Source organism: Halobellus rarus (assembly GCF_024494595.1).
Classification (GTDB): domain Archaea; phylum Halobacteriota; class Halobacteria; order Halobacteriales; family Haloferacaceae; genus Haloquadratum; species Haloquadratum rarum.
The window spans coordinates 57,672-226,699 of record NZ_JANHDI010000009.1; the positions used below are offsets into that span (position 1 = coordinate 57,672).

A 169,028-nucleotide genomic window follows, 5' to 3' on the forward strand; every position below is an offset into this window, starting at 1 on the left:
GGTATACGCACTTGACGCCGAGACGGGCACGGAGGACTGGAACTACACGATGGCCGGAGACGTGGACGCCGGACAGGTCTACGCGAACGGCGTCGTCTACGCTGGGAGTCGCGGCGGCGATCTCGCAGCGCTCGACGCCGCTGACGGCAGCGAGATCTGGACGCAATCAGGGACCGGTTTCCGAGGCGCACCCGTCGTCGCCAACGGCGTCCTCTACATTACAGACTTTGGTAACCAGAGCGTTCACGCGTTCGACACCGACACTGGCGACCCACGCTGGGCGTACGAATCACCGACGAGCAGTCTCTACAGTACGCCACTGGTGTGGGACAACTATCTCTATTACGGATCGGGCAGTGCCTTCTACGCGCTCACGTCACCTGCCCCCACGATCTCGGATGTCAATGCCACCAATCCTTCGGGACAGGAGCTCTCGATTTCGTTCAATTCATCCGAACAACTAGCGGCCATCTCGGTCTCCGTGGACGGGCCATCCGCAACGACACTCACCGAGAGTGACTTCACTGAATCCGGAAGTGGGCCCTACACTTACACGCTTTCGTCGGCGTACGAGACCGGTGCAGACGGTATGTACACGATCGCAGTTGATACGGCTGCGAACGCGGAGGACAAAGACGGTGCGTCTGGGGAATCCGACAGTGTAACCATCGACGCGACGGCACCGACCGCTGCTGCTGGAGATGATCAGACTGTCGATGAAGACACAGCGACCTCTTTCGACGGTAGTGACTCCGCAGACAATCTTGGTATCGCCAGCTACGCGTGGGACTTTGACGATGGAACCACTGCAACTGGTGAGGGACCCACCCACACCTACGTTGATCCCGGAACCTACACTGTTACGCTCACCGTCACCGACGAGAGCGGGAACACAGACACTGATACCCTGGCAGTCGCGGTTAATGACACGACCGGTCCGACTGCCGATGCCGGACCGGATCAGACCGTCGACGAAGACGCCTCGGTCTCGTTCGACGCGAGCAGTTCGTCCGATAACAGTGTGCTCACAAGTTACGCGTGGGACTTCGGCGATGGGACTACGGCAACCGGCGAAACACCCAGCCATACCTACGCCGACTCTGGCACCTACACTGTTGCGCTCACCGTGACCGATGATGGTGGCAACACCGACACTGACAGCCTCACAGTCACGGTCGAGGACGTGACTGCACCGACGGCCGACGCTGGAAACGACCAGACTGTCGGCGAGGATACGGCGGTTAGCTTCGACGCGAGCGGATCGAGCGACAACGGCGGGATCGATACCTATGAGTGGGATTTTGATGACGGAACCATCGCGACGGGTGCGACGGCCAGCCATACCTATGCGGGCCCTGGAACCTACATCGCCACACTGACTGTCACCGACGAGAGCGGGAACACCGCCACCGATACGCGCACTGTCACGGTCGAAGACACCACTCACCCAACGATCGTCACGGGGGCCGACAAAACCGTCGACGAGGATACGTCCGTGAGTTTCGATGCGAGTGGCTCAAGCGATAACGTCGGTATCGACAGCTACGAGTGGGACTTCGATGACGGTGGGGCTGCGAGTGGTGCAACGCCCTCGTATACCTACACCGACCCAGGGACCTACAATGCGACTGTCACGGTCAGTGACGCTGCCAGTAATGAGAACGCCTCGACCGTGATGGTGACGGTCAACGATACTACCCCGCCGACTGCTGCGGCCGGGCCAAATCAGACGGTAGATGTGGGTGCGACTGTTTCCTTCGATGGCACGGCCTCCTCGGATAACGACGGCATCACAACGTACGAATGGGAGTTCGGTGATAGCACCAATACGACTGGCGCGACCCCAACCCACACGTACGCCGACGCGGGCAGCTACACTGTGAACCTCACTGTGGCGGACCCGACGGGCAACAATTCGACTGACTCGTTGACTGTAGATGTGATCGAACCTGACGGCTCCAACAATGGAGGGTCCTCATCCTCGTCCTCGTCCGGGTCAAGTTCTCGGTCTGTGGATGCTGGCGACGATGAACCGAGCGTTGCCGTGACGGTGGCAAAGACATCCACCAGGAACGGTGCTGGGAGCGAGACTACCTCGGGGGTATCGACCAATGCGACGGTCGAGAACGCCCAGGCCGATTCGACGGTCGATCTTGACTTCACTGGTGCGACGAACGAATCTGAGGAAGCCGGCCCTGATGAGGGAGAGAGTGGTGAGACGAACACCTCGACGCCGACAGACGACCTTGAGAACGTTTCCGTGACGGGGATGGCGATGAACGTCACTCGGTCGGGAGACTTCACGCTGAAGGTCACCACCCGAAGTCGGAGCCTAGCGGGGAGTCCGACCGGACCCAGTCAGTCGGATCAGTCCTCGGGCCAGCAGCCCGATCGGCAATCCGTCGAGAGTCTCTCGGACCTTGACCGTGAGTTCGCCGGCGAAACGGGTGCACGCCCGGCGGGACAGGTCATTGTGGATCACTCTATTAGTGATCGGGACATCGATGCTGTGACTTTCACGTTCGAGGTGCGGAAATCTTACCTGAACGCACTGGACGCGGCTCCTGATTCGGTGGCACTGTACCGAAACGAGCAGGTGCGCTGGCGGACGCTTTCGACTGAGCACATCGGTGAGACCGACACGCACTACGTCTTCGAGGCCGTCTCGCCTGGTCTCTCGGAGTTCAACATCGGGATTGCGTCGCCACTCTTCGAGGTGCGTGAAGCGAGTCTTGATGCAGCCAGTGTCTCGATGGGTGAGCCGGTCGTGGTGTCCACGGTCATCGAGAACGTCGGGTCCGAGGATGGCACCTACGAGCTCACGATTCAGGCTGACGGTGGGTCCGTGGTGACGAAGCCCGTCTTGATCGCGGCGCAGAGTACCGAGACCGTCACGCTTGCGTTGTCATTGGTGGAGGCCGGGACCTACGATGTGACGATTGGCGAACGGTCAGTTGGGGCAGTGGAGATCGAGTCACGCGAATCGAGGACTGACGTTGCGACGGGCACGCCAGACGATAGTGAAGGAGCAGGAGCTGGCTGGCTCTGGGTCTTCGGTGGGGTTGCTGTTGTTGGGGTTGGCCTGCTGCTCTATCGTCAACAGCAGAAAGAGCGCGACGACTGAGGAAGAGTCTTGGTTTGATGGCGGGCGCCTGGAGAGGCAATGATCACACCGGGACGGAAACCATAGTCCTAGCAGACATCGTTCGACAAGCCCTCGATCTCGACTCGGAAACGCTCGATGCGGAAGTACAGTTGGATATCGAAGAAGCACTCTGATTACGGTGGCTGGGCGGGGAAGTTGGGTGCCTGACTGTCGATTAGACTTCTAGAACGGGCGTCCGATCGAGGGCTGTCCGTTCATCCAGGGCAGAGCGTCGAGTGCGTCATTGTTGATGACGACAGGACCTCGCGAGATCGTGTGCGGTTGGGACACGAAAAGATCGAGTTGTATGATTCGGACGACTACGAAACGCAACTTGGTCGGGCCACCGAGAGTGTGCTTTCGCCGCTTGGGTGGGACCGCAAGCGGATTCGTCTGGCGCTCAGTGATGTTCCGGCGACCGAGCTCACTGCGTTTACGTCGGAATCGGCGGGAAATCGGACTTGATGAGTTGTGGTTCCGGCGTGTTATCAGTCGGGCGTGCAGAGTGGTGAGCAGGCTGTAGGTGCCAAAATCGGCTATTCAACGTCGAACCACTCGTCACTATCTTCTTATGACTGGTATGTCTGTCTCGTATTCGTGCCTATCCGCCGAACAAAGACTGTCGATGCACTCTACGCGGACGTCAAGGACTATGATCTCGTTGTCACTCCTGACGCCCCGTTTGCGAGCGCCATCAATCGACGTCTCGATCGCCCCCACTTCGGAACGTTTGCCACCACACCCCGTCGGCTTGCAGCCGGCCGCCGCGAACAGGCAGAGGACCGCGTCGCCTTTCTGGAACTCGTCAAGCAGACCGACCACGACTGGAACGCTATCGCGTACGCCATCGGGAACGTCCTCCAATGCTGGGAACACCAGGGCCGGCTCGATGCCATTCTCGACTACGACGCTTACGTCGACGAGACGACGCGCGATGTCGTCGAGCAGACGCGGACCCTTCGGACGACCTCGAAACAGCTTACCGAGTACACGATCGACGACACCCAATCGGTGGCCGTCATCGGCTACGACCAGCTGACCAACTTAGAGCGCAGTATCCTCCCGGAAGCGTTCGATCGTATCGAGCTGTTTACCGACGATGCGTTCGACTATCCGGCGTTTCACGTCTTCGAGTCCGCGACCGATATCGTCACTGCGCTTTTAGATACGATTTCCGCTGATACCGCCGAACACGTCGCAGTTGTCCTCGACAGTGGAAGCCAGTATTCCTCGCTGGTCGAATCTGCGCTCGAAGCCGCTGAGATCCCATTTTACGGTGGTCCAGAGTTCATCGACGACCCCCACCACAGAGCGTTCGTACGTCTGCTCCGGCTCGGATTCCGGGGTACTGAGACGACCGTAGCCGACGCTACTCCGGTATTGACTCAGATGGGTATCGATATCCCGATCGACGACCAACACAAACGGTTGGATGCGGTCACCATCCCCGAGATCGAGTGGGTGCAGGAGCTCTGGCAGACGATCGAGACACGGACGTTTGCGGACGTGCTCGATGCGTACACTGACCACACCGGTGTCGAACTGACGCGCTTCGAGGAGGAATTGCGAACGCTCGGTCTCGCTGACGAACCAATCACCGAGGCAGGTGTCGACCGACTTGCGTACTATCTGCAGACCTACGAGGTACCGATCGATCGGGACAACGGGGGTGTACTGTTGGCCGACGCGAAATCCTCCGCATATGTGGACCGCCCCGTGGTCTTCCATCTCGGGATGGGACAAGGCTGGACGCATTCGGCGCCACAGCGACCGTGGGTCGATACCGACACACAGTTCGAACGCTACATCGGGAGCTTCCAGCGCTTGCTTCAGAGTGGCGACCAGCAGTACTATCTCGTCCAAGACACGGCTGGTGGGGAGCCGATCACGCCCTGTCTGTACTTCGGCGAACTCCTCGAGGCCGACTTCGAGCGGTTCAGCGATCTCGATGCCGTCGAACATCGACGACGACCGCGCTCGAACGACGGCGGCTTCGATCGTCACTCGTTGGACGTCGCCCCCGAGACGGTCGCGACGATCAGCCAGTCCAGCCTCAACAGCTACGTCAACAGCCCGCGCGACTACCTCTTCGGGCAACTCCTTGAGACGCCCGACCAGGAACGGTTCGTCGAAGGCAACCTCTTCCACGACTTCGCCGAGTTTTACGTGAATCATCCCGACGTCATCGCCGCCGCTGACCTCGACGCTCTCGTGGACGCGATGCTCACCGAGGCTGACCCCTTCGGGTCGCAGGCGGACGAGCCGCTTCGGCGGCGGAAGTACCGCATCGGGATCGAGATGCTAATGGAGTACTTAGACGACAACGGGCCCGACTCAGAGGGGTTCCTCACAGCTACCTCCGGGTGGGGTGAGAATTTCTTCGCGACGTATTTCGATGAGCCGGTCGACTCGCCGGTCACCGAGCGCTGGTTCGAAGACCTCTCGCTGGGCGTGAAAGGGAAGATCGATCTGGTGCAAGCGCCGGATCACCTGCTCGATTACAAAAGCGGACACAAAAAGCGCGCCACCCAGGTCGTAAAGCGGGCGGCAACAGATCCCCCAGCCGACACGCCGAACTTTCAGGCGGCGCTGTACTTGACCTACTACCGGACGGTCCACCCGGACGAGGAGCTGGAATTCACCTTCTTCCACTTCCTCGATCCGATGGACGATGTGATCGCCGGGGACGCAGATCTAGATGGTTCGCTCACGACCGTCTCATACTATCCGTTCACGTTCGACGAGTACGTCGGTTCTCGGGACGCCTACGAGACGCTCTTGGACGGGTATACTGACTGTCGGGAGACCTTCGACGACCTCGGCTATCAGGCCTACAGCGAGAGTATGGCGCAACTGACGGTCCCCGACACGACCGACCGGGACGAGCTCCGAGCCTCCGAGTTCGCTGCGGAGTTCACTGCGGCTGTCGAGGCTCGAACGTCCGATGGAATCGATGCCGAGAAGGGGACTGATCAGGCAATCCGAAAACTCAACGGCGTGCGGCGGCGAGCGTTCTTCCGCGAGGATCTGGATGCCTTCGAGGCGTTCGTCGACGAGCGCCTCGCGGAACTCAACGATCGGCGGGCGGGCGAGGAACGCTTCCCGGTTGCGGGGCTGGCCGGCGAGCCGAATTACAGACGGATCGACCACCGCGACCTCCTCCTGGAGGGTGAGCACGATGTGTGAGTCATCGTCGGGGCCGACACCGAACGAGCGCCAACAGGAGCTCATCGAGAGCACCGAAGGACTGTACCTCGTTGATGCCGGCCCTGGAACCGGGAAGACGTTCGCGATTACACGCCGCTACGGGACGATCGTCGAACAGCCCGCTGTCGAACCCGAAGACATCCTGCTGGCGACCTTTACGCGGGGGGCTGCCACCGAGATGAAAGAGCGAATCGTCGATCAGAGCACGTACGCACTCAGCGATCTGGTCGACGCCCCGATTCAGACGTTCCATTCGTACTGTCACGATCTGCTGAACGAACACGGCTATGCGGCCCCCACCCATCTCGGCCTCGACGAACGGATCACTGGTTCGACACAGATCATCGATGACGAGTTGATCGAAGCCGAGCGGTTCCGCGAGTTCCTCAGCGGATTTCGGGATGAGCATCCGGAATACACCGACTTGTATCGGGTGCTCTCGGAGCCTGGCGAACTGCTCGATGTGATCACCGAACTCGCCTCCAAGGGCATCTTCCCCACAGCTGAGGGGTGGTATCGAGATGGTGAATCCCATCTCGATGGCGACCTCGAGGCGTTCACAGCGCAGTTCGACGCGGTGAATCAGCCACGCAACGATGGTCGAAAGCAATCGGAGTTACGCGAGGCGCTGAGTGGCTTCGGGCGAACCAAGACCTACCATCCGGAAGCGCCGTCGAAGTCGGAGCTGCGCGGCGGGCGTGGCACGAAACAACTCGATTCGGCGGTGGCACGGACCGTCTTCGAAGAAGACCGCACCGGCCTCAAAGCGTTCGTCCACGACGTCTACGTCGAGTATCTCCAGTTCGCGTTGCGGCGCAACTATCTCACCTTCAGCTTCCTCCAGTTGTTTGCGTTCGTGCTGCTCTGTGAGGACCAGCGCGTCCGCCAAGCAGCACAGTTCGAGTACGTGATGGTCGATGAGTTCCAGGACACCAGCGAAATCCAGTTCAAACTCGCGCTGCTGGTCTGTGGGACGAACAATGTCTGTGCTGTCGGCGATTGGAAACAGAGCATCTACAGCTTCCAGTACGCGGACGTCCGGAACATCCTCAACTTCGAGGATCGGCTGGACCAGTTTGCTGCCGATCTCAACAAGGATACCGAGCGGGTGGCGTTCGACACCGACGAGCTGACCCGAATCGAACTGGAGGAAAACTACCGATCGACGGAATCAATCATCGAGCTCTCCGAGCAGACGCTCACGACGCCCGCCACGAGCGGTGAGGACGTCTCGACGACACTGGATGACGTCGTCGAACTCTCCGCGAACGCCGCCTTCGATAATACGGTCCTCGAGGGCATCCAACACGAAGACGAACACGAGGCAGTCCTCACGAAGATCCAGGCGATCGTCGGCAACGACGAGTACGCTGTCGAGGGAGAGGACGGCACGCCACGCCCACCCGAGTGTCAGGATATCGCGGTGTTCACGCGGACGCGGGACTACGGACGGGAACTCCTCGATGTCGCTGCCGAGTACGACTTCCCGATGGCCTACGATGGCGGGATCGAACTCTTCCGGACCGACCCGGCGAAGCTGTTGTTGGCGTGGCTCCGGATCCTCGAGTCGGATGCCGACCGCGGCTGGGTCGTCGTCCTCGAAGAGATCGGGTACACCTTCGACGAGATCGAGCATCTGTTAGAGACGGAATCGTATCCGCCAGCGCCAGTCGCGTTCCGTGACGACCTACGGGAGCTAGCGTCCGTGGGGGCGGTCACGCGGCGGGTGCTCGACCGCTACGGATACACAGGTGACACGGGGGATGTGCTCCTCCATACGATCCAGTCGGTGTACGATTCGACCACCGTCACCCGCGGCGAGTTGATCCAGTTCATCGAACGCGGCATCGAGACCGGAGCCACGGTCGATATCAGCGCTAATGCTGGTGCGAATGCAGTGACTGTCCAGACGATCCACGCCGCGAAGGGCCTAGAGTACCCGATCGTCATCCTGGCGAATATGAACGATGGGCGCTTCCCGCCGCGATCGCGTGGATCGAGCATCATTCAGTACCAGGATCCGGTCGGGCTCCGACAGCGGAAGTGCTATTCGGAGGCAGGTGCCTACCCCCACGTCTACGATAACTGGCGCCACGACGTCATCCGCCGGTGTCTGCCGCGTGGGTACGATGAAGAACGCCGGTTGCTCTACGTCGCCGTCACCCGGGCCGAGCAACACGTCGTCTTCGCGGCTGGCGACGAGCCCAATACGTTCCTCGAGGAACTCCCGGTCGATGTCGAAACGCTCGATGTAACGGTAGAACCACTCGATCGGACGACATCGACAGCCGCAGAACTCCCCTTTGCGATCACGACTCCGGAGGGGCCGATCGGCCACACGCCGCATTCGCTGATGGACGAGACCGTCTTCGAGGAGACGGATGAACGATCCGAAGCAAGTGCGGAAGTTGACTCGGAGACCCGCGGGCTCGACTTTGGCTCGCAGGTCCACGAGTTCGCCGAGGCCTATGCGCTTGGTGATGAGGTGACGCCATCCAATCCCCACGAGCAGCGGATTGTGGAATTCCTTGAGGGGCTCTCGGGTGAGTTGTACGTTGAAGAGCCAGTGACACTCCCGATCGACGTCGATGGCCACCGCGTTACCATTTCGGGGATCGTCGACTTGGTGCAGGTGACAGCCGAGCACGTGGCGATCGTCGACTACAAGACGGATCGGACGCGGCACGCCCAGCCGGAGTACCGCAAGCAGCTCAGCGTGTACTATCACGTCCTCGAGGAGTGGTTCCCCGAGAAGGACGTCACGGCGAGTCTGTTCTATACGAGTGATGGGTCCCTGGAGCGGATTGAGCCACTCACGATCGTGGAGCTAGGGGAACTCGTTCGGAATCGGTGATTGGACAGCCTCATCTGGGTTCGACAAACCTCGTATACCAGTCGGCTGTGGGGGCGGGTCTGTCTTATCGCCTCTAAGAAAGGCTAACCTCGGTATCGGAGAAACCGCGCACCTCCGCTATGACGCGATCGACCGTCGCTTTGTCGCAGATGGGTCCAGTGGGGCCCCCAAGATGGCGCGATAGCATCCGCGGAGACCCACGAAGGACGGAGGGCGTTTACTGGCCGATCTGACGGCTCCGTCCGATGACGGCGGCGATCAGGAGCATCACTGCGGCGGCGGCAACCCCCAGCGGTGTCCCGCGCGCGATCGTCTCTGGGTGTGCGCCCACGAAGTCGAGCGTGTACACGGCATTCATCGGACCGAGGTACCACAGCGTGAGAAAGACCACCTCGAACGCTCGCGGCGTGCCGAGCCAGATGCCGCTGGCGAGTCCCAGCGCCGGAACGAACAGCGCACCGACGAGGACTGCACCAAGGGCTGCGAGCGCACCTGACGTAGCGAGCGTCACGAGGACTCCCCCAGCGGCTACGATGGCCACGGCGACGCCACCGAGGTAGACGGCGGCGAGTTGCCCGTGCGGGTGTGGCGCGGTGAAGACGAGCTCGGCGGTTCGATAGCGCTGTTCGCGGACGCCGAGTTCCGACCAGACAGGCAACCCGAGGAGCCACGCGCCCGGCAGGACCAGACCGCGGGCGGCGTCAATTGGTGCGAGCAACCCTCCGACGACACAACTCCCAACTGCGAGGTACCACCACCAGCGTCGACCGCGCAGGGCCAGTCGGAGCTCGGCGGTCAGAACGCGGAGGTTCGGAACGCCGCTCGAAGCCGGAGTGACTGACGTCAAATCCACGTCGGACGGCGGTGTCGTGTAACGGTGGCCCGCTTCGGTAGCATCGCTCGCCGAGGCAGCGTCGTCTTGTGAACTGTCATCGTCGGTAAGTACCCCCGCCAAGCGGTCGGTCAGACCGGGAGACGGCTCGAAACGGTCGAACGCGACGATGGCAACAGCGAGCGTGAGACCGGCTGCCGCGAGCGTCGGCGCACGGCTGAGTAGCTCTGTCAGCCCCCAATCGACGCCCTGCCAGACGAACGTTGTCACACTGCCGGGATCGTCGGTGAACGCGAACGAGCGGCTCTCGAAGGCCGTGGGATCGGCACTTGCGGCCCGGACCATACTGTTCCGGATGACGGCCAGTCCTGTTGGCCCGTAGGTGAGGCTCGTGGCCAGCGATGCGGCAGTGAAAAGCGCGATCGCCCCGAAGAAATAGCAGACCGACCCCAGCGTCCCCCTGAGCGGGCGGACTGTCTCGGCGAGTACTGCAGCGGCGGCGACAAGCGCCATCGCTGGCAGCGTCAGGAAGACGAACGGGGAGGCGAGCGCCCAGAGATCGAACGTCCCAGTGCCGTGAAGCGCGTAGCCGCCCACCGTCGCCAGCACAAGAAGGGCAGTCACGAGCGACAGTAGCGCGATATAGCCCAGCCATCGACCGACGAGGTACGTGGCGTCACGCACGGGTGACGTGGCGACGAGTTCACCGACCCTCGTTTCGCGATCCCGGGTCACCGCGCCCCGAACCAACGCGAAGCCGAACACGAACAGGAGGAATGTCCCCATCGTCGCGACCATCCCACCGAACCACGCCGCATTCCGGATACCGGTGTACTCTCCGGCGACGACGAGGTGGGTTGTCTCGGAGGTGAGCGTCTGAGCGACCCACGCGATGAGCAGCGGGACGACGAGGTACCTCGGCGAACGGAGGCGCTGACGCAGGTCCGCGAGTGCAACGTGAACGGCCGCGCGGACGGCGCTCACGGTGCACCACCGGACTCCGACGCGTTTGCTTCCCCGAGCAGATCGAGATATGCCTCTTCGAGCGTCGGCGTCACGGATACGGCACCTTCGGGAGGATCTGTGGCCACGATCCGAGCGTGGATGCCGTCGCTCCGCCGCGTCGTCGTACTGATGTGATACTCGGCCTTGAGTGACTGTAGATCGTCGCGCGGGACGACGACCTCCCAGACGCGGTTGGCGACGTCCTCGAGCAAGCGTTCCGGCGTCGTATGGGAACGCAGGCGTCCGTCTGCGAGGATGGCCACGCCGCTGGCCGTCGCTTCCACATCGGAGACGATATGCGTCGAGAGGATGACGATGCGGTCCTCGCCGAGCGACGAGAGCACGTTCCTGAAGCGGACCCGTTCGGCGGGATCGAGGCCGACAGTTGGCTCGTCTACGACGAGCAGGTCCGGATCCGTCAAGAGCGCTTGGGCGATGCCGACGCGCTGACGCATCCCGCCGGAGAAGCCGTCGAGCCGACGGTCGCGCGCATCCTGAAGGTTCGTGAGCTCGAGTAGATCGTCGATCCGCTCGCTGGCGTGCGCTCGGTCAAGACCGCGGATGGCCGCGAGATAGGAGAGAAATTCCGCTGCAGTGAGATCCGGATAGATGCCGAAGTCCTGCGGGAGGTAGCCGATTCGTTCCCGGACCGCATTCGGGGATGCGACGACGTCCGTGCCGTCGAACGTGAGCGTCCCCTCGGTTGGTTCAAGGTACGTCGTGATGACGCGCATCAGCGTGGACTTCCCGGCACCGTTCGGTCCGAGCAGGCCAAGAACGCCTGTGCCGAGTTCCAGCGACACGTCGCGGACGCCCCAGACGTCGCCGTACTGCTTGCCGACGCCGTCGAGACGGAGTCGTGGGCCATCCTCGTCGTGTGCCGCTGGTGATTCTTCAGTGGTGACTGTTGCGGCGGGGGATTCAGGGGGGACCATCGTTCCGAACCTCTGGCTCCCATCTATTATATGTTGCTAAATTGACTTTAAAAGGGTCGTGGCGGATCTCGTGTTGGACAACAGAGGGGTGGGGCCGACGCCATCACGCTTCCAGTGAGTCTGCATATTGGTAGTTGAGCGAGCCTACGATCGGGCGGAGGTATCGACTCTTGCCATTTCAGTCGTCGGATGGGGGTATATCCGCCGCTTGTAGCTTGACAGCGGAGATTAGATTGGAACTTGTCAAATACAACACTACGATCGTGAATCCCACCATCGTTGTGTACTCGATGATCCCCACCACGAAGTGCAGTTCAGAGGGTGGGTTGACCGTGAACAACAACGGCGATTGATTCATCGTTGCGTGGAACAGAGCGACCAGCCATAGATTGTTCGTCAGTACATAAATAAGTCCGAAAGCAAGACCTGAAATCACCAGTACAGACAGTCGGGCAGCCAACGCTGGGCCAACGCCGTGACCGGACATCAGGAACCAACGCGGGAGGTGGAACAGTGCGAACAGGACAGCCGCGGTACCGGTTCCAGTTGCGACTGCACGCCAACCCGTTCCACCAGATTCCGTGATGAGTTTCGACTGGAGATAGCCACGAAATACGAATTCTTCAGGGAGGGCTGTGAACAGCAGAGAGCTCCCGAATGCCGCGAAATAAAGGACAGGATGTGCGACGACCTTTGAGGATGCAGTCGCAAATCCCGGGATACTTCCCAGAGCAAGGACGTATGTGGTAAGATTATACAGAAGCCAGAACGCTCCTACAGCTCCCAGGACCAAGAATAGTGATTGGGAAGACGACAGAATCGAACGTGGAGACACTCCTTCAAATCGATACGCTCCAACCCCGATTCCAACAAGCAAGATACCCCAAGCCATCCCCAGAAGCGGTGGGGGCGACCCTCTGCCAGAGATGAGTGCCAGTCCAGACAGGAGAGCGATTATGACAAAATATGCTGTGACGGGGACCAATAACCCTCGCTTGAACGCGGGAGGGGCTATCTCAGGACGAGCCATCGTTTGGCATTCCAAAGACTTGTTTAAATATTTTCTATATCTTAATTAGTGTGGACTATTTGACTTGAGCTAAGCAATTCGCAGATGCTCTACTCTCGCTTATAACGCGACCTGGACGAGTGAAAGTCCCAGGAGAGGGATGTGGAACGAGGCATGCGCCACCATCGCCGTTTCGAGGCTTCGCTGCCAGTACAGCCAGCCGAACAGGATGCCAGCAATTGCGTTCAAGAGGACCGTCCGGGCGATTAGTGCGGGAGTGAGACCAACCGACTGTGCGAGCGCTGGGAGGTGCCCTACGCCGAACAGCACGGCCGAGACCACGATTGCGGTCCACATAACGCCCGGTCCGGGGCCGTCTGCCTGACGGCCGGTGATGTACCAGCCAACGAATGCAAGCACGGACATGAGCCCGAACCGGAGCATGAGCTCCTCGGTGATTCCCCCATAGAGGAATCGGACCGGAGCATACGCGAGAACGGTCGCTACGGTTGGTCTGGTCGCTCCGATTACGGATTGGGGCAAATCCTGAGCTACGAACGGCATCATCACGGCGTCAAGAATGACGATGAGGGCCCCTCCGAGAATGCCGCTTCCGACGGCCAGTCCGACCTCCTCACGGAGGCGTTCCCAGATTCCCTTGCCGGCCCCCATCCGGTCGATGAGATACGACCGCAATCCCACCCGCGGTGCTGCGTACGCACCGAGCAGACACGCGACGCCTAGAAGCAACAAGGGATTAATACCCGACAGAATGGCGAGGAGCGGAAGCGACAGCCCGACCGGGACGGCAGTCGGTGGCGTAGTAACGTAGATGTAGCCGACAAGAGCAACGATTCCGGGAACGCCAGCCAGTAGGGTCACGCCGAACCGCTTTCCGAAGGAGACGCCGTACGTTGTGGGCGGCATGGAGACGCTGACTCTCGGTGCCGATAAAACAGTTGTGTCACCGTCGGCGACAGACGCTCAGTATGCATACGTATGGTTTTGCTGCAGACCACACTCCTGACCGAAATTCACACACATCTGCCGTTTGAACCCTGTAACGATACGTGAAAGCGACCGCGGATGACGACCCCCGAAAGCTCTCTCCAGTTGAGAGTTTCAACAAGGCCAGTTAGCTCAGATCGGCCCGGCGGAACCTGAGATAGCCAACGAGTAGCGGGACCACAGTCCAGGCGAATAGGATACCCAGGAACACCGCTGGATCGAGGTAGCCGGGTGCTTGACCACCAATTCTCGCTTCCACGGCCGTTCCACCACCGAGTAACAGTTGCTGGACGAGTGCGTTGTACGCCCCGGTTGGGCTGAGTCCCTGTAAGAGCAGGAACCACGCGGGCACGACTCCACCTGGCATCTCGCCGGTGACAAGCAAGTGAACGGCATTGGGAGCCAGATCCCAGAGGAGTGTCAGCCCGAGGTACGCAGTGATCGCTAGGGTCATCGCCCGGGCTCGCGTCGCCGTGACGGCCGAAATCCCGATGGCGATGCCGACAAACGAAACGCCGAGAAGGACAGTCAAGACCGTCGTTCCGATGAAGGCACCCATCGGTAATCCGCCGTAGAGAACCGCAGTAACCACGCCTGAGACCACAAAACCCAGTGCGAGACCGATAGCGACCACACCGCTCCGGCCGAGAAACTTCCCAAGTAGCACTTCGCCCCGCGACGGCGGGAGTCCAAGTATCACTTTCAAACTCCCCGATTCACGTTCGCCGGCGATCGCGAGATAGGCGGCGATCAGCGCCATAATCGGAACGAGGAGTCCCGCGAACTGCGATGCACCGCCGATGGCCATCTCGGCACCACCTTCAACATCCGGGATGAGGAGTGAGATACCCGCTGACAGCGACGTCATCACAGCGATGATTACGACGATGCCCCAGATCATACGCGACCGGAGGGCGTCGGCGAATTCCTTACGAGCGATCGTCAGCCAGATCGTGGCAAGCGTCATCGCTCCACCTCTGAAGCATCCACCTTCGGGGGTACATCGCCTGTGTAGGCGCTGAACAGATCTTCCAACGACGACTCCTCGATCGTCACGTCGAGAATTGCAGCGCCATCATCGCGTATGCGGTCGATCACGTCGACTTTCGCTGTGGCCTCATCGACGCTTACACGAATCGTTCGGCCATCGACTGCGACGTCGGAGACACCGGCTAACTCCCCGAGGGTCAGCGAGTCTGGGATGGCATCGACTGAGAGCGTTACCGTCGATCCCGTTCCGAGTGTGTCGCGAAGCCCGTCGATCGAATCGATGGCGACGAGTCGTCCACGGTTGAGTATCGCGACCCGGTCACAGACAGCTTCGACCTGACTGAGAATATGGCTAGAGAAGAAGACGGTCTTCCCCCGGTCAGCGTGGTTTCGAGCAATCTCACGGACGAGGCGAACGCCGTTGGGATCGAGCCCCGAGGACGGCTCGTCGAGAATCAGCAGTTCGGGATCGCCGACGAGGGCAATCGCGAGGGCCAATCGCTGCATCATCCCTTTCGAATAGCCACCGACGACTCGGTCGGCAGCTGCAGCATCGAGGCCGACTCGATCAAGGAGGTCGTCGACAGTGTCGTCGGATTGCTTCAACGCGATTGCGTACTCCAGGTGTTTACGACCGGTGAGGCGGTCGTAGAGTCCGTATCCATCCGGAAGAATGCCGACTCGCTCGTGGATTTCTCGCGTCTCAGTCTGCGCGTCGTATCCGAGAACCGTTGCGCTTCCTGCCGACGGGCGGACGTAGTCCATAATCACATCGATCGTCGTCGATTTGCCGGCGCCATTCGGTCCGAGAAAGCCGAATATCTCGCCTTCGTAGACTGTTAGATCGAGGTCATCAACAGCGAGGACGTCTTTTCCGTAGCGTTTCGTCAATCCGATCGTCTCGATAGCGATCGCGCCGTCATCAACTGGTTTTCTCGAATCAGATAAAACACGAGAATGTGTTTCCATACTATCAGTACGTGCACATCAGTCAAAGTCACATGGTATGACAAGATTCCTGACAACTAATTTATGGGTGGAGCATCACCGGTAGTTTATGACCTCTATTAGCGAGTCGGAGACATCGCCACCTCTGTCATCCCGTCATCGGGTTACTATCGCGCTCCTCTGGACGGGGGTCGCGCTCGCTGCACTGGTGGGTACTCCGCTGATACTGCAGACGACGACGCCGATATTCCAAATGTTCTGGTTGGTTGTTCCATCAATCAGCCTCATCCGACATCGTGACACCGCCCGGGTTGGATTCCGAACTCCCGATCGTGGGCAAGGACTTCAAGCAGTAGTTGTTACAGGTGTCGCGTCTGCGATTCTGCTCATCCTCGTTGAACCGTGGAGCGGTGTCTATGACCGCTTGCTTGTACTCGCATTCGAAGGTCCGGATCCCACGTTCGCGTGGTTAGTTCGGATTAATGGTCTGGGTGAATGGGTGGGTCTATCTTTATAATCCGGAGGAGCGTCGCGGTATCGCCCTGTCGAGCGTACTCGCGGCCGGCGTCACCGAGTTCCCAGAGGTCGTTGGCTTGGCGGAGGAATCCGACCTGCTGGAGGTAGTTGACGCGCCGCATAATCGAATCGCGGCTGGAGACGTTCGTGAACGCGCCGCGGTGCCAGCCGACGAGTTCGTCCGTCGTCGGCTGGTGTGCCTCAACGAATTCGAGAATTGCATCGAGCGTTTCGACGTAGCGCGTCCCGCCGCCGAACATCGGGACGATACTGCGGAGACGATCCGTAGGCATACGAGGGCCTGACAGCGGGGCTGTATGATTCTTTCTCTGAGACAGAGCGCGCTGATAACAGATCAAGCCAGCAACCATCATTTCGGTCACGGACTGGAGATTGTAGCGTAACCACCATCTGCCACCACAGAAATAATATTGAGAACGCACGAATCCTCAAAATGAATGGTGGATTACCATTTCCACGACATAGTACAAAACTCGAGAGAGCTCAAAACGTTCGATGACGGTGTGCTCGTTGGCCGAGGCTGGCGCGCTATGTGTACAACCTGTTCGACGGTCCACAAGACAGATGACTCGGAGTTCGACGTGCCGATAACGACATTCGACAATGGAGAAAAGCACATTCCGATTGACAAGGAGGTCTTTCGATTCGTCGCAGAGATGCGTGCGTGGAATTGCTGCCACGAGGGAATGGAGCCGTACGATGGGTTCCCAGAGGCTCCAGATACCCCATACGGAATCGAATTGGGATAGTGCGAAAGAGCGAGCCCAGGAGTTAGCCACGAAGACCGACGAACTGATCGGTGAGATCGTCTACGAGCTGTACGGGTTGACCGACGAGGATCACGATACCATTCGTCTTTAGCTAAGACTGGAAGTGACTTCGGGAGGGCATTCATCTCGTCGAATTACAGGGTAAACCTGTAACTCTCCGAGGATTTCAACAGAGCCGATGAAATAGAAATAAGCAGATTGGTCGGATAAGAGAGTATCAGACGAACAATACAGGGAATTCACGTATCACTCAGTACAAAACGCGTATCTCCCACGGCGTACCATCCTTTACAGTCGAAATCATCAAAAACATACAATTTACTAAGTAATACCTATCTTGAGCATTTCAGTTGTTTTTAGATTTCATCGATCTCGAAATACAGTGGTAACACCGAAAAGATATCTGATAGGCGATTCTTAATAACGATAACACCGGTTCCGCTTTGATGTTGGACACGCTTTCGGCAATGCGCCGTCGGTATCGGCCGATGGTCGAAGGGTTCAGCATCTCGTTCGTGTCGTAGCAGAACACCGGACGGTTCGTCTTCCGACAGATCTCTGCTGCCTGCTTCGGATCACTTTCGATAAAAAGATCTGCATCGGTCGACTTGTACACATCCGCTTTGTACTGCCCGTAATTACTCTGTTTTCGACGAGTTTCCATATCTGGTACGTCCATCATCACGAGCGAGTCGTACTTGATCCCGTGATCGGCTAACCATTTCTCGGTCTCGGGGCGGTACTTCTCCAGTCTCGACGTAACGAGGCACCCGATACGTTTCTTCGGGACGATATTTGGTTCGACGGTCGTTAGAAACTCGCGGTAGTTGGGTCCGTCGTCGTTTTCTTTGGGCGTCGGATCACGACAAAGGACCCCGTCGATGTCCACACAGGAGTTGGATAGTTTCGGGTGGTGGAAGACATTCCACTCGAATACGCGTGGTAAGGGAACGACCTCACACCAGTGGTCGACGTACTGGTGCCCACGGGGAGAGATGTACACTGCAGCGAACGTGATATCGAACGGGAAATCGTGCTTTGCGAGCTGATCGCGAGTTTTCGTCATCTCGCTGCCCATTAATACGGAATCGTCAATGACGAGAACGGAGTCTATCTCGTCGAAAGCATAATCGCGTTCGATTCGAGATCCGGTGTCGAAAATTCGTCCGTCACACAGGCCGTCGATATCGGTTATTGGCGTATCGAGATGGAGAGACAGAAGACTCGCGGCTAAGAGGCCGCTTCTCGGGATTCCGGCGATCAGATCGATATTCTCTGGGAAACGCTTTGCGAAATTATGGATGTCCGCATTCAGATCCGCAACGGTCCTGTAATTCATTGGAACCATACACACAGGAATTAGTGGTTGTAATGGTCTGGCTATAGAGGTATAGACTATGATTTATTGAAACCCCGCCGGGTCCGTTCGGTCTCGCTGTGCTCGACCTCACTCCCCCGATGTTGTCCCGTTCATTTCATCGCCGCCGCGTAGCGCCGGCTTTCAGCGGGACCTCCGGTCTCGTTCGACTCCCAGGGCTTCCGGTCGGTACACTGTGTTTATATCTTCCGGGGCTCACTCCGTTATCAGTGTAGGCCAGTCTCGAAACCTTGAGGCTCGGAGGGCGACAGCGATGAGAAGACACGCGAAGGCAGCGAGGGTGGTACGCCCCGGTTTGGATTGAGCGTTGCCCTGAATCGGATGCCACTAATCCGACCGATCATCCCCTGAGTCCGTCTCTGATCATCCGAAGGTTGTGTCCGATGCCCCAGCCGAACTGTCGTTCAAGTAGGTATGCGACGACGAAATACAGTAGCGCGCCGGTGGGGACGAGTACGACGAGTTCGACGAGCGGCGAGACCTGGGTGATAGAGGTCGCATACCGTAGCGATGCGAACATCACAGTGGCGGCGACAAACGGGTAGACATATTCGGCGTAAAGCTTCATCGACCGGCCGTTCACCATCTGTGCGGCCAGATAAACTTCGAGTGGCAACATCGGAATCATGTATACGGCGACGACGACCAGAGCGGTCCCTTCGATGCCCCACCTGGCGGTCGCGGGCCAAATCAGGAGTGCGATGCAGACCACGCGCAGGACCCCGAGCTTCGCGATGTAGTCGGGGCGTCCGAGTGCCTTCCAGACCTCACCGAAGTTCCGCGTGAGCGCGTGCATCAGCCCGTATATCGCGAGGATCTGCATCGTCAGAATCATCGGCTCCCACTCCTCGCCCAGGACAACTGGGACGAAACTCGGCGCGACCAGGGCGATACCGAACGCGAGCGGGAATGCGACGAACGCGGTCAGCCGGGTGGTCTGGATGAGCGCCTCCCGCAACTGGTCGAGATCGTCCTGTAACTTCGAGTATGCGGGAAAGGTGATTTTTGAGATGATTCCTGAAAACTCCGTGGCAGGAGTATCGGCCATCCGATAGGCGTACTGGTAGAACCCGAGCGCGGTCGCCGAGAGGAACCACCCGACGAACGCGTCGTCACCCTCGCTGTAGACGAATCCCACGATGGATGCGCCGGTGATCCACTTCCCATAGTCAATGAGCTTCCGTGCGGCGTCGATCTCGAACTCGGGCCAGGGGCGGTAGTCGTGGAGCACGTACGAGAGGGCGAACTTGACGAACGACCGACTCAGGGAGGCGAACACGAGCGCCCAGACAGTGGGCGAGTACAGCGCGTATCCGACGCCGACGACGAACTGCACCAGCGAGGCACTGCTCTTCCAGATGAAGTTCTTGTGAAAGGCGAGGTCTTTCTTGAAGTACACCACCCCGGGGTTCCGCAACCCGATCAAGAGCGGGCTGAGGCCCAGTGCCTGGATCAGGACCGTCGCCCTTGGCTCACTGAACAGGTCTGCGATGAACGGGGCGGCGACGTACAGCACGGCGAAGATGAGAAATCCGCGCCCGGCCTCCAAGCACCACGTCGTGTTGAGGTACTTGTCGACGTTTTCCTCCACGTCCTGAATGAGCGCGGCGTTGATCCCGATGTCGGTGAAACGCCGGGTCGCGGAGACAGTCAGGAGCGCGATGCCGATCAGTCCAAAGTCCCGGGGTGAGAGCAGCCGTGCGAGGATGATTAGCATCAGGATCTGGGAGAATCGAACAGCGATCGTCGTCATCGATACCCAGATCCCGCTCTGCATCGTCCGCTGAGTGATTGATCCGGACGGAACGAGGCGTTTCAGGAGTTCGCGTAATCGATCCCTCATTACAGTCTGACTCGTCTGTTATCGGTCGGCGAAATGCCTCTCTCTCCAACACCCATTACTCCGCACAGCGACGGAAACGAGTATTGTAATTCCCCGCGTAACGCCTGAGCACGGATCGGCGCCGCCGCTCGACTCCGTTATTTCAAAGTGACAGTAAGCGATCCTCTTCAGACGGCGTTCAGGGGAGGTCAAACCATTTTAGCTGTAGGAATCGCTCAGTACAGGGGATTCACGTATCGATTCACTCACGGAATTACTCACCAACTGTCAAGAATACCGTGCGAGATACAGGCATAGATTCAGCACTGGTGAGAGTTCAAGCCGTGTGATCTCTCTCCACTGACCTGGGAGAGTCAACTATTGATGAGAGTACCCCGTCGAAAGAGGATAACAAACCCAGCCAGTGCGACCAGGCCTATAACGACCCCGACAAGCCCCTCTCCGTTAACAACAAAAATTTGCCCCGCTACCAATCCCTCGATGTTTGCGTATATATCTCCGAGGATCCACGGGTTGAGGATGTTCCAGATCAAGTGCAAAATCATCACTGGAAACACACTTCCATCTGTGAGATAATATGCATACGAGAACGGAAATGAAATGGTGAATACGGCAACGGCCTGTACCGCGGTAATCAGGAGTGGGTTTTCGACGCCTATCGCTACCCCCGCCCTGTAGAGGAACGCTGAGTGGAATAAGGCCCAAACGAGACCGACAGCGGCTGTCGCCCTGACTCGATCCCACCGAGCGGTGAGTTCCGGAAGCAAATACCCGCGCCACCCGAATTCTTCACCATACATCCGAATCATCGCCATCAGTAAAAACAGAAGCAACAAGACGATCCCTCCTTGTCGAAGCGCGAGTACGATGATATTTTCCGGGCCGGCTTGATACGTCCCAAGACCAGTTGTAAGCGCGAGCAGTGCCGTAATCCCGATAAATCCGATCGGATAGGCCACGGCAAAGAGGAGTGAGCGACTCGTCGACCCTCGGAGTGAGGAACTGATCGTTCGCAGCACGGAGTGGCCCTGAACCCGACGGATAACAAGTGCAACACTGGCTGGAGTAAGCATCAACAAGAGGGTCGTGTACTCCGGAACCGTATCGGTGATTGTCACGAACGAAATCGCCCAGCTCAGGATCAACGTCCCGGCGACGAACGCCCCAAGTGCGACCGGTGGATCCAGGGTGGTCGAGGATTGTGGCTCGACGGTGGTCATACGTATTATATCACCCACACGAAGCAAAAATCTATCACTCGGATTGATCGTCCACTCGGCGTCTCAACCGAAGCTCAGGGCGTGCCACTCCCCCCACGAGGCCGGTCGTATCGTATCGCCACCCCGCGTACCCGACAATCATCACAATACCGACCACCCCGGCTGCGATCCCCAAGAGTCCAGCTTCAGGGCCGAACGCACCGCCTGTTACTACGTCGGGACCGGTCTCTGTGATTTCGATGAGGGTTACTCCGAAATCGAACCCACTGACACCGAATCCGTAGATAGTCCCCTGAAAGAAATTCCACGTGATATGCAACCCGATTGGGATTGCCAGTTCGTCAGTTAGGAGGTATCCGGCAGCTAGAAGGACTCCAGCAACCCCAATTCCGAGAATACTGAACGCCGATGCGTTCGGATTCGCCGCGTGTATCAAGCCGAAAAGCGACGAGGAGACGGCGACAGCAATCCCTACGGCGAGTCGTTCAGAAGCGTATCCTGTGAGTCCTTCTGCAATGTTCGTCAACAGATAGCCACGTAGCACAAGTTCCTCGCTCACTCCGGAGACGAGCCAAAACACGAGCATAACCATCATTCCCCCAGCAAACCCAACACCCAGTCCCTCAACAACAAACGTCCCCTCGATACGGATCCACCCCATCACGAGTGTGACGACAAATACGCCACTCATAAGTGCCGCACCAAGTATCGAGCCGAAGACGAGATCAACCCACCAATCGCGGTTGATGCCGAGACCCAAATCGGCAAGAACACGTCTATCGATATGGTATCCAGCCAATAGAACGACTGGAATAGGGGTCATTTGCCCGACAATAATCACCGCGAACAGAACTATTGGAATTTGCGTCAGTTGCATAAGGAAGGTTAGTGCGATATTGACGAGAACGACAGTGAACACAAGCAACACGATCGCTAAGAGGATCCGAACGAGTGCCCGGGGTCGGCAGTCAGTCTGGTTCCAAAGAACACTCTTTACTCTTTCGAGAATCGGCTTAGTTGACATAAGGATCGATTGAATCCACTCCGAAAAAAAGCCACGCCAATGGTTCAGAACAGTTTTCAAGGCTCGACACCCGACCGATAACACGAAAGACGATAGTAGTCAGTGTCTATGCACTCGGAGTACTACTGATCAGCCTGTTTCTGCGTGAATTATACTGGAATGGCCCACAAGATAGCACATCACCATTACGAGGCACAGCAACACGGCTTCTCTGGCGGACAGTGACCGGAACTGTGTCGGTCGGACTCAGACTGTGGCTTCGGCAAACTGATCTCTGATACACCCATCACGAAGGATACCGTACTGAGCAGTTCGATGCCGGCGTTCTGAGCGGTATGCGCTTTGTATCTCGAACAGTCCTCAGAACATCTCGGGGAGCTAGCAGAAATCTCAGTAGTCAACAAGCACACGCGTTCTAACGGTTGGTTCTCCGGTAAACCCGTGAAAATAACACGGTGTGAGGAGTAGAAACCCGACTTATAGAACATAGGATAGGGTCTAAATATCTCTCGTAGTCTCTCCGTCGTTCTGCTTTATCCGCCGCTGATCCCTTGTCGTAGTGCTTGTCCAACACCCGACCACTCATATTCGCCCGGTCACCGGTCACATCTTAGGTTGACCGGCATTTCGAGCAGCAGTCACGTATCCTCGTCGAAGCGCGTGGGGGGACACTGAAGCCGGACACCCGTAGGCGGTGTTCCAACCAGTGTGCTCGCACGTCTCGGGATGCTTTTCGACCGGACAAGTGCCTTGTAGAAGCACGGTTTTACGTCTGTACCTCCCCGCCAAATGGCGGCAGTCTGTGTAGCTGTCCCGCAGATGTATTTATAAAGAGGCACTCCTTAGTGTATGATACCGAAGCGAAATGGTCGTGTTTAGTTACGGATGAAGAGTGAGGCGGAATGATTTCTTGGTGCTCTATGCCAGAAATCGCCCGCCCCAGCGGATGTACGGACTGGATTGATTCGGATTTTGTGGAGCGACAGCGGACACCCGAGCGTGCGATGAAGCTCGGTATTCAACTGCAGTTAGCGGGACTGTCGCTGTCGAATACCGTCTCTATTCTCGAAGAGGTGGGTGTCGAGCGATCGCATAAAGCAATCCACGATTGGGTACAAAAGGCCGATCTACAGCCCACAGATGGGCGAAGCCCGAATCACGTTGCGCTCGACGAGACTGTGATTTGAATTAATGACGAGCAATTCTGGCTGTACGCTGCGGCTGATCCCGATACGAATGACCGACTGCATCTACGGCTCTTTTCAACGACGACGACCGCATTAACCGAGATTTTCCTGCGTGAACTTCGTCAGAAATACGATGTCGAATCTGCCGTGTTTCTGGTCGATGGCGCTCAACACCTCCAAACTGCGCTGGCCAGATCCGGGCTCCGTTTTCAAACTGAACGGACTGGAAATCGGAACGCCATCGAACGGATTTTCCGCGAGTTCAAGCGCCGAACTTCCTCGTTCTCAAACTGCTTCAGTCACGTTGAGCCACAAACCGCCGAAAATTGGCTCCAAGCATTTGCTGCCTGGCTCAATGCTCCAAACTAAACACGACCCAAAGAGAAGGGCGAACGCTGTTGTCCACCCGGATACTGGGGCAACGAAGAGGGCGGTCGGACACTCCGCACGTTCATCCGAAACGACCAGTACACGCTGGAGATGGGCGACCGCTCACGCCTCGAAATCCCGGTTGGGAAAGAACTCAAAGAGAAGTACGACCGCGGCTTCGTCAGTTGCGAAGCGGTGCAAGAGGGCCCGAATTTCATCACTGTACTCAAACGTGTACCCGTCCGTCATATAGAAAACGACCACCGTTCGGATCGCTGTTCGTTTGTTCCCGTCGACGAATGGATGCTCCGCAACAAGCAGTCACCTCAAGACGAAATATAGTCGATCAACCGGCTGGCCACGTCGTCAGTTCGTTCGTCGACGAGAGAGGTCAGGTAGTGCTCGACATCGGCAGCACTGTTGAGGGTCACGAGCGACCACGGAAGCACGTGACTTCGCTCACCAAGTGGGTCGCCCTCGTAGTCGTCGTCTCGGAGTGGGAGTGCCTCCTCGTGGTAGGTCTTCGTGGAGAGTAGAACAGTAATGAGTTGGGTACCGTGGTTCGGGAGTTGAGGCGCTCCCAGAATGAGCATCGGGCGACCTTTCTTCGAGAGCGGGTCACTCGCCCAGACGATGTCGCCACGTTCCAACTCCTCGAACGCAGTCACTGTACTTCTTCCATCTCGTCGGTTTGGAGGTCCTCGAGACGCTCCTCACCGTATTGTTCGTCTGCAGTCTCGTAGTGTCGGTGGAGTCGGTAGGCCGACTGGAGCCGTTCCTTGTTGTCCGTGATCGCCCAGTACGGGCGCTTGTGCCGTACGAGCCCGCGTTCCTTCAATCGCGAGAGAATCGCACTGACGGCGTCTGTATCCAGCCCGAGTTGCTCGGCGATCGTTGCCGCCTTCCACGCCCTGTCGTTATTCTTGTCGAGAAACAGCACGATCCGCTCGGTATCATTCCGTTCCTCGAATTCGTCGGCGTCAGCGTTCTCGAACTCGTCGATATCGATGGTGCCGCTCGACATAGACTAGTGTTGGGACTGTTGGAAAATAGTTGTTTGGTATGTTTGTTACCGTGGACGGGTGTTTCCGTGCCCAGAAATGCGGGAGGGGGTCACTCCGCTGGCGTTGCGACGAGATGTTCCTCGAGGTCACGCGTCCAGTGCGTGGCGGGCCTACCGGAGCTACAGCGGTCGCACAGTTGTAACGGCCCGTCGAGATGCTCACGCGAGGAGTCACGATCGTATTCCTCGGCTTGATTCACATATCGGAGCGGGTGTTCGTCGTCCAGTTCCTGTGCGTTGTATGTGATGTGGAGTTTGGGGATGTAGGATTTGAGGGTGTCTTTCGCTTGGTACGTCAAGTTGTACGGCGTCACCACGTTATTCGTGGCGCTCATCGTCGTACAGTTCTGCTCGAATACGCTCAGTTGTGATCGGAAGCTGGATGAAATACAGGGTCACAGCCAAAAAATTGTGTTCTGATGGAGCAGATACTTCAAGACGGTCCGTTGGCCTCACGAGCGGCCAACGCGACTCTGCGGCCGGTCGCTCACACCGTCTCTTCACGCTGAATGAAGAGTACGCTAGCTACGACGAGCGTGCCGCCGACGACCGTGACGACTGAAACGGGCTCTCCCAACACTAATGCCCCCAAGCCGACGGTCACGCCCGGCTCGGCGGTGCTGATGACGCTCGCTCGACTCGCACCGATCTTAGCGATGCCAGCGAAGAACGTGAGTACAGGGACTACTGTCGCCAGAATCGCGATCCCGAGGACCGCCCCCCACGCTGTTGGGGTATTCGGTATTGTCAACGACCCCGTTCCGGCACCGAACACGAGGAAGCTGAGGGCGGCCGACGGCAACACGAAGGCAGTCAGCGTCTCTGCGGGAACCGTCGTGAGCGCGCGCTGGCTGACGAGGATGTAAAACGAATACGCACACGCCGCTCCGAGGACGACGACGACGCCGCGCGGGTCCACACCGGCCGGATCGACGCCGGTGATGAGTGCGACGCCGCCGATCGAGAGCACTAATGCGGCGACCAGCGGCGGCGTCACGCGATCGGGATGGACGACCGCGGTGAGGACGACGACGAACGCCGGATACGTGTAGAGGACGATCGCGACCATCCCGGCGGTCATAAACTCGAGGCCGAAGAAATACAGCGCGCTTTGGGTCGCGTACCCGCCTGCACCGAGCGCGAAGGCGATCGCGATGATCCGTCTGCTCGGAATTTGCAGTCGTCCGCGCGACCAAAGAATAGGCCAAATGATCACCGAAGCGAGTGCGAACCGGAGCGCGAGCACCGTGGGTATCGATAGCTCCTCCTCGGCGGCAATGACGCCGAAAATCCCCAGCGTCCCGAACCCGACCGCGGAGATGACTACAAGTGCGATTCCGACCGTCTCATCGTCCATACACCAACGCTGTGACCGGGTTTCAAAACGCTACTGATCTAGAAGCTCGTTCTTCCAGTTCTGGTATCAATCGAGTAGGCCAGCGGTCGGGCATTCGGCACCGGAGCGCGGTCTCGTCGTCTAATTCTCACCGGTCTCGGGCGAGGAATAATATCTATGCTAGCATACCCCCCTCAAGGTTTGGCAACGGGCACAGAGGCTCCGAGTTCGGACGTAGACTCACCTGTAGAACTACGCCATCGCTAATGTGACTTGCCTTCTCAGTGCGAGGCGTTGCTCCGCAGAAGGCACAGCCGGCAAGCGTCTATTTCATTATCGTCCTCTCGCGTTGGTGTCGCGAGCGGCGGTCCAACCTCGATGGAAGACCGCGAGTTGGAGAATTGAGTCGAATGCTTCGTCGCTTGGCTCGTGGACGAGGACCCGTTCGTCGGGAATTGGAGTGACGACATCGTCGTCTACCAGGACATTGACGAGAGTATGGGCCCGCCCGTCGTCAATATCTGCTACTGCGACGCGGGCGGCATCTTGATCCTGTGCGACGAGTTCCGCTTCAAACCGTTCGTGGTCGGCTGATGCATCGTCAAGTGCGTCTGTACCAGGCATGGGAATCACGTTGGCGCGTATTGACGCGCCTCGCCCTCCCGGGCGCGTACAAACTCCTCGCTGCTCCGGTTTAACCAACGATGCGGAGGACTACGGTTCTGTGTTGGTTAATTTGTGGTGGGTTCAGAACTGATGAACGGGCTTCACTCGGAACGTATCTGGGTCACCGTTCGGCATCTCGTTGGTTCGATCCGAGGACGACTGCGAGAGTCGGTTGACCAGTTCGTCGCGAACCGCTTCACGGCTGACTGTTGTTTCGCGCCAGCCGAGACGTTTGTCGAAATACCGCTTCTGGAACCGCTGGCCGACGTCGTCGACGGCGATGAATTGTGTCCGCTTCACTCCCGCAACGCTCATCGAGACGAACTCGGCCCCGACGTGTTCGTGGGTGAGCTCGACGAGTGCGCACTCGACAAAAGAGACGATGCCAGTCGGACTTCTGTTGTGCGGGAGCGTCAGTTCGAGATCTGCCCACGGTTCTTCGCTCGGTTGTTTAGTGTACTCGCCATTGAGTCGTGATCGCTGTTGCTCGTGTTCGGAAGACATGGTTGTTGAGTGGGTGCTACGACGGCTCCCTCGCCCCTCCCGGGGGGCGACAAACTCCACCGCGGATCGCATCATTACTCAGTAAGTGAATTCTGATATATCGGCTAGAGACGCTCGTCGTTTGATGGCCCCTCGGCCGGAGAGAGCCAGCGGCGTTTGCACCGGTGTACCCTAGCCTTCCTTTGGATGATTTTGGGGGTGCAGAGAGTGTCGAAACAGGCGTAGGTTGGACAAGAGGGCCGTCGGGCAGTTTTCAGGCGGTGATGATGACTTCGACGAACTACAAAATCCGGTTGTTGGTGAGAATTGTGCTTGACGAGGTGGTGATACCCTTGAATTCGAAAGATAGAGGGTCACATAGAGATCGGACTTGGGAAATATCGAACCAAATAATCAATGGCTCGTTTGGTGTTTCTGCCGATTATTTTTCCGAAAATGCCGAAGTAACGCGATACAAGCCCTGAAAAGTGCGTGACGGGATTTTAGATGCGTCGTGTACCCCTCTTTCAGAGAAGTATCTGCTATCTGACAATTTCTTTTCTAAGGTCGATATCTGGAGAGGGTCTGGTTTTATCAAAACTCTCAAAATCGGACGATAATACTCGTGGCTATCGACGTGAGATCTTATATTGACCGCGGGAGACTCCTTCGGGAATCTGCGTACATCTGAACCGAAGTATATGATATCAACGAGGATGTGCTACTCCCACCCTTGATGTGGCTACCGGACGAACTCGGTATTATCTACTGATGTTCAATACCATCCTCGTCCCGACCGATGGAAGTGACTGTGCGCAGGCAGCCGTCGGGTACGCCGCAGACCTGGCGAGACGCTATGACGCGAGAGTACACGCGCTCTGTGTGGTCGATTCCAGAACGCTCGAAAATGCCCCCCAGTACGACCAAATCAAGAAAGAACGTGAGGAGGTTGCTGAAAGGACCTGCAATGATATCTCTGTGAGTGGCGTCCCAGTTGAACAAGCCGTCCGTACTGACGTCCCCCACAAGGCGATTCTTCGATATACAACTGAACAGGACATCGACCTCGTCGTCATGGGGACCCACGGCCGAACCGGCGTCGAACGGTATCTGCTCGGGAGTGTCACCGAGAAGGTCGTCCGACTCTCTGATGTGCCAGTGTTGACGGTCAAGGCGGAAGACGACGGCGAGGTCACGTACCCCTACACCGACATCTTGGTGCCGACCGATGGGAGTGAAGGGGCTGGGGCCGCTATTGGCTCCGCTGTCGATGTCGCCAGCACCTACGGTGCTCGCCTCCATGCCCTCTCGGTCATCGATACGATGGCGATGGGCGTTGATGTCCGTTCAGGTGCAATCCTCGAATCACTCGAAGAGTCGGCCCAATCCGCGGTAGAAACCATCGAGGAGCAAGCTACCGAAGCATCCGTGTCTGCGGTCGAAACTGCGATAGAACACGGGAATCCCTACCGAGGGATTCGGTCCTACGTTGAGGAGCACGATATTGATCTCGTCGTGATGGGCACCCACGGACGCAGTGGCATCGAGCGATACCTCCTGGGAAGCGTCGCCGAAAAGACTGTGCGCACGTCACCAGTTCCCGTAATGACTGTTCGTCAGCCAGAGTGAACCAGCGGTCAGGAATAGCTCTTGGTCTGTCTCACAGCGTAGAATCTGCCGTTCTCAACACTGACTCCGTTCTGAACCGCCCCTCTGGTCGAAGGACACGCTACTTCTGTACTCGACACTGACCACTAAGTCGTCCCCCGGCGTACTTCCAGTAACAAATGGCTGTCTCCGCTTCGACGGACACCGAATCCTGGTATTCGCGGAGGCTAAGCCAGATTTACGACACTCTCGACGCCGACTCAGATGGTCTCTCGACCGAGGAAGCTGAAAACCGACGCTCCGAACACGGCCCAAATCGCCTGCCGAAAGCGAAGGCAGTCACCGTGTGGCAGATCTTCCTCCGTCAGTTCAAGAACCCGCTCATCTACATTCTCGCCATCGCGGCAATCGTCTCGTTCGCCATCGGCGAGGAGACTGACGCCGGGTTCATCGCTGCGGTGCTGTTGGTCAATGCGCTGGTCGGCGGTATCCAGGAATGGCGTGCGGAACGCAGCAGCCAGGCACTCCAACAACTCATCCGCACCCGCGCGACGGTCATCCGCGATGGGGAGACACGCGACATCGATGGAGAAGATGTGGTCCCGGGCGACGTCGTCCTCCTCGAATCGGGCTATCGCGTTCCTGCAGACATTCGTTTGGTCTCCACGCATAGTCTGGAGATCGACGAGTCGGCACTCACCGGTGAATCAGCACCCGTCCTGAAAAACGAAGAGTGGACAGGCGACGACCGGGCTCCATTAGGAGACCGGCGTAACATGGCCTACGCTGGCACTGTGGTCAATCGGGGCCGAGGCCGCGGCGTGGTCGTCGAAACCGGTACCGACACGGTCGTCGGCCGACTGGCAGAGGACGTCACGGCCGTCGAGGGCGGGCAGCCACCTCTCGTGATGCGCATGGAACGGTTCACCCGCATCGTCGGCGTCGTCGTCCTCGTCGCCGCAGCGATCACCGCGCTTCTCGGGATTTTCGTCCAGCAGTACGACGCTGTCGAGATGTTCCTGTTCGCCGTGGCACTCGCCGTTTCGGCGATTCCTGAAGGGCTTCCTGTCGGGATCACCGTCGCCCTGGGCGTCGCTAGCCGGCGAATGGCGAAAGTCGGCGTTATCGTCCGACGCTTGGTAGCTGTCGAGGGGCTCGGCAGCTGTACGATGATCGCGTCGGACAAGACGGGGACGCTGACGGCTAACGAACTGACCGTCAAACAGGTGCAACTCCCCGAGGGAAGCACGTTTGAGGTGACTGGCGAAGGGTACGCTCCGGAGGGGAACGTTCTCCAAGACGGGCATCCTCCGAAGCCAGACCTCGCGGACGAGTTGTCCCGTCTCGCTCGCGCATCTGTGCTCTGCAACGAGGGCCGCCTGTCTCGGCGGAACGACGAGTGGACGTGGCGCGGTGACCCGACCGACATTGCACTCCTCGCACTCGGTCGCAAGCTCGGGTGGTCCCGCCAGTCTGCACTCGATGCGCATCCACAAACCGACGAGATCCCCTTCGAACCCGAACAGCGTTATGCAGCGACGTTCCACCGGAAAAATGACGAGACGCGGGTATTCGTCAAGGGCGCGCCCGAGCGCGTTCTGGAAATGTGTACGGATGCAAGCGAGGGCGAATTTTCACGGCCAGCCCTCCAGCAGCAGGCAAACGAGATGGCCCACAACGGGTACCGCGTGCTCGCTGTTGCGGAAGGAACAGTGGAGACCGACGGAGGGATGGAACAGCCGCCTTCCGAACCAACTGAGCTGACGTTTCTGGGCTTTCTCGGATTGATCGATCCGCTTCGGTCCGGTGCTGCGGAGGCGATTGCGGCAGCGCAGCAGGCTGGTATCACAGTCACGATGATCACCGGAGATCATCCGGAGACGGCACTCGCTATCGCCCGGAATCTCGGGCTTGCCGAGTCGGCGGACGAGGTTACCACTGGGGCCGAACTCATGGATGCCTCCCAAGAGAAACTCGAAGAAATCCTCGAAAAGACCCTGGTGTTCGCACGCGTCTCGCCAGATCAGAAACTCAAGATCGTCGAAGCTGCCCGAGGGATGGGACACTACGTAGCCGTCACGGGTGACGGGGTCAACGACGCACCGGCGCTTCGACAGGCGAACATCGGCATCGCTATGGGGAAGATGGGAACCGACGTGGCCCGTGACGCGGCCGAACTCGTCATCAGCGACGACAACTTTGCGACGATAGTCGCCGGTATCGAACAGGGCCGTATCGCGTTCGACAACATCCGGAAGGTCATTTTCCTGCTCATCTCCACCGGCGCTGGCGAAGTCGCCCTCGTCCTGTTGAGCCTGGCGGCCGGACTGCCACTCCCGCTGGTGCCCGTCCAAATCCTCTGGCTGAACCTCGTCACGAACGGTATTCAGGACGTCGCCCTCGCCTTCGAACCAAAGGAGGGAGACGTATTGAATCGTCCGCCGCGCTCACCGGACGAGCGAATCTTCAATCGAATAATGATCGAACGGACGCTCGTCGCCGCGCTGGTGATCGGCGTAATCGGGTTCGGGACGTTCGTCTGGTTGCTGGACCAAGGGCTCTCAGAGGCTGCCGTCCGCAACCACCTGCTCCTCCTGATAGTCCTGTTCCAGATGATTAATATTGGCAATGCCCGATCCGAGACGACGTCGCTGTTCAAGCTCTCGCCGTTTCGGAGCCCGATACTGCTCACCGGGACGATTACAGCGTTCTTGGTCCACCTCGGGGCGATGTACTTCCCGCCCGCTCAGGCGGTCCTCGGAACGGCACCTGTCGGGCTGGAACAGTGGCTCATTCTCGGTGGGATTGCCCTGACCATCGCAATCGCTATCGAACTCCACAAACTGAGCTGGAAAGCGCGGTACCCCCCACGCTCCGGGACAGAGGAACAGGCCCCATCGAACACTCACGAGGAGGAGGCATAGAGGTCGAAGTCTGATGGAAACTCAGTTCTGCTCCTCGCCCCGAACGGTTAGTACGGGAACAGGCGACTGCCGAACCACTCGTTCTGCGACGCTACCTATGACGACTCTGTCGAGACCTGTCCGGCCGTGAGTTCCCATAATGACCATGTCGATGCCATACTCGGAGACGTAGTCCAGAATCTCTTCGTGCGGGTTCCCGTCGACGATTTCGGTCACGACGGTCAGGCCGGCTTGGGTTCCAGTCACCTCGACATCTCGTACTGCCCCGCATCCTTCGTCCCAAAGCGTTTCGAGCAACGGACCGGAGCGCGCCAGGCGAGTGCCGACGACGTATAGGGATCCAAGGTCGCGTCCCATTTCGATGCGCTCTCTATGCCGTGTTCGAGAGCGGCTTCCGCTCCCTGACTCCCGTCTGTCGGAACCAGAATTTGGTCGTACATAATGACGTAATCCGGGGAGTGGAGGGACGTTACCCCCTATGGTGCTGATGTCCAGCAACGCAATCCCCCCGTTGACGATTGCCTTGGGTTGGCCTGCAACCACTCCGTATACAACGATACCAGCCAACACAAGCTGCATCCCCCGTGTCAGGCGAATCTGATTCAGGGTCGAGGGGCGCGGCAGGAGACTCATCATCGCAGCACCCGCTGAATCGCCCGCCAAAGCTGGCGATCTCGACGGCTAAAGTACACGTCGAACAGAACACCGGCCGTCAGCCCAGCAAGTGTCACCCAGAGAAATTAGATCGTCAGTGCTTCGTTCGTAGAGAGGTAGGTCGTCCCGAGCAGTCGGTCGAGGTGCCACCGGAGAATCACCCAGGTTGCGGCCCACGCCAGCGTGGTCAACACGACGAAGGTGACGGCGAACCAGTGGATGAGCTTGAGCGTGGTGAACATATGCAGTTCGACCGTGACGAGCAACGCCAGTGCTGCCAGTGCGAGATACGAGGCGAAAATGCCGACGGTCCCGCCGAATAATCCGCGAACGAGAATCGGTAACAATGCAAGTGGCAGTAGTTCCCAGGGGAGCATTACACGCCAGTCTTGGTGGACGCCCGGTGGCAGGAGAACGATGACGCCTGCTGCCGCGACGAACACTATTCACTGGAGGTCAAAATCAAGGAGACTTTCGACGAAAACCACCAGGAGAACGCTAATTAACAACCACGCGACGATAGCGTTCGTCCGACCACTTCGGAACAACCGCTCAAGGACATCTTGAACGCTACCGTCGAAAATCGGTTCCTGGTCCCGATCACTCATCACTCGTTCCGACAACTTGGACGGGTACGCAATAAATCACTCCGCTCTGGAGAACGATAGCAGTCGTGTGATCAATCGAGAATCTCGCTTCACGAGCTGGGGGTCCCAAACCGCCGTCGGAATTCGCGCTCTAGCTGTCCGATCACGAGAGGGAGCAGACTCATCCCGAACACGAGTAGCCACCCCTCAACTCCGATAGGGACAGTACTCAGCGCCAAGGAGATGCCGGGCAAGTAGACTGCGCCGACGAGGATCACCGACGACAGGCCCAGTGCACCCCAAACGTACAGATTTTCCGTAACTTCATTTCTGACGAGACCGGACGTTATATCCCGGACGTTAAACACGTGCCAGAGCTGGGCGAAGGCCAGTGTGAGGAACGAAATCGTGACGGCCTCATCGGTGTCCATACCGCCGGCGTACATCCCACCGCCGATCACGAATGCACCGATGACCGCGGCTGAAATCAGTATCCCAAACAGCCCCAGTTCGGTCCAGTTGGTTCGGGTCATAATCGACTCCTCGGGATCTCTCGGTGGGCGATCCATAATATCGCTACTACCGCCACAGGCACCGAGCGCGAACGCCGGGAAGATATCGGTCACGACGTTGAGGAAGAGAATCTGCAGGGGGAGCAAGGGCAGTGGGAAGCCCAGTAGCGCAGCAATCAGGATGACGAGCAGTTCGCTGACGTTGCACGACATGAGATACAGGACGAACTTTCGGATGTTACTGAAGATGATCCGCCCCTCTCTGACGGCGTGATAGATGCTCTCGAAGTTGTCGTCCTGCAGAATCATATCCGACGCCTCCTGAGCGACTTGTGTCCCTCGCTGACCCATCGCAACGCCGATGTCGGCTCTCTTGAGTGCCGGCGCGTCGTTGACCCCGTCACCAGTCATTGCGACGATAGAACCGGCTGCCTGGTGAACGTCGATCAAATCGAGTTTGTTCGCGGGATTCACTCGCGCGAAGACGGACGCGTTCACGAACCGATCCCGCTCCGTCTGGGTGAGGTTTTCGACGTCATCGAGTTCACGACCCTCGATGACCTCGGTGTGATCCGGATCTACCAGTCCGACGCTCCGGGCGATGTTTCTGGCCGTTCCCGCGTGATCGCCGGTCACCATAACAACTCGCATCCCCGCATCCTGACACCGTTGGATAGTCGATCTGACTTCTTCCCGCGGTGGATCGATCAGTCCAACGAGCCCGATCAGCGACAAATCCTCGTACGGTGAGACCTCTTCACGATCTACCTCTTTCCGAGCGAGCGCAAGAACACGCAACCCGTCCTCGGCCATTCGCTCGCTCTTCTCGATCCACTCGTCTTTCTCGGTCGCCGATAACTCTCGGGAATCCTCACCCGTCATCACCCGAGAAGACGAGTCGATGACCGCCTCCGGAGCCCCCTTTACGGCTACCGTGTACCGTCCGTCGAAGTCGTGGTAGGTCGCCATCATCTTGACGGCCGGGTCGAACGACACCTCCCGGGCTTCCGGCAGCGATTCGAGGAGGTCGTCCCGGTCGAGTCCTCCCTTCACCCCGGCGATCAGGAGGGCGACTTCCATCGGGTCGCCCGTCACGTTCACCTCGCCGTCTTCCTCGGTCACGGAGGCGTTGTTACAGAGCACACCTACTTTGAGCGCCTCCTGCATAGCAGGATCCTGTGGCTCGTCCAACTCCTGACTGCCGTGCTGAAACGTCCCGTCGGTGTCGAGGCCAGTCCCCGTGACTTCCACCGAGCCATTCGCCAGCTCGTAGGCGGCCACAGTCATCTTGTTCTCCGTCAACGTGCCTGTCTTATCAGTGCAAATGATGGTCGTAGAGCCGAGCGTCTCGACTGAGGCGAGGTTGCTGATGAGCGCGTTGCGGTCGGCCATCCGCCACATCCCCCTCGCTAACACGAGCGTGGCGACGATGGGGAGCCCTTCCGGCACGGTCGCAACCGCCAGCGCGATGGCCGTTTCGACCATCAAGAGGAGGTCCTGCCCCCTGAGCCAGCCGGACACGAGGACGATAGCTGCCACCACGAGAAGTAATGGAACGAGCTTCTGTCCCAGCTCGTCGAGCTTCTCCTGGAGTGGCGTCTTCTTCTCACCTGTCTCTTGGAGCGATGCTGATATCTGGCCCAGTTCCGTGCCCGGTCCCGTGGCGACAACGACTGCTTCTGCGGTCCCGCGGGTCAGGTACGTCCCCTTGTAGAGCATGTTCTCCCGCTCGGCAAGGGGCACGTCTTCATCGAGGGGGTCGCTCGTCTTGCCGACGGGGACCGATTCGCCAGTGAGAGCCGACTCATCAACTTGGAGTTTGGACGGATCTATTACCCGCAGGTCGGCCGGGACGATATCACCAGCGTCAAGAATGACGATATCCCCCGGAACCAAGTCTTCCGCCGGAATTTCCTGATCGTCGCCGGCTCGGCGGACCCTGGTTTCGACCTCCGTCATCTCCTGTAGACTCTCCATCGAGCGGATGGCTCGCATCTCGGTGACGAAGCCGATAGCACCGTTAATGACGAGAACGGCCAAGACAGCGGTTCCCTCGATGATATCCCCCAGCACGAAGGCCGCCACGGCCGCGACTGCGAGCAGGAGGACGATGACACTCGTAAACTGGCTCACCAGTACCTCCAGCCATCGTCGCTGTTCGGCCTCCTGTAACTCGTTGGGACCGAATTGCTCTCGGCGGCGCAGGACTTCGTCTTCCGTCAATCCCTCGTCTTTTGAGACGTTGGATTGTTCTAGAACGTCGCTCACAGACCGCGACCACGGTGACTGTCTATCGTCCCTGTTTCGTGCCATCACTTAGGAAAGGCTCCGCATTTCTCTCACAGAACAGATTGTACGCGGGCCTTGTGTAGTTTTGGTACGGACTGATACGACCACTGAGTTCCTCCCCCGCCTCAATTGGGCAGATAATCTCTGCGTGATAGGCCGCCTTCGGGCCATCCTCTCTCTATTTCACTGATGCACGAGGCGAATTTCTGCCAGTCGAACCGGCCAGGTGCTCTCGAACTGCGCCAGTCAGATACCACTCTGATCCCATCAGAAGCGAGGCAGCGAGATCCTCAGAAGTCCTCCCCAAGAGACCCTAACAGAGTGTCAACGGCGTCGCCTGAGTTGTACTGTCTCGCCGATGGCTTGGAAGATTGAGTCAGCCCAATATCTCTACCCGTGAACCCGTCAAAATTCCGCTCCTTGGGAGCATAATGCCTCATCTGGTTACGACTTGTCTGCTTGAATGCGTCCCGGCAAACGGTGATGAGTGTCTAGCATAAAACACCAGTCTAGAACAATGTATGACTGAGTCGTGATTGCTGTGGATGAAAGTGACGAGGCCAAGTGTGCAGCAAGACGTGGTTTCGAATTCATCCAAATTTTCGATGCTACGGTTGATGTTGTACACGTCGTCGAACAGAAAGCACTCCGACTCACACGGACGAATAACGAGGAGACTCAGTTACGAGAACGCGGAGCAACTATCTTCACAGAGATGGGGAACTTGCGTCAGAGTTTGGCCGCCCTGTTACCACGAAACTGCTGGAAGGCAAACCCACGATCCGGATCAGCGAATACACAGACGAGCAGGACGCAGACTTGATCGCCTCGTCGGCCGACAGGATTTGACTGGGCTCAGTCGGCGTCTCTTGGGCGGTGTTACCGAACGGGTCCTTTATCGAAGTGACGTCCCCGTGCTCGTCACCTCCGGCGAGGACAACGGAAATGGGACGAACGTATATACAGTCACACAGCGCGGTCAGCGTGAAATAGAGGTACGACGTGAATGGGAAAACCAGTATCTGGAGAGCAAAGAATCGGTGCCTGCGTAGCACCCACCGGTCTGTCGGAAGCGACAGTCACCTCAGCGGAATCCCTCTTGTAGTAGCCAGAAAGGACCTCAGTCAGCGGGCTGTGCCTCCGTAGCTGGTGTCCCACTTGGAGGCCCAGGGATGGACAGATCCACGCGGCGGAGGAGCTGTGCGTTGATCGCGACGATTACTGTACTCAACGACATCAAGAGTGCACCCACAGCGGGGGACAGCAGAATCCCGATCGGTGCCAACACCCCTGCTGCAAGCGGAATCGCGAAGACGTTGTAGCCGGCCGCCCAGACGATGTTCTCCTGCATCTTTCGGTAGCTTGCCTTGCTGAGCTTTACGAGTCGCACCACGTCCATCGGGTTGTTCTGGACGAGGATGACGTCGGCCGACTGGACCGCAACGTCGGTGCCGCTCCCGATCGCGATGCCGACGTCGGCCCGCGTCAGCGCCGGCGCATCGTTCACACCGTCGCCGACCATCCCCACGAGCTTCCCCTGATCTTGGAGTTCCTGGACTTTCTCGTCCTTGTCTTCGGGGAGGACCTCCGCGAACACCGTGTCGATGCCCAGTTCGTCGGCGACAGCGTCGGCGACATCCTGGGAGTCACCAGTCAACATCGCGACCTCGATGCCCAGATCGTGGAGGGCGTCGACGACGCGGAAACTCTCCTCGCGGATCACGTCGGCCATCGCGAAGGCGGCGATCAGCTCTCCGTCACGAACAAGGTACACCACCGTCTGAGCGTTCTGTCCCGCCTCGTCAGCGAAGCGCTGGAGATGGTCGGGTATTTCGCTATCGAGTTGGGTCAACAGGTTCGGCCCGCCGACGTACACCTCATTTCCACCGTCGGACTCGTCCGACGAGCCTCCGGCGAAGCCGGAGACGTCGACGTTCGCGCGAACCCCTCGCCCTTTGATCGCCTCGAAATCGGTCGCCTCAGGAGCGGATAGATCACGCTCGTCGGCGGCCTCACGGATCGCTCGGGCGATCATATGTTCGGAGTCGCTCTCGACGGCCGCCGCCAGCCCGAGCGCGTCGTCCTCCTCGACGCCGTCGACGGTCGCTATGTCCACGACGCCGTGCTCGCCTTCGGTGAGCGTCCCCGTCTTGTCGAAGATGATCGCGTCCAGATTCCGCGCATCCTCCATCGCGATGCGGTCGCGAACAAGCATTCCGTTCCGAGCGGCGAGCGACGTATTGATCGCGACCACGAGTGGGATGGCGAGTCCGAGTGCGTGTGGGCAGGCGATGACGAGCACCGTCACGACGCGCTCGATGACAGTCACGTCGAACGAGACTGCGACCGTCCACGCGATTGCGGTCACGACTGCCGCCCCGAGCGCGACGTAGAACAGCCAGCCGGCTGCGCGGTCGGCCAGCACCTGCGTCTTGGACTTGCTCTGCTGGGCTTCCTCGACGAGCCGCATAATGCCCGCGAGTGTTGTCTCCTCGCCCGTCGCACCGACGCGGACACGGAGGCTGCCGTCGCCGTTGATCGTGCCGCCGATGACCTCGTCGCCGGGGTCCTTTGAGACAGGTTTCGACTCGCCGGTGATCATCGACTCGTTGACGTCCGAATCACCCTCCTCAACGATGCCATCAGCAGGGACACTCGCGCCCGGCCGGACGAGCACGAGGTCGCCCTCGGAAAGTTCACTGACAGGGACTTCTTCGGTCTCCCCCTCGTTGGTGATCCGCTCGGCGGTATCGGGCATCAGCTTCGCCAGCTCGTCGACGGCGCTCGAGGCCCGTCGTACGGATCGCATCTCGATCCAGTGGCCCAGGAGCATGATATCGATCAGCGTGACGAGCTCCCAGAAAAACGCCGACTGTGTGGGGAAGACCACGCTCGCGAGACTGTAGACGAACGCGACGGTGATCGCCATCGAGATCAGCGTCATCATCCCCGGCGAACGGTCTTTCAGCTCCGGCACCGCCATCTGGAGGAACGGCACTCCACCATACGCGAACACGATCACCGCGAAGACGGGATTTATCCACTCGCTGCCAGGGAATACTGGGACGGAGAACCCGAGCCACTCCTGCAGCATGTCGCTGTACAGGAGGACAGGGATCGACAGGAGTGTCGAGACAAAGAAGCGCCGGCGGAACATCTGCTCGTGGCCTTCGTGCATCCCGTTATGCCCCTCGCTGTGTCCCTCGTGGGGACCGTGTTCGTGCCCTTCGCCCTCGTGTCCGGCGTGCTGCTCGTGGGGCGTCGTCTCACTCGCCGCAGCAGGGTGAGCCTCGTCCTCCAGTAGCTCCTGTTCTACCCGTTGCTCGTCAGACTCGTCGACCCCTGCATCGTGGTTTCTATGTCTGTGTTGGTGGTGACTGTCGGTGTGCTGCTGGTCTTCCCCTCCCGTGGGGGTCTCATTTGTATCTTCGTGGTCGTCCATGTATCATTCTCTCTGTAGAAATGGATCCGCCTGCTTCCTCAATGTTCGGCCCCTAAAACCATACGTCAGGGTCAGTGTAAGGAAACTCCGAAGAGAACAGTAGGCCGTTCGCCTAGGATTTTCTGTGCTATCCTCAGGCGTGAGCGGTGTACCCGGCCTCTTCGACGGCTTCTACGAGGGCCGTGGCGTCCGCGTTCCCATCGACGCTCGCCCGTTCTGCTTCTCGGTCGACTCCGTTAATCAACTCACCCAGAATCACCATGTCTACCGCATCCCGCCGAATGGTTCGAACGTCTCTCGTCGAGCCAGTCGGTGTCGAACTCACGTCTCTTCGAGCTAGTGAATTCACAGCCCGGACTAGAACGTGGTTTAGACAGTTTCGAGAGATTATCCTAAAGGCAGCTGTCCGGAACTTCGAACGGGCGGTGAGCCTCTGAATCATACAATCTCGCGCGTCTAAACAAGGTCCTTGACCTGTATTTAACGAATTGAGAGAACGGGAACGAGTGTGTGAATCGTTGTATGACACCCTCGAACGTCACCAATCTCGTACTGTTTCACCAGCAGCATTCTTTGTTGTGTCCGGAAAAGACGACTCTCTGGAGAGAGACGGCTACTCCTGAGTGAGTAATCGACGGAGCACCAGATGAAGAATTCCGCCATTTTCGACGTATCGAACGGCTGCAGGTGTCCCCACCTGAGCCGTGACCGGGAATTCGACAGTCGAGCCATCGGCACGTTCTGCGACGACGGTGAGTTCATCGTTCACGTCTAGGCCGTCGTCGAGTCCGTGAATCGCGACCCGTTCCGAGCCATCGAGGCCGAGCGACTCCCACGAGTCATCGTGGACAAACTGGAGCGGCAAGACACCCATCCCGACGAGGTTGTCACGGAAGATGCGCTCGTAGCTCTCGGCGATCGTCGCACGGACACCCAGCAGATCCGTTCCCTTTGCCGCCCAGTCCCGGCTCGACCCCGTTCCAAGTTCCTCGCCGGCGAACACGACGAGGGGCGTATCGTCCTCGCGATAGCGGCGGCTGGCTTCGAAGACCGTCGTCTGGTCGCCGGTCGGGTGATGGATCGTGTAGCCGCCCTCCACATCGTCGAGCATCTGGTTCTCGATGCGGACGTTCGCGAAGGTGCCGCGCATCATCACCTCGTGGTTCCCGCGCCGGGCACCGTAGGTGTTGAACTCGTGGGGTTCGACACCCTGTTCAACAAGCCACTCTCCGGCCGGTTGCTGGCGGCTGAACCGCCCGGCGGGACTGATGTGATCGGTCGTGACCGTATCACCGAGCAGCATCAGCGTGCGGGCGTCTTCGACGTTTGCGACGCCGGGCTTCTCCAGCGGGAAATTCCTGAAGAACGGCGGTTCGCGGATGTATGTCGAGGAGTCGTCCCACTCGTAGACGTCACCGGTCGGTGCGTCGAGCGCCTCCCAGCGCTCGTCACCTTCGAACACTTCGGCGTACTTCTCTTCGAACATCGAGGAATCGACACTGTCGTGGACCGCCGCGTGGATCTCGTCGGCGCCGGGCCAGATGTCAGAGAGATAGACCGGATTGCCGTCGTCGTCGGTGCCGAGCGGATCGTGTTCGAGATCGATATCCATACGCCCGGCGAGTCCGTAGGCGACCACGAGCGGCGGACTGGCGAGGTAGTTCGCCCGGATCTTCGGGTGGATGCGTGCCTCGAAGTTCCGGTTGCCGGAGAGGACGCTCGTCGTCCAGAGGTCCTCGGCGTCGATCGCGCGTTCGATCGGCTCGGGAAGCGGCCCAGCGTTTCCGATACAGGTCGTACACCCGTAGCCGACGACGTTGTAGCCGAGGTCTTCCAGATAGGGAAGTAGCCCCGAGGCTTCGAGGTATTCGGTGACGACCCGACTGCCCGGTGCAAGACTCGTTTTGACGTACGTCGGAACGTCGAGCCCACGTTCGACGGCATTGCGGGCGAGCAGCCCCGCCGCGAGCATCACGGACGGGTTCGACGTGTTCGTACAACTGGTTATGGCGCTGACGACGACACTGCCGTGCCCGATCTCGGTCGACTCGCCATTCACGTCGACTTCGACTCGGTCGGTGAGATCGCCGACGTCCGGTTCCGGAAGATCGGGGTCAGGTCGGTCGTCGTCGGAACCGCTGCTCTCGCCGATCCATCGTGTGATCGCATCTTCGTCGATATCGTCGAGTTCGTCCTCGAATTCGCCGTGGACCAGTCCCCGGAAGTGCGTCTTCATATTTCCCATCGGGACGCGATCCTGGGGGCGTTTCGGCCCGGCGAGGCTGGGAGTGATCGTCGAGAGATCGAGTTCGACCGTCTCGGTGTACTCGGGATTCTGTTCGCCGAACAGCCCCTGTGCGTCGAGATATTCGCGAACGAGTTCGATGTGCTGCTCGTCGCGGCCCGTGAGCTCTAGGTACTCGAGCGTTGCTTCGTCGACGGGGAACATACTGATGGTCGAGCCCTGTTCGGGCGCCATATTCGCGATGGTCGCCCTGTCTGGAACGGTGAGATTCGATACACCGGGGCCGAAGAATTCGACGAATCGATCGACGACTCCGACCTCCCGAAGCTGCTCAGTGACGTGAAGGACGAGGTCTGTTGCGGTCGCCCCTTCGGGAAGTTCGCCGGTGAGCCGGACCCCGACCACCTCGGGGAGCTTCATCGTGATGGGCTGGCCGAGCATCGCGGCTTCGGCTTCGATGCCGCCGACACCCCAGCCGACGACGCCGATGCCGCCGATCATCGGCGTGTGGCTGTCCGTCCCCACGAGCGTGTCCGGCAGGAGCCACTCTTCCCCATTCTGCTCGCGGGCGTGGACGACCTGTCCGAGGTATTCGAGATTTACCTGGTGGACGATGCCCGTTCCCGGCGGCACGACGCGGAAGTCGTCGAACGCCTGTTGGGCCCACTTGAGGGAACGGTACCGCTCGCCGTTGCGCTCGTACTCCAATTCGACGTTCTTCTCGTAGGCATCCTCGGAGCCAAAGTAGTCGACCTGCACGCTGTGGTCGATCACGAGGTCGCACGGGACGTCCGGCTCGACGACAGTTGGATCCTTGCCCTTGCGATCGACCGCTGAGCGGAGTGCTGCGAGGTCGACCACGGCAGGGACGCCTGTGAGGTCCTGCAGGACGACTCGGGAGGGCGTGAACGGGAGTTCGACGTCTGGGACGTCGGGTTCCCACGAGGCGGCATTCCGAATATCCTCGTCAGTTATCGTCTCCCCATCGGCGTTGCGGAGAACGGATTCGAGGAGAACGCGGATACTGACGGGGAGCTGGTCGAGTTCACAGAGCCCCTCGTCTTCGAGGACTGTGAGGTCGGCCATCTTGTAGGAGGTGCCGTTGAACTCGAATTCGCGAATTGCGTCGAATGGAGACGGTTCATTCATACCTTGTCCTACGGTGACGTGGCTCTTGAATCGTCTCCCCCATAGACGGAGTGACGATGAGGACGGTCATTTCTATCGGTTAGAATGAGAATGTCGGTGTACCTGATTCGGTTGACAACTGATTCTGTTACGAACTCGTCCCCGGCGGCTTCGGTTTCTCAGGTGCCGTCGATTCGATGCGGCCCTTGAAGAAGACGAGTTCCTTGTTCGTGTGGTCGTGGTCCTGTCCCGTGAGAAGGGTCGAGTGCTAATCCAGCGAATTCGAGCCGGATGAACGATCCTATTCCTGAAAAACGTTTAGATCGCATTATAAACGTTCTCGAACGTTCTCCTGTGTGAATCCACACCCACGTGGATAACTCCCGAGCAGTCCTACGAGTAACCGAGGAGAAAGACGATGACCAACTTCACACTCGGCCGCTGGCTGCTCGTGGCCCTCGCGATTGTCGGACTCGCGTTCGCCGCCCCCGTGGTCAGCGCACACGGCGACGAAACGGCCGCTGACGACGCGCCCACGGACAATGCCACCGCCGCAGATGAATGGGCCACCTGGATGGAGGCACAGATGACCGAACACATGGGCCCCGGTAGCGTCGAGTGGATGGAGTCGCATACGGGCGTGACCGTCGACGAGATGGCTCGGGATATGGCTGACGAGGAATATCACGACGGGGCTGACGACAGGTACCACGGCGGGATGTACGGGCAGGGCCACTGCTGACGGCCCTGACCGTTTCGATCGCTTCGACAGAACACCGCGGTTCACCAACGCAAGACAATGACGCAACTCACCACGCACATCGGACGCACGGCTCGTCGACTCGCGATTCTCGCCGTCCCGCTGCTGGTCGCGGCGGCTGGAACGGCTGCTGCCCACGGTAGTGGGAGCTACGGCGGCGGCGGTATGATGGGCGGGAGCGGCTGGGGCCTCTTCGGCGGAGCGATGGGGCTCTGGGGACTCCTCTGGATGGGGCTCCTCATCGCCGTCCCGCTCTACCTCGTCTATGCGCTCTTCGACCAAGGATCCGGCGGGAACGGTGAACAGTCGCTGACGGTTCTCCGTGAGCGCTACGCCCGCGGTGAGCTCTCGGACGACGAATTCGATCGACGGCGAAAACAGCTGGAACGTACCGGATGACCGGGTTCGGTGTTGTTCCAGCCGATACATCACATTCCCAACGCCCGCCGTTGCGGCACCCAACCGTTAACCCCGTTGACGGGGTATGTAATTCATGAACTATACAATACAAACAGCAGTAACCGGCGAATTCGACGACGTTGTCGACACGACGATCGCAGCGCTCGAAGACGAAGGGTTCGGCGTCCTCTGTGACATCGACATCCAGGCGACGCTCAAGGAGAAACTCGGCGAAGAATTCCGCCAGTATCGCATTCTCGGTGCCTGCAATCCCCCGCTGGCATACGAGGGACTGACCGAAGAAATCGAACTCGGCGCACTCCTCCCGTGTAACGTCATCGTCTACGAAACCGATGACGGCGATATCGTTGTGAGTGCTGTCGATCCGAAGCAACTGGTCGGCATCGCGGACAACGATGCGCTCGACTCGATCGCGACCGAGGTCAATGAGCGTTTCGAGCGTGTTCTCTCGGCCGTTACCGACGAACTAGGATCCACGTCGGAGGCCTGATCTCGATGTCTTCATCGAACCAGCTCGACACTACGACCATCATCCTCCTCATCCTCGGGGCAATCATTGTCTTGCCCTTGCTCACGATGGGGATGGGCTTCGGCGGGATGATGGGCTACGGTGGAATGATGGGCGGATACGGGACGACCAGCGGCTGGTGGCCACTCGTCGGGATGCTCGTCCAGTTGGTCTTCCTCCTCCTCCTGCTCGGTGGAGGATATCTCGTCTTCCGTCGCGTGACCGAATCGCAGTCGTCGCGGAATCCTGCAATGGAGGAACTCCGTGTAGCGTACGCTCGCGGTGATCTCACGGATGAGGAATACGAACAACGGAAAGACGCCCTCGAACGCGAGACCTGAACCAGACCCCTCAACGATAGAAACCACTGGAAAAACGACACCACCTTCGTTGCTTCTTGTGGTCAGAGAAGTACACGAAAGCTGGGCTCTTCGGGCTTCTACTTGGGACAGCCTTCTGTCTCGTCGCCCTCTTCACCAATCCCGTCCCGGGCCCATCGTTCCCCTGGGCTACACTTCCTCCATCGCTGAGACTCCCGCTTCAGCAGCCGAGAATCGAACACTGGCCAGTCACCGACGCGATCGGCATCTGGCTGTGGGTTTTCTGCTTTCCCGCACTCTTCCTCGCTGGATACCGGCGATACGGCGATATGGAACGTGGGGCAGCGGTGTGGCTCATTGGGTTGCCGACCGTCGCGATGCTGGGCAGGACCACGTACTGCCGGTTCTTCTGGCCGAAGCTCCATCCACCGACCTGGAACGCCCCGGCCTACACGTTCGGTTGCTGGCTGTACTGTTCGACCTACGACGTGCTCTGGAGCAACGCAGCGTTCCTGATTGCGCTTCTCGGCGCCGTCGCCACGACTCTGATACTGCAGCGAAGACGCGGAACCAAGTATGCACTCATCGGGTTCGGCATACTGGCCATCCCCCTCGGTCTCCCAGCCCTCTACGAGGGAATCCGACAAGCAAGGACTGAGGGCTGACTTCGGTCGTTCAGCCCTGGGGCCGTGGTTCGATTTCGTCGAGTGCTTCTGTCGCCACGTCTCCCAGTTCACCGGCCTCAATATGCGAATACCGCTCACGGACCATCTCCTCCGAATTGTCGAGATACCGGGCCGCCACCGTGTACCCGAACGCGCGGACAAGTACCTCACCCATCCCACGTCGACCACCGTGGGGGGCCAGATAGTCGTGTTTCGGATGGTCGATGTCGATCTCGGCAGTCTCTGAGAGTCGCTGGAGAATCGACCGTGCGCCGTCCGTCGTGATCGACGGCGGCCGAATGTCCTCATCGAGCGCCAGCAGGAGGTCGCGAGCGAATTCTTCACGGCGCTCAGCAATTACTTCCGGACGTTCCCCTCGGTCGGCGAGCTCTTCCTGGACGAACCCTGCGAGCGTCCGTTGATCGAACGTCGGAAACACCGGCCACCGGTCCGTCGGCGGGTCCATCAATTTACGATAGCTCCGCAGCGGCGAGATCACCGGGTCGGGAAGACTCGCGGCGTCCCACTGCTGTTTCTTCCGGTAGACGTCCATACTCCCGTCGTCGAGCGAGAGGTCCTCCCAGCGGACGCCGCGCCGGCGCGGATCGTTCGGATCACGGAGGAGTTCCCCGACGCGGACGGCGGTGTACGCGAGAACGAACACCAGAGCCCGGTCACGAGCCGCCTTCAGCGCCGCGTAGCGCGCGCGCTGCTCGTCGAGGGGATCAGTATCCTCTGGGGGTGTCGTGTACGCCTCGACGGCGTCGCGGGCCCGTTCGTCGACGTGGCGGGTGAGGGCGTGGCGCTGTTCGGACGTCCAGGCCTGCTGGTCGCCTGGCTTACGGCCGTCGTCCTCCGGCAGCGGTGCCATCGCACTCGCTCGCTGCGCGTAATGCGCTTCGAGATATCCCTCGTTGACGCACCAGCCACACCATGCAGAGATATAGCGATAATAGGTTTGGACGGTGTTCTGTTTGAGTCCCCGGTCGCCAGCGAGGTGACGGGCGTACTCCCGGAACACGCGTTCGTCGAGATCGTCGAAGGTCGGCTCGCGGTCGACGTCTTCGGGGACGATCCCGGTCCAGTCGTCGGCACCGCGGTCGCCGGCGGCCCACTCGGCGAATCGCTCGAGCTCACGCGCAGCGTTTCGTCGATAGTTCCCGCCGTCGCCACCGCGGCCTTTCCCCTTGTCTTGGAGGTAGCGCTCGAAGGAACTCGCGAGTGACTGATTAGTGCGTTCTCGAGGTGTCATCGTTCCTCGTTCGCGTACTGGTAAGTCGGACGGACGTCCTCGAAGAGCGTTTCGACGATTTCCCAGAGGATCAGGGAAGGAGTCTCGTATTCAAATGTGATCCCCCAGCGGTCCTCCGTATTGGCGGCAGAGTACTGGAAATGCGCCCGTCCGAGATCGGGATGGTCCTCGTCCTGGTGCCAGCCGGCGTGAAAGCCCGTGTTCGGATCGGTGTAGTTGATACGGAACCAATCGTGTGGGTCCTGTCGATACCACTTGACGGTCAGTTCCGGCGAATCAGGGCCCGTTGGGGGATTAAGGCGGGCTGGATCAAAAACCGCCCGCAGCTGCTTGGCCTCGATATCATCAGGAACGTACTCGACGGCCGTGATCTGGGGGACACGGTCGAGGACGTCCCGCTTCAATTGGGCGTAGAGGTTCGCGTTCGGGTCACCACCTGGATGCGGGACCGACATCCGTTAGCTGCTGGCCTCGGCAGGCTCTGTCGTCGGAGCGAGGAAGTCCCACTCGCGGATGGCGAAGCCAACGATCTGGATACGCCGTTGAAGGTGCTCCCACTCGCGGGCGATTTCACGGCGCCGTTCTTCCTCGTCACCGTCAAGGGACTCGTCAGCGAGCGTTCCGCGAAGCTGGTTCGGTGACTCGGCGCCGAATTCGTCCTCCCAGTCGCGGATCTGGGTCTTAATATCCGCGAGCCGGTCCGTAAGCTCCTCGACAGTGTGTCCGCTGTCTCGAAGACGCATCGCCTCCTGCATCGCTTGGCGGCGATAATCAGGGTAATACGTCGTGTGAGTACCGCTTTCGTCACGGTGGAGGATGCCGTCGTCGACGAGTCGCTCGAGGACGCGCTTAGTTGGTTCGTGTGACCAGCCCGCTTCGGAGGCGATCCAGTTGGCCGTCTGTGGCTCCGACAGCTGCCGAGCAACCATCCGCACTCGGTCTTCACCCGTGGTCTGGCGTTCCATCAGGCCCTCGGAGTTCGATTCATTTTCGGTCATACACCATCGTTCGGGCTTTGTCTTAATATAGGTTGAGGTCATTAGTCCTATATCGAATCAACTTCTTCGCCATCGCCCTGATCTCAGCTGAGGGTAGCCAGAGCAACCTCGGAGCCCGGTCTTGGCGGCTCTACCCCGGGGGAAGCGCCGTCGTGAGGTGGTTGCAGCATTCGTGCTTCACCGACGGCGGCAGGGTACTTCAAAGTGGTCGTGATTATTCGTGTAATCACGTCCAGGCTCTTATTCACCCGAAATGCCGCATTCCGGCAGTAGAAGTGCTAGTAGCCGAGAAATCCGATTTATAAATTATATATTGCTATACCAAAACTGAGCCATGGAAGTTCAGATTGTCGGAAGATGGATTTTGACAAATCATAGTCTGAATGATGTATATCACAGATGTACGGATTCTGACTGGCTAATCACGCCAGTAGCGAGTCTACATTCCGAGAAAAGCTAAGAAAGTAAGGGTGTTTCTCCACACAATCGCACGAACAGAACGCTTCCAAACTGCTTCTAAGCAACTGAAAAATTCAATCACTAGTTAGTTAGGTTTGACTCTGTTGAAGTCCTATTCTCAGATATAATTCGACTGAACACCCGGTCGATGAGTACACCTATTGAGCGACTGTTTCACCCTAAATCAGATGAGAAGAACCGTCTCGATCTGGTGAGTCGCTTCGGTCAGTACAGGGAACGTATTTACTATTGAAGTCAGTAATTGAAGTATGAACGAGGTCCGCGGTTTCGACTTGGAGAATCCGTGGGTATTCGTCTTCACGAACGTTGTTGTCTGGGTAGTAGTCGTTAGTACCATCCAAACGGTTCTCTTCGACGGTGAGTTGACTGGTGCAGTCATCGAGGGAACTGCAGGCGGTTTCGTTTGTGGAATTACGCTGCTCTATCTCAGGAGGAACGACTGGTTCTGACACATTCAGCCAATATAGCGGAGCTACGTATCGTTCTGTAAATAGGTATATACGTGACGAGTCTATCGGAATATGTGAGATGGTTGCCCTCCTTCAAATAGTCGTCAACGGAGGTAGCTTCTTAGTTACTCTCCTCTCATTCTGGGTATATTTCGACGGAGTGGAGAAGCTATCCAGCCTCGAATCGAATCTATGGGCTGTCTCAGTTCTTATCCTTGGTATCTCTGGCATCGTCATCGGTTCTTTGGAAATAGTTGTCCTCGGCGTCTTCGTAGCTCTCCTCTACGTATTTCGGACTCGGATAGTTTGACTTTGTAGAGAACCTACGGATTTTCCGGTTCGCATACAGGGACTCACGGCTTATGCGGCTGTGAAATCGTAAAATAAACACCGTATCAAGAGTTCGATGACACTCTAGAATCAGTCTATTAGGTCATCGGAGGTGCTGTTGATGTACTCTACTGAATTACTGTTACTGTCGAACGGGATATGGGTTTCCCTGTCTCGGATTCCGGTTTCGCAGGTAGAACACACCGACAATTACCGCACCTATGATGGGTGGAATAAACATACCGATAAAGAACCCGACAGCCCACATATCGGCAGTCTCAATACTTCGTTTTCGACCATCAAGATATATCCATCCAGCACCAAGGAGGCCGAGAAAAACTGCTAACATTCCTGATATTTCGATACTAATCATATGCTATTGTCCGTTAGTCCGTCATATATCCCTTGGGGTAAAGTGAGTCGAGTCCCTCGAACAGCAGCCCAGTCGAACCGATTCTTTCTGACGTGCTTACTTCCGATACTAGTTAGTCGAGGGTATCATAGACCTCCCACACCAACCAGAAATCACTCAGTTCAGGGTAGTAGTCTATCGGCGCTTCAGTAGCACAGAACTGAGCATAAGCGCCGAAAAGACGATTGCGAAGCCCATCACTCCGACTCCGAAAACGTAGTACGGGTTCGTGAAATTGGGACTGTTGAGGAACAGAAAGAGGCTAAAACTCGAACCCATCAAGACAATCATCGCAGACTCAATACTCGGATTATACCAGTCTTCAAGCGAATCCCGAACAGTCCCATACATATCAGAACAATAACTTCTATACCGTATAGCGTTTGCGGTCAGTAAAAATCCGATAAGTTCGCAGACTCGTTCTCTCGGCTGATTCGCCGTTACTGAAGTGAAATCAAAGCTTAGGAATCGCTCAGTACAGAGAACTCACGTCTCAATCAAAACTGTGTCTGAGATGGGTACTAGAACTCTTTGTCTTTACCTCGTTCTTATTGTCGAGTGGATGAAATTAGTGAGTGATGGCTGTCACACTCAAACAGAGAAAACTCCTGGGCAGCGTTTTACTCGTTGTCGGATTCAGTATCGCCCTCGCGCAACTGATCACCTTCCCTGGGATGCTATTCGGTGGCTGTACTGATGTCGGTGTTCCAGAGGGACAGGGGCAGGGAGTCAGCATTATCGGTGTGCAGGATTCAAATCTACTGTATACTCCCGATGGAGTGAACGAATGTAGTATCCCGCTTCCCGCAGTCCTCATTCCATATGGACTCATCGCTGTCGGGGGTGGATTGATTCTGTCCACGAAGTATTAGTCCCATCTATCCCCGCACAACGGTACTGGATTCGAGCAACCTTAGCCTAATCAATACGCACGTGAAGTGTGTGGTCGATTCAGCCATTCTTGGCTGGAATCATCAGTCCTGAATTGGTCAGTATAGGAAGTGTAGTTACCGAGCAGTACAGGAAGTATAGCCCGGATGTGGGCCACGGTTTCGATGGTAGTGTTTAGTTTGGAGCATTGAGCCAGGCAGCAAATGCTTGGAGCCAATTTTCGGCGGTTTGTGACTCAACGTGACTGAAGCAGTTTGAGAACGAGGAAGTTCTGCGTTTGAACTCGCGGAAAATACGCTCGATGGCGTTCCGATTTCCATTTCGTTCTGTTTGAAATCGGAGTCCAGCTCTGGCCAGCGCAGTTTGGAAGTGTTGAGCGCCATTGACCAGAAATACGGCAGATTCGACATCGTGTTTCTGACGAAGTTCTCGCAGAAAGATCTCGGTTAATGCGGTCGTTGTCGTCGAAAATAATCGGAGGTGTAGCAAATTGTTTGTGTCGGGATCGGCCGCGGCGTACAGCCAGAATTGCTGATCGTTGATTCGAATCATAGTTTCGTCTACGGCAACGTGATTCGGGCTTTGACCCTCTGCAGGCTGTAAATCGGCCTTTTGCACCCAATCGTGGATTGCTTTACGAGATCGCTCGACACCCAACTCTTCGAGAACAGAGACGGTATTCGACAGCGACAACCCTGCTAACTGCAGTTGAATACCAAGCTTCATCGCACGCTCGGGTGTCCGCTGTCGTTCCACAAAATCCAAATCAATCCAGTCTGTATATCCGCTGAGGCGGTTGATTTTTGGCATAGACCACCACAAAATCACGCCGCCTCACTCTTCATCCGTAACTAAACACGACCGCCCAGCTCTGGCACGTGTTCAATATGCGAGAGCTCACGTCGGGCATCGTGCGCAACGAGGTCACCGAGAACGCGTACGTCTGGGGTGCCCTCGGCCTGTCCGCTCTGCTGGTGATTGGCACCGTCTACCTGCCGGGGGTTTCGCTGGCACTGAGCACTGCCCTCCTCGGTCTCGAAAGCTGGCTCGTCGTGCTCGGAATGAGCCTGCTTCCACTCGGCGCCGGCCAGGTTGTCCTGGAATTTCGCCGCCGGTTCGGGACTCCGAAGCCGGGGACACGACTCGAAGATTTGTTGTTCGATTGATAACGACCGGTTGGTCAGCCGATATCGCTCTCGTCAAGCTGGGACCAATTATCCAAGCCGACGCGGAGAGCGGCTTTGAGTGCGCCGAGGATGACGGGGCCGAAGAACAGTCCCATAATCCCGAACGCGTACGCCCCGCCAAGGATACCGAGGAGGATGACGGCAGGATTGAGCTTTGCGTACCTGTCGACGGCGAATGGACGGAGATAGTCGTCGGTGAGCCCAACCACGATGACGCTGTAGACGAATAATCCGGCGGCGAGTAGCGGTTCGTCCGTGAGATACAGGTAGACCACCGCCCCACCCCAGACGGGGATCGCACCGACGAGCGGGACCATCGCGAGAACGATCATAACAGCCGTCCAGAACAACGCATTGGGAACGCCAGTAACGACAAGCCCGACTCCGGCGACGACCCCCTGGACGATGGCAACAAAGACGTGTCCGAAGAGAACGCCCCACATCACGTCGTTAATCTCGGTGTAGAGATCGCGCTGACTGTCCATTGGGAGGGGGACCGTTCGGTGGAGCCAGTTGACCAGCTCATTACCGTCTTTGAGAAGGTAGTAGACGAGAAAGAGTGCCAACGCGATCCCGATGAGGTGGAAGGTGATCGTACCGAACGCTTGGGTCGACCGTTCGAATACGATCGTCCCGATTTCCCGCCCTGAGCTGACGAATTCGCCTGCGATATCGACCTCTCGCCCGGTGAGTTCCTCAATCCGGGATTCGATCACCTCGATCTGCACTGAGTCAGTGTCGAAGTCCTGGAGGATCCGGTCGGCACTATCCACAACGGTCGCGAGAACGACTACGAACGGTGCAACGAATCCGGCAACCGCCAGGATCACGAGCGAGAGTGCGGCTACCATCGGCGATACGTACGCTTCGAGGCGGATCTGCAGTGGATAGAGCACGTAGGTGAGGAGGACGGCACCGAGGACGTACTGGAGAAACGGCTGGATCAGCATAGTCGATAGCACAAGGAGGGTGACGATGAGGGCGAGGACAAACCCCTTGCTGAGGTTCACAACTTCGAATTTGTCGAGCAAAGGCAAAAAGATTCGATATTATCACAGATTTAAATCACTTTTGCTGCTAGTGACTGTCAGGATCAATCGGACTCGAATCGAAGCCAGTCGGCCACAGCCCCACTTATCCGTCTGTGTGTCCAACGAGATACCGTATGCCCGAAGAAGTCCTCTTTCAGTCAGAGGGATCCCAAAGTCGATCGGAGATCGCGTCGTATCTTCGTCGAGTCGCAGACAAACTCGATGCCGGTGACGATATCACCCTGACCGCTGGCGAGCAGTCAGTGACAATGACTCCTCCTGCCCAACCGACGTTCGAGGTGAAAGCCGAGCGCGAGGGACCGACCGATAGTCCTGGTGAGCTGAGTATCGAGTTCGAGATCGAGTGGGCTGAAGATGGAGACGTCGGAAACGGTGAAAGCGGTGGTGGGTTGGAAATCGAGTGAAGGCGGTTCTCTGTGGCGAATCGGTATTTTTGCGGAGATTACCGGCGAGAGTAGAGATCTCCTAGCTTGTATGGATTATTGTTCTGTCTCCGATTGCAAGACAACATCCGCGCTTGGCGGCATTTCTGTCTGACCCAACTGCCAGAGAGGTCCCGAATGAGTCTCCAAGTCGGATTCAACAACCACAAGAGACGAAGCACCCGTTCACGACTCGATCTCTCTGATAATTTCGTCGGCTTGCTCACGAGCTTTTTGCTCACCCACGTTCTTCTGGATCAACACCGACTGGACTACCCAATCATCGGGGGCATCCCGCTTCCCCATCCGAACCTCGCTTCCCTTCGAGACGGAATCAGAGACACGGTCCGCCCAGTCTGGCGTCCGAATTTGATCGAACTGGTCAGGGTCCCGATACCGAACGTGGATGTACTCGTCCTCTGTTGTAATCGACTTGACCTCTGGAATCCGGGGCATCGTTGTCGATACGATGAGGAAATGCAAAAAATCAACAGGTCGGTTCGTTCGATACTGATGGTTTATACGAAGTACTCGCCCACCAGCCAGATCGAGCTATCGTTAGGGCTCGTCCTCGGGGCATTGTTCAGATTAGCTGATTGAAGCAGACGGCGAATGCTTGGAGCCACGTTTCCGCTGTGTTCGGACTAGCGTGGCAGCTGCGTTGGGCGTACTTGCGACGTTTGCGTTGCTGGGCGAGACAACGGCGTGTGTCGGCCACGAGGCACTGTCAGACATCACCATTTTCGAGGGGGGTGCCTCCGACCTCTAGGAGCGAACGTAGTGAGCGAGTAGGCCCGAGAGGAACCCGACACTACATAACGCAACCTCCTAGACTACGACCAACCGACTCACAGATATTTAAGAACAGTCGTCTCTACACCTGAAATACGGAGGTCCGACGTACCGCACCCGTCAAACTCGTCGTCCCCGACGAGCGCCGCAACGACCGCCACGAATCCGCCCGCCAGTTCCTCGGTCTGCGACGGTGAAGAGGGGTTCTGACCTGTTTTAGGATTTGGCGAAATTTTTCATCGTTCGTCTCAGACCGCGACGAAACCAGCAGTTAGCTGGACGCCCGAAAGGTCCGTATGGTGTCTCTGTCACCGCGGACTGTATCAACTTCGACGAGACCCAGGGAGGTGAAGATGCGGCTCCAGTCTCGGTAGTATAGAGGGGTGTCGTTGTCGACATAGTTCACGTCGGCGCCGGACGGCGATGACTCGTAGATTGGCCCCTCAATCTCCGCCGTGACGAGGATAGTGTCGGTGATTCGAGCCACCTCCTCGAAGACCCACTCGACATCGGGATGCAGGTGCTGTAGCGTTTCGACTGTGTAGACCGCGTCGAACTGTCCGTCGTCGAAGTCCGTGATGATGTCCTCGATTGGACTGCAGTGAAATGTCCCGTTTGTGGCGACTAGAGGATAGTGCTCCCTCATCACGTCGAATGCCTCGGCGTTGACGTCGACACCCGAGAGGTTCTCAAAACCGCAGTCGGCGAGATGTGCGAGGTGGCGCCCCGAACCACATCCGAGTTCGAGGACAGCCGCGTCACGGTGGAGGTACTCACTGAGGATATCACGAATCAACGTACTTGTCTCATCCGGACCGTAATATGCGTAGTAGGCCGGCGAGTATTCACCCGCGCGGTTCGTCCACGTGTCTCGGACGGTATCAGGGTCCACGTGTATTGACTCCGGTGGATCCATAAAACGTCGTTGGACAGCATCTGAGACACTCAGCGAGATGGAGGACGTTGGCGGCGGGGATCTAACTGAAGGACCCGAGATCGATTTCGATACCGAACAGGCTCCCGTGGGACCCTGCGCGACGAACGTCGTCTGTGCCTAATACAGGTACAGCAATTCCGAGCGCCGGTCACGCGCCGAGGCAAGATCGGGCGCTGAGACACCGCCAGGCGAGTCATCGGTCGTGTTTTTTGCTCCCGCTGAGAGGGATTCCTCGAGAGCTCTCACAGTCGGGTGCTCTCCGTAGATCAACAACAGCTAACGAGCGATGTGTCGATCGACGATATTCCAGTCGACATCGCGAACACGCCATCGGGCGACGTCGATCCCACCGACGTTCCCGACGCAATCGAGTCGGTCACCCGAGGGCGTGCCGGCGAGCAGCCGCCGATGAATCCGCTGGTCGTTCTCAAAGCGGCCCGCTGGTGGTATCTAGGAGAATTGAATTCGATTGGGAATTTTGTCCCCTACGACTCCGACGTGTCTCAGCGATCTCACCCTTCGATGTTCACTTCGATAGAGGTGTGTATTTTCTGCCGTATCATTGGAGAATCATTAAGAACACATCGATAAAGGTGTGTATCGTCGGAGCAGCAGACTAAACACTTCGATAGAGGTGTGCAATCAGTATACTCCCGCAGATCATCTTCGACAACAAATTGCGCGTGTAATCACTACATTAAAATCAGAACTAGAGAGATGTGGATTCTGTGCTTTCAGCTATTATAGCGTCTATGTCGACGGAATACACTTCGATAGAGGTGTGTGGAGTTGGCTGGCCTGAAACCATCGCCTCAATCACAGTTCAGGAAGAAGACAGCCCCTATCGGAGTGTATGTGGATTTCTCCCGAATACACATCGATAGAGGGGGGCGGGGACAGCAAGTCCACCACCAAAGAACGCGAATCTGATCAGGTTTCGTTTCGAACCTGTGTTCTTACAACCGACGTGACTTCGTCGTCGGAGACCATCTTGAGACGAGAATCTTCACGCAGCGTGTCCAAAATAGTGTCCGGGCGTTCCCCGAACTGGAACTCGAGAAACATTCCCGAGCTTGGCCCGTGGCTCCGACGCTCGAAATCGACCAACGAGTACGTTGTCAGTTCCTTCATCTTGTTTACGTACGACTCCTGTTGGTACTGATCTGCATCGATCGAGTCGGTCAGATACTGATACACCCGATACCCGGTCGTGCTCCGAGCGGTGCTGTCTTTCGTTTCGGCAGCAACAGCCGCTGTCGCGTACAAACAGAGTTTCTTCTGTGTGCTAATACCACGGACAACTTCGAGGACCCGGTTCTTTTCGACTTTATCTTGCGCTTGCCGGACGTGTTCTTCGCGAACACTGTCGTCACCCTCCCGCTCGGCGAGTTCACCGGCGACACGCATCAAGTCGATGGCTTTCCGGGCGTCACCGTGTGTTTGTGCGGCGAACGCTGCTGCCAGCGGAATAACGTCATCCTCGACGACACCGTCGTGGAAAGCGTCCTGGCGACGGCGGAGGATCGCCTGAAGTTGGTTCGCATCGTAGTCGTCGAAATGGACGTCTTCAGGCGTGAACGAGCTTAACGCGCGACTGCCGACAGACTCCATCATTTTGGTATCGTTCGAGATCGCGACCACAGAGAGATACGCGGTGAGGTCGTCGGCGGCACCGGCTCGCGACAGCTGATAAAGCAACCGGGAGAACGCTGGTTCCTGTTTGTCCCGGCGACCAACGAGCATATCCAGTTCGTCGAGGACGAACACCACGGAATCGAAGTTCTCGTTGACGATGCGGTAGAGTTCGTCCCATTTCTCTTTCGTCGCCACACCGTGTTTCGGAACTTCGACGTCGACGCCCGCTTCGCTTGCGGCTTGCTGTGCGAGCTCGTAGACCGCGACACCGAGCGTGTCGAGATCCTGGCAGTTGACTTCGATCGTGCCGAACTGAATGTCCCGTGAGTCACAGATTCGACTGATGTTTTTGCAGACGGCTTTCGTGATGAGGGATTTTCCCGTCCCGGAGGGACCGTACAGGAACAGGTTCGGTGGTCGGTTGTCACCGAGTGCGACTCGAAGCATCTTCGTGACTTCCTGCAGTTGTTCGTCGCGACCGACGATCCGATCCTCTGCAACGATGTAGTTTGGATCGAGGAGTGACCGATCACGGATGAGGCCATCCTGCTCGTCGAACTCGAGGAGCATCTCCTCGATGGATTGTGACTGCCTCGGTTGGTCAGTATCGGCGGGTCGACTAGATGACGATTGGACCGTCGATTGCGAGGACGAATCCGTGTCGGCGGAATCGGATGCGAGATCCGCGTGCGTCGTGGTCTCATCCTCCGATGGTTCCGATCCTGTCTTGGAGCCATCAGAATCGTGAGTCCTCATAGTGACGACCATACAACCGGGGGACAAAAGTGTTCTCCCACCCCTATCGAAGTGTATTTTGTTGATACAGGTGATCAAGTCGTGTTTTTCAGCAGTAGCTGGTGGTATTGGAACCGGTCTTCTGAGACGGACAACGAAGTGTTCCCACCGAGAGGGTGCAGCAAGAGACACACCCCTCTATCGATGTGTTCGGAGGAAACATACGGGGGGTTACTCTCCGAATGTACCGGACACTTAATCGAGGCGAGATACACGTATCTTTGCCGATAACACGATGATCGAGAGTATACGTGGTTCCGTCCGGTCTATAGTTCGATTTGAGATTTTCTTTCGTTCTCTTCTTCTCTTATCTTTCTACATACGAACACACACACACACCTCTATCGATGTGTTCGATGTGTTCATTCGGTCCCGATTTTTCCTCAACAGCGAGGCGATACTCGTCTGATCGTAATTGACCCTCTCACACTGAAATCACGTCTCATACGGATCTCCTCGAATCTCTACTGTTCTCCTCCCGTTTCAGTCCACTTTGCTCATTTTTTTCGCGGTGTCTTCGTTTATTCTGAACACATCGATAGAGGGGTGTCTGTACCTTCAAGATACCCGACGCCCCCTTGTACTCGAGACACTTCGTGATCAAAGGGGTTTGACTAACCGTCGCTGAACACATCGATAGAGGTGTGTCTCTCTATCCTACTGGAGACCACTGTCTCTCGATTTCGATGGTCCTATCTCTCCTTTAACCAACAACCTCTCCTCATTCACCCCTACGTTGGTTAACCGATCTCACGACCGTTGATATTGTAATTTCCTCCCCGTTAGTGTATTCTGCCAACTCCGTCTCCAGGTACAGATGATGTTCGGGTAGAACCTCGCGAAGTCGAGTTCGTGGACGTTCTCGTGGAGGCCGACCTCGGGTGCGAAGATGAAGCCGCCGCGGTCGGCGTCGTGGAGCCTCCCCATCGGCTTGAAGGACTCGTGGCGCTAGGAGTTCCACGGGACGAGGACGCCGCGGTCGTGGGCCTCACACATATGGTCTGGTCGGTGGCGTTCAAGCGGCGGTATCGAAACAATAGCGTCGGTATGCCTCGTTGGGGCAGGTCGAACAGCAATAGAGCAACTGAGTCGAGACCGTTAGTTCACCGATTTCGATAGCTCGGCCCCTGTTTTGAACTTCACCTCACTCGACGCACTTGGCCCGTTCACCAAGTGAAGTATCGGTGCGTCTAACGGACAGTGCGTCACCATTAATTCACCGCCATCAGCACCAGTCTCTCCGCAAGACCCAGAGTTTTCTTTCGAGTAATTATTGCTTCCCCAACAGTACACTTCCCCACCCCCATCTTCCGAAAGCGTACCGGTCTTAACCAGCGCACTGACTGTCCCTGATTCTATCTGTGCCCCTCGAAGAGCTCGCTCACTCAGCCCTGCACGCGCCACCACGTCACGGAAGCCATCACCATCAGCGTCAGCAGAGAAATCGAAGCAGCACTCGATACCCACTACTTGCGCCGACCCCTCCATCGTCAGCACCGTCGCCGAACGGGAGTACAACGCCGCATCGTTGATAAGCCACCCCCCAGAGTAGACGAGCTGCTCGTCACTCAGTCCGCGACCCACATACATGAGTGCCGGGACCGGCTGTGGACAGCCCGGAGGCTGAACCATCACCTGCGCGACTGTCAGGTTGAGCAACCGACCCTGATGAGTCATCGTCAGAGGTGGGCCATCCGCTCGCTGCCCCCACGCATCCAACCCCTCGGGCTCGAACGGCTCTCCCTCTGCCGGACACACCAACACAGGTGCGCCACGCTCAGTAGACGGCGGGGTGTTCACCACAGTCACGCGACCGTCAGAACCACGCTCGGCCACGAGCCCACCACCCGTCGCAACAGGCTCTGAAACGTCGGCGACGAAGTGAGGTGAAGTCCCACACACAGCTCCCGGGAGCTGAGTGTCATCGGCGTCATCACAGTCTCCTGAATTATCGGACGCCACCTTCGAACGACCCCACGAATACACGTTTCCATCTCCCGCCTGACCGGCCAGATATGCGAACAGACGCTCTGGTGTCACCGCCTCACGGATACTCCCGTTTCCACCTGGGATCTCCGCATCCGGCAAGCACACGGAGAACCGCTCCGCAATAACGGGATTCTGTTCAAGGTACCTGAAGAGTTCCGCCTGTTCTGCCGCACTGAACAACCCCGACGGGTCGAACGAAGCTGAAGGAAGGAGATAGTCCCCCACGAGAAGGTCATCGTCGTCTCCGCTAGTCATTCCAAACGCTTCCCACTCGCCATTTTTGATGTGGTCGCTGGCCCGCTGCACATCGGCCTCTCGATGGCCGACGTTCTCAAGTGCCGCGACACAGGAGTCGTCGGAACACCGCTCCAGCACTGCTCGCATCTCGGCCAGTACCGCCATCATATCACCTACCGCAGCAGTAATCTCTTTCTCGGTCTCTGGATTCGGCCCTGTCCGTGCACTCCGCTTCGAAATGGCCGTGGCCGCCGTTTTCGTCGCTTCCTGAAGCTGAGAGTCGAGCCGTGAAACGACTCGGAACGTCTCGTCGCCTTCATCGATATCGCCGTTGATGATATCACCGGGTCGCGCGATGCTCCGATTGCTTCGGGAAACGTTGTAGTCTTCACCGCGTACGTCGTCACCGACGCCGTCGGCATCCGCATCTGTATCGCCGTCAGAAGCCCGGATTGATGACCGATTGCTCCGAGTGTTGTTGTAGTTCGCGGCGAGAAGGGCGACTGAGGTCACCCATCCCTCTAGCTCCACTCGCTCGGCCAGCGTCGGAGTCAGCCGAGCCACGTGCGGGCTCTCAGGAGCCAACTCAAGTGAGACCTTACCTGCGCCGCTACCCGGTCGTCTACTAACGCCCGCGAACACTGCTGCCGGAGACGCCCCTGTGTTCGTCACTGACGACGCAACCCGATTCAGACAGCCAGCGAGTGACCCAACCGCAACGAGCCCGCTCGCTGCGAGCAGTGACCGACGGCTGACGGTCGCATATGGCACCGTATCTCCGTGACTGTTACGTCTCTCTGAACACATAATCAGATAGTAGAGGCTACACGTTATGATAAGCTTTCTTATATTTGTGACTCGTTAACAGGTAAAATGGAGGCCGACTCGCGTCCTGCATTCAGCAGGTCCGTGGAATAGAGGCGATATCTGATAAGATTTACAGTGGTATATGGCAGCTCTTATCGACCGGCTGTTTCAGGCAAGAATATATCCGAAGAATAGGATATCAATAGAGCCGAATTGGGGCAATACATTTACTCAATAGCTGTTAATAGACTAGTGGAGGGTATTTGCCACACGGACTCTCCTATTCCCTATGAATAGCGACTCCGACACGCTTGGCGTCTGCCCCGACTGTGGGAATTCGATCTCCCATAGTTGGAAACTTATCGAGTACCAAGATGAATCTGGTACGACTAGATGCTTTGCTGAGTGTACCTCGTGTGAGAAAGTCGTCAAACCCGAGTAGTCTATCTCAGCGACCGGAGTATGTTCGCGCCGACGGCAATCAGGGGGACGCTAACGTTCCGCCCGAACAGCTACAGGAATTCCCGCGTGATACTCCCCGCGTACCCCGTGGCTGCGCCCGGATCCCCGTCGCCTAACAGTCCCTGGGGAAGGCAGAGGTAGCTGGGGACCCACGCCGCCGTAAACACGCTCGCGACGACGACCCACAGAGAGACAAACCGAACGAACACGTCGTCGTGGTTGATGTACCGCCCAATCCGCTTCGACACCCGTCTGATCGGCCCGGCCGCGTTCGACGCTACCATAGGGACAGTCGTCGTGGGCTGCTGACAAATACATCATCGACTCGGACGGGAAACGCTAAGCGACGCCCTCGATGGGGTAGTAGTTCAGGGGGCGTTGGCGCCCGCGTGCAAGAGTATCGCCGGCAGGACGCTTCCGTTGACTCGGTTGGTGACCCACGTCAATAGAATCGGGAGTCCGACGAGCTGGAGCAGGTAGAGACCGAGTAAGAGCGTGTACTGGATGGTCCCCGAAATACTAGCGGAAGGTGCTACCCAGCCCAGACGCCGCCGCCGAGGAACCCTGCCGTGAGCGGACTGTAGTTTTCTGGAGTGCCGGCAGGAGGTACCCGCGCCAGCCGGATTCTTCGAGCCCGCCGCCGATCAGGACGACGAACCCGATAGTGACTCCATCGCTCTCGTATTCGGTTGACCGGTTTCCACAACGAAGGTCCGTCTTAGAATATCGACGCAACCGCAAAACAGCCCTCCAACCAGTGATGTAGAGTTAGTTATTTGACAGGGTAGTATGTTCTCCGTATGTATGTCAGAGCCAACAGAGTCAGTAAGGAAGCGGGTACTCGGATTTTTCGTGTTGACGTTTGCCGTTTCGTGGACTCTGTGGGGTCTGGGCGCTATCCTCGGAACAGACTCGGGGACGTGGCCGATGCTCAGTACCCTTGCTGGGTTCGGACCACTTGCTGTCGGTGGTGCGTTGAGTTGGCGCGATGGAAATGTTCGTTCCTGGGCTCGACAGGCGCTCCGGTGGCGGACCGAGATTCAGTGGTGGGCCGTTGCACTGTTTGTTGCCCCTGTGCTGTCTCTCATCGGTTACGGTAGCTATCTGGCAGTGACAGAGACCTCGTTCGGACTGACTGATGACCCGATCGTTATCCTCTATCTTATGCTCTTCTTCTACATTCTGTTGCTTCGTGGCGGGTTCGGTGAAGAGATGGGCTGGCGAGGCTACGCGCTGCCGCTACTACTGAAGCAGTATAATACGACGATCGCTGCTCTCCTGATCGGCGTCGGGTGGGCAGCCTGGCATTTACCACTCTTTTTCATCCAAGGAACGCGCCAGAGTGGGTCATTCACTCTCTATCTCGTCGGTGTCGTCGGTCTCTCTATCATCCTCGCCTGGCTCTATACGCGATCCCGAGGGAGTGTCTTACTGACGACTGTCTTCCATGCTCAATGGAACGTCTTTGATAGTGGTGCTCTCTTCGCTACTAGTGGTGAAGCCCCTCTCGTTGCCCCCGGTGCATCGGCCCTCGTCATCTGGCTATTTGCTGGAATATTGATCGTTGCAGACAGTGAAACGATGCGCTCAGAACATCCCGGTCTCAATCCGTTCGCCGAGACCGCAACCGACGAGTAGTGGTATGTTATGCCATCGATAGATGCCACCATACTGTGCGATTTGTGACTTTGCGGGAGGGAAGTTGAGAGTTGGCGTTAGGATCAGGACAGAAGCCGCAGCCACAGGCGACGCGTCGTAGTTCCGCCGTCTCACAATACCTCACGTAGCCGTCCTTGCGCTACATCAAGAGCGGCATCATTCTTGTCTCCTTGAATCTGGAAACTCCACTCGGTAGAACAGATCTGCCCCACCTCCAGTTCTAAACGAACTGTGATCGTCCCGGATCGCAGAAAACTCCGGTGTCACCTGCGTTCTCCACCGACCGCATATGTATTGTTGAATCGCGGAGTGGAATCTGATGGCAGAGATGGCACGGCTTTGACTCCGTCTTATCTCCATTGTCCCAGTCTTCGACTGGGTATGAAGCTACAATCTCCGTCTTCGCCTCGAAGGTAGCCGAGAACCCTGCCGAAACACGAGAAACGAGTATGATGAACTAAATGGACGAAACGAACGAAACGAAAGTGATGAACTAAATGAACTAAATGAACGAAACGAAAGTGATGAACGCATCGCTATGGAACGAACTGGTCGAGATTGGAGTTATATTCGTTTATCGAAACGATCGAAACGAACGTAATGAATGAAGTGACTGAAACGAGCGTGTTTGTTTCAACGAGTAGAACGAACAATTGGTTTTAACATTGTGGTACTCCTCCGACTGAGTGAAAACACTCTCACTGAACGCACCGAACTAAACGGATAAAACGAACGTAACGAACACAACTAAAGAAACGAAAGATATGACCGACACCAACACCGCACGAATCACCGTAGCGAATCAGAAGGGTGGCGCGGGGAAGACGACCGACGTCATTCACACAGGCGGGGCACTTGCCGCCCGGGGCTACGACGTCCTCCTTGTCGACATCGACTATCACGGGGGGCTCACCTGCTCGCTCGGTTACAACGATCTGTACTACGACACCGACCGCACAACGCTGTTCGACGTGCTCGATTTCGATCAGATGGAGTCGGTGAACGACATTATCGTCGAGCACCAAGAGTTCGACATTCTTCCCGCGAGCGAAAAGCTCGCGAACAACAAGAACATCCAGACGCTCCTTGAAGCACCAAAGAGCAGAGAGCGACTGAGGATGACTCTCGACGAACTCGATAGGGACTACGACTACATCATCGTCGACACGCCGCCCTCCCTGAACGTCCTCACCGATAACGCCCTCGTCGCGACCGGCAACGTCGTCATTCCCGTCATCCCCGAGAAACTCAACGCCAACAGCCTCCAGATTTTCGCAAAGCAGCTGAGCTCCCTCGAACTGGCGTACGGTGACATCAACCGGCTCGCAATTGTCTGCAACCGTGTCGAGCAGAACAGCGAGCACCGAAACACCATCGAGGAAATCAAATCGGCGTACTCGCTCCCTGTCTTCGAGATCCCGAAGCGGACCGATCTCTCCCAGTCGATCGGCGAAGGCGTGTCCGTCTTCGGCTTCGGCAAGGAGAACAAGCGCGTCGAGGATGCACGCGAACTGTTCAACGAGATCGCCGACCTGTTCGACGAGACGTTTGAGAAGACCGCGCCTGAGGAGGTGAAAGTATGACCGACGGTTGGGGGGATGCCTCCGGTATCGAGGGCAACTACGAAGAAGAAGGCGATGAGGTCGATTCCAGCGAAACGAGTGAGGTGAACGAACCAGTGGACACCAGTTCATCGACCGAAACGCCCGAACCGAATCCAACGAGTGGAACGAACGAAACGAACAAAACGAAGACGAATATCAAAGACGAGTGGAACGGGCGGACGATCTACATCCCGGACGACATCCTCGGCGAGATGGAGGACATCTACCTCGAGTCCCAGCTGAAGCTCCGAAAGGCGGGCCAGGACGAGTTTAAGAAGAATCGTCACTTCTACCCACTACTTGTCCAGTTCGGTGTTGAGGCGCTGTCTGAGGCGGATGCTGAGGAAATCCAGGCTCGGCTTTCGGAATTCGGTGACGAGTAGGGCGGTGAGCGCCGAAATTACAGTGGTAGCGAGGCGAAAGCCCACCCCTTCACAGAAGTTGAGACCGACGCCCTCTCTGCATAGGTGACAGAGCTTGTCTGAGCACTCACACTGATTCTCGCTATTCGGCTATCTCGAATTCAAACCGTGCTCCACCATCTGTTCCGTCGGTCACAGACATCTCCCAGCCGTGGGCTTCCACGATTCGTTTTACGATGGTCAGCCCGAAACCAGTACCACCACGCGCTGACGAATGCCCCGGTTCGAACACTTCTTCACGCTTGTCCGCTGGAATTCCTGGCCCGTCGTCTTCGACGTAGATTCCTTGTTCACCGTGACGTCCGACACGGACGGTCACGTCAGAACCACCGTGTTCAACAGCGTTCCGGAACAGGTTCTCGAAAACGTGCCGTAACCGGTCGGGGTCGCCTTGGACGGTCATCTCGTCGATGATTTCGATGGTCGCGTCGTCCGTGTCCACTGTCGCCCAGCACTTTCCGACGAGGTCAGTCAAACTGATCGACTCTGTTTCGCTTATCGTGTCGCCCTGGCGAGCAAGCGTCAACGTGTCCGCGACGATCGCTTCCATCCGGTCGAGCGCTTGAAGAAGTGGATCGAGGTGCTCACTTTCCGCTTGTTCGGCAAGGAGCGTCGCACGACCCTGTGCGACGTTGAGCGGGTTGCGCAAGTCGTGCGAAATAACACTCGCGAACTCGTCGAGGCGCTCGTTCTGCCGGCGCAATTGTCGCTCCCGTTCGACACGCTCGGTCACGTTCCGAGTGACCCCAACGAGGCGAGCTATCTCATCATCAGTGACTACCGGCGCAATCTTCGTTTGCCAGAAGCGTGCCCCCTCGTTGACCCGTAGTTCCTCCATATACGAGAGTGGCTTACCAGCGTTGACACAGCGGTGGTAGTTTGCTTCGAGCGCTGCCCCCTGTTCGTCGCCAAATACGTCTCGCGGCGTCCGTCCCTGTACTTCTTCGGTCGTAATTCCGGTCTGTCGCTCGTAAGAGGGACTGAGTCGTTTAAATTCGAATCTGACATCGTCATCAACCCCTTCGACATCGATAAGAAAGATAGCGTCCTCCACGTTGTTCAAAAGGGCTTCGTACTCTTCGGCGAGTTCGCGAGCTTCGACCTCGTACTTTTTTCGCGCGGTGATATCTCGACTACTGAGGAGAATCCCATCGATGATATCGTCGTCAAGCCGATTTCTCATAGTGGCCTCGATCCAGCACCACGACCCGTCAGCGTGCCGGAATCGGACTTCGACAGTCTCGGGTTCGGAAGGGTTCGATAGAACGGTCTCCACCGCCTTGGCATTTCGCTCCCGATCGTCGGGATGGACGAATTCGTATCCCGCCTGGCCAATCAACTCGTCAGGGTCGTAGCCGAGAACCCGTGTGACAGCCGGACTGACGTAGGTTATCGTCCCGTCAGTATCGACGACTGTTGCGAGATCATTCACCTCCTCAACGAGCGTCCGATACCAGTCAGTCTCATTTTTATTGTGCTCTTCGGGAGTCGCACTCTCTTCCATCGGCCCTAATATGAACAGTGCATACAAAAAGGCTTCAAGCTCCGATAGAGGGTCTCGAATCAACCCAAACGGGGGCAGTTCAGCGTCTGGTAGTGGTCTCGACTGGTACGGTTGCGAAGTAAACAACAGCCATTGTGACCCCTATCATCGTTGCGTGGACAAGCGTTATCTCTCGCAGAAACCACTCACTGTGAACACCGATAGGAAAATCGCCAAGCCAATTGTGATGGCCTATTCCAATCGCGAGAGGTCCTCAACCCACGCCTCCGGACGATGGTACAATTCCAACACCATCGCTCGCCTCTTGAACAGCGGGTTGGATAAATCATACTCCGATACGCGCATAGTACCTAACGGCTGTTCAATTGTTCAATTGTTCTATTGAAAGCGTACCGGTGAGACAGAGGTTGGGAAGGGAGAGTGCATAAGTGGCTTCTTAGATCAGTTTTTTCTTCGATAATTCAACGGTGATCTCAGGTAAGAGCGAGTCCCAACCCTCGTTTTGTTCCGTTGTGTATTTGAGTATTGGTGGCTCGAATCTACCTCGGACGTACATAGTTTCTGTTTGAATTATGTCGCTGCCGTGAACGTCGTACGTTTCTTCGACCGTCTCACCAGCACCGAGCGTTCGCACGAGCGGTGTTGACTCGACTCCGTAACTCTGTCTCGACTCAGCATCAACATACCGGCTCCCTTCGTATCGGTCCGTCCAGAGAATGATCCCTGGTCCGGCGTCTTGCATATCAGGCGACGGGACGAGTTCCAAGAGACCAAACGGCCAAATCCCCGTATTCCGGATCTCGATTGGAGTCTCCTGTTTGTTCGTAACGGTGAACGCTAGTTGTGCCGGATGTTCGATAACGGCATTCGGCTCGACGACCTCCACCGAGATGCCGAGTGGCGTGGTTGTCTCTGTTTGCACGTCCGTAATAGTGTACTCTGTAGCGCCGAGACATCCCGTGAGGCTAACCATCGACGCACTGGTAACGCCGAGGAGTGTTCGTCGCTTCATTGTGTGGTCTCCGGGGAGGATTCGTCAGTCAGTACTGGCCCGTCCGTCACCGAGACAAAGATTTCTTCAACTGTAGCGTCGGATCCGACGTTTGTTTCAGCACGCAAGGAATCGATTGTCCCTTCGGCCACGAGGCGCCCCTCGTGAAGGATCCCAATTCGATCACAGACAAACTCGACCTGCCCGAGCACGTGACTAGAAAAAAAGACAGCAGCACCGCGGTCGTTCTCCTCGTGAACGATTTCTCGAACAGTGCGAACGCCGTGCGGGTCAAGCCCAGTGAACGGTTCGTCCAACACGAGCAAGTCAGGGCCACCAACGAGAGCCATCGCAAGTGCCAGTCGTTGCTCCATCCCTTGCGAGAACGTCCCGACTGACTGCCCGTCAACATCGTCCAGTCCAACCCGGTCTAACAGACTCGCTGGAGAGTTATTGACTCGTTTCGTATCAATGACCAATTCAAGATGTTGACGGGCAGTGAGCGCATCATAGAGCCTGTACCGGTCTGGGAGAATACCTACGCGGGAATGAACGTCGACGACATCGCGTTGCGGGTCCTGAGCGAGGACGCTAATCGAACCTGTCGTCGGACGAATATAGTCCATCAGCATCCCGATCGTCGTTGATTTGCCGGCACCATTCGGTCCGAGGAATCCGAATATTTCATCGCTTGCAACGGTCAGTGTGAGCTCGTCGACGGCTGTCGTTGATCCATACCGCTTCGTCAGTCCCTCGGTCAGAATCGCGGGGTCACTCACACGGCATCCCCCCGAGAGAAGTAATACCGAGCGAATCCCAATGGGACGGCCGCCCACACGAGCATAATGAGTAGCCCGACTGCCTCGTGGAGATACAGCGGTGCTGTGCCGGGTGCGAACGTCGCTTCGACGACGTACGCGTTCGTCTGTGTCTGCGGCTCCAGTTTCGTGAGGACGTGACTGTATGTGTTGGCGGAGTTCCCGACACCGAGCAGCCAGTTTGAGACGACCCGATACGCGCCGTCAGGAGACAAGCGAAGTAGCAAGAACAGCGGACCGGACGCTGGGGGCTCGTACGGATTGACGGGCGTGCCAGTCACCTGCGTGAAAATCGCCGTGCTGATCCGCGTCCAGAACAACACTAGTGGAAGGAATACCACGCCGAATACAGTCCCGGCAGCTGTGACTGTCCGCTTAGCGACAGCAGAGACTGCCGTACCAATCGACACGAGGACGCCAACGTACGCAAGCGTGATGAGAACCATCCCGAGGAACAAGATCGGGTTGAAAACACCGTGCTCAACCAATCCAATAATACCGAGAAGGAGGCACGCGACCGCGACTGGGCCAGCGATACCAGCTGTTCGTCCAGCTACTTTCCCGAGAAGCACGTCGGTTCTCGTCAGCGGGAGCCCGAGTATGAACTTCACGCTTCCAGAGGTACGTTCACCGACGATCGACTGGTAGCTCAAAAGAAGCACTCCTAATGGTAGGAGTACTGTCCCGGCGATCTGGACGTACCCTGCAGTAATATTCGCACCGAGACCATCCCACCCAATGTAGCTGGGACGATACCCCCAAAGAGCGATGAGAACGGCGAGCAGCCAGACGCCTTTCGACGTTACCACTGTTCTTGCTTCTTTGCGTGCAAGCGGGGACCAACGCATCGGACCGACCATCTCTGGTCGTTTCCTTAGATGTTCTGTAGAGTGAATCTCTCCTTTCACCTATCCTGTGAACTGCACCTTTCGATCCTGCACCGTCAGGATGAAGCGTCACGGCTCACAGGCACTCGACTCCGACCCAAGAACGAAGTCTTAGCCAGTGATTCGCCGGTATCCGATTCGGAGCAGATTCCCAACTCCAACTACTGTTAACACAGCTGCACCAACTACAACTCTCGGGTGACCGCGATCGAACAACGGAAACGAGGTGTGCTGTCCAAGCTTAGCAGTACCACGAGCAGAAGAGAGTGTCATAGAACTCTTATCACGGCGGTTTATTTCACGGTTTCACAGCCGAATCTTAGGTTGATTTGATTCCCCAATAGTGATATTCTTAGGCGACAGTTGGGATGATGTGCCTGAAGAATCTGCAACTCGTCTGGTGAATTTTCTTGAAAAACAAGCTGGCGAATACTTGCGCGGCGCAATTCACTATTCTGAAGATGAGTACGTCTCGTTATATATGCGGGATGATGTAGATGATCTGTATTCGCCCGAGGAAATGGAGGAACTGGTTGAGTATTATCGACAGGAAAATGAGGGCCAAGCTGCCGAAGAGCCGTTTAATCTAGGGCATAACCACTGTACGGTGAACTTTTTCGACGATGCAATACTATTTCATTTTACACAGGGGACTGAATTGGGGACGGTAATCACTCTCGAACCGGAAGCAGGCCGAGATATTGTCGGTTTTATTACTAACTGTCTAAAACAGCTCCACTATAATTCTCCACAGGATATTTCGAGGGCACCGACGTGGTTGGACAATTAATCTTTCTGCCCAATAAACTTCCTGTGCTGGGCGATGCGACAGATCGAATTTGGGGAAAACCGATGATCGATAGACGTGTAGATTGACCAGTACCGGAACCAACTCAGGGACCGAGAACGCGGCCCCAGTCGAGATCCACGCCGTAGCCCGCGCCGTGACGGCGGGCGCGCTGGAGGACGACGTAGCCTCCAGTTCCGATAAGGAGTCCTATCCCGAGGTTAACTATCGCGAAGAACACAGCGATCGGGTATGCGTGTGACCCGAGGAGAGTCAGTGTCACGATCCGAACCGCATTCACAACAGCGAGCAGGGCAATCGTCAGCAGCCCATAGCCGGCTGCAAGTCCGGCGGCGCGACGGAATCTCACGACCAGATATCCGGCCGTCGGTGTAAGTGTCTTGGGGGCTGTATACTGGTTGTGTTCCACTGAACGATAAGTCGATCTTCTGTACTGAGTGAGTGGCTTCACTCCCAGCGAACTTCGGACCGATGACCGAGACACAGTGGGTATTGTCACTTTGGCTGGGACCTACGGACTCCCTCATTCACGAGTGGTATCGTATGGTCGACGCGATGTACGCTGCCTACGAAGCCTGTGACTCAACCGCCCGCCGAAGAGCTCGTACTTCGTCAAGTACTGCGCGCCACTGTTCGAGACTCCCCGGGGTTTCCTCACCCGTTGCGTGATCAACAAGGCGACGGACGGTCTCGGGCTCCTCGATCCGCCGGAGTTGGATATCATCTCCGCCTGCGATCTCAAGCGTGACAGTGCCGTAGCCGAAAACGGAACCGAGTGCGTCCTGAGAGAACGCGGAATTTTGAATCTTCGATAACGACGACTCCGTGATCCGAATCCCGATGACACCTTGCTTCGTGTACACTGCTCGATCAGAAAGGACATACTCAGTGTTTACGACGCTGAGATACGCCCACAATCCGACGGTGACACCAGCGATTCCGAGAAGGATCCCGACGACGCTCTCGTTCTGCACGGTGACGAGCCACGCCGCCCCGACGAGAAGCGCTATTCCCATCCCGACGCCCGGAAGTGCAGTCGTGAGTTTCGGCTGGCCGTCCCACGCAACGGTTTCACTCGCATCGAGCGTCACCCAGTCACCAGTCATAACTCCTCAGACGTGCTGGCTTCTTTCTGGTCAGGTGCTTCCACAGCGACCCTGATAGCTCGTAGTTCGGTCAGGATTTCATCCAGGACAGCAGCTTTGTCGTCGGGACGGTCGGGACCATCATCTTTCGTCTGTGTATTGATGAGCTCCTGCACTCGCTTCGGATCCGAAATCGAGTCGAATGTGAGTTCGACGCCAGACCCTCCGGCGGTCGATACCTCGACAGTCCCGTAACCGAACTGCTGACCGAAGAACCCCTGTGAGTAGGTCGTATTCTGGACCTTTCCGAGGTCAACGCGCTGCACATTCCGTGAAATGATACCGCTTTTCCGGTAGAGCGCCCGATTGGTGACGACGTACTCGGTATTCTCCCGATGAAGATACGCGCCGACGATGATGGGAATCCCAACAAGTATGATTGCGAGCGGAACGCCCACGACGAGCGCTGGAACGAGACTACTCTTATGCGGCGTATCAGCCCATACGACTTCCTCGTCGCCGTCAAGTGAAATCCAGTCGAATTGGACCTTGGTCGATTGATTCGGTGCCATAGTGACTGAAGACGCGATGTCGGAATGAATATTTTCCTTGCTACGAGTATGCGTCGTCGTGGTTCTGACGACACCAGCAGCAGTGATACCACACAGATGCCAACTGTGGGTTTCAACAGCGCAAAATAGTCCGGCAGGGTGCTCAGCGACCGGTGTTCTCGACACAGGGGAGACGACCGAAGAGTACACGCACGCTTCAGATCGACCGATCAACGCGTCTCCGACAGAGTATGCGCTTTACGAACCTGATGACGATGCGGTGTTCGGTACCCCGTCACGGACCGCGCTGCAAGCGATCGTGCCTGAAGGCCGTCACACGAGGGAGTGTGGCTTGCGACTCCGACGCCAGCGCGGGTGGGCACTGCATCGATTCTGTGGGATTCCGGGTGGAATATCGACGGGAGTGCCTCGGCTTCATCTTCCGCCTGTTCAGTCCTCGGTTCCGACCTGACCGGACGGAACACTCGACCCTCACGGAAAGGCGGGGTATTCGTCTTGAACTTCTATAATGCGCCCGCGAGTGGGCGTACTCAGTCCGGGCAATCACTCAGTGGGACGGATGGTCCTCAAACAAGCCGGGCATCACCACCGCGACCGGGAGGATGAGTACCGCGATACCCAACAGCAATAGCGGTCCGAACTGTGGATCAGTTCCGATAACCGACGCGACCGCTGTTGCGATTGGGCGTGTTTCTTTCTCGAGGCCCTGGCCAGCGATCCCAGTCGATGCGATCGCGATACCGGCCGTGATGAGGGCTGGCGGGCCACCTGCTTTCAGCGCACGGATGGGGCGATTCGAGGGGCCTTGCTTAGACATCTTCGATGACCTCTTGGTGTATTGGCAGACTCATTGTACAAATCAATTGATGAAATCTCGGGCGAGCGGGTACTCCCACGGCGTCCCGAAAATCGCTTTGATCGTTGCAACGAGCGTGAAGAGAGTTGTCAGAAGCCAAGCCAGCCCGGCAACGAACAGTAATACCATCCCCAGCAGGCCGACGATGTTGGCGACTGGGTCAGGGAGCGGTGACCACGAGACCATTTCGCCGCCAACTGTCATCGTATCGGTACCCAAGAGGAACGTCAGGAACGCACCGAAACTGAGAAGCAACACCGAGACGTGCCAGTTCAACGCATTTCGCGCGTTCGCTTTGGTGAACGGGTGATCAGAGACGAGGTAGACGAGTCCAGCTCCGATAACTCCTGTAAAGAGGGCTAATAGGTGGACAGCGATACCACCGATGGAACGTTTAGTTAGCAGGTCGGGACCACGATCGGACGTCATTGTATCTGTATCCATATGTGATGTGTGGATGGGGAGGGTAGCTTCAGCTCGATTCACGTCGTCGGCAGGAGATGTAACGGGCCAAACCGACTGCGGACCCGATGGACGATTCGCTCGGTGACCAGCAGAATGCCGCTGAACACGAGGACGTTGAACGCCGTCGCCCACAGTGCGATATCGCTCTCGAGACCAGGGTCGAAGCCCAGGATGGTCAACAGGCTTCCAGCAGCCAACAGTGCGAGTGACAACTGAAAGCCGGCGAGAACGAGTGTTCGCACCCCGACTGTATCCTGCAGTGTCAGGAAGCCACGGGTGGTGAGCCGATCGAGCGGGGACTCGGCCATAAGCGCACGTTTGCCTTCCGGCGAGAGTGGCCACTCCGAGTCGGGATACTTGATGTAGTAGAGGGTGACCGAATCAGGATACGCCTCGGTCGCAACCACATCGAGCTCTTGGAGTTCATTCAGTCGGTTCCGAACTGTGGCTTTACTCACATCGGGTTTCACGCGCGAGGCGAGTTGCCGGCTCGAAAAGAATGGTCGGTCGGCTTCGAGCATCGTCTCGACAACGTGTTCTTGTGTGAGCGTGTTATCGAGATTACTGTCGATACGCCTGTCAATCCAGTTCGGGGAGGGGACCACAGCGAACTGACGTATGACAGGGGGATAGAAAAAATTCGGTCCGGATTTCGCGGCCGCAAAACGGTGTTTGTAGCCCTCGAAACGGCTAAATCAGGGCTTAAGTGAGAGTTACTACCCGAACCCGGGGTCACGTTGCTCCGTATCTCACTACCGAGGTTCTGACGACCACCTTGAGGACGAGTTTGCAGTCATCTTGCTCGAAGCAGATGGCGACGTCGTCGACGAGATTGTGCTCGACCCTTCGGAGCTCCCCGCTGAGGCTGCCCATCCGGATGCCATCCTCGAAGTGACGCCCACGGATGGGAGAAGTAACGTCCGATCATCGATATTCTGAACTAGTCCTTGTTTGCGTCATTCCGACCGCTCTTCGGTTTCTTCATCCGCAAGTTCGACAACTGCTTGCCGGCGCAGGGCCCGCTCAAGGAACTCTTGGGGTAACGATGCGATATCACCGGTCTGCACCCGCCAGAAGTTCGCGTATAATCCGTCAGTTTCGAGTAGTGCTTCGTGCGTACCGTCTTCGACTACCCGACCGTCGTCGAGGACGAGAATTCTGTCGGCCGTCCTGACGGTCGAAAGCCGGTGGGCGATCACGAAGGTGGTCCGGTTGGCGGCGAACTCAGCGAGTCGATCTTGGATGATCGCTTCCGTTTCGGTGTCTACGGCCGACGTCGCCTCGTCCAGTACCAGAATTGCGGGGTCTTTGAGCATCGTCCGTGCAAGCGCCAATCGTTGTCGCTGTCCGCCCGAGAGTTTCACTCCTCGTTCGCCCACGAGCGTGTCATACTCGCTGGGAAGGTTTTCGATGAACTCGTGGGCCTGGGCCCGGCGAGCGGCCTCTTCGATGTCATCCTTGGTCGCGTCGAAGGTTCCGTATCGGATATTCTCCGCAACCGTCCCATAGAAGAGAAACGGTTCCTGACTCACGTATCCGATCGATTTCCGGAGGCTCTGTAACGTCACCTCGCGGACGTCTTGCCCGTCGATTCGGACGGCGCCGTCGTCAACGTCGTACAGCCGCGGAAGCAGTTTCAGCAGCGTCGACTTCCCTGCCCCAGTTGGCCCGACTACCCCGACGGTCGTCCCGCCTTCGACGGCGAAGTCGATCTCGCTCAGGACTGTCTCCCTGGAGTAGGCGAACCGGACGTCGTCGTAGGTTACGGCGCCGTTGGTAACTTCGAGCGCGCTGGCGTCAGGTCGATCACTGACTGCCGGATCCCGCGAGAGGACCCCCTGCACTCGACTGCCGGCGGCCTTCGCGCGCTCGTAGTCGTCGACGACATCGCCCAGTCTGAGAATCGGCCAGAGAAACTGCTGGGCGTAGATGACGAACGTGACGAACTCACCGGGAGTAAGCGTGCCCGTCAGACCGATCACTGGCTGGTCGAGCACCCACAACCCGCCGACGAGGAACGTAATCGCAAAGCCGGCTCCGGCGATGATGTTCAACCCCGGAAAGTAGGTGATCCGGACTTTGATTGCCGAGAGATTGGCGGACAGGTACTCGTCGGAGGCCGCGGCCACACGCTCTGTCTCGAACTGTTCGGCTCCCTCGCTTTTGATCACCTCGATGCCGCTGACGTTGTTTTCCAGCCGGGAGTTCAGGTCCCCGATCTCCTCGCGGATCGAGAGATACCGCGGCGCGATCACTCGTGTAAAAATCAGCGTGAACGCCGCGAGCAGCGGGATCGGCAGCAGGGTGACCGCGGTCAGCGGGAGGTTCAGGCCGACAAGGATAATCCCGATGCCGGCGATGGTCGTGAGAATCCACAGGGTGGCGCTTAGACCGTCCTCTAGAAACGTCTCGAGAGCGTTGACGTCGTTGTTGAGGACACTCATCAAATCGCCCGTCCGATGTCTGGTGAAATAGGCGAGTTCGAGGCTCTGGAGGCGCTCGTAGGCGTCGACTCGAAGGTTGCGCTGGATGCGCTGGGCGAAGACGCTCCAACCCCAGTCCTCGACCCAAGAAGCGACTGCGCCGGCGGCGGTCGCTCCCAACAAAATCGCGATCGAGAAGTACAATTGTCCCACGCCGGTGCCCGGAATGAGCACCTGCGGTACCAAGGGGAGCGTGTAGGGTCGCTCCGTGAGGAAGATTGCGTCGACAGCCAGGCCGATGATGAACGCGGGAATCAGTCCGAACAGCCGTCCGAGGATCGTGGCGACGGCACCGAGAGCGGCGTACCGTCGGGCGACGCCGTATTCGGTGTACAACCGCCAGACCGGGTTCTCCGACCTTGATGTAGATGTCCCCGGGCGACCCTTGTCGGATGGCCCGCGTTCTGAACTCATACAACTTTGATTGACGTGCGTGCGACAAGAGGTCACGGGTGCCAGTTACGTACATACAGCGTGGTTTCCGTTGAGGCAGGATTACTCGAAATACGTCAATGTGCATCGGATGGAGATCCGTATCGTTGTCTCGACTTGCTTCGACATCGTGGTTGACCCCGGTGAGTCCCGAGGTGAAACACTCATTTGCTGAGGACTGTTTAGTGTGTAGACATTCCGGAGATGATATTGAGACAGTACACACCGGCGATGATGAGAAAAACCCCGACAACGCCGGCAATATCGATTTGCTCGTCGAATGCGACAATTCCGATCGTTGCAACGCCAACGATTCCGAGGGCGGCCCACGTTCCGTACACGACCCCGACTGGTAACTCCTCTAGTGTCAGAGAGAGCAAGTAGAACGCGGCCCCGTACCCAAGAAGGACGACGAGGCTTGGAAGCGGCTGTGAGAACCCGTCGGACAATTTGAGAGACGTCGTTCCAACGATCTCGGAGAGGATCGCCAATCCGAGCAAGACGTATGGATTCATACCGACGTGACACTCAAAGTAGCGTGTTAGACATTTCGACTGCACTGAGGCATCTGTGTCAGTTGCTTCTAGCCGAATGTCACTGAACCAGCCGTGGAATCTCGCTTGCGAATGGAACAATCGAAGCGCTCAGTCACTCCCGTAGTCAGTGTACTGTAGGAGGAAACCAGGCACCACGACACCGACCCCGAATACGATCCCATAGACGATCTCTAACGGTAGGTCGGTGAACTCAAGGAGGCCAAACAGGAGTCCCATTGCGAGCAGAACGAAGATGCCAATGAGTTTGTTCTCCGCTGTCATCAACCCCTCCCGTCTGTAGAGGATATACAGTGATAGTCCCACTAAGACGACGATAGCGACGAGAACGCCGCTGAAAAGGTCTATCGACTCCGTAGCGAGACTGTAGAACAACCCGAGCCCAACTGCCACGTACGCAACCGCGAGAGCTACGACACCTCCTCGTCCGCCGAAATATTGGTCGTCGTCTACACTCTCGGAAGGTACCATAGTTCAAAATCACAGTAGGCTTCCAAATAAGTGCGTGCAAACTCCGAATCATTGAGTTACCCCGAACTATCCGGTCGATTTGTTCTCTGTATGCACTGGGCGATTCCTGTTTGGTGTGGGAAGTCTTCGATAACATCCTCTTCGTCACCCGAAAACCTGTTGGACGATAGAAATTTCAGCCGGTATTGTCGTGGAATTGGACGACGAGCCGTTCTGTGGCCAGAGCGTACACAGTCATTTCTCGGCCCTTTTCGGAGTACCACGTTTCGGTCGGCGTGATGATTTCCGCGTCGCAGAGTCGATCCAGGTGGTATGAGACGTTCTGGACAGATTGGTCGACCGACTTTGCAATCTCCGATGTCGTTTTCGGTTCCGATTTGAGCGTGCCCAAAATGGCTTGTGCTGTCTCGGAGGAGAGGACCTGTAGTACGTCGGTTGATTTGTTTCGATCAACGACGATGTTCGTTTGTTTGCGAGGAGCGTGATTGACTGGGGGCTGGTGTGGAAGGGCGCTTGCCATAGGTTTGCTGATCTCCGGATACCTCTGTTCAGTTTGTTCGGTACACTCCGAACAAGCGAATCAAACAATTTAATACTTACGAAATCCACAAGGAAAGTATGACTCAACAGACTTCCCATCACATAGAGTGGACAAACGAGTATCTATGAGTAAGGGCGATCGTGCCGTTGCACGCGAGCGCATTATCGAGTCGATGGAGCAATCGGCAGAAGTCTACGGCCTCAGTCGGAGTGCAGGCCGGATCTATGGCGTGTTATACTTCTCTGAAAACCCGCTTTCAATCCCGGATCTCGTCGAAGAAACCGGCTACGCGAAATCGACGATCAGCAACGTCACCCGGACGTTAACACGAATTGGGCTCATCCACCGTCGTTCTTCGGAAGGCGGTGGGCGACGTGTTCACTATTCGGCTGAGCGCGAGATCTGGTTCATTCTGCAGGACGTGTTCCAACAGTACATCAAACGGGAGATTCAAACGACGCTCCGGACGATTCAACGTGCGCAAGCACAACTACCCGACGATAGCGAAACCGAGGTTGAACGCATCGAAGAACTACGAGAAACCTATGAAGATTTTCAAGAGATCGTCACCCTCGCATCAAACTTCACTGCTGCAGAACTCCGCGAGGCCCTCGAATCCTACGACCGATAGTCACCAGTACACGGTGTACACACAGGTATCATCCCCCTCACGACGACAGGTGTTTCCAGTTTCCTCAATAAAGACGAACGCGTCGACAGACGCGTACTGTCTGGCAACACCGCGAATGAGTCCTCGATCAAAGGGGCAAGGATACGGATTATAACACGTTATTTCGCCGGTTTGGTCGTCGATCTGTTCGAACTCGTAGTACCCGATTTCACCACCGCGATGATTCTGTTGATAGGCTTCATCGATCGACTGCAGCCCCTGAGCAACAGTATCGAAATCGTTCGGCCACTCGGCGACTTCCGGAAGTTGTTCGCCAAGCCGATCAAGGACGTGCGGCTGTAGTTCCTCAGCGATCGTCTCGAAGGCATTCAACCACGTTTGTTGGGGATACCACTCCTCGGGATCCGGATCAGTGATCCCTTCCGCAGCTAGTGCCTGTAGCGCCCGTTCCTGATACTTCTCAGAGAAGCGTCCCATAGCCGTTTCGACAATCGTCAGTACCGTTTGACCGTTCACCTCTACGCCCTGGTCAAATGCTTCATAGGTGGCCATTGTGCATACCTCCGATTGGATCAGGAAAGTAACTTCGATGTAGGCCTTCCAACAAAAAACGGGATACGCCAGTAACGTTCCCTGCGGAAACAGTAGCTTCACGCGCCGATATCAGAGACAGCACGCTCGCCTCGGCAGTCTGTAATGTATCGGGGTACGGGTTGGAATGACGCTTTCAGCGCGTTTCGAGGTGATAGTAGACACGGCCCCAGAGCGCTGCATCGATCCCGTACCAGTAGAAGTAGACCATCGGCCAGATGATGATCCATCCAATGATCGTGAACAGGGAGGCACCGAGTACTAGCGTTGCGACAATGACGCCAATCCCGTTGATAACGAGGACGTACAGTAGAAACCCGTAGAGATACGTGGCTGTCGGAAGCTGTTCAGAAACGATCGACGGGCTGTAGGCTGTTCTCCAGTCGCCGGTGACTGCATAGTTCATATAGATACTGGGGTACACGTAGAAGCCAGCGATAGCAACGAACAATGCAAGCGGATCAGAGACTTCTGCTGTGAGAGCCACGGCCAGTGCGTAGATAATCGCGGCCGGTAGCAAGACAAAAACGAGCTTCACACCGTCGACAAGCAAAACTTTCCAGTCAGCAAACGATGGCGGCGTCGCATCGCCGCGTCCCGCTGCCCGAGTCAGACGGAGGAAATATCCTGCGGCGATAAAAAATGGGACGAGCAACCAGAAGAACAAGAACACGACACCCCCCCAGAGTACTGTTTCCCATCCATCACGACTCGGATAGAGCAACGAAAACCGCAACAACCCTTCCTCGTCAGGTGGTGGGGCCTCATCAGTAGCTGCCTGTGCAGAACTCATACGCAACGAATCGAGGTCAGGGATGAAAACAGTCTTTGAGAGTCAAACCTGGATTGAACCCTATTCGACCACACAATCGGCCTCGATGGGAGCCGTTCCTCGAGATCAGATATATTAAAAAATATGATCGTGTATCCGATGAGCTATTCATATGCCCTCCGTATTCGACAGTCCAGTCATCCGCTATGGCATAAGCCTCGTTAATGCCGCGGTCATCGCCATTATCGCGTTCGTCCTACTCGAAGGCACAATCCGCTGGGTCGCACTCGGGATTGCTGCTCTTGAAATAATTGTCACGCCACAGATACTGAAACACGCAGAGTAACGCTCCTGTGAGTGTGCCGTTCACAGAAAAGTCAAGGCGGATGCCCCGAGGCTTGACCTCGGGGAGGAAGCCGACAACCAATCACACAAACCACGCTACGATGGCAGTCTGACTCCTGATTATTAAATAACTACGCTTCTATATGTGAAACACAGTGGAATACCGTCGCACCGCCGTCATCAAGCTTGACACTCCCGAAGGGGGCGACTCGCTCCCCCGTGAGACTGTCGAGCAGTTCAAACACTGCGCCAACACCGCAAGTGAGTGGTGCTGGCACGGGCGTCGCCAGATTCCTGCGGAATCTGGCTGCCAACCAGAAAACGCGCCGCGTTTCTGGTGACGACGACGGATACCACGTTACATCCAAAGCCAAAGCCGAACGCGCTCTGTACGACCAACTCCGCGACGAAACTGACCTCACCGCTAATCTCGTCCAGAAAGGGATTCGACGGGCCGTCGAAGCAGTCAAGAGCGGTGTCGAGCGTCTCAAGCGTGGAGAGAACACGTCACGACCAGACTTCTCCGCAGACAGCGCGGTGTACAACAAACGTAGTGCAACGTTCCACCGCGACCACGTATCACCCTCCACCGTAGAAGGCAAAATCGAGTGCGACTACGTCCTCCCCGACGACTCAGAGAAACCACCGACAAAGTACATCTCCGACGAGGATTTCGAGTTTCGGATGGCGCACTTGCAGTACCGTGACGATGACTGGTACTTGCACGCTTCTATGCGAAAGGTCGAAGCAGACGAGGAATCGTCTGAATCCAATTCCAAGCACAGAACAGTCTTTGGCGTGGATTTGGGCGTCAACAACATCGCCGTCGCTTCAACCGGGCGATTCTGGTCGGCGGATGAGTTCAACCACTGGCGCAAAGAGTACGAGAAACGTCGTGGGTCGCTCCAACAGTGTGGCTCGCGTCACGCTCACGAGAACATCGAGAGTGTCGGTCGCAAAGAGACTGGGCGTTTCGAGATGTACCTGCACTCGGTGGCGAACGAGCTTATTCAGGAGGCTGTCGAACACGACTGCTCGCACATTGTGTTCGAGGACCTGACTCACATTCGGAAGAACATTCCCGAGGCGACGTGGTAACACGTCTGGGCGTTTCGGCGCCTCTACGAGTACGTCGAATACAAGGCCGAAGAGCACGGTATCGAAGCCGTACAGGTTGACCCGCGAAACACGTCGAAGCGTTGCTCGACGTGCGGGTTTACCCACGACGACAATCGCCATCAAGAATCGTTCGAGTGCCAAAAGTGCGGGTACGAGAATCACGCAGATTACAACGCCGCAAAGAACATCGGTTTGCAGTATCTCCGCTGTCGGCAAAACGCAAACGACGGAGGCGCACCCGTAGATGTGCGCTTGAATCGAGGGACTTGAACGTGAACGGCGAATATTCGCCTACCGTCGTTAACGGGTAGAACGGGAGTCCACGCGAAAGCCTCGGGGCTTGACCCCGAGGCAATTTACTTGCTGAAGAAGTCGAGTGACTCGCTGTCTGAGGTTTGAATACCTGCAAGACCAGTTTGGGCAATGAGTTGCAGTGCAGTATCACTCTCTCTGAGCGGTATCCGTGGCGTCGTCGCTCTCGGAACGCCGAACCCGAACGATATGCCGTTTTGGGCGGTCGAATCGGCGGTATGCTGAATATACCAAGTTTCCGTAGATAGGGGCCAGAAGGAAATACAAGACGTGCTCAATCCAACCCCCTCGAAATCCACGCTTGAGCACGGTTCGATCGGCTGTTTCGTCCTCGACTTCCCAACCGATTGCTTCGTAGTCTTCGACAGCGCGCTGACGGTCCTCTTCGGTATCGACGATCTCGCGCATATTGCTCCGCACTCCCGGGAGCTCAATGGTCTTTGGGTTACTTCCAGTCGCGACCAAGCGAACCCACAGATGAACAATCAATTCCAGTTCATCCGCCTGTGGTGAGTAGTTGGTCAACGGACATACAATTTCTTTGTTCAGGAACAATTATTTTCGTGAGTCGGCTACGGAAGGCTATGGACCGGGAGAAGGGTACAGACGTGTGTGTTGCTATTGGGATGCTACCTTTCGCAGCCTGGCTGGCACTCACAAGTCGTTCAATCTCCGCAGTTGGCTGTCTCCTGTTTAGTTTGACTGCTGTCTTGCGACTTCGCTCATCACGAGTGCGGATGTGGACTGACGAGAACGAGTGGCAATTTCTGGCGATTATGCTCCCGGTACTCCTGCTTACCGTGCTAGGTGCGTGGCCGACCACATAATCAATATCGTGCCGATATCAAGTAATCTATTCACTGGTATCTAGGGGAAAACGGAGGTTTGGGACGGCTTTCAGATGTTTTTCACCGACGAGAGCTGTCTTGCTGTCGTGAGGAGTTGGGTGTGCCGCTCCGAAACGTGTCCATCACGGTGCGGATGATGTTTGCTTCTGCTTTTTGGAGGTGGTCGCTGGCTGTTGGCGGTGCGCAGTTGAGTTCGGCGGCGATATCGTTGTGAGTTGCTTTACGAGGCTGGGTATAGTAACCGAGATCGAGTGCAGCTGTGACTGCTTCACGTTGCCTGTCACTTAGCCTCGCCACGGGGTCGTCGTCGTGACTTTCGATACGTCCGATTTCGTCGATTTGAACGTCGACGCTATCCGGAGCGGCTTCGAGAGCACGTTGGAGTGCTGCCGCGTTACCGACAACGCGGGCTGACATCGTCCCGTTACGGTAGATGATTGGTTTGCGGACGATGATACCCGCTTGTGAAGTTGCTCGGTGGATGGCAGCGAACAGTGGCGTTTCTTGCGGGCGCATCACGACCATCACGTATGTCTGTCCTTGGGTGGTATCGGACAGGTCTACCGAATCAATCCCGGCCGTGTTGGCTGCCCGTTCGGCAAAAGCTGTCGGGTCACCATCGACAGTATACAGGAGCGTTGACTGTTCGCCGGCAGTCAGACTCCAGTCAATCAGTCGGGCCTCTGTGATGACCGGTGAAGCGGCTAGAAGCGTGAAAAACTCCGGTGATCGGTCATCGTCGACCTGGACGGTAACCTGCAGGTGTTTCATTGACGGCCTCTCGAATATGGGCAGGGATAAATCCCCGATACATACCTCGCAGAATCTCTATTCTACAACCGAGCGTACTACAGAGCAGAGATGGAAGCTGTGATGGACTCTCGTGATGGCAGACGGTCCACTGATGAAAAGAAGCGACGAACTCTTCTGACTGGTCGGCCGCTCGTGGATGGAACGCCGGTTGACGGGCCAACACTTGAACTAGATCCCGAGAGCCCTGCTAGTGACCTGTTGCGACAGTCGCCTCGCCCGCTTGTTTCCGATCCGGTCAGCCGAACGTGGGCAACACTGCTAGAGCGGCCAGATCCAGACGGGGCTGATCGCCCAGTTCTTGTTCAATGGGTATCACCGGAATCTCCTGCGCCACCTGTTCACTACCATCCGACGACAGAGACGTTCAGCGCGCTTGAAGGGCAACTCACCGTTGTCTGCGACGGAGAGCCGATTCACCTCAGTCCCGGAGAATCGCTGACCGTTAATTCAGGGCAAGAACACACGTTTCGAAACGAGACGGATGACACCGTTGCATTCAGGGCTGAGCTTCCATCGATTCGCACGGCAAAAGGCCTCTACACCGGCTGGGGTCTGGCTCACGAGCGCGGCAGAGATGGTAATGGTGAGTATCCCGGGCCGGGGTTAGGACAAGCGCTCGTGATCGCGGCTGATCTCTACGATGAGACGACGATGACGATGGCTCCTGTACTGGCGCAACAGTTCCTGTGGGCGACCGTCGGTCGAGTTGCTCGGCTATCGGGAGTGAGCGGTATTGATGAGGCGTATCTTGATGAGTCGTTCTGGAATCAACACGTTGAACAGCCAGAGTGGGGGCAATCTGAGGATGCTGGGTACTGACACGCATCTGCCGGCGTTCGAGGGTGAGTTGTCAGTCCCCATCGTCACATATCTTGTCGTGCTTTTTGTCCTGTCTCTATTCTTGGTCGACCCCGACGAACATCTCTGGGAGGTGATCTATCCCCAACCCACCGACGACTAACCACCTTCATAACAAACTTTCGAGGAAGCGTTTCTATCTGTTTGTAGGCTCGTTATCTCGGCTGATTCGGCTGTGGAGTCGTAGAATACATACCGCGAGATGAGTTCTATGGCTCCCTAAGGCAGACAATTCCAACTCTTGTGGAACGAAACGCTGCTCATACGGAAATGTCTGCGCTGACTTCCATAACATGGATAATGAGAGAACAGTAACCGGAACAGGGCTCTGAGCGGCCCACGAGATATGAGCGATTTTGAGAAAATCTCTATCAGCGGGATGCCGTCATTGGGTCACATCACCGTTATTGTTATCCGGTGTGGTTTGTAAAGTGAATGACTAACTCTTCCACAGCGAGCGCGTAAACAGTCATTTCGGTTCCTTTTGTGGAGTACCACGTGTCTACAGCCTCAACGACGCCGGCTTCGCAGAGGTGTTCAAGGTGGTACTTCGCGTTTTGGATAGATGTGTCGGCACCCTCTGCGAGGTCTGAGGTTGTCGCTGGCTCGTCGTCAAGCGCCGCTAGTATCTGCTGTGCTGTGTCCGAGGAAACTGTTCGGAGCACGTCAGTCGGGGGGCCGTCGTCAATGACGACGCGAGTTCGTTCACGCGGCGTGTGGTCGACAGGGGTGTGGTGGGGGAATACAGTTGGCATAGATTCTGGTTGAGACGGGTTATCGGCTGTTGTACGTGGTGATGCGGTCGCTGAGTTCGAGTGGTCCATCACGCCAACGAACATACGCGAGTAGCAAGAGGCCGCCGAGGAGGGCGAACCCGACGAAGACGAGCCCTTCTTCTCCGACCCACCGCGATGGGCCGACGATGTCGACAGCGAGGAGTTCCGGGGTCTGCTGTGAATGTCCGAGTCCGAATATCGCGCTTTGTGTGAAATTATAGAACACGTGAAAGCCGATACTGAGAGCGAGTTCCCCGGTCAGAACGTATACGCCACTCAGTATGAGTCCAGCTATCAGGTAGTACCCGTACTGGCTCAGGTGCGTTACTTTCGCGCCGTGAAGAAACGCGAACACGAGTGTACTGACCGTGACTGCGAGTCCAATAGCCATCCACCGGGGGACGAATCCGGTCGCTCCCTCGGCAAGGTTCGTCAGCATCGCACCGCGGATGATGAATTCTTCCCACGTAGCGGCGAAGGCGATATACGCGAACACGACTCCAAGCGCTGGTAGGAACGGCAGGTCGCCGGATCCTTGCATAACGCCACCGAACGTGGCCCAACCAGTACCGAGAGACACAACAAGTGCACCAGCGTTGATTACTGTGGCGACGAGCCCACCGACAGCAACCGAGTGCCACCATTCTCGATCGAGCGATAGACCGAACCCGCTCACGGGCCGTCGGTCAATGACTCGTGCACTGAGAAGGACTGCGCCGAGGAGAATGACGGCAATCCCCGTTAGTTCTAGGAGTTCTCGTATTGGATGGTCGAATCTGGCCCGTATTTCGGTCTGGAGGATTGCGAGGACGAGAAACGTTAGCACTGTCGGTAATAGCGCGCGTAGCGGTGCACGGAGTCGGCACTGCTCAGAGTTCCAGACCGGCCAGAGGAGTTGCAGAATCCTCTGACGGAGAGTGGTCGGTAGAATACGGTCAATCCTCGATTGTAACGACATACACGGTTCAAGAGGACGGGTACAAGTAGCATCCCAGGCACGGCTTCCGCTTCAGAAGCCGTGGCGGGTTTTTTAATTGATACCCAGGCTTGGCATACATATGGTTGAGGACGAGGATGCCGTCTTAGCGTTACTCGACGACGAGTACGCCCGAGCGATCCTCGCTCACCTCACAAGTGAACCGATGTCAGTCGATGAACTCTGTACGGCCTGTGAGATGTCCGATGCGACGGCGTATCGCCGTCTCAACCGGTTGCTGGAGGTTGACCTCGTGACCGAGAAGCAAGAAATTGACCCCGATGGTCACCATTACAAGCGGTATGCGGCGACTGTTGAGGCTGTTACCGTTGCGTTCGCTGATGGGGCCTACGAGGTAGATGTAACACGGTCGACAACCGACCCTGCCGACAGGTTCACAGAGCTGTTTGAGGGGTTGTCCTGAGATGCGTCTCTTACAGTTGGAAGCGACTGGGACTGACCCGTTCATAGCACTCGGCGTGCTCGTCCTCTCTGTGGTCTCAGTAGTGCTTTCGCTGATTATCGCCGTGGTTCTGGTTCGCGGCTACCGTCAAGGACCCGCTCACCGCGGGACGCTTTGGCTCGCCGTCGGCCTCATCTTCTTGATAACGGTACCCGAGTTGCTTCGTGTCGGGTTGCCGACGGCGACCGGTATTGGGGTCGTCGGTCGTTCAGTGCTTGTCAGTGTCTGTGAGCTGTTCGGCCTTGGGACGATCCTGTGGACCGTGTACGGAGGTGGGGCTCGGTGATAATAGACAGTCTGCTGGTGATAGAACTACTTGGTGTGGGTTTGGTAGCACGCGGCTTGACTGCTATCGTCGGACTGTTTGTCGCTGCGCTGGCGTATCGGGGGTACCAACGGAATGGTTCCGAAAAGATGCGGGCGCTTGCTATCGGTATCGGTCTGTTGACAGCCGGCGTTTTCGTGGCGGTTCTACTCGCGGACATCACTGGTGCGGGGAACGGCGTTGTCTTACTCGGCCGAGGTCTCGTGACGGTGATTGGGCTGTGCGTCGTGCTGTACGCTATCATTATGGCGTAACTACATCTAATACCGGACGCGTTCACCACTGGTTTCGGATGAGCTGAACGTCGACTACGGCCAGTCAGGGTCGATACCGACCAGATCGGCGCTGATCGTCCAGAGCCGCTGCCGGTTCTCTGGATCGGTCGCTTCCGTCGACGGAGAGGTGATTCCTTCTCCGGTGACGTACGTGCCGGTTCCATCACCGAATTCCGGGGCCGTGACGAGGTGGCAAAGTCGCCGTGCGCCTTCCTGTTGGGTAGTGCCGATACCGGGGATGATGGCTGCCGCTCGGACCATCGCTCGTGTCCAGATCGGGGCGTCGCGGAACAGGTTCGTCGACGGGACGAAACCGGGGTGGAAGCAGTTCGCCGTGACTTCGGTGTCTTCGAGTCGGTCGGCCAGTTCGAGTGTGAACGCGACCGTGGCGAGTTTCGAGCGGGCGTACGCTTGGAGCGAATCGTACTCGTTGGTGAACTGGATATCGTCGAAATCGAACGTGGCGCGACGGTGGATATCTGAGGCCGTAACGACGACCCTGGTTGGTTCTGAGGTTCTGAGTCGGTCCAGTAGTTCGTGTGTCAGGAGATACGGGGCAAGGTGATTAACGGCGAACGTGAGTTCGACGCCGTCCTCGGTTTCGGTGCGACGGTGAGCTGAGAGCCCAGCGTTGTGAACGAGGGCGTCAATCCGGTCATAGGTATCGAGGAGTTCCGTCGCAAGAGAACGAACGGTGGCCTGCGTTGCGAGGTCCGCCTGGTGAAATCGGATATCGCCGTCGAGCGGAGTCGTGTCAGCGACGAGTGTGTCTCCGCGCGTCTGGTCTCGGCCGATGACGGCAACGGTCGCACCCTGTGTAGCGAGTTCCGTTGCAGCGATGCGACCGATGCCGCTCGTCCCGCCGGTCAGCACCACGACGCGCTGTGTGTCCGCACTGGTTGTCACGTATCGTTGCAGGATTCGAACGGCAGATGCGTGTGAGTTTCGGTACTGAGTGCGATCGGATCAAGTTGTCGTGCCATCGCAAGCAGTGATTACTTCTGCCAGGGTTCGACACGTCAGATTATGACATATTCACAACAGTATGGGCTGTCCGCGATCGACCTCTCCGGACGCCAGTATTCCGTCGAGCAGACTGGACGGGATCAGAACTTTCGCCCCGCGTACGAAGCGAGGGACGTTGCGGGCGACACGATTTTTCGCACCACGTACCAGATGTACGAGGAAAAAGACGAGTTCCCATTCGTCGACGCCGACGGGACTGAAATCTGTCGCGTGAAGGCTATCGATACGTGGGATATCGCCGGCGACTATCTCCTCACGGACAGCCATACCGACGAAGAACTCGTTATCTTTGATAACGACCTCTCGCTGTTACAAGACACGTGGCGGATCCGCGACGCCGACGACCGGTCGCTGCTTGCCGAGATCAACTCCCGCGGCGCACTCGTCACCCTCGCGCGGAACCACGATTGCCGCGACGACGATCCCACCGCCGTCGGCAACTCGCGCTCGATGGATGGCCGGTGCTGGCGTCGCCGGCCTCTTGCTGTTCATCGTCGCAGTAATCGGTGTCGCCGTCACGGTGGCGTCGATGAATAGACCGACGCTGTTCAACCGGCCGCCCGCCTGGTTCGAGGTTGTGTTTGTCGTGCCGACGCTGGGAGCTCTCGCATCGGTCAGTGCAGTTGCCCGTGCAGGCCGTGCGTGGGTACAAGATGACTGGTCGCTCCCCACTCGTGCCCGACTGGATGAGATACGGGAAGGACTCGGTATGAACCTGGGCGAACATACAGAACGCTGTAACTCAAAGACCTACGTATGAACCAGCCATCCTCTGAGGACGAGAACGACGCCGACAGCGAGGAAAAAGAAATTAACGAAACGCTGGATCGAGTGATCAACTTCCTCGCAACGTATCTCCCGTAGTTGTCACGCGAGAAGCTGGTAGGTCTGTGCGCCAGCCTCGAGAACTACGATATCACCTCATACACGTCGAATTCAGCATAGTCGGAACGTTTACTGGGAAATCAAACTTCTTTATCCCGTCATTCGAATCTCTCTGATATGCCCTCCAAATCGCTGTCGCTTACGGTGAGGATGGTTGCTGCTATTAGTGGACTCGCGGTCGTTACGGTGGGGTTTCTCGTCGGGGTCTGGGCTGTTCTCTATGGCGTTCTCACGTTTTTTGACGTGAGCCCGGCATCACCCCTCGCAGCAGGGATTACCACGCTGACGATTGTGACCGTCGGATATCTCGAATACAGGCAGATCGACACGATTGAGCGAGTTGCTGACGCCCAACGTGTCGATAGGGAGGCCGAGCCAGCGTTGTACGAGGTCGTCACACGCATCGCATCACAAATCGGTATTCCAGTCCCGACCATCGCGCTCTCGGAACGTCAAACACCCGAAGCACTCGCCGTCGGATTTCGACCGGGGAACGTCCATTTGATTCTGTCTCGCGGGACGCTCAACGCTCTTGACGGAACTGTCGAACTAGAAGCCGTAGTCGCTCACGAACTCGCACACGTGAAAAACCGGGATGCGATGGTAATGACGATCGTCTCACTGCCAGTCATCCTCGCTTATGGTCTCGGATCCCGACTCGCAGACGTTGAAAATCCGGGGTGGGCCGCAATCGTCATCGTCCCGCTCGCATTCATATCGACGCTTGTCTGGGGACTCGGAAACGCAATCACTGCTCGCCTGTCCAGAGTGAGAGAACACGCCGCAGACCAAGCCGCAGCAGAGATTACCGGATCACCTGCGGCCCTCGCTAGTGCACTCAAACGGCTCGATCAAGATATCTCGGAGACGCCAAACCGAGATTTACGTGAGGCGTCCGGTATCTCGTCGTTGTCAATTCTTCCGCTTGAACCGGAAGAACTCGAAAAGGTGATGCTCGGTCCAGAGGGCAACACGGAACCGTCGTACTGGTGGCTTCGCAAACGACTCCACCGGTTCGAACGCTGGCTGTTCCGAACACACCCACCAACGGACGACCGCATCGAACAACTCGCTGCTTACGAACGCAGCCAAGAACGGCACTCAGCACCAAAGGTACGGTCTTGATGGGAAACGACCTGAAACGTTCGAACCGTTCGTGGAAACCTATGGGAGGTGCTCGGAAACAGAAGGGAATCCGCGTATGTCTTCAGCCGATCTGTCGTTCCAGGTGCTATGTGCGTTGCGGGGTCCACAGCCCATAGAGGATCGCTACGAGCCCCGCGAGTTCGCTGACTTGCCCGACGCTATTAACGATCGGGATCGGTACGTCGAGCCCGAATCCTAAGATCACGAGTGCAGCCCCTGGAACACCGAGAATGAGCGCGAATCCGAGAGCGATAAACAGCATCGGTCGGCTTTGGTTCCGCCGGTAGCCGAGATACGCGAGGTAGCTGATCGTCAAGCCGAGCGCGACGGAGATCAGTTCACTGTAGGTGCGAATACGGCTCAGCGTATCGAGATCGATCGACTGGAGGAGTAGTTCAAGCGTGGTCATCTGTTTTCGACGAAGCGAGTGAAGCGGTCGGCCATCCGTTCACGACGGGAGACGGTGATCTCGAAGTTCTCATCGGTGAGTTCCAGCGTGACGCTGTGGAGTTGCGCCTGGTACACTTTGTAGTTCTTCCCGTCCGTGACTGGTCGGATCTCTTCGGACACGAGGTCGTGCTGTTGGAGTCGTTCGAGGCGGCGGTAGATCGTCGGTTCCGACGCGTCGATCCGTGCGCTGAGTTCGGATGCCGAACAGGGATCGTTTTTCGTTTCGATGAGGATGTGCCGGGCACAGTCATCCGCGAGGAGGTCTGTGAGAGCCGCCGCGTCCGTTCCATCCGACACCACAACTGCCACATCTATGTCGTTCTCAATAACAGTTCGGTACCCGTATCGGTTGCGCCTGGCTTCAACCGCTGAAACCAGGCGACGGCGCTCTTTGATATGGCACGTGCAGGCTTCAGTACCGATGTCGAAGTCAAATATGCCCCGCGATGCGGACGATCCCTCCGAACAGGCTACTGGCTCTACTGGAGAGACAGATCATCAGAGACAGCTCAAACGGATACTACTCGCCCCGTTCTGGAATCGTACTGAACGCCGCCCCCGTGCACTGTGGCGGATCCTCGGCGCGTTCGTTCTCGTCGCTATCGGCTCACAGGTGCTCCCGTCTGTACTGTTCGGGAATAGCGATCTCCCGCCGTCGGTGCTGGGATTGGCTCAGAACGTCTTTATTGTTGGTACCGTGGTTTTCGTGATCGTGGTCTGGGCTCAGTACGTCGATCACCGCCGAGTCACCGAATACGGCCTGGAAGTCGGACCGGAATGGCTTCGTGATGCGAGTGTCGGTGTCGTCATCGCATTCGTCGCCTGGGGACTGGCACTTGCAGTGCATCTAACCAGGGGCTGGGCATACACCGCGGCTGTGCTGTCACCGGGCAACGCTGCGAACGCACTTCCCTTTGCGCTGGCTCTACTCGCGTTCGTCGTCCAGTTCTTGCTCGTCGGGATCTGGGAAGAGCTTCTGTTTCGCGGACTCGTGCTGAAAAACGCCGCCGAAGGATTCCATTCGCAGTGGGTTTCGGAACGCGGTGCGGTGCTGGCCGGACTCGGTGCGTCCTCGCTACTGTTTGGCGCCGTTCACGCTGACCAAGCGACCTCGCTACCCGCGCTTGGGTTCTGGGTGTTGATGGGGCTGGTTCTCGGCAGTACATACATCGTAACCGACTCGCTGGCACTTCCGATCGGACTACATTTCGCAACGAACCTCGCGTTCAACAACGTCTACGGATTGAGTAATGTCCGACCGGAGACTGCAGAGATCGCTGCCACGCTACTCCGCCCGGAATTCACCGGGCCCACACGATTCGTCGGCGTATCAGGCCTCGTTAACGTCGGTGTCGTCGTACTCATCGCCGCACTCTCGATCGGGTACGTAACGATCCAGTACGGCCCTATAAGGGTGAGAGTGGCGTCTGTGTATGCTATTGATTCCGAGTCAACATAGACTGCGTCTCGACCATTTTGGCACGTGATAGTGACTCACGGAAACCACGAACTCGATACCTACGGACAGCAAATTCGAAGGACTGGAGTCGCGTTCTTAGTCGTGCTCTTTTTCTTCGGTGTACTCGCCCAGATGCTGATCTTCTGAGCGGCACTCCCTACGATTCTCCGAGGAGTTCAGGTAGCTCTCGCTGTGGGCGAGCTTCGCCGCGAGCTCGGAGATCGTGTCGCCGCGGTCGACGTTGGCGAGGACCTCGAGTTCGATGCGCCGGAGCACGGTGTAACATAGTACGAAATTTATTTATAAAGAAGTTTTGAGTAGTGTTACAGACAGCAGACACAGGAGCCGTCCCCCATCGTTTTAACCAACAAATCTATGGATTAGCGGGTTATGTTGGTTAATACGGAGAGAGAGTCGATGTCCTACGAACCCCCGACCCCACCGGCAAACCTCCCGACGGAGATCGTTAACACACTCAACGAATCGGACCCGGAACGGCTCCAAGATATTGCTACGTACGCCGAAGCGCTAGCCGAGCACAAGGAACGTGAGGCCCGTCTCGAGGAATCAGCAGATCAGGAAGAAGTGGAGGATCGACCAGACGACCTCCCGGACGACGTCCCGTCGAAGGCCACAATCACGATCAAGGAGATCAATAACAACCGCTACTACTACTGGCAGTGGCGGGATGGAGAGAAAGTTCGATCACAGTATAAGGGGCCCGTGGAGTCGGACGGTAGAAACTGATTGCAACCACTTTGCTTCGGGTACGATCTTTGGTGGAGTAGTCGGAAGATGCCGAAGTTATGGGACGTTGACCTAATGGCTTACCCCCCGGGGATGTCCGCAATTTCACGACACGCGGTTTCATATCTCGCTGAGACGGTTATCTCGATAATCGCGTCTGTCATTCCCTCACCAGTGCCCCCCGGGTTGTCCGGAATTCGATCTCCTCTCAGAAGAACTCCTAGTCGGACCGAGAGTGGATCAATTGTCTGGCGGAATATTTTTCGAGTAATCGTTGATCAGTCTTAACCTACAATAAGTGTGAATCTGGAGTAACTGTTGGTTAAGGCGAGATCTCGTTATATCTCGGAAACGAGGAGTCAACGACGACGCTACTGACGATGGGTCAATTGGATCAGTAGATAGCACCCCCGCCCCCGGGGTCGTCCGCAATTCATCAACCCCAGGGGAAGGAGGAAGACACACTATTCCCGTAGTTGACGAGGAGTCGCTTGGGACAGACATCAGTTGTCGATATCAAGAACAACCAGCTCTGATGCTCTACTCTTCTGGTGTGACCTTTGTCTGATGTAGCCTGTTTAGCACGGCAACGATGAGAAGATATCCATCACAGACCCCCGCCCCCGGGGATGTCCGCAATTCCACGATATGAGGGTATACGAGTTCACACAGTATAGACGATACAGTACTTAAACAGCTGTGGATGTGAATCTTAAACGTCTATTTGAATGCTCTACACACTACTTACTACTATTAATAGAAAGATATATTATATACGTCACCGAGAACCACCGGCGATCGTGTCGAATTATTGGATTCTCTTGGAAACGGCCCAGTTGAACCGACTACCTCTCCCCCACTGTTTCGTTGGATAATTGCGGACAACCCCGGGGGCCCGGGTGAATGTTCTGTTCTAACGTGAAACGATGTCAAACGAGTGAACGACCCCACCCTACTCGCTCACCGCTGACGCGGTTCGCTCCTTGAGGGTGGGGCTTCCTGTTTCTACGACGCGCTTTGCAGATACAGGCGTATCCACAGGGAGCGCAGTCTCCACAGGCGTTGATTCGGAGTGAACCACTCCTACTTCTTCGAGACCGCGAGAAAGAATATTCCACGCCGCATTCGCGTCCCTATCCGCCTCGAACCCACACGACGGACACGAGTGTTCACGGACCCACAGCGGTTTGTCCGTCTTGACACCGCAGGACGCGCACTCCTTCGTCGTATCTTTCGGGTCAACTGCGACGAAGTGCGTTCCTTCGCGTTCGCACTTGTATTCGAGCATCCGAAGGAACGTTCCCCACGCCGCACCTGCTCGGTTCCGTGAGTTACCCGGCAGTTCGACCAGTCCTTTCGCGTCCAAATCCTCAACGGCCACCAAGTCGTACTCGGTGGCGTAGTAGTTCGAGAGTTTGTGCAAGAAGTCTCGCCGCTTCCGCTTCAACTCGGCGTGGCGTTCGGCCACGACCTTGCGCTGTTTCTCCCAATTGTTCGAGCCGTGTTCTTTCCGCGAGAGGTCGCGTTGTGCGCGTTCGAGTCGCTCACGTTCCTCGCTGAAGTCGGGACTTTCGATGGCGTACCCGTCAGTGTCGTGGGCGTACTTGAGAATCCCCACGTCGATACCAACGACTTGCTCTGGTTTCTCAGGTTTCTCCGGCGTTGCTTCGTCCACGTCGATACCGAACGTGGCATACCACTCGCCCGTGGGTTCTTGCTTGACCGTGACCTGTTTGATGGTCGCGTTCTCGGGAATGTCTCGGTGGAGGTGAATCGGAATCTCACCAATCTTACTCAACCACAGGACAGACCGACCACTCGTATTCTTGAGTTTGAAGCCGGACTGGTTGTAGGTGAGCGACCGATACTCCCGAGGCGGTTTCCACTTGAGGCTTCCCACGGCGTGCCCATTCTCCTTCTGCACTTTGAGCGTGGAGAGGTTGCCGTAGATGCGCTTGACGACCATCTGGAGGACTTTCGAGTGAACATTTTCGAGGTCGCCCCACCACGATTTGAGGTCGGGAAGTCTCCCCTGCACCTCGTAGCGAGCAGGAATGTCGTCTACCTCGTTGAGTTTGGAGAGGACGTGATTGTACAGTTGCCTACAAGTATCGACGTGGTGCAGAAGCGTCTCAGCGATGTCTTCTGGCGGGTTGAGTCGATACTTGTAGTTGTACTGCATATCTTACTCGTTTGAATCGGGTTCGGAGACGCGGACCACTTTCACGTCGGCTCCGCGCCAGCGTTTGGGAACGATGACGTGAGCACTATTCCCCGACGGTTTTGCGGTTCCGTCGAGGACTTCTTCGCCTTCGATTTCAAACCTATCCATCGTCTTTGTATAGACCATGGATATACATAATGGTAGCGGTGGGCCTGTGGGCCGGGTGGTGAACGTGTTTGAGAATTGGGCGGCGCTGTATCCCCTTCCTACTGCGCTACTCAGTCGCTTCGCTCTCTGCGTTGCTCCTTGAGGAAGGGGACTTAGCGCCTAATTCCAGTTAAATACCGCTTATAGGACACTAATTCCGGACGTCACGGGGGGTTATTCGGACAAACCGGACATTACGGACACGGGGGTTTTATGTAGGGTGAGGACAGGAAATATGCACAATGGACTCGTCCCCGTACTCCACCACCTCAGAAATCTTTGCGGTCGGCGGCGAGGACTACCTCAAAGAAGGCCACACGCCCACGACGCTTCCGGAACGGCGAGACGAGATCTTGAAGCTTCGCCGTTCGCTGAAGCCTGCCGCCCGTGGTGCCGGCGCCGAGAACACGTTCCTCTCGGGGAAGGCCGGACAAGGAAAGACGGCGGCCGCAAAAGCAGAGCTCGCCGAGCTGGAGGCATTCGCCGATGCTCAGGATCTCGATCTAACGACGGTGTTTTTCTCTTGTGAAGGGATCTCCTCGAGCTACACGCTCGCGTGTGGGCTCTGTGAGGTCCTCGGTGGCGAGAACCCCAATGGGCATCCGATGCAGAAGGTACTCGACCACCTCTGGGACGCGATGAACGACATCGGCGGGACCGTCATCATCGTCCTCGACGAAATCGACAATCTCGGCACGGACGACAAAATCCTCTATTCACTCCCCCGTGCACGCGACAAAGACTACGTCAATGACGACGTCTATCCATCGATAATCGGCATCAGCAACGACCTCAAGTGGCGTGACAACCTCGACCCTGCCGCGAAGGACAGCCTCTACGATGACTCGATCTTCTTTGCCCCCTATGACGCGAACGAACTCCGTGACATCCTCTCTCGACGTGCGAGCAAGGCGTTCCGAGATACGTCGCTCGTTTACGAGACTCCCGACGGCGAGGAGTTCGAGCTCAGCGTTGACCTCGACGACGACGATGGCTCGCTTGCCACGACCTTCGACGCCATCGACGTCGACAGAGCCGACTGCACACTCCTCCGTATCGATTCGGACGTCCTGTCTGACGACGTGATCCCGCTCTGTGCCGCATACGCGGCCCAAGACAAGGGGAGCGCCCGGCAGGCGATCAAGTACCTCCGAAAGGCCGCCGCCATCGCGGAGTCCGAGGGTGATGCACGTGTTGAAGAAGAGCACGTTCGGACTGCCCAGGGCGAGGCTGAAAGAGAACTCATCATCGAGGGGATGGAACAGCTCACGACACAGGGCCACCTCGCACTAGCTGCGGTGACGATTCTCGAACTCGGAGGTCACACCGGTATTCGGACTCGTGATGTCTATGAGGTCTACAAGTCACTGTCAGACCATATCGACGCCGATCAACTGGCACAACGTCGGATGCGCGACCACCTTATCGAACTCGATATGCTGAGCATCATCCGCGCGCGCAAATCCGCCTCCGGCTCCGTTGGTGGCGAGGCATACACGTTCGAACTCCGCGTCGAACCGTCGACGGCAATCGACGTACTCGAAGCAGTCTCTCGGTTCGACTCCGTCGACTTCGATGACCTCGCGAAGAACTGGCTGAACGAACAGCAGAAGCTGGGGTAACGGAGCTGTCTTTTTTCTCACCCCCCGGGTATGTCCAGAATTGACGACGGTTCTCTGCCTATCTCGCTCACGTAACGACGTTAATCAGGGTAATAAATTCCGATTAGGCGAAACACACAAGTCATTATCGTAATAATGATTATCTAGATAACGACCTTCTACGCCAAGAAGGCGGACAGCATCGTCGGATTAACCAACAGTCCGGGGGGTCATAGCTCAATTGTTGGTTACGACTCTCTAAACCCACGGTGATCTCGTCCTCACGTAATTCTGCTGACGGCCCCGCATATCCCCCGAGCCTACGATCTGATGTGATCGACGATTGTTCTCTGCGCGGTTACATCGTCGTTATTGTACTGTTTGAGTCGATCCCAGTCTGGTTCTTCGCCCTCGAGGAGATACCGTGTGTACTCGCTCCCGACCACGAATCCAGTGACGGTCGGGTCTTGATATTCAAAACCGAGTGCGCTTGCTACGACGTCCAATTTATGTCGATTGAAGAGCCCGAAGAGTTCCTGTTGTGCAGTTATCCCGAGGTCGTGTGCTCGCTCCAGATGGTCGATCCCCTCAGTGATGCCGTGTTCGTCGAATCTTCGACTTAGACACTGTTCGTCGAAGTAGTTCCCTCCGTAGTAGATGATTGGCTCGAAGCTATGATCATTAAGGTACTCAGACAGCCCTGAAGGAGTGCTGACTCGTCGTCCGGATCGAAGAATTGTCGGTACGCATCGTTCTGGTAACTGTAGGTGCCGACCAGCCAGATCCGCTATGGGCCGCATCGGCTCTCTCTGCAATCAACGCGTTCTTCGCAGGATATGTCGCGTACATCGTGGCCCCAATAACTGCGAACCAGATGACCAGTATTCCGATCACGGAAGTGAACGGCAATCCCGAGGTAAACTTGCTCACGGACAGGATAGTTCCTACCAAGAACGCAGTTGCGAGAGAACCACCGATTCCGAGGTAGACACGATTCATTCGATCGGCGAACTCACCACCCCCCCAGCGACGCGATACTACCGCTAGTCAACGAGAAAAACGCGAGATTGCTGACAGCCACTTTTGCACCAGTTTCAGTGGCAACGTATGACGTAGTGAAGGTTTGAACGGCCCGGTGTTGAAGCGGCATAAGTTACGTGATGAGGGTCAGGATAACGATTTCTTGAGTCACCAACGCGGTTGCGGTGTCCCGGACAGAGCACAAATGAGAACGCAGCCTCTTTCCCCCGGTAGACTCAGGAGACGGCGTCACTTCGATCGAGACTGTCCGAATCGGAGGGCAACGAGGAGACGCCCTCTCAGGAACCGGTCGAACGACGAAACCCGATGACCGATTCAGCGTTCAGCTATGAGGCCGCTAAACAGCGGCCTTTCTACGCCCGGGAGGCTACGATTGAGGACTTCGATTCCTGGCTGAAGTACGAACTGGAGCGCGAGCTCAACCAGCAGGGCTATCAGAACATCGTCGTTCGGGAGATGACTGATGCTCTCCTGCGAACAGTCGTGGAGGAAGATCTCGTGGACGAAGTGGCCGAACGGTTCGAACAAGCCCGCGAGTCCGCTTCTTTAGAATCGACTGAATAGCTTACTATTCTAAAATAGAATACTATTCTATCATACCCCACAGTAGTTCCAGAATAGCTGAATATCCTGCTTGTAGGCCGGACTCGGTCGGGCCCGGTGTCACAGAAGTTGAGACTGGCCATCTCAATGCATAGCTGGTAGTGGAGGAACGAATCAGTTGTGTGGATACTGTTCTCTTCCGGGCGAAAGCGTAGCTACAACCATCTTGACTGAGAAACCGGCACAACCGCTTAATGCACGTCGTCTGATGATACCTATGATCTAATAATAACAGTCCTTATCTCCTATCCCGAACGATTTAGTATTGTAATGTATACGCAAAATACTTCGTCGGGTCAGATAGGGTCACTCACCCAGCCCCAGTGGCTGGCAGTTGCGTTGGTCGTCATCACTGGTGTCATCCACGTGTATGCTGGTATCGTCGAGGGGCGGATTCCTGTTGCATTCGCAGGTGTTGGCTATGCCGGCGCGCTTGTGCTGTTCTTCTTCGACTACCGGCGGCGACTGCTCTACCTGATCGGGATTCCGTATACTGCCGTGCAATTCCCCCTCTGGATCGTCGCCAAGTCAGAGTACGGGATGATCGACTACGTTGACAAGGCGGTTCAGGTCGCCTTGATCCTCGTGTTAATCTACCTCTATTTGAACACGCCGGCCGATTCAGCCGGAAACACGGCAACGGCAGCGGACTGAGCGTGCGAATTCACGGGACGTCTATTGCGCTCAGTTATCTCGAATCACCATAATTTTCACCCGATTCACGCCGTCGAAGTCACGAAGGCGGTAAGTCAGTTCCCGAACACGTTCGCCGGCCCCCCTGGCAGAATAAGGACTCGAGTGGTGTGGGTGAGACGCCTCTGCTGGTGGGTGACAAACCACTTGGGCGTGATGCCCGTAGGTACTCACACTGTACATGTACGAGGACATTCTGCTCCCGTTCGATGGAAGCGATGGAGCTGCGGAGGCATTGTATCACACTGCCGAGATCGCACACTGGGCCGACGCCACGATCCACGTTCTGTTCGTCGCGGATACGAGACACGACAGTGTCACCGTCGTCGAAACCGAGGTCGTTGACGCCCTTGTTCAAGAGGGTGAGGACATCGTTGAGGAAGCAGAAAAGACACTGACCACACTCGGTGTCGACTACGATTCCGACGTCGTCCAGGGGCATCCAGCGCCGACAATCGTCGAGTACGCCGAGCAATACGAGTACGACGTCATCGTGATGCCGACCCACGGTCGGGAGGGGGTGTCACGATACCTCATCGGGAGCGTCACGGAGAAGGTCGTCCGTCTGTCTTCCGTCCCTGTCCTCACAGCGCGGATGCAGCCCGACGAACACCTGGTGTTCCCCTACGAGAGCATCCTCATACCGACCGACGGGAGTGCCGGTGCGGCCTATGCTGCCGAGCATGGCCTCTCACTTGCAGCGGCTCTCGATGCGACCGTTCACGTGCTGTGTGTCGTCGACGATGCGTCGCTGGGTCTGGACGTGCGCTCAACTATTTCGGGACAGGAACGTGAACAGGCTGCGACCGATGCCGTTGACGACCTCGTGTCGGAGGCAGAGACACACGGCGTTTCGAATAGTGTCCGGCACGTCGAACACGGGTCCCCGATCGAGGTGATACTCGACACCATCGACTCGAACGATATCCACGCCGTCGTGATGGGAACGACAGGGAGACGCGGGAGCGATCGAATCCTTCTCGGGAGCGTCGCCGAGAAGACCGTTCGCTCTGCACCAGTTCCCGTCCTCACGGTTGGACAAGGGGAGTAGCGATTCTGTGATATCAACAGGACGCCACCCAAGATCGAACACGTCCACATAGCAGGCATTCCCCTCTCACGGCGTAACCTTTGTACGCCTGCCATGAGGCTGTAGAGACAGAATACTGTGGATTCGAACGTCGACGAGATATTGACACAAGGGCGTGAATCCGGTCCATTAGTCCTCGGCGCATTCGTCTCCCTGCTACTGTTCCTGTTCGCGGTTCAGTTGCTGGGTGCGTCCACAGCAGCCGCGGCCGCTCCGCTCGAACGGTTCTTCAGGCGATACGTCGCCGGAAGTGGGCGAGCTCTGGGTGCAAGCTGGCTCGCCACGTACGTGCTCACCAACGGATCAGTAGTAGCGGCCCTGTCCGTCTCGCTGTTCAAGACCGGGATTCTCACGGCTTCACAGTTGTTCCTGATGCTCGCTGGCTCACGCCTCGGGGGCGCCGCAATCGTACTCTTGATAGGAATGTTGGACTACTTCCAGAAGCGGCGCTATTCATTCGGTGAGGCGACTGAGTTGGGGGTACTGACGTTCCTCCTGTCCCACTCGATCTATCTACCGGCGACCGTCCTCGGGTATCTCCTGTTGCCGAGACTCCAGACGGGATTCGGAGCCGTCAGTAACCGAATCGAACTCTCGTTTCACCCGCTGGCGGCCTTCGATCCGGCGACGGGAGCCATCGTCGATACCGTTGGTGTGGGCCTGGCACTCGTGATAGCCGTTCTCGTACTGTTCGGCAGCCTCACGCTCTTCGATCGGTTACTCAAGCGGATCGACACCGAATGGCTTCGCAAGCGGTTCTTTCGCCGATTTCAGCACAAATGGACCTCGTTCGGACTCGGTATCCTCATTACCGGCGTGACGACCAGCGTTGCGTTCTCGCTGGGGGTAGTCGTTCCGCTCTACAATCGGAACTACATCAAACGTGAGGAGATCGTTCCCTACGTTCTGGGGGCTAATGTCGGCACCTTCTTCGACACGATTGTCATCGCTGTGCTTTTGGAATCCCCACAGGGCGTGGCTATCGTGCTATCACTCGTGGCAGTCGGAACGATCATAACGGTCGGAACACTGGTTCGGTTCTCGACGTACTTCCGAGCTGTCGAGACCACCCAAACCCGACTCGTTACCAACCGTCGGTACCTGGCTGGGTTTCTCGTCTCGTTGGTTATTCTCCCGATAGTTCTGGTTCTACTTCCAATCTAGTTCTGCGACCGAGAAAGTCTGTTCTATCGAGAGAGATCCGCTAATACGGGTGGTTCCTCCCCTCCCGCAGGCTCAGTTGCCCCCGAGCCTTATGTGGATTTAACACGCAACTCTTGAGTATGTCGTCCGTCGACGAGGTGCTCGTTGCGTACGATGGGACCCCGCTCTCGGAGAAAGCGCTGGCACACGCGTTCGACGTGTATTCGGATGCGTCGATTACCGTCCTCCACGTTATCGACTACATCGAAGAGAGCTATAGCGCGAAAGCACTGGTCGGAGACGAAACGCTCCGCGAACGGGCCCGAGATCGGTCGGCAGAACTGCTCACCGAGGCCGAGGCGAAAGCAGCCGAGCACGACCGGGAGGTTAAGAAAGCAAGCGAGGTTGGCAAGGCCGCAGACGAGATCCTCGGGTACGCGGACACACACGGCATCGACGTGATCGTCATCGGGAGCCACGGACGCTCGGGTGTCGCTCGAATGCTCATTGGTTCGGTCGCTGAAACGGTGATGAAGCGTGCATCAGTGCCTGTGACTGTCGTCAGGTGACCGCAAACTGTGCCCCCAGATTCGCCCCTGAAACGGCGAATCACAGAGAGGAACATACCAAACATCCGGGGGAGAATCCACTCTCGAGACACCATTTTGTACTTGAGCGTTGAAGGAATACGTATGAGAGTGCTCGTCCCAATTGACGGCTCAAAATGTAGTTTACGCGCACTGGAGTTCGCTACTGAGTTCACCTCACGGTTTGAGGGCTCGCTTCACGTCATACACATCACCGATTATGATGGGGAGGCAAAGCAGAACCTCCTGGACCGGGCGAGGACCACACTTGCGGAAGCCGGTATCGAAGACGATCCAGAGATTATCCCGATAACACAGATGGCCGCCCCTCGCTATGCTAACCGAGTTGGTTCATTAATCCTGGAAGTAGCTGTCGAGCGAGACTACGATCATATCATTATGGGTCATCACGGTACCGGACGTCTCGGTCAGGCTATCCTGGGTAGCGCCGCCAAAACCGTGGTCGGTGCAGATGAAATACCTGTAACCATCATTCCGTAAAGCGATCCCACGTTGACACTCGGTTATTTCACAGTCTCGCACCTGAATCTGCTGTGAGAACCTGCCTGCGAGTTGTGCAATATCTGTATTTCGGTGAAATTATGACGGCACTGCCGGAATTGCTTTCGATGCCCTCCAAAACGAACGAACTGCTCCGATCGATTCGACATCTCCTCATCGTCGGCGTCTTTTTACTTGGGCTTGGAGTCGCAACGCTCGGAGATATTGCTATTGCGATTCGGCAGTATGAAACGCCGATACCAGCCGTCGCTCGCGTGATCGGAAGTGCAGTCGTATTTGTGGCACTTGTACTGCTTTTCGTCAAGGTATTTCAAATAAATGGAGACGATCGTTCTGAAGATTGACTGTGCTTACCGCTCACGATACCATTCGAATACGTGCATACTGATCCCGAGAAGAAGACCACCGAACATCAGTGCGCCAGCCATTTTTGAGCTGAAGGAACTCCCAGCGAAGAGTTGCCATACAACAACAATGGCTGTCACAAACAGACTCAAAACCCAATCAGTTGGTGTAAGAGAGGTGTATGATTCCATAATTCCTGATTCAATTTCTGCCTTCAAGTGTGTTAGGTGCATCATCTGTATTGAGCGATTCCTGATTGGTGTGGGAGGACTTCTATGACACCCACCCATTTGGAAATCGGAGAGATTGATCGTTTTCACCCAGCTATTCGACGATGATCACCCCTCACTGTTGAGGACGAGTTATCACCAACCGCGACCTTGACGTCGACGCAAGTTCACACCGTCTCGAGTTTAGACGCCAGTCTCAACCCACGACGGTGGTTCAACGTTGGTTCTGCCGATCCGGCTGAACCGGATTGTTTCCGTGATTATCCGTGGCCCAGAGCGGTACGCGACGGTTCGTCTCGTCTTGATCTGCTGGACGTATCCCTTCTGATTCACAAGTAGTGTCATCGATGCATTCGAGGTGACGTGCGTGTCGTTCAGATCCGCCCGCACACGGTAGAGTTGGGCTCCGTTCCGGGTGAGCGTCTCGACTGTCGTATTCTGCCGAGTGCTGTATCTGTAGAGGAGTTGCCGGTGGAGGGCGCTGTTGAGTCTGACCGAGGTGTTGAGTAACTTTACTTGCCGGAGTTGAGTCTCAGTACCTGATTCGACACGAACGGTCGTCTCGTTTCCATGTCGCCACGCCGAGATTCGTTCTGGAGCCTGTTGATACCGTGCTGGGGCATCACCGGTAGCTGCCGGTGTCCGAGTTGCGAGCGCCCGTACTGGCGGTCGAGGATCAACCTTCCATGTCCGATTGATCGTGGCCGCAAACGAGTTGTTGCTATCTCGAATGGTCGTCGTCGACCGGACGGTGAACGGTTGCGACCGAAGCGTTTCGGTATGCGCTTGAATCAGCGCGTTGGTATCTCTTACGTCATCCGCAGTCAACTCAGCGGATGACTGGGGGGCGTTGGTTGGTGCAGTACACCCGGCGGTGAGCAAAAGACAGACGACGCAGACTGCCGCCAAGCGGGCGGATCGTTTCACTGGGGGAACACCTCCGGAAAGCCGTAAAAGTAGTAGTAGATCTCTGCGATCCCTGAACAGACGAGAAGCGCGCCGGCGACCCGGTAGATCGTCCGGGTGTGTGACCTGAGCGTGGCCGTGATCGACGACCCACCGAGAGCCGTGACGCACGTGAAAACAGCAAGTACGGAGCTCATTCCGATCGCATATACAAGTGCGATGCCAACCCCGAGCATCGGACCAGCAGACATCCCCTGGATAACGACAGCGATGAACAAAGGCGCGGTACACCCTGCTGCAGCACCAGCGTACAACGCACCGAAGACAAAGAATCCGCTGAGAGATCGCTCTCGCTTCGGGAGTCGGACAATCGACTGGGAGGGCTTCCAGCCAGCCATCATCAGGCCCCCGGCGACGACGAACACGCTCCCGACGACGAGTTCCATCAGTGCGATCTCAGCCAGCGCTTGTGCACCGAGAAACGCCGCTGTGCCCGCGAGGCTGAGGTACACGACTGTCATCCCGGCACCAGCGAGTGCACTCAGTAGGATACCGCGACTGAGCGGGCGGCGGATCTGTTCGACGATTGTGTTCGCCCCTGTTGTCGACGCAGGAGATCCACTATCGACAGTGGATACAGTGTCACTCAGGAAATACGAGAGGTATCCTGGGAGTAGCGGAAAGGCACACGGGGCGAAGAAGGTCGCAGCGCCTGCGGAAAACGCGAGCCCAAAGAGAGCTGGGAGAGCAAGTCCAGCCATCGTCACGCCTCCAGTAACGGCTCAATTACGGACTTGAAATCCTCGAATGTCCGTGCTCTGACTTCCGGTTCATCGCCTGAAACTGGAGTTCCATCACTGTCGAATACGAGGTTCGTCGGATAGCTGTTCGCGTTCCATCGGTCAGTCGCAACTAATCCCGGATCCTTCACTACTGGCCAGGTACCTTCGTATTCGTCCCAGAACTGCTTGATGAGCCCTTCGTCCACTTCTGGTGTGATCGAAACCATATGAAGTGTCGCAGTGTCGTAGGCTGCTCGCAATTTCCGGAACTCCGGCATCTCTTCTTGACACGGGCGACACCACGTCGCAAAGAAGTTCAACAGCACGATTTTCCCGTCTGGCTTGAGAACGACTTCACCGTCGGGAAACTCATCGTGAGTGACGACAGACGGGAGAGCTAACCTGGAACTCGTGTCTGTCTTGTTGTTCTCGGCTGTTGTGTCGGTTGTCGACTGTGAGGTGGTTGTCGTAGTAGATAACTGACCCGCGCACCCAGTTAGGCTCACTCCGAATCCGGTACTGATCGTTGCGAGGAACTCTCTGCGGTTACTGGAGGGCATACGTCGATTGTGAAATTCTAAACCGGATAGTTGTATTTTGTTCGGAAAGTAAAACTCGGGTTTTACCCTGCCTGAACGGCTTCACGCGTGGAGCTGTCCGGCTCTCGAGTATACGGTTACTACTCGACCGATTTCGAATTGCAGGAAAAGCCGGGATGCGGGAGCCGACTAAGCCCACCCATTCGAATATAAAAACATATCGACGGCCTGCACTCGGCCGAGGCTGAGACTTCACTTATACAGCCGTGGGTGCTGGGTGTTGAACTGCGGTATGTCCCCACCACGACATCGGCCCTCCAACGACCGAACACGCCGACAGCTCCTCGCTGCCGGTGGTGCAGCCCTCCCACTACTGACTGCTGGATGTCTCTCCAGTTTGCCCCCACTCGGTGGCAATCAGCGCTATGGTCGCCTGACGGTCCCGAACGGGGGTGATCCGGCGTATCGACGGTGGCTCCCCGCCCCAACGAGCGTCGAGTCACCCATCGAACGGTATTACTTCGCCGCCGTGCAGCCGACCACCCTCCAACCGGGCGCTCCCGAGGAGTTCATCGCGCGGCGAGCCTACAGTAAGGCGGACATCAATTACTTTGGCATCGGCTTCGAGAACTACGACCGACTCGTTGATTCGATCTTCGGCACCGTCATCGAGGCCTCCTTCGATCGCACGCCGGTCACCGAGACCGTCACTGACAGCGGCTACGAACGCACCGGCGAGTATCGAGGCCACTCTGTCTTCGCTCGATCGGACGTGCCGCGTCGCGTCGCTATCGGCGACGGCGTCATTGTCTGGACGAGCGTACAGAAACACGAGCAGCCAAACCTAGAGGCGCTTATCGATGCCGGCGCTGGTGAACGGCCTCGATATCACGAGGAGAGCGCGCGGTTCGACCAGCTCACAACGGCCGCTGGTGGAAACGCCCACCTCATCGTCAACACGGACATCCACGATCCGACGGGCCGACCAGCGATGCTCGCCGACGCGTTCAGACTCGATGGCAGGACGGCGTACCAAGTCGTCTCATATCGCTACGAGGACGGCCGTGTGCCGACGGAGTCCGCCCTGAAACACGCGCTGCAAGAAGACGGTTACCGATTCACCACGGAGGCCGAAACGTTCGACGTGCAGATCGACGGTTCGCTTGCGACAGTTGAAGCCCAGGTACCATTCAACTCAGCGCGCGAGGTTGCACCCGAGTATGATCTCCCGCAAGTGACGTGGGGTTGGGCCCAAGACGCGGACGCAGCGCGCGTCACGTTTCGACACGAAGCTGGTGAGTCGGTCTCCGCGGACCGGCTTTATTACGATCTCGACCGGCCGGATGACGTTGGGGAAATCGAGAAACAGCCCCTCTGGTCGGACAGCGACGGCGATTCAGTGTCGCCCGATGCGGAGGCGACCGTTGATCTGAGCGAGCACCCGGACGCAGAGGGCGTCTCCCTCGTGTACTCGACGGGCGGAACCCATTTCCACGTACTGTTCACTGTGGATTTGCAGGGGGAGACCGATGAGTAACGTCATCACGGCGGTGCCGGTCAACGGGAGTCGACAGTGGCTCTCCTGCGACGTGCTCGCGTTTGGAATCCAGCATTTTTGTACACGCCTAATGAGATCTGAGAGAGAGATGGCCGACGTGGACCTAGCGACCGTCGTCGCGTTGTTGGACGACGAGCACACGCGTTCGATTCTGACTGCGACCAGCGACCAGCCGCTGTCGGCCAACGAACTGAGCGAGCACTGTGAGGTTTCCACATCGTCGATCTACCGGCGGCTCGACCGCCTGACCGACGCCGATCTTGTTGGTGAGCGGACCCGACCCCGGTCTGACGGCCACCACGAGAGGGTGTACGTCTCTCGGTTGCATCGATTCGAGGTCACCATTGCGGATGGCGAGCTGCGATGGGACCTCGATCGAGAGCGAGACAGCGACGACGTCGCAGATCAACTGACGCGCCTCTGGGGGAAATTCTGATGTCCCTTGTCGGACTCGGGTCCCCTATTGGACTGCTCGCGGGGCTTGCAGCCACAGCCTCGGCGCTAATCGGACTCTACATTGGCTATCAAGCGTATCGCGGGCTTCGACGGAATGGTGAACGCTCGATGCGCTGGCTCTCGATCGGGATGATCCTGCTCTTCGGGCTCACGTACACGCTCGCAGTCACCGGACAGGGACTGCTCGCATTCCGCATCATCCCAATCGACCTCCAGAACGCCGTCCGTCTAGTCGTCAGGATGACCCAGCTTGCCGGGCTCGTCTGTATTGCGTATTCCCTGCAAATTGCGACAACCCGGTAGTCTGTTCTTCCGCTATGGCTCTCGCACAGTGATCTCGTCGTCGCCTTTCGGCACGACACACAGGAATGACCCGCGGTCGTCGCTGTCGTTCCGGTACCAGTGTTCGACACCAGCCGGAATCAGGAGTGCATCACCCGCTGACACGGTATGGGTCTCCTCGCCGATCCCGACCTGGTAGGTACCTTCGATAACGAACTGTTCGTGTTCGACCTCGTTGGTGTGTCGGGGGACGCGTGCGCCCGGCTGGAGGATGAACCGTCGCATATTGAAATTCGGCGTCCCGTCCTCATCACCCAGCAAGACGCCTTTCTGGAGGCCCTCAGCCAACTCGACGGTGTCGTAGGCGATCTCCGACGCTCGGCGGAGGACCGGGGTGGAATCTGTGGTTGTCATCACTCGTGTATCCGTGTGCGAGAACTTGGGTGTATTCACGAAAGCCTCCTGTTCTTGATGTTCGCTGATCACCACGGAAGGGATCGTAACTTCTCACCGCCTATCGACTCCGTCAGGTACACGCTTTGGGTCACTTCCGTGCGGGGCTCCGAAGTCGCCCTCGAGAGTTCAAGTACTCGATCGCCTTCCGGATGGCCGCCGTACTGTCGGTGACCCTCTCGACTGTCGCCCCACTCCCATCGTAGATCGCATCGAGTTGTACAGGCTAACCGACGAGGAAACCTGGATTGTGGAGTCGACGGTCGGGAAGTGATCGGATCCTCACTCGGCGGCCAGTGCCATAGCGAGCTCCCGGGCCCGAGCCACCTCGGCGTCGGCGTCGGGGTCGCCCGTCCCGTCGATCTTCGAGAGGAGTTCGACGACGACGCTGGCGCGGTCGGCGACCACCGCCGGGTCATCGATCGCGCGAAGATCGTCGGCGACCGCTTGGGCCTCACCTAGCAGGCGACTCGGCGTCCGATCGACCGGCCGTTCGGCCGTGGCCGCGAGACACTGGTACAGTTCCGCTTTCGCGTCATCCGACATTATAGGTGGAGTATCGTGGCCGATCGTCGTATACCCCCTGGTCGCGGGGTCGACGTCTGTCTCATTTCCGCTCTCCCGAACCGAGCCACAACATCGCCGCGACATACGTCATCGGGGCACCGGTTATCGGATCCGGCGCGCTGCTGGTAGTAGTCGCTCGGCTTGAGGAGGTTGCGGCCGCGATGCGGCCCGTCGAGCCACCCGTCCACTTGCTTACAGGAGGTGGGAATAATGACTGATACCAGTAGTACGAGACCTGAGGGGGGAGTACTGCATTCTAACAGACGATGGAGATAGGCGTGTTCCTCAGCGTTACTCCTCTGAGACGGTGTCGTCGACGAACAGCAGGACCTGTTCTCCGGGCGTCAAACCGTCGGCGAGAAGCCCGAACTCGTCACGTCCCGTGAACGAGCGAACACGAGGGGCGGGGGCCTCTTCGTCGTCCCGCTCACAAACGAGTTCGATCGTCCCAGTGCCGTCAGCTCGAAGAGTGAACTTCCGCATAGGCCACTTTACGACAGTCCTACGTATAGAAGTACGTTCGAGTTTGTGCGGGAAGACCTGAGAGGCCCCCTGAGGTACCCTTCTCACCTGCAACAGACTCCCGGCCACTCTCCTCACGGAGGAACACGATGCCGAGCGAGCGACAGACAGACGAGAGCGATCGCTCGACGACAGGCGAGAAAACCCCACCTTGAGTACTCCAGCAGCGGCATCGGCCACTGCAACAGCGACGGCCCCCACCCCCTGCACCGCCTGTGAGATCGACTTCGAGGGCGACCTAGATCTCCACGGCGGGCTCTTACGGTCACGCGACTCGATCGGCAGTAGCGTTGTTTTGACGCTATTTTTCATCGTCAACTCAAAGAAGGTTGACGCGAGTTTCCCTACTATTATTACCAGATTTGTTAAAAAAGGCCTATGGAGTGCTCCCGGAGGAGCGAAGAAATCCAGTCACTCACGGTCGAGATTGTACAGGAGGTCGCACGGGTAGCGGGAGAAGAAGTGACTGACCTCCCACCACTCGGTCAAACGATTGATATTGAAGCGGTTGAGCGATTGGCACAGACGGAAGACACGCGTATCGAGTTTCGATATCTCGATTATGAAGTAGTGGTGGCAGATGGGAACGTCACTGTCAACGAGAGGTGAGCCGTCGCTACGTGTATGCTCTACAGATAAGCACGGCGAGTGCCTCGGGGTCGTACGGAAACCTTCGATTTCCGTGATGACGAGAATCGAAGATTCTTGAACCACTTGACCCCGAGGCGGTTCACAATAGCGGGCAAAGCAGCGCGACGTGCTGCCCCGGCGGTTCCGAACCAGCCACTGGTGGAGTAGCTATTCGAGCCGTTCGACCACGAACTCGGCCGCGGCGGGAACGGCACGAGCGTAGAGTTCAACCCAAGCTAAGTCGCCTTCGACGCGCGGGGCGTCGGCGTAATGTTCCTCGATGAGGTTGGTGACGTACTCGAAGGTCCCGAGCGTCGGTCGAACGATCTGGGCAGCCATTCGAGGGTTTTCGCTCTCCCCGATAGCGGACATCGCTTCCTGCACTCGGTCGGCCGTTCTCGCGACCGACTCGGTGGTCACTTCACTCTGATATGCGCCGTCACGGAGTCCGTTTATCGTCGCTCGGAGTGCCTCGATGCCCGCCAGGATTTGCCCGGCTTCGATAACGGCGGCCGCGAATCGGCCGTCGTTTCGATGCTCCCGCGCCTCCTCGGTCTTCGCCTCGACGTATCCGCTGGCCCGTCTGAACAACCACCGGCCCGCCGTTCCGTCGAGGTCGGCGCGGAACGGTAGCTCCTCGCGGTCGAGGAAGTCACTAATAGACGAGCGTGTGCGCGAAGTCGCGTATTCTAAGCGCCTTGACGCGTCGATCAGTGCTGTCCACTGCGGGGTCGTCTCGGAGCGCCCGCCCAGGTACACTTCCCGCAGCCGACGGGCGTCGGCGAGCGTCGCTCGGGCGAGTTCAACCCGCCCGACAGCGTCCCCGGCCTGAAACGGACGGGCGATCGGATCGGACGGATACGCCGGGTCAGGGCGGACGCGTCGGCGGCAATCCCCCACCAGGTCTTCTATCGGTGCGTGCGCGAGCACCGACTCCAACGGCGACGACGCGCGGTACTCGTGGTTGGCAACGAAGGAACCGAGATCATCGCGCACCCCCTGCCGCTGTTCCGTGACCGCCTCTGCGTCGTCTTCACCTGTCGCGGCGCGGTAGGCTCCCAGAACGCACGCGGCCTCGTTTCGCCGCCCGCGCCACACCGAGAGTTCCTCGGTCGGCCAGGACTCGTCCGGCGCATCATCGAGACGATCCGCGGCGCGTTCGCGGTTCGATCGCACCTCCTCGGCGACGGCGCCGTTCGGCACAGACGGCTCGGACGGAACCGCCGCGAGTAACTCGCGGGATCGCTCGCGGTGCGCGTTCACCAGGCTGACGGGAACTGTGACCGGGAACGGTGACTCGGGCCACGCGAGCGACCCGATATCGCGAGTCGACAGCGACACGTCCTCGTTGGCGGATTGGTCGTTCCCGAACGGCAGGGCTGCACACCCGGACAGCCCGGCGACGCCGATGGTTCCGAGTCCGGCGACCACGTTGCGACGCGACCTCATTCGCCATCACCCCCGCTTGCGGGCGTCACCGTCGCGTTGAAGTACTCTCCGCGGGGCGAGGGCCGGCAAGAACTCGACATCCCGCGACCCATCCCCGAGGACTGTTCGGCGGCGACGGGCAGTCGGATTGCGAATCCGACGGTGTGGGTTTCCTCGACGCTGCATTCGATGTCAGCGGGGCGGTGCGTTCGGCAGAAGTCGGCGTGGGGGTGAAGGTCGCCGCGTTCCAACTCGTCCCACTCGAAACTTGCCGACTGGAGGTGGATCTCGTAACAGGCTTCGACGGGCATCGAGAGGAGGTATACCGACGACGAATCGAAGTCAGTCTCTGCGACGAACGAGCGGAGTCGCTCGGCCTCTTGCACGTCGCCGAACGTGAGTTCGGCGAGATCGTCCGCGGAGACGATGACACGTCGACCGCGACGGGCGTACCGACCGCGCCCTTCGTCGCTCGGCGTCGGCAACTCCGTTCCGTGGGCGAACAAGACGGCTCCATCTCCATTGCGGACGCGACGCGCTTCGTACTCCTCGATCGTGTCGTGACTTCCCCGCCGGTCGATCGTCGGGAGGTCGGCCTCGCTGGAACACCCGGCGAGTGCGGCGACCCCGGACGCGACCGTGAGGAGGGCCCGACGGCGGGTCAGGGAGGGCATCACCGCTGCCATCGAGTGGCGGTGTAAAACGCTTTCCGGAGCCGTCGTCCTCTCGACTGAGATTCATCTCCCCCTAACGGTTGTTTCAGGACCTGCCTACTGCTGCCATTTCAGCGCTTGAGAGACGAATGGTTTCAATATCGCAGCGCGATTGGGGCCCAACGCAAAAGACAATGACGGAGAACCACTCGGCCACGGACATGTTTCGGCTTCTTGCTGACGACACTCGAGTCGATATTCTTCGCGCTGCTGCTGTTGCCCAGTATGAACTCGAAGAGGTGGGGTCGGGACCTGCCGAACTCGCGTTTTCTGAAATCTATGACTACGTTGAGGTGGAGAATACGTCGAAGCTGTCGTACCACCTCGGTGAACTCACTGGGACGTACCTACAGAAAAGCGACGACGGGTACTCGCTCACGCACGCTGGTGAACGCATCGTCCGATTCATCTTGTCCGGGAATTACGAGCGGCCGGACTCGTTCGGTCCCAAACCAGTCGATGGGATGTGCGTCTTCTGTGGAGAAGAAGCGCTTGAAGCGTTTCTCTCACGCCAGTTTTTCCGTATCGTTTGTTCGGCGTGCGAACAGCCAGTTGCGGGGCAGCCGATAACGCCTGCACAGGTGAAGACCCACGACGATGATGCGCTGATCGAGAGCGTCAAACTACAAAGCGCGGAAGTTTCTAAACAAATTCGAAGGGGGATGTGCCCGGAATGCGGGGCTCACCTATCCAGTGACGTGATCGAGATGCGGGGGAATCCGTTGCCCGACGCTGACTCGTTCCTCGTGACGAGTACTTGTCAGGAGTGCCTTCGTGGGTACAACAGCCCGCTGACCTACAGTGTCGTCTACCATCCGGCGTCGATAGCGTTCCACTGGGATCGGGGAATCGATGTGACCTCGCGGGGCATCTGGGAGTTCAACGAACACCTTTACCAGGGATGCTGGACATCCGAACAAATCGCGTCCGACCCCGACGAATACGAGGTTGTGTTGCGTCACGAGGATGATGCGATTCGACTGTTTCTCGATTCGACTGCGACCGTGATGCGGACCGAGCGCGTGCGACGCAAAAACGGTGATCCCCGCCACTCTTGACAGAAGTTTTACGGGAGCGGCGTTGACCAGATGACGGTGCAGATAGAGCGGTTTTCTAATTATCGGCACTAGGAACGTAATCTCTCGGCTTTTGCTCAACCTCAGTTTTGAAGCAACTCCGACAAATTATCAAATATACGATAAATTTATCGGTGTCGCTGGCCAACCCCGTAATTGCGATCTACGGAGGCCCCAGCCGTGCAATCGAGTAATTCCCACAAACCGACAGGCCAGAAGAATCGAACACACAGCGAGAACACCGCGGGACAGCAGTCGGTACAGAGACGTTCGAAGTCGGCCAGCGAGATCGCGGACTCATACGCAGTCGTGGCTGACAAGCTCGCTCGCTGGCGGCAACTCGATCGGCTCTTCGCCGGTCGGTATCGTCGAAGCCAGTTCGAGCACGCGAACGGCCGAGTGCTTGCTGTCGCCTGTGGCACCGGGCGGAACTTTCGCTACCTCCCGTCGGCGAGCGAAGTCGTTGGCATCGACATCAGTGATGCGATGCTCGCCCACGCTCGCACCGAACTCGATGGGCTCGAACTTGACGGAACTGTCAATCAGATGGATTCCCAGGCACTAGACTTCCCCGACGACAGCTTCGACACCGTCATTTCGTCGTTCTCGACGTGCACGTTCCCCGACCCGATTGCCGCGCTCCACGAGATGGAGCGAGTCTGCTCCCCCGACGGCGAGATTCTGCTACTCGAACACAGGCGCAGCGACGTCGCGCCACTCGCCTGGCTCCAGGACTGGCGCGCCGAGGCACACTACGAGAAGAACGGCTGCCGGTTGAATCACGAACCGTTGGAGACTGTGGAAAAGGCCGGCCTCACGGTAGAGAACGCAGCAACCGCGTTCTTCGGTCTCGTCACTACCATCGACGCCACCCCGAGGTAATCGTCTACGCGTGAACTACGTGCATATGAACGTCTTCGACCTCGGTGCCGCAGAAATCCCCGGTGTCTCAAGTCCACTGACAGCCGAACACACTGCGACAGACCTGTGGAGCCCGTCTCGCGGCATTCCACTCTTCGTAGCGGTACTCGCCGGGTACGTCACCGTGGTCCTCTGGACACGCCGGCGAAACCGCGACTGCAACGCCCGACAACGCAACCACCTCACCCACGGCCGTGCCGACTGATGACACGACCACGACGCTCCACGACGGACGATAGCACCGATAGAACCACGAGACGGTCGTTCCTCGCCGGTCTCGGCAGCCTTGGATTCGTCACCATCGGAACTGCGGCCGGTCGAACGAGGGCCGCGACAGGCTCTCAAAGAACCGACTCACAGCCAGGCGAAGGTTCGTTCCCAGATTCGGACGGACTCGAAGCAGTTGTCGACGATGTGATGGCCGAACGGATCGGGACGACGACGCCCGGAGCTACTGTCGCCGTCGTTTCGGGAGAGGAACCCATCCTCACCAAAGGATACGGCGCTGCTGACGCTGATGCTGATGTTCCGGTCCGAGCCGACGGGACGATGTTCAGAGTCGGGTCAGTCGGCAAGCTCGTGACCTACACCGCCGTTATGCATAGCGTCGAACAGGGCGTACTTGACCTCGACACCGACGTCAACTCGTATCTCGGCGACTCCGCTGTCACAGTTCCGGCCACGTACGACGATCCCGTGACGCTCCGGCATCTCGGCACTCACACCGCCGGGTTCGAATCCCACCTCGATCCCGATATCGTCGCCGATCCAGCCGCTCTCGACTCGTTAGAGACGGTGCTCCTCGACGAGCAGCGCTCGCGCATCCGTCCGCCCGGCGAACTCGTCGGGTACTCAAATTACGGCGCAGGGCTCGCTGGCCACGTCGTTGCCGAAGCCCACGACAGGACATTCGAGGAGTACGTTCAGTCGGAGATCTTCGACCCGCTCGGGATGACTCACAGCACGTTCGCCCAGCCCGTCCCGGCCGACCAGCCTGGCGACCTCGCTGCGCCACACATCCGCGACGGTGACTCGTTCCTGGCAGCTGACGACGTCTACATCGATATGTGTCCCGCGGGCTCGCTAAGTGCGACGGCAACGGACATGGCCGCGTTTATGAGTGCGCACCTCGGCGACGGCGCAGTCGGCGAAATGCGTATTCTCGAGGAGGAGACAGCCAAGGCGATGCATAGCCGCCATCACGTCCGTCACCCGGCAGTCACGAATTGGCGGTACGGGTTCCACGAGTACGGGAGTCCCGACGCCAACCTCATCGGCCACTCGGGCGCGACGGTCAACTTCACGAGCTACCTGCTGCTCGCCCCAGACCACAGTGCTGGGATTTTCATCGCGTTCAACAGCACCCCGAGTGAGGGTCCGAAAGCGGTCGTTGACGAGATCGTCGCCGAGTTCGGTCTCCAGCAAGCACCGACGACACCGACACCGGCTTCGAGACCGGGCGGTCAGGAGCGAACCGAAACGGTCGCCGGCGAATACAGCCTCTCGTATCTCCCGCGGAGCGGGCCACTCCAGGTCGCCGATCTGCTCACACATCTGAGCGTCGAGCCCGCAGCCGACAGCCGCCTGCGCACGAGAACCCTCGAAGGAGACGCCCGACGGTGGGTCGAGACTGAACCGTACGTGTACGAGGAAGTTGGCGGCCACGATGTCCTCGCCTTCGAGATCACGGATGGCGAGGTGGACGTGCTGCATATGAACAGCGAACCCACTGGCGCCTATCAGCCTGTTCCGTTCCACGAACGCCAGCTCGTGACCGGGGGTGTCCTCGGGAGCGCAGTATCCGGGTTCGGTCTCTCGCTCGCGGGATGGGGTGGATACAGTGCCTGGCAGCAGTGGAAACAGCATCGCACCGACGAGAACCCTGACACGGAGGGCTCTGAATGACAGACCAGCACGTCTCTCAACAACGAACCGAACAGCAGCACGAACAAGCCGACCGAAGCGGGTACACTCACGGCGTCAAACGCCGATCGACCAGTCTTTCGTGGCTCGCTCGTGCAGCAGGCGTCGGCCTGAGCGGTGTCTCGATTGGGTTCGTCGTGCTTTTTATGTTCGTCTTGGAGACCGACGGCGATCTCACGCTCATCACGCAACCGCTTCCGATGCAGATCGCACTCGCGCTCCCGTATCTCATCGTAATCCTCACGCTCGGGACGACTGCCGGTAGCCTGCTGGCATGGCGGTACCGTTACTGGTCATTGCGCACACGCATCCATCAGACGATATTGGCGCTGCTGGGCTTCGCGTTCTGCTGGCAGCTCTCAACCCTTGGATTCCTGGCGGTGTAGTCCCAGTGAACCACGTCGTATTACCCAAATCTTTCGATGCTACCAATAGTGTTGACAGCCACCATCGCGTATGAGGCTCGTCGCTGAATTCGAGATATACTGCGACGCGCTCCCGCTCGTCGAGGTAGCAACGACAGTACCCGAGGCAACGATACTCCTCGAACTGCAATTCAACCACGGGGAACGACCGCTGTTTCTCGTGACCGTGACTGACGGGTCGCACCAACCGGTTGCGAACGCTCTAACTGACGCCTATGACGTCGGTGAATGGACGCTTATCGGACAGGCCGGTGACACGCGTCGGTATCAGGTGATCCCCTCGCTCAGTTTCGAGCAACAACTTGGCGTCCATATCGACGACCTCGCGGGTCTTGAGGCGCTTGCCAGGGCAGACGCGATCATCGAACGGATCGAGGTATTACCGGACGGCTGGCGACAGACGGGCTGGTTTGCCACCCGAGACGCGTTCAACGAATTCTCGGCGTTCTGGCAACAGAACGCCGATTTTCAGTTGTCACGCCTCACTCGTGACGGTGAGTCCGAACCGCCAGGTGACGGGCTGACCGACCAGCAGCAGGAGGCACTCCGGACGGCGTACGAACTGGGCCATTTCGATATCCCCCGTCGGGCATCGCTGCAAGAAGTCGCCGCAGAGTTAGATATCTCTGCGTCGTCGGTTTCTGAGCGGTTGCGTCGTGCCCAAACGCGGCTCATCGAGGAGACAGTGGCGACGACCTGGCCGCCGCTCCCCGATTGACGTCCCACACGCTGGAGCACGTCCGCACTTAAATGGCCGGATGGCTGAGAGATAACGATTCCCCAGTCCCGTCCAAACTACGACACGCACAATGCAGACGGTCACGTCAGCAGATGGCACAAGCATCGCTTACGAACACCACGGAGAAGGGCCGCCGCTAATTCTCCTTCACGGCGGATCCGCTCCCCAGTACTGGACGCCCATAGTCCCTCGATTCGTCGACGATTACACCGTTGTCATCCCCCATCGACGCGGAGTTGGGGAAAGCGGCGACTCCGAGGAGTATAGCCTCGATCGGGGAGTCGAAGATATCCGTGCGGTCATTGATGCAGTCGATGGAACGCCGGTTCTGTTCGGGCATTCGTTTGGCGGTCTACTGGCGATCGAAACCGCCCGAACTGCACCAGTCGAGGCGCTTGTCGCGTACGAACCGGCAGTCCTCGTCGGTGAGTATAAACAGCAGGCCGACCTCGCGTCCCAGATGCAGGCGCGAATCGACGACGGGGAACGCCGACAGGCGATGAAGTTCTACATCCGCGAGGTGATGCACGGTGGCGACGTCGATGACCTCGACGGCTGGCTCGACGAGTGGCCGCCGTGGCCAGACATTGTCGCGCTGACCGAGAACATCGCGCGGATCAACCGCGCCATCGAGCAGTACCGTCTCCCCGAGTCGTTAGACATCGACGCACCAATACTCCTACTGACCGGAACCGAGGGGCCGCCCCATCTTCGAGACGGCATCCGTGCGGTTGACGAAGCCCTCTCGGACAGCCAGTTCGTCGAGTTCGAGGGCGTCGGCCACGGCGGTCCAACAGAAGCACCAGATCGCGTCACCTCCGAGGTTCGCGCCTTCATCGACGGGAAAGAGACACCCGTCCCCGAGAGGAGCGACTAACACCGAATTACCCGACATCATTTCGTAGTGGAACGGTCTTCGTAGAGCGACACAAGTCGCGCCTCTGCTTTTCGCAGATGGTTTGCGGCGGTACTTTTCGAACAACCCACCTCATCAGCAACTTCTCGAACGCTCGCTCGGCGAGGGATTTCGTAGTACCCGCGTTCCCGTGCAACTTCGAGCACCTCTTCTTGCCGGTCGGTCAACGCTGTGGCTTGCGACTCCCTGTACGCGTCGTATTCCCCGAGGCGGTTGACCGACACAGAGAGGTGATCGGGAAGGTTGGCGACCAGATCTTGGAGGGAATCTTGTTCGCCAGCGATCTCGAAGAGCATCTCACCATCGGAGCCGTATTCGATTGGTGGGACGACGAGCAGTTCCGTATCGGTGAGGAGGGCACGGAGGCGACTGGCGAACCCCTGTGCTGTCTCCTGAATGTAGACGTAGAAACTGCGGTCATCAACCGGTGTTACATCGTACTCTTCGATGGTTTCCACGGCGTCAAGTGCCGCAAGGTACTCTTCGCGTCCCTCTCTCGTGTCTCCGACGATGTGGAGCAAGGTGGTGATGTACGCAGGGTTCGAGAAGTTCCAGTGCCGTAGGTGCGCTCGTTGAATCGAGTCTTGTTCGACGAGGAATTGATGCATCGGGTGTCGCGCCTCGGGCGGGAAGCGAATCTGTAACTGGAGGTACCGCATTAGTGGCGAGATCGTTCGGGAATAATAAAAAGGGGTGGACCTGTCCGACAGAACACCGGAGTCCGAGTGTTGACAATGGGAGCATATGAGCACAGATGCGAAGTATCCCCCCGGTCCGCGCGGATTACCAGTTATCGGCAATACAATCGATTTGAGTCGTGATATCTTCGCGTTTTTCGAGGAGTTACGCGACGAGTACGGTCGCGTCGCAAGTTACGAGGTGTTCGGGACCGATGCGTGTATGATCGCTCATCCGGAAGCTATCCAGCGGATACTCCTCGACGATCACGAAGCCTTCGAGAAGGGCGAGGTGTTGACCCGGAATCTCGCTGACGCGATGGGCGAGGGACTGTTCGTTACGGGTGGCGATCAGTGGCAGAATCAACGAACACAGGTACAACCGGCGTTCTACAGAGAACGGTTGAACACGTACGTTCCCGAGATGCGGTCCACTGCGGAAGAGACGGTCGAACAGTGGCGTGACGGGATGGTCGTCGATGTCAACGACACAATGACTGCGACGACGATGGACGTGCTCGGACGAACGCTGTTCGGCGTGGACGTGACGGAGAACCCAGTCGTCTCGGAGGCGTCGGATGCAATTCTCGCCAAGTTCGATACGAACCGATTCTGGTCGTTCCTCCCGGGCCGCCTTCCGACGCCAACGAATCGACGATACAGACGCAAACTCGATGAACTCCAGCAGTTCGTCGATGAGTTGGCTCAACAGCGGCGGAAACGGGAATATGACAATCGCGGCGATGACCTGCTGTCAATCCTCGTCGGATTTGTCGAATCGAGTGATCTGACACGAGAAGAGTTCCGTGACAACATAATTACGTTCCTCTTCGCTGGGCACGAGACGACGGCGCTCGGGCTGACGTATACCCTCCTCTGTCTCGCTCAACATCCCGACGAACAGGCTGCGCTCCGAGAGGAAGTCAATACCGTCTGTGACGGGGATCTGACCGCCGAAGATCTCCCGAAGCTCGAACAAACAGAGAACGCAATCAGCGAGGCGATGCGTCTCTACCCGCCAGTATATATGTTCTTCCGGGAAACGGCGCGAGATGTGGAGTTACAAGGATATACCATTCCGGAAGGTACCACCCTGGTCTTACCACAGTGGACTGTCCATCGTGACCCAGCGTTGTGGGACGACCCGGAAACGTTCCGTCCCGAGCGATTCGCCGCCGAGAACCGCCAAGAGTACGCGTACTTCCCGTTTGGCGGCGGCCCCCGTCACTGCATCGGAATGCGATTCGCGCGTATGGAAATGAAAACTATCCTCGCAGCGATCCTCAGCGAGTACTCGTTTGAACTTGTGTCTGACCCGAACCCAAAATTGATCACCAGTACGAACCTCAGGCCCGCCGAACCGATAGAGATAGAACTCCACGAATGCTGAATGAATTCAATATCACCCATCCACCGGCTGGAATCGACAGTGTATGCCTCGTGACCGAGATATATTCAACCTCGTACGTATAGCGAACGCTGAGACTGCCGATAATTCAGTAGATTCTGTTGCACGGTGCGACGCAGACCCATCAAATTTGGCAAATTGATTACAATATTCCAGATATGTCTAGTATGATACCAAATATCCTGATTCCCGACGCGACGGTGATGACCGTCGACGAGAAAAAATCGCCTGTATCGAAACGGGACAGTCGTCATCGATGGTGGGGCGATTCGGGAGGTACGGCCATCTGAAACAGAGGACTCGATGTAGCTGCCAAGACTGTCATCGACGGATGCGACCGGCTCGTTACTAGGGCTGGTCAACGAACACTCCGAACTGACGGCGCTCGCCGGTAGTTCAGCGAGATGGCTCTCGGCGGGACGTTCGTTGATCCAGGAGCACCACGCAGCTACGACGGGCGAATTCGGGCGACGATTTTCTTCGAAGACGTCCAGCGAGACTGCCTCGAACGTCTCGATGCAACGCAGTCTCCAGGCGCGGTGCTCGGGGTCCTCGAGGGAGCGATCAAAGCACTCAACGCTGGTGACGTTTCTGAACTCGATTGTGAACTGCTGTTCGGCCCCGTTCAACAGCTGATTTCCAGCGATACAACTGTATTTGAAACCGACAAACCGCCGAGGAGGAGCTGTATGCCAGTTTCACTGAGTTCGCAAGGCGTCCGTTTTCGCACCACAAGCACCGAGTCAATCCGCTCGGAAGAGCCAGTGAGCAGGGTTTCTGGCATAGGAATTAGATGATCGCTCTGCCTCGTTCCTAACGTAACACCGCCCGGACGTCCGACTTCGGTTATTTGTTGCCTAGCGACGCTAGACGGTGCATCTCGTCTTTCATCGCCGGATACAGATCTCGATACACGTCGTAATACTCGTCGTATATCGCCGTCCGCGCGGGATTCGCTGGCGTCGTGGTCGCCGCCGTCGTCGACGTTTTGAGCGCGTCGTATCCGTCGAATACGCCGCTTCCGATCCCTGCGAGGTACGCGCTTCCGAGCGGCGCGCCCAGCGGGTCGCTGACGTATTTCTGCTCGTACCCCGTGATGTCGCTGACGATCTGTCGCCAGAGATCGCTCTGTGCGCCGCCGCCGATCGCGAAGGTCCGACCGATCGGCACGTCGGCGTGCTCTATCATCTCGAGATTGTGCCTGAACCCGTACCCCACCCCTTCGAGGATCGCCCGGTACACGTGGTATTTGGTGTGTGACAGCGTCAACCCGGCGATCGTTCCCCGGGCCCGATCGTCGTTGAGCGGGGTCCGGGATCCGCTGAAGTACGGGAGTACGACGAGCCCTTCCGAGCCGGGATCGATCTCCGCCGCCTCCTCGCTGAGGTGGTCGTATTTCCCCTTCCCAACCCCTTCGTCGAGCACCGCTTCGCCCGCGAACTGGTCCGCGAACCACTCCGTGATCGCACCCGACGTCGCCATCCCGCCACCGACCGCGTACTTGCCTTCCACGCTGTGCGGCGTCGACCATACGCCCGGAACCGTCCGCGGTTCGGCGCACGTGGAGTAGACGACGCCGGTCGTCCCGTACATAAACACGGTGTCCCCGGGTTCGACGCCGCCGACGCTCAGGAGCGCCGCGATCGCGTCGACCGCGCCGGTCACGACTGGGGTCCCGACCGCGAGTCCGGTCCGTTCGGCGGCGTCGGGCGTGACCTCGCCAGCGACCTCCGCCGACCATTTCGTCTCGGGCAGCAGTTCGGGGTCGAGTCCGGCCCTCTCGAACATCTCCGCGTCCCACTCCAATTCCTTGAGATTATAGAGAGGGTGAAAAAAGGAGGCGACAGCGTTGTCCATCACGTACTCGTCGGTAAGTTGGGAAACGACGTACCCGACCGCGTCGACGATAGTCTCCGTCCGCTCGAAAATCTCCGGCTCGTTGCGTTTCAACCAGAGGATCTTCGGTCCGGCCGACTGAAACGAAAGCGAATTGCCGCACACCTCCAAAATTCGCTCCTCACCGATCCACTCGTTGAGGAGTTTGATCTCTTCCCCGGCGCGCGTGTCGACTCCGTATAGCATCCCGGGTCGAAGCGGAGCTCCCGACTCGTCGAGCGGCAACACGCTCGGCGCCAATCCGCTGATTCCGATCCCGGCGATCCGCTCGGGGTCGATTTCCGACACCGCCAGCAGTTCCCGGATTAGCTCGGTGAACTCGCCCCACCAGATTTCGCTCGGCTCGTGTTCGACCCACCCCGGCTCCGGCGTCGACACCCCGTGTGGGAGCGACGCCGACTCGATCACGTTGAGATCCGGATCGATCAGGAGCCCCTTCGAGTTCGTGGTCCCGATGTCGAAGCCGAGCAGACACTCGTCCATAATCGTCGTTGATTATGGAATACGATATAACAGTTGCGCCGCCGGAGGGGTCTCTCAGGACCGCTGTCGGATCGCGTCCGCGGCGAGCGTAATCCCGGTTATCATACTTTCGGGCGCCGCGATCCCCCTGCCTGCGATGTCGTAGGCGGTTCCGTGGAGCGTCGTAGCCCTGACAAACGGGAGTCCGAGAATGAGGACCGTCGCGCCGACGCCACCGCCGTCGACGTGGCTATTGACGAAGAGCGGAATATGCCCCTGGTCGTGATACATCGCGACCATACAGTCGTAGTCGTCATCGAGCGCCCGGTTGAACGCGCTGTCGGGCGGGAGCGGTCCCGACGCATCGATCCCCTCTTCGCGGGCCGCTTCGACGGCAGGAGAGATCTCCTCGCCGTCGAGCGTTCCGATCACGCCGCCGTCGCCCGCGTGAGGGTTGATACCGACGACGCCGAGCGACGGGTCCTCGATCCCGGCTTCGGGTAGCTTCTCGTGGGTGACCCGGATGGCGTCGAGGACGTTTTGGGTGGTGACGCGCTCGATCGCCTCCGACAGCGGAACGTGAATGCTGAGGTGGGTCACGTAAATTGTCCCATCGGTCAGAAGCGCGGTGTGGCTCCCGGTGTCGGTACGATCGACCATCATATCGGTATGTCCGGCGTACTCGCTGCCGGCCATCCCGATCGCCTGTTTGTGGATCGGACCGTTGCACAGCCCGTCAACCTCGCCGGAGATCGCGAGATCGATACTTCTGTCCACGTATTCGAGACTCACTCGTCCGTTCTCGGCACGGAGATCGCCGAACTCGAAATCACCGACGTTGTCGAAATCGACGACGTCGACGGGACCATCGTCCGTTATCGCGTCGACCCCGTCGACCCGCTGGAGACCGACATTGATCCCGTACCGTTCTGCGAGCGCCTCTAGGTGGTCGTAGTCCCCGAGGACGACGACGGTCGCGGTCTCCCGAACGCGGTCGCTCGCGACGGCCTTGAGCGTCACTTCGGGGCCGACACCGGCGGGATCGCCCATCGTCACGCCGATGATTGGCTTTCGTGTCAACATAGTCCCGTGTGTCACGCAATAGTATTTAAAATTTGTCCGGTTGCGGGCGGGCCGCCGACCGAGCGGCTCTGACGGGACTGAGTCCAGTTGGCGACGCAGAGTTGATCCGGGAGCGTCGGCCCGACCCCTGTCCATAAGGAAAGTTTATATCAAATACCTGCTCACTGTAGGGCAATGGAGCCAGTACTGGTAGGTGTCGACGCGGGCACCACGAACATCAAGACCGCGGCGTTCACTCTCGACGGTGAGGAAGTCACGCAGGCGACGCGCGAAACACCGCTCGCAACGCCGCAGGACGGCTGGGTCGAACAGGATATGTCGGCGACCTGGGACCGGACCGCCGCGACGATCCGTGACGTGGTCGAGTCTCTCGACGACGCCGAGGTGGTCGCACTGGGCGTGACTGCGCAGGGCGACGGCTGCTGGCTGCTCGACGACGACGGCGATCCGGTCAGGAACGCCATCCTCTGGTCTGACGGCCGAGCAGCGGGATATCTCAACGACTGGAAGGACGACGGCACGGCCGATCGGATCCGCCAGATCACCGGCAGCGACCTGTTTGCGGGGGCCGCGCTGCCCATCCTCCAGTGGCTCGCGGACAACGAACCGGGGACGATCGCCGACGCCGACACGGTGTTGTTCTGCAAGGACTGGATCAAATACCGGTGTACGGGCGAACGCGTGATGGACTACAGCGACGCGTCGCTCCCGTTCCTCGACATCGATCAGTTCGAGTACTCCTCGGAGATCCCGGACCTCGTCGACGTTCCCGGATTGGCTGATATGCTCCCTCCACTGGCACCCGGCAGCGAAGTCATCGGAACCGTATCCGATGTTGCGGCCGACCGGACGGGACTCCCGGCTGGAACTCCCGTCATCTCCGGGTTGATCGACATCGCGGCGAGTGCGATCGGCTGCGGTGCGGTCGAGCCCGGGGACAGTTCCTCGGTGGTCGGGACCACATCGCTCAACCAGACGTTTCTCTCGTCGGTTCCGGTGGAGCTGACGGGCCACGGATTCACGCTGGCGCTGTCTGACGGCCTCTACTGTCGGGCGATGGCGTCGATGGCGGGGACCCCGAACCTCGATTGGGCGCTGTCGGAACTGACGCCGGATTGGGACTTCGGGGACGCCGAGCGCGCCGCGAAAGATGTCCCTGCGACGGCCAAAGGGATCCTGTATCATCCGTACCTGAGCGCATCGGGCGAGCGGAGTCCATTCAACGATTCGGACGCTCGTGGGCAGTTCGTTGGCCTTTCACCGAACCACAGCCGAGCGGACGTGCTCCGAGCCGTCTACGAGGGAGTCGCACTCGCGATGCGGGACTGCTACGAGCACATCGAGACCGAGGCTGATCGGATTAGGATGAGTGGCGGCGGCGCGCGATCGGACCTGTGGTGTCAGCTGTTTGCGGACTGCATCGATGCGGAGATCGCCGTGCCGACCGGGGATGAGTTCGGCGCCCGGGGCGTCGCGCTCCTGGCCGGCGTCGGGGCCGGCGAGATCGATGATCTGGCGTCGACCGTTCGGGAGACGACGACGTACGAGCAGGTGTGGGAACCGCGCGACCGGTATGTCCGAATCTACGACGAGTGGTACGAGACCTACCGTGAGACATACGAGCAAATGAGGGCTGTGTGGCACCGGCGGGCACGAACCGCCGACCGGCTTCGGGAGGAGACCGGGCTCTCCTACGAGGTGTGACTGCAACGCCGTTGCCGGCGTCGGGGGCGTGCAGCCGGAGCGCACGGATTCGGGCGACCAAATGTATATTATGGTTCTGACCGTTGACGCCGTATGGAAATCAGCAGCTACGAACTGTTCGAGGTTCCCCCCCGGTGGGTCTTCCTCCGGCTAGAAACCGACACCGGACTGGTCGGCTGGGGGGAGCCGATCGTGGAAGGGCACGCCCGGACCACGGTCACTGCCGTCTCTGAGATCATCGACAACTACCTCATCGGCAAGGATCCGCTGGATATCGAACGGCACTGGCAGGCGATGTATCGCGGTCGGCACTTCCGCGGGGGACCGATTCTGATGAGTTCGATCGCGGGAATCGACCAAGCGCTGTGGGATATCAAGGGGAAACACTACGGCGCACCGATCTACGATCTGATCGGCGGACGTTCTCGCGATAGGATCGAGGTCTACCAGTGGATCGGCGGGGACACCCCCGCCGCGCTGGCGGATGCGGCGGTCACGGCGGTCGAAAACGGATATAACACGCTCAAGATGGCGCCGATCGGCCAGTTCCGGCGGATCGATTCCCCCGCGACGGTCTCGAAGGCCTGCGAGCGCGTCGCCGCCGTGCGCGACGCCGTCGGTGACGACATCGACATCGCAGTCGACTTCCGCGGTCGAGTCACGAAAGGGATGGCCAAGTGGACTGCGGCCGAGATGGACGAGTACGACGCGATGTTCTACGAGGAGCCGTTGCTGCCCGAACACTTCGACGCGCTCCCCGACGTTGCCGCCCACAGCAAGACGCCGCTGGCGTCGGGCGAACGGATGTACTCCCGCTGGGAGTTCAAACGAACTATCGACGAGGGGCTCGTGGATATCGTCCAGCCGGATCCCTCACACGCCGGGGGCATCTCGGAGACGAAAAAGATCGCCAGCGCGGCCGAAGCGGCAGACATCCAGGTCGCGCTCCACTGTCCGCTGGGACCGATTGCGTTCGCGACCTGCGTCCAGCTCGATATGTCGATTCACAACGCCATCGCCCAGGCGCAGAATCTTGACATCCACACACCGTACGAAAACGAGCATCTCGCGTACCTCGACGATCCGGATATCTTCAGCTTCGAGAACGGGTACGTGACGGCCCCGGATGCACCGGGGTTGGGCCTCGAAATCGACGAAGAGGCAGTCCGAGAACGGTCCCAAACCGGACTCGACTGGCAGAACCCGATCTGGTACCACCACGACGGTAGCGTCGCCGAGTGGTAGCTCGAACGAACATTTCGGTGATATCAGTCACAATCATTCACTACCACTGAATAATTGTTATATTTATGTGACTCACACGCAAACTGGACAAGCCGGTCGACTCTTTCTCTCGATTATCCCCGTGTGAATCTAATACACGTTGTTTTCCGTTGAAATGGGAGAGGTTTGTTTCCTCAAACCCCCTTTCTGGGAGAGCTATTCACCCAAGTGCTAACGGACGTACATTCGTTATTGTCTACTTCTCTCGTGTGCGCTGTCGTACTCGACTTTGGCACTTCGATCGATGACACTAGAAAATTATTCACTCATTCCGAAAAATAAGAGTTCCTCACGGCCAGATATATCATTAATTATGATCGCATTGATATTGTCCCAACGGGAGGCTCTCGAAAAATTCTGAATTAGTGAATAACCGAGATCGAAGAGGTAACGAGACCAGGTTACTCCTGCCGTATTCGTCGTCGAATCCGGTTTGCTGAACTGAGAACGAGTCCCGACGCGTCCTGCTGGAGGGTCTTGCCCGAGAGGTGTTCGTCGCTGCCAGTCACGCAGACAGCGCCGAGCAACGTGTCGTCGGAGTCGGTGACTGCCGAGGCGATACCCCTGACACCGTCGCGCCACTCCTCTCTGTTCAGCGCGAGTCCCCGGCTCTGAACCTCGTCGAGGTGGCTCAACAGCTCCGATCTGTCGGTCAGCGTGCTTTCGGTATAGTAGCCCAGCGAGACGTCGTCTAAGACCGCCGTGCGTTCCTCGCGGTCCATCGCTGCCAACATCGCTTTTCCACCCGCAGAACAGTGTAGCGGGAGGCGATCGCCGATCTCGACGATCCGCTCCCTATCACTGTGCGTGGCGGTCTCGATACAGACAGCCGCTCTGTCCTGTGCCACGACAAGGTTTGCGGCGAATCCTGCACTCGCGAGTGCGCGAACCTCCTCGGCCCCGGCTTGGTAGATCCGGTACCGATGCCGGACGGTCGTTCCCACCTCGAGGAATCTGAGACTCGCGTGGTACTTCCATCCGCTCCGGTCGACGTATCCGAGGTCTACGAGCGTCTGGAGGTGGTTGTGGACCGAACTCTTCGACAGCGAGAGGTGTTCGTTGAGCTCCGTGACTGTCGCTCCCTCCAGTTCGAGCAACGCGTCGATGACGCGCGCACTGGTAGCTGTCGCCTTGACTGGCGGGTCCTCGTTCATATGTCTGTGTCTTGTTCCCAACCCTCATAATTGTTCGGAATCGTCGAACAATCGAGAAACAGCGTTGTTTCACGGCTCAGACGGTCGCTACCAGTCGGTTAGTTCCAATTCGGAATCGCACCCCTATTTTGGGACAATATTTATTATGGTTGCTTACATCGGGTGGTGACGAGGCAGGAACAGGCACCGCTGCGACTTCGAGGTCGATCGGCGGGGACAAGATTCCTGTTTAGGAGTCGAACATATGGCAGACAACAATCGCAATCGAGTTTCGCGTCGTAGAATGCTTCAGGCACTCGGCGTCTCCGCTGCGGCCGGGCTTGCCGGCTGTGGTGGCAGAGGCGGCGGGTCGACGTCGACGAATACGGACAGTGGAGGGGGCGGTGATTCCGGCGGCGACGGCGGTGGCGGCGATAGCGGCGACAGCGGCCTCCCGTCGCAGTCGGAAGCTGTCGAGGAGTGGGGGCAACGAATCAACGAATACGCCCGGGAGTCGGGGATCGACTGGCAGCAGTTCGAGGGCACGTCGCTTATCTTCGGGATGAACGTTCACCCGTTCACCTCGGTCACCGAACCGCTGCTTCCGTACTTCGAGGAACTGACGGGGATCTCAGTCACGTACAACACCTTCCCTGAGGACCAGCTCTGGCAGAAGCTCACGCTCGACCTCAACAACGAGAGTGGCGTCTTCGACGGCTTCTTCCTCGGGCTGTGGCCCAGCGCCCGCTACCACAACGCGGGCTGGGTCAAGGATCTCAACCAGTACATCAACGATTCGAGCCTGACCGATCAGGACTGGCTCGCGACGGGAGATTGGCCCGAATCGGCGCTGAACGCGTTCACGTACGGCGACGGCGATCTGATCTCGCTACCGTTCGGTGTCGAGGCGTACGGTGCAGTGGCGTACGACGTGCCGTCCGTGGAGGCGGTCGGTATGGAGCCGCCGTCCAGCTACCCGGAACTCCGTGACCTCGCACAGGCAATCCACGAATCCGACGAGGTCGACCGCGCGGGGATCGCATCGCGTGCGAGCTCGACGACGCTGTCGTCGGCGAACTGGGCGACGGTGTTCAAATCGTACGACGCCGAGTGGATCGACTACGACGCTCGCGAGGCGACACTGAACTCCGATCGGGGGATCGCGTCGCTGGAGATCTTCGCGGAGATGATGGGCGATTACGGTCCGGCCGACATCGGAAACTTCGATTGGTACCGCTCGAACCAGGCGATGGGTAACGGGGACGTCGGGATGGCGCTGCACACCCCCTCGGCGATCGGCCCCTGGACGCAGGAACAGATCGACCGGACGGAGTGGCTTCCGCCGCTTCCCGGCCCCGACGGGACGCAACTCGCGAGCACCTGGGAGTGGGGGCTCGGGATCAGCGAGTACACCGAGAACCCCAACGCCGCGTGGCTCTTCCTGCAGTGGGCGCTCTCGCGCCCGATGATGCTACTCACGAACACCCAGCAGTGGGAGGGACAGGCCGTCTACGGTCCCGCTCGATCCAACTGGCTGTTCGAGCAGGACGAGTACCAAGAGCTGGGTCCGAAGGAGTCCTGGAACGAGGCGCACAGACAGGGAATGGAGATGGTGCCCTCGGATCCGCCGCCGGTTCCGCTCCACACGCCGCAGAACATGGATATGATGACCGAGGCGGCGATCGCGATGAACAACGCCGTGACCGACAGCAAGAGTGCCTCCGAGGCGCTCGACGACGCGGCTCCGCCGATCACGGAGTACGCGAAGGAAATCCCGGAGGCGTACCTGTAACCTCCTTAGGGGGAACGCATCCGGATGGGTTCCTCTCACAACTATGCTCGGAACAAAATACGTGCGTTCGCGGCTGGACCGGGTCGGCTCTCGGGAGCCACTGCTGAACCGGATCGACATCTCCGACCGAACGCTCAAATGGCTGTTTCTGCTCCCCTCGGTCGCGATCTTGGCCTTCCTCGCGATCTATCCGTTCATTCAGGGCATCTGGATGAGCTTTCACGAGTGGCCACTCGCGGCCGACACGCGAACGTGGGTCGGCCTCGCCAACTACGAGGCGCTCGTGGAGTCGGAGCGTTTCCTCGGATCCGCCAGAGCGACCGTCGTCTTCACCGGCGTCTCGGTGACGCTCGAACTGATCCTCGGCGTCGCTTTGGCGCTGTACCTGCGGTCACTCACCGGCAACTGGCGGCCGATATTCAGGACAATCTTCATCCTTCCGATGGTGATGACGCCGATCGCGACCGGGCTGATGTGGCGGCTGCTGCTCAACGGTCAGATCGGCGTCGTGAACTGGATGATCATAAACTTCTTGGGGATGACACCACCCTCCTGGACGTCGTCGCCGACGGTCGCGATGGCGACGGTCATTATGATCGACATCTGGCAGTGGACGCCGCTCATCGTGATGATCGTCTACGCGGGGCTGTTGTCCATCCCCGAGACGATGTACGAGGCGGCGCGCGTCGACGGAGCTCCCAAGCTTGCGGTGTTCCGACACATCACGCTGCCGCAGATCAAATATATGATCGGAATCGCAGTGGTCTTCAGGCTAATGCGGAGCTTCCGTAGCTTCGATATCATCTGGTTGGTGACGAACGGCGGTCCCGGGACCGCGACGGAGATCTTGAACATCTACCTCTACCGGGTCGCGTTCGTCAACCTCCAGGGCGGCGAGGCGGCCGCGCTCGGCATCATCTTGCTCGTCGTGACGATCGCAATTACGATGGGCATCATCAGGGGGCTGGGTATGCAATGAGTACGAGAAATCTTCCAGACATCGGCTCGGCAGTAACGTTCGCGACCGAGAACCCGCGGGCAGCGCTCGCGACCGCGATCAAGTACGGCGCGGGTATCATCGTCGCCATCTGGATGCTGTTTCCCATCTACTGGATGGTGACGGTAAGCATCCAGCCGCAGGAAGTCATTATGAACTGGCCGCCGCGGTTCCTGTTCTTCACGCCGGTTCTCGAGCACTACGTGACGCTCTTCACCGAGCAGAACTTCGGTCGGTATCTGTTCAACAGCTTCGTCGTCGCGGCCGGGGCAGTGCTGATCAGCGTCATCATCGGCGTTCCAGCGGCGTACAGCCTCTCGCGGATGGACGTGTACGGTGGCCACCACATCGGCTTCTGGATCCTCTCGACCCGGATGATCCCGCCGCTCTCGATTATGGTGCCGCTCTTCATCTTCTTCAGCGACGTCGGGCTCGACCGGAGCTTGCTCGGACTGATGATCGTCCACTTCCTCATCACGCTCCCGATGATCATCTGGATCGTGAAGGGGTTCATCGACGAGTTGCCGCAGTCGCTAGAGGAGTCAGCGATGGTCGACGGCTGCAATCGCATCCAGGCGTTCCGAGAGATCGTCGTGCCGCTGGTGATGCCCGGCATCGCCGCCGCGGGGTTCATCTCGTTCATCTTCTCTTGGAACAACTTCCTCCTGGCGCTGGTGCTGACCGGTGGCGACACGCGAACGGCACCGCTCGTCATCCAGTCATCGATGGGGTATCTCTCCATCAACTGGGGGATGCTCGGCGCCGCCGGCACAGTCACCGTCCTCCCGGTTGTCCTGATCAGCCTCGCTCTGCGAAACCACTTGGTCGAGGGACTCACGATGGGCGCGGTGAAACAATGAACACGACGCTACAAGAGGACACTGAATCTATGAAGACACTGATAACCGCGAATATGGACGACGACAGCTTGTACCGGCTCGAAAACGACATCGGACTCGACGTCGAGTACCATCCGATCGCGGAGCGCGACGGTCGATTCTCCCCGGAGGAGTTCATCGATCGACTCGACGGCGTCGAAATCCTCATTGTCGGCTTCGAGGGCGTCTCCGAGGAGGTCCTCGACCGCGTCGAGGACCTCCGGATCATCGCGTGTACCCGCGGCGGTCCGGACGCGAACGTGAACATCAACGCCGCGACCGAACGCGGGATCCCGGTGCTATACGCGCCGGGGCGCAACGCGGTCAGCGTCGCGGACTTCACGCTCGGGCTCATCCTGGCGGCGACCCGGCACATCGCACACTCACACCACCTGCTCCACACGGGACGCTACACCGGCGAACCGCAATCGGATTCCGCATCCGGCGGCGAACGCGAAGACGTGACCTGGGGCATCGCCAAGGGGTCGCCGTACGTCGAACTCAAAGGCCCCGAACTCGCGAACAAGACGCTCGGCATCGTCGGCCTCGGCGCGATCGGGAAGCGAGTAGCCCAGCGCGCGGCCGGGTTCGAGATGGACCTGCTCGGGTTCGACCCCTACGTCGATGCCGAGCAGATGGCCGATTTGGGCGTCGAGAAAGCCGATATCGACGAACTCTGTCGCGAGGCCGACGTGGTCACGGTTCACACGCCGGTGACCGACTCGACTCGCGGGCTGCTCGGTGCCGAGGAGTTCGATCTGATGGCCGACTCGACGTACTTCATCAACACCGCGCGCGGGGCGATCATCGATCAGGATGCGCTCCTCGCTGAACTTCAAGCGGGCACGCTCCGCGGTGCGGCGCTCGACGTGTACGACGAGGAGCCGCTGCCCGACGACCACCCACTACTCGAACTCTCGACTGTCGTCACGACGCCGCACCTCGCCGGAGCCGCCGAGGAAGTCATCGACCGCCACTCGAAGATGGTGGCGGACGACATCGAAGCACTGCTGAATGAACGTACGCCGGAGCACATCGCAAACGACGAGGTGCTCACGGTCGAGACCAGCGGGGATCGTGACTGATGGCGGGCGTGACGTTCGACGACGTGACAAAGGTGTACGAGGACAAAAACGAACAGATTGTCGCGGTCGAGGACCTGAACCTCTCGATCGACGACGGCGAGTTCCTCGTCCTCGTCGGCCCCTCCGGCTGCGGGAAGTCGACGACGCTGCGGATGGTCGCGGGCCTCGAAACGATCACCGAGGGGACCATCTCCATCGGCGACACCGTCGTCAACGGGCTGGAGCCTCGGGAGCGTGACATCGCGATGGTGTTCCAAAACTACGCGCTGTACCCGCACAAGACCGTCCAGCAGAACATGGCGTTCGGGCTGAAGTACTCCAGTGACCTCTCGAAACAGGAAATCAACGAACGGGTGCGCGAGACCGCGGAGATGATGGGCATCGACGACCAGCTCTCGGAGAAGCCGGATCAGATGTCCGGCGGACAGCGCCAGCGCGTCGCGTTAGGCCGCGCTATCGTGCGCCAACCGCAGGTGTTCCTGTTCGACGAGCCGCTGTCGAACCTGGACGCGAAGCTCCGGACCAAGATGCGGACCGAGATCTCACAGCTCCAGAACGAACTGGAGATCACCTCGATCTACGTCACGCACGATCAGGCGGAAGCGATGACGATGGGGGACATCGTCGCCGTGATGAACGCCGGGAAGCTCCAGCAGGCGGCCCCGCCGAATGAGGTGTACAACCACCCGGCCAACGAGTTCGTCGCCGGGTTCATCGGGTCGCCGTCGATGAACTTTCTCTCAGCGACCTACCAGAGCGACCACGGAACCGCGAGGCTCGTCAGCACCGACGAACGGACCGAATATCCGTTGGCGGAACAGATCGACGACCAGATCGACGCCACCCACGGCGACCGGATTCGAATCGGCGTCCGACCCGAGGACCTGCAGGTCGTTCGGGACCCCGAAGGGTGGGAAAACGCGGAGCTGTTCGACGCGACGATCAAGGTGGTCGAACCGATGGGCAGCGACAACTACCTCACGATCGACGTGAACGGGGCCGACGAAGTCTGGGACGCCCGCGTCGATTCGGCGTACGCACCCGAAGTCGGGACGCAGGTGGCGGTCGCGTTCGACGAGAGCGTGGTCCACCTGTTTGATGAGACCGGCGAGACGCTCAAATCACAGGGTCTGAGCGAGGCATCGTTCCACGGGGAAGTCGACGAATCCGTCCCGGTCGGGAAACAGTAGACGAATACAGACGCATAGGAGCGTATTTCACACAAACACGAGGGTCAATGGATGACACACAACACACAACTAGACGATAAACGGCGAACAGTCAGCGAACTCGGCCGCAGGATGCTCCAGCAGGGGCTCACCAAAGGCACCGGCGGCAACATCAGCGTCCGGGACGGCGATCAGATCGCGATCAGTCCCTCTGGGATCCCGTACGACGAGATCGATCCAGAGGACGTCCCGGTGATCGGACTCGACGGCGAGCAGGTCGCCGGCGATACCGATCCATCGAGCGAGTCCCGGATGCACGCCGGAATCATCCGCGAGCGCGACGACGTGGGCGCGGTCGTCCACACCCACTCGCCGTACGCGAGCACGTTCGCGAGCCTCGACGAATCGGTGCTGCCGTCGCACTATCTCATCGCCTTCGTCGGCGACGAGATTCCTGTCGCACCGTACGAGACCTACGGAACCGCCGAGCTGGCGGAGGCGGCGCTGGACACGCTCGGCGACGAATACAACGCCTGTCTGCTGGGAAACCACGGCGTCATCGCCACCGGCGAGGACGCCGAGGCAGCATACGAGGTCGCGCTGATGGTCGAGTACGTTTCTCGAATCCAGTATCAGGCGCTGAACGCCGGTGATCCGGAGTACCTCGCGGATGAAGAAATCTCTGACCTCATCGAGATTTTCGAGGGGTACGGCCAGAGCAGCGACACCGAGACCGCGATCGCAGAGCCGACGACCGACCTCCAAGCTGAACGGGAGGCGGTCGCGGACCTCGGCCGAGAGATGCTGGCCCAGGGCCTCACCGAGGGAACTGGTGGCAACATAAGCACGCGGAACGGCGATCGCGTCGCGATTAACCCCTCCGGCGTCCCCTACGAGGAGATCGATCCCGAGGACGTTCCCCTCGTTCATATCGACGGCGAGCAGGTCGCCGGCGAGCTGGGGGCAAGCTCCGAGAAGCCGATGCACCTGAAAATTATGCGCGAGCGTGAAGACGTCGGTGCGGTCGTTCACACTCACTCGCCGTACGCGAGTACGTTCGCGAGCCTCCACGAGCCGATTCCGGCCACGCACTACCTCATCGCCTTCGCCGGTAAGGAGGTCCCGGTCACGCCGTACGCCGAACCGGGCAGCGAGGAACTCGGGGCTGCGGCCGTCGAAGCGCTAGGCGGTGACCACAACGCCTGCCTCTTGGGGAACCACGGCGTCATCACTGTCGGAGAGGATGCCGAAGCCGCCTTCGAGGTCGCGCTAATGGTCGAATACTGTGCCCGCATCCACTATCAGGGAAGCAATATCGGCGAACCCGTCCACCTGCCCGATGCGGAACTGGAGCACCTGTTCGATCGATTCAGCGATTACGGACAGAGCGGGTAATCGATCAGAAAGTATCATTCAAATATATAGTTACTAGAAGTAATATTTATACCGCATATATTAAAATAATTATATTTATCTGAAATAAAACGCACCGCCCCCGGTAATAACCTCTCGATCGCTCGTCCCGCGCCCACCGGCGGTGACGAAATAGTCACGATCGTCAGTAACAACCGACGCGTCATCATCTCGTGATTCCCGCGCCGGGCACCGTAGGTGTTGAACTCGCGGGGTTCGGCGCCGTGGTCGACGAGCCACTCTCCGGCCGGCTGCTCACGGCTGATTGGCCTCGCCGGGCTGATATAGTTGGTTCGTGACCGTATCACTGAGAAGCATCAGCGTGCGGGCATCGTCGATATCTGTGACGCTGAACTCGCCACGACCCGCTTTCCGGAGTTTCGGCTGAGACTCGCGTATCTTCTAAGTCGTCGGGGGTACCATCCGAGATGTAGATGGTCCGGCCCTTCCATTCATCCTCGATATTCGTTTTGCTCGTTTCGTTCGTTTCTTTCAGTGAACTCGTTATCTGTGTTCCAGTCGATGAACTAGTTTCGGTCGTTTCGATCACCTCGGTCGTTCTCTCATCGTCGACCTCGTAGTCGCCTTCGATTCCAGACGCGCTTCCCCAGTCGTCTTGTGCTTCCACCTCCGCTGGTGGGTTTTACCGAAGTACCGTAGTTGACGAAGCCCTGCCTCTCTACCACGTCGACGGTCGAAAAATTCGAGGCCTCGAACTGGAGGCCTTGGTATCACACAGACTTTCGCGACTGGACAGTCTCTTCGGTTTCAGTCGAGCGCTCGGGCCGGTAGGTATTGAGACCGATCACGCGGTTGAGGACACACTGTTGGGTGGCCCCGGTAATGATGAGCACAAGGCTGACCAGACCGAACAGGGCGGCAACGGCTCCTGTTGAGAGCGGACCGAACCCAAGGCTGACGTACCCAGCAAGAGCAGCCAGTGAGATGATACCAAGGACTGGACCGAGTACGAGGCGAACTGTGCGATCGTAACCCCCGACATTCTTTTCCATATTGATCACACGCTATTGGCGCTCTGAGGATATAACCATATCTGGCCGTGCCGAAATATTCAACCGCTGATATGTCCTGTGGCGTACTGGAGTGCATACAAACGGTGCGGGGGTGGAACCACTACAACGACCGCTCAGCTACTGACCCGAGTGCGAGCGCGGTCGACTCGTCGTGTCGGGCGGTCACGACCTGGCAACCGACCGGCTTGTCGTCTGCCGTCCCGCACGGAACGGATAGCGCTGGGTGCCCCGTGAGGTTGAACGGGGCTGTGTGTGAGATTGTCTGGACGAACGCCGCTTGATTGGTCACAGTCCCGAACGGTGGTGCCGTCGTCGGCGTCGTCGGCAGCACGAGTGCATCGTACGCTCCGAGCGCTTCGTCGACCTCCCGGGTGAACGTCTCACGGACGCGCTGGGCGGCCACGTAGTGGCGTCCAGCCGCGGTTTCGAGGAGGCCACCACCTACGACGAGTTGGTCAGCGACGGTGTCGCCGAGCTGGTCGAGGTCGAGAGTTGCCAGCGCTGCCCGGAGGCCCTCGCTGTATCCTGTCCCAGTCCCGAAAACCAGACCGTTGTCAGCGAAGAGCCGAGCAAACTCGATCTTAGTGGTCGCCAAGAGCGCCAGGGGTATGGCCTCGAACGTCGGCAGCGAGACACGGTTGACGGCCACGCCAGCCTCTTCGAACCCCTCGACGGCAGCGTCAACCTGTTCCCGGACGTCCTTGTCGGCACCATCCATTGCTTCCTCGACGACACCTACTCGATCGCCGTCGACAGCGTCGGGGAGGGTTACGTCCGGTGTTGGCATCCCAATCGTTGAGGGATCACGCCCGTCCGGGCCAGCGACCACCTCGAACACGTCCGCTGCGAGAGCGACCGACTCCGCCAAGACGCCGACGTGATCGAGCGACGGGGCGAGATCGACGAACCCGAACCTGGGAACGGACCGGTGAGTAGGTTTCAATCCGACGACGCCGCAGTACGACGCTGGGATACGGACACTCCCCCCCGTGTCGCTGCCGAGCGCAGCGTCGAGGCGTCCCGCAGCGATAGCCGCCCCGCTGCCACTCGAGGATCCACCTGGCACTGCGCCATCGGCTGCGGGGTTCTCGATAGCACCGTGCGCGCAGGTCTCACCCGTCGTGAAGAATGCGAACTCGTCCATATTCGTCGTCGCGCGGACGTCACCGCCGGCGTCGAGGAGGCGCCGGACGACCGTCGCGTGGTACTCGGGCGTATACGACAGCGCCGCCGACCCGCAGGTCATCGGAACGCCGGCGACAGCGAAGTTGTCCTTCACGCCGAGCCGGCAACCCGAGAGCGGTCCGCCCCCTGTTTCACCGTCGGAAAGTGAGAAGGTGTACCGGAGAGCGTTGTGGGCGTCGTCCCCCTCACTCAGTGCTGTCGCTGGTTCGTCGGAGGGATCGGTGGCTCCAAGCGTTCCGAGCACCTCTGCCGTCGCGTCGAGTTCCGTCGCGTAACTCTCGACAGCCTCGTCGTTGAGAGTAAAGCCGTAGGTGTCTGCCGTACGTCGAATAGCTCGATCGGAGCGTTCGTTGGACATCTCATTAGTCTACTCGTGTCAGAGTATTAACTGTATTCCCTGCTGGTGGTAGTGTTTAATAAAGTGTCAGAGTACTACTCCGCGTAGAATCTTTCTACAACCGACCATTTACGGGTTAGATTGGTTTGCGGTTACGGTTCATACTTTGCCCAACGTGGAGCTATGAATCCGAAGCAGAGCGACCGAAGCTACCCCTGACTCCACGAATCGTAGCTCTCGTGGAATAATTACTGTCAGTATCGACTAAACACGGCCGGTGAAGACATCTCCCATCCCGCTCTCGAATCTGATTCAAGGATATGAGTTCCGCCACGAGCATTGAGCCGAGCAGGTCGTAGATCAACGGGTCGTCAGCAGGTCAACGGATGTCGAGTTCGCGGAACTCGTCCCGAATGTACGAAGTATGAGCCTCAGCCACGTGTTCGAGGATCGTTTCCCCAGCAGCGGCGGTTGCTGGGCGTGCGTCTCCGAGGACGCCGTTTTTGTCGTACACTTCCACACCTCTCGTAAATAAGGCCGCTGCGGATACCGTTCCGGTGTGGCCCTCTGGTAAATCGTCGACGACGAGGGACGGTTCGATGGCTAGGAGCATCGCGGTTTCGCTGGCCCCAGCGTGAACGACAGGTTCGTCCACGTCGATTCCGGCGGCGGCTAGCCCTTCCTGGAGCAGGTTCATGAACCGCTGGAGCCCGGTTACGGCAACCACGTCGATCTCCGTCGTTCGTGTGAGTTCCGGGTAGGCGGCGTCGATAACGGGGAAACAGCCACCGTGGCCGGGGAGAATCACGACGCGCTCGAAGCCCTGGGCCTCGAAGGACGACACGTGGTCCCGAAGCAGGCTCGTGAGTGTGTCTGGGGAGATGGATACGGTTCCGGGGAATCCGGTATGTTCCTCGGACGGACCGACGGGTACGGCGGGTGAGACGAGTGCGTCTCCGAGCCTGTGAGCGACGCGTTTCGCAATTGCAGTTGCAATTCGGGTGTCCGTCTCGAGCGGGAGATGCGGTCCGTGTTGTTCAGTAGCACCGAGCGGAAGGATAACGGTATCTATCCCGTCTTCGAGTGCGCCTTCGACTTCGGGCCACGTCAACTCGGCCATCGTCACGCGTTCGGGCTCGGTTCCGTCCATACGGACACTGTTCGGTCGGCGGCATAACACTGTTCCCCCGAGCGAGATGTGTTTTCTTCGAGTCCTGTGGGGACGGGGGGGAGGGGGTATCCAAACGTATTTGGTAGTCTATTGTATGGTAGGTATTGTATGTCTCAGTCAGTCGAAGCCAGCGGCGACGATGACCAGTCCACGACCGACGAACCCGACATCGAGGAGGACCTCTTCGAGGAGGAACTCCGGATCGACGGGATCTGTGGCGTCTACTGATATGACGACGACCGTATGCAAACCCCCTCACGTCAAGTTTCGCCGGGAGGGGGATGGCGGCCTCGTCTACGACCACGAGAACTACGGCTACGAGGATGCATCGATGTACGAGGTGAGCGACACTGTCATCGACGTGCTGGAGTTCGTCGACGGCGAGCGCTCCCGGGAGGCCGTCGAATGCGAGTTCTCGCCGGCGGTCGTAGAAACGCTCGTCGAACGGGGGGTACTCGCCGATGTCGAGTGAGCCCCTGTCGGCGCCAGTCACCATCACGTGGGAGGTGACGCTGGGCTGTAATCTCCACTGCGACCACTGCCTCTCGGGTAGCGGCCCGGGTCACCAACTGCCGAACGAGCTCACGACCGAGCAGGCCCACGACTTCATCGCCGAACTCGACGAGATGGACGTGTTTCAGGTGAACATCGGCGGCGGCGAGCCGTTCGTCCGTTCCGATATGCTGGAACTGCTGGCGGATCTCACCGAGCGGGACATCTCGACCTGCGTGAGCACGAACGGCACCCAGCTCGACGAGGCCACCCTCGATCGCATCGAAGCGATGGATCCGCTGTTCCTGCAGGTGAGTATGGACGGCTTGCAGGCCGAGAACGACGCCATCCGTGGCGAAGGCGTATACGAACAGGTCGTCGACGCGCTGGACCGACTGGAAGACCGCGACATCGGCACGACCGTCAACACCGTCGTCACCCGGCAGAACGTCGATGACCTCCCAGAGATCTACGACCTCGCTGAATCCCACGGCGCCGGCCTGCGGCTGAACCGCTTCCGCCCCAGCGGTCGTGGCGAGGACACGTGGGACGAGTTCCGGTTGACCGAGGAACAGATCCGCTTCCTCCACGGGTGGATCGAAGACCACCCCGACGTGCGGACGGGCGACTCCTTCTTCTACCTGAATGCGCTGGGCGAGGTGCGAAACAACACCCTCAAGCAGTGCGGCGCGGGCTCGATGACCTGTCTCGTCGACCCGGCGGGCGACGTGTTCCCGTGCGCGTTCACACAGTGGGACCACCTCGCCTCGGGCAACGTCGTCGAGGATGGCTTCCAGGCCGCGTGGAACGAGATCGCGAATCTCCGCAACCAGATCGACGATCACGAGGGCTGCCCCGCGGTCGCGATGGGGAGTTCGGATCCGAACGGCGAAGACCCCCAGTTGCGGGCCATCCTCTCGGGCGACTGAGTCCCGTGGCGACCCCCGCCACCTCCCCTGTGGACCGACCCGCCAGTACGGCCGGCGAGTACCGTCGCCGCGACACCGTCTCGGTCGTCGACGGCGTCGTCTTTTCTCGGCGTCCAGTGGCCGCTACCCGGCTCAACGACGCCGCCGTCTCGCTGCTCTGTGAACTCGACGACGATATGTTTCACACGCCGGCAGAGATCGCTTCCGAGACGGGCTACGATACCGAGACGGTCGAGTCCCTGTTTGGACGCCTCGCCGATCGGGACTTCTTGGAGTGGCGGCCGGCACGCGACCCCGCGTATCGGCCGCCGGTGTCGATCGTGGTCACGGTACGGAACGACCGCGAGAACCTCGAAGGCTGCCTCGACGCGCTTGCGGACCTGTCGTATCCGAGCTACGAGGTGGTTGTAGTCGACGACGGATCGACGGACGGGACGGTCGAAGCCGCAACCGACCACCAACTCACTGAGGAGGGGCGACTACGTCTCGTCGAGGTCGGGAGCGCGGAGGAGCCGATCGGGATCGGCGCCTCCAGAAACCGGGGCGTCGCGGCGGCGGCCCGCGATGTGATCGCGTTCACCGACGCCGACTGCCGGCCGCGACCGGAGTGGCTCGCGGACCTCGTGCCGTGTCTGGCCGGCCACGACCTCATCGGCGGGCGCGTCCGGCCGGCCGGCGGCACGACGGCGAGCGCGTACGAGGCGGTCAACTCCTCGCTGGATATGGGCGCACACGCGGCCCGCGTCGACCCGGGCGGGGGGACGCCGTACCTCCCGACCGCGAACCTCGTCGGGACACGCGCGGTCTTCGAGGCGGTGCCGTTCCCCGAGCGCAACGTCGCCGAAGACGTCGAGGTCTGCTGGAACGCGGTCGCGGCCGGCTTCGACGTCGTCTACTCGCCGCGGGGCGTCGTCGAGCACGCGTACCGGTCGGGTCGACAGTTTGCGGGCCGACGGGCGACCTACGCGGCGTCGGAGGCGCTGCTCGCACGGGCGTACGGACGCGACCAGGCTGATCGTGTCGGCGTGCCAGTCGCTGGCCTGCTCGTTGTCGTCCTCGCGGCTCTCGCGATGGCTTCTTCCGGGATCGTCGCGGGCGTCACCGGCGGCGGCGCGGCGCTGGTCGGTGGTCTCGCGGTGACTGTCGACGGTGTTCGAATCCGGAACCGCGAACGCCAGCTGCCGGATATCTCTCGCGGAGATCTAGTCCGTAGCTGGGCCCGAGAACGCCTGTCTTCGGCCTACGAGATCTCGCGGGAGGTACTGCGGTACTACGCCGGACCGCTCGCGCTCGCGGGCATTCTCGCGTGTATCGGCGGTGCGCCAGCGCTCGCGGGAGGGGTCCTCGTCGGGATCGTCGCGGTGACGACGCTGCCGATAGCGGTGGAGTACCGGGTTCACGACCCCGACGTCTCGGTCGCCGGCTACGCGGTCTACTACCTCGCCGACCACCTCGGCTACCAGGTCGGTGCCTATCGCGGCGCCCTCGCGCACTGGACGGTGGCGCACCTCAGGCCCGACGCGCGGTTCGAGCTCGTCGGACACGGCGCAAGTTTGCTCGCCGGCCTGACGCCGCGCCACGAGAGGACGGACGTCCGAAGCGTCCACGTCGGCGGCGTCACCACGCGGTTCCGCGTCGAAACGCCGGCCGAACGCTGGTGGTTCGAAGACGGGAGTCTGGGCAGCGAGCGCTCGATCGTCACCGACCTGCTCGATCGGTTGCGCCCCGACGACAGGTTCCTCGACGTCGGAGCGAACGTCGGCCAGTACAGCTGTCCTGTCGGCCGCGCGCTCGAGGGGTATGCGGACACGGGTGACGGCGGGAGACCGATCGCGGCCGTCGAACCGCATCCGCGGAATGTGGCTCGGCTCGCGGAGAACCTCGATGCGAACGACGTCGACGCCCGGATCGTCAGGGCCGCGTTCGGAGCGGCCAACGGCGAGGGGATCCTCCGAGATGACTCGACCGATGCCGACGCCGATGCTGATCCGGGCATCGGCACGCACGCGCTGGTCGACCAGCCGGGGGTAGTGGACGAGGCTGTCTCGGTCGATGGCGACGGAGGGGATGAAAGTGGCGTCGCAACGGATGTCGTGACGGGCGATTCGTTGGTAGAGTCCGGCGAGATCCCCCAGCCGACAGTCGTCAAGATCGACGTCGAGGGCGCGGAGGTCGACGTCCTCGGGGGACTCCAGCGGACGCTCGCGAACCCGGCGTGTCGGCTCGTATACTGTGAGGTCCACTCCGACGTCCCCGAGGGGAGTCAGAACCGTCGGGAGTCGGTCCGAACGACGCTGGCCGAGCACGGCTTCGACGTGAGCACGGTCCGTGAGTTCCAGGACGGCAGAGCCGCGATTAGAGCCGAGCGAGGCGGAGACTGTGGTAGCGGTTGTACGTTTTGACTTACTCGATCGCACGCCGCCGTTCGATTGGGCGAGTACTCAGTTGCAAACGCTACTCTCGTCGATCGCGATGGCTTCCGATCCCGCCGGTGCGTTTCGCGAATTTCAAATGAGGTCCTGATCCCGGAGATACGCGACAACCTGCTCGGCCGCCTCTTCGGGGGGCGCGTCGATGCGTTCGCCGGCGCTCGTGCCCGAATCGGTCCCGCGGCCGAGCATCCGGTAGATACGCTGCTCGACGGTTCCCGCTCTGGGTGGTCGCCCGCGTCCCCAGCGCTCGTTCGGCGTCACGTCCTCTACCGTCGCCGCGCCGATGCTCATCGCGAACCGGGACTCTCCCGGCGCGACATCCTCCAACGCCACCGTCTCGATCTTGGCACGCTGGCCGGCGACGACCGTCGAGAGCGGCGCACGGTCGGGGTCGGTGAATCCCGCATCGATTCCCAGCACTGCCGGAACCTTGAGGACGACCGCCTCCTGCCGGCCGATCGACAGCTTGCGCTGGACGGCGAGTTCGCCCTGTTCGATCGACACCTCGGCGTCGAGATTCGGGGTGCCGAGTCGGGTCACGCGCGTCGCAGCAGGCCAGTCCAGCCGTTCACCGACCAGGGTCGCGATCTCGGCGCCCGCGAACGACGACGACTGCCCCACCACGACCGCGTCGGGAGACTCGCGGGCGGCGACGCGGGAGAGCACGGTCGCGTACTTGTCGCCGGCTACCTCCTCTATGGGGTCGTACTCCACGTGAAGCCCCTCGTCGGCGCCGTGTCCGAGTGCCGCGCGGACGCAGCGCCGCGCCGGGTCGCCCCCGATGCCGACAGCCGTCACGTCGTCGGCGACTTCCTGTGCCGCAGCCAGCGCGACGCGGTCGTCGATACTGAGCTGGTGGCGGTAGGGTTCCGCGTTCCCGTCGTCGTCGACGACCCGATGGGGCTCCGGGCGGGCGGTGACGATTGCCTTCATCGTGCGGTGTACCCCCCGTCGACCGGGATCGTTGCCCCGGTAACGAACGCCGCGTCGTCGGACGTCAGGAATGCGATCGCCCGGGCGATATCCTCGGGCGCGGCGATCCCCAGCGGTGTCCCTTCGATCATCTCCTCGGCCGTGGCGGGAAGATCGTCGTCACCCCCCTCCGACAGCGCCTGCTGTAGCATCGGCGTCTCGACGATACCGGGGCAGATGGTGTTCGCGCGGATCTCCGGCGCGTACTCGACGGCGATGGAACGAGTCAGCGAGACCAGTGCGCCCTTCGTAGCGGTGTAGATATCCATCCCTGGCTCCGCGATCAGCGCCGCTATAGAGGCGTTGTTGACGACGACGCCGGTCCCGTCACCGGTATCGAGCATCGCCGGGATGGCGTGCTTGCAGGCGTACATCGGCCCCTTGAGGTTTACGCCGGTCAGGAACTCGTAGGCGTCCTCCTGGAACTCCGTGATCGGACCGTCGGCGTCCTGGGAAGCGACCGCGGCATTGTTCACCAGCACGTCGACGCGGCCGAACGTCGCCTCGGCGTGCGTGATCATCTCCGCTACGGCGTCCTCGTCGCTCACGTCGGTCTCGACGAAGGAGGCGTCGCCGCCGTCCTCGGCGGCGATGGATTCGACGAGCTGCTCGCCCTCGTCGCCGGAGAGGTCCGCGACGACGACGTCTGCCCCCCGCTCGGCGAGTGTGCGACACGTCGCCGCGCCGATGCCACTCGCACCGCCCGTCACGATCGCAGTTTGGTCGGTGAGGTTCATAGTCAGCCGAAGTCGAACTCCACGCCCTTGCCGCCCTCCGCTTTCGACCACGAGACGGCGCCCTTGTCGGGATCGTTCGCACAGAAGACCATACAGGCTCCGCACTCCACGCACGGCTCGTACGCGAAGTAGATGCCGCCCTCTTGATCCTCCTGATAGTCGAAGCACTCCGCGGGACAGAGGTGCAGGCAGGGCTTGTCCTCGCAGGTGACGCACTGCTCGTTGTCGACGGTGATGTGGGCATCCTCGCTGACGTCCCAATTGACCGTCTCGAGGTCGTCCTGTACGCTCATCGGTCAGCTCCTCCGTCGTCGGCCGATCGTTGTTTGGTGTTTGATAGCATAGTCGTGTGTTCTCGTCTACAATTATTGCTCTTCCGGTCAGAGTGACCTGAGTCCGCGGTAGCCGTCCCTCAGCAGATCGAGGAACCCGGCGTCGCTCCGACGGAACGCGCGATACGCCTGTCGCCACGTCAGCCCGGAGGCGTCGGTGTTCGCGGAGTACATCGACCGCAGTGTCTCGGTCGCGATCCCCGGGTAAGCGCCGTACATCCGCTCGTTCTCGAGGAACCTCGGAAGATGACGATGTTGCTTCATATCCTGTAGTACGTAGGAGTCCTCTAGCCGGTCGTCGTATCGCTGTCCGAACGAGTCCCAGTCCGCATCCGCCTCGCACTCGACGGCGGCCTCGGCGGCGACGAGGCCGCTCTTGATGCCGTAGTCTAAGCCGCGGAAGGTGTACCCCTTGTTGAGCACGAGCCCTGCCGCGTCGCCGACGAGCGCGACTCTGCGGTCGTACCGGCCCGGCAGCGAGTCATAGGAGTGTTCGGGCACCAGAATACCCTGATACTCCTCGACGGCGTCACCCCGTACGTACGGGCGAACGGTGTCGAGTTCCATAAACCGCTCCAGCAGCGAGTACAGCGGCGTCCCGGTGTCACCGTAGCCCTCGCTTCCCAGCCACCGAAGCGTTTCGAGTCCACCGACCGCGCCGACGGAGATGTACTCCTCGAACGTATAGATGAAGTACCCAATCGTGGGCGCGCCCTCTGGGAATCCCGTGTAAATGTAGGCGGCGCCCTCGTCGCTGTCGAGGTTGAAACGCCGGTCGATCTCCTCGCGACCCACGTCGATCACCTTCTTCACCGACAGCGCCATGTCCTCGTTGCGCATCGTGCGCTGGATGCCGGTCTTCCGTCCGACCGTCGTGTTCACGCCGTCGGCGCCGATCACGGCATCGCAGGCGATGTCGCCGTTCTCCCGGTCGGTGTGGACCACCGCGCGGTCGGCCTCCTGTGTCACGTCTTTCACCCCCGTCTCCGGGAGGAACGTCACCCCCTGTTCGACCGCGCGGTCGACGAACCACCGATCGAACTTCCCGAGCATCAGCGTGTAGTTGGGCTCCTCGCGGAGTTCGAGGTCGCGGTAGCCGATGGAGACCTCCGCGTCGCCGTGAAGCAGTTTGATGTTGTGCTCGACCACGTGGCGTTCGAGCGGTGCCTCCTCGGGGAACTCGGGCACGAGGTCGTCGAGGATACTGCCGTAGAGCACGCCCCCGGTGACGTTCTTCATCCCGGGCTGTTTGGCGCGTTCGACCAGCGCCACGTCGAACTCCTCGTCGGCGAGCTTGTACGCGGCCGCGACGCCCGCCCGCCCGGCACCGACGACCACCACGTCGAATGAGGCGTCTGTCATTCGGCCACCTCCTCGGCTGCCGCGGGCTCGCCCTCGGTTCTGGCCCGCCGGACCGCCTCGGCCAGCGCCGGACCGTACTCGTACACGTCGCCGACGATACCGATGTCGGCGAAATTGAAGATGCGCGCCTCGGGGTCGGAGTTGATCGGGATCAGGTGGTCGGCGTTCACCGACCGCATATGGTAGGAGTCGCCGGAGATGGCGCAGGGGACGTACAGCTCCACGTCGATCTCCTTGCCCGTCACGCCGATCTGGCGGTCGTAAGACACCCACCCCTCGTCAGATGGCGGACGGGACGCCCCCATCGCGGCGCCGAACGCGTCTGCGAGGGTTTCGATCAGGTCGAACCCGTCGGCGCCGCCCATCCCGAACCCGCCGGCGACGATGCGCCGCGCCTTCGAGAGGTCGTTCTCGGGCACCTCGAACGTCTCGACGTGTCGGATCCGGTCGTCGTCGGTCACGTCGACTTCGACGGTGCGTTCCGTCGGCTCTCCCTCCGGCGGCTGCTCGGGCGTCCCGAGCGCCTCGGTGTTGAGTGTCACCACCGGCGGCTCGCGCTCGAAGGCGAGTTCCGCGTACGCCCGCCCGCCGTAGGCGGGCCGCCCCGCGAGCAGTTTCCCGTCACGGACCCGGAGCAGGCAGTCGGTGACGCAAGCGCCGCGCCGTCGCCGCGCTGTCGCTGCCGCGAGGTCGGCGCCGTCGGCGGTATCCGGAAGCAGCACGGCGCGGGCGTCGTCGGTGAGTTCGGCCAGCGCCCGCGAGCGTGCTCGGACGCCTGCTGCGCCCGGGGCGAACGATCCGTCGTTCCGGGTGACGTGGAGCACTTCGTCGGGGGTGCCGGCCGCCGCCTCGTCGGGCGAGACGACACCGTCGAACGCGACCGCGACGACAGTCGGTCGCTCGGACCTGTCGGCGTCGTCGCCGAGCGCTTCAGCGAGTCGGTGGGCTTCCTCGAGCAGTGCGACGTCGTCGGCGTCGGGAACGGCCACTATCTGAGTCATCGTTGGCACCTCGCAGTCATAGGGATAGCTCCCGGGCGAGCATCTCGCCGTCGTAGATGGCCTTGTCGATCAGTCGCGGCGCCACACAGTCGCCGATGCGGTGGACCGAGTCGGCCGCGAACCCCTGTTCCTCCAGCGTCCCGGCGAGGCCGGTCCGGGCCTCGCGGCGCTCGGCGACGACGAGCGAGTCGGCCTCGCGCGTCTCGACGTCCTCGGAGTAGACGTTGAGCAACTGGGCCGCGCCGTCCTCGAAGCCGATGATGGTGGTGTGGGTCTCGATGTCGACGCTGTGCTCGTACAGCGACTCCAGGAACGGCGGGACGTTCGTGCCCTCCATCTGGTCGCCCGGGTGGTAGGACGTGGTCACGAACGTCACGTCGTGGTCGGCGGCGAGGTGCTCCGCGACGCTGACCCCCGCCGCGTGTTTGTTGTTGTCGAAGACGATGACCGAGTCGCCGACTTCCTCGCCGCGCAGCACGTCCCACGAGCGATGGACCTCGGCCCCCTCCAGGTCGGGCTGTTGTTCGCTGGCGCCGATAGCGACCACCACGTCGTCCCACGCGCCGGGATCGACGTCCTCGGGAACCACCTCGGTGTTCGTCTCGACGGTCACGTCGCGGTTGCCCAGTTGGTTCTTGAGGTTCCGGACCGCGTCGCCGAACTCCTGTCTGGAGTCGACCTGCGTGGCGATGTTGGACTGGCCGCCGAGCCGGTCTTCGCGCTCCCGGATGGTCACCCGGTGGCCGAGGTCCGCGGCCGTCACCGCGAAGGAGAGGCCGGCGGGTCCGCCCCCGACGACCAGCACGTCCCGCGGCGCCGACGCCGGTTCGCGGTCCTCGATGTGGGGTACCTCGGTCTCCCTGCCCGACCGTGGCGTCTGGATACAGCCGACGTGGCCGTTGGTGTGGATGCCGCCCAGGCAGTTCTGGTTGCAGGCGATGCAGTGCGTGACCTCCTCGTCCTCGCCGCGCCGGACCTTCCGGACCGTGTCGGCGTCGCAGATCAGTTGCCGACACATGCCGACGAAGTCCGCGCGGCCCTCCTCCAGCACGTCGTTCGCCTTCGTGAGGTCGTTGATCCGGCCGGCGGCGATGACCGGGATGTCCACGAGTTCGCGCGCGCCGCCGTAGTACTCCGAGGTGTACCCCAGCGGCGCGTGCATCGGCGCGTCGGTGATGTACAGCTTCGAGATCGTCGCGATGTCTGAGTCGATGAAGTCCAGGCTCGGGTGGAGTCGCCGGATCACCTCGACCGCGTAATCGTAGTCGTAGCCGCCCTCCTCCATCTCGTCGAGCGTGAGGCGGATCCCGACCGGGAATTCCTCGCCGACGCGGTCACGGATGGCCTCGATCACCTCGTTTACCAGGCGGACGCGGTTGTCCATCGACCCGCCGTACTCGTCGTCGCGCCGGTTGTATTTCGGTGAGAGGAACTGCCGCAGGATACCGTCGTGGCCCGCCTTGAGCTCGATCCCGTCGAGGTTTCCCCGCTTGACGTGCTCGGCGGTCTTGGCGAAACCGAGTTTCACCTCCTCGATGTCCCCGCGCTCCATCCGCTTCGGCATCTCGTAGCCGTACTCCGAGGGGACTGCCGACGGCGCCCAGGTCTCCCGCATCGCGTGCTCGCCGGAGTCCTCGCCGCCGGTGTGTTGGAGTTGCGCGAACACCTTCGTCCCGTGTTTGTGACACGCGTCCGCGATGGTCTTCAGTCGCGGGACCACGTTCGGGTCGTACCCGGAGGCGTACATCGGGTTCGAAGCGCTCGGGTGAACGAGCATACTCGACGGGCCGACAATGAGGCCAACACCGCCGCGAGCCCGGGCTTCGTAGTAGGCTGCGTCGCGCTCCGTCGGCAGGCCGTCCTCCGCGAACCCCGTCTCGTGGGCGAGAAACACCGTCCGGTTCGGGATGGTCACCGATCCGATCCGCCGGGGCGTAAAGAGCATCTCTGGCATGGGTTGAGAGTGGTTGTCTATCAACGATTGTCGAGACGAGGATAAAGATGTACCGCTGGTAATGCGGGTGTCCGGAACTTGTTTATAACCTTATGTCCCATTGAGAAGTACTGGCATGGAGGTATCGTACCCGTTCACCGGGATCGTCGACCAGCAGGCAATGAAGCGCGCGTTGCTAGTCAACGCCGTCAGTCCGGACGTGAACGGCGTACTGCTGCGTGGCGAGCGCGGCACCGCCAAGTCCACCGCCGTCAGGGCACTCTCCGCAATCTTGCCGGACATCGAGGCCGTCGCGGACTGCCCGTACGGCTGTCCGCCCGACGACCGCGACCGGATGTGCAGCGAGTGTCGCGAGCGGTGCGACGCTGGCGAATCCCTGCCGACCGAGACCCGGCCGATTCGAGTGGTCGATCTGCCGCTGAACGCCTCCGAGGACCGCGTCGTCGGCAGCATCGATCTACAGCGCGCCGTGCAGTCGGGCGAAGCGACGTTCGAGCCGGGGATTCTGGCCGAAGCCAACCGGAACATCCTCTACGTCGACGAGGTCAACCTGCTCGACGACCACATCGTCGACGTCCTGCTCGACGCGGCAGCGATGGGCGAGAACATCGTCGAGCGCGAAGGCGTCTCCGTCCGTCATCCGTCGGAGTTCGTCCTCATCGGGACGATGAACCCCGAGGAAGGCGGGCTCAGGCCGCAGCTGCTCGATCGGTTCGACATCCTCGTCGATGTCGAGGCAAGCGACGACGCCGCGGAGCGCGTCGAGATTGCCGAGCGCCGGGAGCGATTCGACGCCGACCCCGAAACGTTCCGCGCTGAGTACGCGGACGAGCAGCGTGCGCTCCGCGACCGAGTCCGGAACGCGCGCGAGCGTCTCGCTGCCGTCGAGATGTCCGAGGAACTGCAGCACGACGCCGCCTACGAGGCCCTCCGGCAGCGCGCACACGGGATGCGCGCGGACATCGCCGTTTCCCGGGTCGCGCGTGCCATCGCCGCGCTCGACGGCGAGAACGCGGTGACCGAGGCTCACGTCGCGGAGGCGCAGTACTTCGCGTTCCCCCACCGCGTGGAGGGCGTCGCAGAGATGACTTTCGGCGAGGGGCTGCTCTCGACCGGCAACGACGAGGAGGCCGAGGAGGGAGAGGACGACGAGGACGACTCCGACGGCGACGACGCCGTGGACCAACAGGGCGGCGGCATCCCGATCGCGGAGGGCGAACAGTCCTACACGGTCGACCGAACCGCGATCGATCCCCCGACAGACCGGACGATGCGGACCGCGCTCGCGCGGCGTACCCCCTCGCGAGTCGACGTGCGGAGCGGCCGATACGTGCGGTCGCGCGTACAGGAGGAGGTCGACGACGTGGCCATCGACGCGACGCTGCGCGCGGCCGCCCCCCATCAGCAACAGCGGGGCCGGACGGGCAGCGACGACCTCGTGATCGAACCGCGCGACCTCCGGCAGAAGCTCCGCGAGCGGACCGCCCGCGCACTGGTGGTGTTCGTCGTCGACGCCAGCGGCAGCGTGATGAGCGGCCGCCAGATGATGGAGACCAAACGCGGCCTGCTCTCGCTGATCGAAGACGCCTACCGCGCCCGCAATCGCGTCGCAGTGGTGGTGTTCCGCGGTGAGAGCGCGTTCACGTTGGTCGAACCGACCCGAAACCACCGACACGCACGCGACGCCGTCTCGGGGCTGACCGTCGGCGGCAACACGCCGCTGGCCCACGGCCTCGTCGAGGCGTACCAACTCGTCCAGCGAGAGAAGCGCCGAGATCAGGACCTGTACCCACTCGTCGTGCTGCTGTCGGACGGGCAGTCAAACGTCGAGTACCGCGAGGACGGCGACGCCAAGGAAGACGCGTTCCGTGCCGCCTCGCTGTTCGACGAGGACGACGTCCCGTCGGTGTTCGTCGACACCGGCCACAAGATCGACACCACGCCCGACGAGATCTGGACCGACCGGAAAGCCCGCCGTATGAAGCGCAAGCGCCACGAGCGCAACCGCGAGTTCGCGGCGACGATGGGAGCCGACTACCTGCCGCTGATCGACCTGCCGCGTGACGTCGACCTCGAAGCAGCGAATCGTGAGGAGGAGACGGTATGAAGCGACGGCACGGGATGAGGGAGCCAACGACCGACCACAATCGATGACCGACCACCATACTACACACGACACGCCGACGGCGAAGGAATCGCGGACCGGCGGGATATTCCCGTTCACGGCCATCGTCGATCAGACCGAGATGAAGCGCGCGCTCGTGTTAAACGCTATTAACCAGGGCGTGGGCGGCGTACTGCTGCGCGGCGAGCGCGGCACCGCCAAGTCCACCGCCGTCAGGGCGCTGGCCGAGGTACTGCCGAACATCGAGGCCGTCGCGGACTGCCCGTACGGCTGTCCGCCCGACGACCGCGACCGGATGTGCAGCGAGTGTCGCGAGCGGTGCGACGCTGGCGAATCCCTGCCGACCGAGACCCGGCCGATGCGAGTGATCGATCTGCCGCTGAACGCCTCTGAGGACCGCGTCGTCGGCAGTATCGATCTCGAACGCGCGGTGCAGGCCGGTGAGCGTGAGTTCGAATCAGGCATCCTTGCGGAGGCTAACCGTAATATTCTCTACGTCGACGAGGTCAACCTGCTCGACGACCACATCGTCGACGTCCTGCTCGACGCGGCAGCGATGGGCGAGAACATCGTCGAGCGCGAAGGCGTCTCCGTCCGCCACCCGTCGGAGTTCATCCTCGTCGGCACGATGAACCCCGAGGAGGGCGATCTCCGACCCCAACTGCTGGACCGGTTCGGGCTCGTCGTCGACGTCGAGGGCGTCAGCGAAGTGGACGACCGCGTCGAAATCACTCGTCGCCGCGCCGCGTTCGAGGCCGATCCGGACGCGTTCCGCGCAGCGTACGAAGAGGCACAGGCAGCACTCCGGGAGGACATCGTGGCGGGTCGCGAGCGGCTTCCCCGGGTCGAACTCGGCGACGACGTCGCTCGATTGATCGCCGGGATGAATATTGAACTGGACGTCGACGGCCACAGGGGCGACATCACGCTCCGCCGGGCCGCCCGCACGCTGGCGGCGCTCGAAGGCGACGACGAGGTCACCGCCCGCACCGTGCGACGCGTCGCTCGGATGGCGCTCGACCACCGCCTGCAGCGACTCCCCTTCGAGGAGGAGGAACAGGACGTGATGAGCGTCTTCCACGACGTGCGGCGCGAACTCGGCCTCGAAGACTAACTGCCAACGCTGTTTGTCGCTGTCGATTGCTTCCCGCCGGTCGGAGATTAGCCTGAGAATTGATAGCTTGAAATACACTTATTATGAACGATAGAATATGATACTGTGGGAACACCCACCGCGATAAGAGGTACCGTGGGGGCGTTCTCGGAGGTCAAACTATGCCAGAGTACGATTTCAGTGGTAAGGTCGCGTTCGTCACTGGCGCCGGTCACGGCCAGGGACGCTCACACGCACAGCACTACGCAAAACACGGTGCCGACGTGGTCGTCACCGACATCTGCGAGAACATCGAGACTAACCCCTACGACCTCAGCACGCCGGACGAACTCGAGGAAACGGCGAGTATCGTAGAGGACGAGGGCCAGGAGGCGCTGACCATCGAAATGGACGTCCGCGAGGAGAGCCAGGTCGAAGCCGCCGTCGACGAGGCGGTCGACCACTTCGGGAAGGTCGACATCCTCGCCAACAACGCCGGTATCTTCAACGCAGCCGATATGACGGAGATGCCCGAACAGCAGTGGGACGAGATGATCGACACGAACCTGAAGGGCGTCTGGCTCTGCTCGAAGCACGTCGGCCAACACTTCATCGAACGAGGCGACGGTGGAAAGATCGTCTCCACCTCGTCGGCCGCGGGGCTAATCGGGACCCCGTCCGCCGGCCACTACGTCGCGACGAAACACGGCGTGATCGGGCTGACGAAGACGCTGGCGCTGGAACTCGCCGAATACGACGTCAATGTCAACGCCGTCTGTCCCACCGGCGTCGAGACCCCGATGATCGCCGGGTTCACCGAAGCCTACGGCGAGGAGTTGATGGACGAGATGGGTGCGTTCAGCGGTCCCTGGAGCGTCTTCGAGGGTGTCGACATGATCGAGGCGACGGATGTCAGCGAGGCGTATATGTGGCTGTCCAGCGACGCCGCGCGCTACGTTACTGGAATAGCGCTTCCGGTTGACGCAGGAATGACCGCCAAGTGAGACGATGGTAGAGTACGACTTCAGTGGCCAGGTGGCGTTCATCACCGGGGCCGCACACGGCCAGGGTCGAACGCACGCACAGTATTACGCGAGACACGGTGCCGACGTCGTCGTCACCGACATCAACCACAACGTCGAGACGGTACCATACGACTTGGGAACCGAAGACGAACTGGCCGAGACGGCGAGTATCGTCGAAGACCAAGGCCAGAGCGCGCTGATGATCGAGATGGACGTCCGCGAGGAGGCGGCGGTCGAAGCTGCGGTTCAGGAAGCCCTCGATGAGTTCGGTCACATCGACATCCTCGCCAATAACGCTGGATTCTGGCCGCCGTCGGATGTGGTGGAGATGGACGAGCAGATGTGGGACGACGTGATCGACACGCTACTGAAAGGCGTGTGGTTGCCGTCGAAGCACGTTGGCCAGCACTTCATCGACCGCGGCGACGGCGGGAAAATCGTCTCGACCGCCTCGACCGCCGGACTCGTCGGCATCCCGGGGTTCGGACATTACGTCGCCGGAAAGCACGGCGTGATCGGGCTGACGAAGACGCTGGCGCTGGAACTCGCCGAATACGACGTCAACGTCAACGCCGTCTGCCCGACCGCCGTCGACACACCCGGCAACGTCGGAATGGTCGAAGCCTACGGTGAGGAAGTCTTCGAGGAGATCGGTGAACTCGGCGGGCCGTTGAACGTGCTTGCGCCGGGTGAGATGATCGAACCGGAGGACATCAGCGAGGCGTATATGTGGCTCTCCAGCGACGCCGCCCGCTACGTCACCGGGATCGCGCTCCCCGTCGACGCCGGAGCCACAATCAAATAACGAGTAGCACCCTGACGATGCCAGAGTACGACTTCGGCGGCCAGGTGGCGTTCGTCACCGGGGCCGCACACGGCCAAGGCGAATCGCACGCGATCGAATACGCCCGCCACGGTGCAGACGTCGTGGTAGTCGATCTCGGAGAGAACAAAGAGACAGTCCCGTACGACCTCGGCACCGACGACGAACTCGAGGCGACCGCCGAGGCGGTCCGAGAACACGGGCAAAAAGCGCTGACGATCAAGGCGGACGTTTCCCAGGAGGCAGACGTGGAAGCCGCGGTCCAGGCGGCCGTAGACGAGTTCGGGAAGGTCGACATCCTCGCGAACAACGCCGGGATCGAATCATTCGCCGAGGCAGTAGAACTCGACGAGCGGATGTGGGACGAACTGTTGGATACGAATCTCAAGGGGATCTGGCTCTGTGCGAAACATATCGGGCAACACTTTATCGACCGCGGCGACGGCGGGAAGATCGTCAATACCACGTCGGTATCAGGGCTGACCGGTATCCCGCTCGGAAACGCCCACTACGTTTCTTCGAAGTGGGGCGTTCGTGGGCTGACGAAGACGCTGGCGCTGGAACTCGCCGAGTACGACGTCAACGTCAACGCTGTCGCGCCGGGAGGGGTCGACACCCCGATGGTTACCGGGATACTGGAGGCTTACGGCGAGGAGGTGCTATCCCAGTCGCAAGACCTCTCCGGTCCGTGGAACATCTTCGACGAGGAAGGGATGCAGGACGCACAGTCTATCACTGACGCCTACATGTGGCTTTCCAGCGACGCCGCACGCTACGTGACCGGCATCACGCTCCCCGTCGACGCCGGGTTCACCGCGAAATGAAACAATCAGATCAACAATGCCAGAATACGACTTCAGCGGCCAGGTGGCGTTCGTCACCGGCGCCGCACACGGCCAAGGGCGATCGCACGCACAGCACTACGCTCGACACGGCGCCGACGTAGTCCTCACCGACATCTCCGAGAACATGGAGACGGTGCCGTACGACCTCGGCACCGAAGACGAACTCGAGGAGACCGCCAGTCTCGTCGAAGACGAGGGACAGGACGCCCTCACGGTTCAGATGGACGTCCGCGACGAAGATCAGGTCGAGGCCGCCGTTGAGCAGGCCCTCGACGAATTCGGGAAGATCGACATCCTCGCGAACAACGCCGGTATCGCCCACTTCGGCGACCTCGTCGAGATGGACGAGGCGTTGTGGGACGAGATGCTCGATACGAATCTCAAGGGCGTGTGGCTCTGTTCGAAACACGTCGGTAAGCACTTCGTCGACCGCGGCGACGGCGGCAAGATCGTCTCGACCTCCTCGATCTACGGCCTTTCGGCCGGGCCCGGCTCCGGCCACTACATCGCGGCCAAACATGGCGTGATCGGGCTGACGAAGACGCTGGCGCTGGAACTCGCCGAGTACGACGTCAACGTCAACGCCGTCTGTCCGACCGGCGTCGACACCCCGATGATCTCGGGCGTGATGGAAGCCTACGGCGAGGACGTTCTCGACGACGTGATCGCGACGACCGGCCCGTGGAACCTCTTCGAGGAGGGGATGATCGAGTCGAAGGACATCAGCGAGGCGTATATGTGGCTCTCCAGCGACGCCGCTCGCTACGTCACCGGGATCGCACTCCCCGTCGACGCCGGGATGCTAGCGAAGTAGCAGTGATCCACACCGGGTTGTCTTCCCGAGACAACTCCGGGCGCTATTTTCCCCAGTACGACGCCAGTCCGACAGCTATCGCGGTTCCAGCAACGAACGCGGCCGCCAGCGTGGTCGGTTCGACGGCGTCACGGTACGCCCACGCCAGTGAGCCTGCGACGAGGGCGTTGATGCTGCCCCAGACCACGTTTGTCACCGCGCTCGACTCCGGCCCCAGCGGCGTCATATGTCGCTCGCCTGTGACGCCTTTCACGAAGTGGGGAACCGCGTTCACGCTGAACAGACCGATCACGCCGAACACCGCGAGCTCGACAGTGGTTGCCATACCTATCGTGTCGGAACGCTCGATAATAGTGCTGTGGTCCACCCTATCGCAAGCTAATTGATATTGGGGGCCAATACGTCTGATCGTGCCTGAATACGCGTTCGACGGACAGGTCGCGTTCGTGACCGGCGCCGGCCGGGGGCAGGGCCGCTCCCACGCCGAGCATTACGCGAGACACGGTGCCGACGTGGTGGTCGTCGGCGGCGCACGCGGTATCGAGACCAGTCAGTACCCGCTCGCCTCGGCGGCCCAACTGGATGAGACCGCCCGCCTCGTCGAAGACGAGGGGCAGGAGGCGCTCGTAGTGCGTGCCGACGTACGGCGGGAGACGGCCGTCGAAACGGCCGTCAAGCGGGCAGTCGACGAGTTCGGCAAGATCGACATCCTCGCGAACAACGCGGGGATCTGGAACGTCACCGACCTCGTCGAGATGGAGGAACAGCGGTGGGAGGAACTGGTCGACTCCGACCTCAAGGGCGCGTGGCTCTGTGCGAAACATGTGGGGAAACACTTCATCGAGCGCGGCGACGGCGGCAAAATCGTCTCGACCGCCTCGACCGCCGGGTTCGTCGGCACCAAAGGTTCGGGCCACTACGCGGCTGCCAAGCACGGCGTCGTCGGTCTCACCAAAGCGCTCGCGCTCGAACTTGCCCCCCACGGCGTGAACGTGAACGCGGTCGCTCCGACCGGCGTGGCGACGCCGATGATCGACGGCATTCTGGAGACGGTGGGACAGGAAGCGCTCGCATCGGTGTCAGACGCCAGCGGGTCGATGAACGTACTGGACGAGCAGCTGATTGCGCCGCGCGATGTGAGCGAAGCGTATCTGTGGCTTTCCAGCGACGCTTCCCGCTATGTCACCGGGATCACGCTCCCCGTCGATGCTGGGATGCTGGCGAAGTGACCGTAGTCACGCTCACCCGCCGCGATCAAGAGTCAAAGGCGTCGAGAGAGCATTTCTCCGTCGTAGTACGCGCGGTCGAGCTTTCGCGGTGAGATGGCATCGCCCACGCGGTACACGTCGTCGCGGCGCTCCTCGAGTTCGAGGTAGAGCGACTCGTCAGCCTGCCGTCGACCGACTACGACCACAGTGTCCGGCTCCCGGGTCACAGTGTCGCCTGTTAACGAGTTCCGAAGGATGACCGTACCGTCGTCGTCGACTGCGTCGACGGTGTGGTTTCCGGTGAAGGTGGCCCCTTGTGCCTGCAAAGCGGCGACGAAGCCGGGGAGGTTGGGTTGCTCGGTTCGGAACGCGGGGTAGTGGTCGCCGCTAACCATCTCCAAGGAGCTTCCGCGGCTAAGTATCTCGAGCCCGGCCTGGACGGTGATGACCCACCGATTCTCGTCGAACAGTAGCACGTCCTCGCCGACAGGGGCTCCCGACAGCACATCGAACGCGTTCACCACTTCCCCGGCGAAGCGGTCCCCGGTCTCGGGCTGCGTCGCCCCTGTAGCGACGACGACGGCGTCCCACGACGAGTCCACGTCATCGGCTACGACGGGCGATTCGAGTTCGACGGTGACGTCAGCTTCCGATACGGCCGCTTCCAGATCCTCGGCCGCACGCTCGAACGGTGCGAGCGGTCCCTGTGCAGCGAGGCCGAGTTGGCCCCCGAGGGTTCCGCTCGCCTCGCGAAGCGTCACGTCGTGGCCACGCTCGGCGGCGACCGCGGCGAAGCGGAGGCCGGCCGGACCGCCGCCGACGACGAGGATCCCCTGGGTGAGCGGAGCCCGATCGAGATCTGAGAGCGCGGGGAGCTCTGACTCCCGGCCGGTCCGGGGGTTCACCACGCACTCGACGTGGCCGCCGTGAGCGTGACCGTACACCGCCTCGAGGCATTTCTGATTGCACTGAATACAGCGGTCGTATCGCTCCTCTGCGTGGGCCTTTGTGAGGGTCTCAGCGTCCGCGAGCAGCTGGCGGGTGAAGCTCACGAATTCGGCACCGGCGTCGAAAAGCGCCTCGGCGTCGTCGACGGTCGTGAACGACAGCCGACCGATCACGGGGACGTCCACTGCGTCAGCGGCGGTGGCGATGGGACCAAGCACGTCCGGTGCCGATGCCGAGACGCCCGCGTGCGTCCGGTTGTACGTGGCGTGGCTACCGACCGTACAGGAGAGGTAGTCGAACCCTTCGAGAGCGTCGAGGATGGCGGGTATATCATCGAACTCGTAACCGCCGTACTCCAGTTCCGCGAGCGAGAGGTGGAGGCCGACCGGGCCATCGATCCGGTCAGATGCCGCCGCGAGCGCCTCATTCACGAAGCGTGCCCTCTCCGACCAATTGCCGCCGTACTCATCGACCCGGGTGTTGTACCGTGGAGAGAGGAATTGCCGCAGCACCGAGAACGGGCCCGCAGCCAGTTCAGCGCCGTCGAAGCCGGCGGCATCCAGATTCGCTGCCGCGTCGCCAAAGCCCGACAGCACCGCGTCAATGTCGTCTTGGCTCATCGTCTTGGGCATCTCGTAGGCGGCGTCCGAGGGCGACGCCGAGGGAGCCAGTTGTGCTTGCATCTCCCAGTCGCCGCGCGACTCGGCTCCGGTGTGGGTTAGTTGACCGACGATCTTCGCGTCGTGTTCGTGGACTGCGTCGGCGACGCCCGTTAGCGCCGGCACCGCATTGTCGTCGTACGCGTCGAGGAACGCTGGTCCGCTTGCCGACGGGTGAACGAGCATCTCTGCGGGACCTACCACGAGCCCTGCACCACCGGCCGCGCGGGCGCTGAGATGGGCGGCGAGTTCTTCGGTCGGATACCCGTTATCGACGAATCTCGTGCGTACGGGACGAAAGACGCCCCGATTCGGTACCGAAAGAGATCCCACTGTCCCTGAATCGAAGAGATCCATGCTAACAGGTATCAGGTAATCGTACTTGAAAATAGCGCACAAGTCACTCGTTAGACGGGCTACGTGATTGGATATAGTGTCGAGTGCCATTTCAATTATTTCTCTTTTGTACTTCCCACTGTTTCGTCTGAACGGTTCGATGTGTGCTATTACTGAATACTTGTGTAGGAGAAATGAATCATCACCGAGAAAAGCTAACATAAAATAGTGATGGTCTACTATTATTTAAACAGTTTACGTTGCAAATCTATCGGTTTCGCGTAACCGTCCGAGAATACCATCGGGTGTCTTTTACGAGAACAGTTGTTCTTTTTCTTAGAACATAACTTATGCAAAGCTATACGACCAGTCAATTAATATCATTGGAACCGTTTATTAGCACTCTATGGGAGAAAAAAACGGCAAGGAGGTGAGTGCGGTCGAACGGACGTTACAGATCGTGGAAACGCTTCGTGACCTCCAACCCGCGGGGGTCACCGAGATCGCAAAGTTCGCCGACCTGCCAAAAAGTTCGGTGTACAATCATCTCGGAACCCTCGAAAACGGGGGATATATCATCAAGAACAACGGGAAATACGAACTGGGTCTCCGGTTCCTCCCCCTCGGTGAGGCCGCTAGACAGCGACTCAAAGTATACCGTGCTGCGCGTGCCGAGATCGAACAACTCGGCAGTGACACGGGAACAAACGCGTACCTGTCCGTTGAGGAGCGGGGACGGGCGACGGTGATATTTCGTCATTTGGAGAACGAGATCGATCTCGGCTCTATCGGAACGACTGTGCCGCTGACTACCTCGTCTATGGGAAAGGCGATCCTGGCACAACTCCCGCAAGAACGCGTCGACGAGGTCGTCGAGCAACACGGGCTTCCGAGGATGACCGACTCCAGTATCGTCGACAGGGCGGCGCTCGACGACGAACTAGATCATATCCGGCAACAGGGTTTCGCCCTCGACAGGGGCGAACACGTTCAGCGGCTCAGGGGTGTCGGCGCCGCCGTCCTGGGTCCTGACGGTGAGGTGCGTGGAGCGGTCAGCGTCGCAGGCCCGGAACGACAGTTGCGGGGCCAGTTTTTCGAAGAAGAACTCCCAGATGCCGTACTGGACACGACGAACGTCATCGAGCTAAAGCTGATGGAGAATATGTCGGTGTGACGGTATCCGGCGCCGATCGTGTTTGGGTCACGTCTCAACTCTCTCACCCACTTGCAATCCTCGGAAATTTTCCCGTGGGGTGTAACGACGGACCGTGGGACGTGTGCCCTCGTACCCTTCGTGTGGTTTTGAAGTAGATAGGGACGTGAGCGTGGCGTGGAACATCCGTTCTCGTGGATCTATATAGTGCGTCGTAGAAACGAGAGGACCATATTCGAAGGGACCAACAGCGAAAGACGTGAGCGGTAGGGTGGGTAGTTCAGTTGAAGGTCCTGAGATACCTAGCGAGCGAGGATATATAATGCAATTAATTTTTTTGGAACACGTTAGTGAAGAAGCCTGAGTACCGTTGGTGGACAGAACATCTTCACACTATAGTCGGAATCTGATTGACTCTGGAATTTCGCAGGATTAAAAATCGTGATTCGGGTAAGTGGCGTACGTAGAGAACCTCCCAGATCATCAAGCTAATAGTGATGTCTGAATATATCAAACGTACGCTTGTTATAATTCCACTCTCCGGACCGCTTATTACTGCACAAATACTAATATCGTGGAATCACTACGACCGATGAGACTGCCGATTTCTAATATCGGTCCCTACAATCTATAACCGCTTGACTTCTTCGCCTTGTCTGAGGAGAGCCATATCATAACGGTTTATCATATGCAAACTAGCGGCAATCGTGTTGGGTTATATCAAATCGATTTGTCAGCTGCGGTAGTCCTAAATTACGGATGAAGCGGGAAGAAATTCAGAGCACTATGCGGGAAACCGGACATAGCGGGTGATCAACTTCGCGTTTGTGGAGCGAGAGAAGGCATCCACGAGAACTCTTAGATTAACACGAGTTTATGCACTGCAGGATCGTTACAACTGCTGGGAACCCTCAGAGTTAGTATTGCAGCACCTGAGCATCCTCTGGCCCGCCGCCAGAGCGATCTCTCTCTGCCTCGGGAGGTGATCGCTTTACTCGAGAACTGCTAAGCGGATTCGATCGGCGCGGTGGATGAGCCGTATGGCCTTAATATCCTATTCTCTTCTCAATATAACACGCGTACATATGTTATCCGTTGCAGCGCTATTCGCGTGCGACACCCGGATACGACTATTCAAATAACCGCCTTGGTCTGTGATCAACCTCAAACCGACGGACGCGTGCGCCCTCAGATCGCATCGAAGAGCCGATATCCGATTCGTATTTCGGTTCTATTGGTGTGTATGATATATACGAACTCAACTTACAACGACGGAATCACTATAATGTGAACACTAATCGGAAGCAATTTTCTCTTCTTCATTTTTGTGCCGCGGAGCGAGTGTACATTCACTAACAGATCTCCACCTGGTGTATCTTTCATCATTTGTTATATCATAATAGGGCAATCCCGTCCGTGGTGAACGCTTATAATGTATGAGTCTCACGTAGGAGTATGAATGCTGATGATAAACCACGCACAATTCGGGCGGTCGAGCGTGCCTCCCGAATCATCCAGGCTCTGGAGGATGAGGGACAACTAACGCTCACCGAGATCTCGAACCGCCTAGACGTCTCGAAGAGCACCGTCCACACGTACCTGCATACCCTCTCCCAGGAAGGGTTCATTGCCAAGCACAACGACGGGTATCGACTGAGTCTTCGATATCTTAGCCTCTCGGAACAGGTGAAAAACCGGATCGACATCTACGAGGCCGCACAGCACGAAATCGATGTTCTGGCGGAGAAAACGAACGAGCGAGCGCAACTCGCCAAGTTAGAAGAAAATAGCGTGATCTACATTTACCGATCGAAGAGTGAAAACGCAATTCCGACGACCCTCTCGATCGGGCAATACGTCTACCCCCATAGCACTGCAGCTGGGAAATCGATGCTCGCCTATCTCCCAGACCATCGCGTCGACGAAGTCATCGAGGCGAACGGCCTTCCACAACAGACCGAGAACACGATTACCGAGGTTACTGATTTTAAAGCTGATCTTCGCCGAGTTCGTGAGTTGGGATATGCGATCGGAGACGGAGAGCGCCTCCGGGGGATTCGATGTATCGCGACGCCGATCCGGACGGATTCAGGCCGCGTACTGGGATCTATTGGTGTTTCTGGTCCCTCCCGTCGAATGAGTGACGAGCGCATAGAGAGCGAACTTCGTGATCTCCTTCTCCAATCAGCGAACGTGATCGAAGTAAACGCCAAATTCTCGTGAATCAGTCCCCGTACGCGTGATCACGCATTGGAGCACCGCCCATCTTGAGGGAAATTTTTATTACCTATTGTATTCCTGTAGTCGATATGGGTATTGCAACCCTTGCACACGCCGAGTTGTACTGTCCAGATCTGGAAGCATCGTTAGAGCATTTTCGCGACACAATGGGGATGTACGTCCGTCACGAGGAGGAGGACGCGTACTACCTAGCCGCCTTCGGAGACTGGCAAGATTACACCCTCATCCTCCGTGATGGTGACACCTGGGGCTGTAAACACGTCGCTTGGATGCTCGAAGACGAAGGAGACTTCGACGAGTTCGAACAACGAATCGAGGATTCGGGCTACGACACTGAATGGGTAGAACCCGATGCCGAACCCGGTCAGGGTCGGGCGCTCAAATTCGACTATCCGGGCGCTACCCCCGAGTATATGGAACTCGTTTACGATATCGACCGGGCGTTCGATACGGTCTCCGAAGAGAACAAACCGCGGCTGAAAAACCAACCAACGCGGAAGCCAGAACGTGGTGCTGGCTTCCGTCGCATCGATCACGTGAACTTCAACGTGAGCAACGTCCCGGAATGCGTCGAGTGGTTCGAAGATGTCCTCGGATTCGACCTTCGAGAAGAAGGGCTCGACCCCGACGGTAACCAAGTCGGTGCGTGGATGAGTGTCAGCCCACTGGTCCACGAAATCGCATTCATCACCCCGCCGCCGGACGCGAACGTCGTTGACAAGATCGATCACGTGGCTTACTATATGGACGGCGGCTACCGCGGTGAACTCGAACGGGCAGCAGATCTGCTCCGAGAGCGCGATATCGAGTTCGTCGGCGGGCCCGCCCGCCACGGGATCAGCCAGGCACACTTCAACTACTACCTCGAACCATCGGGCAACAAGGTGGAGATCTTCGCCGGGGGCTACCTCATCTTCGACCCCGAATGGGAAACGGTCACGTGGACGCCGGAGGACGGATCCGACGGCTTCGTCTGGTGGGGCGGCAAAGCGGGTCAGCACGCTCGTCGCCAGTATGACTACATCCCCACCGACGAGAAAGATTGGTCTGACGAGGGCGCACACCACCTCCGCGATCGCTACAAATCTCAGGAGCCTGACGCAGAACCCGAAGCAGAAGCCGACGACTGAACGGACTTGCGCTACTCCGAAGCGCTGACCGGACTGCCCAACTCCCATCGGTGGGGCGCGGGCCTCCTTCGCTTCCCGTCTCGTATTTTTTATACTGTTCTGGGATCGGATTCCCGTCCAACCGGTAGTGAACAGACCACCACGATCAATAATTATTTATACTGTGCTATGATACTGTGACGTGGATACACATGGCAGAGTTTCCGTTACTGGTACGGTTCCGTACCGACGACTATCCGACCCTCGTCCCGGTCGATTCCGAGGACACGGTGTCGGAGGCCGCAGAGAAGATCTCCCACGTTGTGGACAGCAGGGTCCACATCGATCACGATCGACCGCTGTCGATGATCTACGGTGGCGAAGTACTTGCCGACGACGCCCTGATCTCCGACATCCTCGATCCAGTCGAGTACGTGGAGTTGCAGTACGAAGGTGAGGAGATTCCCGAGGGCTTCGGTAAGTCGCACCCCGCTTGGACCGACGAGAGTATGCTTGAAGCGTACCCCGAACACGCGAAACCCCAGGAGTGAGTATGCCGGAAGAATCCGCAGAACCCCTCGATGGTGAGAAGCACTACCTCTGTGACGACCACGACATTTGGGCAGACGAAGTGACTTTCTTCGAGGTGGAGGGAAAGAAAGTGCTGATCTGGCGAGACCTCAACGAGGAGATTCACGCCTACGATGCTATCTGTCCACACCAAGACAGAGACCTCGAAGAGACTGGAAAGCGTGGCTGTATGTGCGGGCCCCACGACGACGAAACAACCATCACTTGCGCGGCCCACACCTGGGAGTTCGATCTCGAGACCGGTGAGGGAGTGAACCCCACCGGAAACGGACTCAACGAATACGAAGCGGGCGTGGACGGCGGAGAAATATACGTGGTAGTGCCGGAGGGAAGCTAACGATGTCGAAAGTTGGACCCGTGTTACGCAACAACCGAGAAACCGACGGAATCGTAGAAGCCATCAAACGCGACACCGACGGCGACGTCGAAGTCACCGACCGTCGAGCCTATCTACGGGTCGAAGCCGAAGACAGGTGCGTCGTAACCCAAGAGACCTTGGACGAGCTGCTTGGAAAAGGGGCTATCTCCGTGCCCGGTGGGATCGAAGAGCAGATCTCCTCGTTCAAGGGCTACATCAATCCCCAGTCAGACCGGGTGGAGTTCGTCAGCGACATCAAAGAAACACACTCGAATCAGTGAAAATGAGTGAAAAACAGTACCCGATGAAAGAGCAGACGTATCGAACGTACACCACGTGGGCCCAGCGTCGAGTCCCCACGACGTACGACGTTGCGACCCACCGAACGAACTACGACATCGGCGAGCGTTACGACGGCGAGGTTCCTCGTCTGGCAGTCGGAACGGATCAGGCGCTCGCGGAGTGGTATCGGGAGTATCGTGAGGGGAGTTCGATCGCCGGGGAGTACCCCGACGACTTCGACTCCTGGCGCGATCCCCGTGAGATGACGTATGAAAAGTACAACGATCTGATGGACGATCGCGAGAGTGCGATCGAAACGCTGTATGAACAGGCAGAAGTCCTCGAACGGGGCACAGAGCGAAGCGACGACCCGTGGCTCGATTTCCAGAAGCGAGCGTTCTTACCGCTTCGCTATCCCTGTCACGGACTGCAGATGCTCGCCTCGTACCTGACTATGGTTGCACCGTCGAGCACCATCAGCACCGCGATGACCCTTCAGGCCACGGACGAGATTCGGCGACAGGAGCGTCTCGCTCGACGGGCGAGCCAGCTCAAGAAAGAGTTCCCCGAGAGGGGCTTTACCGAGAATGAGCGAGAAATTTGGGAGGAAGACGAGATGTGGCAACCATTCCGGAAGGTCATCGAAGAACTTCTCGTTGAGTACGACTGGGGGAAGTCCTTCGTCGGTACTAATCTCGTTCTGAAACCACTCTTCGACGAACTCTTTTTGGCCCACTATTCGGAGCTTTTCGAGGCGAACGACTCGGATCTCTACGCACAGGTGCTGGATAATTTCTACCTCGATTCGGATCGAAGCCGAGAAATCGGCGCCTCCGTCGCGGAACACCTCGTCGGAATCGACGAATCCAACGGTGTAGTTATCCAAGAAACGATCGACGAGTACTACCCGGCTTGTGAGGACGCTGTCCGGGCTTTCCGACCCGCGTTCGAATCGATGCCGCCTGAGACGTTACCCTTCGACGACGTGATGGAGGACATCGAACGGAAGTACGACGCGATGCTTGCAGACGTACCGGTGCAACGACCGTCGTAGCTGTTTGGCATCCGTTTGCGGTGTCGTTTTTGCGGCCAGAGTCTGTTCTGCGTGTTGTTTACAGCGGCTTCCAGCGGATCTACCCAAAACTTTTATTATATTTGAGTCAAGTTCTACCAACGCAAATGTTACCAAACGTTAGACGTGAGGATTGGTATCAAACAGCGACGAACACAAACTGGGACATCTCCTACGTCGACGAGGAAGATATGTACCCCTCGGGGCTGACCGGCCAGGATGCGTATAACGTGCCCGAAGATGGATGGGAAAGCTGGGAGGAGACGTACAAACAGACCGCCCGAGAATACTACGAGACGCAGCACGAGAAGGACGGGAGCGTTTACGCAGTGAGCTCTGCGATGGATCAGTCTGGACTTCCGCATTCACTTGGAATGGGGTGGGAGGACGTACTCAAGTTCCATTTCGCCACAGTTCCGCTTCTCGAACGTGCAGCCGTGACGAGTGAGTCTCAATATGCTCGCTTCGCGCCTGACAGCGCGTGGCGACATATGGCACAGTTCGGGGCGATGGACGAACTCCGACATACGGAACTTCAGCTCCGCATTCCACACAGTTTCGTCAAGGAGGACTCCCAGTACGACTGGGCCAAGAAAATGTACCACACCGAGGACTGGGCGTCCGTCGCTGCGCGGCACCTGTTCGACGATTTCAAGGCCTCGAACGCCATCGATTCGGCGCTCCAGATCACGTTCGCATTCGAGACCGGTTTCACGAATATGCAATTCCTGGCGCTGGCGTCCGATGCCGCCGACGTCGGCGATATCGAATTCTCGGAGGCGATCTCGTCCATTCAGACCGACGAGGCTCGTCACGCCCAGCAGGGTAATGCGATAATCGAGATTCTCGACGAGTACGACGATCTGGACCGCGCACAGTACCTCGTCGACAAGTCGTTCTGGCGGTGCTACAAGCTGTTCTCCGCGTTGACTGGACCGAGTATGGACTACTACACTCCAGTCGAGGATCGGGAGATGTCCTGGGGCGAGTTTATGGAGGAGTGGATCGTCGATCAGTTCCTGGAAAACATCGAAAACACGGGACTCGAAAAGCCGTGGTACTGGGACCAATTCATCGAACTCGTGCGTCAGGGCGGTACCAGCCATTATATGGCCGGCGGTCACTACCACTGGCGACCGACGCTACCTATCGCGCCGCCGGGTGTGACAGCAGAGGACCGAGAGTGGCTCGAAGAAAAGTACCCCGGCTGGGAGGAGCGTTGGGGCGAAAAGTGGGATCGCCACGCCAAGGCGATGCGAGATGATGATCTCGAGAAGACGGTTGCGGACGACCTTATCGTCCTCTGTGACCTCTGTCAGCTCCCCGCGATTCACGCGGATCCCGACCTGGATCACAACCGGCTCCACTCCCACGAACACGACGGTGAAACGTACTACTTCTGCTCGGAGCCCTGTCAATGGATCTTCGAGAACGAGCCCGACCGATATGCGGATCACCAATCGATATTACGGCGCTTCTTAGCCGGTGACATCCAGCCTCAGACACTAGAAGGGGCCCTCGAACATATGGGTATGGGCGCGGATAACGCTCACGAGCGTGGGATCGATTTCCGTGCCCCCGAGTGGGGAGACGACTGGATCGATTGGAGTCCATCTTCGTCTGATCCCGCCGGTGCGGCCAGCGACGACTGACCCGTTTCAATTTAGCAGTCGCGCTCCCGTCTTTTTCGACTACTGGATGCGGTATACTTAATTACCTTCGGATGATAGTGATTGTCAATGGCTCCCACAAGCCCAGAACAAGAGCCGCTAGGCGAGTGCCCAGCATGCGGATACGAGTTCACCGACGAGGATGTTCTCGATGGGCCACCGCCACTGTACGGTGAACCGACGGTTCGATGCCCGAATTACGACGGGACTGATCCGACGGACGAACATCGGGAGGTGTTCGAAGACTTGGAGGGGACGCCCCATTCGATCCGCGTCTCAAACCTCGACGTCGACGCGTAGTTTCGACAGAATCAGCCTTTGTGCGACCGAGTTACACTCCGTCACCCACGGGTCAGTTCCGGCGTTTCTTCTGGTCCCGAGCAAAAGCGAATTACCTCGTGGTAGGAGAGACGGCGATTCGAGTAAATACAGCGTTACTGACTGTTTGCTGCGGTCGATTTCGAAACGACCTGCCCGCTACACTTGCGACTGTTCCCGATTAGAACCCGGGCGGTGACCGAGACGCGATCCTCCCGGTCAACGGTGTACCCTGGCTGCAGGCGGCCTGCCATCGCCACTTACTCGCATTCCCCACACGCTATTCACGGGAATCGCAACGCCATCGAACGCGCCTTCAGAGAGCTGAAACGCTGGGATAACGTATTTGCTACCCCAGTTTAAACACGCTCGGCCGGACACTGCGGCAGCGTGGCTGCAAGCGTTCGCCGTCTGATTCTATCAGCGAATTTGTACAATTCGGATCCGGTACAAAATTATTTATACTGTTCTATCATACAGGGTTTTATGACTAGCCGTCAGTTCCAGCCTTCGGACTGCTGCGTCAAGTGTCCTCACTTCGACAAATTCAGTCGGGCGTGTACGCACGATCTGCGCCAAGCGATCATCCAGGAAGTATCTGCGGAAGACCCGACCACCTGCCCCGTGTTTCCCGAAATTCGGGCGGAATCGATGCGGGACCTCGAACGGCAGCTCCCCCCCTGATGGCCGGCATCCGACCCATCAGGTGACGGTCGGCTGCTCCTCGTTTCCTCCTCGGTATCGAAACATTCGGCTAAAGCGTAGGAAACGGAAATCTGTCGTATCACCCTCTGAATGTAATGTCGCCTCCGCTGGACTACAACTTGGGCGGCTGTTTGCCTAGGATCTCTTCGATGGCTTCGCGAAACATTCGAATGTTCTCCTTCGAGTCGACTGCTGTGGAGGCTTTCGTTTCGGGTAGATTCGTCTCCTTCGCGAGTTCGATCTTTCCTTCGAGGCCCTGCTGTTCTTCCATGTAGCTATAATACTCCATAAGCTTGTCTCCTCTGAAGAAATCCATAATCGCGTTGATGTAGGGTTCTGCTTCTTCGCCCCATTCGTCAATGGGTTTGACCGACCATTCACAGTGTTCGTCGCCCATCCCTTCACACTTCGACTCCATCGCCAGCACCGGGATTTCGGAGAAACCGCTGCACCACGCTGAAGCGTATCCGGTCAAACTCCAGCACACGGGGACCTCGGCTTCTCCGTTGTAAATAATGTGCTGCTCTGCCTCGTAGGAATTGTGCCAACTCCCGTCAAAGTCGAATATGCTTTCCTCTTTGTCATACTCCATCTCGTGTGCCTCCACTTTGACAAGGCCCTTATCGGTGTGAATTTTCGGTCCAGCCTTCAGTAGTTCTTCAGGGGTGTCGAAGTCGTAATTCTTGTCGATAGACAGGAAATCGGAATACCCTGATTGGAATCCGAATCGAAAGAGTGTTTTTCGCGCCTCTTCGATTCCCAGGTTCTCAATCAGTTGTTGGCGGAGAAGTCCCATCGACTTCGCATTGAAGATGAGCATACGGCTGTTCCGAAACGAGTTGACGCCAGGTTCGGCCCCGTACTCAAGGTCTGCTTTGAGATCAAAATCGTCTGATTTCATCGTAATGTGCCGTTTGGGGCCCGTAGTAAAAAACTATACGCGTAACCGAGGGCCGCGTTAAGTTAGAAGGCGAGGGTCCGGTGTTCGGGAACCTATGACCGAAACGGACCACCGCAGTATGCCTATCGGGTGTCGACTCGTCGTTTGTGGAGCGTAAAAAGAACTCTCGAGTGGGAGATTCAGGTGAGCATCAGATATAAATTTCCTTATATATAGATAAAAATAAAAATTTTTCCTAGACAGTTTAGAATATAATCCCAAATTACGGTGCCATTCACGCGTAGACGCGGAAGGCCGAACTGCTGCCCGTCGGGACAGTAAGTTCGGATCAACTCGGAGTCGGAGAGATGCAATCCAAACCAACAGCGACAACAATCGGTTGTACGGTGGTGTCGACCACAAAGCGACGAAATCGTTTATCTCAGGCCCTGCCAGCGACGACGACACAAACAGTAAGATGGTTCTGGGCTACTTTCATCGCACCTATCAGCTCGATAACGTCGGATCTCTTGTTGAAATACTGATCACTTGGTGAACGTCTTTGGCGATGGGCACTACCGATTCCAGATGATTTCACCCGGGAATCGGAACGATTTTTGAATACATCTTTTGGATTATGATACTACGAACATATACGATTAAATAGGATTCGGCACCGCGCCACGATATACTATAACGGTGTCCGGTAAACTACCCCACCCTACTCCCTCGGCGCATACGGGCCTCGGTCCTTGAGGGTGTCGTCAGAAACCAATGGTTTCTGACTGCTAACCAGAAATCAAAGACTTCTGGTGATGGGGCTTT

At 58.7% G+C, this 169,028-nt stretch carries 158 protein-coding genes and 17 pseudogenes (1 of these 175 only partly in view); 86 read left to right on the top strand and 89 right to left on the bottom strand.

Annotated elements, in window-relative coordinates; translation table 11 throughout:
• The 3 genes from NO876_RS11305 to NO876_RS11315 form a co-directional block, all read left to right on the top strand.
• On the top strand, nt 1-3,124 hold the 3' portion of the coding sequence (locus NO876_RS11305) for a PKD domain-containing protein (protein ID WP_256421787.1). Its footprint begins 944 nt before the window's first position; only the last 3,124 of its 4,068 coding nucleotides appear in the window; the start codon falls outside the window, past its left edge; its stop codon occupies nt 3,122-3,124.
• A 618-nt stretch (nt 3,125-3,742) separates the two neighbouring features.
• Complete coding sequence (locus tag NO876_RS11310) at nt 3,743-6,331, top strand: PD-(D/E)XK nuclease family protein (protein WP_256421788.1); 2,589 nt, start codon at nt 3,743-3,745, stop codon at nt 6,329-6,331.
• Entirely contained in the window at nt 6,324-9,206 is a 2,883-nt protein-coding gene (locus NO876_RS11315; RefSeq protein ID WP_256421789.1) for a UvrD-helicase domain-containing protein, read from the top strand. Before NO876_RS11310 ends, NO876_RS11315 begins: the two co-directional genes overlap by 8 nt.
• Before the next feature lie 217 nt (nt 9,207-9,423).
• On the opposite strand, the gene NO876_RS11320 is transcribed toward NO876_RS11315, so the two are convergent.
• From NO876_RS11320 to NO876_RS11370, 11 genes are all read right to left on the bottom strand, one after another.
• A complete protein-coding gene (locus NO876_RS11320; protein WP_256421790.1) occupies nt 9,424-11,022 on the bottom strand; it encodes an ABC transporter permease in 1,599 nt (532 codons plus the stop codon).
• Nucleotides 11,019-11,978 carry an ABC transporter ATP-binding protein gene (locus tag NO876_RS11325; protein ID WP_345780747.1) on the bottom strand — a complete coding sequence of 320 codons (960 nt, stop codon included), beginning with the start codon at nt 11,976-11,978 and terminating at the stop codon, nt 11,019-11,021. Before NO876_RS11325 ends, NO876_RS11320 begins: the two co-directional genes overlap by 4 nt.
• 178 nt (nt 11,979-12,156) lie before the next feature.
• Nucleotides 12,157-13,008 (bottom strand): type II CAAX endopeptidase family protein, encoded by an 852-nt coding sequence (locus tag NO876_RS11330; RefSeq protein ID WP_256421791.1) that lies wholly within the window; start codon nt 13,006-13,008, stop codon nt 12,157-12,159.
• Nucleotides 13,009-13,107: 99 nt separating this feature from the next.
• The gene (locus NO876_RS11335; protein ID WP_256421792.1) at nt 13,108-13,914 is read right to left on the bottom strand and encodes a CPBP family intramembrane glutamic endopeptidase; all 807 of its coding nucleotides are present in this window, start codon (nt 13,912-13,914) and stop codon (nt 13,108-13,110) included.
• 208 nt (nt 13,915-14,122) lie between these two features.
• Nucleotides 14,123-14,962 (bottom strand): ABC transporter permease subunit, encoded by an 840-nt coding sequence (locus NO876_RS11340; protein ID WP_256421793.1) that lies wholly within the window; start codon nt 14,960-14,962, stop codon nt 14,123-14,125.
• Nucleotides 14,959-15,954 (bottom strand): ABC transporter ATP-binding protein, encoded by a 996-nt coding sequence (locus NO876_RS11345; protein WP_256421794.1) that lies wholly within the window; start codon nt 15,952-15,954, stop codon nt 14,959-14,961. Before NO876_RS11345 ends, NO876_RS11340 begins: the two co-directional genes overlap by 4 nt.
• A gap of 458 nt (nt 15,955-16,412) precedes the next feature.
• Nucleotides 16,413-16,742: a hypothetical protein gene (locus NO876_RS11350; protein WP_256421795.1), complete on the bottom strand. Its 330-nt coding sequence runs from the start codon at nt 16,740-16,742 to the stop codon at nt 16,413-16,415.
• Between the two features lie 844 nt (nt 16,743-17,586).
• Nucleotides 17,587-18,579: an orotate phosphoribosyltransferase gene (locus tag NO876_RS11355; RefSeq protein ID WP_256421796.1), complete on the bottom strand. Its 993-nt coding sequence runs from the start codon at nt 18,577-18,579 to the stop codon at nt 17,587-17,589.
• A gap of 379 nt (nt 18,580-18,958) precedes the next feature.
• Nucleotides 18,959-20,461 (bottom strand): lipopolysaccharide biosynthesis protein, encoded by a 1,503-nt coding sequence (locus NO876_RS11360; RefSeq protein ID WP_256421797.1) that lies wholly within the window; start codon nt 20,459-20,461, stop codon nt 18,959-18,961.
• Nucleotides 20,462-20,814: 353 nt separating this feature from the next.
• The gene (locus NO876_RS11365; protein WP_256421798.1) at nt 20,815-21,681 is read right to left on the bottom strand and encodes a CPBP family intramembrane glutamic endopeptidase; all 867 of its coding nucleotides are present in this window, start codon (nt 21,679-21,681) and stop codon (nt 20,815-20,817) included.
• Between the two features lie 34 nt (nt 21,682-21,715).
• Nucleotides 21,716-22,705, bottom strand: coding sequence for a CPBP family intramembrane glutamic endopeptidase (locus NO876_RS11370; RefSeq protein ID WP_256421799.1), 990 nt, complete (start codon nt 22,703-22,705; stop codon nt 21,716-21,718).
• A 920-nt stretch (nt 22,706-23,625) separates the two neighbouring features.
• Between NO876_RS11370 and NO876_RS11375 the strand changes: the two are divergent.
• Nucleotides 23,626-24,261: pseudogene (locus tag NO876_RS11375) on the top strand (IS6 family transposase).
• A gap of 9 nt (nt 24,262-24,270) precedes the next feature.
• Nucleotides 24,271-24,441, top strand: a pseudogene (locus NO876_RS11380) (IS200/IS605 family transposon protein TnpB); the annotation flags it as partial.
• Here the strand turns inward: NO876_RS11380 and NO876_RS11385 are convergent.
• The 7 genes and pseudogenes from NO876_RS11385 to NO876_RS11415 form a co-directional block, all read right to left on the bottom strand.
• Nucleotides 24,385-24,582, bottom strand: a pseudogene (locus tag NO876_RS11385) (type II toxin-antitoxin system death-on-curing family toxin); the annotation flags it as partial. The pseudogenes NO876_RS11380 and NO876_RS11385 sit on opposite strands and share 57 nt — an antisense overlap.
• A gap of 5 nt (nt 24,583-24,587) precedes the next feature.
• Nucleotides 24,588-24,929 carry a type II toxin-antitoxin system PemK/MazF family toxin gene (locus NO876_RS11390; RefSeq protein WP_256421801.1) on the bottom strand — a complete coding sequence of 114 codons (342 nt, stop codon included), beginning with the start codon at nt 24,927-24,929 and terminating at the stop codon, nt 24,588-24,590.
• Nucleotides 24,926-25,285: a MarR family transcriptional regulator gene (locus tag NO876_RS11395; protein WP_256421802.1), complete on the bottom strand. Its 360-nt coding sequence runs from the start codon at nt 25,283-25,285 to the stop codon at nt 24,926-24,928. The genes NO876_RS11390 and NO876_RS11395 overlap by 4 nt, the downstream gene beginning before the upstream one ends.
• A gap of 89 nt (nt 25,286-25,374) precedes the next feature.
• Nucleotides 25,375-25,659 (bottom strand): DUF7558 family protein, encoded by a 285-nt coding sequence (locus NO876_RS11400; RefSeq protein WP_256421803.1) that lies wholly within the window; start codon nt 25,657-25,659, stop codon nt 25,375-25,377.
• Nucleotides 25,660-25,811: 152 nt separating this feature from the next.
• Complete coding sequence (locus tag NO876_RS11405) at nt 25,812-26,681, bottom strand: DMT family transporter (protein ID WP_256421804.1); 870 nt, start codon at nt 26,679-26,681, stop codon at nt 25,812-25,814.
• 312 nt (nt 26,682-26,993) lie between these two features.
• Entirely contained in the window at nt 26,994-27,284 is a 291-nt protein-coding gene (locus NO876_RS11410; RefSeq protein ID WP_256421805.1) for a DUF8069 family protein, read from the bottom strand.
• Nucleotides 27,285-27,407: 123 nt separating this feature from the next.
• The gene (locus tag NO876_RS11415; RefSeq protein ID WP_256421806.1) at nt 27,408-27,830 is read right to left on the bottom strand and encodes a DUF8030 family protein; all 423 of its coding nucleotides are present in this window, start codon (nt 27,828-27,830) and stop codon (nt 27,408-27,410) included.
• Between the two features lie 750 nt (nt 27,831-28,580).
• On the opposite strand from NO876_RS11415, the gene NO876_RS11420 reads away from it, so the two are divergent.
• Together NO876_RS11420 and NO876_RS11425 are read left to right on the top strand one after the other, a co-directional pair.
• Nucleotides 28,581-29,438, top strand: a complete 858-nt coding sequence (locus NO876_RS11420; protein ID WP_256421807.1) for a universal stress protein — start codon at nt 28,581-28,583, stop codon at nt 29,436-29,438.
• Between the two features lie 158 nt (nt 29,439-29,596).
• Complete coding sequence (locus NO876_RS11425; protein ID WP_256421808.1) at nt 29,597-32,341, top strand: cation-translocating P-type ATPase; 2,745 nt, start codon at nt 29,597-29,599, stop codon at nt 32,339-32,341.
• Nucleotides 32,342-32,362: 21 nt separating this feature from the next.
• Here NO876_RS11425 and NO876_RS11430 read toward each other — a convergent pair whose 3' ends face one another.
• The 4 genes and pseudogenes from NO876_RS11430 to NO876_RS11440 all read right to left on the bottom strand — a co-directional run bounded on the left by NO876_RS11430 (nt 32,363) and on the right by NO876_RS11440 (nt 36,362).
• Complete coding sequence (locus NO876_RS11430; protein WP_390277951.1) at nt 32,363-32,638, bottom strand: universal stress protein; 276 nt, start codon at nt 32,636-32,638, stop codon at nt 32,363-32,365.
• A complete protein-coding gene (locus NO876_RS18135) occupies nt 32,584-32,781 on the bottom strand; it encodes a universal stress protein (protein WP_390277953.1) in 198 nt (65 codons plus the stop codon). The genes NO876_RS11430 and NO876_RS18135 overlap by 55 nt, the downstream gene beginning before the upstream one ends.
• 192 nt (nt 32,782-32,973) lie before the next feature.
• Nucleotides 32,974-33,603, bottom strand: a pseudogene (locus NO876_RS11435) (hypothetical protein).
• An 89-nt stretch (nt 33,604-33,692) separates the two neighbouring features.
• A complete protein-coding gene (locus NO876_RS11440) occupies nt 33,693-36,362 on the bottom strand; it encodes a cation-translocating P-type ATPase (protein ID WP_256421810.1) in 2,670 nt (889 codons plus the stop codon).
• Between the two features lie 562 nt (nt 36,363-36,924).
• Here NO876_RS11440 and NO876_RS18045 point away from each other — a divergent pair.
• Complete coding sequence (locus NO876_RS18045) at nt 36,925-37,206, top strand: hypothetical protein (protein WP_345780748.1); 282 nt, start codon at nt 36,925-36,927, stop codon at nt 37,204-37,206.
• Between the two features lie 127 nt (nt 37,207-37,333).
• Nucleotides 37,334-37,435 (top strand): annotated as a pseudogene (locus tag NO876_RS18050) (PadR family transcriptional regulator); the annotation flags it as partial.
• A 68-nt stretch (nt 37,436-37,503) separates the two neighbouring features.
• Here the strand turns inward: NO876_RS18050 and NO876_RS11445 are convergent.
• From NO876_RS11445 to acnA, 3 genes and pseudogenes are all read right to left on the bottom strand, one after another.
• The gene (locus tag NO876_RS11445; RefSeq protein WP_256421811.1) at nt 37,504-39,825 is read right to left on the bottom strand and encodes a heavy metal translocating P-type ATPase; all 2,322 of its coding nucleotides are present in this window, start codon (nt 39,823-39,825) and stop codon (nt 37,504-37,506) included.
• Between the two features lie 133 nt (nt 39,826-39,958).
• Nucleotides 39,959-40,054: pseudogene (locus NO876_RS11450) on the bottom strand (heavy metal transporter); the annotation flags it as partial.
• Nucleotides 40,055-40,438: 384 nt separating this feature from the next.
• Nucleotides 40,439-43,219, bottom strand: coding sequence for an aconitate hydratase AcnA (gene acnA / locus NO876_RS11460; RefSeq protein WP_256421812.1), 2,781 nt, complete (start codon nt 43,217-43,219; stop codon nt 40,439-40,441).
• A gap of 397 nt (nt 43,220-43,616) precedes the next feature.
• Between acnA and NO876_RS11465 the strand changes: the two genes are divergently transcribed.
• The 5 genes from NO876_RS11465 to NO876_RS11485 all read left to right on the top strand — a co-directional run bounded on the left by NO876_RS11465 (nt 43,617) and on the right by NO876_RS11485 (nt 45,871).
• Nucleotides 43,617-43,940: a hypothetical protein gene (locus NO876_RS11465; protein WP_256421813.1), complete on the top strand. Its 324-nt coding sequence runs from the start codon at nt 43,617-43,619 to the stop codon at nt 43,938-43,940.
• 57 nt (nt 43,941-43,997) lie between these two features.
• Complete coding sequence (locus NO876_RS11470) at nt 43,998-44,357, top strand: SHOCT domain-containing protein (RefSeq protein ID WP_256421814.1); 360 nt, start codon at nt 43,998-44,000, stop codon at nt 44,355-44,357.
• Between the two features lie 94 nt (nt 44,358-44,451).
• The gene (locus NO876_RS11475; RefSeq protein ID WP_256421815.1) at nt 44,452-44,868 is read left to right on the top strand and encodes a DUF302 domain-containing protein; all 417 of its coding nucleotides are present in this window, start codon (nt 44,452-44,454) and stop codon (nt 44,866-44,868) included.
• A 5-nt stretch (nt 44,869-44,873) separates the two neighbouring features.
• The gene (locus NO876_RS11480) at nt 44,874-45,227 is read left to right on the top strand and encodes an SHOCT domain-containing protein (protein WP_256421816.1); all 354 of its coding nucleotides are present in this window, start codon (nt 44,874-44,876) and stop codon (nt 45,225-45,227) included.
• A gap of 308 nt (nt 45,228-45,535) precedes the next feature.
• Nucleotides 45,536-45,871, top strand: coding sequence for a hypothetical protein (locus NO876_RS11485; RefSeq protein ID WP_256421817.1), 336 nt, complete (start codon nt 45,536-45,538; stop codon nt 45,869-45,871).
• Between the two features lie 10 nt (nt 45,872-45,881).
• Here NO876_RS11485 and NO876_RS11490 read toward each other — a convergent pair whose 3' ends face one another.
• The 3 genes from NO876_RS11490 to NO876_RS11500 are packed head-to-tail and all read right to left on the bottom strand — an operon-like array spanning nt 45,882 to nt 48,163.
• Complete coding sequence (locus tag NO876_RS11490; RefSeq protein WP_256421818.1) at nt 45,882-47,123, bottom strand: phage integrase SAM-like domain-containing protein; 1,242 nt, start codon at nt 47,121-47,123, stop codon at nt 45,882-45,884.
• The gene (locus NO876_RS11495; protein ID WP_058984796.1) at nt 47,120-47,578 is read right to left on the bottom strand and encodes a hypothetical protein; all 459 of its coding nucleotides are present in this window, start codon (nt 47,576-47,578) and stop codon (nt 47,120-47,122) included. The genes NO876_RS11490 and NO876_RS11495 overlap by 4 nt, the downstream gene beginning before the upstream one ends.
• Nucleotides 47,579-47,581: 3 nt before the next feature.
• On the bottom strand, nt 47,582-48,163 hold the full coding sequence (locus NO876_RS11500) for a DUF7342 family protein (protein WP_256421819.1): 582 nt from the start codon (nt 48,161-48,163) through the stop codon (nt 47,582-47,584).
• A gap of 686 nt (nt 48,164-48,849) precedes the next feature.
• On the opposite strand from NO876_RS11500, the gene NO876_RS11505 reads away from it, so the two are divergent.
• Both NO876_RS11505 and NO876_RS11510 read left to right on the top strand, forming a co-directional pair.
• Complete coding sequence (locus NO876_RS11505; RefSeq protein ID WP_256421820.1) at nt 48,850-49,050, top strand: hypothetical protein; 201 nt, start codon at nt 48,850-48,852, stop codon at nt 49,048-49,050.
• Between the two features lie 79 nt (nt 49,051-49,129).
• Nucleotides 49,130-49,360, top strand: coding sequence for a hypothetical protein (locus NO876_RS11510; RefSeq protein ID WP_256421821.1), 231 nt, complete (start codon nt 49,130-49,132; stop codon nt 49,358-49,360).
• A gap of 162 nt (nt 49,361-49,522) precedes the next feature.
• On the opposite strand, the gene NO876_RS11515 is transcribed toward NO876_RS11510, so the two are convergent.
• Nucleotides 49,523-49,753: a hypothetical protein gene (locus tag NO876_RS11515; protein WP_256421822.1), complete on the bottom strand. Its 231-nt coding sequence runs from the start codon at nt 49,751-49,753 to the stop codon at nt 49,523-49,525.
• Nucleotides 49,754-50,370: 617 nt separating this feature from the next.
• Between NO876_RS11515 and NO876_RS11520 the strand changes: the two genes are divergently transcribed.
• Complete coding sequence (locus tag NO876_RS11520; protein ID WP_256421823.1) at nt 50,371-50,664, top strand: hypothetical protein; 294 nt, start codon at nt 50,371-50,373, stop codon at nt 50,662-50,664.
• A 193-nt stretch (nt 50,665-50,857) separates the two neighbouring features.
• Here NO876_RS11520 and NO876_RS11525 read toward each other — a convergent pair whose 3' ends face one another.
• On the bottom strand, nt 50,858-51,493 hold the full coding sequence (locus tag NO876_RS11525; RefSeq protein WP_256421824.1) for an IS6 family transposase: 636 nt from the start codon (nt 51,491-51,493) through the stop codon (nt 50,858-50,860).
• Between the two features lie 65 nt (nt 51,494-51,558).
• On the opposite strand from NO876_RS11525, the pseudogene NO876_RS11530 reads away from it, so the two are divergent.
• Nucleotides 51,559-51,849: pseudogene (locus tag NO876_RS11530) on the top strand (cation transporting ATPase C-terminal domain-containing protein); the annotation flags it as partial.
• Nucleotides 51,850-51,863: 14 nt separating this feature from the next.
• Here the strand turns inward: NO876_RS11530 and NO876_RS11535 are convergent.
• Nucleotides 51,864-52,880 carry an AI-2E family transporter gene (locus NO876_RS11535; protein ID WP_256421825.1) on the bottom strand — a complete coding sequence of 339 codons (1,017 nt, stop codon included), beginning with the start codon at nt 52,878-52,880 and terminating at the stop codon, nt 51,864-51,866.
• 155 nt (nt 52,881-53,035) lie between these two features.
• Between NO876_RS11535 and NO876_RS11540 the strand changes: the two genes are divergently transcribed.
• Entirely contained in the window at nt 53,036-53,326 is a 291-nt protein-coding gene (locus NO876_RS11540; protein ID WP_256421826.1) for an amphi-Trp domain-containing protein, read from the top strand.
• 204 nt (nt 53,327-53,530) lie between these two features.
• Here NO876_RS11540 and NO876_RS11545 read toward each other — a convergent pair whose 3' ends face one another.
• Complete coding sequence (locus NO876_RS11545) at nt 53,531-53,800, bottom strand: hypothetical protein (RefSeq protein WP_256421827.1); 270 nt, start codon at nt 53,798-53,800, stop codon at nt 53,531-53,533.
• Nucleotides 53,801-54,234: 434 nt separating this feature from the next.
• Here NO876_RS11545 and NO876_RS18055 point away from each other — a divergent pair.
• Nucleotides 54,235-54,318, top strand: a pseudogene (locus tag NO876_RS18055) (transposase); the annotation flags it as partial.
• Nucleotides 54,319-54,407: 89 nt separating this feature from the next.
• On the opposite strand, the gene NO876_RS11550 reads toward NO876_RS18055, so the two are convergent.
• Nucleotides 54,408-55,028: a class I SAM-dependent methyltransferase gene (locus NO876_RS11550; RefSeq protein WP_256421940.1), complete on the bottom strand. Its 621-nt coding sequence runs from the start codon at nt 55,026-55,028 to the stop codon at nt 54,408-54,410.
• Between the two features lie 58 nt (nt 55,029-55,086).
• Here NO876_RS11550 and NO876_RS11555 point away from each other — a divergent pair.
• Together NO876_RS11555 and NO876_RS11560 are read left to right on the top strand one after the other, a co-directional pair.
• Nucleotides 55,087-55,194: pseudogene (locus NO876_RS11555) on the top strand (cold-shock protein); the annotation flags it as partial.
• Nucleotides 55,195-55,325: 131 nt separating this feature from the next.
• Nucleotides 55,326-55,526 (top strand): annotated as a pseudogene (locus tag NO876_RS11560) (DUF8013 domain-containing protein); the annotation flags it as partial.
• Nucleotides 55,527-56,003: 477 nt separating this feature from the next.
• On the opposite strand, the gene NO876_RS11565 reads toward NO876_RS11560, so the two are convergent.
• The 3 genes and pseudogenes from NO876_RS11565 to NO876_RS11575 all read right to left on the bottom strand — a co-directional run bounded on the left by NO876_RS11565 (nt 56,004) and on the right by NO876_RS11575 (nt 60,260).
• Nucleotides 56,004-57,278 (bottom strand): orc1/cdc6 family replication initiation protein, encoded by a 1,275-nt coding sequence (locus tag NO876_RS11565; protein WP_256421828.1) that lies wholly within the window; start codon nt 57,276-57,278, stop codon nt 56,004-56,006.
• A gap of 1,035 nt (nt 57,279-58,313) precedes the next feature.
• Nucleotides 58,314-58,499, bottom strand: a pseudogene (locus NO876_RS11570) (type B DNA-directed DNA polymerase); the annotation flags it as partial.
• Between the two features lie 102 nt (nt 58,500-58,601).
• Nucleotides 58,602-60,260, bottom strand: a complete 1,659-nt coding sequence (locus tag NO876_RS11575; RefSeq protein WP_256421829.1) for a hypothetical protein — start codon at nt 60,258-60,260, stop codon at nt 58,602-58,604.
• Between the two features lie 565 nt (nt 60,261-60,825).
• On the opposite strand from NO876_RS11575, the gene NO876_RS18195 reads away from it, so the two are divergent.
• Nucleotides 60,826-60,978 (top strand): DUF7837 family putative zinc-binding protein, encoded by a 153-nt coding sequence (locus tag NO876_RS18195; protein ID WP_465260924.1) that lies wholly within the window; start codon nt 60,826-60,828, stop codon nt 60,976-60,978.
• 70 nt (nt 60,979-61,048) lie between these two features.
• Here NO876_RS18195 and NO876_RS11580 read toward each other — a convergent pair whose 3' ends face one another.
• Entirely contained in the window at nt 61,049-61,282 is a 234-nt protein-coding gene (locus tag NO876_RS11580; RefSeq protein ID WP_256421830.1) for a hypothetical protein, read from the bottom strand.
• A gap of 643 nt (nt 61,283-61,925) precedes the next feature.
• Between NO876_RS11580 and NO876_RS11585 the strand changes: the two genes are divergently transcribed.
• The 3 genes from NO876_RS11585 (at nt 61,926) to NO876_RS11595 (ending at nt 64,644) form a co-directional block, all read left to right on the top strand.
• Complete coding sequence (locus NO876_RS11585; protein ID WP_256421831.1) at nt 61,926-62,636, top strand: CPBP family intramembrane glutamic endopeptidase; 711 nt, start codon at nt 61,926-61,928, stop codon at nt 62,634-62,636.
• A 785-nt stretch (nt 62,637-63,421) separates the two neighbouring features.
• On the top strand, nt 63,422-64,240 hold the full coding sequence (locus NO876_RS11590) for a ParA family protein (RefSeq protein WP_256421832.1): 819 nt from the start codon (nt 63,422-63,424) through the stop codon (nt 64,238-64,240).
• The gene (locus NO876_RS11595) at nt 64,237-64,644 is read left to right on the top strand and encodes a DUF8160 family protein (RefSeq protein WP_256421833.1); all 408 of its coding nucleotides are present in this window, start codon (nt 64,237-64,239) and stop codon (nt 64,642-64,644) included. The genes NO876_RS11590 and NO876_RS11595 overlap by 4 nt, the downstream gene beginning before the upstream one ends.
• A 121-nt stretch (nt 64,645-64,765) precedes the next feature.
• Here NO876_RS11595 and NO876_RS11600 read toward each other — a convergent pair whose 3' ends face one another.
• From NO876_RS11600 to NO876_RS11615, 4 genes are all read right to left on the bottom strand, one after another.
• A complete protein-coding gene (locus NO876_RS11600; protein ID WP_256421834.1) occupies nt 64,766-66,187 on the bottom strand; it encodes a PAS domain S-box protein in 1,422 nt (473 codons plus the stop codon).
• A gap of 436 nt (nt 66,188-66,623) precedes the next feature.
• A complete protein-coding gene (locus tag NO876_RS11605) occupies nt 66,624-67,199 on the bottom strand; it encodes a DUF8130 domain-containing protein (RefSeq protein ID WP_256421835.1) in 576 nt (191 codons plus the stop codon).
• Nucleotides 67,196-67,957: an ABC transporter ATP-binding protein gene (locus NO876_RS11610; RefSeq protein ID WP_256421836.1), complete on the bottom strand. Its 762-nt coding sequence runs from the start codon at nt 67,955-67,957 to the stop codon at nt 67,196-67,198. Before NO876_RS11610 ends, NO876_RS11605 begins: the two co-directional genes overlap by 4 nt.
• Entirely contained in the window at nt 67,954-68,844 is an 891-nt protein-coding gene (locus NO876_RS11615; protein ID WP_305882949.1) for an ABC transporter permease, read from the bottom strand. Before NO876_RS11615 ends, NO876_RS11610 begins: the two co-directional genes overlap by 4 nt.
• Before the next feature lie 412 nt (nt 68,845-69,256).
• Between NO876_RS11615 and NO876_RS11620 the strand changes: the two genes are divergently transcribed.
• Nucleotides 69,257-69,673 (top strand): DUF7522 family protein, encoded by a 417-nt coding sequence (locus NO876_RS11620; RefSeq protein WP_256421838.1) that lies wholly within the window; start codon nt 69,257-69,259, stop codon nt 69,671-69,673.
• 103 nt (nt 69,674-69,776) lie between these two features.
• Here NO876_RS11620 and NO876_RS11625 read toward each other — a convergent pair whose 3' ends face one another.
• The 9 genes from NO876_RS11625 to NO876_RS11665 all read right to left on the bottom strand — a co-directional run bounded on the left by NO876_RS11625 (nt 69,777) and on the right by NO876_RS11665 (nt 77,129).
• On the bottom strand, nt 69,777-70,100 hold the full coding sequence (locus tag NO876_RS11625) for a hypothetical protein (protein WP_256421839.1): 324 nt from the start codon (nt 70,098-70,100) through the stop codon (nt 69,777-69,779).
• A 157-nt stretch (nt 70,101-70,257) separates the two neighbouring features.
• A complete protein-coding gene (locus NO876_RS11630; protein WP_256421840.1) occupies nt 70,258-70,797 on the bottom strand; it encodes a PH domain-containing protein in 540 nt (179 codons plus the stop codon).
• The gene (locus tag NO876_RS11635) at nt 70,794-71,348 is read right to left on the bottom strand and encodes a PH domain-containing protein (RefSeq protein ID WP_345780751.1); all 555 of its coding nucleotides are present in this window, start codon (nt 71,346-71,348) and stop codon (nt 70,794-70,796) included. Before NO876_RS11635 ends, NO876_RS11630 begins: the two co-directional genes overlap by 4 nt.
• Before the next feature lie 859 nt (nt 71,349-72,207).
• The gene (locus NO876_RS11640) at nt 72,208-72,648 is read right to left on the bottom strand and encodes a DUF4870 domain-containing protein (protein WP_256421841.1); all 441 of its coding nucleotides are present in this window, start codon (nt 72,646-72,648) and stop codon (nt 72,208-72,210) included.
• 38 nt (nt 72,649-72,686) lie between these two features.
• The gene (locus NO876_RS11645; RefSeq protein WP_256421842.1) at nt 72,687-73,190 is read right to left on the bottom strand and encodes a hypothetical protein; all 504 of its coding nucleotides are present in this window, start codon (nt 73,188-73,190) and stop codon (nt 72,687-72,689) included.
• Between the two features lie 435 nt (nt 73,191-73,625).
• The gene (locus NO876_RS11650; RefSeq protein WP_256421843.1) at nt 73,626-75,566 is read right to left on the bottom strand and encodes an ABC transporter ATP-binding protein; all 1,941 of its coding nucleotides are present in this window, start codon (nt 75,564-75,566) and stop codon (nt 73,626-73,628) included.
• Nucleotides 75,567-75,766: 200 nt separating this feature from the next.
• Nucleotides 75,767-76,099 (bottom strand): DMT family transporter, encoded by a 333-nt coding sequence (locus tag NO876_RS11655; protein WP_256421844.1) that lies wholly within the window; start codon nt 76,097-76,099, stop codon nt 75,767-75,769.
• A gap of 129 nt (nt 76,100-76,228) precedes the next feature.
• A complete protein-coding gene (locus NO876_RS11660) occupies nt 76,229-76,609 on the bottom strand; it encodes a DUF7987 family protein (protein WP_256421845.1) in 381 nt (126 codons plus the stop codon).
• Nucleotides 76,610-76,784: 175 nt separating this feature from the next.
• Entirely contained in the window at nt 76,785-77,129 is a 345-nt protein-coding gene (locus tag NO876_RS11665; protein ID WP_256421846.1) for an ArsR/SmtB family transcription factor, read from the bottom strand.
• A gap of 145 nt (nt 77,130-77,274) precedes the next feature.
• Between NO876_RS11665 and NO876_RS11670 the strand changes: the two genes are divergently transcribed.
• On the top strand, nt 77,275-77,781 hold the full coding sequence (locus NO876_RS11670; RefSeq protein ID WP_256421847.1) for a GbsR/MarR family transcriptional regulator: 507 nt from the start codon (nt 77,275-77,277) through the stop codon (nt 77,779-77,781).
• On the opposite strand, the gene NO876_RS11675 is transcribed toward NO876_RS11670, so the two are convergent.
• Nucleotides 77,782-78,333 (bottom strand): hypothetical protein, encoded by a 552-nt coding sequence (locus NO876_RS11675; RefSeq protein WP_256421848.1) that lies wholly within the window; start codon nt 78,331-78,333, stop codon nt 77,782-77,784.
• A 175-nt stretch (nt 78,334-78,508) separates the two neighbouring features.
• A complete protein-coding gene (locus NO876_RS11680; protein ID WP_256421849.1) occupies nt 78,509-79,165 on the bottom strand; it encodes a DUF4013 domain-containing protein in 657 nt (218 codons plus the stop codon).
• Nucleotides 79,166-79,316: 151 nt separating this feature from the next.
• Between NO876_RS11680 and NO876_RS11685 the strand changes: the two genes are divergently transcribed.
• Both NO876_RS11685 and NO876_RS11690 read left to right on the top strand, forming a co-directional pair.
• Nucleotides 79,317-79,490 carry a hypothetical protein gene (locus tag NO876_RS11685; RefSeq protein ID WP_256421850.1) on the top strand — a complete coding sequence of 58 codons (174 nt, stop codon included), beginning with the start codon at nt 79,317-79,319 and terminating at the stop codon, nt 79,488-79,490.
• A 154-nt stretch (nt 79,491-79,644) separates the two neighbouring features.
• A pseudogene (locus NO876_RS11690) lies at nt 79,645-80,975 on the top strand (RNA-guided endonuclease InsQ/TnpB family protein).
• Nucleotides 80,976-81,049: 74 nt separating this feature from the next.
• Here the strand turns inward: NO876_RS11690 and NO876_RS11700 are convergent.
• Nucleotides 81,050-81,328: a DUF8108 domain-containing protein gene (locus tag NO876_RS11700; RefSeq protein ID WP_256421852.1), complete on the bottom strand. Its 279-nt coding sequence runs from the start codon at nt 81,326-81,328 to the stop codon at nt 81,050-81,052.
• Between the two features lie 500 nt (nt 81,329-81,828).
• Nucleotides 81,829-82,539 carry a helix-turn-helix domain-containing protein gene (locus tag NO876_RS11705; RefSeq protein ID WP_256421853.1) on the bottom strand — a complete coding sequence of 237 codons (711 nt, stop codon included), beginning with the start codon at nt 82,537-82,539 and terminating at the stop codon, nt 81,829-81,831.
• Between the two features lie 90 nt (nt 82,540-82,629).
• Between NO876_RS11705 and NO876_RS11710 the strand changes: the two genes are divergently transcribed.
• Nucleotides 82,630-83,400 carry a cupin domain-containing protein gene (locus tag NO876_RS11710; protein WP_256421854.1) on the top strand — a complete coding sequence of 257 codons (771 nt, stop codon included), beginning with the start codon at nt 82,630-82,632 and terminating at the stop codon, nt 83,398-83,400.
• 449 nt (nt 83,401-83,849) lie between these two features.
• On the opposite strand, the gene NO876_RS11715 is transcribed toward NO876_RS11710, so the two are convergent.
• Nucleotides 83,850-84,194 carry an ArsR/SmtB family transcription factor gene (locus NO876_RS11715; RefSeq protein ID WP_256421855.1) on the bottom strand — a complete coding sequence of 115 codons (345 nt, stop codon included), beginning with the start codon at nt 84,192-84,194 and terminating at the stop codon, nt 83,850-83,852.
• A gap of 19 nt (nt 84,195-84,213) precedes the next feature.
• Nucleotides 84,214-85,041, bottom strand: a complete 828-nt coding sequence (locus NO876_RS11720; protein ID WP_256421856.1) for a CPBP family intramembrane glutamic endopeptidase — start codon at nt 85,039-85,041, stop codon at nt 84,214-84,216.
• Between the two features lie 232 nt (nt 85,042-85,273).
• Between NO876_RS11720 and NO876_RS11725 the strand changes: the two genes are divergently transcribed.
• Genes NO876_RS11725 through NO876_RS11735 form a run of 3 tightly spaced genes read left to right on the top strand, consistent with a single transcriptional unit; the run spans nt 85,274 to nt 86,233 of the window.
• Nucleotides 85,274-85,615 (top strand): winged helix-turn-helix domain-containing protein, encoded by a 342-nt coding sequence (locus tag NO876_RS11725; RefSeq protein ID WP_256421857.1) that lies wholly within the window; start codon nt 85,274-85,276, stop codon nt 85,613-85,615.
• 1 nt (nt 85,616) lies between these two features.
• Nucleotides 85,617-85,940 carry a hypothetical protein gene (locus tag NO876_RS11730; protein WP_256421858.1) on the top strand — a complete coding sequence of 108 codons (324 nt, stop codon included), beginning with the start codon at nt 85,617-85,619 and terminating at the stop codon, nt 85,938-85,940.
• Entirely contained in the window at nt 85,937-86,233 is a 297-nt protein-coding gene (locus NO876_RS11735; protein ID WP_256421859.1) for a DUF7521 family protein, read from the top strand. Before NO876_RS11730 ends, NO876_RS11735 begins: the two co-directional genes overlap by 4 nt.
• Nucleotides 86,234-86,287: 54 nt before the next feature.
• Here NO876_RS11735 and NO876_RS11740 read toward each other — a convergent pair whose 3' ends face one another.
• Nucleotides 86,288-87,160 carry an SDR family oxidoreductase gene (locus NO876_RS11740; protein WP_256421860.1) on the bottom strand — a complete coding sequence of 291 codons (873 nt, stop codon included), beginning with the start codon at nt 87,158-87,160 and terminating at the stop codon, nt 86,288-86,290.
• 120 nt (nt 87,161-87,280) lie between these two features.
• On the opposite strand from NO876_RS11740, the gene NO876_RS11745 reads away from it, so the two are divergent.
• Both NO876_RS11745 and NO876_RS11750 read left to right on the top strand, forming a co-directional pair.
• Entirely contained in the window at nt 87,281-87,817 is a 537-nt protein-coding gene (locus tag NO876_RS11745; protein ID WP_256421861.1) for an LURP-one-related/scramblase family protein, read from the top strand.
• Nucleotides 87,818-88,282: 465 nt separating this feature from the next.
• Nucleotides 88,283-89,290: a M48 family metalloprotease gene (locus tag NO876_RS11750; protein WP_256421862.1), complete on the top strand. Its 1,008-nt coding sequence runs from the start codon at nt 88,283-88,285 to the stop codon at nt 89,288-89,290.
• A gap of 106 nt (nt 89,291-89,396) precedes the next feature.
• Here the strand turns inward: NO876_RS11750 and NO876_RS11755 are convergent, their stop codons facing one another.
• Nucleotides 89,397-89,720: a DUF7521 family protein gene (locus NO876_RS11755; RefSeq protein WP_256421863.1), complete on the bottom strand. Its 324-nt coding sequence runs from the start codon at nt 89,718-89,720 to the stop codon at nt 89,397-89,399.
• Complete coding sequence (locus tag NO876_RS11760; RefSeq protein WP_256421864.1) at nt 89,717-90,058, bottom strand: ArsR/SmtB family transcription factor; 342 nt, start codon at nt 90,056-90,058, stop codon at nt 89,717-89,719. Before NO876_RS11760 ends, NO876_RS11755 begins: the two co-directional genes overlap by 4 nt.
• Nucleotides 90,059-90,197: 139 nt before the next feature.
• Here NO876_RS11760 and NO876_RS11765 point away from each other — a divergent pair, with 139 nt between their 5' ends.
• The gene (locus NO876_RS11765) at nt 90,198-91,220 is read left to right on the top strand and encodes a CPBP family intramembrane glutamic endopeptidase (protein ID WP_256421865.1); all 1,023 of its coding nucleotides are present in this window, start codon (nt 90,198-90,200) and stop codon (nt 91,218-91,220) included.
• 174 nt (nt 91,221-91,394) lie between these two features.
• On the opposite strand, the pseudogene NO876_RS11770 reads toward NO876_RS11765, so the two are convergent.
• Nucleotides 91,395-91,496: pseudogene (locus NO876_RS11770) on the bottom strand (transcriptional regulator TrmB); the annotation flags it as partial.
• A gap of 141 nt (nt 91,497-91,637) precedes the next feature.
• Between NO876_RS11770 and NO876_RS11775 the strand changes: the two are divergent.
• Nucleotides 91,638-91,967, top strand: coding sequence for a DUF6788 family protein (locus tag NO876_RS11775; RefSeq protein WP_256421866.1), 330 nt, complete (start codon nt 91,638-91,640; stop codon nt 91,965-91,967).
• A gap of 952 nt (nt 91,968-92,919) precedes the next feature.
• Here the strand turns inward: NO876_RS11775 and NO876_RS11780 are convergent.
• Both NO876_RS11780 and NO876_RS11785 read right to left on the bottom strand, forming a co-directional pair.
• On the bottom strand, nt 92,920-94,149 hold the full coding sequence (locus tag NO876_RS11780) for an RNA-guided endonuclease InsQ/TnpB family protein (RefSeq protein ID WP_256421867.1): 1,230 nt from the start codon (nt 94,147-94,149) through the stop codon (nt 92,920-92,922).
• A 3-nt stretch (nt 94,150-94,152) separates the two neighbouring features.
• Nucleotides 94,153-94,299 carry a DUF2080 family transposase-associated protein gene (locus tag NO876_RS11785; RefSeq protein WP_256421868.1) on the bottom strand — a complete coding sequence of 49 codons (147 nt, stop codon included), beginning with the start codon at nt 94,297-94,299 and terminating at the stop codon, nt 94,153-94,155.
• A 281-nt stretch (nt 94,300-94,580) separates the two neighbouring features.
• Between NO876_RS11785 and NO876_RS11790 the strand changes: the two genes are divergently transcribed.
• Nucleotides 94,581-95,960 (top strand): Cdc6/Cdc18 family protein, encoded by a 1,380-nt coding sequence (locus NO876_RS11790; RefSeq protein ID WP_256421869.1) that lies wholly within the window; start codon nt 94,581-94,583, stop codon nt 95,958-95,960.
• A 299-nt stretch (nt 95,961-96,259) separates the two neighbouring features.
• On the opposite strand, the gene NO876_RS11795 is transcribed toward NO876_RS11790, so the two are convergent.
• Complete coding sequence (locus NO876_RS11795) at nt 96,260-96,739, bottom strand: ribonuclease H-like domain-containing protein (RefSeq protein ID WP_256421942.1); 480 nt, start codon at nt 96,737-96,739, stop codon at nt 96,260-96,262.
• 487 nt (nt 96,740-97,226) lie between these two features.
• Here NO876_RS11795 and NO876_RS11800 point away from each other — a divergent pair.
• Together NO876_RS11800 and NO876_RS11805 are read left to right on the top strand one after the other, a co-directional pair.
• Nucleotides 97,227-97,544, top strand: a pseudogene (locus tag NO876_RS11800) (DUF7970 domain-containing protein); the annotation flags it as partial.
• Nucleotides 97,545-97,853: 309 nt separating this feature from the next.
• Nucleotides 97,854-98,237: a hypothetical protein gene (locus tag NO876_RS11805; protein ID WP_256421871.1), complete on the top strand. Its 384-nt coding sequence runs from the start codon at nt 97,854-97,856 to the stop codon at nt 98,235-98,237.
• Between the two features lie 30 nt (nt 98,238-98,267).
• Here NO876_RS11805 and NO876_RS11810 read toward each other — a convergent pair.
• Nucleotides 98,268-98,382: pseudogene (locus tag NO876_RS11810) on the bottom strand (CopG family ribbon-helix-helix protein); the annotation flags it as partial.
• A 75-nt stretch (nt 98,383-98,457) separates the two neighbouring features.
• Between NO876_RS11810 and NO876_RS11815 the strand changes: the two are divergent.
• The 5 genes from NO876_RS11815 (at nt 98,458) to NO876_RS11835 (ending at nt 101,962) form a co-directional block, all read left to right on the top strand.
• A complete protein-coding gene (locus NO876_RS11815) occupies nt 98,458-99,327 on the top strand; it encodes a universal stress protein (RefSeq protein ID WP_256421872.1) in 870 nt (289 codons plus the stop codon).
• A gap of 117 nt (nt 99,328-99,444) precedes the next feature.
• Nucleotides 99,445-100,530 carry a sodium:phosphate symporter gene (locus tag NO876_RS11820; protein ID WP_256421873.1) on the top strand — a complete coding sequence of 362 codons (1,086 nt, stop codon included), beginning with the start codon at nt 99,445-99,447 and terminating at the stop codon, nt 100,528-100,530.
• A 119-nt stretch (nt 100,531-100,649) separates the two neighbouring features.
• Nucleotides 100,650-101,078: a universal stress protein gene (locus NO876_RS11825; protein ID WP_256421874.1), complete on the top strand. Its 429-nt coding sequence runs from the start codon at nt 100,650-100,652 to the stop codon at nt 101,076-101,078.
• Between the two features lie 123 nt (nt 101,079-101,201).
• Nucleotides 101,202-101,597 (top strand): universal stress protein, encoded by a 396-nt coding sequence (locus tag NO876_RS11830; protein ID WP_256421875.1) that lies wholly within the window; start codon nt 101,202-101,204, stop codon nt 101,595-101,597.
• A gap of 53 nt (nt 101,598-101,650) precedes the next feature.
• Nucleotides 101,651-101,962, top strand: a complete 312-nt coding sequence (locus NO876_RS11835) for a hypothetical protein (RefSeq protein ID WP_256421876.1) — start codon at nt 101,651-101,653, stop codon at nt 101,960-101,962.
• Nucleotides 101,963-103,116: 1,154 nt separating this feature from the next.
• Here the strand turns inward: NO876_RS11835 and NO876_RS11840 are convergent.
• Complete coding sequence (locus NO876_RS11840; protein ID WP_256421877.1) at nt 103,117-103,860, bottom strand: cytochrome c biogenesis CcdA family protein; 744 nt, start codon at nt 103,858-103,860, stop codon at nt 103,117-103,119.
• A gap of 2 nt (nt 103,861-103,862) precedes the next feature.
• A complete protein-coding gene (locus NO876_RS11845; protein ID WP_256421878.1) occupies nt 103,863-104,441 on the bottom strand; it encodes a TlpA family protein disulfide reductase in 579 nt (192 codons plus the stop codon).
• Between the two features lie 376 nt (nt 104,442-104,817).
• Here NO876_RS11845 and NO876_RS11850 point away from each other — a divergent pair, with 376 nt between their 5' ends.
• The 3 genes from NO876_RS11850 to NO876_RS11860 all read left to right on the top strand — a co-directional run bounded on the left by NO876_RS11850 (nt 104,818) and on the right by NO876_RS11860 (nt 106,737).
• On the top strand, nt 104,818-105,957 hold the full coding sequence (locus NO876_RS11850; protein WP_256421879.1) for a hypothetical protein: 1,140 nt from the start codon (nt 104,818-104,820) through the stop codon (nt 105,955-105,957).
• A 109-nt stretch (nt 105,958-106,066) separates the two neighbouring features.
• The gene (locus NO876_RS11855; RefSeq protein WP_256421880.1) at nt 106,067-106,414 is read left to right on the top strand and encodes an ArsR/SmtB family transcription factor; all 348 of its coding nucleotides are present in this window, start codon (nt 106,067-106,069) and stop codon (nt 106,412-106,414) included.
• Nucleotides 106,414-106,737: a DUF7521 family protein gene (locus NO876_RS11860; protein ID WP_256421881.1), complete on the top strand. Its 324-nt coding sequence runs from the start codon at nt 106,414-106,416 to the stop codon at nt 106,735-106,737. Before NO876_RS11855 ends, NO876_RS11860 begins: the two co-directional genes overlap by 1 nt.
• Nucleotides 106,738-106,749: 12 nt before the next feature.
• Here NO876_RS11860 and NO876_RS11865 read toward each other — a convergent pair whose 3' ends face one another.
• The 3 genes from NO876_RS11865 to NO876_RS11875 form a co-directional block, all read right to left on the bottom strand.
• The gene (locus tag NO876_RS11865) at nt 106,750-107,130 is read right to left on the bottom strand and encodes a cupin domain-containing protein (protein ID WP_256421882.1); all 381 of its coding nucleotides are present in this window, start codon (nt 107,128-107,130) and stop codon (nt 106,750-106,752) included.
• A gap of 321 nt (nt 107,131-107,451) precedes the next feature.
• Nucleotides 107,452-107,715 (bottom strand): DUF8152 family protein, encoded by a 264-nt coding sequence (locus NO876_RS11870; RefSeq protein ID WP_256421883.1) that lies wholly within the window; start codon nt 107,713-107,715, stop codon nt 107,452-107,454.
• 312 nt (nt 107,716-108,027) lie between these two features.
• Nucleotides 108,028-108,219, bottom strand: a complete 192-nt coding sequence (locus NO876_RS11875; protein WP_256421884.1) for a hypothetical protein — start codon at nt 108,217-108,219, stop codon at nt 108,028-108,030.
• Between the two features lie 417 nt (nt 108,220-108,636).
• On the opposite strand from NO876_RS11875, the gene NO876_RS11880 reads away from it, so the two are divergent.
• Complete coding sequence (locus NO876_RS11880; RefSeq protein WP_256421885.1) at nt 108,637-108,867, top strand: HalOD1 output domain-containing protein; 231 nt, start codon at nt 108,637-108,639, stop codon at nt 108,865-108,867.
• A gap of 189 nt (nt 108,868-109,056) precedes the next feature.
• Here NO876_RS11880 and NO876_RS11885 read toward each other — a convergent pair whose 3' ends face one another.
• Nucleotides 109,057-110,337, bottom strand: coding sequence for a hypothetical protein (locus NO876_RS11885; protein WP_256421886.1), 1,281 nt, complete (start codon nt 110,335-110,337; stop codon nt 109,057-109,059).
• On the bottom strand, nt 110,334-110,990 hold the full coding sequence (locus NO876_RS11890) for a hypothetical protein (protein WP_256421887.1): 657 nt from the start codon (nt 110,988-110,990) through the stop codon (nt 110,334-110,336). The genes NO876_RS11885 and NO876_RS11890 overlap by 4 nt, the downstream gene beginning before the upstream one ends.
• Before the next feature lie 173 nt (nt 110,991-111,163).
• On the opposite strand from NO876_RS11890, the gene NO876_RS11895 reads away from it, so the two are divergent.
• From NO876_RS11895 to NO876_RS11920, 6 genes are all read left to right on the top strand, one after another.
• Entirely contained in the window at nt 111,164-112,087 is a 924-nt protein-coding gene (locus NO876_RS11895) for a DUF7351 domain-containing protein (protein WP_256421888.1), read from the top strand.
• 417 nt (nt 112,088-112,504) lie between these two features.
• A complete protein-coding gene (locus NO876_RS11900; protein WP_345780753.1) occupies nt 112,505-112,987 on the top strand; it encodes a class I SAM-dependent methyltransferase in 483 nt (160 codons plus the stop codon).
• Between the two features lie 456 nt (nt 112,988-113,443).
• Entirely contained in the window at nt 113,444-114,931 is a 1,488-nt protein-coding gene (locus NO876_RS11905; protein ID WP_256421890.1) for a serine hydrolase domain-containing protein, read from the top strand.
• The gene (locus NO876_RS11910; protein WP_256421891.1) at nt 114,928-115,335 is read left to right on the top strand and encodes a hypothetical protein; all 408 of its coding nucleotides are present in this window, start codon (nt 114,928-114,930) and stop codon (nt 115,333-115,335) included. The genes NO876_RS11905 and NO876_RS11910 overlap by 4 nt, the downstream gene beginning before the upstream one ends.
• Nucleotides 115,336-115,405: 70 nt before the next feature.
• Nucleotides 115,406-116,092: a helix-turn-helix domain-containing protein gene (locus NO876_RS11915; protein WP_256421892.1), complete on the top strand. Its 687-nt coding sequence runs from the start codon at nt 115,406-115,408 to the stop codon at nt 116,090-116,092.
• 91 nt (nt 116,093-116,183) lie between these two features.
• Nucleotides 116,184-116,990 carry an alpha/beta fold hydrolase gene (locus NO876_RS11920; RefSeq protein ID WP_256421893.1) on the top strand — a complete coding sequence of 269 codons (807 nt, stop codon included), beginning with the start codon at nt 116,184-116,186 and terminating at the stop codon, nt 116,988-116,990.
• 17 nt (nt 116,991-117,007) lie between these two features.
• Here the strand turns inward: NO876_RS11920 and NO876_RS11925 are convergent, their stop codons facing one another.
• Nucleotides 117,008-117,688, bottom strand: coding sequence for a helix-turn-helix domain-containing protein (locus NO876_RS11925; protein WP_256421894.1), 681 nt, complete (start codon nt 117,686-117,688; stop codon nt 117,008-117,010).
• Nucleotides 117,689-117,773: 85 nt separating this feature from the next.
• Here NO876_RS11925 and NO876_RS11930 point away from each other — a divergent pair, with 85 nt between their 5' ends.
• Both NO876_RS11930 and NO876_RS11935 read left to right on the top strand, forming a co-directional pair.
• Nucleotides 117,774-119,096, top strand: a complete 1,323-nt coding sequence (locus tag NO876_RS11930; protein ID WP_256421895.1) for a cytochrome P450 — start codon at nt 117,774-117,776, stop codon at nt 119,094-119,096.
• 422 nt (nt 119,097-119,518) lie between these two features.
• On the top strand, nt 119,519-119,911 hold the full coding sequence (locus NO876_RS11935; protein WP_256421943.1) for a hypothetical protein: 393 nt from the start codon (nt 119,519-119,521) through the stop codon (nt 119,909-119,911).
• A 49-nt stretch (nt 119,912-119,960) separates the two neighbouring features.
• On the opposite strand, the gene NO876_RS11940 is transcribed toward NO876_RS11935, so the two are convergent.
• Together NO876_RS11940 and NO876_RS11945 are read right to left on the bottom strand one after the other, a co-directional pair.
• Nucleotides 119,961-121,493: an FGGY-family carbohydrate kinase gene (locus NO876_RS11940; protein WP_256421896.1), complete on the bottom strand. Its 1,533-nt coding sequence runs from the start codon at nt 121,491-121,493 to the stop codon at nt 119,961-119,963.
• A 54-nt stretch (nt 121,494-121,547) separates the two neighbouring features.
• Entirely contained in the window at nt 121,548-122,555 is a 1,008-nt protein-coding gene (locus NO876_RS11945; RefSeq protein ID WP_256421897.1) for a PdxA family dehydrogenase, read from the bottom strand.
• A 174-nt stretch (nt 122,556-122,729) separates the two neighbouring features.
• On the opposite strand from NO876_RS11945, the gene NO876_RS11950 reads away from it, so the two are divergent.
• Nucleotides 122,730-124,259 (top strand): FGGY-family carbohydrate kinase, encoded by a 1,530-nt coding sequence (locus NO876_RS11950; RefSeq protein WP_256421898.1) that lies wholly within the window; start codon nt 122,730-122,732, stop codon nt 124,257-124,259.
• Nucleotides 124,260-124,352: 93 nt separating this feature from the next.
• Nucleotides 124,353-125,504 carry a galactonate dehydratase gene (gene dgoD, locus NO876_RS11955; protein ID WP_256421899.1) on the top strand — a complete coding sequence of 384 codons (1,152 nt, stop codon included), beginning with the start codon at nt 124,353-124,355 and terminating at the stop codon, nt 125,502-125,504.
• Between the two features lie 440 nt (nt 125,505-125,944).
• Here the strand turns inward: dgoD and NO876_RS11960 are convergent, their stop codons facing one another.
• Nucleotides 125,945-126,697 carry an IclR family transcriptional regulator gene (locus tag NO876_RS11960; RefSeq protein ID WP_256421900.1) on the bottom strand — a complete coding sequence of 251 codons (753 nt, stop codon included), beginning with the start codon at nt 126,695-126,697 and terminating at the stop codon, nt 125,945-125,947.
• A 283-nt stretch (nt 126,698-126,980) separates the two neighbouring features.
• Between NO876_RS11960 and NO876_RS11965 the strand changes: the two genes are divergently transcribed.
• Genes NO876_RS11965 through NO876_RS11990 form a run of 6 tightly spaced genes read left to right on the top strand, consistent with a single transcriptional unit; the run spans nt 126,981 to nt 133,992 of the window.
• Nucleotides 126,981-128,468 (top strand): ABC transporter substrate-binding protein, encoded by a 1,488-nt coding sequence (locus NO876_RS11965; RefSeq protein WP_256421901.1) that lies wholly within the window; start codon nt 126,981-126,983, stop codon nt 128,466-128,468.
• A 43-nt stretch (nt 128,469-128,511) separates the two neighbouring features.
• A complete protein-coding gene (locus tag NO876_RS11970; RefSeq protein ID WP_256421902.1) occupies nt 128,512-129,447 on the top strand; it encodes a carbohydrate ABC transporter permease in 936 nt (311 codons plus the stop codon).
• Entirely contained in the window at nt 129,444-130,325 is an 882-nt protein-coding gene (locus tag NO876_RS11975) for a carbohydrate ABC transporter permease (protein WP_256421903.1), read from the top strand. The genes NO876_RS11970 and NO876_RS11975 overlap by 4 nt, the downstream gene beginning before the upstream one ends.
• A gap of 29 nt (nt 130,326-130,354) precedes the next feature.
• Nucleotides 130,355-131,428 carry a 2-hydroxyacid dehydrogenase gene (locus tag NO876_RS11980; protein ID WP_256421904.1) on the top strand — a complete coding sequence of 358 codons (1,074 nt, stop codon included), beginning with the start codon at nt 130,355-130,357 and terminating at the stop codon, nt 131,426-131,428.
• Nucleotides 131,428-132,618: an ABC transporter ATP-binding protein gene (locus NO876_RS11985; protein ID WP_256421905.1), complete on the top strand. Its 1,191-nt coding sequence runs from the start codon at nt 131,428-131,430 to the stop codon at nt 132,616-132,618. The genes NO876_RS11980 and NO876_RS11985 overlap by 1 nt, the downstream gene beginning before the upstream one ends.
• A gap of 51 nt (nt 132,619-132,669) precedes the next feature.
• Entirely contained in the window at nt 132,670-133,992 is a 1,323-nt protein-coding gene (locus tag NO876_RS11990) for a class II aldolase/adducin family protein (RefSeq protein ID WP_256421906.1), read from the top strand.
• A 176-nt stretch (nt 133,993-134,168) separates the two neighbouring features.
• On the opposite strand, the pseudogene NO876_RS18140 reads toward NO876_RS11990, so the two are convergent.
• The 5 genes and pseudogenes from NO876_RS18140 to NO876_RS12010 form a co-directional block, all read right to left on the bottom strand.
• Nucleotides 134,169-134,358: pseudogene (locus NO876_RS18140) on the bottom strand (hypothetical protein); the annotation flags it as partial.
• A 3-nt stretch (nt 134,359-134,361) separates the two neighbouring features.
• Nucleotides 134,362-134,638: pseudogene (locus NO876_RS11995) on the bottom strand (DUF8160 family protein); the annotation flags it as partial.
• A gap of 103 nt (nt 134,639-134,741) precedes the next feature.
• Nucleotides 134,742-135,023: a YgaP family membrane protein gene (locus NO876_RS12000; protein ID WP_256421907.1), complete on the bottom strand. Its 282-nt coding sequence runs from the start codon at nt 135,021-135,023 to the stop codon at nt 134,742-134,744.
• A gap of 121 nt (nt 135,024-135,144) precedes the next feature.
• On the bottom strand, nt 135,145-136,587 hold the full coding sequence (locus NO876_RS12005; RefSeq protein ID WP_256421908.1) for an amidase: 1,443 nt from the start codon (nt 136,585-136,587) through the stop codon (nt 135,145-135,147).
• Nucleotides 136,588-136,945: 358 nt separating this feature from the next.
• Nucleotides 136,946-137,716 carry a creatininase family protein gene (locus NO876_RS12010; protein WP_256421909.1) on the bottom strand — a complete coding sequence of 257 codons (771 nt, stop codon included), beginning with the start codon at nt 137,714-137,716 and terminating at the stop codon, nt 136,946-136,948.
• Between the two features lie 129 nt (nt 137,717-137,845).
• Here NO876_RS12010 and mftA point away from each other — a divergent pair, with 129 nt between their 5' ends.
• Genes mftA through NO876_RS12030 form a run of 4 tightly spaced genes read left to right on the top strand, consistent with a single transcriptional unit; the run spans nt 137,846 to nt 141,560 of the window.
• A complete protein-coding gene (gene mftA, locus NO876_RS12015; RefSeq protein ID WP_256421910.1) occupies nt 137,846-137,965 on the top strand; it encodes a mycofactocin precursor MftA in 120 nt (39 codons plus the stop codon).
• 1 nt (nt 137,966) lies between these two features.
• On the top strand, nt 137,967-138,209 hold the full coding sequence (mftB2, locus tag NO876_RS12020) for a mycofactocin biosynthesis chaperone MftB2 (protein WP_256421911.1): 243 nt from the start codon (nt 137,967-137,969) through the stop codon (nt 138,207-138,209).
• Nucleotides 138,199-139,158 carry a mycofactocin radical SAM maturase gene (gene mftC, locus NO876_RS12025; RefSeq protein WP_256421912.1) on the top strand — a complete coding sequence of 320 codons (960 nt, stop codon included), beginning with the start codon at nt 138,199-138,201 and terminating at the stop codon, nt 139,156-139,158. The genes mftB2 and mftC overlap by 11 nt, the downstream gene beginning before the upstream one ends.
• A gap of 29 nt (nt 139,159-139,187) precedes the next feature.
• Nucleotides 139,188-141,560, top strand: coding sequence for an FkbM family methyltransferase (locus NO876_RS12030; protein ID WP_256421913.1), 2,373 nt, complete (start codon nt 139,188-139,190; stop codon nt 141,558-141,560).
• 105 nt (nt 141,561-141,665) lie between these two features.
• On the opposite strand, the gene NO876_RS12035 is transcribed toward NO876_RS12030, so the two are convergent.
• From NO876_RS12035 to NO876_RS12060, 6 genes are all read right to left on the bottom strand, one after another.
• Nucleotides 141,666-142,523, bottom strand: coding sequence for a hypothetical protein (locus NO876_RS12035; RefSeq protein WP_256421914.1), 858 nt, complete (start codon nt 142,521-142,523; stop codon nt 141,666-141,668).
• Entirely contained in the window at nt 142,520-143,299 is a 780-nt protein-coding gene (locus NO876_RS12040; RefSeq protein ID WP_256421915.1) for an SDR family NAD(P)-dependent oxidoreductase, read from the bottom strand. Before NO876_RS12040 ends, NO876_RS12035 begins: the two co-directional genes overlap by 4 nt.
• A 2-nt stretch (nt 143,300-143,301) precedes the next feature.
• Nucleotides 143,302-143,592 carry a ferredoxin family protein gene (locus tag NO876_RS12045; RefSeq protein WP_256421916.1) on the bottom strand — a complete coding sequence of 97 codons (291 nt, stop codon included), beginning with the start codon at nt 143,590-143,592 and terminating at the stop codon, nt 143,302-143,304.
• 87 nt (nt 143,593-143,679) lie between these two features.
• Nucleotides 143,680-144,993 carry an FAD-dependent oxidoreductase gene (locus NO876_RS12050; RefSeq protein WP_256421917.1) on the bottom strand — a complete coding sequence of 438 codons (1,314 nt, stop codon included), beginning with the start codon at nt 144,991-144,993 and terminating at the stop codon, nt 143,680-143,682.
• Nucleotides 144,990-145,994, bottom strand: coding sequence for an electron transfer flavoprotein subunit alpha/FixB family protein (locus NO876_RS12055; protein WP_256421918.1), 1,005 nt, complete (start codon nt 145,992-145,994; stop codon nt 144,990-144,992). Before NO876_RS12055 ends, NO876_RS12050 begins: the two co-directional genes overlap by 4 nt.
• A gap of 16 nt (nt 145,995-146,010) precedes the next feature.
• On the bottom strand, nt 146,011-147,939 hold the full coding sequence (locus tag NO876_RS12060; protein WP_256421919.1) for an oxidoreductase: 1,929 nt from the start codon (nt 147,937-147,939) through the stop codon (nt 146,011-146,013).
• A 124-nt stretch (nt 147,940-148,063) separates the two neighbouring features.
• Between NO876_RS12060 and NO876_RS12065 the strand changes: the two genes are divergently transcribed.
• The 6 genes from NO876_RS12065 (at nt 148,064) to NO876_RS12090 (ending at nt 154,673) form a co-directional block, all read left to right on the top strand.
• Nucleotides 148,064-150,055 (top strand): VWA domain-containing protein, encoded by a 1,992-nt coding sequence (locus NO876_RS12065; protein WP_256421920.1) that lies wholly within the window; start codon nt 148,064-148,066, stop codon nt 150,053-150,055.
• A gap of 43 nt (nt 150,056-150,098) precedes the next feature.
• The gene (locus NO876_RS12070) at nt 150,099-151,187 is read left to right on the top strand and encodes a magnesium chelatase ATPase subunit I (RefSeq protein WP_256421921.1); all 1,089 of its coding nucleotides are present in this window, start codon (nt 150,099-150,101) and stop codon (nt 151,185-151,187) included.
• Nucleotides 151,188-151,348: 161 nt separating this feature from the next.
• Nucleotides 151,349-152,170 (top strand): mycofactocin-coupled SDR family oxidoreductase, encoded by an 822-nt coding sequence (locus tag NO876_RS12075; protein WP_256421922.1) that lies wholly within the window; start codon nt 151,349-151,351, stop codon nt 152,168-152,170.
• Nucleotides 152,171-152,174: 4 nt separating this feature from the next.
• Nucleotides 152,175-152,996 (top strand): mycofactocin-coupled SDR family oxidoreductase, encoded by an 822-nt coding sequence (locus tag NO876_RS12080; RefSeq protein ID WP_256421923.1) that lies wholly within the window; start codon nt 152,175-152,177, stop codon nt 152,994-152,996.
• A gap of 17 nt (nt 152,997-153,013) precedes the next feature.
• Nucleotides 153,014-153,838 carry a mycofactocin-coupled SDR family oxidoreductase gene (locus NO876_RS12085; protein WP_256421924.1) on the top strand — a complete coding sequence of 275 codons (825 nt, stop codon included), beginning with the start codon at nt 153,014-153,016 and terminating at the stop codon, nt 153,836-153,838.
• A 16-nt stretch (nt 153,839-153,854) separates the two neighbouring features.
• Nucleotides 153,855-154,673, top strand: coding sequence for a mycofactocin-coupled SDR family oxidoreductase (locus NO876_RS12090; RefSeq protein WP_256421925.1), 819 nt, complete (start codon nt 153,855-153,857; stop codon nt 154,671-154,673).
• Nucleotides 154,674-154,716: 43 nt separating this feature from the next.
• Here the strand turns inward: NO876_RS12090 and NO876_RS12095 are convergent, their stop codons facing one another.
• Nucleotides 154,717-154,998 (bottom strand): hypothetical protein, encoded by a 282-nt coding sequence (locus NO876_RS12095; RefSeq protein WP_256421926.1) that lies wholly within the window; start codon nt 154,996-154,998, stop codon nt 154,717-154,719.
• 85 nt (nt 154,999-155,083) lie between these two features.
• Between NO876_RS12095 and NO876_RS12100 the strand changes: the two genes are divergently transcribed.
• A complete protein-coding gene (locus tag NO876_RS12100) occupies nt 155,084-155,902 on the top strand; it encodes a mycofactocin-coupled SDR family oxidoreductase (protein ID WP_256421927.1) in 819 nt (272 codons plus the stop codon).
• A 32-nt stretch (nt 155,903-155,934) separates the two neighbouring features.
• Here NO876_RS12100 and NO876_RS12105 read toward each other — a convergent pair whose 3' ends face one another.
• Nucleotides 155,935-157,845: an oxidoreductase gene (locus tag NO876_RS12105; RefSeq protein WP_256421928.1), complete on the bottom strand. Its 1,911-nt coding sequence runs from the start codon at nt 157,843-157,845 to the stop codon at nt 155,935-155,937.
• A 385-nt stretch (nt 157,846-158,230) separates the two neighbouring features.
• On the opposite strand from NO876_RS12105, the gene NO876_RS12110 reads away from it, so the two are divergent.
• The 9 genes from NO876_RS12110 to NO876_RS12150 all read left to right on the top strand — a co-directional run bounded on the left by NO876_RS12110 (nt 158,231) and on the right by NO876_RS12150 (nt 166,600).
• Nucleotides 158,231-158,998: an IclR family transcriptional regulator gene (locus tag NO876_RS12110; RefSeq protein WP_256421929.1), complete on the top strand. Its 768-nt coding sequence runs from the start codon at nt 158,231-158,233 to the stop codon at nt 158,996-158,998.
• A 1,434-nt stretch (nt 158,999-160,432) separates the two neighbouring features.
• Entirely contained in the window at nt 160,433-161,200 is a 768-nt protein-coding gene (locus NO876_RS12115) for an IclR family transcriptional regulator (protein WP_256421930.1), read from the top strand.
• Between the two features lie 86 nt (nt 161,201-161,286).
• Nucleotides 161,287-162,348, top strand: a complete 1,062-nt coding sequence (locus NO876_RS12120) for a VOC family protein (protein ID WP_256421931.1) — start codon at nt 161,287-161,289, stop codon at nt 162,346-162,348.
• A gap of 191 nt (nt 162,349-162,539) precedes the next feature.
• Complete coding sequence (locus NO876_RS12125; protein WP_256421932.1) at nt 162,540-162,878, top strand: toluene-4-monooxygenase system B family protein; 339 nt, start codon at nt 162,540-162,542, stop codon at nt 162,876-162,878.
• 2 nt (nt 162,879-162,880) lie between these two features.
• Nucleotides 162,881-163,255, top strand: coding sequence for a Rieske 2Fe-2S domain-containing protein (locus NO876_RS12130; protein WP_256421933.1), 375 nt, complete (start codon nt 162,881-162,883; stop codon nt 163,253-163,255).
• A gap of 2 nt (nt 163,256-163,257) precedes the next feature.
• Nucleotides 163,258-163,557: an MmoB/DmpM family protein gene (locus tag NO876_RS12135; RefSeq protein ID WP_256421934.1), complete on the top strand. Its 300-nt coding sequence runs from the start codon at nt 163,258-163,260 to the stop codon at nt 163,555-163,557.
• A gap of 2 nt (nt 163,558-163,559) precedes the next feature.
• A complete protein-coding gene (locus NO876_RS12140; protein ID WP_256421935.1) occupies nt 163,560-164,612 on the top strand; it encodes a ferritin family protein in 1,053 nt (350 codons plus the stop codon).
• 125 nt (nt 164,613-164,737) lie between these two features.
• Nucleotides 164,738-166,282, top strand: a complete 1,545-nt coding sequence (locus NO876_RS12145) for a YHS domain-containing protein (protein ID WP_256421936.1) — start codon at nt 164,738-164,740, stop codon at nt 166,280-166,282.
• 87 nt (nt 166,283-166,369) lie between these two features.
• Nucleotides 166,370-166,600, top strand: a complete 231-nt coding sequence (locus tag NO876_RS12150) for a hypothetical protein (protein WP_256306485.1) — start codon at nt 166,370-166,372, stop codon at nt 166,598-166,600.
• Between the two features lie 835 nt (nt 166,601-167,435).
• On the opposite strand, the gene NO876_RS12155 is transcribed toward NO876_RS12150, so the two are convergent.
• Nucleotides 167,436-168,224 (bottom strand): XylR N-terminal domain-containing protein, encoded by a 789-nt coding sequence (locus NO876_RS12155; RefSeq protein ID WP_256421937.1) that lies wholly within the window; start codon nt 168,222-168,224, stop codon nt 167,436-167,438.
• Between the last annotated feature and the right edge of the window lie 804 nt (nt 168,225-169,028).

What these genes read in the sequence shown, in the direction of transcription:
- NO876_RS11885 (WP_256421886.1), bottom strand. Translation starts at nt 110,337, where the DNA reads ATGAGGTCGCGTCGCAACGTGGTCGCCGGACTCGGAACCATCGGCGTC.
- NO876_RS12005 (WP_256421908.1), bottom strand. Translation starts at nt 136,587, where the DNA reads ATGTCCAACGAACGCTCCGATCGAGCTATTCGACGTACGGCAGACACC.
- NO876_RS11565 (WP_256421828.1), bottom strand. Translation starts at nt 57,278, where the DNA reads ATGCTCCTCGAGTTCGACGAGCAGGATGGCCTCATCCGTGATCGGTCA.
- NO876_RS11415 (WP_256421806.1), bottom strand. Translation starts at nt 27,830, where the DNA reads ATGTCTTCCGAACACGAGCAACAGCGATCACGACTCAATGGCGAGTAC.
- NO876_RS12040 (WP_256421915.1), bottom strand. Translation starts at nt 143,299, where the DNA reads ATGAACCTCACCGACCAAACTGCGATCGTGACGGGCGGTGCGAGTGGC.
- NO876_RS11950 (WP_256421898.1), top strand. Translation starts at nt 122,730, where the DNA reads ATGGAGCCAGTACTGGTAGGTGTCGACGCGGGCACCACGAACATCAAG.
- dgoD (WP_256421899.1), top strand. Translation starts at nt 124,353, where the DNA reads ATGGAAATCAGCAGCTACGAACTGTTCGAGGTTCCCCCCCGGTGGGTC.
- NO876_RS11335 (WP_256421792.1), bottom strand. Translation starts at nt 13,914, where the DNA reads ATGCCGCCCACAACGTACGGCGTCTCCTTCGGAAAGCGGTTCGGCGTG.
- NO876_RS11630 (WP_256421840.1), bottom strand. Translation starts at nt 70,797, where the DNA reads ATGACTGGTGACTGGGTGACGCTCGATGCGAGTGAAACCGTTGCGTGG.
- NO876_RS11970 (WP_256421902.1), top strand. Translation starts at nt 128,512, where the DNA reads ATGCTCGGAACAAAATACGTGCGTTCGCGGCTGGACCGGGTCGGCTCT.
- NO876_RS11975 (WP_256421903.1), top strand. Translation starts at nt 129,444, where the DNA reads ATGAGTACGAGAAATCTTCCAGACATCGGCTCGGCAGTAACGTTCGCG.
- NO876_RS11365 (WP_256421798.1), bottom strand. Translation starts at nt 21,681, where the DNA reads ATGACCACCGTCGAGCCACAATCCTCGACCACCCTGGATCCACCGGTC.
- NO876_RS11745 (WP_256421861.1), top strand. Translation starts at nt 87,281, where the DNA reads ATGACATATTCACAACAGTATGGGCTGTCCGCGATCGACCTCTCCGGA.
- NO876_RS11640 (WP_256421841.1), bottom strand. Translation starts at nt 72,648, where the DNA reads ATGGATACAGATACAATGACGTCCGATCGTGGTCCCGACCTGCTAACT.
- NO876_RS12125 (WP_256421932.1), top strand. Translation starts at nt 162,540, where the DNA reads ATGGCAGAGTTTCCGTTACTGGTACGGTTCCGTACCGACGACTATCCG.
- NO876_RS11525 (WP_256421824.1), bottom strand. Translation starts at nt 51,493, where the DNA reads ATGCCAAAAATCAACCGCCTCAGCGGATATACAGACTGGATTGATTTG.
- NO876_RS11600 (WP_256421834.1), bottom strand. Translation starts at nt 66,187, where the DNA reads ATGGAAGAGAGTGCGACTCCCGAAGAGCACAATAAAAATGAGACTGAC.
- NO876_RS12140 (WP_256421935.1), top strand. Translation starts at nt 163,560, where the DNA reads ATGAGTGAAAAACAGTACCCGATGAAAGAGCAGACGTATCGAACGTAC.
- NO876_RS12145 (WP_256421936.1), top strand. Translation starts at nt 164,738, where the DNA reads ATGTTACCAAACGTTAGACGTGAGGATTGGTATCAAACAGCGACGAAC.
- NO876_RS11715 (WP_256421855.1), bottom strand. Translation starts at nt 84,194, where the DNA reads ATGCCAACTGTATTCCCCCACCACACCCCTGTCGACCACACGCCGCGT.
- NO876_RS11905 (WP_256421890.1), top strand. Translation starts at nt 113,444, where the DNA reads ATGGCCGAACGGATCGGGACGACGACGCCCGGAGCTACTGTCGCCGTC.
- NO876_RS12150 (WP_256306485.1), top strand. Translation starts at nt 166,370, where the DNA reads ATGGCTCCCACAAGCCCAGAACAAGAGCCGCTAGGCGAGTGCCCAGCA.
- NO876_RS11705 (WP_256421853.1), bottom strand. Translation starts at nt 82,539, where the DNA reads ATGAAACACCTGCAGGTTACCGTCCAGGTCGACGATGACCGATCACCG.
- NO876_RS11490 (WP_256421818.1), bottom strand. Translation starts at nt 47,123, where the DNA reads ATGACACCTCGAGAACGCACTAATCAGTCACTCGCGAGTTCCTTCGAG.
- NO876_RS11315 (WP_256421789.1), top strand. Translation starts at nt 6,324, where the DNA reads ATGTGTGAGTCATCGTCGGGGCCGACACCGAACGAGCGCCAACAGGAG.
- NO876_RS18135 (WP_390277953.1), bottom strand. Translation starts at nt 32,781, where the DNA reads ATGTACGACCAAATTCTGGTTCCGACAGACGGGAGTCAGGGAGCGGAA.
- NO876_RS11915 (WP_256421892.1), top strand. Translation starts at nt 115,406, where the DNA reads ATGAGGCTCGTCGCTGAATTCGAGATATACTGCGACGCGCTCCCGCTC.
- NO876_RS12130 (WP_256421933.1), top strand. Translation starts at nt 162,881, where the DNA reads ATGCCGGAAGAATCCGCAGAACCCCTCGATGGTGAGAAGCACTACCTC.
- NO876_RS11410 (WP_256421805.1), bottom strand. Translation starts at nt 27,284, where the DNA reads ATGCCTGGTACAGACGCACTTGACGATGCATCAGCCGACCACGAACGG.
- NO876_RS18195 (WP_465260924.1), top strand. Translation starts at nt 60,826, where the DNA reads ATGAATAGCGACTCCGACACGCTTGGCGTCTGCCCCGACTGTGGGAAT.
- NO876_RS11730 (WP_256421858.1), top strand. Translation starts at nt 85,617, where the DNA reads ATGCGTCTCTTACAGTTGGAAGCGACTGGGACTGACCCGTTCATAGCA.
- NO876_RS11650 (WP_256421843.1), bottom strand. Translation starts at nt 75,566, where the DNA reads ATGAGTTCAGAACGCGGGCCATCCGACAAGGGTCGCCCGGGGACATCT.
- NO876_RS11755 (WP_256421863.1), bottom strand. Translation starts at nt 89,720, where the DNA reads ATGACCACGCTTGAACTACTCCTCCAGTCGATCGATCTCGATACGCTG.
- NO876_RS11400 (WP_256421803.1), bottom strand. Translation starts at nt 25,659, where the DNA reads ATGAGCGCCACGAATAACGTGGTGACGCCGTACAACTTGACGTACCAA.
- NO876_RS11685 (WP_256421850.1), top strand. Translation starts at nt 79,317, where the DNA reads ATGCCCTCCGTATTCGACAGTCCAGTCATCCGCTATGGCATAAGCCTC.
- NO876_RS11495 (WP_058984796.1), bottom strand. Translation starts at nt 47,578, where the DNA reads ATGTCGGTCCCGCATCCAGGTGGTGACCCGAACGCGAACCTCTACGCC.
- NO876_RS11890 (WP_256421887.1), bottom strand. Translation starts at nt 110,990, where the DNA reads ATGCCCTCCCTGACCCGCCGTCGGGCCCTCCTCACGGTCGCGTCCGGG.
- NO876_RS11660 (WP_256421845.1), bottom strand. Translation starts at nt 76,609, where the DNA reads ATGGTACCTTCCGAGAGTGTAGACGACGACCAATATTTCGGCGGACGA.
- NO876_RS12090 (WP_256421925.1), top strand. Translation starts at nt 153,855, where the DNA reads ATGCCAGAATACGACTTCAGCGGCCAGGTGGCGTTCGTCACCGGCGCC.
- NO876_RS11580 (WP_256421830.1), bottom strand. Translation starts at nt 61,282, where the DNA reads ATGGTAGCGTCGAACGCGGCCGGGCCGATCAGACGGGTGTCGAAGCGG.
- NO876_RS11785 (WP_256421868.1), bottom strand. Translation starts at nt 94,299, where the DNA reads ATGGATAGGTTTGAAATCGAAGGCGAAGAAGTCCTCGACGGAACCGCA.
- NO876_RS11825 (WP_256421874.1), top strand. Translation starts at nt 100,650, where the DNA reads ATGTCGTCCGTCGACGAGGTGCTCGTTGCGTACGATGGGACCCCGCTC.
- NO876_RS11590 (WP_256421832.1), top strand. Translation starts at nt 63,422, where the DNA reads ATGACCGACACCAACACCGCACGAATCACCGTAGCGAATCAGAAGGGT.
- NO876_RS11540 (WP_256421826.1), top strand. Translation starts at nt 53,036, where the DNA reads ATGCCCGAAGAAGTCCTCTTTCAGTCAGAGGGATCCCAAAGTCGATCG.
- NO876_RS11860 (WP_256421881.1), top strand. Translation starts at nt 106,414, where the DNA reads ATGTCCCTTGTCGGACTCGGGTCCCCTATTGGACTGCTCGCGGGGCTT.
- NO876_RS11990 (WP_256421906.1), top strand. Translation starts at nt 132,670, where the DNA reads ATGACACACAACACACAACTAGACGATAAACGGCGAACAGTCAGCGAA.
- NO876_RS11980 (WP_256421904.1), top strand. Translation starts at nt 130,355, where the DNA reads ATGAAGACACTGATAACCGCGAATATGGACGACGACAGCTTGTACCGG.
- NO876_RS11945 (WP_256421897.1), bottom strand. Translation starts at nt 122,555, where the DNA reads ATGTTGACACGAAAGCCAATCATCGGCGTGACGATGGGCGATCCCGCC.
- NO876_RS11475 (WP_256421815.1), top strand. Translation starts at nt 44,452, where the DNA reads ATGAACTATACAATACAAACAGCAGTAACCGGCGAATTCGACGACGTT.
- NO876_RS11465 (WP_256421813.1), top strand. Translation starts at nt 43,617, where the DNA reads ATGACCAACTTCACACTCGGCCGCTGGCTGCTCGTGGCCCTCGCGATT.
- NO876_RS12045 (WP_256421916.1), bottom strand. Translation starts at nt 143,592, where the DNA reads ATGAGCGTACAGGACGACCTCGAGACGGTCAATTGGGACGTCAGCGAG.
- NO876_RS11680 (WP_256421849.1), bottom strand. Translation starts at nt 79,165, where the DNA reads ATGAGTTCTGCACAGGCAGCTACTGATGAGGCCCCACCACCTGACGAG.
- NO876_RS11910 (WP_256421891.1), top strand. Translation starts at nt 114,928, where the DNA reads ATGACAGACCAGCACGTCTCTCAACAACGAACCGAACAGCAGCACGAA.
- NO876_RS11595 (WP_256421833.1), top strand. Translation starts at nt 64,237, where the DNA reads ATGACCGACGGTTGGGGGGATGCCTCCGGTATCGAGGGCAACTACGAA.
- mftA (WP_256421910.1), top strand. Translation starts at nt 137,846, where the DNA reads ATGTCTCAGTCAGTCGAAGCCAGCGGCGACGATGACCAGTCCACGACC.
- NO876_RS11470 (WP_256421814.1), top strand. Translation starts at nt 43,998, where the DNA reads ATGACGCAACTCACCACGCACATCGGACGCACGGCTCGTCGACTCGCG.
- NO876_RS11765 (WP_256421865.1), top strand. Translation starts at nt 90,198, where the DNA reads ATGCCCCGCGATGCGGACGATCCCTCCGAACAGGCTACTGGCTCTACT.
- NO876_RS11480 (WP_256421816.1), top strand. Translation starts at nt 44,874, where the DNA reads ATGTCTTCATCGAACCAGCTCGACACTACGACCATCATCCTCCTCATC.
- NO876_RS11870 (WP_256421883.1), bottom strand. Translation starts at nt 107,715, where the DNA reads ATGTCGGATGACGCGAAAGCGGAACTGTACCAGTGTCTCGCGGCCACG.
- NO876_RS11790 (WP_256421869.1), top strand. Translation starts at nt 94,581, where the DNA reads ATGGACTCGTCCCCGTACTCCACCACCTCAGAAATCTTTGCGGTCGGC.
- NO876_RS11585 (WP_256421831.1), top strand. Translation starts at nt 61,926, where the DNA reads ATGCTCAGTACCCTTGCTGGGTTCGGACCACTTGCTGTCGGTGGTGCG.
- NO876_RS12000 (WP_256421907.1), bottom strand. Translation starts at nt 135,023, where the DNA reads ATGGAAAAGAATGTCGGGGGTTACGATCGCACAGTTCGCCTCGTACTC.
- NO876_RS11875 (WP_256421884.1), bottom strand. Translation starts at nt 108,219, where the DNA reads ATGCGGAAGTTCACTCTTCGAGCTGACGGCACTGGGACGATCGAACTC.
- NO876_RS11960 (WP_256421900.1), bottom strand. Translation starts at nt 126,697, where the DNA reads ATGAACGAGGACCCGCCAGTCAAGGCGACAGCTACCAGTGCGCGCGTC.
- NO876_RS11500 (WP_256421819.1), bottom strand. Translation starts at nt 48,163, where the DNA reads ATGACCTCAACCTATATTAAGACAAAGCCCGAACGATGGTGTATGACC.
- NO876_RS12075 (WP_256421922.1), top strand. Translation starts at nt 151,349, where the DNA reads ATGCCAGAGTACGATTTCAGTGGTAAGGTCGCGTTCGTCACTGGCGCC.
- NO876_RS11815 (WP_256421872.1), top strand. Translation starts at nt 98,458, where the DNA reads ATGTACGAGGACATTCTGCTCCCGTTCGATGGAAGCGATGGAGCTGCG.
- NO876_RS11425 (WP_256421808.1), top strand. Translation starts at nt 29,597, where the DNA reads ATGGCTGTCTCCGCTTCGACGGACACCGAATCCTGGTATTCGCGGAGG.
- NO876_RS11325 (WP_345780747.1), bottom strand. Translation starts at nt 11,978, where the DNA reads ATGGTCCCCCCTGAATCCCCCGCCGCAACAGTCACCACTGAAGAATCA.
- NO876_RS12060 (WP_256421919.1), bottom strand. Translation starts at nt 147,939, where the DNA reads ATGCTCTTTACGCCCCGGCGGATCGGATCGGTGACCATCCCGAACCGG.
- NO876_RS12050 (WP_256421917.1), bottom strand. Translation starts at nt 144,993, where the DNA reads ATGACAGACGCCTCATTCGACGTGGTGGTCGTCGGTGCCGGGCGGGCG.
- NO876_RS11395 (WP_256421802.1), bottom strand. Translation starts at nt 25,285, where the DNA reads ATGTCGAGCGGCACCATCGATATCGACGAGTTCGAGAACGCTGACGCC.
- NO876_RS11935 (WP_256421943.1), top strand. Translation starts at nt 119,519, where the DNA reads ATGGCTCTCGGCGGGACGTTCGTTGATCCAGGAGCACCACGCAGCTAC.
- NO876_RS11485 (WP_256421817.1), top strand. Translation starts at nt 45,536, where the DNA reads ATGGAACGTGGGGCAGCGGTGTGGCTCATTGGGTTGCCGACCGTCGCG.
- NO876_RS11700 (WP_256421852.1), bottom strand. Translation starts at nt 81,328, where the DNA reads ATGCGCGAGATCGTCGATACCGAAGAGGACCGTCAGCGCGCTGTCGAA.
- NO876_RS11880 (WP_256421885.1), top strand. Translation starts at nt 108,637, where the DNA reads ATGGAGTGCTCCCGGAGGAGCGAAGAAATCCAGTCACTCACGGTCGAG.
- NO876_RS11405 (WP_256421804.1), bottom strand. Translation starts at nt 26,681, where the DNA reads ATGGACGATGAGACGGTCGGAATCGCACTTGTAGTCATCTCCGCGGTC.
- NO876_RS11635 (WP_345780751.1), bottom strand. Translation starts at nt 71,348, where the DNA reads ATGGCACCGAATCAATCGACCAAGGTCCAATTCGACTGGATTTCACTT.
- NO876_RS11605 (WP_256421835.1), bottom strand. Translation starts at nt 67,199, where the DNA reads ATGAAGCGACGAACACTCCTCGGCGTTACCAGTGCGTCGATGGTTAGC.
- NO876_RS11545 (WP_256421827.1), bottom strand. Translation starts at nt 53,800, where the DNA reads ATGCCCCGGATTCCAGAGGTCAAGTCGATTACAACAGAGGACGAGTAC.
- NO876_RS12010 (WP_256421909.1), bottom strand. Translation starts at nt 137,716, where the DNA reads ATGGACGGAACCGAGCCCGAACGCGTGACGATGGCCGAGTTGACGTGG.
- NO876_RS12085 (WP_256421924.1), top strand. Translation starts at nt 153,014, where the DNA reads ATGCCAGAGTACGACTTCGGCGGCCAGGTGGCGTTCGTCACCGGGGCC.
- NO876_RS11420 (WP_256421807.1), top strand. Translation starts at nt 28,581, where the DNA reads ATGTTCAATACCATCCTCGTCCCGACCGATGGAAGTGACTGTGCGCAG.
- NO876_RS12115 (WP_256421930.1), top strand. Translation starts at nt 160,433, where the DNA reads ATGAATGCTGATGATAAACCACGCACAATTCGGGCGGTCGAGCGTGCC.
- NO876_RS12120 (WP_256421931.1), top strand. Translation starts at nt 161,287, where the DNA reads ATGGGTATTGCAACCCTTGCACACGCCGAGTTGTACTGTCCAGATCTG.
- NO876_RS11725 (WP_256421857.1), top strand. Translation starts at nt 85,274, where the DNA reads ATGGTTGAGGACGAGGATGCCGTCTTAGCGTTACTCGACGACGAGTAC.
- NO876_RS11925 (WP_256421894.1), bottom strand. Translation starts at nt 117,688, where the DNA reads ATGCGGTACCTCCAGTTACAGATTCGCTTCCCGCCCGAGGCGCGACAC.
- NO876_RS12035 (WP_256421914.1), bottom strand. Translation starts at nt 142,523, where the DNA reads ATGAAGGCAATCGTCACCGCCCGCCCGGAGCCCCATCGGGTCGTCGAC.
- NO876_RS11615 (WP_305882949.1), bottom strand. Translation starts at nt 68,844, where the DNA reads ATGCGTTGGTCCCCGCTTGCACGCAAAGAAGCAAGAACAGTGGTAACG.
- NO876_RS12065 (WP_256421920.1), top strand. Translation starts at nt 148,064, where the DNA reads ATGGAGGTATCGTACCCGTTCACCGGGATCGTCGACCAGCAGGCAATG.
- NO876_RS11360 (WP_256421797.1), bottom strand. Translation starts at nt 20,461, where the DNA reads ATGAGGGATCGATTACGCGAACTCCTGAAACGCCTCGTTCCGTCCGGA.
- NO876_RS12095 (WP_256421926.1), bottom strand. Translation starts at nt 154,998, where the DNA reads ATGGCAACCACTGTCGAGCTCGCGGTGTTCGGCGTGATCGGTCTGTTC.
- NO876_RS11330 (WP_256421791.1), bottom strand. Translation starts at nt 13,008, where the DNA reads ATGGCTCGTCCTGAGATAGCCCCTCCCGCGTTCAAGCGAGGGTTATTG.
- NO876_RS11805 (WP_256421871.1), top strand. Translation starts at nt 97,854, where the DNA reads ATGTATACGCAAAATACTTCGTCGGGTCAGATAGGGTCACTCACCCAG.
- NO876_RS12105 (WP_256421928.1), bottom strand. Translation starts at nt 157,845, where the DNA reads ATGGATCTCTTCGATTCAGGGACAGTGGGATCTCTTTCGGTACCGAAT.
- NO876_RS12135 (WP_256421934.1), top strand. Translation starts at nt 163,258, where the DNA reads ATGTCGAAAGTTGGACCCGTGTTACGCAACAACCGAGAAACCGACGGA.
- NO876_RS11345 (WP_256421794.1), bottom strand. Translation starts at nt 15,954, where the DNA reads ATGGAAACACATTCTCGTGTTTTATCTGATTCGAGAAAACCAGTTGAT.
- NO876_RS11795 (WP_256421942.1), bottom strand. Translation starts at nt 96,739, where the DNA reads ATGCGGCCCATAGCGGATCTGGCTGGTCGGCACCTACAGTTACCAGAA.
- NO876_RS12070 (WP_256421921.1), top strand. Translation starts at nt 150,099, where the DNA reads ATGACCGACCACCATACTACACACGACACGCCGACGGCGAAGGAATCG.
- NO876_RS11855 (WP_256421880.1), top strand. Translation starts at nt 106,067, where the DNA reads ATGGCCGACGTGGACCTAGCGACCGTCGTCGCGTTGTTGGACGACGAG.
- NO876_RS12080 (WP_256421923.1), top strand. Translation starts at nt 152,175, where the DNA reads ATGGTAGAGTACGACTTCAGTGGCCAGGTGGCGTTCATCACCGGGGCC.
- NO876_RS11775 (WP_256421866.1), top strand. Translation starts at nt 91,638, where the DNA reads ATGTCCTACGAACCCCCGACCCCACCGGCAAACCTCCCGACGGAGATC.
- NO876_RS11445 (WP_256421811.1), bottom strand. Translation starts at nt 39,825, where the DNA reads ATGGACGACCACGAAGATACAAATGAGACCCCCACGGGAGGGGAAGAC.
- NO876_RS11710 (WP_256421854.1), top strand. Translation starts at nt 82,630, where the DNA reads ATGGAAGCTGTGATGGACTCTCGTGATGGCAGACGGTCCACTGATGAA.
- NO876_RS11930 (WP_256421895.1), top strand. Translation starts at nt 117,774, where the DNA reads ATGAGCACAGATGCGAAGTATCCCCCCGGTCCGCGCGGATTACCAGTT.
- NO876_RS11355 (WP_256421796.1), bottom strand. Translation starts at nt 18,579, where the DNA reads ATGAATTACAGGACCGTTGCGGATCTGAATGCGGACATCCATAATTTC.
- NO876_RS11645 (WP_256421842.1), bottom strand. Translation starts at nt 73,190, where the DNA reads ATGCTCGAAGCCGACCGACCATTCTTTTCGAGCCGGCAACTCGCCTCG.
- NO876_RS11845 (WP_256421878.1), bottom strand. Translation starts at nt 104,441, where the DNA reads ATGCCCTCCAGTAACCGCAGAGAGTTCCTCGCAACGATCAGTACCGGA.
- NO876_RS11510 (WP_256421821.1), top strand. Translation starts at nt 49,130, where the DNA reads ATGGTTGCCCTCCTTCAAATAGTCGTCAACGGAGGTAGCTTCTTAGTT.
- NO876_RS11675 (WP_256421848.1), bottom strand. Translation starts at nt 78,333, where the DNA reads ATGGCCACCTATGAAGCATTTGACCAGGGCGTAGAGGTGAACGGTCAA.
- NO876_RS11920 (WP_256421893.1), top strand. Translation starts at nt 116,184, where the DNA reads ATGCAGACGGTCACGTCAGCAGATGGCACAAGCATCGCTTACGAACAC.
- NO876_RS11505 (WP_256421820.1), top strand. Translation starts at nt 48,850, where the DNA reads ATGAACGAGGTCCGCGGTTTCGACTTGGAGAATCCGTGGGTATTCGTC.
- NO876_RS11780 (WP_256421867.1), bottom strand. Translation starts at nt 94,149, where the DNA reads ATGCAGTACAACTACAAGTATCGACTCAACCCGCCAGAAGACATCGCT.
- NO876_RS11940 (WP_256421896.1), bottom strand. Translation starts at nt 121,493, where the DNA reads ATGGACGAGTGTCTGCTCGGCTTCGACATCGGGACCACGAACTCGAAG.
- NO876_RS11370 (WP_256421799.1), bottom strand. Translation starts at nt 22,705, where the DNA reads ATGTCAACTAAGCCGATTCTCGAAAGAGTAAAGAGTGTTCTTTGGAAC.
- NO876_RS11520 (WP_256421823.1), top strand. Translation starts at nt 50,371, where the DNA reads ATGGCTGTCACACTCAAACAGAGAAAACTCCTGGGCAGCGTTTTACTC.
- NO876_RS11840 (WP_256421877.1), bottom strand. Translation starts at nt 103,860, where the DNA reads ATGGCTGGACTTGCTCTCCCAGCTCTCTTTGGGCTCGCGTTTTCCGCA.
- NO876_RS11965 (WP_256421901.1), top strand. Translation starts at nt 126,981, where the DNA reads ATGCTTCAGGCACTCGGCGTCTCCGCTGCGGCCGGGCTTGCCGGCTGT.
- NO876_RS11670 (WP_256421847.1), top strand. Translation starts at nt 77,275, where the DNA reads ATGAGTAAGGGCGATCGTGCCGTTGCACGCGAGCGCATTATCGAGTCG.
- NO876_RS11985 (WP_256421905.1), top strand. Translation starts at nt 131,428, where the DNA reads ATGGCGGGCGTGACGTTCGACGACGTGACAAAGGTGTACGAGGACAAA.
- NO876_RS11865 (WP_256421882.1), bottom strand. Translation starts at nt 107,130, where the DNA reads ATGACAACCACAGATTCCACCCCGGTCCTCCGCCGAGCGTCGGAGATC.
- NO876_RS11515 (WP_256421822.1), bottom strand. Translation starts at nt 49,753, where the DNA reads ATGATTAGTATCGAAATATCAGGAATGTTAGCAGTTTTTCTCGGCCTC.
- NO876_RS11655 (WP_256421844.1), bottom strand. Translation starts at nt 76,099, where the DNA reads ATGAATCCATACGTCTTGCTCGGATTGGCGATCCTCTCCGAGATCGTT.
- NO876_RS12055 (WP_256421918.1), bottom strand. Translation starts at nt 145,994, where the DNA reads ATGACTCAGATAGTGGCCGTTCCCGACGCCGACGACGTCGCACTGCTC.
- mftB2 (WP_256421911.1), top strand. Translation starts at nt 137,967, where the DNA reads ATGACGACGACCGTATGCAAACCCCCTCACGTCAAGTTTCGCCGGGAG.
- acnA (WP_256421812.1), bottom strand. Translation starts at nt 43,219, where the DNA reads ATGAATGAACCGTCTCCATTCGACGCAATTCGCGAATTCGAGTTCAAC.
- NO876_RS12110 (WP_256421929.1), top strand. Translation starts at nt 158,231, where the DNA reads ATGGGAGAAAAAAACGGCAAGGAGGTGAGTGCGGTCGAACGGACGTTA.
- mftC (WP_256421912.1), top strand. Translation starts at nt 138,199, where the DNA reads ATGTCGAGTGAGCCCCTGTCGGCGCCAGTCACCATCACGTGGGAGGTG.
- NO876_RS11895 (WP_256421888.1), top strand. Translation starts at nt 111,164, where the DNA reads ATGACGGAGAACCACTCGGCCACGGACATGTTTCGGCTTCTTGCTGAC.
- NO876_RS11665 (WP_256421846.1), bottom strand. Translation starts at nt 77,129, where the DNA reads ATGGCAAGCGCCCTTCCACACCAGCCCCCAGTCAATCACGCTCCTCGC.
- NO876_RS12155 (WP_256421937.1), bottom strand. Translation starts at nt 168,224, where the DNA reads ATGAAATCAGACGATTTTGATCTCAAAGCAGACCTTGAGTACGGGGCC.
- NO876_RS11750 (WP_256421862.1), top strand. Translation starts at nt 88,283, where the DNA reads ATGCCCTCCAAATCGCTGTCGCTTACGGTGAGGATGGTTGCTGCTATT.
- NO876_RS11340 (WP_256421793.1), bottom strand. Translation starts at nt 14,962, where the DNA reads ATGACGCTTGCCACGATCTGGCTGACGATCGCTCGTAAGGAATTCGCC.
- NO876_RS11830 (WP_256421875.1), top strand. Translation starts at nt 101,202, where the DNA reads ATGAGAGTGCTCGTCCCAATTGACGGCTCAAAATGTAGTTTACGCGCA.
- NO876_RS11350 (WP_256421795.1), bottom strand. Translation starts at nt 16,742, where the DNA reads ATGCCTACGGATCGTCTCCGCAGTATCGTCCCGATGTTCGGCGGCGGG.